We start from the raw sequence: 230,686 nt of genomic DNA, 5'->3' as shown, positions 1-230,686 counted from the left end.
CGCCTCATCAATGGCTCTCACCTGGATACGCCTGAATTCAGACAATTATTAAGCAATACTCAGTTAGGCAATCGAACAAATCAAATAATCGATTCACTATTTTCTCACGATCTCTACTCAAGAAAACAAACTATTGGAGAAATGGTGAATTATTTCATTACTTCGACGCAAATCATCACAACCCATGAAGAATTTGAAAATAATTTACTCAAATTCAATTTGGCACTTATTCCTGAAGCAAACGCTTTGCTAAATTATTTAAAAAAATGCATCTTTAATAACGTTATTGATTCCCAGGAAGCCCGCACTTTTGAGTATGGCGGACAAACGGTGGTGCTCAGGCTCTTTGATGCCATTAGCTCAAACCCTGGCAGCTTACTGGATAATAAAAACAGGGTTTTATTCAAACAAGCTAAAGATGATGCTGACGCCTATCGGATTGTTTGCGATTATCTCGCCAATATGACTGATGAATACGCCTATAGAATGCATGAGCGGTTATTCGGGTTTAATACAAGAACCATTTTCGAAAGGCTTTAAAATAATAAGGATAAGCTTGCAGAAAAAAGAACGTTGTAAAACGGTTTTTACATTCTCCAGGCTTCTCTCTTGGACTAAATAAATAAAGCACTCTATTTAAGATGTAATAAAAATAAGATAATAAGAAGAATTGCTTAAATCAAAGCGAATGTGGCGTCCCCAAGGGGGTTCGAACCCCTGTTACCGCCGTGAAAGGGCAGTGTCCTAGGCCGCTAGACGATGGGGACCTGGATCTTTTTTACAACTATTTACCGCAACAACTACTAATGCCAATAATGGCGTCCCCAAGGGGGTTCGAACCCCTGTTACCGCCGTGAAAGGGCAGTGTCCTAGGCCGCTAGACGATGGGGACCTATAACGTTTTTTCCATCAACATCTGTGATGTTGATGGTGGAGCTAGGCGGGATCGAACCGCCGACCTCTTGCATGCCATGCAAGCGCTCTCCCAGCTGAGCTATAACCCCTAAAATTAGGTTCGCAGTTTAATTAGCTACCCCGGCTCTGTCAAGTAAATTTTACACTTTTCATAAAGAAGTTTATTTTCGGTTAAAAATTGATAAATCCAAAGCCACCTCAGAGCATGGCAGGAAGCACTTTAACAGTTCTGGTCTTCGTTTAAAAAGACGCTTTTTTATATGCACAAACTACTTTATGAATAATTTATTTACATATCGTGCTGTATATATTCTTTTTTTTTGATTATAATACGTCGCACCAGTAATGATATAAAAGTATCACTCAGGGTTATTAACTAGTGTACTTTATTTCTTCAACTCCAGGAGTTTTGCGGTGCCTCAATTCTCAGAAAACAAATACCTTCAAGCTTTATTGGAAAATCTGATTGCCTCCTATGAAACCGAAGTAAATTATAATCCTTTAGAAATTGAACTTGATGCACAACAGATCACCGCTAAAGATATTCGTGCACTTTCCCAATTCGTTACTGACGAACGTAAACGTCTTTTCATTTTTAAAATTCCGGGAAATGAGCAAGCAACAAAGCAACTCTCCTTTCTCGCTCGGCGGACTGTATTAAATAAAACAGCCGAAACCATCCTGAAAAACACCTCCAATACCCCTAAAATAAATCCACTGAAGTATGCCTTGAATTCAAAATCACCTGCGGTCCGGGCTCGTATCCAAATTCAAAAAAGTTTTGAGATACCTAAACCACCCAGTATCCAACACGCTATTCACCTTGACCAAAGTGAGCAGATAGTAAGTCCAGCACTTCAATTGTCACCCTTAGACCTTCCCGATTTTCCCGAACTGGTCAAACAACTTAGGGCATTAGGTATTGATCAGGTGGAAGATTCAGTTATTCCACAATTAAGAGAACATGGCTATGCATTTAGGGACGGAATTATCCCGAACAATCTTCCTAAGGGTTTTTATATAAATAAAGACAAAAAAGCGTTTTGTTATACTGATTCACCCAAAAAAATTCCCACTGCTTTAGCACCTGTGCTTAAAAAACAGGATGGTTTAATTTTGCCCTCTGTTGAAGAAGCATCCTCTCTGCTGCCTTTGCTTTCACAAAATACGATTAACGCACTTTTGGCTTCCCAGTTCTCCCCTAACCAAAAAAATATCCTTCTGGGATTATTACCTGCTTATGAAGATGAAATCACAGCATTAATCCAATCAGACCAGAATGAAGAGTTCCTGGTTCCCTTGCTTTGCAAGCAGTATTTAATGGGAGGTGAATCCCACTCTATCGTTTTAGTCAGACTCCTTACCGCATGTTTGAATAAAAAAATTAATTTGGAGTGTTTCAAAACCCCTGAAGTCCAAAATGCTCTTTTGAGCACTCGAGGAATAAAAAACCTTCAAAAACTTGTGCAACTGCCTGCAGAACAAAAAGAATGGTGGAATACCCTGGTCGCGTCCCATTTAAACTACGACCCGGAAAGTTTTGACTTTAATGTATTTTTTGAAGCATATACGCAAATCTTTCTTCCCCGAATTGCAGAAAAAAACCTGACACTACCAAATCCATGCCCTATAAACCACAAGGGGCATTTACTCATAACCTTAAACAGGGTGTTGGATGTTATAGAACATGCTCAAAATCCGCAGGAACAATGTCTTTCTTTGTCGGATCTGAACTGGGGCCCAACCGGGGTGCATTATGCCATGTTACAAAAACCAGCTGCAGAACAATTCAAGCAAGTTGCTGACTGTATGAAGCTTGAAAACCCTGAAGATAGCATCCCCGATCCAGAGCCTATTTATCAACAAATCAACAATGAAGTATTTGATCTTAAGCCCTGGATATTTCGATATTTTGGGCAAAACTGGAAAAAGGAAATAAGGTTATCTGACATTCAGGCACAACTTTTTGAAATTGAAAAACTTGCCTCCTGGACCTCTGTTCAAAAAAATCAATTAACTTTTATCTTAACCTGCACTTTTGCAAACAAGGATACATTAAACCCCGTACAATGGAGAGAGGAGTTAAATAATTGCATCCAATCATTACAAGTATTGGAACCCGCTGATCGCAATGATTTACTGCAAGCATTTTCCCGCTCCTTTAAATTCAAGACCAATTTTTCATTTGCGCAGATCAATACATTTATGAAGCAATGTATTGAGTTTAAAACTGCATTTCCTGAGAAACACTTGAAAGATGATTTCATTACCCCATTGGTATCATGCCTGGAGAATGAAGGCCCTGAAATCCTGGGCATTTTACAAGAGCGTATTCAAAAAACTGATCCGGCTCCGCAAATAAATCAATTTTCTCTTGCGGTTACCGCATCATTTACGACAATGCTGCTGGGGAATCGCGAGACTTTATCACCCGATCTGATTAAGTTACTGGCAAAACTCAATCAGCCTGACTTGGCTCAAGACGCTGTAGATAATTTGGTATTGGCAATTCAAAATCTAAAAGTTAAAAAAAATATTGAATTGCAGAAGACTGTACTCCATACATTGAGCCAAATTAATATCTCCAAATCCCAAGAATTACCTAAAATTGAGCAGATACAAAGTCTTATTGATACTCTTGCCAATTCTAATAATATCAATATTCCGGCTGAATGTAATACCCCGGAAAAGCAAGAGGAATGGTTTAAAAATCTTCTTATTGAACAAAATCTTTTAAAAGATTGTGTCGTTGGTAATGGAGATATATCCAAGCTCGATGATTTAATTGTTGATGCGCTTGTTGATGCAATTAAAAAAAGAAGTGCAGTATTCGAAGTAAATAAACTAAAGCAGGAACTGGAAAAGCATTTACAAAATTACATGGTACCGCAGAAATTGCGCGAGCAATTGGGTAAGGAATTGATGCCGCTTTTTGATGCAGTGCATGAATTAGTTACCATGCTACAAATGCCCAATCCCCAATTCCCGGAAGTACTTGAAAAATTTCGTTTTTTTGAAGAAAAAAAGCCTATGTTACTCGAAGGTACCTACAGCCTCATCCTTGGAGAAACAAAAGGGGAATACATTTTAAGTTTCTTGCTCACTGGAAAAAGAAAAGCCAACGATCAAACTACAGGAAAAGCCTTTGCTAGTGTTCTAGGCTCAGTTCATAACTTGCTTATGTCGCAGATGAGAGCCTTCTTTGAAAATCCCAGGAATAAACAGATTGTCAAGGATTTGGATTTAAATACCTGTTTTTCCTGGATGGAGCAATTTAATGAAACCCATTCCTTAACCTTCTTTTTCAAAGAAGAACTGATCCAGAAAAAAGTAGTGCCTGCGTTGAAAAAAACCTTACATCAATTGAATACCCAAGATCTGGAATTTGAAAAAAGCATTCTTGATGAAGCTGCTTCAATTGATGAAAATGCACCTTCCCATCTGGCACTACAAAATTACAAAGATAAAATTGAATCAATTGCGAATTATCTAAATTTACTTATTGATATCAATGATAGGCTTCCCCAGCAATTCATTAAAATTTACAAACAACTTAATACCGGACTGTTAGCTCGTTTAAACTTTAAACAAAAACAAATTTTAGTAGGGAATTTAATCCAAGAAGATTCAGATAAACTGGATCATTACTTGAAACTGACCACCCAGGCTTTAGAGGAGTATCCCAATGCCGATCCTGCTGCACTGGAACGGGCAATAAATGGATTGGTAGAACTCTTTAAAATACAGGGTCTTGAGCCAGAAACACAAACGATGTTCTTTAAAATGAGCATGGCTCACAATCTGAGAAGTGCGAGTCCCTTTCCCCTCGCTGCTTTAAATGAATTGAAGAAAGCAGACCTTCCAGAAGAAACCAAATCTTTAATTATCAAGAAAATTTTGCAAATACTTGTTGGACTTTCAGGATCGAGCGCCGAACTTGTCCAGGGATTGATACAACAAACTCAGTTATTCTTAACTCAAAATCAAGACCAAGCCGAACTTTGCATTGCCTTACTCCATATAGTTTCTCATGATAATCCTAATCATGATTTGGCTAATTACCCTCTGATTCTTCAACAACTGACGCAAATTAATCCTGAAAACAGAACAAACATTATTGCCATTGTTACGGGATTGGCAAAAAATAAAAAAGATCCCACAGTGAACTTGCCGGCCTTGCTGGAAGTCACTAAAGGTTTGGGACGACGCTCTGCAGCTGATGTTGGGAAGGTTCTTAAACTATTTGCGACTCCACCCTACCCCAATGCCCAAAGCCTTAACACGGCCCTGCTCGCTCATGACTCAACAAAACTCCATGACTACTGTTCGAGTTTTGACACAAATCCCTTCGCGAAGACAGGTGAAACAAGAGATTTAGCAAAACAGTTTGCCACCAATCGAATAAAAGATGCGCTAGTAAGTTTGCAAGACATGCTTCATGAAGAAGACTTTCCTCATGCATTGCAAATGAAACTTGCAAGGCAATTAACTTTTATCGAAACTTTAGGATATACCGATCCATTAAACCCTAATGACTTCACTGGCCTGAAGAAGTTAACTGCCTGTTCGCGTCATGATCTAAAAATACAAGCCAACGCCCTACTTCAACAATTACGCTCTAAAACAATTCCTCCCGAACAAGTGGAAGTCGCCAATCTCGAGCTTTTGGCTTATTTACGAGAAATTTACTTCCGAACCACAGGTTTATTTCCAAATACAACCCAAATGCTCGTCCTGTTATTAGCCCTTCATGACCCTTCATCTAACCTGTTAATGCGTATCAAAACCGGTGAAGGTAAGAGTATCAATACTCCAATGCTTTCAGTGTTGCAATGGTCACAAGGGGGTACTGTTGATCAATGCACTGCTAATCCAACATTACTTATTCGCGATTATGAAAACAGCTGCGAACCTTTCTTTAAATTTCTGGGAATAAAATCTGCACTGATCCAAAGTGACACTCCAACTGAAGCTTACCAAATTAATGGAATCAATTGCTCTACAGGTGAGGATATGTCTCTTTTCCGCTTAGCGGCAAAAGAGGCTAAAAAAGAAGGGCTTCTGGAAACCAGCGATCCGGTTCATATTGTTTTGGATGAATGTGATGATGCACTTTTAGATCAAGTAACACTCCATAAACTTGTAGCTGAGACTGAAGCTGCTAACGAAGACAACCCAGAGCAATGGATTTACCCGCTGGCACATCAATTCATTAATCTTCCTGCTTTCCGTAAGATTGATCCTCCCTGGGATGAGGATGAAGATTTGGACCAGTTTCGAATCTTTCTCAACAAACAAATAAATGAACAATTTAATGGTAATGTAGAAAAGCAAAACTATTTGATGGCATCAAGCAATACCCAGCTGAAACAATGGATTCATGCCAGCTGTGTTGCTCAAACCCTGGTGGAGAATAAACATTTTATAGTCCAACCGATAAAGGAAAAGGATGAAACAGGTCATGAGGTGATTAAAAAAATCGCTTGTGTTCCTCTAATCCGCAGTACACCTAAACATGGTTCAATTTTTACAGAAGCAGTACAACAAGCGTTACAGGCACGATTAAAATTCGAAAATAAAGACCAAGCACAATACATTTTTATTGATCGCGTCCCCTCTGTGCTTGCCAGTCAATCAATTCAAGGTTTAATTAAATTTTATCAAAAAACAAAAGGACGTTTGCTGGGAATTTCAGCCACTCCTGGAGATAAAGGGGAACTGGAAAGTTTGGCTACCTCTTTAGGAACTCAAGCCATCAGTGTAGCACCCTATGCAGGTGACAAACGCAAAAATCATGAACCCATCTTTACTTTCAATCGTGAAGAGACAATTAAATCAATTCAGGAAACATTTGAACGCATTAAGTGCCCTGTAACCAAACCTACAATGGAGCTTAATCCAGATTTAGCGATACAGACTTTTGATGAACACGCAACACTTATTACGCAAAGTAAACAGGCCATTGAAAAATGGAGTCATACGCAAACACAACCTATTCTCATTATCAATGAAGATTTTGATGAAGCAGAAGCAATTGGCAATAGTTTAAAATTTTATAAAGAACAAGGTTTTAAGATTCAAATCATTACCGGTAAAGAATCCCCAAGTGAATTGGATAAGATAATCAAGCAAGCTGGACAGGTTAATACCATAACTGTGGGTACTGCTATGCTTGCCAAAGGAATAGATATCAACACAGGTGATCATCCTAAAGGCTTGTTCGTAATTCAAACGTATGCAGACACACAAAGGATGACAACTCAAATCGCAGGGCGAGCTGCACGAAATGGCAAACCTGGTGACTGGTTGCCAATCTATCAAGTCAAACCTCCAGAAAACATGCTCAAGAAATTTTTCTATTATATTTTACCTTGGGTGCGTCAGAGTATTAATGAGCAATCGGTTGAAGAATTAAGAAATAAAATTAAATTACAAGCAACTGTTGACAGGATTTATACTCAAGCTATAGATGAAGTACAGCAAGTACTGATGCAACAAATAGAGGCATGGGAAAGCTTGCTATTGGAATTTTATCCCGATGATCCAAGAATAAAATTTGAATTTTATCAATGGCGCGAAACGATCTTAAGTGAGCTTACCCGTTCTCAGGATCCTAATGTAACTCAAACCTCGCTTAATGAGAGTATTGAGCAATTCAAAAAGACCGCCTGTAAGCTTTGGGAGAATGCACGAGAAGAAAAGTGGGCCGCTAAAGCAGATAAAGCAGTACGTATGAGCTTTGAGCAAAGCTTAAGGCTTAAGTTTCTGAAACAACTAGACTTCTTCCAGGAATTAAATATACAGTCTAAGCTTCAACAAAAACCGAAGCAATTTAAAGCTGGGGTAAAAGCCCTAATGCATCAAAACCTGGAAACAGTGATTGCTGATAAAGCGGGGGTTGTACTGGAGTATACCAAACCCGAAGGTCAAACAAAAAATGATTTGGAACTGGCCCAAAGTAAACAAATTTTACCTCATTTGATTGGGGAGTTTTGTGCGATTTGTCCCGATACTATAAAAGTATTTTTCCCCAAAAATACCTCGCAAAACTCTTATTTCATACCTGAAATTGTAAGAACCGTAATTTATAAGTTAATTGAACAAAAAAACAGAGTACTACATCGCGAAGAAAAAGAAAAAGTTACAGAAAGTGTTATTCAATTTTATCAAAGTAAGCTAATGAATGCCGATGATAAAGCCATCCGGGAATTATTATCGCAAATTAAGCCCTTAGTATTAAATTACTGCGAGCAATTAACACAATTCTCACTTGTCGAACAATTTAAAGTACAAGGTTTAATTCTCTCATTTTCTACTCTTTATCGGAATTCAGGATTGCCGGAAGATGAAAATTTAAATGATTTACAAAAGTCCTACGATGAAGAAATAATGAAAAAATTGGCTCAATACCTTATGGATGAGTTTGCCTGGGTTCAAGAAAATCCAGAACCGCTCCATGCCCTGTTCGAACGAACAGCAGCCAAAAATGCAGCATTAGAAATTTATACTTTAGCGGGGGATCTAATTAATTCGCCCCAGGATAAAGATAAAATTCAGAGACTGTATGCGACACTTGAACGTCATCGAACCATTTTAAAAGATAAGTATCTGTTTTCTATACGGCACTCATCGCCCCGAGAGGTGATTAATGATGCTCTAAATGCGATTGATTCATTAAATAGCGCCCCGCATTGCGATCTTGATTTTAGGCAACAATGCCATGATCAAGTAATCGCAGAGCATCAAATCGATGCGTTCCGCAATTGTTTGAGCCATACATCACCGCATTTTTTCAAAACACTCTATGATCCTACATGGGAGCATTTAAAATCCGCACTTCTCAAAATATGCAATCAGAGCAAGGATAATCCCACTCATATAATACATGAGTTATATGAGGCTACATTACGTTTTAGCTCTTATAAAGCATATCATCCTTATTTAAATCAACTGAATGCATTAAAAAAACAACTCCTAAGATCCATAGAGGAATTGGATAAACCAGATGGGTTAAATCAAGATGCCCAAGAAAGCTTATTGGCAGAAAAACAAAGCCAATTTGCTGCGTTATTTAATGTTAAGCCTGAGCAAGTGCATATTCAAAGTGGTAATGACGGGATTCAATCTTATATAGATTTTCAAATTGAAGACGCACCCTTACAGGAAGGATTTACTGGATATGAATCCTCATTCCTTCCCCATGTTGAAGCAGAGCGTAATGAAATAAAGAGAGTTAAATCAATTCTTGAGGAAAATAAAGAGGCTCTTTTGAATTTATCGGACGTAAAAACTATTGATATCCTGCCTTCACACAAACGAGCCGAATTCGCGAAATTATTCAGGTTAAAGGCGATATTGGCTCTTGACTGGGATAAATCGGTAATTGATTTTCAGGAGTTCCCTGAACAAATTAGGAAACAAATGGAGCATGCCGGTCAATTGAAACAATTGGATTGGAAATCACAGCCCGTAAATGTGATCCAGCTCAAGAGTCTTTTAGGCATAGAGCCCGATCTCGACTTCGCACTTCTTTTAAACAAACAATTAAAAATACAAAAGAAACTTGACGAGATTCAAAAAAAGAAGATGGAAATTGGCGAACAAATCGGCAGAAATGAGAAGTCGATATCAGATACGGAATATCTCATTACGAAAGCAGAAGAGCGAATGGAAGAGGAGTCTTGTTCCTATTGGGAAAAAATCACCTTAAAAACTAAAAACCTATTACTTTCACAAACTGTCCAGTCTGTTGAAAAACCTCAGGCACAACTCAAGTTGGCCTGGCAAGAGTTAGATCATGAAGAAATCCAGTGGATATATGCCTTAAATGATCACAATGTGCTATTGGATAGGAAAAGAATGGAATTTATAAAGAATCTTCTCTCAGAAGCTAAAGAGGATTTGGCATCTTATCTCGATGAAGCATCACAAGAACAAATTACAGCTATAGAAAAAGAACTTGGCGACACTGAACCCTTAATTAATAAAATTGCTGAAAAGGAAATTAAGAAAACACAGTATCAAAGTCGTCGCTTCTTCAAACCCGCGGATCTACTGAAGTTCCAGGCGACATTAACCCAGGAGGAATCACAGATTCCCCTACAAGAAGGTACAATTGGTGAGGTTGAACTTAATCTCGATACACCAAAAATTGTCGCCTAGTTACAGTTAAGGCAAAAATGAATTTTGAGAAGTCAAGTTGAGCCTCCTGACTCCTCAAATTTTACCTCAATTGTTATTTCACCATTACGGAACTGTGTGCGTCCTCTGCTTTTTTCATTCGAATTGCAAGAAAACTAACCGTAGATCGTCTATTATAAATGGGTTATTGGTTACAGGAAAACGTCCTTCCCCTCATTTAATGCTTTAGGATTACAATGGCTCAAAAGATATTAATCATTACGGGTATTATTTTATTAATCGCAGGAATATTTTGGCCATTTTTGATAAAAATGGGATTGGGAAAACTTCCAGGTGACATCATTATCCAGAAAAACAACTTTACATTTTATTTCCCTATCACTACTTGCATCGTAATTAGCCTGATCATTACTCTTGTTTTTTGGTTTTTCAGTAAATAACAGTTTACCTGAAACCATTGACACCCATTTAATAACAATGATAAAAACAACACACCCTAACTAATTAGGTATAAATATGACTAAATTATATACTTTTATGCTGTTGACTTTACTTGTCGGTACCAGTTTTGCGAAGCCGTGTATTAGTACTCATAGAAGTTGTCTAAAATTAAAAAACCAAAACTCTCAATCCGCAAAGATTGAATGTAATTGGTTGAGTGAGGTAACCTCTGCAGGAAACTCCCAGGGATCGACCCAGTTGGATTTAAGTTATGGCGATGGTCTTGGTGCACCTGAACCGAGGCAACTTTCTTGCAAACTAACCATTGGGGAAACAAAACAAAGCTTTGAATTCCATAATCCCTATTGGGGCTCTTTAATCGAATTTAATCTGATTTCTCAAAAAAAACTTGACGTGCATGTCACAGATGGTTGGAGCTCCAGAGAAACACGCTATTCATTTAGTTGGTGAGCTTATGGGTAGCCTGAAATCCAGATGTCAGGTTACCCATCATTTATGCATAACTTTAATGGATCCTGCCGGTAAAATTTGCCAAGTAATTGATAAATCTCAGGATAATAATGGCTTATTGTTTCGGGTTTCTCGAAAAATAATTCGGAAAAAACAGCAAAAAACTCGCCCGGAGATGTAACAGCATAAGGATCTATCGGGATAGTATCGTTCTGTTCAAGCCTATGGAGTAAGTCATTGTATCCCGAGCTAAAAACCTCAGCCCAGTTTGATACAGACATTCCATTGTGAAGAGGAGGAAATCCATTGGCACTTCCATTGAGCATATCCAGTTTATGAGCAAATTCATGGATAATTACATTACGTCCTTCTCCATGATGCAATGAATCATCCCATGAGAGGATAACGGGTCCGCGTTGCCACGATTCCCCACTTAAACTGGATTTACCTGAATGTTCTATCCCAAACTCATCAATTACCTTACTCTCATGGGAATATGCCCCCGGATAAATTATGACGGAGACCCAACCATCATACCAATCCAGTCCCAGATTCAGTATTGGAAGGCATGCCTGCAATGCAATATTTAATCTCATAGCAGGTGTCACTTCCAGATCGCCTACCCCTTCCAATGATTTATAATAAAGAAATAAGATAGCCAAACGTTTCAGTTTTATTTGTTCCTGATTATCTAAACGATGCAGCAAAGGCAGGTCGTAAAATGCCCTCTTCCACTCCAAATCGGTTATAAGTGAATGACGTATGATTCGTTCAGACCACCAGTCCCTTAGCCAGTGGAACATTAGGGCAATTTTCCTTTTTTTATCATTATTCTTCCTTGAAATTTTTTTAGTTATTCTAGATTAACATCCTGTAACCGTCTTCACCTACCCTATGCTCTTCAATTTTAGAAAGATTCATATTCTTGCTCTGGCTGTTAAAATGCACTGCATCTTTTCTACCCAAAACATAGGCACATAAATCAGAATATTCAACAGGCTTATCATTTGATTGTATCAGCTCCTGGATTGCGCTAAAGCGTGATTGATTCAATACTTTCACCAAAATCAAACCAGAGGTTGTTGTCCCATAAAAACTGTAACTGTATCGATCCCGTTGTAGAGCCACGGCAAGAATATCTCTAAGTATAAAGCTCAACTGCTCTTCACTATACGACTCATCACGTTCCAAATTGGTTTTAATAGTACTCAATAGCTCACCCTTTCTACCCTCCTTGCTCTTGGCAGTCATATTCTCCTGAATAATGATGATGAGTTCCAACAAGTCTGCTTTGCAGACCGGATTTTTTGGTTTCTCAAAATTGATGCGTTCGGGTTCCACTTTTAAACATAATTCATGCACATCAATAGAATCTGAATTACTGATTTCACGGTGCGTTTTATTCAGATATTGGGCTGAATTTGAAACCGTAATTTTAGAGCCATTTTGGGAATGCAGATATCTGTTTTTCGGATCAAGATTCTTGATAATCCCTTGAAGAGTCCGTGTCCATTTCTCTCTATCTCGTTGGAACTCATTAATGATTTGTGATTGTTCCACATTCTCTTTGGAGTCCGCCAAGCTACCTACCCGGCTTAAAAATTGATACATGAGCGCTTTACTGAGTTTTCTAATTACAGGAATTATATCCACCCCATAACGTAGAGGAACTTCATCACTTTCCTTATCAACATCCTGAAAAGCCTTTAAATGAGCTCCTAAAATCACTTCTTCATTAACTCGAGCATGCTTGGGATAAGTAGGTCTTATAGGTATATGGAATTTGGCAAGAACTTGATCCAAATACTTGCCCGTATCATCACCCACCTCAAGATAAGGATAGAGTGTCTCTACGTAGTTCAAATTTTTAGATTCTGATAAATTAACTGCACGGTTAGCCAATGAATAGTTAAAAAAATCTAATAAAGGCGTGTAAAATAAATTACCGGGCACAGGATCTAATAAAAGCAGATTCGTTTCTAAATGAAAATGGTCAATATGCGATAACTTGATAGCCGCAAGGATTGCAGCAATTCCACCCCGGCTCAAACCAATCCCATTAAACTTTACTTTATATCCCTTTTGGATAAGTTTTTTGACCACTGCTACTACTTGATCGCTTTGTTCTTCTACACCTACTCCAAATAGAACCCCTTTTACGCCGTTCTCGATGGCACACCCATTAAAACCCATTTTAAAATGGGTGGTATCTTGATGTTTGTCGACGTCTGCGGATGAAGTGATGCGAACTCCTTTTGCATCTTCAGTCAAAACTCGATGCAAATGAGTATTAGGACTTTCAATACTATAGATAGTTCCTTCAAAGATGGCGGTCAGTGTTATTTCTTTCATAAGGTTAGTTCCAAGAGGGCAATTTTTACGCGTATACTATCTCTTTTAATGACCAATTAACACTCATATATTTGCATGAAAATCGATTTGAATGTCGCTTGTCAGATACATCGACAAATCATTTCATCCTCGTCTTCAGGGTTGTCTTGTACACTCTCATTTCTCGCAGATTCGGATCCTGCATTTACTAAAGTAGAAACAGAGCGGGTAACAAGAGAGGCAAGACTATGAGGAATACTGATAAGGGCAAGTAATGCACTCGCTGCCGATATAATAAGAAACCACCCTGTACAGTACAGGGAAAAACCAGCTAACTTGCAGGTATTATTTTTAAATTCTGGAGCATGAAACAAAGAAGCCCCAAGAGCGACAAGTGAAGCCCCTATATATAAGGCGCCAGATATTACAGCAGCAATTGCAGTGGCACCGGCAAGTAGCGTTCCATGAAGAGGATAGAAGACAGGAGCAATGAGCTCCCCTGCAAATTCGTAGATATTCCTGTAAGGAGTAAAAAATCCCGGACGATTTTTGTAGGTGGTAATTCCCCTTTTGATAATCTCCTTGCAGGTACCTCCATCAAAAACGTAATTTAATTCTTTTTCACCGATTAAATAAAGCATAAAATCCTTGGTTTTTCTGTATTATATAGCTATTTTTGGATAAACTTCTGTAGTCATACTTGCATTATTCATGCATTCCAGCACATCAGCAGTGACAGTAGCCAAGCTGCGGGTACCCAAAACAATAAGAGAACAGGGTATGCTCAGTAATGCCAATAAAAGACCTGCGGCAGCATTTACAAGCGAGTATCCTGCATAATATAAAAACTGGCTTGCATTTCTAAACGCCTTATCCTGAACTGATGCATACCCCGATATTACCGCGCCTATTCCGGCCAGGCCACATCCAAGTGTAGCAATCAAAGAACCCACACCCGCTACAATCCCTATCAAACCAAGAGAGGCAAATTCTAATGGGTAAACAATTGGGGCGATTGCGCCACCAATCCACTGTTTACCATTTTGATAAGGATCAAAAAAGGATGGCCGCCTTTTATAAACCTGTTTAATCCTTTTGTATTCACCGGATAATGAATGATTCGGATCATCCGGGTTATTGAGAACAAAGTTAATCTCATCGAAACTTATTAGTCCTAACATAACATCCCTCATTGTGCGTAGTTTTGGCACCATGCTAAAAAGATGACATATTAAAGTCAATTTTTTTAATTAAAATTTTTAAATTTAAAAAAATCTTTCTCAGATCCCAAGAATCCGCAGCAAACGCTTATGACCAGAAAGAAATTGGCGATTATAAGTTCATACAATTAGGAAACAGTTCGGATCAACTGCTCCAGAAAAAAGCCAAAATTGACACTATAATAATAAAAAACCATGAAAAAAATCTTGCTCCGGAGAAAATATGGAAATAAAAAGCTTTCAATTCCTTAAAAATAAAGGATGGAACTTGAAAGAATTTCCCAATCTTGATTCTGAAGATACCCTAGTTCTTATTTTTGCAGCTCCGGAATTCATTGATTTTCAAGAGCCTATTATTCAATTAGCTAACTTTTATTCCAATTCAAAAATTATAGGATGCTCCACGTCGGGTGAAATTTTTGGGGACAGCCTTTTTGATCACAGTATTACGGTAGCTGTAATTAAATTTGCCAAAACTACATTAAAAATGGCAAAAGCAGAAGTAAATCATAGTAAAGATTCAAAAAATACGAGTAAATTGATTGCTGAACAATTAAAAGCAGATGATCTACATAGCATTTTTATCCTCTCTGATGGGTTAAATGTCAACGGTTCCGAATTGGTACAAGGGTTGAACACTGCAAAAGGCTCCAAAAAACTCATTATTACCGGCGGCTTAGCTGGGGATGGCAGCAATTTCAAAAAAACATGGACTATTTCGAATAATCAAATTCTTGACCATTATGTAGTTGCTGTAGGTTTTTATGGATCAGATGTTCATGTCGGCCATGCCTCTAAAGGAGGTTGGGATATTTTTGGCCCTCTTCGACGGATTACACGTTCCGAATCCAACATTTTATATGAACTTGATTATCAACCTGCCTTGCAGCTTTATAAGGAATACTTGGGCGAAAAAGCCTCCGAGTTGCCCTCTTCAGGTTTACTTTACCCCTTAGCGATAAATAATCCTGAGGCCCATAATGATGCTCAATTGGTTCGGACCATCCTTGCAATTGATGAAAAAGAACAATCTTTAGTATTTGCTGGAGACGTTCCAAATGGATGGCACGCCCAATTAATGAGGGCAAATTTTGATCGATTAATCGATAGTGCGAATGAAGCGGGTCTTTTGGCAAATAAATTAATGCTTAAGGATAATCTAGAACAATTAGGTCCGGTATTGGCTATTGACATCAGTTGTGTGGGGAGAAGGCTATTATTGGGTGAACGGACAGAAGAAGAAATCGAATCAACAATGTTGGCATTACCTAAAGGTTCGACCCAAATTGGTTTTTATTCATATGGAGAATTATCACCTTTTTCTGTCGGAAATTGTGAGTTGCATAATCAAACCATGACAATAACGACTATTTATGAAACTTAAAAATTTGTTCAGGATGACATGGAAATTCATAAGCTTTTGAAACGACAGTTACAACATACAAGCCTTGCTCCAGATAAAAAACCTGAGACTGATGAGCAGTGGCAGACTTTTATTCAGCGTATCAATAACACTTATATAGATGCAGATCAGGAGCGGTATTTGCACGAACGTTCCATAAAAATTTCTTCCCGGGAAATGATGAGTTTGAATGAAAAACTTGCCTATGCTCAGCATATTGCCGGTTTGGGGTATTGGTCTTATGACGGGATTATCGATCGTGCAATCTGGTCCAATGAATTATTCAGCCTGTTCCATTTAAATCCACAAAATAAAGCCCCTTCACTCGATGAATTTATGAAGCTGGTCCATGAACAAGACCAGTTTGAACTAAGACAAAAAGTCCAACGGTCCTTAGAAGAAAAAATAGATTATGAATGCGAAATACGGATAAAAAATTCAGATGGGAATTACCGCTGGTATCGAATAATCTCTCAGTGTCAGCAGGGTGAGAAACAGCTTGCAGGCATAATTATTGATATCCATAAAAGCAAAGCTGCTGAAGAAAAAATCAAAGAATTAAATCAACAAATATCGTCTACGGCACGTCGTGCCGGGATGGCAGAGGTTGCAACGACTATTTTGCACAATATTGGCAATATTTTAAACAGCTCCAATGTTTCAATTACCATCTTAAAAAACAGTTTCAAACTCGATTATCATAAAAAATTACTAAAGATTATGGAGATGATGGAAAATCATCAAACCGATTTGGTACATTTCTTAACTCATGATCCTAAAGGCAAAATCATTCCTCAATATTTGTTAGCAATTGGCAAAATTATTATGGAAGAAAATGAGAAAAATAATTTGGAGGTAGAAAATCTGCAAGAAGATTTACGTCATATAACCCAAATAGTAGACACCCAAAAATCGATAAGTGGCCTGTCAAGCCTGAACGAAAAAGTCTATCTTCCAGAATTAATTGATACAGCAATGAGTATCATTATGAACTCCTCCAAGAAAAAGGATATTCAAATTACTAAAAATTTTAACCCCACACCTATGATTAATGTTGATAAATCCAAACTCCTGCAAATATTGATCAATTTAATTCAAAATGCCAAAGACTCAGTGCTAGAAAATACGTCTTCCCTTTTTAAAGAAATTAAATTAAAGGTCCAAAAAAAGGGAAAAAAATGGGTGGAAATTATTGTCGAAGATAATGGGGTTGGTATTAACGCTGATAATTTGCAACGTATTTTTGCTTTTGGATTTACCACCAAAAAAAATGGTCATGGTATTGGCTTACATAGTTCGGCAATTTCAGCTCGAGAAATGGGCGGCTCCCTTATAGCAGCGAGTAAAGGAGAAGGATATGGAGCTCAATTTTTACTGACTTTACCAATTAATGACAGTTCCTATAAACAAGGGGGCCCTGATGAATGATATACCCTTGCATATTATAATTATCGATGATAACCCCTCAATACATCAGGATTTTATTAAAGTACTGACAGCATCCAATACAAAATCAGAATTGAGTCAATTGGATAAACAACTGTTTGATGATGAACCCTCCTTGACTAATTCATGTAATTCCGACATTGAGTGTTTTTTACCTAAATTTATTTTTACCACTGCGTGTCAGGGCCAGGAAGCAATTAATATAATCAAAGAAGATCTTGCCAAAGGAATTCATTACGCACTGGCATTTGTAGATGTAAGAATGCCCCCGGGATGGGATGGAATTGAAACCATCAAGCACATGTGGAAGGTTGATCCCGACATTCAAGTAGTCATTTGTACTGCATACTCGGATTACAGCTGGGAGGAGACAGTCAAAGAATTAGGCATGGGAGATAATTATCTTATTCTGAAAAAGCCCTTTGATGTGGTCGCAGTGAGACAACTTGCCTGTGCATTAACCAGAAAATGGATTTTGGCCAATGATTCCAAACATCATGAGAAAATTTTACAGCAGACTGTTAAAGAGCGGACCGAGTCTTTGCAACAATCCTTATCCCTTTTAAGATCCACTTTTGAATCTTCCGCTGATGGAATTTTGGTGATGGACTTAAACAATAGAATTATCGATTGTAATGCGAAGTTTGTTTCCATGTGGAATATCCCCAAAACCATGCTCGAAACTAATGACGGAACTATTCTTTTGTATTACATGCTTAATCAGCTCATTAAACCACGCGAGTATTTATCTGATGTCAATCGTCTAAGAAAAAATATTGATGAAATTACCCGGGAAATTGTTCCTTTTAGGGACGGTAAAATATTGGAATGCTACACACTACCCCACCGCTTGAACGAAAAAATCATTGGTCGGGTTTGGAGCTTTAGGGATATTACCGAACAGGCAACTCTTGAGAAGCAACTGAAATACCAAGCTTTGCACGATCCGTTAACGCAATTACCAAACCGGGCTTTGTTAATCGACAGAATCCATGCCGGTATTGAATATGCAAAGAAACACAATCAACAATTTGCCCTTATGTATTTTGATTTGGACCGATTTAAATTAATTAACGACAGCTTGTCGCATGAAGTTGGGGACCAATTATTGCAGTTGGTTGCACAACGCTGGTCTTCTTTAATTCGCAAAGAAGATACCATAGCTCGAATCGGCGGTGATGAATTTGTTATGACGTGTCATGTAGGCAAGCATGAAGAAATTGGGATTATTGCCAATAAAATCCTGGAATCTATGCGAGAACCATTCAAAATTGAAAATCGAGAAATAACAATCACTACAGCGGTAGGGATAAGTATTTATCCTAAAGATGGAAATACCCCTAATGACCTATTAAAAAATGCAGATTTAGCCATGTATCAGGCTAAGGAGCGGGGAGGAAACCAGTATTATTTTTACGCCGCGCAATTGCATGAATATACCGATAGATGTTTTAAACTCGAATCAGATTTGCGCAATGGAATTAAAAACGAGGAGTTTTTTTTATTATATCAACCACAATTCAATCTTGATAATAAAGATTTATTATCGGTTGAGGCCCTTATACGGTGGAATCATCCGGAAAAAGGTTTGTTATTACCGATGGACTTCATCCCCATTGCCGAAGAAACAGGATTAATTATACCCATAGGTGAGTGGATTATCAGTGAAGTTTGCCGCCAAATTAAAGCGTGGCATAAAAAGGGACTTCCTCTCATACGGGTAGCAGTTAACATCACTACCCGGCAATTACAACACCCTAATTTTATTTATATTGTAGAAAATATTTTAAAAAATAATCTGGTTGATCCTAAATACATTGAATTTGAAATTTCTGAAAATGTGATTATAACGCATAGAGATATTGTGCAAACGCTTAATCAACTGAAGCAATTAGGCATCCAAATTGCTTTGGATGATTTTGGAACAGGTAACTCCAGCATCAATTACCTGAAACAACTCCATATAGACTCTTTAAAAATTGATCAATCGTTTATTCAAAATATATCTTCATCCCGTAGTGATGAAGTCATTATTGAAGCAATAATTTCAATGGCCCGCAGTTTTAATTTTAAGGTAATTGCTGAAGGGGTAGAAAGCAAAAAACAACTGGACTTTTTAAGGCAACAACATTGCGATGAGGTTCAAGGATTTTTCTTCAGTAAACCACTAACATCCCGCGGCATTGAAAAATTTATCAAGCAAAACCTGTAGATTTTCGAAGAAGGTTCCCTCTTAAACCATGTCCAATCGTCTTAACTCCCTGTCTGCTTTTAGCTTTACCGAAAATTCCGAACATGACTTGCTGAGACCAAAAAATGCTCCTGCACATGCCCCAAGACCCGTAGAATAAATGGGAATCATTTCTGATATGGGAGGGGTATAATGTGAGAATTGCGAGTGACGTGAAAATTTTAAAAATTGTTCGTCATCCTGAACATGTTTGCCATCGAGATTAACAGCTTCAGGATTTTCAGCGGCAAATTTTTTCAAAGATTCTGAAAACAGGTAAGTGCCTAAAAAACCAACACAAGCACCATATAAACTATATTTGGCTGTAGTTACGGCAGCATGAGGCAAGTAACGTATCCCGAAGAGAATATCCGCAATCGTCACCTTGCCTCTTACTCCATCAATAAACATAATAAAATACCAAATGGAAAAAAAATATCTCAATTGTATTTATTTGTCGCTTTTTTGTCAAAAATGATCTAACCCAATTCTACTGAGTTATTTTTAAATCTTTGTGAAGAACAAGAACTCATTTCGGGCCTAATTTTTTTCCACTGATTTAAAGGTGAATGATCTGGGACCGCCATCTTATCAACTGGAAGATAAAATGTTTGTTCTAACAAGTGCTGGCCACTTAAGGCTGCATGCGATACATGATCAGTAAAAACTATCCAGGTACTTTTGGCAGGAAATTCAATTCTTACCTTTGCAACTTTTGCCTGGTAAGCATCATCCAATTTCATCGTATCATGTAAATGCAGCATGTAGTGATCATAGGGTGAACGTAATGTTTTGGTTGCTTTAACCAGTTTCAGCAGGCTCGCTTTTACCTTGCTGTAAGGAGCGATTCTGGGTGCAAAATGATGAAGAACATCGGTAAAGGGTTCTCCAAGATTCCACACTCGCGGTTCGTGGGGATTTACATTGCAAAAAACACGTAAAATTCTTAAACCATGTACAGGGCTTGCTGAAAATGAATCTACATGCAAGCGAGTGTCATCTTTTCGTTTTGAGGAAACACGTCCCTGGATTTGTGCGGGTCTAAAACTCGTCCTTCCCCATTGTAGATGAGGCACGTAAGAAGGAAGAACTTTCTGAATCAATTGGTGCGCAAATTCTGCATACCCATGCATCATAACTGTAAGTTTGGTCGCCAGCTCGCTTGTTTCTTTTTTATAGGCATTCAACTTCTGGGTGCGAATATCATAACTTACATTTTTGCGGCTGCCATCCAAAATATGCTCTGAGAGCAAGACAGAGTCAACAGAGGAGAAAAAATATTCAGGGAAAAACAAGACTTTCCCTTCTTCCAGTTGATTAATACTTTGTTGATGATCGATCTGTTCCAAATTTTGGGTGAATAAACAAGAATTCATTCTTTTATCCTAAATAATTGTGTAATTTAGTAAAAATTTAATCCTACATCGAATATAATCCCAATTTTCAATTTTTACTTTTTCTGGATAATACCATGTCATTTTGCCCTTGTGGATCACAAAATACATATGAGCTGTGTTGCGGGTTATATTTAGATAAAAAAAAATTACCCGCAACGCCGGAGCAATTGATGCGGTCACGGTATACTGCATATACCAAGGGGCAAATTGATTACATCAAAAATACCATGAGGGGCAAAGCCTTGATTGGTTTTAATGAATTGGAAGCCGAACAATGGGCTAAAAGAGTGGCCTGGATTGGTTTGGAGGTTATTAACTCAAACTTATCCGGCCCAGATAAAGGTTTTGTCGAATTTGCCGCACGTTTTTCTGAACAGAATCAAGTAAAAACCATTCATGAGATAAGTGAATTCCATAGAGAAGACGGCCAATGGTTTTATGTCGATGGAGTTCATAAACAAGGTTTAAATAAAACAAGTAAACCCAAAATAGCCCGCAATGCACCCTGCCCTTGTGGTAGCGGTAAAAAATTTAAAAATTGTCACGCAAAATAGAGTTGAATTATGAATGGTCACGTCATGCTAAATATTTTTATCTTTCTTGCCTCGGCAAGTATTATGGTACCTATTGCCAGCCGTTTCAAACTGGGATCAGTTCTGGGTTACCTCATAGTCGGCATTCTTATTGGACCTTTTGGATTAAAACTTATAGGGAACTCACAACAAATTATGAATTTTGGTGAGTTTGGCGTCATTATGATGTTATTTCTTATCGGTCTTGAACTAGAGCCTTCCATGTTGTGGAAGCTGCGAAAACTCATTATAGGTTTAGGTGGTTTGCAAGTCCTGTTGACTACATGCATATTCACTGCAATCGGATATATGCTGGGCTTTAACTGGCAAGCAACTTTAGCTGTAAGTATGGCTTTGTCCCTTTCTTCCACCGCTCTTGTTTTGCAAATGCTCCAGGAAAAAAATCTTCTAAAAACAGCAGAAGGTGAAACCTCCTTTGCTGTACTCTTATTTCAAGATATCGCAGTTATCCCTATTCTTATTATCCTTCCCTTTCTTGCACAAGATGGAACTACTCAGGTTAATGTCCATGAAGCCTCGTTTATGATGCATCTACCTAGATGGTTACATGCACTTTTTGTTGCGGGAGTTGTTGGAGCGGTTATTCTTGTTGGTCATTATTTATCAAGACACCTGTTTTTGATTATTGCCAAAACCAATTTACGTGAAGTATTCACTGCCTTTTCTCTTGCCTTGGTTGTGGGTGTGACTTTATTAATGGAGTCTATAGGAGTTTCTCCTGCTTTGGGTGCGTTTATTGCAGGTGTTGTCTTAGCTAACTCCCAATACAAACACGCAGTAGATGCAGACATCCAACCTTTTAAAGGAATTCTGCTTGGTCTCTTTTTTATATCCGTGGGGATGGGAATGAATTTCTCCATTTTTTCGAATAAAGCAACCATGATTGTTATCGCGGTATTCTCTTTAATCATTATCAAAGCACTTATTTTATACGTCCTGGGGTTATTCTTTGATTTGACCAGATTACAAAGAATGGGATTTGCTTTTGCCCTGGCGCAAGGAAGTGAGTTTGCTTTCGTGCTCTTTGAATATGCGGGAATTACCAAGGTTATAAGCCAGGAGAGTGAGGCCTTTTTTACCCTTGTTGTTGCCCTATCGATGTTGGCAACTCCCTTTTTAATGCTTTTCTATCATCGCTTTGTCATACCTAAATTTATGAGTTTTATTCCTGAGCGAGAATATGACTCTTTCGATGAAAGAAATGGGATTATTCTTGCGGGTTATGGGCGTTTTGGGCAAATTATTGGGCGTCTACTCAATGGGGAAAATATTACAGTGACTGTATTGGAAAAAAATCCAGAGCAGATCGAGTTACTCAGAAAATTCGGATATGTGGGGTATTTTGGTGATGCCAGCCGGCTGGATATGCTAAAAAGCGCTGGGGCTGAACACGCAAAATTGCTTATAGTTGCAGTGGGGAATGTAGAAGCAAACCTGAAAATTGTGAAACTTGCCAAACAGCATTTCCCGCATCTGAAAATTTTTGCCAGAGCTCGTAATCGCCGTCATGCCTATGAACTTTATCGGCTGGGAGTCGATTACTTTATTCGTGAATTATTTGACTCTTCTTTATCCATGACTAAAGAAGTAATGAAATTTCTCGGATACAACCATGAGGATATTCAAAAGAAAACTTCCGCATTCAGAAAACATGATGAAACTACATTGGTCCAATCCTTTGACTTTTTTGAAAAAGAAAGCGACCTTATCAATTTTTCACGTCAGGCAAAAGGAGAATTGGAACGTATTCTTCAATCAAGTTAAACGTTCCTAAGGGTAAATTCATCTTGTAATTTATAATCCCGATTAACGCCGTATAGGGAGGTGCCGTGACCTCCCGGTACGACGAGAGAATCCGCAGCCTGCGTAAATCGTTCCTTGCACTAAAACATCATGGTGAATACCCTGCCTTAGGAATATCTCGACAATGAAACAAACACTGATAATTTGAAAATAATCAAACTTTTTGCTTTGAATTTAATCAATTACTTGGCCATAATCTAAAAATAAACCTTTTAATTTAGTTCTAGTAATTTACAAAGGAAGATTATGCTCAATGCAAATGAAGTCAAGCAATTAGAATCCAATTACGATATTCAGATTATTCCTCAAGAAATTTATTCTGTTTCGGGCGGTGATATAAACAGTACGTATTTGATCAAAACTTCCTCCGGGCAATATATTGTCAAGCGCATTGCACTTGATGAATATGTTCGTGAATATAAAACCACGATAGAAGATGTTAAAAAATCTTTATGTTTTTCAGAACAAATCAGTAAGGCACAGCTGGCTTTTGGGAATGCTATTACTGCAATTGAGGGTGAAAAAGGAGTTTTACTCGAAACAGGTCCTGGTGTTTTAATGCTCTATCCCTACGTTGAAGGAACAATTTGCGAAGATCAGCAAATATCCCTCAATATGGTCCGAAGTATCAGTCGTCGCTTAAAAACATTACATCATGCGACTATTAGCTATGATCACGAATTCTCGAGCAAAAAATTTGCGATTTACATTGACATCGTGAATCAACTGGTTAGTCATCCGGGATGGAATTATCTTAAGTTATTAACCATCTTTCCACGCCTTAAAACTGTTATTTCGTTCATGAGAGACAATAGAGAACTCCTCAAAAAATCAATACGTCATATATCTAAAGAATCAGTCTGTCATAATGACTTAAAACCTAAAAATATCTTATGGACTAAAGACACCAAGGATTACTGGATTATCGATTGGGAAGCTGCTGCAGATTTCGATCACCGCACAGATTATTTAGATACTTTGGTCGCCTGGTGTATTGAAAAAAAAGACTCGGGCTTATTATTAAATCCTGAAAAAGTGACTGCTTTTCAAGAGGAGTATTATATTCCTAAAGAGGAACTAACTCATGCTACAAACATTACTATATTAAAATGGTATTTTTGGCTCTATTTCTGTATTAGCAAGTGCTTCAAGAAACCTAAGGAATTTTCCCACTATCTTTATCACGCGAATTATTCGATACACTACATTGAGTTTCTTATTCACCAAGAACTCAATTTTCTAGAAAAATAAATTCTCGGATAGCGGAGACATCCACTCAGGATGCTAATTATCACTCACCATCTTCTATACGGTTAGAACCCATGATCTCCACTACTAATAACGAAGTGATTAATAACATACCCACATAAAAGGGCATGCTATAGGATATATTCATAAATAAACCTGATAAAGCGGCTGCAATGACCGAGGATAAACCTACAATACTGGATTGCAAACCCATGACAACCCCTTGATTTTTTTTGAATTTATTTGAAATGACAGCTAAAAACAAAGGATTAATAATAGCGATAGAAAAAGCAATACCAAGATTAGCCAATATGAATAAAAAAAAGTTATGCCAAAATGTCCCGATAAGAAATAACGAAAAAATTGAAACAATCATGGAGATTTTTTTTAATAGGATAATTCCAAATTTATTAATTAATCTTTGGTAAAAAAATTGCAGAAAAAATAAAAAACAAAAAGTAATACCCGAAAAAAATAATCCTATTTCATAAGAAGAGAATCCCTTTTTTACGATTGAAAATGGAATAATACATAAAAAATAAAAATACCAGGTTATTTGAGTAAATAAGTATTTTATAAAAATTGAGTTTTTTAAATAGAAATAAAATTCAAAATAACTCAAATTAATTTTCTCAGTCACAGGAGGTTCACGAATTCTCAATACAAACAATACGCTCAATATACTTAATGTTAAAACAACAAAAAATGGGAGTGAATAATAATACAAGGGGACTGTTTTTTTGAAATTAACTAAATATCCTGCAAGAATAGGACCAATCAAAAGTCCTAAAGCATTCATAATTTCTACTTTTCTAAACACCAGATTTTTATCTGTTTCTGTCATGGATAAAGCCGACATTACAACAGCCCGTCTTCCGGAGAGTAGACCATCCATTGCTCTTCCGAGAAAAAATAATATAAAACTGGAAATAAACAATGCGAAAATACAAAGTACATAGGATAGGATAGCTCCTACAGAACAAAGAAGTAAGGTTTTCCTGGGCCCAATAAATTCAGAAATAAATCCCCATAATAAGGCTCCAACAATCATCCCTAAATAATAGACCCCAATTGTTAAACTGTAGGCATTCAGCCTGAAGTAGTTTGTCGCCCTTGGTAAAACCCCTCCATCACTAAGAAATAAAGGACCGATTAATGGAAATATAATGCTCGAGCCAATACTGATAATAAAAAGAATGAGATAAGGCGAGCTTGAATTTTTTTTATTTAACATGGTGTTATAAAAAACCCTTTTATTTTTACACCATTAAAAACCAAATCTTCGAATTTATCCATAACGTACGTTAAATTAGTAGAGTGCTTACACGGTGAATGTGAGGATAAATAAGCTTGTTAAAACATTCATTACACTTTGTACTCGTAAATAGCGTTTAAAAAAATCGAACATGCGGTAAACTATTCAAAATCAACCCAGGTATTATCAAAGATGATCAATCTCCAACACATTTCCTTAGAAACTTTTCTTAATGAATATTGGCAAAAAAAACCATTAATTATTCGTAATGCATTACCAGGCTTCGCTACCCCAATATCTCCTGATGAGTTAGCGGGTCTTGCTCTTGAAGAGGACGTTGAAAGTCGTCTGGTCTTTGAAACTCCCCATGAAAAAACTTCATGGCATTTAAAACGCGGACCCTTTTCCGAAAGCGATTTCAACACCCTGCCACTTACCCATTGGACTTTGCTTGTCCAGGGAGTAGATAGGTTAATTCCAGAAGTTTGTGCGTTGTTGGATCATTTTAATTTTATTCCCCAATGGCGAATCGATGACATTATGATTAGTTATGCTGTTCTCCATGGGAGTGTTGGTCCTCATTACGATAATTATGATGTTTTTTTATATCAGGCACGGGGACGGCGCGAGTGGTTACTTACCACTAAGGGGTGTAACCAGGATAATTACATTAATGATCTTGAACTTCGTATTATGAAACAATTTGATGTCGAAGAGCGGCTTGTTCTTGAGGAAGGAGATATGCTCTATCTTCCACCCCATGTGGGCCATTACGGCATTTCCCTTTCCGAAGAATGCATGACCTATTCTTTTGGCTATCGAAGCTATCAAGGACAAGAATTATTGGAAAGCCTTAGTGATTATTTAGCTGAAAAAGATACCTTCAAAACCTTATACCAGGATCCAAATTGGTCTCAGTGGCACAATGCCTCCGAGATCCTCCGTCCTGCCTGGCAAAATGCACAAGACCTATTACACAAGTTAATTAATGACGAAGAAACCATGAGGTCATGGTTTGGTTGTTTTGTAACACAGCTGGATCAACAAGCTGAACTTCAATTGCCCATGCCTTTGGAAGAAGATACAATCATCGGTTTAACGGATTTCGTTGAAGAAATAAAAACAGGAGTTGATCTGGTTCGAGATGCTTCGTGTCGTTTTGCTTATCAACATCCAACGGAACAATTTGGCTTTCAATTCTATATTAACGGCTGTGAATGGGATATAACTGATGTTTCTCCTGATTTGCTCGGTTATATTGCCAATAATCGTTATCTATCACACAAATTACTAGTTCCTTATTTAAATACTACACAAAATCAAATATTTATTTATAATTTATGGAAATTGCAATGGTTATGCATTCCAGAACACTAAATTGATATGGAGTGTTTTTCCAAAAAGTCAGTTTTTAAAATGTGAATATAAATTGGTTAAATTCAAAAACATAGAGTATAGTTAATATACATACCATAATAAGGATAGGCAATGAAAAGAATAATACTGGCTGTAATCCTGGTGTGCTCAATTCCCTTGCTAAGCAACTGTGGTAGTAATTCATGTTGCGGAACTTGTGCTAGTGATTGTGGGGGCTGTGGCGGTTGCAATGGAAGTTGGTATTAAGAACCGATACCTGTTCATACAATAGAGCCCAAAACATCGCCTGGTTGCTTGCAACCAGGGTAATTCGAGTTAAGGCTCCTTGCCTGAGCATTACCTTAATTCTAACCAAAATCTCCACTGCGCATGGGCTGCAGTTTCAATTGGCCAAAATTGATCTTATGGCTAAATAAGGTTATTAAGGCCCCTGCCAGAACCAATATAACACCGAGGGCACCCCACAGGTTTAATTGTTCTCCCAAGAGCAATACCCCGAAGATTACCACAAATACCGGCTCCAAAACGGATAAAATTGAGGCTTTTTCCGAGCTGATGTATTTTAAGCTATAGAGCAGCAATACGATGGGGATGACAGTAGCAATAAGCGCTATTCCAAATAGATGGAACCAAACCTCTGGGGACGAGGGGATGGTAAAAGAATGATTAAAAAGGGAAACCAGCAAACTCGTTGTCATACACCCCAAACAAACCATAAAAGTCGACATGTTTGGAGAAAGTTCATTTTTTTTACTGCCTATGATATAGCAGGCATAGAAAAATGCGGAAGCAACACCTAGTAAAATGCCCCATAAATTAAAAGATAAAGCTTCCAGGTCCACCATCAGCGCCATACCAATGAGTATCACTACAATAGCCAAATAGTAAATCTGCGGAATAGACTGACCATAAAAGAAATAATTTAATAACATTATCAGTACCGGATAGGTGAAAAAGATAACCATCGCTAATCCCGAACCTATGTAATGTGAGGCTAAAAAGTAAAGCCAGGTGGAAATGCCATAGAAAAAAACGCCTGTAATGAAAGCTATGAACATGTTCTTATAAGAATCATTGGTTTTTTTTATTTTTGGGAGCATGATAATCAAAATAATCATACTGGAAATAAGAAAGCGCCAGAATAACATGGTGCTGGCAGACAAATTGCCATTAATGGCACTTAAGCCAAAATAGCCTATGAATCCATAAAGAAACCCTGATAAAATAGCATAAATTGAACCGCGATATTCTTGATTTATCATCATGATAATATACTGCCTGAAAACTGACTTTAATTAAGAAGGTTGGACTTCTGTCCAAACCTGAACGTTTGAAGGTAAAATTTAACCTACATAAAAATGTAAAAATATAGTGTATCATTTTTTCCACATGATACCATATTGAAAACAAAAAATACATACTGTATCATTTGGCTACTTTTTTATCGAGATTTTGACTATGCTTCGTTTTTTACTTCTTCTCTCCAGTTTTCTTGTTGTAGTTACCGATATTAATGCCGCCTCTTCTTCATGTTCTGAGCATCAATGTATTGCGGTTGTTGATGCCGGAAGTACTGGGTCAAGACTGCATGTTTTCACCTACGACTTAGATGAAACAAACACCCCTTCTCATATTACCGAAATATGGTCTAAAAAAGTCAAACCGGGGCTTTCGATGATTGAAGCAAATCAAAATACGATTGATGCATACCTGACAACCCTTTTCTCTGGAGCCCCCGCACAACACTTACCTGTTTATTTTTATGCAACAGCAGGAATGCGTCTGGTCCCTAAAGCAAAACAAAAAATATATTATCAGGAAGTGCAAAACTGGTTTAACCAGAAATCAGAGTGGCAACTCATGGACGCGAAAACAATTACCGGCCTTGATGAGGCACTATATGACTGGCTTGCAGTGAATTATCATATAGGAGCGCTCCAATCATCCTCTACTCCATCGGTAGGAGTCATGGATATTGGTGGGGCTTCAGTACAAATTGTTTTCCCAATTCAAAAAGATGTCGATAACAAAGGGTCGCAAGTAGACGTGGATTTGTACGGCCAACATATCAGTTTGTCCGTTCACAGCTTTCTGGGGCTTGGACAAAATGAAATGACCCATCAGCTTCTCGATACTGCCACATGCTTCTCAGAGGGATACCCTCTTCCAGACGGCAATATAGGACAGGGGGATGCGGTGATGTGTGAACATGAAGTCTCCCCTCTAATTTCAATGCATAAGGTCAAAAATGAAGTACAACCAGCCCTTAGAGCCAACCACATTACTACCTGGTATGCGATTGGCGGATTTCCAAATCTTGCAGAAAGTAAGCCCTTCCAGTTTAAAAACAATCAGTTGACCATTCAAGATTTACTCCAACAGGCAAATAATCTGATTTGTCACCAATCATGGGAAGGCCTGAGCAATCAATTTCCAGATAATGAATACATTGAATCCTATTGTCTTTTACCTTCTTTTTATTATGCATTGATGGTAGAGGGTTATGGGTTAACAGCAAATCAAACCGTCAACTATGTACCTACCAAACAAAATCTGGATTGGACTTTAGGGGTTGTTTTACATCATTGAAATTAAGTAATTTAGCCCGGATAAATGCTTACCGGGCTAAAGACATTGATTTAGAATATTTATAATTCTTCCAGCGAAAAATCTTCACTCTTTAATGCAGTAGATTGTCCATAAAAAGAGCTCAAGGCATTACGAAATTTGTGCGCGCGTGGCGATAATCCATGGGTACAGTAATGAATTACTTGCTTATAAACCGCATGTTTAAATGCAGTGGTATCTGATTCCGCCCCATTTAAGTTATCAATACTAATATGGAATTTATATCCTGCAGCCTTTGAAAGGATCCATTCTATTGACTGGGGCTTTACTTCAACCTGTTGAAATACGGCCTGCTGTTCGGCTGTCCGTCCATCTGGCATATACCAATACCCAAAATCCACCTGTTTTCTGCGTTCCTCTCCAGCAATAAGCCAATGGGAGCACTCATGCAGCGCACTGCTAAAAAAACCGTGGGCAAAATATAAAGCATTATAGGGACGATTGTGATCCGCGGGTAAATAAATTGGCTCATCATCCCCTTTAATAAGCCGGGTATTAAATTCTTCGCCAAAGCAATTATCAAAAAGAGTTATTAAATCCTGATATTGATGCACAACTGTCTTTTCGCTCATAATTTTACACATACTGTCTAATTTATACTAATATATTTAAAGAGTCATTATTTTTGTGGTCAATGGATAATGGAGTTCCGAAAATAAAAATGCCTAAAAAAACTCTGTCATACCGAATAGGAAGAATTATAAATAAACTGCGTTGGCCCATTATAGGTTTATGGCTGCTTGCCATCCTCCTGTGCATCCCTTTTTTACCCCATATAATTACTCCCTTTAAAACGACTGGATTTATTGATGAAAGTTCTGCCAGTGCAAAAGCTGAAGAGTACATGAATAAAAAATTAGGATATAACGATAATAATAAATTCCTGATTATGTACCATAGTGCAAAGCTTTCAGCGACTCAACCTTTATTTCTAAAGAAAATAAAAAGATCATTAGCGGATTTAAAGGATTTCCCAATAGAACATGAAATTATTTATCCCGATGACACCCATCAAATTTCCAAGGATAAACATACGGCTTATGTAGCCATCATCTTCAAATCCAATAAACCTCTTAGTGATGAATTATTAACACAATTTAAAGATTCAATAAAACAACCTTCAAATATGACGATAGAGCTTGGAGGGGAGCCGCTTTTTGTGCAAAATGTTAACAAACAGACACAAACTGACTTATATAAAGCCGACTTCGTTGCCACACCGGTAGCCATCATCACTTTAATTCTTGTATTTGGCTCGGTTGTTGCTGCAACCCTTCCAATCATTTTGGGAGGCGGCTGCGCGTTAATTATTTTAACTACCCTTTATTTTCTAGGCCACCTGTTTACCCTGTCTATTTTCACAATTAACATCGCTTTGTTACTCGGTTTATGTCTTTGTCTGGATTATTCATTATTTTTTATCAGCCGCTTTAGAGATGAATTAAAAAATGGATTAGACATTGAGGACGCGATCGCAACCACCCAGGAAACAGCGGGAAAAGCTATTTTTTTTAGTGGACTGGCGGTTTTTGTAAGTCTCAGTGCTTTATTTTTATTTCCCGTCAATATCTTATTTTCAGTTGCTGTTGGGGGTTTGGCCGCTGTTTTTTTTGCAGTGTTGATCTCTACAATTTTTTTACCGGCAATTCTTGCTGTACTGAAACTAAAAATTAATTTTTTGTCCGTGCGCTTTTTTAAGAACAGAAAAAATTCCAGCTCTTGGCGCTGGCTTGCACAAAGGGTAGTAAAACATCCTTATCTTTTTTTCTTCCCTATTCTTATCTTTTTATTAGTACTTGGATATCCCTTTTTAGTAGCAAAATTTGGTATATCGGATTATCGTATTTTTCCGGAAAAATCAGAAAATCGGGCTTTTTATGATACCTATGCAAAAAAATTTCAGATTGAAGAATTAAATCCAATCACTCTAGTTATTGAATCACCCTCTTCACCTATTTTATCACGGCATAATTTATACAAGATCTATGATTTAGTACAAAAATTAGAAAAAAACCCTCTGGTTAAAGAGGTCAATGGAATTATCAGCAGTAAATCCGATCTGAAGAAAAAACAATATTATACGCTCTATCACTTAAATAAAAAATTACTCGATCCCCGGGTGAAACAATTGTTAGAAACCACAACAACCAAACATATGACTGTTATTAACGTAATTAGCAAGCACCCTGTTAATTCAGAAGAAACCAGAAAACTGATTAATGAGTTACATCTCATTAATCTAGGCCCAGGATTGAAAATACAACTGACCGGCATTGCTGTAAGTAATATGGATGTGCTGCATAGCATTTATCATTATCTGCCTTATGCTATCCTATGGATCATTGTATTTTCTTACATTATCCTGCTGTTCCTGCTAAGGTCTTTATTCTTGCCATTAAAAGCGATTTTGATGACTTTATTAAGCCTTAGTGCGGCGTATGGTGCATTGGTTTTTGTATTTCAAAAGGGATATCTGTCTCACCTACTTAACTTCCAACCGCAAGAAATGCTCGATATCAGTTTATTAGTCATTATATTTTGTGCTTTATTTGGGTTTTCGATGGACTATGAAGTATTTTTGTTGACTCGAATCAAGGAAGCCCATCAGTTAACGAAAGATAATAATAACAGCATTATTTTTGGTATTGAAAAAAGCAGTCGCATTATAACTAGTGCGGCGCTTATAGTAATTGTGATTTGCTGTTCCTTCCTGATTGCAGATGTATTGATGGTCAAAGCCTTTGGCCTTGGTATTGCAGTGGCTATTTTTGTGGATGCTTTTTTAATCCGGAGTTTCTTAGTCCCCGCCACAATGGCTCTTTTTAAAAATTGGGTCTGGTACCTTCCCAAATGGATGGATCGACTCTTGCCTAAAATATAATCTTGGGTCCTCAAGTTGAATATACCAAATGTTCCACTATACTGAATTTAAAGGTTTTTTAATGAGTTTCAGGAAAAAGCAACTTAAGAACTTTTAAGTTCAGCATAAGATTGAGTTCTTCATACTATTTTTTAACTGCCGAATTCAGGATGAAAAATGGCGAATAAAAATATAATACCAGCCTTGTTTGAAGAGCATGCGCATCGCTTCCCTCATGATATCGCGGCTCAGAAAGATAATGAAAAACTCACCTATGGCGAGCTTAATGAAAAAGCAAATCAACTTGCCCATTATCTGCGTAGCACAGGCTTAAAACCTGACATGCCGGTAGCACTTTGCCTGGACCGTTCCTTCGATTTTCTCATTACTCTTTTTGCTATTTTAAAAGCAGGCGGAGCCTACCTGCCTCTGGATGCCTCACAGCCAGAAGAACGTTTATTGTTTTTACTCAATGACAGCAAAGCATCTATTTTGATTACACAATCTGCTTTTATAGATAAATTTGCATCCTATCAAGGTGCTGTAGTTCTCTTGAACCTGAATGATGACGCTCTCAATAAACAACCAAAAGATAATTTAATCCCTGCAACTACTTCGGAGCATTTAGCGTATATAATCTATACATCAGGCTCCACCGGAACTCCCAAAGGTGTTCTTATTGAGCATCGCTCTGTAATTAATTATTGTAAATGGTTTGCTGCGTATACCGGTTGCACTCGACAGCAACGAATTGATTTTTCTGCAAATCCGGTTTTTGATATGGCTGTAACTTGCACGCTTGTTCCCTTGATGCTTGGATTAACTGTCGTTCTTTGTGACGATGCTATCAGGAAAGAAATACAATCCTATCTCCATTTTCTGGCCAAATACCGTATTAATATCATCAAGTTGACGCCGAGTTATTTTAAAGTTCTTTTGCATGGAGCGAAAAATAATTTTATTAACTTGCCTCAATTACAATCGATTATTCTTGGTGGAGAAAACTTAGCTTCAGCCGAGTGCCAATCCTGGCTTGAGCTCTACCCAAAGCATGTTTTATACAATGAATATGGGCCAACTGAAGCAACTGTTGCTGTCTCAACTTACAAGGTAAGTAGTTTAAGTTGCACCGATCTAGGTACCAATGTCCCTATCGGGACAGCAGGGTCAAATATGAGTTGTATCCTGCTCGATACCAACAACAACCCTGTTCCTGATGGAGAGATAGGTGAACTATTTATAGGTGGAGCGTGTTTGGCTCGGGGCTACCTGAATCAGCCGCATCTAACCCAGCAACACTTCATTACTTGCCGGGAAACCCGTTTATATAAAACGGGAGATTTATGCAAAAAAAATTCTGATGGAAACATTGAATATCTTGGGAGAATTGATGAACAAGTAAAGATCAGGGGTTATCGAATTGAACCTAGTGAAATAGTAAAATATATGAGTACCTATCCTGCTATTAAAGAAGGTGCTGTCCTCCCTCAAAAAGATGCCTTCGGAGAGCAACGCTTAATAGCCTATTACATACCCAAAGACAGAAATGGGTCATTAAATGCAAATAAATTACGCCAATATTTACAAAAGTATTTACCTGAATACATGATTCCTACAGTATTTCTAAAGATTGACTCCTTTCCCCTGACAGCGAATGGCAAACTGGACAAAGCAGCCTTACCTTTACCTTCTTTGGGTATGAATTGTCAGTATGTTGAACCCAATACTACTTTAGAGAAAAAGCTTGCACAAATTTGGTCCGATGAATTAGGGGTGCAGATCATCGGCCTTCAGGATGATTTTTTTGATTTGGGAGGGCATTCTTTATCCGCAGCACGTATTATTTCAAAGATAAGCAGTGACTTAAATAAAACCGTCAGTATCTATGACTTTTATAAAGCCGCTAATATTGCCAACCTGATCTCAATTATCAAAACCACAAAAAAGAACAAGAAAAAGCGTTCGCTAAGAACTCCTGATTACCGCCAGATAAGCAACATCCCTCTTAGTGATTTTCAATTTTTACTTTGGATGGCTCACACGTTTGAGCCCAGGGCGCAAAAACTAAATATCGTTGGGAGAAAGAGGCTAAACGGCCGTCTAAATGAGCGTGCCCTGGAGTTTGCATTCCAAGCGGTTTTAAAAAAACATGAACCGTTTACTTATCAGCTTTTCAAATTTAAGCCTGCGCAAAAAAGAAAAAATATATGTTCCTTTAAATTAATTGTAAAAGATTTGACCTCGCTTCCTGTACCACAAAAAGAACGCGAGTTACAAAAATCAATGACGCAACTCGTTAACTTTTATCCCTGGCCGAAAAAAAATGCTTTGGTTATTGGAAGATTATTTTATTTGAATGAATCGGAATCAGAACTGCAAATATGTATCCCGCACCTTATTTCAGATGATCATTGTCCGGATATTTTATTCTCTGAATTATCCCGATTCTATCAACTCCATAACCAACTTTCTCTTGATAAAATCACAGCAGATACACGCTTTAAAGAACATATTTTCATTGAACGGTCCGCAATGAAAATGCATTTGGATGAGGACATTTCATTTTGGGGAAAATATCTAAACGATGTCGGTTTATTTACATTTCCTGAGGAGCATGTAGTTTTTGACATGCAAAATAAGAATATTCCATACTCTACCTATTCCGTAATCCCTGAAGAACTGTTACATAATCTCAAGCATTTTTGCGAACGAAATCATATCAGCATTAATAATGCATTAGGTGCGGTAGTTGCATTGGCTTTACGAAATTGTTGCGGCACAGGGCACAATAAATCGCCTTATACCTATATAAACATCATTCAATCCACACGGGATAACCCGATTTATGATAATACAATCGGCTGTTTTTTACGGGTTGAACCCGCAAAAATAAAACTTGATGAAAAAGCCACATTAACCGGCTTATCGCAACAAATACGTAATGCGATTATTGATACCAGTAACTATCAGCATTGCTCAAATTTAGTAAAACTCTGCTCCATTAGTTCTTTTAAACCCAACCGGATCGAAAACTTCTTGACCCATTTAGTAACTCCATTGTATTCAAAACTACTCAAAATACCTTCCATTTACCGGAAAATTTTACATCAATGCGGCAGTCGTATCGTATCCTATAAGCGAAACACCCAATTTCTTATCAATCTTAATATCAGAGGAAACTTCGTTGAACAGGCTGATAAAAGAGAGTTATTTGGCTTTAATCCTAAGCAGATCAACAACACCAAAGATGATTTACTGGCTATAGACTATGTTTTAGAAGCCAGCTTCCTTCGCGATGACAATCAAAATACACGTTATTTGGTGATATCAGCTAATTTAAAACCTGAATTTCGTGAAATAATTGCCCGCGAAATGATTCATATTATGGAATTGGCAGCGTTTGATAATCAGTCTCATGAGCAGGTTATAAAACATGAATGTGCAGAACAGTTTTCCTGAGCGCATTGATATCCGACCAAAACTTTTCCATTTTCACAATAACATCCAGAAAACTTCATTGAATCCGGTTTGCTCTTAATTAGAACTCACCTGCAACACAATTGCGGTCATAACAGCTATCTTTTGCAGCCAGGCTATTTTTCTGATAGAGTAAATTAGATTAAATTTCGGCTTAAGAGAGGATGTTAAAAATGATTCGGGGATTTTTTGCTGGTCTTATGTTTTTATTAAGTTTCTCGGTTTTTGCAAATGGAAATGTTGTTGCCTGCGGTAATGCAGTTCCTACTAATGATGTAAATTTTTGTTCTTCATTTAAAACAGTAGCAACCTGTTACTGTACCAGTTCTGGCTTACCCTCAGGCATGTGCCAGGATATGAATATGCTTTATGCCCGTATGGTTAGTGTATATGGTTCATTGGATAAAGCATGCGCAGCCCAACCCTACACTACAAAACAAGATTGTCTTGATAACTGGAATTGTTATCGCCTTGGTGGGGTTGATTCTCGTGGCAGAATTTGCAGTTCCACTAAAAAACCCTGTCAATAATAATCGACACTGATTAAGGTTGGGTTTGAAGCCCAACCAACAATTCTAATTGATTAAAACAATCTTGGTAGAGTAATTATTGTGTATAATTCAAAATTATTTTTACTTTCATTCTTGTTTCTTTCTTCATCTTCCTGTTTGGCAGAGACCAGTAATTTACCCCACCATCCTTTTTATGTAGGTGCGATTGCCGGCTTTGGTTCCACTACCTGGCAAGGCCTGGTTCCAAGCGAAAAAAATCAAAATGTGGCTTTGATGCTATCAACTCCTATCGATGTTGAAGAAGGTGGGAGTGCATGGGGTGTTTTAGCTGGGTATGAGTTTACCCGTTTTTTTGCAATCGAAGCCAACTACATGCACTTTCCAGAAGCAAATGTTCATTTCGATTCTATCAGTTTGTTCAGCTTCGATCATGACGGTTTAGAAGTCTTAACCACAAAAACTGAAGTCGTATCACTGCTGGGAAAACTCATGGTTCCTATTCCTCACTCCCATATGAAAATCTTTTCAGGTGCGGGAGTTGCCGGTGTGCATCGTAAGGATATTGTGGTCGACGACTGGCGCCCAGGCCCTACTTTTACGGTGGGGGTAAACTATAATTTTACCGAACATATTACAGGGGAAGTTGCTGGTAATTTTACTGCCGGTTATGGAGAATCCCAACTTAGTCCTGCAGACTCTTATTACCCTTTTCTCTATTCGGTTGCCGCCCATCTAATTTTTCGTTTTTAGAGTAATTTTCAAAAAATGCCCAACAGGAAACTCGGACTATTTTATTCGGAGTTTCCTATTTCAATCACCAAACTATATCTCATATCAAATAGGATATTATTTCAGAAGTTAATACCTTTAGTGCTTGCCTAACCGATAGAGTTCGTAGTTTTTCTCAACTTCATATTTAATTTTTTCTTTATTATCAATACCAAATTGACGAACCAGGTTTAGAGTATCAATTATATGAGACGCTTTAGCTTTGGTTACCTTAAAAAAAACGGTTAGATGCGATTTTTTTGAATCAGTACTTTCAGTCAATAAATCCTTCTTGGTCATCCCTTGAACATGGCAGTTTTCTTTGTTTTCATTAGGTATAAAGTTTTTATTTCTCAAAAGACCACGCATTACCTGATAATAAGTATTGATTTGTTGGTAAGAAAGCTCTATTTCTATAGCATTTTCTTCATTATAAATATCCATTGTTTCAATGCGTGGTAAAGCAGGATGATGAATTTTGGGAAGAGCGGAAAATTCTTGAGGAATCGTCATCCGGGCAAATTGAGGGAACAATTTGTTCACCATAAAATATCCTAAGGGACGAAATGTATAATTGAAAGGCACTAACACATAATAATAGATAAACGATCTTACTGCCGCATTAAGAAAAAGATGATGTGTTTTGCGCTGGGCATTGTCAAATTCAGCTGAAATATATTTAAACTCTGTATCTGCAAAACCAGCATAATTTAAGCAATGATCCCAAAAAGCGTTAGGGCCTTGCTTGTCTTTTGGAGGTATTACTTGCAGAATTTCCCAATCAGGTTTCCAAATGCCAAACGCCGAGACGGGATCATTGCCCTGTTTTTGCACCACTACCCTTGGTTTCTCCGCGAGTTCTTCCCAAAAGTCATATCGACTTTTAAATAAAGGGTCAAAAAGTCCCGGAGGGTTCAATGCATCGACACGAGATAGTTTATAATCCCCCTTATCAAGAGCGAGTAACAAACTTAAAGCACCCCCCAAACTTACCCCGCAAACATGTACCGGATTTTTTTGTTGACATAGCCACGTGTGAATTCGTTCCCTGCCACTGCGGTATAAGGAGAAGCCTACGGACTCAAATCCCTTTGAATCGGTTTTTATTTGGGTTAGGAACCCTTGGCCTGCAGGATAGGTGGTGCCCATAAAAATTAAATGAGACTCTGCTTCCCTGTGAAACATTGGCTTTAGCCCATAAGCAAAAACACGATCATGGTCATATGTAAATGGCCGCTTCCAAAAATTTCTTTCAGTCAGTTCAATTGGGGTAATTTGATATTCTATTAACTCCCAATGATTCTCAATATATTGCGGGATTTTATAAGCCTCATAAGGCGTGGGGTCACCATAGGGCAGCATAGATAAGCAATTACTTAAATAAAGTTGAACTTGTTCGGCTTGCTCCCAACTCAATTTGTGTTCTTGTAATTGACTAAACAGTTCTAAAAATCCTTGTTGCATCGCCAAACGAATTTCTTTCAATAAATTTATGTCCCGCTGAAGAAAGAAAGAATATAAAACGACCGGATTTAAAAATTGAGTCCAGGAGTTTGTCCACCCCATAGTAAATAAACGCAATATGTTCCGGGCTAAAATAGGATTTACCTGGGAAGCATCCACCCCTTCGAGAGATTCAAACTCTTGTTGCTCAAAAAACTTGAGCTCTACCCCCCCTTTGAACACTTTTTCATTTGACATATTCAACCTCCTGTTTTTTTTGTTGAATAAATCTCCTTCGCACAACAATTTAGTTAATAAATGAGATCATCTATGTTTACCGATACAATATTCAGTGTAGCATTTATCCAAACCAGCCTTTAATTTTTCGTTTTCTATCCCCAATTGGTGTACCAGACTCAAGGTATGGCGGATATGAGCTGCCTTAGCCTTAGTAACTGTAAAAGGAATAGTGTAACCGGCTTTTTGCGAATCCGAGCTTTCCATAAGCAAATCCCTTTTATTGTATCCTGGTACATGCTTGCTTTTCTTCTCATCATCTGGCAAAAAATTTTTTCCTTTAACCAAGCGGCGCATTACATCATAGTAAGTGTGGATTTGCTGATAAGTAAGGTTTACATTGACGCTATTTTCCTCTTTATAAATATCCATGGTTGGATTGCGGGATAAAGACGGATGATGCATAGCGGGAAGCCCCTCCTTTTCTATAAGTCCCTGAATGGGAGAAGAAGTTTCAAATTTTTTTCTATCAGAAAGATAAGAGGAATATCCCAAAACCGTGGCTATTAATCCCCCCGCCATAATTAACAGGGGAACTAGGGGCAAAATGCCCGCCAGCGTAAGCCCAATACCAACACCTATTCCTAGAAGGGGTACTGAAAACATCCAGTAATTTAGGGAGAAATAGACAATGGGACGCACTACATAAGTATAGGGCAGTAGAAAAAGACCATAAATTAAACTTCTACCCAGAGTATAAAGTAATAAATTGCGCGTTTTTCGATTTGAATTGTCCTGTTCGGGTTTAATATAGGTAAATGTTGTATCCGCAAAACCTGCATAATTTAAAAAATGATCGCAAAATGGATTCGGTCCCTGTTTATCAGGCGGTGGGGTTACGTGTAAGATAATCCAATCGTCCTTCCAGATCCCAAAAGCTGACACGGGATCATTACCTTGCTTTTGGACAACAACTAACGGTTTATCAGTTAAGTTATCCCAGTGATCGTCTGTGTCTTTGAACCAGGAATCATGGAGTCCGGCAGGATTTAAGGCATCAACACGCGACAATGAATAATTCCCCTTATCGAGAGCTAATAATAAACTTAAAGATCCTCCTAAACTAACTCCACATACATGTATTTTATTTTTTTGTGTACCCAACCATTCGTGGATTCTAGAGCGCCCCGTACGATAAAGTGACTTCCCTACTGTTTCAAAACCTTTAGAATCAGTATTCACTTGAGGCAAGAAGCCTTGTCCTGCAGGATAGGTAGTACCCATAAAAATTAAGTGGGATTCCGCTTTGTTTTGGAATAAAGGTTCAAGTCCATAAGCGAAAACACGGTCTTCATCTTTAATGAAATATTGTTGCCACCCTGTTCTTGCTGTTAATTCTATCGGCTTTACCTGATACTCAACCAGTTCTAAATGATCATCTATGTATTGAGGGATTTGAAAGGATTCGTAGGGAGTTAAATCTCCGTAAGGGAGTAAAGCCAAACAATTACTCAGATAAAGATTAAATTGTTCCTTTTGCTCAGAAGTTAATTTTTTATCCTTTAACTGTCTAAAAACTTCTAAAAAACCTTGTTGAAAAGCCAATCGTAGTTCACGTAATAACTCATGATCTCTTTTTACAAAAACAGCATGAGCAACAGCTGAAGTTAAAAACTCAGTCCACTGTTTCGTCCACCCCATCATTAAAAAGCGTACTGCATTGCGTGCGATAATAGGCGCCATGCTCTCTTGGGCTGCTCCATCGGTGTTTTCAAATTTACCTTCCGAGGCAAAATTAAGCTCTAATCCCCCGCGAAAAGAAGATTCTATAGTCACGCACACCCCCAAAATAATTACGATTTAATAATTATCTTTCCAAAGCAAACACAACTTGAGGAGCATTTGAATTGCAAGGCAACAAACTGATAGAATATCCCAATGCAAATGCTCCTTATCAATGAAACAGAAAGAACTTGTTACAGTTTTTCTTGTTGGAGTGAAACCGCAACAGCTGGACGTTCTGCAACATTTTTCATAAATTGTTCCAAATGTTTATATGGTGAAAGATCAAATTTAAAATAATAAGCCCATCTCAGTACGACAAATAGATAAGCATCCGGTAAGCTAAAATCCTTACCCATCAAATAAGGTCCGTGCTCAAGACGTTCATTAACGTACTTCAAACGAGAGTTAACCACAGACATGAAAATGTTTTTGGTTTCTTCATTGAGATTTGGATAAAAAAACATTCCTACCGTCTTGTGCAATTCGGTAGCAACATAATTCACCCACTCCAAAGTATGATACCTTCTTAAATCACCCACTGGAGGCAAGAGTTTTTGACCCGGGGTTATATCAGTTAGATATTGCAAAATAACCTGATTTTCAGTCAGCACATCACCATTATCCAGATAAAGTGCAGGTACTGCCCCTTTGGGATTAATTGATAAATAATCCTTATCAAACTGGGTTTTTTTTGCCTTTAAATCCACTTCTTCATCTTGAAATTCAATGCCTAACTCATTGAGAACAACGCGAACAGCTAAAGAGCACGCTGACTTGGCATAATAAAGCTTCATATTCACTCCTTTGATTGGTTTAAATTGGTAATTTCTACACGGCAAACACAAGAATTCTTAATGATATGTTTTTTTTCCCTTGCTGGAAATACAAGTTATTATTCTACCCATGTGGTCTGTTGTCTATCTCTACTTCGAGATCATGTTCTACTTCTTTAATAAGTTTCATAGTCGAAGATGTTCTTTTGAAGAAAGGTAAATAGTCCCAAAAATAGGTTTTCCTTAAAACCTCCAAGTCACTTGTATTGGTCGCTTTCCACTCCTTAATGTTTTGTATTAAGGATTCAAGTGATGAGTCCTTTTGTGGCCCAACGATGTCTAAATATAGTTCCTTTAACCTCAAAAACTTTTTTTGGGTTTGTGGCGAATCAGGCTCTAAACGAAGCATATTTTCCATTCGGGTATATAATTTGGAAATCACTTTTGCTTTTATTTCATCTAATTGAACAAACGCTGTTGGTGGCGCTGGAAGCACGTAAAATGGAATATCTTCACTCGGTTTTCCATAAATCAAACAGGTTTCATAGGGTAAGTCGTTGATAAAATTGGAAGAAACCAGAGAACCAACTCCATGTTGAACCTTTTCTACGAGTTCGATTGCTGAGTGCCTGCATGTATTATGTACACTCAATCCACTAACGCTTTGCTCTATTTCACTGACATCTACTGGAAGAAAAAGCTTTTCTATAGTATAGGTTAGGGTAACTTCCTCATCATTGCCATCATCTGTATTTTGCGATTCTTTTGAATCTTCAAGAATATCGGGTTTATAACATCCAAATTCATTTTCAGGTGTTTGCAATGACTCCAACACTTGCACAAATTCCAAATACTGCTCATAAGTTATATCATAGGCTTGATAAGAGATTGGCTTTCCACCTATTTTTTCGCGCCAAATCCCTTCATCAGCTAATCTCGCCTTATTGCTAAAAAAAAGCGCATTGCAGAGGAACTGCATATTCATTACATAGTCAGGATCTTTAACATTAAGGTTTCCAAACTTTCCCACCCGACAAAGCAAATGCTGGATTTTGTTGTTCTTGGCATCATACAACCCCAGCATTATAAAAGAATGCACGTCTTTTTTGGCAATCGAAATAAAAAAACGAGCAGTTTTTTTATTAATTTTCAATGATGCAGGTGGAGACGGTGGGAGATTCTCATCATTTGGGGAGGTATTCTCATTCTTTTCTGATAAAGAGAGATCTTCATTTAAAGAGAGATCTTCATTTTCTTTACCCATAATATGCTTACTTTTAAATCTTAAAGTGGAAATATATTACATGGTTTATATTATAAACACAATAAGATGCCCCGTAGTACTTTATCATTTGAATTTTTTCTATATGAAAGACCTCCTCCCACATCTAGGAAGGAGTCTAAAGTAAGAAAATATCTAGGACATGCATTGAAGCTCAGGATAATTTTTTAAAATAACCTTATACAGGCTTTGATTTGCTTTGAGGATTTCATCACCTAGTTTGGATTCAGGATTCCCCTCACCGCCCTTGCTGTTTAATGCGACTACAGTGGTTACATTATTACAAGCCTGCCAGAAATACATCACACGAAACCCTAAAGTACTTCCTTTGTAAACCCAAAAACGCTGTTTAAGTTCTTTATCATAAAGATACCCTACCCCTAATCCAAACCCAAAAGGATCGTTTTCCGATACCTTGGGTATAGGTTGACCTGTTTTCATCGAAACGACAGATTCAAGCTCAGCCAAAGCTCTTTCTCTGAAGATAGGTTTAATCAATGTTCCGCGATAAAGTAATTGTACCCAGTGTACGACATCTTCTGTATCGGCAACTATGGCGCCTGCAGCTGCTGCCCAGGATAAATCATTAGTCAGTGTATCAATTAATTTATTCTTTTTCTCATCGTAAAAATAGCCATGTACCCTACGATCTTCAATTGATTTTTCAACCGCTTGCGCATCGGGGCCTGCAAGATAGAAAGAATTATTCAAGCCATTTTGTGCATTAATAATTCGCAATTTTAATTGGTTGGCAAAAGAATCATGAGTTACTTTTTCAATTACTAAAGCAGCCAATATATAATTGGAATTAGAGTATTCATAAAGATTACCCGATCTCTTTTCAAGCGGTTTTTCAGGATGTGCATACTTTAATAGTTCTTCATCGGTCCAGACAGCATCCAAATGAGATTCCATTTTTTGAGAGAATTCCTCATCTTCTGAATAATTGGGAATACCGCTGGTCATATTTAATAACTGTCTTAAAGTCACAGTTTTCCAATTGGAATACTGAGGCAGCCATTTGCCTAAGGGATCATCAAGGGATAATTTTTCTTCTGTTTGCAGTTGTAAAAGGATAAGGGATGTAAATGATTTGGTAATACTTCCTATATCAAACAAATTAGTGGGATTAATGGGCTGGGATAAAGGAGGATATCCTATAGTTCCGTGCACTACAGTTTTAATTTCTTTCGCATTGCTCAATCGATTTTGGGGGATCAGGACTGAGGCGGCAATAGCAGTAAATTTTTCTTTTTTACTGTATTTATTAAAGTAATTATCAATTTCTTTCTGTAATTGCTCAGTAATGTTTGTAGAGGAATCAGAAGTGGCGGCATAAGAATAAGGTAAAATTAATGAAGCAATAAATGCCAATGCTACTAAATGTGTTTTGCCTTTCATGAGTGACTATTCCTTTTTTTAAAAATTATATTTGTCCCTGTTATTTGCTCATTCTATTTCACACAAATAAGAGCACCACCTGCAGGCAAGCTTGGGGTTTTGCCTGCAGATCAGAAACGAATAAAGCAAACTCAACTATTCGTTTGGGCCCTAATTTTCAATTGTTCCAACGCAGTTTTCAGGCGTGCTAGCACCCTTTCCCGGCCTAATAAAGTCAAGGTCATATCAATGGATGGAGACATACCCGAACCGGTTACCGCAACACGCAAGGGTTGGGCGATTTTCCCCATGTTAATGTCAAATTCTGCACTGATGTCGTTAATGCATTCTTGCAAATGATCTTTTTCCCAAACATCTACTTTTTGTAACCGTTCATAAAGTGCTGTTAATGGTTCCAGAATAACTGGCCGCAAATGTTTTTTCACTGCAGCTTCATCATATTCAATTGAATCTGTAAAAAAATACAAACTCATTTGGCACATTTCGGCCAGGGTTTTACAACGCTCAGCCTGAATCGCCACCAGGTCGGTTAATTTAGGCCCTTTTGTTACATCGATACCTGCTTGTTCAAAATACCAACGCAATGATTCAGCAACCTCTTCAGCAGGATCATTTTTTTGATAATGCTGATTTAACCAATACAGTTTTTCATAGTTAAAGCTGGAAACACCCCGACTCACATTTTTTAAATCAAAGCGATCAACCATTTCGTTGATACTGAATATTTCCTGATCACCATAAGACCAGCCTAAACGCACCAGGTAATTTAATAAAGCGTGAGGCAATACACCTAACTCCTTAAATTGCAATACACTCACCGCACCATGTCTTTTGGACAAACGTTTTCCATCTTCCCCTAAAATCATAGGTAAGTGGGCAAAAACTGGAATTTCAGCATTAAGTGCCTGAAACAAATTAATTTGTCTCGGCGTATTATTGATATGATCATCCCCGCGGATGACATGGGTTATTTTCATATCTATATCATCGATAACCACAGCAAAATTATAGGTCGGGTGGCCATCAGAACGTACAAGAATTAGATCATCCAATTCACTATTCGCTACATGGATTTCTCCATAAACTTGATCATGGAAAGATACAGTGCCCTGCTCAGGATTCTTAAAACGGATGACAAAAGGTTTGTCCGATACAGGTAAATTTTTATCTCGGCAATGACCATCGTACCGTGGTTTTTCTTTAGCGGCCAATTGTGCAGTTCGTAAATCTTCCAAACGCTCTTTGCTGCACTCACAGCGATAAGCCTTGCCCTCATTCAAAAACTGTTGAGCCACCTCATGGTAACGAGTATAACGTTCGGTTTGAAAAAAAGGACCTTCATCATAATCCATACCTAACCATTCCATCCCATCCAGAATAGCTTGCACCGATTCCTTAGTAGAACGTTCCTGATCGGTATCTTCAATGCGCAAAACAAACTTGCCTTGATGACGCTTTGCATAAAGCCATGAAAATAAGGCAGTTCTGACTCCACCTACGTGTAAAAAACCAGTCGGGCTTGGTGCAAATCGGGTTCTAACTGTCATAATCTCTTCCACATTGTAAGGGATAAAATAATCGGGCTATAATAACTGACTTTGCAGTCTTGGTGAAGAATATTTATAAGCTACCCTCAATACAGTGAGCTCTATGCAAGCTAAAATTAATGTATTATCCGAACTATTTGGTGAGTCATTTTGAAAAGCATTGGTATTAAATATCAACTGAGAATTACCACCCTGATTCCAGCCTTCCTTGTCGCCCTGCTCCTTGCCATTTTTTATAATGGGCTGTTTGGTAATGACTTAAAACAACACATGTCACGCCTGGGTGAAGCCTACATACGCCAGTTACTTCCAGCAGCACAATATGCCATGCTTCGAGGTGATGATCGGACTTTGCAAGGTTTAATTAATGCATCCACCATCAATCCTGAAGTTAAAGCGCTCGCATTTTACAGTAGCGATGGACAATTGCTTGCTTATCGCGGCGGCAAACATTCCTTAAATAAACCATTCGATCCCCCAAAATTTACAGGGGATTATATTGAAAGCAAGCAAATAAATCCTTTTACAATTAATTTTATTGCGCCTGTCACTATTCCTAAATTCAATCTTTATTCTAACTCTCCCCTCAAGAACATTCTCAGTCCAATGGCAACTCGTGCCGATGATATTTTAGGCTGGTTATCCATCGACATTGATACTCGCTCAATGATAATCAAGCGTTACCAAATGCTTATCGTCACTATTTTTATTACCTTATTTGGTTTGCTGATGGGATTAACCATCCACTACTTCCTCTCCAAACGGATTTATTTACCTATTTCCCGCTTACGTCGCAGCATGAAACAAATTTTGCGCAATGAGTTCGAAACAGAAATTAAATTATCGAGTCCGGGGGAGTTGGGTATCATTGAACAAGGTTGTGCCCATTTACAAAAGAAATACCTTGAGACAATTCGCGATTTGAATCAACACATCGAAGTAGCTACTGAGGATTTACAGCAAAGTCTGGAGTTACTGGAAGAGAAGAATATTGAACTATCGCTTGAAAAGAAAAAAATTGAGGAAAAAAGCCGGCAAAAATCCGAATTTATCGCCAATATGAGCCACGAAATCCGTACGCCAATGAATGGGGTTATTGGCTTTACTAATGTTTTATTGGAAAGCAAACTGGATCCCTTGCAGCTGGATTATGTAAAAACCATTAAAGCATCCGCCCAGGATTTATTAGGAATCATTAATGACATCCTTGATTTTTCTAAAATTGATGCTGGAAAACTTCATCTTGATTGCATTCCATTAAACATACGTCATTGTATTGACGAAGTGCTTACACTTGCAGCCCCCAATGCCCATAAAAAAGGAATCGATTTGATTCCCATTACTGATGTCAACGTACCTAAAATTGTCTTGGGCGACCCGTTTAGAATCAAGCAATTTATCACCAACCTAGTCACTAATGCCGTTAAATTTACGGATCATGGTTATGTATTAGTCCGTACTAAAGTAGAACAGGAAACAGATAAAGATTACACCCTATGCATTACAATCACCGATACTGGCCTGGGCATCTCCCCTGAAGATCAAAGTAAATTATTCACCGCTTTCAATCAGGCCGATACGAGCATTACCCGTCGTTACGGAGGCTCTGGACTGGGTTTGGTTATCTGTAAAAAACTCTGTGAAGAGATGCAAGGCCGCATTACCTTTACCAGTGAGCTGAACAAAGGCTCAAGTTTTACTGCGCACGTTAAGGCTGAAAAGTTGGTTGCCTATGAAATAGAGAAAAATCAGATACACCCCTTCGCGCATTTTAAAATGTTATGTTTTGATGATAATTCCCTGCATCTGGAAGCCTTATGCAATGGATTAGGTTATTGGGGAATACAATGTGTTCCCGTAGCATCATTTAACCATCTTGCGAAGGCTCTTGAGCATAATAAAGACTGCAATATTGCTTTTCTCAATATCAATAAGGGTTATGAGCAGAAGATTGCCAAACTCATTTCCGAACATAATTATTTCCCCTACGTACTGATTTCGAAATGGGCTATTAATGACTACACGGCGTTAGGGGCTCAGGGCTTTTTATATAAGCCAATCAGCATTCAAAAGCTTCAGGATGTAATTGAATCACTTACCAGCCAGGAAAATATTGAAAAACCGGTCAATCATGAATTGGACGGTTTGCGGGAACAATTACGCTTCATGCATCCGGATTTACTTATCGCTGAAGATAACCCTGTGAACAAAATGCTGCTGAATTCCTTATTAGGTACTCATGCAAATATGACTTCAGTTGATGATGGCGAAATGGCTATTTCAGCGTGTAATGACAAGAAGTTTGATTTAATTTTGCTCGATTTGCAGATGCCTAAAATAAATGGGCTGGAAGCAGCTCGACTTATTCGTCAAAAATCACAGCTTAACCGGCATACGCCTATAGTGCTAATTAGTGCAAATGGCAGCGATGTGAACAGCATCGATCTGAAAAAGTCAGGTGTAGATTTTTGCTTGCAAAAACCTATAGATGAAAAACAATTACTCTCACAGATTATCCGCATTGCAGACAAAGCAAAACATGCTGCTATTGATTGGCAATTATGCGTACAAAAAGTCTCCGGAAATCAAGCTCTTGCTGAAGAATTTCTTGCACGATTTGTTGAGGAATTACATAAAAATCGCGAGGAATTCATCCAGTTAATGCATGATAAAAATGTTAAAAAAATAGGGGAAGCGGCACATAAGCTTCACGGAGCATGTTGTTTTTCCGGCGTCCCTACCTTACAAAAGAAAGTGGTTCGCGTGGAAAAACTGGCTGAGCATGCTGCCTCAATCGAAGAACTGGCAACGCCTTTTGCAGAATTAATTCAGAGTATTGATGCTGTAATTAGTGAATATGAAAACCAGAAAATTAGAATTTAACTCAATAACATAACTTCACTCTTGCCCTCTCCACAAGTCCAGGAGAGAGGTAATTTTAAACCAGGAGAAAGAATGACAACAAAAAACGCAATATATGCCCAATCAGGTGGCGTTACTGCAGTAATTAATGCTTCCGCTTGTGGTGTTATTCAAACAGCCAAACTTTACCCGGAGCAAATTGGTAAAGTATATGCTGCAAAAAACGGAATTATTGGCGCGCTAAATGAAGAACTCATCGATACGTCCCTGGAAAGCGACTCCGACATTGCCAAATTACTACAAACTCCTTCCGGGGCGTTTGGTTCTTGTCGTTATAAATTAAAAAATGATGGGGATGAATATCACCGTTTGATCGAAGTATTTAAGGCCCACAATATAGGTTATTTTTTCTACAACGGTGGGGGAGACTCCCAAGATACAGCACATAAAGTATCGCAAATCGGTTCTAAAATGGGATATCCCATTACCTGTATTGGAATTCCCAAAACTGTAGATAATGATCTTCCCTTCACAGATACATGCCCTGGTTTTGGTTCTGTAGCCAAGTACGTGGCGGTTTCTACTCGCGAAGCGGGTTTTGACGTTGCATCTATGGCAGCCTCATCAACGAAAGTCTTTATTTTAGAAGTAATGGGACGCCACGCAGGATGGATTGCAGCTGCCAGCGGCTTGGCAAGTCAACATCCTGAAGAGCCGCCCCACATTATTCTGATGCCTGAAGTCCCTTTTCAGCAAGCCAAATTCTTAAGTAAAGTGGATGAGTGTGTCAAAAACTATGGTTATTGTGTTGTAGTAGTTTCAGAAGGAATCCGTAATACCGAAGGAAAATTTTTAAGTGATGCGGGTCTTCGTGACGCTTTTGGCCATGCCCAATTAGGGGGTGTTGCGCCTGTTATTGCCCAACTCATCAAAACTGAATTGAATTATAAGTACCACTGGGCAGTCGCAGATTATTTACAACGAGCAGCTCGCCACATTGCTTCAAAAGTGGATCTTGAGCAGGCTTATGCCCTGGGTAAAGCAGCAGTGGAATATGCCGTCAAAGGTCAAAATGCCATTATGCCGATTATCATTCGCGAACAAGATGAGCCCTATCAGTGGTCTATAGGCCATGTCCCATTAGCCGATGTTGCCAATCAGGAAAAAGACATGCCTGCAGAATACATTTCCGAAGATGGGATGGGGATTACCGATGCTTGCAGAAAATATCTTTCCCCTCTGATTCAAGGCGAAGCCTATCCAGAATATGTTAATGGATTGCCTGATTATGTGCGTTTAAAGAATCAACTCGTACCCAAAGTACTCAAATAGTTTCAAATTGTAGTCTTAAGGAAAACCGGGAAAGAAATTAGTGTATTTCCTCCCTACTTAAGGCTAAAATTTTAATGATTTTTGGTGAAGAAATCAAAGTTGACGCTTTAAAGCAGTAATTGTTGTTTCAAGCAAGCAAGCCTCTTCGGGTTCTGCTACACTAAAAAGAGGAAAAGAAAGTAAAAAGTAAAAGTAAAGTGGACTTCCTTTTCTAGCCATGGCAGGTTGTATCGTTGTTTTGGCCTATTTGTATGTAAGTTTTGATAAATGGCATTTCCTTTGCATATTTATCGTTGTACCAATCATTAGGAGCAAATAATGAAACAAAAAGGCTTTACTTTAATTGAGTTGATGATAGTAGTGGCAATCGTTGGTATTCTTGCTGCTATCGCTATCCCGGCTTATCAGGATTATGTTATCAGAGCGCGCGTGACAGAGGGATTAAGTATCGCATCGTCAGCAAAAACGACGGTTTCTGAAAATGCAACAACCGGAGCTGCCGATTTGAGCCTGGGTTGGAGTTTTGCAAATCCGACTCAGAACGTCCAGAGCGTAGCTGTTGCTGCAAATACGGGAGTAATAACCATTACATATACGGCTCAGGCAAATAATGTGGTTCTTACCCTAACTCCGCAAGCGAATGGTGCAGCGCTGGTTCCTGGTACACCACCAACAGATCCAATTACCTGGACTTGTGCAGTCAGTAATGCTGCTGATGACAGATATGTTCCTGCAAACTGCAGAATATAGGTGTATCTTTTAAAAGGCCGCTTCAAGGCGGCTTTTTTATTATGTTTTTATATAAAAGAGTTAAATATGTCGCGTAAAAACCGGATTGAAGAATTGTTAAATCATGAGTTAGCTCCAGTTTTTTTAAATGTAGAAGATGAATCAGGGCAGCATCATGTTCCTGAAAATGCACAGACACACTTCAAAATTACTGTGGTTTCCTCACAGTTTTCTGCTCTATCCAGACTCGCTCGTCACAGATTATTAAATCACCTGTTGAAAAAGGAGTTTGAACGGGGACTGCATGCATTAAGCATGCATTTATTCACTCCCGAAGAATGGGAAAGCAGGAACAAAAATGTTCTAAATTCCCCCTCCTGTAAAGGTGGTTTCAATAGAGAAAACCAAAATAGTTAAAAACGAGATCTACCAAAATCAATTAATATAAGTTACAACAGTTATGGAATGTATATTTTCCAACTTTCTAACAGGAAATGCTTTATTTTTTCGTGTTTTAAAATAAACCATTAATTTAAAAGGAATTAGAATGGACCTTGAAACTTATAAAGTTAAATTCAGTCAACTGACAGAACAGGCAAACAAAATCAGTAAACTGTGCAAATCAAAAGATGATCTGCAAAAAAAAATCTCAGCTCTCAGTAAAGAGGCTGTAGAATTTTATACAACGAACAGTGATCACCTGGAGTCCGATTATCAATTAAAAATTGAGGTATTTCTCGAATTCGATAATTTCCTGAAGGGACTAAAGAAGAATTTTGAACCTCAAAATCAGGAAAGTAAAAAAACTTCCTTTTTTAATGCCAAAAAACCGAACAAAAAAGATGATTCGTATGAAGATGTGCCAAGTTTGGAGAATTCCATAACTCTATGATTTTAAATAAGTGCCCCAGATTTTATAAGGATTGAGTAATTGGCGTAGTTCAGATTCTGTAAAAATCTGTCGGCACATGCAAACAAATAATTCTCAGCCTGCTCCTAAAAGATGAAATTTCGAGGATTTTAATTTTGCAAAACAGCAAAGTTGATTCTATATGTTAAAATAAATAGTAACGTCCATGGCTAACTTCCTATATAATGCCTACCATTTTAACAAGTCGATTTAATTAATGAACCATTGGTCTTCCGAAAAAATATCCGTCCTGGCACTTGTTTTACTGATTACAGGAGCGATTGATAGTATAAGAAATCTACCAGGAACCGCTCTATTCGGATCTTCGTTAATATTTTTCTTTATTTTTTCTGCCATTGTTTTTTTAATTCCGGTAGCTTTGGTCTCAGCAGAGTTATCGTCAACCTGGTCTGATGAGGAAGGCGGGATTTACAGTTGGGTAAAACATGCTTATGGCGAAAATCTCGCATTTTTTACCATTTGGTTACAATGGATCAACACCCTGGTTTGGTATCCAACCATTCTTTCTTTTATCGCAGGGGTCCTTGCTTATCTAATCAATCCTGAACTCGCCCAAAATAAATATTATTTAATTTCAGTAATTTTGGTTATATTCTGGTCATTAACTTTAATTGCATTGTCCGGATTACGCGCATCAGCGCATTTTGCAGGGCTTTGTGCCATAATAGGGATGATCCTTCCCATGGGATTCATCATTTTTCTTGCATTAATATGGGTTATTAAAGGAAATCCTATAGCAATTGATCTAAGCCCTTCTAATTTGCTCCCCCATTGGAAAGACACCCAATCCTGGGTTTCTCTCACGGCAATCATGACCTCATTTTTAGGAATGGAGCTGGCGGCGGTACATGTCCGTAATGTAAAAAATCCACAAGTTAATTTTCCCAAAGCAATGTTTTTTTCGGTGCTCCTTATTTTAAGCACCATGATTTTTGGTTCTCTAGCTATAGCTTTTGTCCTGCCCAAAGAGAAAATCAGTTTAATTGATGGGGTACTGCAGGCCTTTAACAACTTTTTTCAGGCATACAATCTTGAGTGGCTGTTGCCTATTTTGATTGGATTATTATTATTAGGCAGTTTGGGCAGCATGATTAACTGGATAATTTCGCCGGCGAAAGGGTTGCTCATGGCGGCAAATCATAGCTTCTTGCCAAAATTTATGTGCCAATTAAATAAACGGGGAATTTCCTCGCGCATTTTAATAACCCAGGCTGTTTTGGTTACCCTTTTATGCAGCGGCTTTCTATTATTTCCAAGTGTAAACGCGATCTATTGGTTATTTACCGCGTTAAGCACGGAACTTTATATCATGATGTATGTTTTGATGTTTATTGCAGCCTGGAAATTAAAAAGCAAATTTGCCCATCTTGAAAGGCCTTTTGCAATCCCAGGTAAAAAAGCGGGTTACTACCTGACTTGTATTTTGGGTTTATGCGGCTGCACTATGACTTTGATAGTAGGATTTATCCCTCCAGTTGAATTTATGAATTTTGGCAGCGCCGGTCATTTTCGTCTGGTTTTTTCTATGGGAATTGTGATTATGATGGTGCCGGCATTTCTATTGTATTGGCGTAAAAAGTATATTACCAGGTCGTGAACCACACAGCCTGGCCACACCTCAGTGAACAGATAATCCATGTTCCGGTGTTCAAATCAGGCTGCGCCAGTTTTATAGACTATCCTTCTCTTCCAATGAAAGCACTCGTGCTTCATGCTCCAGCATGACCGGAATATCATCATGGACTGGAAATGCCAATCGATCAAACTTACAAATAAGCTCTTGCTTTTTTAGTAATAATTTTCCTTTACACAAAGGGCATACCAATATTTCCAAAAGTTTTCTATCCACCAAATTCTCCTATGAGCTAAGTCACTTTATTTCGTACATATACAGGTTGGGCTTGAGCCGCCGAAATGGACTTTTGTCCAGAAAACAGTGCAAATTGAATCATAGCTTCTGCTGCAGGATTCACTGTTATTTTCTCACAGATTTGTGTTTTTATCTCTGGAACAAATTCATCCCAATATAAGTCTATACCGACTCCAGCAAGGATTACAGGTTCATTTACCGAAAGGCTAAGTTGATGCACGGGAGCAACATGCTCCTCAGCTATCCATTGATTGTGGGGAAAGTACGCCCAATACATCTCTTGCATCCGGGCGTCCAGTACTGCCAAAACCGGTATCTCACTCTTCTGCTTTTGCCGGGCTGACCACGCAATAGCAGCCAGACTGCTCACTGGGATTAAATTCAAATCGTTAGCATAAGCCAGTCCTTTTGCAATACTGCAGGCAATCCGTAAACCGGTAAAACTTCCTGGGCCACGGCCAAAGACAATGGCATCCAACTGATTCATGTGAACACCGGCATTTACCATCACCTTATCAATCATGGATAAAATAAACTGTGCATGTGTTCTTTGATTATTTTGTGTTTCACAAAGTAATTCAGTGCCAGTGAGCAAAGCCACACTTGCTGTCTCAGTAGATGTATCAATAGCTAATAGTTTCATCATTCAGTTCTAATTCTTTAATAAATTTCAGCACCTTTTGCTCATCGCGGGTTTTAGGTAACTGCGGCAAACTGGATAAAATACGCCCGCCATATTCCCTACTGGTGAGTCGAGGATCTGCTATCATTAATACCCCTCTATCCGTATTATCCCGAATTAAACGCCCTACCCCCTGCTTTAGAGCAATGACGGCACCAGGTAAAGATAACTCATCAAAACCTGATAAGCCTTTCTCTTTTAAATAAGCCATTCTACCACGAATTACAGGGTCAACCGGACTTGAAAAAGGCAGTTTGTCAATAATAACACAAGAAAGTGCTTCACCTTTTACATCTACCCCTTCCCAAAAAGTTGCAGTTCCTAATAAAACAGCATTCCCAAGTTGTCTAAAACGTTCCAATAGAATAGGTTTTGCCTCGGTTCCCTGGATTAATAAGGGATAGCTTAAAACACGGCCCATCATTTGAGCAACTTGCTTTAACGCTTTATGACTGGTAAATAGAAAAAAGCAGCGGCCGCCCAATGCTTCAATTAAAGGAATCGCTCGCGATACCAGTATTTCATAATAAGCCGGATTCTTCGGATCAGGTAACCCTCGGGGCAAATAAAGCAAAGCTTGCTGCCGGTAATCAAATGGGCTGGGTAATAATAAGGTCCGGGCTCCATGCAAACCCAATGGTTTACAAAAACAATCAAATGAATCTCCAAGGGTTAAAGTTGCCGAAGTAAATACATAAGTGCACTCCTGGCGCAGGAGCAAACCGCTGAATGTTTCAGCCACATCATAAGGCGTAGTATGAAATACTACAGTATGCTTAAAGCGCTCCAGCCAACGTATTTTTTTATTATTTTCCTGGGTAAATAAAACTAAAATCCGGGAAAATTCCAATAATCTTTCTTTACAGCGTGCAAGTCCCGGGAACTCGCCCAGGGACAGTTCGCTGAAACACTCCAGCACTTCATCTTTGATTGCCAACCAGTCAGCCCAAACCCTCATAAAGGTTTTATTATTCTTTATCTCTTCCCAACTGAGTCGTTCATCCATTCCCGATAAGCAATTCAATAACTCATCCAGCAGCTGATCCGTTTTATGGCTTAAGGATTTTAATGGTTGATTTGCAAGATCCATTACAGGCCATTCTTTAAGTACATCATCCAGTAAATCACGAAATTGACGGGTGCCAATACGTTCCCCATTGAAGTGGCTTGCAATTTCGGCCAGTTGATGTGCCTCATCAAAAATAATGATGTCCACTCCTGGCAATAACTCTCCAAATCCCTCTTCTTTCAAGCGTGAATCGGCAAAAAAAAGATGATGATTGATCACGACTACATCAGCATCCAAGGCGCGCTTGCGTGCTTTAAGCAAAAAGCAGGTTTCATAGTGCGTGCATTCATTACCCAGACAATTATCCACGGTAGAGGTGACATAAGGCCATACAGGGGAATCTTCACTGATTTCGGGTAATTCTGAGCGATCCCCATTTTTCATCTGCGATAATTTACTGCGCACATGGGCAATTTCATGGGCGCATTGAGGGCTTTGGAATTGACCTTCTTCAGAATGTAATTCAACTCGATATGGACATATATAATTGGCGCGTCCTTTAAGGTTTTGTATACGCGCAGACAATCCTAACGCTCTAACTAAAGTAGGCAAATCTTTTTGATAGAGTTGATCTTGTAACGTTTTTGTAGCTGTAGAAATCAGTGCTTTTTTGCCACTAAGCAAGGAAGGAAGCAGATAAGCAAACGTTTTACCTGTGCCCGTACCTGCTTCGGCAATTAAAATCGATTTTTCTTCGATTGCTGCAGCAATCGCCACAGCCAAATCAGTTTGTGGCTTACGCGCCACAAATCCATGTATGGCTGTAGAAAGTCGTCCTTTTTCACTAAGGATTCGCTGACATGATTCAGCAAGTGAGGTGATTTCTACCACTCTTTCTGTAAATATTGAAGTTTATCCTTTACCTCTTCCCAATCTTGAGCATCAGGGGGAGCATCTTTTTTGGCAGTAATATTCGGCCATGTTTTCGAAAGTTCGGCGTTCAATTCCTTAAATTGCTGCTGTTCGGGTGTTAAATCATCTTCAGAGACAATTGCATTGACCGGACATTCTGGTTCACATAAGGCACAATCAATGCACTCATCGGGATGAATTACTAAAAAATTGGGGCCTTCATAAAAACAATCAACGGGGCAAACTTCAACACAATCAGTATACTTACATTTAATGCAACTTTCTGTTACTACAAAAGTCATGGCAAACCTTTCTTAAGCTGGAAAATAATGAATATTAAATCATAAAACAGCCCCTTTACGATAGTAGTTTCCTCAGGTAATTAATTCCTTGAAAGGTAAATTATACTGTGTTAATTTTTGGCAAATTTTTACTTTCATTGAAAATTTATATGCCCATTTTGAGATTTTCTTACCAACAAAACACTCTCAACTGGCATTAATAGATTTCTCGTCCCCATTACTTTTTTGAGTTGGAGTATTCATGCCTTTAAAGATATCAAGTCTCAATCGTCTTAAACATAGAAGATTGCTTAAACTGATTAATGATTTTAATCGCGTCCCTGAACAAGATGCAATTCAGCGCTTATTCTTTTTACAAAAAATTAACTATTATACTAACTCTATGCCGATAGGTAATGAAGAATATGAATGGTTAACAGACAGAGATTCACAAAGTTGGCGAGCAAATCTAGAAGCTTTTGGAATAAATCCTGATGGTTCTTTCCTGTTCAAAGGAATAGAGTTTGCAAGGGCCGTTGCAAGAAATGCGCCCATCGAAAAACAACCCTCTATAGAATCAAACGAAAAGGACCTCTATAAGCTGTTGCAAGAGCGCGACGCCTTGTTAAAAGATAGCCGCTCTTTCAAAGCCTCTGAAAAACAATATCTCAATCTATGTTGCAAGCTTGTTTTTTTAGCTGATCATGATTCTGGGTTGAAAACCCAACTTGAGGAACATGCACAAATTTTAGATTTGGCTAAAGAAAAAATTAGGGCAATTAAAGGTGAAAGCGAACTGGTGAGTTCTAACTATAGGACTGAACCATTGGGTGATAAGCACGTCAATAATTATAATTTCAAATTCCAAATGAAAGGTTGGGAAGAAACACTGGTGTTTCGGGTGGAAGACCGAAATTATTTGAGTTTTGAACAAGAACTTCATTCTTATCCCGTGGTTAAATACTTTGCGGATGATTTTGCACTGTTTATGTGGAAATTCCTAACTGAGGATAAAAAAGAAATAGAATTTAAACCCGTTGTATTAAGTCAGTTTGCCAGACAAGGAAGTTTGCTTGATGTGGCAAAGAGGTTTAAGACTCAGCCCCTGCAGAAAGAGGAGTTAAAAAAACAGCTGGCAATTGCAACAGCAGCAAAATACTATTTCACTCAAGTTAATGAATTTTGTCTTAAACTCAAAGAGGCAAATGCCTATCATCCTGATATTAAGTTAGAAAATTTTTTGATCGATTATAATCGACTATTGGTCAGTGATCGAAAAACCTTCGTACGTTCGCCCCAGCCCCTTGCCCAAGAGCTACGCTGTAGTCCCCGGTATGCTCCTCCGGAATTTCTTGAATGCATTAATGAGGATTATTCGGATCACTTACCCAAGGCGAGTTCTACCCATATTCAAATTGAACCGCTTATGTCCTATCAGATAGGGATGGCACTCAAGGAATTCTTGATTTTGACGCAATTGGACGAAATCCCCGATAATTTTGAAGAGTTAACCTGTACTGCCCGCTCTCATTTTCAAAATCCTTGTCCCTCAATTATCAATTTATCCATTCTTGTAGAAGAATTAACACGACCTGAGGCAAACAAAAGACTTTCAATAGAACAATTCCAGAAATTGCTCCGCTATATTACTCATCCCTCACAATTTAATAATTGTCTTGAGGAGATGTTATCAGCAGAAACGTTAGGGATTTCTAACGAACTTAAGATAATTGGCGAACTCTTAGAAAACCAGGACCACACAGAGGCCGATTTTTTAGAGCAAGCCAATGAAATATTTGTAGCGATTTCAGAACGCAAACCTGGTGAGCCCCGGCTTAATAGAATTGCTGAACAATTAGCGATAAAGTGCTATACAAACTACTCAGAGAAATTTTTTTCTCAAATCTCTCAAGAAATTGAAACTGCTCTGTTAAACAAAGATTGGAATCTCTCCCCATGGTGGCGCCAAGCAGTTCATCTTCTTTCCTTTGGTTATTTTAGAGTGGAAAGGATAACTACAGCGGAGGAAATAGATATTGAGCTGGATTATGATGATCCAACTTTCCGCACCCATTTTATCCAATTCGAATTTTTACCGTCGGAAGAACTTAATAGCCTGGGCCGCACAGAAGCTACTAATTTAAAAGCTTATTTTATAGAACATTTAGATGACATAAGGGCGTATAATAGTGCAGAAGAAAATGAAATAGAGGAGGAGAAAAAAGAACCTCCAGAAACAGATGAGGTACCCGAGGAAACAGCACAACCTAAAGAAAAAGAAAATCAAAAATCTACCAAGGAATCAGAGATATCTTCGCAACCTCCAGAGGATGATGAAGAGATTATTAACCCCTCGGGTACCATGGTTATTAATAAGAAGCCAAAGAAAAAAACTGAGGCCGAACCCGCAAAAACCTCTGATACCCATGTTCCGGCTCCCATGTCCATCCCCCCAGTAGAGGAGGAAAAACATCATCCTGAGCACGCAGAAAAACCTCAGCATAAGAAAAGACCATCTACCCATCTCACAGAACATCATAGGTTTTTTGCAGCAACTGAAGAAGCCAATGAGAGTGAACCTATGCTAAAGAGACGCTCTATTCGTCGTGTCGGCAGTACGCTTTTCAGAGGAGAGAGGAAGAGCCATCACCCCCGGGTTCAGCAAATCTTTGCACATTGCCCAGAACAACCAACTGAAGATTTTTCACTAACCATGAACTAAAAAGAAAACTCATGGAAGAGTTTCCCTCCTACTACCAATTTCTTATCACTACGCCCTTTATCCCACCATAAGCATCCTTTACATTCAATGAGCTTAGGCTGAAGCACCTTGATTCTTCTACGGAAACCCCTAATGTTCTTTTTGACCAAAAGCATAAAAATTGTCTATATTTATAGACAGGATTAATCGGTTTTATAAGGACTTAGCTAATGGAGTTGGGGAAAAAAAATAGGATTATCAGACGATTTTTAAAAGAAATAAGTGAAAATCCTGTTTCAATGGAACTTCAAGATATCGATATGTCACATTATTCTGATCTGGATAAACTCTTAGAGCATATCGATTTACATAAAAATAATTTATTTGACTGGGAAACTTTCGAAACCGATCCCGAACAGTGGCGTGAATTTTGTGCCATCATCAAATTTTCTACCGTTTTTGAAAAAGGAGGCTCCCCGCCTCTATTAAAATCTGTCGATTTCATCAAAGCAGAAGAAGGCATCCGTTATACTTTAAATGCTCACGAAATAATTCAATTACCCAGAGACAATTATTATGAGCGACCAACCCGTACACTCCAAGATGTAGATACTGAGTTAGAAGAACTAATTGTTAATAGCAGAGCAAAACTGTATGCCCTTACCCAAACTTTTGCAGACCCCATTCCCTTTAACGCCGCCGATTCGTTGCAGGTGCTTACCCAAATCCAATTTCTGGATGAAGAAATGGAAAAATTACCGCAAAATAATTCAGCCAGGGAAATCATAGAAAAAAAGTTAAAGCTCCTCTTGGATCTTAATAATCTTAACGGATTAAAACGAATCATTATCCCTCAGGACAATGGGACAGAACTTGTTTATTGCACATTGCAAGAAAATATAGGCGGGGTAACAGAAAAAATCAGTTTAATGAGTCTAGAAGAGGTAAAGCAACAGCTGCACCGTCTTTGTGACCGGACAGAAGGTTTGAGTGCAGAAGAATATATTATAAAGCGAGAACACTATAGGCTTAGCACAAAGGCCATTATCAAATTACCCAAACATGGAAATATCAAAGAAGTTCAGCATGAAGCAATAGGACTGAATATTTCCCGTATGTTCGGATTAGCGACTGCTGCAGTAACTACAATTTCCTATAATGGACACCCTGCTTTATTTATTCCTTTTGATGAGATACAGCTGCTCGGTGAATTCTCCATTGGCAAAGTATTTTATGCATGGCTGATGGGAAAAACATATACCCATTATTCAACAATAAAACCTTTAGGTGAAGGAATACAGGCAGATTGTTTTATTGATGATTTTGGTAATGCCCTCGGACTTCTTTATCTATGTAGTGATACCGATGCAATTGGAGGCAATTGTCAAAATAAAGCATTAAAAAATGCCAAATCCCTTTTTGTCTTTGACCAGTCACTAATGGAATCTCAAAAATTTATACTTGATTCCCGTTTATGTTTGATACCTGGAGAGTTTTTAAAAAGGCACACGCGTCATGGTTTGGGGAGAAATCGCACTCTTATTGAAGACTCATCAATGCATTCAAAATTTGAAAGCATCATCACGTTACGTGATTTGGGACCTAAAATTATTCAATACATGACACATATCCTGTGGCAACATCAGTGCCAGTCTGCGCGCATCAAGCGACAATTTAAAAACCAGTTGAGCCCTGAAAAGCAAAGCCAGCTCACTTCCGAATTAAGTGATTTGATGGTTCTCGAAAAAGATGCAGAAATACTGCGGACGAGTGTCATGGAGCGTCTTGCAGCAATCGATGATGTTTTTCCGCAAACAACAGGTGATATCGATTTGCCTCTGATAAGAAGTGCCTTAATTTTTGAAAAATTAATCCATAATCCGATATTATTTAGTGACGATGGCCGACCCTTTAAAAATGCCTGGACCTACCGGCAACCCAATAAAATAAAAAGAATAGATTGTCTGGATAATAATCTGGTACAACTAACCTTTAGTGATAAAGTTTCTTCAGTGATGGTAGATTTTATTAAACGGCGCGGTGGGGGTAATTCCATAACCCTCACCTCTGCCAAAACAATCACTTTAGATAAAACCCAGTTAGTGCAATTAAGAGAAGACATACTCCATCCCGAGCATCAATTTATTCTGGATCCCTTTATAAACTATTTGGATCCCGCGGATTTGGCTATTATCAAAGATGCTTACTATGCGGGGAACAGAACTTATATTATGCATACGATAAAGAGCTATAGCGAAAAAATTGCTGATGAAACGAACACTACTGAGGATAAATTGGAATGCATTATTGAAACTGAGGAACAACTCAGGGAGTTGATTATGTCTGCCAATGATAGAGGTTTTGGCATGCACGTCTTAAAAAAATTCTTTTTTGACGCACAACTGCAATTACAAAAGTTGATTTCTCCCAGGGAAATGCCAATAAAATTAAATGATGCTTTTTCCGCTGCCTTGAAGCTGGATAGAGTAGCTGAATTTAATGCAGTCGTCTTAGAAGCGATTAAACAAGATAAAATTAGGGATGCACAATTCATATGTTTTCTTGATAAATGTATAAAAAGTGCAAAAGCAGCAACAAATTACACACAAGCACAACAAGAAAGCTTGAAACTCTCCAGGAAAGCAAAAAGAACGATTAGACACCTGGAAGGATTTACGATGCCATTTATCACTAAACTTTTAAAAGCATCTTTAACACAAAATGAATTGAAGCAGACTGAACAAATCATTCCTACAACAAAGCAAGAAAAAGAAGAGAATGCGTGGCCTGTAAAAGTTTCGCCGGATTCACTGACATTGGAAATGGGACACGAGGAACACGTAAGAATGTTATGTAATTGATAAGTCACATGGAGTGGCTTATACACTCAAAAATGCAGTTAATGGAGCTATTATGCCTATACATGAGAGACGTCAACATTTTCGGGTAGAAGATCATATCTATTTTAATTACCGAATTATGGAACCAGGGGAACTGTGTCCTGATCGCGCAGTTGTGGATCAACTTCTAGGTAAAAATGGGCAACGCTATCTGGAAGCGGCTCATTATTTTCAAGAAATAGATTATGAATTGGCGGAACTTACCCAAGTGATTGCACTTAAAGAACCTACCATAGCCCATTATCTTAATCTGCTCAATGCAAAAATAGATTATTTATCACGGCAAATGCTCATGACCAATACCATTCAACTACGTAAAGTTAATATCAGTCTGGGTGGAATGGCATTTAAAACACCTGAACTCATTAGAGAAAAAACACTTTTAAAATTAGTTATTTATACCAAACCCAAAATGATACCCATCATAGTTGAAGGGACTGTAGTTTATAGCCAATATCAAAGCGAGCATAATTATCGCACTGCAGTATCTTTTAATGGATTAACCAACGAACAGGAGCAAATCCTTTCCCAACATATTTTATTGGCGCAGGCAAAACATCGTTCAGATTAAAAAAATTTAATTTTTTACTACAAAATTGCTTAATTCACCGTACACTATACTGTCTTAATGGTGTTGAAATAAGAGGCAAACATGACGAGAACAGTATTTTGTTGTAAATTAAAACAAGAAGCCGAAGGTCTGCTAAAACCACCCTTCCCGGGTGTATTAGGCGAGCGGGTCTATAATGAGGTGTCAAAACAGGCCTGGAATATGTGGCTGGCCCACCAAACTATGCTTATCAATGAATACCGTCTGAATTTAATGGAAGCGAAAGCCCGTGAATTTTTAAAAGAAGAAATGCAAAAATACTTTTTTGGCGAGGGTTCTGACAAACCATCCGGCTATACACCCCTAAGCTCTGGCGAATAAATACAAATCTCTCTGCCTTTCTCCTTTAGACAAGTAAGCTAAAATTTCCTCTACCGTGCTGTAGCACGGTGGTTGAAACCTGTTGCTAAGAAACTGAATAACGAACACTCGATATTATTTGTCATGTAGAGGGGATATATACCGCAATACATACCGCAAATTTTTTTCTTCCCTCCCTCTTTTTAAACACATAAACAAAAATAGCACCCAAGGGCAATTTGAGCCCATTTTGAACCCATTAAACTCATTTAGAAACAATAGAGTACTAATCAAAAAGATGCAGTTAAGCGATAAATGAATTAAAGCAAAAAATTATCATTTTTTTTAAAAAAAAATGCATTCAACACTTGACTCGAAACGCTTCTAGGAGTCTAATAGCAACCCTCGGGGCCAGATAGCTCAGTCGGTAGAGCAGAGGACTGAAAATCCTCGTGTCGGCAGTTCGATTCTGCCTCTGGCCACCATGAGAATCAATGAGTTAAGGTGAATCCCCGAGCCCTCAAGGTTTAAATACACGTCCATATAGAAAATAAATCTTAATATAATTTATTGATATCTTAAAATTAATTACCGCCTCATCATAGACCATTTCTTATTTTTCAATGTACAACAATATTCTTTGAACAACATATGATCGCATGTTACCATTATCGCTCAACTTGAGCCATAAATTCACAAATGAGTGATGTTGATATTGATGATATAATTAAACTAGTTGAAAATTTGAATGCTAATGATTTCAGTCGCCCCCCTGCAGGATATATATTTGAAATTGATTTATCTGCAGAGTTAGTATCGAACCATCCTCCCCCTAATGTAAAAAAAGAGCTGTTCGAAGATATTTTCGCTTTTATTAAAAATGAAATTGCATCCATACAAACTGGAAATTTTCCCTTATATATTGATGACTTCATCTATTTAAAAGAATTAATTAAAGATAATCCATTAGCAACTATAAATTTATTCTTTTATTTAACTCATGGTTCCCGTATTGACTTAATTGTGACTAAAGAAAACTTAACTGCTTTACGCAGCTATACCCTGCAAATGAGAGTCTTCAAAAAGATTCCATTCCGGAAATAAAAGAGAGTTTAATAAAAGAGAGTTTAATAAAAGAGAAACAATTATTCTCGAGCGCCGCTGCCAGAGGGCTATTCGCAGGCAAAACTAATTTGCCTTTTGAACTGGCCGAGAAAATCGGCAGCAATCTGGATTTAGTTATAGTGAGAGCTGTTACACAAGTATGTAAAGCTGCAGCACAACAGGCAAATAAAGCGTCCGATGAAATAATCGATAGCAATCTCCACTATAGAATATAGATAATTCAATAAAAATAAGCCTCAAAATATTTTGAATTTTGAGGTTTGTTTACATTCCCTGTAAGCCTATACAGTGGCCTGTCTTCAGGAAATTTATAACAAAATGAACTAAAATCTTATCTAGAGTACAAATAGATAGTTTTCGAAGAATAAAGTTACAATACAAACAACAGCATAATTTAAATATTCGCTGCCAACCCTAGAGAAAGAAGTGCGTAGATTTTATCTTATGCCTAAGACAAAAAAATTGCGAATGATACGTTACCTAATTGGTGCAGCGCTGTTGTTTTACTCCCGGGAGGTATAGCAAATCCTAAAACCCGGGAAAGCCTCCGAAAGCTCTTACAAACTGTGAGTAGATCCATGCCAACCCTATCAGCAATATTGTATCTTATATCCTTGGCTTTACCTGCAGCAGTTATTCCTGATGTAGAATTGGGCAGACCGCTGACTGCATATGGTTTTGAATTATTATTGTCGGGTTGGACAGGCTTTATTGGTTTACAACTAGCCTGGTTAGCTAACCCGTTTTATTTTTTTGCATTATATAATCATGGTCTAAAAAGAGGTGACTTTTGGTGTTATGCCGCTATATTTTTTGCCTTAATGTCGCCTTGGATAATAGTTATTAAAACCCTAATTGGATTTTATGTATGGTTGGCTAGTTTTATTGTCCTGTTATTTAGGAAGAAAGTCTAAAATAGTAAGATTAGAGAGGCAGGCCGGGAAATTCTACATTGACTTACTTGGGTATCATTTTTGAAATGAGTATCAATCCGCCGCTTTTTTAACACAACGGTTCCCACAAGCAGTTGCTATACAACTTTGTTCCACGCCACAATCATCGTCTTTCGTACATTGTTCCCAGCAGGAAGTACAGTTTTGGGGGCAATTAGCCGCGAGTTTATGTAATGGGGGAGCTGTTTTAGTTATTGTAGCTTCTGAAGAAAAAACATTCATGTTCATTGCAATAACCAGGAATAATGAAACACTCCACTGTTTTAAACTCATTTTTTAAGTCCTTTCAGATTACTGAGACAAACAACTATCGCGAGTATTACTGCAGCCTTGAATACAGGGTTGGTATTGTTCTTGACAGTAGGATTCATCATTATTCGAGGTGCATTGATTGTATTGGCTTTCGCATGAGCTCATACAATAATCGTATTTTCTATTACAAGATTCATCATCTGCAAAGGTCAACGTGGTCCATCCTAAAATTAGTATGCCTGTTAGTGCAACACAAAGCTTTTTCATTTACTCCTCTCCTTGCTGTGAGTGCTGAAAATCGCTCATACAAAAGTCCATTTATTAAGTGTAGCAGGAAAATAAACGTTATGCCTGGAAATAAAACTCTCCCCCAAAAATGGAGATAGTTTAAGCGGCTTATTCCTGTACTGTAGGTCCATTCGATATTAACTTTGGGGATAACAAAGGCCAAGGAATAGGTTTTAACCTTTCAAGTTACAAGAATCTTCCGAAAGGGACAAGTCAGTCTGGAGAAACCCCTTTCCAGAGAAGGTTTCAGTCATTCATAAAGGAGTATCGATTGATATTCCATGGTGCAAAATCATCTGCCATCTACTGTTTTTTTTTCGCCAAATCGAGATACGCCTTGAGAACTTGCCTTCTGAATCATGATTTTCTTTCATTTCGCTAATATAGCTCAATAAAAAAACATCCTCTGATAAAAATTTTGACTCAAAATCCATGCCTTTAATTTCAAAAGAATTAGGTTCTGCTAACCAGCGAACCGCTTCTTTTTTATCGTTCATTTTACCATTACTGCCATATTCGATAAATTCATCATCAATTAATTCAGCCAAAAGGGCAACTGGTTCATTCCGGACCAGTAATTTTTGCTCCTGTGCCATAATTTCATTGGCAATTGTATCCACCATGTTACATCCTTATTTTATTGAGTTGTCCTATTCATTTCATTTTCTGGAGATCAGCCAAGAGCTTTACAAACAGAATAATAAAAATGTAATAATAAAGATAAAAAATGCATATACCATTAAAGATTGCATTTTAAAAGTATCGAATTTTATGAAACACTATTTCGGGCAGCCGATGTTGTCCAGAACAAAGGACTGTTTCGGAATATGGAGATTAACCATGCAAAATATTCTTTCTCCTGCATTTGCAGAAAAAATTTCAAATCTACTCAACGCAATTAAGGACGATGAGCACTCAAAAAAACTGCTGCTCCAAGATCCCGCCACATTTTTAGAGAAAAACCAAATTTTCCTGGTTAACTGTCAAGTTATAGTAGAGGAAAATCCAGGCTATGGATTATATTTTGCGATTCAATCTAAAAAAATAATTCCATCCCCTGACCAAGCGACTCAAAGCAAAGATGAGACATTTCGAGATCATCATTTTCGTGATTGTCTTTTTTATTAATTAAAGAAACACAGCAGGGACTTACTCATGAATAATTTACGAAATTGGCTTGATCGCTTATATAACACCAACCGATTATTGGTCAGCAAAACTCATTTAAACCCTAAATTTGAAGTAATGAGTTGGATAGAGCACTATGAAGGGGAAAAAGCGCTTTTTTTTCCTGAGCCCCAAGGATATGAAATCCCTATCGTGGCTGGTATTTTAGGACAACGCCGCTGGGCTGCAGAGGCCATGAAAGTCAATGAGTCTGAAATGCTTAAATCCATATTAAAAGCATTGCACAATCCCATTCCCTGGCATGTCGTCGCTCAGGAAAAAGCGCCGGTGCATGAGGTGGTTCTTGGTAAAAATATAGATATTTTAAAATTATTCCCCGTCGTAACCCATCACGAAAAAGATGCTGGCCCTTATATTACTTCAGGATTAGTCCATGGTTTAAATTTGGAAACAGGAAAGCAAAATACATCAATCAATCGTCTGCAAGTTCATGCCCCGGATAAGCTAGGCATCCTGATGTTGCCTCGAGACCTTTATGCCTACCATCAATATGCTGAAAGTCAAGACGCCCCTTTACCTGTAACCATCACCATTGGAGACGATCCTTTAACAAAATTGTCATCACAAATGATTGCACCAAGAGATCAGTCGGAATTGGAAATTGCAGGTGCGCTCATGGGCCAACCTTTGCCTGTAGTTAAATCTTATACCAATGATGTCCATATCCCAGCTGAGGCAGAAATAGCTATCGAAGGTTATATTCCACCTGGTCTAAGAGCATTGGAGGGACCATTTGGAGAATTTCCCAAATACTATACGGGAAGTTCCATGTTACCTATAGTTCAAATTACTTGCATCACTCACAGACAAAAACCCATTTTTGAGACAAATCATCCTTCTGGTCTGGAAAATATTGTATTAGGAGGCGTCCCGCGAGAAGCCTCTTTACTCGAGCGAATTCGTTTAAACTTTCCAAACGTTTTGGATTTAAGATTAACTCCTGGGGGCTTAGGCCGTTACCATATGGCTATAAAAATGAAAAAAACGCAGATGGGTGAAGCGAAAAATGTAATTTGTTGTGCTCTGGGTTGTCATTACGACATTAAATTTGTAGTTGTAGTGGACGAAGACATCGATATTGATGACAGTAATCAAATAGAATGGGCTGTAGCTACTCGTTTTCAAGCTGAACGCGATCTTGTGGTTGTTCATGGCGCGCTTGGCTCCAAGCTGGATCCTTCTGCGAAAAAGCACACACTAGGTTCTAAAGTGGGATTTGATGCAACTTTGTATCTTGATGAGAAAGACAAGTTTTATGTCACCCGTGTACCCACCCCGCAAAACTACCTATTTCCAAAAGTAGATAATACAATGGATGAGAAATTTAAAGATTATATCGCCTAGTTACCGGGACATTTCGGGACATTTTATGCCGAGAAGCCGCTATTGAAAAATACCAATAGCTGGTCTCCTCTCTGGAACTACAAGATCCAGTAATCTGTATATAAATTTTCGAAGTTCCGATGTTATTATCCTGCTCCTAAAATCAATTTTTCAATTGAGTTAAATTGAAATTTACACACCAAAAAATCATAATTTTATTATAAATATAATTTTGTTTTTTATATAAAAAATTCCATAAAATTATAATAATAAAAGAATATAAATTAATAAAAATTAAAATAATTTAAACATTTTTTACTTAGTGTTTATCTTAATTTTTTACACTAATTTTAATTTTAATCTATAATTAAAGTGGATTTTAAAGGGAATTTAAGGAGAAAATTATGAATAATCCTGAAATTGTTAAATCAGACGATGTTAAAGGAAAGGAAGTAAAATCCCCTAATATGGAATCTTTAGGTGAAATTGAAGAAATAGTTTTAGATAAAGTTTCCGGACAAGCAAAATATGTTGTCTTATCCTTTGGTGGTTTTTTAGGTATGGGTGAAAAATATTTTGCTTTCCCATGGAAGAGCATTCATTACAATGATAATGAAGATTGTTTTATATTGAACGTAGACAAGTCACAATTAAAACAAGAATATGGATTTGATAAAAATAATTGGCCGGATATGGCTAGTTGGCCTACTACAATTGATCGATATTATCATTAATTTTGCGGTTAATAAAAAAACAGCTAATTTTAAAAGCATTTTAAAATTAGTATGAATAAAGTAATTCGCATACTTTATTTAATTTCATCTTATGGCCATAAGATAATTTTTAAATAAAAAACTCTTCCATTGTTTCAGTTATCATCAGCAGATCCTGAGCTGCCTAAAAATAAAATGGAGGACTTTATGGAAAGTGAAAAAGAAAAAACTGAGCATCCCGAGAAAAAAAATATTAAAAATATATGCAAAATAACACCTAAAACAAGATATACCAAAGAGGTTTGTGATAAAGTAAATAAAGAGAAAGAGGATGCATATAACAAATCACAAATTCATGAATAAATGGGGACGGACAGAACTGTCCCCATAATATTCCTCAATACAATTGATTGCACAGGAAATAATTCTTTTAAAGTACTGGTCTTTGAAATACAAAAAAAATTCTTTTAATAAATATTTAATTAAAAATTTTATCTTTTATTTGTTCTTTTTTTCAGCGAGTAACAACACAAAAGTTCCCGTTAACTTAAATAATTCATCTAAAAAAAGGAACAAATCATGCCTCAACTCCTTCTATGATTTCTGAAAAAAAAATCAAGTAATCACAACAATAGTATATTATTAAAAAACCGATAAGGTTTTTACTTTTTTTCCATGGATTTCTATCAAATGATAATCTTCGTAAAAAAAACATCTTTATATTGATTGTAGGAGTAAAATGCGTTTTATTAAGCAACTTTTTTAGAAAATTAAAAATCAAGAAATTAATTGTCGGAAGCATAACCGTTTCATAAAAAGAACAGCACATTTCTCAAGGATTCATTCGGATTTATCGATGAAGAGTGGTATTTTCTCGCGCGAAGAGCCTTAACAAAACACTTCCAAACGGTTCCATATCCTCGGATGCAAGTAAAGGCCAAATACCCGTGAGGGTTTGATAGAGAAGCAGTTCATCCGTTAGGTCAGGCATCTTTGAAACCCTTGGTCATGACCGGTTCGGTAAATACCTCCCAATCATTTCGCCATCGAATAGTAATTAATTAGCAGTTGTATTCAAAAATATCATTCTCCTGATATCATCTCTTTTTTTTTAACATCGCAACAAGCCAGCAAACTCTGGAGATGTCCATGTTTTTTAGTTCCAATAATTCCAAATCCCCACAACCAAAAACTATTCTTAAGCATTATCGCCGTTTGATGGTTCAATTCAAAAAGTGGGAAAAAAATTGTGCTGCCCTGGAAGAAAATCAAGGAAAGGAATTTCTTAAAACTTTAAATGTTGAATTAAAAACGATTCAGAAATTCTATAAAGCATTTATCAACGATGTATTAATTCCATTTGATCAACAACCGGCATTACCTGAGATTATTACCCAAGAGGATATTTCAAGCCTGCTTAGGTATAAGGAATTTATGCCATTTTTTCAACTATTTGCTGAACGGGAAGCATGGATGCAACGTATAGCGGGAACCGATGGAACAAATGCCTCTGCCAGTGAAACTTATTGCCAATTTAAACATTTTATTTCAAACCATCCAAACAAGTTTGTTATTGAAGAAAGCTTAAATCATTTTGAGCAAGGGACGCTCCGATATCATCACGAATGCCAAGCTGCGAAACGAAAAATTGACCAGGAATTCAAATCATTACGCGATTTGTATGAAAGGTTGAGAGAAAGTAAAAATAAAGCGGATATGGAAATAGCATCTATTCTGAATGAATTTATAGACCAGTTTGCACATGTTCCTTATCAACTTCGCTTAAGGGAAGAAATACAATTCAAACAAAGCGAACCCTATATAAAGGCACTTTCTAAAGACAAATTCACAGCAGCACTTCTCTTGAGCCAACATCTTCGTGATTACAGCAATACTCAAGAGGAACTAGCGGAAAGAATGAAACTTCTACAATCCCTCTCTAGGCATTCAATTTTATTTGAGCAAAATAACTCCCCATTGGGACGGTTAAAAACTCGTCTCCATATTACTCCCCCTGCTTCACAAAAACTCTCCTCTCTGGAACACGCATTAAAATTTGCGGAAAATGCATTTAAACTTTACAAGAAGCATACAGAGCTAAATGCGGAAATAATCTCTCTTACAGCGGTAAAAAATTCTGAAATTACAAGCGACTTTTTTTCCACAAAGCCTGCTGCTGATGTTGTTTCCGAAAGTCAGAATACCAGTCCCTCAATTGCACCCCAGCCGGAAATGGCTTCAGTTGAGCGAAAAAGACCTCTCGGAAAAGTTCACCTCAAAGTTAGGGAATATGAGGAAAACCTTCTCAAGCTTGGTGTGTTTCACTCAAAAAAACCCCTTCTCACCGAACCAGTAAAAAGCCCTGTTCCTTTTAATGAAAATAAATTCAACTATTAAACCGCCCTTCTTAAACTATGGCAGATACTTAGCTGCCATAGTTTAAATAATTTTTGTCTTGAGTTTAGAGTATGGAGGATGCCTCATATTTTTTCTTAAAGGTCACAATTAAATTGGAATCCTTCATCTTGGTAGCCATAGAGTTCGGATCATAGCCTTTAGGCAGTTGGAATGACTGGCTGTAATTACTTTGGGAATAACTTACACTTTTATTATGATCCTCTTCACGTGTAATTTTTTGAGTGATGTTGGTACTAACCACTAACTGTCCGTTTTTAACCGCAACATCCACTTTGCTGTCAGCCCCTTTCGGTAATTTTATTTTATAAATAATTCCTTTCTTACCTTCCTTAATTTCAATGGTACTTGTACTCCCAAACAGATTTGGATTAGGTTGATTTACAAGGCTATTTTGCATTTGTGCAAATTGTTGCTTCATGAATTGATCCATAGCTTGTTGCATTTTATACATCTGCCGTAGGGCATCATTGGATGATTGAAAAAAAGGGTCGTTATCAAAGGGATCAATATTGAACGGATCATTTTTCTGTATTTGATTAGTTACCCTAGGGTCAAGTGCACTAGCTCCTGAGAAAAGAGCGGTCATTAATACAACAGAGGTTAAAATAGGAAATAGTTTCTTTTGCATTGAAATCTCCCTAGACAATTATTTATGAAAAAGAATTCTACTCACCCATTTATGGGGATGGATTTATAGTCGCGACTCATATTTTATCACTTTTAGCGAGCGCATCCAGGTAATACCCCTTTTGGAGAGTTCCTTTCCTAGCCAGTGTTTATATATGGACCCGATCTGGAAAAGATCAACTGCTGTGTTTAACTCAAAGTTAAGATTTTCTCTGTCTTCTTGATAATGAACCCTTAAGTTTATTCCAGTATAATTTGTTATATATATTTACCGATTGGTCAATTATGAAACACGATAAATCTATTGTCCCCTCATCAATTAAAGACGCAGCTCTTCTCGCTAAAAGCTATGCTCGAGAATTTATAGTAGAGGGCGGAACTCAACTGATAAACAACACGTACCCTGAAGATAAGAAAAAAAGTCTTAGTGAAGCACTAAAATCTATAAGAGATAAATCTCAAGAGCCCGCGCACTCATGGTTGGAGTTTGATTATTATATCTATGAATTTTATCAATCCATTACCTGCAGTAAAAAATATTCAATAGGCAATTGTAATGAGCTTGCAGAGTTGGCTTTAGACTATATTGCACATTTTGTTCCCCATATAGATGCAGAGGTTTTTCAGTTATTGGGTGGAAATCATGTAGTACTTGTGGTTGGCCGGGAAAAAGGGAGTGATCCTAGGAAACCAGAAACCTGGGGTAAGGCTGCTTATATTTGTGATCCCTGGTCAGATGAAGTTTATCCTGCTTCAGAGTACCTTTCCCGGACTAAAAATTATTATCAGGAATATGACAAAGCTTTAGATGTATTTACGAATCATGTAGAAGATTTTAATCCGTCCAAACATACCTTCAGTCCTATTAGAAATTACACTACAGACTACATCAGAAAATATAATACTACAGAGCATATAGTTAAGGTTCATGAGCTTTTTCAGAAAAAACAGCAAATCCTTATAGCCGCGGCAGTAAATTTGGAAAAGGCCCTAATACACTTATCCGATAAATTAGAAAAAAAATTTGGCATAAGTAATGAAAAATATAAGATTATCCAAAATAAAATAGTCCAGTTAAAAAGTGCAACTGAAGAGATTACACGCGATTTCATGACCCCTGTCGATGAGACAAGTAATTATTATGACATAATTTCTCAATTGGATAAGATCCTACGGAAATCGGTTAAAACTTTTGTCCAAGCAGCAGCAATAACAAAGGAAGAGGCAAACACTTTGGCAAAACCAGTTGAAATAAGCTGGCGCCATAAGTTTTTCCCTCAATACGACGTCATCTCAAAAATTAATGAGGCTTTAAAAACATCCGACGATTCGATAAAGAATATTATCGCGAAGAAATAAAATGTTTAGTAATTTGTAATAACCCGATGGGAAACACAGCGAACTAAAAAACATGAGTAACTTCGGCTAACGGCATAAAGCATTATCTTCTTTTTAATACAATTAGCCAATTTTTATTGCTTTTTTATATTAGAAATGGAACTATAAAAAATGAAGTCATGATTGGTTACAGATTACCCAGATTTAATAAAGGAGTTTGAATCACCCAAAATAATGGTATTGATTAATTTTTATTTATTCCAATGAATTTATTAATGAATTTATAACAGAATGATTGTCACAATATGGGGCAGCAACTATGGACAGTAAAATTGAAAAACCACCATTCACCCTCACCATGCTGGGAACGCTCACCGACTTTACCCCTGAATTAAAACAAATTCCCAAACCAGCCCCATATACAAAGGGAGCCAAAGTAAAGGATTATCCCAAGGGAGAAACTTTAAGCGTAATCTCCTCTTTAATTAAAACCAGTGCACCTGCTATAACGATAAAAGTAGATGCAAAAAATCCTTATCCTTATCTGGCAGATGAAATAACGGTAATTAATGGCCCTAAAACAGACGGGACAAACGTAGGGGAGAAAATTGCCCTGGGTCTGGCAGCGATACTCAAGGCAATAGCCCGCGGACAAACCCGGATTAATATCATTGCTCATAGCAGGGGGGCAGTGGAATCGATTTTAATCGCTCATGAATTGGAATCAATACAAACCATTATTGGTACATGTACTACTTTTGATGAGGTTTCGAAGCATTTAACAGAGCAACAAATCAAAAGACGCAAAGGAACACCGGCAAATAATACCCCGGATATTATAGAAACGTTAAAAATACAAATTGGTCAGATTCCTAAAGAAGAGGAAGAACAATGGTTTAATAATCTCAAAACCTTTTTGCCTGCGGCGTCAATAAACTTTTTTGGCATTGATCCCGTACCTGGAGATTGCTTTCCCATTACCTGGTATGACGAACGATATTTCATATTACCCAAGATTATAAAAAATACAGAACTCATTTTTTATGCAAACGAACATTCTGATTGGGGATTTACTCCAATTAGTCCGGAAGTAGTTTCTAAAGAAACCCAAAAATTTGTACGCTATTCCATGCCAGGACATCATGGGACAGGATCCACCGGAAATGATGGTTCGCAACAAGGAATCATTGTTTCTCCTGATGGCTCTAAAACAACCCATGTCCAAAAATTAATGCTCTATAAGTTAATCAGTTTTTTAAGCAGCCAAGGTGTAGCATTTAACGATGGTGAGCAGATTTTTCATCAGCATACAGCTTTAGGCAGAAAGTATCTGGGAATCGATAGTGAAACAAAACCCCTTAATCTCCCCGCCCTTAATTTTCCTGCTATTTTACGGGCACTTTATGCCATGATTGCAAAAAATCAGATAGGTTATGATGCGTATAATTTCACCAACTATTCTTACATGGGGCTCACCAAGCAACGCAAAATCTTACATAAAGGTCATGTCTATGGCCTCTTTAATGATGTCTTTACGACATACTCAGGCTATGTGAATGAAGAGCATGCCTTATTAATGCAAGCCCACTTCTTTAACATTTTTGGTCTTGATACTCAAAAAGTAAATCTTGCCGAGATGATCAATTCCGCCAGTTTAGTCTTGGAAGAAAATATTAAAAAAATTGCTGATAAAGAAACCTCCATTCTAGATTCTGAAACGAATCGAAAAAATGTCCTGGAAACATTTGGCATTGTAATTCGCCAAGTAAGTCAGCAATACTTGACTGAGGATTGGTCCTCAATTGAAAAACAAAAAGAAAAAGAAATCCTCTATCAAGCGATTATTGATATACTCACCAAATTCAAAGATCTGTCTGCATCAGACAATATAACGATCCGCGAGTATGTGGCAGAGCTCCTGCTCTTAAGTTTTACCAGCATAAATCATACTTTAGTCGCTCGCTCCAAGGATTTGAAAAAAGATTTTAATTATCTGCAAGAATCCATGGATACTCGCTTAACCCAGTTTTTTAGTGAATTATTAATGCAATTAAATCACATTGAGAATAGTCCTTCGGTGATTCTTGATGAGATTACTCATTCTGAAGAATATAAAAATCTACCCAACCATCCCTCATCAATTAAAATAGCTTATATTCATAAAAAACTGGCTGGAAAAGGACTCGAAAAATTCAGTGTCGAACAACTCACCAAAAGCTTTGAAGATCAATTTGCCAGTACCCTTGAAGATTTTTCCAAGCTTTATCTGCAAATTCAAATCCTAATCCATGACCTGGCTGCCTTACGAAGCATTATCCCTAATGATAAAATTGAAGTAGACGAATTGGATTTGTTAAGTCAAGTTGAGGGACTGATTGCAACGGCCGCAGAACGGTTTTATAAAGACAGACCTAAAGCATTGCCTCCCCTTGCCGAAACAGAATTCATGAAATTGGCAGAACAACATGCAGTTACACATTTTGGTGTTATTGATCGCATCAAAGAAAAGACTAAAGAAACTGGAATAACAAACAATGAAACAAGTGGGGTTTTTTCCAGAACTTTTTCATTTTTTTGGAGTCCGGTTTCAAGAATGATCTATGGCACTCAAATTAATACCGCCAGTACCGGGGAAATCTCCAACAAGGAAGATATTACCCCCACTATGATATAGGAAGAGCGCACGCATTTAGAGATTTTCTCCACGCTTGGCAAGTACTCTCTTATCCATTACCCTTCTCCATAAAAAAGGAAAAAGGGCTAAAATTATCATCCCCAAATAACCAGAAGGAAGCTGGGGGCTTGAGTCAATATGTCTTAGCAATTGATAAGGACGGGCGCCATACATATGGTGATCTGAATGTCGTTGCAGTTGGAAAAGGAGCATGTTACTAAGCCAATGATTTGCATTCCATGAGTGTTGATCTGAAACTTTCTCATAAAAGCCATTGGCAAGTTTTTTACGCTCCATTCCATAATGCTCAATATAGTTAATGATTTCGAGCAAAATGACAGCAATAACTGATTGAAGAATAAAAAATAAAAATGCTGGCCATCCACCGTAATAATAAAGGGCCACTGCCAAAACTACAGGCAGAGTTATTATCCACCAGAATTGATTTTGTAAATGGTACCAGGGATAACCATTACGATTTAAACGCTTACGCTCAATGCTCAGAGCAGAGCGAAAAGACCCAATAAGTGTTCTGGGTAAAAAATGATATACACTTTCACCAAGACGCGATGTCGCAGGATCTTTTGGGGTAGCAACATGAACATGATGCCCGCGAACATGTTCAATAAAGAAATGGCCGTAACAAACACTAGTTAATAAAACCTTGCTTAATAACTGATCCACGCTGGAATTTTTATGCATCAGCTCATGAGCGAGAGTAATTCCGATTCCCCCTGTTAAAAGTCCAATTGACATACCGAAGCCTATAAATTCTATTGCCGTTAATGGGGTATGCACAACCAGGTAAATTGCAAGCATTATAAACGTGTATTGCACAGGTACATAAATCCAGGTAAGCAGTTTGAAATATTTATCTTTTAATAAATTAGGTTCCTGGGAACTATCTGGATTGCTTGCATCCACTAGCCAGACATCCAGTAGCGGTATTAATGTAAATAAAACTAAAAAGGGAAGGAAAGTATAAAAACCACCAAAATAAAAACCAATAAAGGGCAGTGTCACCACTACATAGACCAACATAAAACATAGTTTTTTAATTGGTTTCATTATGCAATACCTATTGAACTTCTATCTATAAATATAGATGAATCACTAGCAATTTGATATGTTTATGGTGATGCTTTTTATTTCTCGCAAAAACCCTCCATTTCCCTTTTTTATGGTGAGAATAATCCCCTGTTACCTTCTTCTTCTATCCCCTGCTCATAATTCCCCTCCCTGTCGTGAGCCTTGTTACTACCAAAAATTTTTTTACTTTAAAATCAAATTCATAAGGCTTGTCTATTTGTCTGAATCACGATAACCTTTGCCATCGAGATATGGAAATCCCCATTCAATTAATGGTTAACCGCAAATTTTCTTTGGAATGGGCTTTAATGTTTATTTACAGGATGTGACCTATGAATTTTAAATGGAGTACGTTTTTAGTTGCATCGGCATTAGTGGCAGTGCCTCTATCTGGAAATGCCAACATTATTTATGGCTTGGAACACTGCAGCCATTTTAACACGAGTCAATCCGGTCCTTTTTTTGTACAATTGGGGTCATTCCGTTCCGAGCATTTGGCAAAGCAACTCACCAAAAAACTAGCTCAATATCCTGTTCGTACCCTTGCTTCCAAAGGATATTATACAGTTAGAATTGGCCCTTTTTATTCCCTAACTGAAGTACACTCCATTTGCAAATCATTATCCACCATAACTCATCCTATCAAGAGGCTGCAAACAAGTTCCTCTCCTAAAGGCACCACGCATTTAAAGAAATCCAAGAATAAGTCGATGCAGTCACTTAATACCTCTACTGCTGCCTCTGCTTTAGGCTCTTCGAGTTCGCTCGCCTCTTCCCATCATTGGTATTTGGGAATAGATGTTGGTTTTATGCAAACCATCATGAATAACGATGCAATGACTGTTCCCAATGGTTCAGATTTTCCCTTTCCGGAAAATCTTGATCACTATTCCTTAGAGCGACATCAGCCAATTATGCTCGATGTACAGGCAGGACACAGATGGAATCGTAGTCAACAATGGATTCCGTCGTTTGCAGTAGCTTTGCGTTATGAGCATGTTTTTTCAAAAAACATCCAGGGCTTGGTGACTCAATATTCAGATCCGGAGTTTACGGATTATTCTTATCAGTGGGGTATCGAAGCGGACGTTATTTCATTGTATTCAAAACTTGATTTGGTACGCATGGGGCCTTTGATGCCTTATGTTGATCTCGGGGTTGGTCTATCGATAAATCGCAGCCAGCCCTATAATGAAACAGCTCTCCCCGATATCACCCCCAGATATAGTCCCAACTATGCCTCTAAAACCAATTATCAGTTCACCTATAACCTGGGTGCAGGGCTTGATTTTCTGTTATCCCGAAATTTCCTTATTTCCGCAGGTTACAGCTATCAATCCTTTGGCAAGGTATCCTCTGGTTTTGGAGAAGGACCAAACTGGGGTGATACCCAACTTCATTTCGGAACTTTTAAAACAAATATGGGATTAATTGGCGTTTCCTATCAATTTGATAATTCCCAAGAAAGGCATTTTACGGGTTCCAAGTAATTTAATTAAAACGGTAAACCAGATATTAAAGTACCCTTTGGAGATGGAATGAAAAAAATAACTTTAATAGTTTCTATAATTACAGGCTTATACTCCTCCTTTCAGGCAATAGCAGGAATTGACCCCGTTGGATGGACATTAAGCCCATCCAGCGGCATACCGGCACAAACAACGGTAGGCAACACTTACCCCGTAGTCTATACCTTTACTAATAATTTAAAGCATCCTGTACCCTTGAAAATTACTACGGAATATACAGGAAGCCAATTTACTGTTTCAAACGGATGCAATCCTTCCATTCCACTTGCCCCGAGAGGCAAACCTAAAAGCAGCTGTACTGTGGCTGTGCAGTTTAAACCGAACAAATCGGGTGCTGCCTCATTGCAACTTACAATGAATTACCATAATAACGTTGTTCCCCTGCCAAAACTTGCTACCACAGCTTCAGGAACAGTAAATAAAGGCCCCATCATAGGTTTTGTATCAGAACCATTGCCTGCGGTTACCTATACTAATTCTTCCTACAAAGTTTCATTTACCTACATTAATGAGGGGCCTGTCCCAATTACTGCAACATCAGTGACTGTCAATGGTTTTACGTCCACCGCAAACACATGCTCCAATCAACCCATTAATGGAAGCGGCGGCCAATGCACCATTACGGGCACTTTCACCCCCGTAGCTATTGGGCAGGCCACCTTAAATGTGAAATACACCTATCTCAAAGGAAGTTCCAGTGTTTCTGTTCCATTGTCTACCTCAACAGTTGTTCGGAGTGGTTCAGGTTGTCACCAAATAACAAGTTCCGCAGTACTGCCATTACCTACACAAACATATCAATACTCGGATAACGTAGTAAAATATGTTTTTACCAACCACTGCCCCCAACCTGAAACCTTAAGTAATGTCACGGTAACTTACACAGGTGGAAGCGCAACGCTTACCCAAGGGAAAAATACATGTAACGGAGCGACTCTGGGTACCTCCGCATCCAATAACAGTTGTTTTATTTATGTATCTGTTGTTCCCACCACCACAACTGCCAAACTCGATGTCTCGGCATCAGTTTCTTATAGTGGCGTTACAGAAACTGCAACAACGAGTGAAGCTGTTTTGTCCATTCCCAATCAAACCACAGTGCACAACGTAACCTTCGTAAATCAGTGCCCCTTCCCGGTTTGGTATGAGTTTGAAAATGGAGGTCCTTCCTCAAGCACTTCCCCAGATCCCACACCACCAGGAGGAAGTTATCAGCTGAATCAACAGATTTCCAACTCAGCGCCTTCGGTAATTAATTTATCAGTTAGGGAATACGTGAATGGCGCACTCTATGTGAGGACAGGATGTGATGTCACAACCGGGATTTGTGCAACAGGAACTTGTCCTGCATTTAGTGCTTCTGATCCTATGAGATGTGCACAAAACACTCAACCAATGAATTTCCCACCTTTGACCAAAATGGAATTATTCATGCAACCTGCCAGCGCAATCGGCACCGACGGTGTTTATGATGTATCCATGGTCAATGGATTTAATGTCCCGGCTGAGGTACGCTCCCTGGCTCCAGTTGTCACAGGCCCCCCTCCTCCAAACAATGCTCCTTATCCATTTAATTGTGGACAATCTGCAGGCGCCTTAATTCAACCTAAAGCTACAGGTTTAGGAGCTTGTCCCTGGTCATTTTCACCCCCAAATACAGGAGGGGTAGATATCCCTCCCAATTACACCGCAGTTGAAGGCGGAGCGGCAACAGGTTGCACCAATTCATCAAGTTGCGCCGCTCACGAATATTGCGGCATGGGTTTTGACTCAGGAACAGGAAAGTGGAACCGTTTATGCGCTCCTTTCCTCGGCTATACTAATGTCCTCACCTATACTGGATATTCATCACCAGGCCAGTGGGGAACAATAAATCTTTATACCGGTTTCGGTTTAGGTACCACTTTACCGCCACAACCTTCACCTGGTTATGGGAACAGTTCAGTAACGGGTTTGGCAGCAACATATACGGACATGTGGGGATGCTCTCCAACTTCTACAGGAGCACTGCAATCAGGATATTCCTTTACATACCTTGTTTGTGGGTGCCATAACTGGAGCCCTGGTATTACCGCCCAAGTGTCCCAATGCCTGGCAGACAATGCGGATTGGGAAGCTGCAGTTTATCCGCGTATTAACTGGCTTAAAAAGGCCTGCCCAACTGCATATTCTTATAATCATGACGATGCATCAACTTCTTTTACATGCAATGTTTCAGGCAAACAAACAAGTTACCAGATTACTTTTTGTCCTGGAGGAGTGACTGGTAATCCCAATTACCCCAATTGATAAATGGCGGCATGATCGCCGCCATTTTTCCAACGCTTTTAAACACTTAATAGGGTACCCGAAGTCCGTAGGTTATCTTTGAGTCATATTCACTGAGAACAAAATTCTTTTCCAACATGGTCTGAAACAATGATCTCGGAACCGGAGTTAATTTATTGGGCCAGTTAAAAAGCATGATTGTTAAAATATTCCGATGCTCTCCTTTAACGAGATCAAATGAATTTTCCTTATTTGGGAGCATATGATAGTTTTTATTGTAAATTGTTTCTAAATAAGATTTGATTTTGTTAATAATTTTAAAATCATTGTCCTGAATCAGCATAAGGCATACACCCACCTCAGCAACTACATCGTACTCCGTGCGAGAAATTATTTCGTCAATATGGGTTTTTAAGTATGTATTTATCCAATTAAATTGATTTGGGTCAAACGGTTTTTGATAATACCTGCTTTCACTTAAAATGAAGTGTGTCATCCCATAAATTTTTGCTGAATAATCCATATCATTTAATTGGGAATCCTGATGGTCAGCAAAAACTTCCCTAAAATTTTGCATGTATGAGGCTCTTAAATCAATGATCCCAAAATCGTATAAATAGTAAACATAATTAATGAGTTGAGCCCCATAAATTTTGATATTTTCTTTATCAAGGATGTATTTTTTAAAATAATTTTTTTTAGTTTTTAAAAAATTAATGACTTTGATGGTATCGGGAAATAGTGGGGTTTCTTCCATATGGTAAAAATATATTTTATTGGTCATAATCAGCAAACTAAGATAGTAGGCGATTTTGGGATATTTTAAACTTTCCTTTATTCTCTTTTTAGTTTTTTCAGTATCTCCCTCAGCAATTGATAAGAGTCTTTTATTTTCGATCTCAATCACTATTTCATTTTGTAAATTTTTATATAAATATCTGTACCTGCCGCCTAAAATATACAGATAATTGATGATGGGATTAATGTATTCTTCATTACCTGTCAAGGCATACATTCTCATGGCAAAATGTTCTTGATGAGTAACGGGTAAAGTATAAAATTTAGACTGATATTCTTTTAAAATCTGATCGCCAATATTGGCGTGACATAAAGAATGAAACAAAAATAAAATAAAGATTAAATAGCGCACTTATTTCTAAATCAATGTTCAATAAAAAAGGAGCATTTTAACAAGAAATTTCAAATTTACTATTAAAAATTTATTTAGAAATTAAGAAAAGCAGTTCATGTTGAGCTCCGGAATTGGAGAAAAATTCCTAATAAAAGCTTATTTTTTATTTACTTTATTTAGATTAATTTGAACTTTTATCTTCAATTTTTTCAGAATATTATTTCGCAAACGCCTTGAATAATAAGTAAGTCGTTTGAGGTTCCATGGCCAGTATTTCCGTCAAATCATTGCGCCGGGGTGTAATTAAAATTCAGCACATAAATGTAATTTTTACCCATCGTAGGAATTTTTGTGATATTAGCTGCATCAGGGGAGTACACTGGACGATAAAAATTAAGATGGAATCGAATACATCCATCATCTGCTGATGGAATAAACTGCTTATTGGGTAACGACCAGTTGTATATGTCTCCTTCCGTATTGGCAGCAGTTTGCGGGTCTACCTGACCATTAAAAACCTTGTACTTAACTCCTTCTTTGGTCCAATCCATAAAAAAAGTAAGTGTATTGCTTTCTTTGAATTTCTCGGGCATTGAAAAGCGGACCAGATTATTAGGTTGTGCCCACGGTTGTGAACCTAGCTGGGCAATACCCGAACATCCGTAAGTTACCATTGCCCCTGTAAAAGGACAATTCCCTTCTCCATTCCATCCCCATTTGGATAACTCAATTACATCAAGTTCATTCAGATTATTTTCTGCAGGACTTGCCTGTACATCTTGTCCATTTTCCTGCTTACGGTCATAGGTAAACGCGCCAAAAACTGTCCCAGGATCAACCTCCAAAATAGGTACTGGGGTTTCAATCGTAACAAGATATTGCCCATAACCGATATTGACAGGTTGACCTCCTTGGGAAACCAAAACTGCTTCTGCAGCCGTCCAGTCTAAGCCGCCCCCAAGATTACTTTGCTTAATTTCCAGCTTTAAGCGCCCTGATTCTACCGTTACATTTCTTGGATCATAAGCCTGGTTGGATTCAAAAAAATAGCCTATAGGATTAGCATGAAAATTGGTCCACCACCCATATCCTTTCCACTCCAAAATACAATTTGTGCCCTGTTTACAAAATTTATCTTCCCAATCCATTCGTTTGGTAGGAATATTACAACCTGCTGCCAGTACTATCGATGGGAGACATAGAGTTAAGGATATTATTAGTTTTTTCATGAATGTCTCCAGCAATAAACCTGTACACTGATTTTTATTATAGCAAATTAACTCGCGCTCTGATTTATTACCAGTCATTTAAATCAAAATAAATCCAATCTGCAGGCATAATAATTGATTCTATTTTCTCTTATTAATCCAATTAGTAAATTGCGGTATGTCACTAAATCACTTATTCTTTTACTTCAAATTTGCTCGTATTGGATGATATATGGCATATACAAACTATTTTTTTATAGATCAATCTCGCAAGAAAATGGCACGTATTTATAAATCATTGAGTGAAGAATTTAAAAATGATTTGGTTCATATTGAATCCTCTTATAAGGACCTGCTTATTAAGGATACTGAAGTTCAACTTTTAATAGAGGTGAACGAACTAAAAAATAAAATGAGCCATCTTTTATCTCACTTTATCCCTCTATTCTTAAAGGATGAGCGTGGTTTCACTCTGGAGATAAACAATCTAAAAATCAAAGTTTTAAGCTTAAAAGCCAAATTGATGATGCATCATATTTTATGGAATCATAATCAATTTGACATTAACCATTTTGTACTCGTAACAAACAGCTTGCATAATCGCCTTGAAGAATTTAGCCATAAGCTACTCGCATTGAGTGAACTGGATGATGCTGCAGACGCGACCTCGGCACGCTCCAAATATCAGGATTATTTCGAGCAGACCTATGGAGTATTACGCCAAAAATATGAAGAATTATCAGACACATTCTCTATTGGTGATTCTTTGGACTATTCAAGTGATGAGGAAAAAGTAAGTTTGGGTGATTTCGAAGCCTATCATCCCAGAAAAACCCCAAAACTTAGTTAATACATATCTACCCCTCGCGAGTTCCTATCCCCTTTGAGGTATAAAATTAAATTTATACCCAATAAGGGATAAAATTGAAATTATCCCCAATAAGGTATATACTTTTTCTTATCCCTACTAAGGTATAATATATCCAGGAGCATTAATGCTGATTCACTCACCCCACGAACTGGCACTGTTAATTAAGAGTCAAAGAAAAAAACTGAAGCTAAGCCAAGCTGAGGTTGCTGAATTAGTAGGGTTAAAACAAAAAACCATTTCTGCAATAGAAAATAATCCAGAAAATATAAGATTGAGTACCTTATTTCGGATATTATCTGCTCTAGGTCTCGACTTTAACGCCGCACCAAAAAATGAACCAATAACCAATCAGTGGAATGATGAATGGTAAGCAAGAATCAAATCCTGTACGTATTAATGAATGGAGTTTTGGTGGGCATGCTTGAGAAAATCCCTCAAGGGGGATTAAAGTTTGCCTACCACCCCCAATGGTTGGATCAGGCCGGAGCCCGCCCCATTTCATTGTCTTTGCCACTTGTCAATCAAACTTATTTCGGGGATGTCGTATACAATTTTTTTGATAATTTGCTCCCAGATAATCAACAAATCCGCGCGCGAATTCAAGCACGTTTCCGAATACCCACCAGTCAACCCTTTGATCTGCTTGCAGGAATTGGTAGAGATTGCGTAGGCGCCATTCAGCTTATGCCAGGCCCGTTACCTGAGTTTGAAAGAAAAATTAAATTTAAACCCTTATCCGAGCAAAAAATAGCTTCAATCTTACGAAATTATCGGATAAATCCTTTGGGTATGGGCCAGGAGGAAAAAGACTTTCGAATTTCTATTGCCGGGGCACAGGAAAAAACTGCTTTTTTGTATCATGAGAACCAATGGTGTGAACCACTTCAGGAAACCCCAACCACCCACATCTTTAAATTACCCATAGGCTTTATACCACATCAACAAATGGATTTAAGCGACAGCTGTGAAAATGAATGGTTATGCTCACTGCTTGCAAAAAGTTACGGATTACCAACAGCCGATTGTGAGATTCTTCATTTTGAAGACCTTAAGGTTTTGTCGGTAAAACGATTTGATCGCAGAGTGTCCCGTGATAAAAGCTGGATTATGCGATTACCCCAGGAGGACATGTGCCAGGCTTTAGGGGTTTCTTATAATATCAAATATCAATCCGATGGCGGTCCGGGGATTAAAGACATTATGAATGTATTGCTTGGGTCAGCGAATTCAATAGCAGATCGCGATATCTTTTATCGGACCCAGGTTTTTTTCTGGCTACTTGCGGCAATTGACGGTCATGCTAAAAACTTCAGTCTTTTTATTGAAGCCGAAGGAAAATACAGGCTCACGCCCTTATATGATATGATTTCAGCCTATCCATTGATAAAGAAAAAAGAGTTGGAAATTCAAAAAATTAAAATGGCTATGGCTTTAAAAGGGAAAAACAGCCATTACCATTGGCACCTCCTGCAACGCCGACATTTTTTAGAAACTGCAAAAGACGCCAATTTCTCTGCGGAGCGAGCAGAAATAATTCTTAATGAAATGTTGGAAAAAACAGATTCGGTAATCGAGGAAGTTTCTAAGAACTTACCTCTACAATTCCCCACTCATATTTCTGAGCCTATATTTGAGGGCTTGTATAAAACAAAACAAAAATTGACTCAATAATGAATGAATATTTCTTTTTAGGTAGAGAAAGAAATATTTCAGTTTACCACTAACCCATCTCATTAATAAAGAATTTTTTGCGGAAAATTAGACTTTTTTAAAAATTGTCTACTATAGTTATTTTTAATAACAATAATAAAATTAGGGGATATCATGTTACTTCGTTGGACCGGTGTAACGCTGCTGTTTTGCATACTTAATTCTCCATGTTTTGCTGAAGAAAAAGAAATTGCGATTACAATTGATGACTTACCCTTCGTCGGCTCAGGTACGAGCACCCCGGCAAGTTTGAAAAGAACCCAAGCCCGATTTATGGCCATAGTCAAAGCTCTTGTTGATAATCAAGTTCCAGCTACAGGCTTTGCTATAGGCGGCGCCGTAGCAAAAAATGAATGGGATCTTTTAGAGACATTCCGCAACCAGGGTTTTGCTCTGGGAAACCACACTTACACCCACAGGAGCTTGAATAATATCAGTGCCGATAAATACATTGCCGATATCGACCGCGCAGATACTGTCCTGGCACCGGTGCTAACAGAACCCAAATATTTTCGCTACCCTTATCTGGCTGAAGGGAATGGAGAAAAAAAACAAAAAGTGTACAACTACCTGACTGCGCATCAATATACTATTGCTCCAGTAACCATTGATAGCAAGGATTATGAATTTAATGCACGATTTTACAAAATTCCTTATAGAAAAAGGGCAGCAAATCTTCCTGCATTCAAAAAGCGTTATTTGGCCTACATTTGGCAGCAAACATTAAAAGCAGAAAAAAGTGCCAAAGGAAAAAATGTGAAACAAATCCTGTTGATCCATGCAAATCTTCTTAACAGCTTATGTTTGGAAGATATCATTGAATTATACAGGGAACATGGGTACAAATTTATTAGCCTGGCTGATGCCTTAAAAGACAATACGGCACAATCCTTGAATAACAATAAAGAAGCTTTAAATAGTGTGATACCTTCATTAAAAGAAGCAGCTAGAAATAATAAGATCTCTGGGCAGCAAAGCTAGTTTCTACCATTATTCCATTGAGGGCATGCCCCTTCCCTCCCTGGGAGAGAAGGAGAGCACCACCCTCTTCTGCTTTAATAATTATCTGGATCTGAGGAGAGAAATAAAAACAAACCAAGGTAAGGGAAATGCTATAAACGAGAAACGCCCCCTTCTCCGTGCATCAGAAAAGGGAACGAAAAAGACAAGATTATCCGGAAATTAATTTATTTTTTTCTAATCGGGATATCGCCTGTTTAGGCAGAAGAATCCAATAATGGCCATGGTTTTTCATATGTCCGGCAATTAGGGTCGCTTTTTCACCCCCACCCCAAAAAACATCACCCCGTACTTTACCCCGTATTGCACCGCCGGTATCCTGAGCAATCATTAATCGCCGCATGGGCTTATTCTCATTAGGGTTTGAGCTGTCAGGACGTGTAGTCGTGAGCCAAAGAGGTGCGCCCATAGGAACCCATTGTTTATCAACAGCCAAAGAATAACCTGGAGTTAAAGCCACGCCTTGAGATCCGAGAGCAACCCCGTAAGCCAATTTACGGAAAAAAACAAAAGATTTATTTTTATTTATTATTTTATCCATTTGCTTAGGATGAGCTTCCAAATAACTTTTTATTGCTTGCATGGACGCATTATCTTTGGTCATAACTCCCTTTTTGATTAAAACTCCAGCAATAGCGGTATATGGAGCCCCATTTTGTGCATCATATCCTACATAAATATTTTCACCATTCTCAAGCTCAATAACCCCTGAGCCCTGGATTTCCAAGAATAGGCGATCAATGGGACTATTGATCCACACTAAAACACGTGCTTTATCTTTAAGTGCTCCATTGTTGATTTGTGCACGGGTATAATAGGGTACGAGTTTTTTACCTTCTAGCCGACCCACGATACGACGGTTCTTTAAATCTTTAAAAAAAGTACCTAAGTCTGCAGTCAACAAATCATCAGGTGTTTCATAAAGAGGAACATTAAATTCTTCTGATTTGGTATAGCTGCCTCTTAGCACGGGAACATAATAACCAGTGAATAAGCCCGGTTTTTCACCAGTATCAGTAAACTCCACTGGGATAAACCATTCTTCAAAAAATTTTTTCGCTTCTTTTTCAGAATCGGGAGAAATTTTTAAAGCCGCAATACAGGCTGGTTGCCAGTCTTTTACCTGCAAATTGATATGATCCGTTCCCACAATCTGTTCCGGATTTTGCTTAACAAAAGCACGGCAGGAAGCCTGAAAAGTCTGCAACGATCTTTTAAGATCAGCAGATTTCCAACCTGGTAAGCGCGCAAAATCAGCTTGCCTGAACAGGGTTGATGGTTTTTTCACTGGCCAAAACAACCATGCCGAAATACTCAAGGCAATCAAGGCTAAAATAGTTGTGATAGAGATTATTTTCGTTTTCATAAGCGGACAATTTTTACACGTTATGGAATATTTTGCAACGCCGGGTGACAAAATTTAAACATTTGGACTGAATAAAAGTCCATTACCCAGTGAACACATCATATACGTAAACAAATGATATTAAACGTTTTTTAAGAAACTCACAAATATATGAGGTATATCAGCTCCCCAACCTAAAAAAATTAATGTATTCTTAAAACGAGTTGATTTAGGGCATTAATATAAGCAAAAAATCCTCTTGCATCAGGTGTCGAAATTTGAAAAAACCCGGGTTTTTTAGTCGTTTTGGATAACACTTCCTGCAATTGTTGACTTAATTTTAATCCATAAGCAGAATCGCGCTGATTAAATACCCTCCATATTTCCCGTTCATAAAACCCCAAATCACATCCCAATATTTGCGCCGTTTCCGCAACTTTTTCCCTATTAATGGCTCCAAGAATGTGGCTCATAGTAGCCTGAATCATGACCAACGAATCAAATCGATTTCTCAATTCGTTTAATAAAATTTGTTTTTTGGGGCTTAAGGGGTCATCGGCAAGCGATTCAAGCAAACCGCGGGAATTCCAAAAAAGATTCCCTAAATCGTGTAATTTTTTCTGATCACCTCGTGTGAGAAGTATTTGCTGCAAATTCTCTCCCATATAAGTATAAATTTTTTGAAGGTAACGATTTAACATAGTCCAGACATCAGAACGCCATATGAGATTCGCCACGAGAAAACTTGCCGCAATGCCGATTACTATCCCAGCCAAACGTTGCAATGGAGGTCCCAAATAAACCGGAGGCCCTCCTTTTTGAGCAAGAGAAATGATTACGGCAATGTTTGCCTGTAACCCTATATAGGAATATTGGGGTGACTTGAACATAAAATAAGAAAAGCCCCAAATCGAGAGAAAGAATATTACAATGAAATCAAAGAGGTTCATCTCCAGGAAGAATAAAGGGAATAAAGCAATACCGCCCCCCAGGATACAGCCAAGCAATCGATGAATACTGACACTTTTCATTTCAAAAAGATTTTTGCGAATAGAAATCACAAGACTGCTAATAATTCCGTTAATACCCCCGGGCCAGTTACTTACCATCCAAAACCCCAAAGCCACAATAACAGAAAGCCCGGCTTTAATACTGCGCTTGATTACATCACTATCTGTGCGAATTCGTTCCCGAGTACTCAATATCTGAAATTTTGCTGTCATCTCAAGAGGGATATTGCTTAACAAGGAACGCATCAAGAGGAGATTTTGATTTACATGATGCAAAAAATGGATAAACGCATAGGCAAAATTACTCTTGAAAACGGACTGTTCTTTTTGCATGTCGGTATTTGCTTCCAAATACAAATGAGACCCGGATACACTGTCGTCTTTTTGCATTTGGATCACATGGTGTTCCAGTCCCACAAGAAGATCCTTTGTTTTTAATTCTGAAAGAATATCTGCTTGTTTAAAAAAAGCCGTCTGTAACTGGAGCAAATCCTCTCGGATCGCATGCAGTACTTGGTGTATGGGTAATGACTGCAACATTTTGAAATCGATCTCTTGTGGGGAAATTAAAAGTAAATAGTGTACTTGGCGTGAACAATCATAAAAAATATCCAATAAAGCACGCACCTGGTCAATTCTTGACTTGGAAACTCCCAATTCATGGTTCATTGCTCCAATAAGTTCTACTGCTTTACGTATTTTCTTTTTTATCTTTAAATTGTTTTGGGCTAACACATCCAAATCAGGTTTAGCCTTGCATAGCATGTTAAGTTGGGTAAACTCATCAGAAAAATCAGTAAAAATCTCATGAAGCTGAAAAGTGATATTGTTCTTTAAATGATTTGGAAAAATAAAATAGGCACTGAGAGCCGATACCAATACGCCTATTCCGATCTCAACAGGCCTCCAAATAGCGACAAAAAAAGCATTTTGTGGATTCATAGCAACCTGAGAAATTATAAGAAAAGCACAAATTGAACCCAATAAATAGCCATATCCATTAGCACTAAAACTGTAATAATACGCACCTATAAAGACGATTGAAAAGCAGGAGAGAAAATAGAGGAAATAACTGTTCACAACCAGCCCTGCGGTATAAAAACCCAAAAAAGCCCCCGCAACAGTGCCAATAATGCGTAACATGGCTTTATTAATGATATTCCCGGTATACAAATTGGACACCACAACTACAGTCATTCCCGACCAAAAAGGTGTTTCCAAATGAAACTTAAATGAAATCAAAACAGCCGCCAAGGCTGCAAATGCAGTCCTTAGGGCAGCTCTATTTTCAACAGTTTGCGGCCAGACCAACACACTTCACCTGTAGGTAATGGTAGTCGCATTGGCACCAATGCGCATTGGGTATTCATCGGTCAAGTCATCAAAATAAATTCGTACTGGAAAACGTTGTGCAATGCGAATCCAATCTTCAGTTGCTTCCAGATAAACCAGGGTGGAAGGAGCAACATTGCCCCGTTGCACCCGATTGATTCCCCAACCAATGCTGTCCACATGTCCATGAAATACTTTCCCGGGATACATATCAACTTTAATTTTTGCCTTGTCCCCAAGATGTATTAGCCGAATGGCGGTTTCACGATAACGGGTAACAACCCACCATTGTTTGGTTTCTATAAAAGCAAATAAACCCTGCCCCACTTTAATGTACTGCCCTACCCGCAGATTAAAATTGGTAATAAGGCCATCCTCAGGGGCAACAAGGGTAGTATGATGCAGACGATAGCTCGCCTCATCCAGCTCTGCCTGAGCAGCTAAAATTTCATTATCATCCAAATTGGTTTGGGCGATTTTAAGTTGCTCCTCCGCCTCCTTGATTGCTGCCATTTGCTCCTTCATTTTATCGGCCAAATTGATTAGAGTTATTTTGGCCATATCGCCTTTCAATTGTAATTTTGAATAGCGCTGATAGTGATCCTGGCTTAAATTCAATTGGATTTGAGTTCTTTTTAAATATTGTTCTGCTTTGATTACATTTGCTTTTTCATTTTCATAATTTAATTTGGCAATATTTAATTTGGCTTTGGCTTGTTGGACGGCATAAGTATAAGGACGAGAATCAATTTCAATGAGCTTATCCCCCTTTTTGACTTTTTGATTTTCTTTAATAAAAATTTTTGTAACTGGCCCAGAAACTAACGAAGCAATATTCACAATATTAGCTGACACATAGGCATCATTTGAACGGGTATCATAATAGGCAAAATAACGATATGCAGCATATCCTGCTAACAACAGCAAAATAACAGTCACTTGCGGCCAATATTTAAATTCAGAAATCATTTTCCAACGCACCAGAAAAACCTCACTGTTAATTCTATCCTTTACAATACAGCCAGGCTTTAAACAGCTCAAGAAAATAATTTTTTATTCGGGAGGTAAATAACGCCAACTGCTCACCCCGAGGGAAATTAAATGTTCCTTCGCAAGACAAGGGATTATTCTTCCTTTCTGGATAAATCGTATTTGTAACACAGGGCCGTAAGCCCCATCTTCAAAAGGTGCAATCGTAATTCTTTGATGATGTGTCGCCGATTTTCTTCCCTTAAAACGGGCAGTCAAACAAGGGAAAATCCCCAAATCTTCAATGAAATATCTGTAGTGGATCCTGTCGCTGGTCAAAGAACATCCCTTTTGAATGAGCAGATCATAGATAACCGCATTTGCAGCATCTGTACGCACTACACAACCCGGATTAAAACTGTGTTGATGCAGCAATTGCAATGCGACACTCTCCATATGGTAGAAGTTTCGATGAGATTCTTCTTGTTTATTTATTGCTTTGTAATACAGTAAAATGTGTTGCATTGAAGTTAATATCAATAAACCAATTACCCCAATAACCAGTAAGGTTATTAATAAAATAAATCCTTTATTCTTCATGAACCCCGTACCACTACTTTAATCTCTTGTGTTTTGTCCTCGTCAAGGTCCAGGATAATTTCAAGGAATTGTTTCTCTTTTATGCGCCTGTTTCGAATATGCATGAAATGGATTAAAGGCGTTACTTCTTCTGCTTTCACCCTTTGATAATGCAGGGTATTTTCATGGGAAGTGTTTTTCCTAATTAACCATTTTTCCTCAAGATATTCCCCAATATAAGTGCCCTTGCCATAGGAAAATAGGAGCGGTTTGCTCAATGTAATAAGAGAATTCCCAGCATGTTCTTCTATATTCACAACTTCCTGAATTTCAGCATGTTCACAATCAGCAATAAGTACAAGCCGCTGGCGATGAAAGCTTCCTTGATTTTGAACCAATACCTTTGTTGCATCCCGGATTTTGACTATTTTTGCAAAATACTCAGTCATGCGATTTATCTCAATGTAGGGGTGGGGTTGATTTCCTGTCTGCAGGGCATAAATTCGATGACGGGGATTTCTTCGATCCACAACGTGCAAGCGATCAATACTTAAACAGGGAGTAAAACCTGCGCGTCGAATGCTGTCGCTTAGCAAATCAATCGCCCATTGCACATCGAAGCGCATTGTCAAAATTTTTTCAATTTCCATGTATTGACGTTTACTAATTAAATACAGCTGGACTAGAACGGTGATCATCACACTCGTCAAAAACAAGCTAATCAAAATCTCAGTCAAACTGATGCCGGCTTGCTTTTTCATTCCATATAACCAATAGGTCTCCGATTACGCGTTAATGATCCCGGTTGTTCAAGCCAGGCAAGGTGAATCAGTATTTGCTCCCTTTTATTTTGTATTTCCAAGTGATAGGGTAAAGGAGCAGAGGGTAATTTGGGAGCCTGCGCTAATAAGGCTTCTTCGATTTGATCGATGAACTGGGAAGCTTCCATTCGCAGAATCACTTGATTTAGTAAATGTTTGCTTTGATATTGTTGTTGAAATAAAGAAAAGAACAACGTTGTTACGAACAATAAAGACACCAATACTTCAGTAAGGGAAAATCCCTTTTGCCATCTCATATTCCATTTTCCTGTGGTTGGTTTGCCGCCCAAAGGTTAGCGCTGTGCCAATTAAAATGCAAGAACTGACTGATTTTTCTTGATTTTGTAATGAGCCAAAGAACATCAGTTGAGTCAACTATTAACCCTAGTGTATTGTTTATGGGCGTCATTATATTTAGAATACCCCTGAATCAAAAATTTACCCGTCTAAAATTTAAAGGAAACAACAATGTATGCTTATTTCGTCAAAGGCTGGACAGTGGGTCATGTATTGACCCGTTTGGTATTAAGGGAAATTACAAGTATTCCGGGAATAATTCTCGATCTTGCTTTAGCTATTTTCTGGGTTCCTAATTATACCTCTTATTGGGCTGAAAACAGTGCATACATTGATTATGCTGACGGCACTCGGCATCATGGAGTAATGCGTGGGATATTTGGTTGGATAGGTGAATTTTTAGGATTTATAATTGGTTCGTTTGTAGGAGCCCTTATTGGTACCGCTCTATTTGTCCCGGATTTATTGCTCCAAGGAGTGATTTTTCTCTCAAGGAAATGCGAAAGCTCAATTGAGGATTTTGTAAAATTTATATGCAAAACTCCCTTTTTCGGATCTATCTCTGACTCACCAAAAAATTATTCTCAAAAATCTTGGATTCTGGGTACCGCTATTATCGGTATGACGCTAGCCGCCATACCTTACACTTTGGCCAAAATAATTGAATTCTTTTTCCCATTTTTGCCTTTATCCAAGCCCATTTTATCTGTCAGTGCTGCTATAGGGGGAGTTTTGGGATGGTTTGTGGGAGTATTTATCTATCCCCCAGTCTATTTTTTTAAAAAATGCGTTGATTTGATTGAAATAGCCAGAGACACTGTGAGAGATGGTGTTGCTCTTATTTATGCAAAATCAGGTCAAGTCCCCGTTAACCCCGATAATCAACCTAGCGACTGCTGTATACCAGCAGAGGCAATTCATTCCGATGAATTTTACGATAAGGTGGAGCATTATCAACAAACATCATGGGCAAGGCTTATTTTTGGCCCATTGAAAGGAGAAGCTTCTTTAGCCCCAGAACAAGCCTCAGACTCTAGTGAGCAGTTGCTAGACCCTTTTACTCTTGAGTCTTTAGGAGTAGATGGTGTCTCTACGGTTATTGATCCTCACGGGCATACATTTAATAACTATAAGGGAACTTCAAAACAAGGCATTCATTTCTGGTTACAAACGCATCATAAATGCCCTCTGAACAACGAGAATCTTACAGAAGCAGATTTAGTACCAAACCGTGCCTTTGATGAGCTGAATGCAAAGATGCATTAGTCGCATTAGTACCGAGTGTCACCAAACACTCGGTACCCCCATAAGTTATTCCTAGGGGCATCACCCGAACCAGTTTAAAACAATGAGCTCGTGACAGAAGCCTAAAGCTTGGATAATATTAAAAAATTTAAATTAGGGAAAATTTATGGCAGTAAACTTTCAACAATTACCTCATTCAGGCATCCGTTCGTTAATTCCATACAAACCAGGAAAATCAATTGAAGAATTAGCGCGGGAAAAAGGGATTAAGAGCAATGATATTATCAAAATGGCCAGCAATGAGAACCCCCTGGGTTGTAGTCCTTTAGCACTGGCTGAATTAAAAAATATCTCCCCCCATCTTCTGGCCACTTATCCCTCGCCCATCAACCACCCCTTGATGTCCAAATTGGCCAATAAGCTGAAAATTGACGCAGAACAGCTGTTTTTAAGTAATGGTTCGGACTATATCTACACGATCCTTCTTAACTGTTTTGTTCTGCATCAGGATAAACACATAATAACTCATGAATATGCATTTAGTACCTATGCGATCCAAGCACAAACATTGAATATTCCAGTGCATACTGTCGCAGATAATCCGAATTGGCAGGTTAATATAGACAGTTTGATTCGGGCATGTAATTTAAAAACTGGAATTATTTTTCTTGCAAATCCCAATAATCCTACAGGCATCCTCATCAATCCCAAAGAAATAAAACGATTACTGGAAAATATTCCTGAAAGTACTTTATTAGTGATTGATGAAGCCTACTATGAGTATGCTGCAACCCAACTCAATTGCAACAGTATTGATTGGTTAGCCGAGCATCCCAATTTGGTTATCACACGAACTTTTTCAAAAATATATGGTTTAGCCGGGATTCGTTTGGGATATGCCATATCCCATCCTTCAATCATTGAGCTCATGCGTCGCATACAACTTCCCTTTATGGTCAATCAAGTAGCATTAACTACTGCCCATGCTGCCCTGGAAGATGAAGAGTTCATCCAACAAAGTTTACAGCTCAACTCTGAGGGAATGAGACAAATTCAGGCGGGATTTACCGAGCTAAATCTCCCTTATCTTCCCTCAGCGTGTAATTTTTTAACCTTTGACTGTAAGCAAGACGGCATCTCACTCTATAACTATCTTTTAGATAGAGGTATTATAGTGAGGCCTCTCCATCCCTATAAAATGAATAATTATCTTCGAGTAACTGTTGGAACTAAAGAGCAGAACAATCGATTTCTTGATGAGTTGAGTAATTACTACAAGTAAGGAAATAAAATGACCAGTGATTTAAGCACCAAACATTGTGAATCATGTGAAGGCATTGGAGCTGCATTAAATGCAGAACAAATTAAGAATTTAATGCCGCAATTGAATGAAAATTGGAAAGTCAGCATCGATAATCGCATTATCAAACGGAGTTTATCGTTTAAAGATTTTTATGAAACTATGGCATTTGTAAATGCATTGGCATGGATAGCTAATACTGAAAACCATCATCCCGATTTGGAGGTTGGTTATAATTATTGTCATGTGAGTTTTATGACTCATGCACTCAATGGTTTAAGCCATAATGATTTCATTTGTGCAGCAAAAATGGATAAGTTATTAGAGAATTAAAGAGTGAGAAATATAGCCTGGTTGCTTGCAACCAGGCTTTATCCCAGACAGTCAGGCTACCTGGCCAAAATTTTTCAAAAAAAAAGCAATAAAAATTTATACCGAAGTACCACTCAACAAAGGGCAACCTGCGATTTCTAGCACCAATCTCAGTAACGCATCACCACTTTCTCTTCACCCAAAAGATTAGCCAAATGTCCAAGTAACTCATCGCTAGGCATAACCTGCCATTGGGGCGCCAAACTCAACTGTGCACGAGCATATTCATTGCTGTAAGAAAATTGAACGGAACAACGTCCTGTATAAGATTTCAATAATGACTGGATAGAACTTAAAATTTCCTGATTTCCTGAATGCAACCTCAATTCAAGACATCGAGCAAATTTAGTTCTCGCTGTAGGTACATCATAGAGTTGACTGGCAGTCATTTTCACGCCGCCGTTATAATCATCATGCGCTACTTCACCCTCAATTACCAACATATCCCCTGTAGATAAAGCAGCTCCTGAAGACTCAAAAAGCTCACCAAATACCACGACATCCAGTCGTGCTGTAGAATCATCCATCCCCAGAATTACAAGCTTCTTGCCGCGTTTGGTAACGATCTTGCGAATTCCGACAATTTGCGCACAAATAAGGGCTTTTTTATGCTGAGATGGATTTAATTGGCTGATTGATACAATGAAATCGCCAAACTCACGACGATATTGATCGGCAGGATGTCCTGTTAAATAAAATCCCAAAACCTCGCGTTCACCTTCCAAACGTTGGGACTCAGACCAAGGCTTACAGCTAACATAATCCTGCACATGATTCTCGTCTTCCAACAAAGAAAACAAATCAAATTGCCCACTGGACTGATTTTGGTGTTCCTTCTCCGCTATCTTTAATGCTTTTTCCAAGGAAGCAGTCAGAATCGCACGTTCCACTTTCCAATCATCAAAGGCACCACTTTTAATCAGGGCCTCTAAGACCCTCCGATTCACCTTGCGCAGATCAAGTCGTTGGCAAAAGCTAAACAGATCCGTAAATTTTCCTCCTGCATCCCGCGCATCGGTGATGCAATCAATAGCAGACTCCCCTACTCCTTTTATGGCTCCAAGCCCATAAATAATGGTGGTATCATCGGTGACCGTAAAGGGATACATGGATTGATTGATGGATGGAGGCAAAATCTTCAATTTCATATGGGCGCATTCATCGATAAAAGTAACCACTTTATCTGTGTTATCCATATCAGAGGACATAACCGCAGCCATAAATGCCGCAGGATAATGTGCTTTTAGCCAAGCGGTTTGATAAGCAACCAGGGCATAAGCTGCAGAATGCGATTTATTAAATCCATAACCTGCGAATTTTTCCATCAAGTCAAAGATGTGGGTTGCAACTTTTTCATCTACACCCCGCGCAGTGGCGCCTTGGGTAAAAATTTCCCGTTGTTTTGCCATTTCTTCGGGCTTTTTCTTTCCCATAGCCCGACGCAATAAATCAGCTGCGCCTAAAGTATAATTAGCCAATACCTGCGCAATTTGCATAACTTGCTCTTGATACAGGATAACACCGTAGGTGGGCTTTAAAATGGGCTCCAAATCGGGATGGGGATAATCAACAGCCGCACGGCCATGCTTGCGATCAATGAAGTCATCTACCATTCCCGATTGCAGTGGACCCGGTCTAAATAACGCTACTAAAGCGATGATGTCTTCAAAGCAATCCGGCTGCAAGCGATTGATCAACTCTTTCATTCCGCGAGATTCAAGCTGAAATACCGCAGTTGTTTTACAGGCCTTTAACAAATCAAATGTTGCCGCATCATCCGTAGGTATCTGGCTGATATCAATTGGAGGCAAGCCCTCAAGAGCCCTTTTTTTATTTACAGTAGCCAATGCCCAATCGATAATTGTCAGCGTACGCAAGCCCAAAAAGTCAAATTTGACCAGACCCGCTGCTTCAACATCATCTTTATCAAATTGGCTGACTATTTGCGTGGATCCCTCTTCACAATAAATTGCCGTAAAGTCAGTTAGCTGTGAGGGTGCGATAACTACCCCTCCGGCATGTTTCCCCGCATTTCGAGTAATTCCTTCCAATTTTAAGGCCAAATCAATAAGTTCTTTAACTTCCTCTTCTTCTGTATATCGGCGTTTGAGTTCCTCTTCTTGTTCCAATGCCTTATTTAAAGTAATACCTATTTCAAAAGGAATTAATTTTGCTAATTTATCGACAAAGCCATAAGGATGCCCTAACACCCGCCCCACATCACGTACAACTGCTTTCGCAGCCATAGTACCAAAGGTAATAATTTGGGAAACACTTTGCCTGCCGTATTTCTCGGCCACGTAGTCAATGACTCGATCGCGGCCTTCCATGCAAAAATCGATATCAAAGTCAGGCATGGACACCCGTTCTGGATTTAAGAAACGCTCAAAAAGCAATTCATACTCTAAAGGATCCAGATCGGTAATTTTTAAAGCATAAGCAACCAGGGATCCCGCACCTGAACCCCGTCCAGGCCCGACAGGTACCCCATTTTTTTTTGCCCACTGAATGAAATCTGCCACAATCAAAAAGTAGCCGGCAAACCCCATGTTGTTAATCACGTCCAATTCAACTTGCAGACGCTTGTCGTATTCATCTCGCGATGCCTGTATTTCCTCAGGAGATTTAAATATTTGTACTAGGCGTTCCTCCAAACCAACCTGGGATAAATGGGAGAGATAATTTTCAACGGTGGATCCAGCGGGTATAGGAAAGTTAGGTAAGTAATTGTTTCCCAAATCCAGTTTTACAGTGCATCGTTTACTGATTTCAACTGTATTTTCTACTGCAGAGGGCAAATCAGCAAATAAAGCAACCATTTCATCAGCTGATCGTAAATACTGTTGGGCACTGTATTTTTGCGATCTTCTGGGATCAGCTAATGTATATCCTTCATGAATGCAAACCCGGGCCTCATGAGCTTCAAAATCTTCCTTATCCAGAAAACGTACATCATTGGTTGCTACAAGCGGTAATTGCAGCTCATCGGCTAAAGCAATTAACTTTTCATTATAGCGGGTTTCATCAGGCCGCCCTGTTCGCTGAATTTCCAAATAAAATCGACTAGGAAACAGTTTTTGCCAATATAACGCTCTGCTTTTGGCTAAATCATCATCATTTGCTAACAAGGCTTGGCCAATATCACCTAATCTTCCCCCTGACAATGCAATAAGACCTGCTGAATACTCATGAATCCAGTGATTTTGTATTCTGGGTTGCCCTAGATGTTGCCCTTCCTGGTAAGCTTTGGAAATGAGGCAGGTCAGGTTTTTATAACCTTCTGAATTAAGGCATAAAAGAACCATTGAAAAAACACGTTCAGGCTGTTCGGGATCATGACAAGGTAAATCACTGCCTATAATGGGTTTTATTCCTGCATCAACTGCTGTTTTATAATGCTTTACTGCAGCAAACAAATTGCAATAATCAGTTACTGCCACAGCACACATTCCCCGAGAGGGCAAAACTTTCATTAATGGCTTCACCCGAACCAGGCCATCAACTAAAGAAAATTCACTATGGACGCGTAAATGAACAAAACGTTGTTGCATAAAGAAATGAACTCATTAAGCTTAATTGATGAACTTTAACCTAAATCAGGGCTTTTGCCTACCTGCATTAAGATGATCCATGACCGCCAATACATTTAATATCCCCTGCTTTAATCCGGTATTAAACTTGTGATTGGTGGGGATCAAAGGCATCCCTGACCGCATCTGCAAACAAGTTTATTGCCAGTACCAATAAAAACATAAAAACAAATGCAGCCAGCATAGGCCACCAGATTACGGGATTACGGGCCAACTCCAGACGCGCACTGTTGATCATGTTCCCCCAACTAATGGTCATAGGGGACACGCCTACACCCACATAGGATAGCAACGCCTCAGCCATCACCAGAAAACTAAAATCAAGAACCAGTGTGATTACCACAATATGCATGACATTGGGTAATAAATGCTTGCGGATAATGGTAAACCAGTTAGAACCCAAAGCACGCGCTGCCTGGACATAGTCGACTTCCCGCAATTTCAGGGTCTCAGCACGTAAAAGTCGACATAAATTGGTCCAACTGGTTACTCCAAGAATAAAACAAAGGGCTAAAAGCCGTGCATCTGCGCTCTGCGCCAAAGTGGTAAACTTTTCAGGATGATTGCTGATATAAATTTGTAAGGACAAAACAGAAGCAGTAATCAATAAAACACCTGGAATTGAACTTAATGTTGTGTAGGAATACTGAATAATATCATCGGCAATTCCCCCGAAATATCCGGCAATAACCCCCAAAAATAACGCTAAAGGGAGCATAAATAAAGTAGTTAAAAGACCAATGACCAGTCCTGTGCGTATGCTCTTGATAGTAAAATAAAAAATGTCCTGGCCTATTTGACCTGTTCCCAAAACATGGAATGTTCGCGACAGCTCATAACCGAGCACGATGAAAAATGTGAGCAGGGTCAAAGTAATTAAAGCACTCCACTGAGTGGAGCTTATGGCAAAGAAAGAATTTAAGCGCCGGGCAAAGCGGATAAATACAAAAAAAATTCCGATCACAATTGCGGCTGACAGACAGCATGCCAAAGCGTACCATATCGTATTTTTGATGAGTTTATTTTTTTCAGCCTCTGTTTTTATGCTTTTGCCTGGATAAATGAGCACGGGGTAAGTTTGTGTCACCACGCCATTAACTAAAGCGGTTTCACTAATAAATTGCCTTAAAGCCAACGGAGCAGAATAGGTTTTTTCAGAAATTTCATCTATGGGGGCCAAAATCCTATCTAACAAGGTAGGAGATTTTTGAGTTTCGTTTTTAACTAAAGTTAAATGAATGGAATCCAATACTCCAATAGTTATAAAAAACAAAAGGATTATGCCCGCACTTACAGCAATTGGGCGCTGTAAAATTTGGTTAAACGAATGCCTGATATGCTGCTTGCGTAAACCAAGAAGGATAATCAGCACGCTTAAGGCTAATAAAGTGAGAAAACATGTATCAGTCCATAGAAATTCAACAGTCATTTTATTTCCAATTTTAGCGAGATCGAGTAAAGCAAGCGGAAACCCCGTTTATCGCCGCCCCCTTTGCTTTAGGATAATTTCACTCGCGGATCAACCAACATATAAGACAAATCTGTTAAAACCAAACCTACAATGTAAAGAATCGATCCCAAAAAAACCATTGCCCTTACAATTGCAAAATCTTGTTGCTGGATTGCATCAATTGTATAACTTCCCAGCCCGGGCACACCAAAAAAAGACTCAAGGATTAAACTTCCCATAAATAAAGAAGGGATAATCACTACGATTCCCGTTAATATAGGGAGCATCGCATTTTTTAATACGTGTTTGAACATCACCTTTTGTTCGGATAATCCTTTGGCTCGGGCAGTTTTGACGTAATCTTTATGCATTTCTTCTAAAAACAAGGTTCGATACCAACGGCTCCCAGCCCCCAAGCCGCTAAGCACGGCAACTGTAATCGGCAAAATAACAAACTTCACAGCATCAAACCCGCCGTCATAACCTGAAATAGGGACAAGACGCAATAATTTACCGAAAAGATATTGACCGCCAATAATATAAAACAAGCTGGAAATTGACATAAGGACAATACAGATTACGACCCCTGATAAATCAAGATATGTTCCTCTAAAGAATGCCATAGCCATAGCTATTATGATGTTGGTAATTACATCCAATATCAATACCGGCAAGGCAATGGAAAGACTGGGCCACATCCTGTAGGTAATATCTTCACTGATGTCCCTGCCTGAATCAGAAACACCAAAATCAAAAGTAAACAATTTCATCGACTTTTGAAAAAATAAAGTCGATTCTATTTTTTGCAGGCCTTTTTTTTGGTCGTTAAAAAATAAGGGAAAATTATAGCCATGGGAAATTTTCCAATCATCGATAACTTGTTGTTCAACATGTTTCTGTCCCAAATGCATCCGCGCAATGTCATCCGGTGTATTCACCATGAAAAATAAAATGAAGGTAAGAAAGTTTATTCCAAAAAGAATCGGGATTGAGTACAAAACGCGCCGCAGCAAATACTTCATCATGGTATATAAGTCCTTTCTGCAGGTTTTTTTTCCTTCTTGTGATAAGCAATAATTAAAGGAAGAACCAGCATAAAAATAAGTAAAAACAATAAACCTAAAGGCCAAAAAATAGGTTGATTCCAGGCTTGCCTCAATTTGTTTCGTTCCGGAACATTAACCGCCACATACTTTAAGGTTGTAAAAGAAATCGTATTTGGTTTTACCCGTGAAACCCAGGGCTGTGATAAATTAAACTCTTCAGGATGTATTCCCCATATCCAGGGGGCGTCATGCTGGACAATATTTATCATTTTATCTATAAGTTGTTGTCTTTGAGCATCATTTTTCCTATTTTTCATGAGAGTAAAGAGGCGGTCAAATTCAGGATTTTGATAATTGGCAGCATTTTCCCCGCCAAATTTTACTTTGCCATTTTGGCCATACAGTTGAAACAAAAAGTTTTCCGGATCCGGATAATCCGCTACCCATCCCCAACTGAATATTTGTGCATCCCCCGTACGCATTTTTTCTTGAAAACGGTTATATAAAGTTGCACGCACATTTAAATCAATCCCTATCTGGGCAAATTGTTTACGCATCCAGTCAAATAAGGATTTGTCCTCGGGACCACCTGTTGTAGTTACATCATAATGCAAAATCAAATGCTTTCCTGTATGCGGGTCAATTCCATCAGGATACCCTGCTTCAGCCATAAGCTTTTTGGCCTCGCTAATTGGACGCCTTACGGCTTCCCCCTCTTTCCATTGATAAATATAAGGATTCATTCCTTCTTTACCTTGCTTGTAACCAAAAATTCCCGGAGGAATTGGCCCTTGAGCAGCCATACCACGCCCATTATAAAAAATGGCTATATATTCGTCATAGTCTACAGCAATTGAAATAGCCTGCCTTAGCTTAAGGGCCCGCTCACTCTTCCCGCCAACGATGCTATCAAGCATGTTAAAGCCCATATAGAAAGTACTGGCTTGAATAGTCTGACTGAGATACATCTTCTTTTTTTGCATTTCTGGCGTCAGTTCTGCCTTACCGTGCTGATTGATGTGAATGGCTTGATCAAAACTGTCATTACTGATTGCGGCATTATCATAATAACCCTGCAAAAATTTATTCCAGCGAGGAATGGATTCTTTTTCCAGGGTATAAATTGCTTTTTCAATTAGTGGCAACCGTTTTCCCGAATTATCCAGATACCCTGAGGCCCTGTCTTCATCTGAGCCCGTGGCGGGATAATATTCTTCATGATAGTTTGGATTTTTTTGCAGCACCATGCTGCGGTTCGGATTATTTTTTACCAACATAAATGGGCCCGTACCTATTGGATACCAACTTAAGGTAATATTCTTATCCATCATCCCTGGCTGTGAATAAAAGAGATCTGCTTCCCAGGGCACTGGTGAAAAAAAACTCATAGCCAACCAAAATAAAAACTGGGTATATTCCCCTTTTAAAGTAATTTCAAAGGAATAATCATCCAACTTTTTTAGGCCTTTTAAGGGATATTCCCGTAAATCAATGTAGCGATTACCTCCCGGAAGCGTTTTTCCGTATTCTTTAAAACCAACAATATAATCGCTCATTAACCCATAAATAGGTGAACTGACTGCCGGATTTGCCAAACGTTTTATCTGATAGATATAATCATCGACAATCATTTCCCGTGTGCCGGTATATTTAAAATCGGATAATTCCTCAATATCTTCATCGTCCAGATAATCAGAAGTTAAATGATGATAAATGTAGGAGCCCTTCTTATCTTTGGCGAATGCTGGATGGGGTTGATAATAAATTCCTTTCTTGATGGATATGGTATACACACTGTAGGCGGGAGATTCCAAACTCTGGGCAGTCAACGTGTTCCCCTGGGCATCAAGATATCTCAACTGCGGCATATTTGTAGCAATCAAGGGGATTAATTGATACGGCCTTTGCAAATAATCATAGGTCAGCAACGGTTCATAAATTTGGGCAATAAAAAGATACTCATTTAATGAATAAGAAAGTGCGGGGTCTAAAGTTTTGGGCTGCTCGGAAAAGGAAGAATAATAAATATTCTCTTTTGCTTGTTCTTGCGGATAGGGATCATTTAAAACCCAAGGCCAGGCATAAACAACGCCAAAGCTCTTTAAAAAAAGAAGGAGTAGAATAATTCGTTGTATACGATCCAAAAATATATATCCTTATTTAAATAATTGCGCAAAGCAAAAACTCAGATCATTACAAATAAATCATGGGTTTTGCTTTGCCGCCTTGTCTGTGCCCATTAGCTACGTAACAATTGAAGAAACTGCTCCTCATCCAAAACAGTAATACCCAGGTCATTTGCTTTGTCTAATTTGGATCCAGCCTCGCTTCCAGCAACCACATAATCAGTTTTGGCTGAAACACTGCCAGTTACTTTTGCTCCGGCAGCCAACAAATTTGCTTTGGCCTCTTCCCTGCCCATAGTATTCAAGGTTCCCGTTAGCACTACTGTTTTACCAAATAAAGGATGCTCCCTACTTACTTGCTTTTTCTCAACTTTTTGCCAGTGTACCCCTAGAGCCAGTAACCGCTCAATAACTTCGCGATTATGCGGTTGGGCAAAAAAGTGAACCACGTTAAAAGCCCCAACAGGTCCCATATCTTGTAAATTCATCAATTCTTCTTCTGTTGCTTGGGAAATTCCTTCAATATCTCCGAAATGCTCTGCCAGCATCCTCGCACTGGTTTCCCCAATTTCCGGGATTCCAAGAGCATAAAGAAAACGGCTAAACGTAGTATTTTTGCTCTGCTCCAGGGCATAGACTAAATTTTTTGCTGATTTTTCCCCCATTCGCGGGAGACTGGCTAAAGTAGGAGCATCCAGAGTGTACAAATCAGGCAAATGATGGATAAGCCCTTCATCAACCAGTTGTTCAATAAGCACCGATCCAAGCCCTTCAATATACATTGCTTTACGGGAAGCAAAATGCCACATCATTCTTTTTAACTGGGCTTTGCAGAATAAACCACCAACGCAACGAGCAACAGCCTCCCCTTCCTCACGCACTACATCCGATCCACACACAGGACATGTTTCCGGTAAATGTATCTCTCTCGTATGCGGTGGACGTTGCTCCTGAACCACGGAAACCACCTCGGGAATCACATCGCCGGCGCGACGAATAATTACTTTATCGCCTATACGGATATCTTTTCGGGCAATCTCATCCATATTATGCAAAGTCGCATTACTTACAGTTACCCCGGCAACATTGACAGGCGCCAAACGGGCTACCGGAGTTAGCGCCCCAGTTCTCCCTACCTGAAAATCAACGGCTAGAAGTTCCGTCATTTCTTCCGTAGCAGGAAATTTATGGGCGCAGGCAAAGCGTGGCGCCCTCGAGATGTAACCCAGTTGTTTTTGTAACGGGATACTGTCGACCTTGTATACCACCCCGTCAACTTCAAAAGGGAGTTGATCGCGTTTGGCCAACATCTCATGATAGTAATTCAGGCAGCCTTGCATCCCCTCTTGCCGCTGAATATCGGAGGATACCCTAAATCCCAGTTTTTTAAGAAGCTGCAATTGCTCCCAATGAGTTTCAGGCAAAGTATACCCGTCACAAGCCCCTATCCCATAACAATAGATGGCTAAAGGTCTGCTGGCCGTGACCGAAGGATTGAGTTGCCGCAAACTGCCAGCAGCAGCATTCCGTGGATTGGCAAAGGTTTTTTCACCTGATTCTTTAGCCTTTTTATTGTACTCCTCAAAACCCGCTTTGGGCATGTAGACCTCACCGCGAATTTCAATAAAACGGGGTGGTGTTTTTACCCTTAAAACTAAAGGGATTGCAGGTATTGTCTTAATATTGGCAGTAATATTCTCTCCGGTACTCCCGTCGCCACGAGTTGCTGCGGTAACCAATAATCCGCCCTCATAGGTCAGATTTACAGCAAGACCATCCAATTTGGGTTCACAGGTGAAAACCAGTTGTTGAACCGGTTCATCCAGTTTCTCGGTAACTCGCTTGATAAATGCCTTTAATTCTTCTTCAGTAAATACATTCGATAAGGACAACATAGGTTGTCGATGAGTTACTGGCATAAATGCATCTGCAGGAGTGCCACTAACCCGCTGGGTCGGAGAATCAGCCGTTAATAACTCCGGGTATTTTGCTTCCAAATCCTGTAGGGCCCGAAAACAGCGGTCATATTCGACATCAGGAACTATAGGCTCATCAAGAACATAATAATGATAATCATACTGCCTTATTTTTTCTTTCAGCTCAGCAATTGTTCCTTTTATTTCATCAATGCTCATTCATCTCATCCGTATCATTTCAGGCCAAAGACTTCATTTACTTTGACCAGTTTAGGGGGAAGCAATTTTTTAAAACATTAGTTTATCACTAAAAAATATGCTATAGATACATGTCGATTCAACATGAACCGAGGCGTATAAAAATGGATTTTAAACGTATCTTGTTAATAGTGTCTTTGTTTCTATTCTCCAACTTCATCTATGCTTTTTCTCAATCTCCGGGGAATATCAATTTGGGTATTGCATTTGTTCACGGAACAAACGACCATCGCGAAGATGCAGAGGGAGGGTACTGGAAATCTGATTTTATTGAAAGTATTGCTCAATCCCTCCCTAATCCTGGTAATTACTACGTAGTTCATTGTGATTACAGTAAATATATGTGGGAAGAAGATGCAGCAGGATGCACTGCAAATCAGTTATTAGCTTTTATAGACCATAAAAAAATTAGCTCGTTAATTCTCTATACTCATTCCAATGGCGCAAATGTAATGCGCTGGATTCTCTCCAATCCGACTTATGACAGTCGTTACATGCGGTTAAAAGGTAAAATCAAGCAGATAATTGCCCTGGCGCCTTCAAGTGGAGGAACCCCACTCGCGGACATCCTTTTCAATGGCGGGGTTTTTGAAGCCAGTTTGAGTTGGTTATTGGGTTATAACGGTGATGCAGTGAAGCAACAACGGGTGGGCGACATGAGTATCTATAATGAAGAACTCTTATTCGGCACCAAAAACCGTCCGTCCTTACCTGTTCTTTTTAATGCCGTCATAGGGACTGATGTAATCGCCTCACCCTTTTCTTCCGCCAGTTATTGTAACGGTTTTTTACCCAATAGCGGCTTGAAACTTGCCAAAGTCTATCTGGATTCCTGTGCTGATGGATTTTTAAATTGCAGCTCACAAACCGCCGCAGGAACTGTTTGGTTCTATGACAAAGAAAAAACAGAAAACGAGACCACACTGAGCCACAACCAAAGCCGGCATTCCTGTTTTGGGTTAGACAAACTATTAATTTCTGCTTTAGATTTAAAAGGAGTTACGAAATGAGAACCACGCTAATTTTGTTGACTTTGTTTTGTTGCTCGCACCTCAATGCATTTTCGCTGCCGCAAATTCCGATAAAATCTTATGATTGCGATACCTGCGAGAGTTTACCTCATGAAACGTTACAGGCCAGATGGAAAATTAATGAAAATCCTTTGACTGGAACAAAGCGCAATATTCACAAAAGTTACAGCTATACAAAACAAGTAACTGCAACTCAATTGCAACAGGGGATTTCGCTGGCGATTCACTCACCAGAAGCAGTGATACGCATTATTCCATTAGAAAAAAACAAATCTGTTCCTCCTTTGGAACTCAAAACTTCTTCTGGCGATTTCATGAGCCTCAAAGAAGCCGCCTCTTTATATAGCCAGGATGAAGCGATCGATGAATCCCTGAAAATTAATTCCCGCCAAACCATGTTGCAAATTAAAAGGGAATTGGGCAAGGGGCCTTTTATAGTTAAAAGCAAACAGGCAATACCTGCAGGCGAAGCAGGTAAATATCTAATCGATGTGTTTGAGAAATACTCCTTACTTTATTTGCAAATTGAACCGTCCTCATTACAATATCGCTATGGAGATCCATTTCATGCCCTTATCACCCTGAAGGATAATGTAACCACCTATCCGGTTGAGGATATCAATGCCACATTAATAGGTCCGGATAACCAAGTCATTCCCCTGCAAATTAAGGAAGTAAAACGAAATCAATTCCAGGCCAGTGGAATTTTATCCTCAGAGGTGAATACTCACGGAGACAACTGGTATATTGCAGTGGATGTTTCCTGTGAGATTGAAGATAATCTCCCTGCCTATCGCAGCGGACGAGCCGCTTTTTCTTATTCAATCCCCTCTGCAAGTCTAGTCAGCATCATGAAAGTTTCCTCTAAACCTTTAACTTTAGCCGCGACGGTCAATGCAGCGACTGCGAGTAGGTACGCTTTACAAAGCGTTTTATACAGGAAAAATGCACAAGGTAAACCTATTCCTGTGGAAACCACCCAAATCGCGCAATGGCTCGAACCGGGAATGAATAGAATCAAATTTAGTTTTGACAATTCGGCTCATTTAGCAGAGGATCAACTCTCAGTCGGTTATTTACACCTTACCGACTATGGGCAATTAAAAGTGGTTTATCAATATGATCAACCTATTAATCTCAGTCAACTTTTGGACTAATAAATGCAATTTTTATCTTCAACCATTTCCCTAGAGGGCGTGATTTGTGTTTTAGCCCTCCAGTTCCTCTTTTTAATTTGGCTTGTGATCAAACAAAACCAACAAAAAAAACAAAGTATGCAGTTGCATGAAAAGACACTTGAAACCTTTACTTCCCAATTACATCAAATGCATCTGAATGTCAGCGAAAAAATGGCCCAGGGACAATTGATGACGCAGCAATTGATCCATGATACCGTGCAAAAGCAGATGACTGATGTCCGCGAACAAATAAATCACAGTTTTAAACAGCATGCCAGCGCCCTCACTTCGCATTTACAGTTACTCACTGAAGAAATTCGTAATCATCTTCACGTGTTGACCCAACAAGTGAACAGTAAGTTAACCGAGGGATTTGAAAAAACCTCCTCCACATTTATTGATGTAGTGAAACGGTTAACTATCATTGATGAAGCGCAGAAGAAAATCACGGAATTATCCAATCACGTAGTCAGCTTGCAAGATGTGCTGGTCGATAAAAAAGCACGCGGGGCATTTGGTGAAGTACAGCTCGCTACTTTAATTAGTAACATGATTCCCCCCAATCATTTTGAAATGCAATATACTCTTAGCAATCAAAAACGCGCTGATTGCATTTTATTCTTACCTGAGCCCACTGGTAATGTGGTCATTGATGCCAAGTTTCCTCTGGAAACATACCAACGGCTTCTATGTGCTGATGCAGGTTCGGTTGAAAAGAAATCTCTTCAACAACAATTTCGTCAAGACATTCAAAAACACATTAAAGACATTGCAGAAAAATACATTATACCGAATGAAACTACAGATGGTGCCATGATGTTTATTCCTGCGGAATCCATTTTTGCAGAAATTCATGCCAATTATCCCGATCTGATCGCCCTTTCCCAGCGCTTAAAAGTATGGCTGGTTTCACCAAGTACATTAATGGCAGTGTTAACAACTGCCAAGGCTGTGCTTAAGGATGACGCCACTCGCAAACAAGTTCACATCATCCAAAAACATCTGCAAGCACTGGCAGATGATTTCCAACGTTTTGAAAAAAGGATGGACAAACTTTCAAAACATATCAATTTAGCGCATCAAGATGTAAGTGATGTGAATACGTCGGCTAAAAAAATTACTTCCCGTTTTCAAAAAATTGAATCCGTGGATATTGAATTAGATGAGTTAGAACTGATTGAAACCGATGCCTCCATTGAATGACGCGACCCTGAGTGTGCCTACTTCGGTTACTATATAGCCAGGCTGGAATAATGTTTAGAACGAGAACTGTTTATGGCTGTTTTTAAAGACAATAACTACGTGAATCAAACGTTCACTAATTTAACCCTTGAAAAAGAACATCATGATCGCCTCAACTTTGAAAATTGTAAGTTCATACAATGCAAATTTGTTGAAGCTGTATTCAGTCATACTCGATTCACAGACTGTGATTTTACATCTTGCGATCTTTCACTGGCGAAATTTCCAGGCTGTAAATTCTCAGAGGTTTCCTTCAAAAATTCAAAACTCATTGGGATAAATTGGACGGAATTAAATTGGCCATTAATCAAACTTACAAGCCCCCTATACTTTTATAGCTGCAATTTAAGCCATTCCAGTTTTTATGGATTGGAACTCTCCAATTTGCTTATTGAAGAATGCAAAGCTCACGATATTGATTTTAGAGACGCAAATTTAAGTCATGCCAGTTTTGCAGAATCCGATTTACTGAACAGCCTGTTTCTTCATACCAATTTGAACTCTGCGAATTTTACCAATGCCATCAACTACACCATTGATCCGAATGAAAACAGGATAAAACGAGCGCGTTTTTCATTTCCTGATGTTCTAACCTTGCTCAATTATTTTGATATCATTATTGAAGGCTCCCCTCTCCATGACTAATCTGTCATTGAGGGCTCAAAAACTGCTATTTATTCCTGGATACCACTTGGCTTTCTCAGGTTATATGTAACATGCCACTCTGTCGGGAATATACTCTGCCAGTTTCAATGGAGTGGACAGACGTTTTCTTAAGCGGACAACATCATTGATTCGGACCTGGCTTAAAGCGGTTAATGCCTTTGCATCATGTTTCGCACTGATACCGGCATTACATAATCCCGTATGCCGCTGAATGCTGGCACCCACTGCCATAATTTGACAATGCGTGGAACGTAGCATTGCAAATTCTCGACCAATATTACTTGTCTGGCCTTCTTTAGACCACCAGGATTCAGTACAACGTGCCCTCCAATTATAAAACTCCAAACTCCGGGGCAAATTTTCTTCATTAAATGACGGACAAGGGTTTAATGCACGATCCGTGCGACAATACTCTTGTGCTACATGGGCAGGGATAAGCAGTTGTTTCTTTCCCACCCCATTTACCCACTGCTGTTCCCGTTGTTTCCAATCCCAGAGCCTGTATCCTTTACTGAAAAAATCTATCGCTCGAATTAATGGTTGAAAATCAAAATGAGATTCTCCTTGTATGAGGATCCCCTCTAAAGTGTAATTAATACCTTTTTGCATCACTTCATCATACTGCGCCAATAATTGCTTGCGTATTTCTTCAGCAACAGTATACCCGCCCCGGATGTATGCTGCATTTTGCAAACACCGCAACATCAAATTCAACATATGGATGTCCATAGCCCATAATGCATATTGAAAAGCTGAAATACGACAAAATTCACGTCCAGAATAATCGATAACAGCAGCACGTTTGACGAGATAATGAAGATGGGAGTACGGTGTTAATTCCAATAGCTTTTTCACCATTTCTTCGCCCCCATGAGTCACATGCAAAAGCAATTTTTCCGTGATCCTTCTGGGGTTGGCTAAAGAATAAAAAAGATTGGATACCGAAACCATTTGTGAGACATGAAGCTCAGGTTGGTTTCTTCGCGCGAAAAATAGAATTTCTTCGGTTAACTCACTTATATCAAATGCCGAATAGATAACCCTGCTTTCGCTTTCCTGTACGTTTTCAACGGCTGGATAATTTGGAGTAGCTGAAGCAGCTTTCTTTTGCTTTCTTGTGCTTTCGTCAGTGACTTTGTAAAAAGCCATCTCATTTACTCCTCATAATTATCAAAGACAGTTCCTACCCGAAGCTATTCACCTGATGGCTTAACTCCAAAGTTATTCTTTTCAAAAATAAATCTGTAATTTTAAGATGAACCGAGACTATACATAAGGTATAATCGTTAATTTTTAAATCCGATTGCTTAAGCTATGCCCATAAATACTTTACTCTATAAACCGACACAGGCGAAACAAATATGGGGTCAACTCCATGGAAGCAGCTTAGCACTAGCACTTGCTGAATATTGCCAACAAACTGCGGGGATTAAGTTATTGGTTGCACAAGATAATCTCAGTGCTAATCAATTACAAGCAGAATTGAAATTTTTTCTCAACCCTGCTTCGCCGCAAGAATTATTGTTTTTTCCGGATTGGGAAACACTTCCTTATGACCAATTCTCACCTCATCAGGACATAATATCCGAACGGTTGTATACTTTAAGCCGCATACAACAAGTAACCGATGCGATTGTCATTACATCGGCAAGCACCTTGATGCATAGACTTTGTCCACCGGAGTTTTTGAACCAATATGCTTTAATGCTGAAAGAAGGGCAAAAGCTGGACTTGGCTGCATTTCGTAATCAATTACAACAATCTGGTTATCATTGTGTGAATAAGGTCCTCGAACATGGTGAATTTGCCTTGCGCGGCTCCATTATCGATGTTTATCCAATGGGATCTGGTTTGCCTTTTCGTATTGAGCTTTTTGACGACGAAATTGAAAGTTTGCGGGAGTTTGATACCGAAACCCAACGTACAATTGAAAAAATAAAAGAAATTAATGTATTGCCTGCGCGCGAATTTCCTTTAAACGAACAAAGCCAACTCCTGTTCCGACGTTCTTTCAGAGAGCTTTTTCCGGGAAATCCCAGTCAATGCCCTATTTATGAAGCGATTAGCGAGGGGCAATTCCCCTCCGGGATTGAATATTATTTGCCTTTATTTTTTGAAAAAACCGTTACTTTTTTTGATTACCTTTCGGAAAATGCCAAAATTTGCCTGATTGAAAACATCCAGAATAATGCCGAACAATTCTGGCAAGAATTGAACGAGCGTTATGAACAAAGAAGATATGATATCAGCAGGCCTATTTTACCTCCTTCAGCATGCTTTATTAATCCAACCGAATTATTAACGAAAGCCAATGAATACGAACAACTTCGACTGTTCCAAAACCATGCGGATAAAAAGGGGGCAGTGGTTAATTTTAATATTGTGGCAGGACCACAATTACCTATAGACAGGAAAACTCAAGAGCCTTTAAGCCTGCTGCGCGAATATTGCTCCGATTTATCCCGCCGGTATTTGATAGTGGTCGAAAGTGCAGGACGGCGGGAAGTGTTGCTTGATTTGCTGAAACCAAGTGGCATCACCCCCAAAATACACTTCTCATGGCATGATTTTATAAATGATACTGCTCCAATCTGCATCAGTACGGGCGACCTCATTTCTGGGTGCGAACTCCGAGAAGGTAAGATTATTATCATTGTTGAATCTCAATTATTTGGTGAACAAAGTACCCCTCAAAGACGAGGTACCCAAAAAACAGTTGATCCCGACTTGATTATCCGTGATATGGCCGAGTTACGGGTTGGTGCGCCAGTGGTCCATCTTCAATTTGGTGTGGGACGTTATCAGGGGTTACAACATATAGAATCCAATGGATTTGCCAGTGAATTTTTAGTCCTTACCTATGCCGGCGACGACAAAATTTATGTCCCGGTAACCTCTCTTCACTTAATCAGCCGCTATACCGGTGTTGATAGTGAACATGCGCCTTTGCATAAGCTTGGCTCCGATCAATGGCAAAAAGAAAAGAAAAAAGCCGCTGAGAAAATTCACGATGTTGCTATCGAATTACTTGATCTTTATGCAAAAAGAGAAGCGCAGCCTGGACATCAGTACAAATTAGACCATAGTGAATACATTAAATTTGCCAGTGCTTTTCCATTTACAGAAACTCCTGATCAACTGCAAGCCATCGAACAAATTATAAAAGATATGGAATCTACCAGGCCCATGGATCGATTAATTTGTGGGGATGTAGGTTTTGGTAAAACCGAAGTTGCCATGCGTGCCGCATTTGTGGCGGTGCAAAATAATAAACAAGTATGCATTCTGGTGCCAACAACCTTGCTTGCAGGACAGCATTTTGAATCTTTCCGTGATCGATTTGCCGACTTCCCTATCAACATTGAATTACTTTCACGCTTTCGTTCGGGTAAAGAAACTGAAGCCGTTCTGTCTGCTTTAAAAGCAGGAACCGTGGATATAGTCATTGGAACCCACAAACTATTTCAGCGTAATATAGCTTTCAACAATCTTGGTTTGCTTATTATCGATGAAGAGCATCGTTTTGGTGTAAAACAAAAAGAGCACATCAAATCCCTGCGTACCCATGTCGATATTCTATCCATGACTGCAACTCCCATTCCCCGAACGTTGAATATGGCAATGGCAGGAATCAGGGATATCTCATTGATGACCACCCCTCCCGCCAAACGTCTGGCAATCAAAACCTTCTGGCAAGAGAGAAAAGATTCCACCATCCGGGAAGCCATTCTCAGGGAGATCCTTAGAGGCGGGCAAGTATTTTTCCTGCACAATAATGTCGAAACCATTGAGCGCGTAGGTCAAGATTTGCAAACTTTAGTACCGGAGGCAAAAATCCGTACAGCCCATGGGCAAATGCGTGAGCGTGAGTTAGAACGCGTCATGTCTGATTTTTATCATCATCGTTTCAATGTACTGGTGTGTACAACAATCATTGAAACCGGCATCGACATTCCTACCGCCAATACTATAATTATCGATCGTGCGGATAAATTTGGATTAGCGCAACTGCATCAGTTACGGGGCCGCGTGGGGCGTTCCCACCATCAAGCCTATGCATACCTCCTTTCCCCCAATGAAAAATCGTTAACTCGCGATGCGGTCAAGCGTTTGGAAGCCATTGTATCCCTTGAAGATTTGGGCGCAGGTTTCACTTTAGCTACCCATGATCTGGAAATCCGTGGTGCAGGCGAGCTTTTAGGCGAAGAGCAAAGCGGGAACATGCAGGCAATCGGATTTAATTTATTTATGGAAATGCTTGACCGCGCAGTGAATGATTTAAAAGCGGGCAAAACTCCTGAGTTATCCGCACCTATGCACCAGGGGCCTGAGATTGATCTGCGAATCAGCGCAATTATTCCTGAGGAGTACATACCCGATATCCATAATCGTCTTATTATGTATAAGAGGATTGCAAATGCGAAAAATAAAGAGCAATTGCATGACTTACAAGTGGAATTAATAGATCGGTTCGGTCTCCTACCCCAACAGGTTAAGCATTTATTATTGATTACCGAATTGAAATTAAAAGCAGAAAAGATGGGTATTCAAAAAATCAGTGCGGGTGCGCAGCAGGGGAAACTGGAGTTTTCTGAAAATCCTTCCATTGACCCGGGGGTTTTAATCCATTTAATTCAAGTTCATGCCAAGAGATACCAACTGGATGGACCTCACCGTCTACGCTTTAATCTTGACAGCACCACCTCGGAAGAACGGATTTTTGAAATTGGTGCTTTGCTTAATAAATTATCGGGGAATGATGCCAAATAACTTGGGCACCAAGCTCTAAGTTGTTCATCAAAAGAACTTTTGGATAGAATTCTTCTTATTCCGACTCTATCCAAAAGCAGCACCACTTAATTGCAGAAAATATCAAGGTAATTCCTCTCAATTTTGCTGCAGCGCCATTTAGGCAAAATCAAAATGGTAAGCAACAGAAGCCACAAACTCATTTAAAAACACATGTTTTGTTGCAAATGGCGTGATAAGGCCTGAAGTTCCATTGACCGCATCGTAATAGGTTTTGTCTGTATTTAATGTGCCCGCATCAACAAATCGATAGCCCAGACCGATACTGAATTTGTTATTGAAAAAATAATCAGCACCAACACCTGCATCCCAGGCAAAGCTCGTTACTGAGTCCCCAGAAATACGCATGTCATAAGTTACTGGATTACCAAAAAATGTATGCTGCACATTTCTTAGCGTTCCTATTTGATTGTAAGCAAAACCAATCCCCCCTTTAACATAAGGGACAAAGCCCCCCCAATTTACAGTAGGCTTTAAAATGAGATCAAAGAGGAAGGTTTGGATATTAATATCATCTGCGCTAAATTGATCTTCGAGATATAAATTAGGGTCAGTAGGTACCACTCCGTAGCTGGCATGAAGAAAATAATCATAGCCACTTCGATAATCCCATGTAAACTGAACCGCTACATTCGGGTTGTATTGATAACCAATGAATGCACCACCAAAACCCCCAATGCCGAAATCAGTATTCCAGTCAGAGTTTCCGGTTGCAGCGATACGAAGAGGTATCCCCCCCCACTTGGGCGCAAATTGCGTGTCTAAAGAAATAGAGGCCCCACCTTCAGCACCAATATAAAATTTTGATGGAGAAGGAACAACACCTCCCATAGCACCAGCAACAGCTAATCCGTTAAATCCCACACAAAGGGCTGCTATAGCAATAGCCTTCAATTCCATATTATCCATGTCTCCTATTATTTTTGAACTAAATTTTTTACAAAACAAGAGATGGAACTGGCAGCCTTAATTGAATAAAGCGGCCATTCCATAATTCTAACTTTATGAACTATAACAATATATTTCATAAATATTGAAATGGGATGCTACTACTATGAATGTTAAATAGCAAACTTCTTAAGGGCAGGCAGACAAACAAGGAATCCTGTCGCCTGCGATTACTTATGAGGGATTTTAACTTGTCCCACCTACTGTCAACGCATCTATTTTTAAAGTAGGTTGACCTACGCCAACCGGAACGGATTGTCCTTCTTTACCGCAAACTCCTATTCCCCGATCCAGTCCCAAATCATTGCCAATCATGCTGATTTTTTTCATCACATCCGGTCCATTACCAATCAAAGTTGCTCCTTTGACAGGGGCAGTAATTTTTCCATTTTCAATGAGATAGGCTTCGCTGGCAGAGAATACAAATTGGCCCGAAGTAATATCAACTTGCCCTCCACCAAAATTAACCGCATATAAGCCCCGCTGCACGGAACGAATAATTTCCTCGGGATCATGCTGTCCCGCCAGCATGTAGGTATTTGTCATTCTGGGCATGGGTACATGGGCATAAGATTCTCGACGGCAATTCCCTGTAGATTGCATGCCCATTAATTTGGCATTCAGTTTATCTTGCATGTAATTCACTAAAATACCATTCTCAATCAAAGTGGTGCATTGAGAGGGAGTTCCCTCATCATCAATTGTAATAGAACCCCGTCGGTCTTTCAGAGTACCGTCGTCCACCACTGTAACCCCAGGCGCTGCGACTTGTTGACCAATACGCCCTGAAAATGCAGATAATCCCTTACGATTAAAATCCCCTTCCAAACCATGACCTACTGCCTCATGCAATAAAACACCCGGCCAACCTGGTCCCAAAACCACAGGCATTGTTCCCGCAGGTGCAGGTTGTGCTTCAAGATTTATCAAAGCTTCGCGCACTGCTTCACGTGCATAACTTAAGGCATTCTCCTTTTCGAGAAAATAGGAGTAAGGTACGCGGCCACCCCCTCCAGAGCGGGCAGATTCCCGTTTCCCATTCTTATCTTCCACAATAACGCTCACATTAATACTTACCAATGGCCTGACATCCGCAATCATTTGCCCATGCATCCCAGCCACCATAACGACTTCATAACAACCACTTAGTGAAGCATTAACCTGGATTACACGCGGATCAATACGGCGGGCTTCTTTATCAATCGCCTCTAATAAGGCAATTTTTTCTTGTTTACTCATGCCTTCAATAGGATTTAATCCTTGATAGCGGGTTATGGCAGCGCCTTTAACATGAATGGATTGAATGGGTTTGGATCCAGTTAATGCAATAGAGCGCGCCGCATCAGCCGCTCGCAACATCGAAGGTAACAAAATGTCATCACAATAGGCAAAGCCGGTTTTATCACCACTAACTGCTCGAATGCCAACACCTCTATCTAAGGAAAAACTACCGCTTTTCACTACAGAGTCTTCCAAATACCAGGATTCGTAGCTGCAACTTTGGAAATAAAGATCTGCGTCATCAATATGGTGACTCATCATGGTTCTAAATAATTTTTCTATACCCGTTTCATCTAATGCTGCAGGAGCTAGTAAGATTTTTTTTGCTGTAGTAAGGGCTTCTGTCATTTAATAATTACCTTTCAATAAAAATAAGCACTGATATTGTGGAATAAAGAGAAAACTCTATTCTTTATAAGTTTAATACATGATGATCCAAACAGGGGAAGTTTTGACGTAATTCCTTCTGATTGTGTAAATCGATATCTGCCACTACGATTCCAGGACCCTTTTCTTTTTGGGTCAATATACGTCCCCAAGGATCAATTATCATGCTGTGGCCAAAAGTAGAACGTCCGTTTTCGTGTTGCCCCCCCTGATTTGCTGCCAAAACATAACAAAGATTTTCAATCGCACGTGCGCGTAGCAATATCTCCCAATGGGCAAGACCAGTTACCGCGGTAAACGCAGAAGGAACTGTAAACAATTGCGCACCTTCGAGCATAAGCAGTTGATAAAGTTCCGGAAAACGCAAGTCATAACAAACAGTCAATCCTATTTTGCCAATTGGAGTTTCTACCAAAGCCAGGTCATGCCCCCTTTCAATGGACATTGATTCCTGATAGGCCTCTCCTGAGGAAACTTTGACGTCAAATAAATGAATTTTATCATAGCGTGCTGCACATTTACCTTGATCATCATAAACCAAGCAACTGGCGCGAACTTTTGAACCGTTACTTTTAAGAGGAATAGTACCCGCAATGACCCACAAGCGTAATTCTTTTGCTAATCGGCTGAGCCGTTCTTGTATTGGACCAACCCCATAAACTTCACTTATCGCTAATTTATCCTGCTCATGAAGTCCCATAAAGGCAAAATTTTCAGGCAACAGCACAAGATCAGCCTCATTATCACGGGCTTGTTTCAGGAGTTGTTCCGCCTGTTGCAAATTCTCAGCTGTATTTGCCGAAGAAACCATTTGTACCAATGCTGCCCGTGCCATAATCGATCCTGGATTGAGATTTAAAAACATCCAAAATATTTCGCATAAACCGAGCGTTACGCGTTCTATTTTAATTTACTCATAATACTACTATAGTACTAGGGAACCGCAAAACAAAAATACTTTGTTTTGATCTTGAAATGTAGGAAACTAACCCATAGATATGCTAGACTTAGTATAAACATAGAGGAGCTTCAAACAATGAACCGAAATAATGTTACCGTGCTCACCCAACGTGAGTCAGTACTTTCGAGCAATAAGGTACTACGCAATACTTATCTGTTATTAGGTCTGACATTTATATTTAGTGGGTTTATGGCATTTTTATCGCTTGCAAGCGGCGCACGCCCCATGAATCCTCTTCTCATGATAGTTGGCGTTTATGGTTTAATGTTTTTGACCCAAGCATTAAGAAACAGTGTATGGGGATTAGTCAGTGTTTTTGCCTTTACCGGTTTCCTGGGGTATACCTTAGGCCCAGTCCTTAATTTTTACATAAGCAACTTTTCTAATGGACCCCAATTAATAGCCACTGCCCTTGGCGGTACCGGTATCATTTTCTTTGCATTATCCGGTTATGCCTTAACCACCAAAAAAGATTTCAGCTTCCTTGGAGGATTTCTCTTTGTGGCTATGATGGTTGTTTTATTGGCGATGATTGCGGGAATTTTCATTCAAATGCCAGCTTTACAATTAGCCATCTCAGCTGCTTTTATCCTTATTTCTTCAGGTTTAATCCTCATGCAAACCAGTGCGATTATTCATGAAGGTGAAACCAATTATATTTCCGCTACAGTTGGTCTTTTTGTATCAATTTATAACTTGTTCGTCAGCTTGCTTAATATATTAAGCGCGTTTTCAGGCCGTGACTAGTTATCGTTCTCCTCTACCTGAATCCCGGTTGTTTTTTTGCCGGGATTTTTTTTATCTAAACCTCAAGTTATAGCCAAAAGTAATATATCCTCCAGGCGTCCAAATAGTTTATTTTTTACCCCCTGGTTGAGGCCTCCTGGTTGCTCGCAACCAGGATGTTGTTCTTTATGCGCTCCCTGACTGCAAGCAGCCAGGCACAATGGGATATGTCTGGGACTATTTAGAACAGGCTTTATTCGCTTGCTGTTGCACTTCAGGAAAACCTCTAGTTTTGGTGCCAGGTAGCTTTAGCTCGAAACAGCTCAGGTAAATCATTTACAGTCTTTCTTATCTCTTGGGGAAGAGCAAACAAATCCCGCTTTTTTTGATAATAAACCCCTAAAGGAACTGGATGTTCAGGAAAAGATAAAGACGCAAGACGCATTGCTTCAGTAAAACTCCCTGCATTATGTCGGTAACTCCCCTCTTCCGCAGAGACATGGACGAATTGCTCGCCTTGTAACTGTAAGGCTTTTTCTTTCTGTGCACCAAATAGCAGGGGTTGTCCTTCTTCCAATAAGACGGTGTTTTGAGCCCGATTACTTTTTAACGCAAACTCATCAAAAGCACCATGGTTAAAAATATTACAATCCTGGTAAATTTCTACAAAAGAACAGCCTTGATGTTCCTGGGCTTTCTTTAACAGAGACCCTAAATGAACGGGATCTTTGTCAACAGCGCGTGCTACAAAACCAGCGCCGGCTGCTAAAGCCAAAGTAAGTGGATTAACTGGCTCGTTAGTTACCCCCTTGGGAGATGTTTTGGTTACTTGCCCCTTTTGTGATGTGGGTGAAAATTGTCCTTTTGTTAACCCATAAACCTGGTTATTGAATAGCAAAATATTCACATTTACATTTCGGCGCAAAATATGAAGCAAATGGTTACCACCAATGCTTAAAGCATCCCCATCTCCAGTAATTACCCAAACACACAGATCCTCACGAAGGACTTTTAATCCGGTTGCAACTGCTGTAGCCCGGCCATGAATGGTGTGGAAACCATAAGTATTCATGTAATAAGGTAATCTCCCTGCACATCCTATTCCTGAAACAAAAACATGCTGTTCCGGAGGCAATCCCAAATCAGGCAGAATTTTTTGCAGGGCCATTAAAATGGCATAATCACCGCATCCAGGACACCAACGAACTTCATTTGCATTGGCAAAATCTTCACGCTTATAGTTATTGCTCATAATTGGCTTCCACTTTTATAGTTTGCACCAGATGACTGACTGTGAAAGGCTGACCATTCGACTGGCTTATTGCTCGCGCATCGACCAAATAGGTGGCACGGATAATCTGACACAGGTGGCCTGAATTTAATTCGGCAACTAATACGGTACGGTATTTTCTTAAAATATTTCCTAAATCATCCGGCAAAGGATTTAGGTGGCGTAAATGCACATAAGCTATTGCCAATCCTTGTTCCAGACATTGTGAAACTGCAGACTTCAAGCTGCCATAAGTACTTCCCCAGCCTATTAAAAGGATTGATGCATCCACGTCACCTTCAATTGCCAAAGGGGTATATTCTCGGGCAATACCTTTAATTTTCTGCTGGCGTAAATGAACCATTTTCTGATGGTTTTCCGCATCATAGCTTACTCGGCCTTCTTCACCTTGTTTTTCCAGGCCCCCCAATTGGTGGATAAACCCAGGAGTCCCTGGTTTGTTCCAGCTGCGACTTAAAAATTCATCCCGGGTGAATGGCTTGGGAAAACGATTAAATTCAATTTGAGGAAGTTTTAAAGAGTTAACCTCTGGTATTTTCCAAGGCTCTGCAGCGTTTGCCAGATAAGCATCCAGTAAAACAATTACCGGAGTCATGTATTTGATAGCAAAACAAAATGCTTCTAAAACTGTATCAAAGCAATCTGCAGCAGATTGAGCTGCCAATACGGGTAATGGCGCTTCCCCATGACGTCCGTAGAGCGCCTGCATTAAATCACTTTGACTTGTTTTAGTTGGTAGCCCGGTTGATGCTCCTGCACGTTGTACATCAAGCAAAACTAAAGGTAATTCAGCCACTACTGCCAAACCAAGGCTTTCGCTTTTTAAATCCAGGCCTGGGCCTGATGTGGTTGTTAAAGCCAGCCTTCCGCCATATGCAGCACCAATACAGGCACAAATTGCAGCAATTTCATCTTCTGCTTGCAATAATTGCACCCCATAATCCGCTAGACGCGCGCATTCATGGAGTATTGCTGAGGAAGGAGTAATCGGGTATCCCGAAACCAGCATAGGCACTTGTGTTGAAGTAGCAAGTGCGGCAAGAGCCAAGCCTACTGCTTCAACACCTGTAATTTGCCGATATTCCCCTTTATCACGATTTACTTCACCTAACATATAGTCGCGGCGCGTGAGTTCTAAAGTCATTCCATAATTGTAACCGGCCAATAAAGCCAGTTGATTAGCCTCGGCGATTACAGGGTTGGTCTTGAATTTTTTTGCAATAAATGCTTCACACGCCGTGGTTGGTAAATCAAATAACCACAGCACCAAACCCAACACATAAAAATTTTTCGTTTTGGAAGCCTGTGGCTTGGTTAATTCAAGCGCAGATACAGCTTGCAAGGTCTGGGTAATTAAAGGGAATGAAATAATTTGATAATGCTCGGCGCAATTATCAAGAAAACTCTTATCCACCCCTGCCTTTTGCCAATCTTTCTCCTGGTAACTGTCTTCATTGATGATCAGTAAACCACCTTGGTTGAGATGTTGCAGGGAATTCTTTAATGCAGCGGGATTTAAAGCAACGAGTACATCCAGTGATTCGCCTGCAGTAAAAATAGCATGCTCAGCCATAGCCAGCTGAAAACCGGAAACGCCGCCTACTGTTCCTGCCGGGGCTCGTATTTCGGCTGGAAAATCAGGTAAAGTACGCACATCACGACCCGTTAGGGCGGCACTGATAGTGAGCTGCTCCCCTACCAACTGTACACCGTCCCCTGAATCTCCAGTAATCCGTATAACAATAACGTCAGATGTTGACATAAAGTCTTGCTTCCTGCATTAGTTGACGCATGTGTCGTACTGCCTCTTTCATACCACAAAATAAAGCTCGAGCAATAATCGCATGGCCTATGTTAAGTTCATGTAGTTCTTTTATAGCAGCTATTGGTTGTACATTATGATAATTAAGACCATGGCCAGCATTAACAATCAGGTTCAAACTGGCTGCATATTCGGCGGCCGCTTTTATCCGTTCCAATTCATGCTGTTGCTGCTCAACATGGGTCGCATCAGCATAACAACCCGTATGCAATTCAATCACTGGCGCACCAATATCGGCAGCAGCTTTAATTTGTTCGCAATCAGGATCGATAAATAAAGATACTTCACTCCCCAACGCTTGCAAACGCCTTACCGCATGTTCTACCGATTTTTGGTGTGTAAGAACATCCAGACCGCCTTCTGTAGTCAGCTCTTCACGCTTTTCTGGAACCAGACAGGAATGCTCAGGGACAATTTCTTCGGCGAAATCAAGCATGGAATCGGTCACTGCCAGTTCAAGGTTCATTCGTGTTTGTAATACTTGTTTAATCAACCGCACATCGCGAGCCTGGATATGGCGTAAATCTTCTCTCATGTGCAATGTAATCCCATCAGCGCCCGCTTCTTCTGCGTCTATTGCAGCTTGTACCGGATCGGGATAACGCGTACCTCGTGCCTGGCGTACAGTAGCTATATGATCAATATTGACACCCAATAATATTGGCTTCTTCATTCTACACCTTACTTATAAAATAAAGAGTATAAGGTTCATCCTGTATTAAACTCAAGTTGCTTAAAAATATATATTCTAATGCAGGTGACAGTAAGGGAATAACTTTTAAGTATCCTGGATTCCCTAAAACAGAAAAAGCTTGTTTATTTTGCCTCTGTAAAATACAAAGCCCTTGTCTTTATTTCGCGTCCACCCAAAAGATGATCGATTGCTTGGCGCATGATTATTTTTGCTGATTTTAAATAAGTGGGCTCACTTAAGTTATCTTGGGCCAAGGCGAGAATATGGGCGCCTGAAATTCCCTTGCTATCGGCAACAAAGCCTTCGCCCCCAATAAATTGATAATATAATTCTTCAACAATCAGTTTTTCGGTTCTTGCTTCTTGCGTTAGTGAAAAAGTATAACCGCACGCATGCAGTAAGGCCCATTCAAAACGTCGTAACAACGCTTCCATAATTAATCGTTCCCTGGCCAAAGCAAGACCATTTAAAGTAAATAAATACGAATCAAATAATACAGGGTCAGAATAGTTGGGGCTTAGGGCATAATATAGAATTTCGTTGACGTACAAGCCTGAAAAAAGGGAACTGCCAGCAAGGTGGAGTGTTGGGGAGATACCTTCAACAGTTTGGGCATAAAATCGCTCATGACGTTCCGTCAGACTTACCCATAAAGGGGTAAAGGGCTGAAGGAGGGCTTGCTTTTTAGGGGTGCGCCCTCCTTTGTAAAGGCACTGAATCAATCCTAATTCACGCGTAAAAAAACTGACTTGCGCGCTCGTATCACCAGTCCATTTCTTGTGTAAAACCCAAGCTTCTATTGTCTTAGTGGTCATAGCCTAATTGTTTTAAGATTCGCTCATCATCCGACCAGCCTGATTTTACCTTGCACCAGCACTGCAGGAATACCTTTTTGCCTAACAGTTTTTCCATATCCAACCGGGCACCAGTGGCCATTTCCTTTAATTTTTGTCCTTTATCCCCAATAATCATACGCTTATGATTGTCTTTATCCACAAGAATTAATGCATGAATACGCACAAGCGACCCTTCATCCTTAAAGGATTCAATATCTACTGTAACAGCATAAGGTAATTCCTGTCCGCAAAAGCGGAAGATTTTTTCCCGCAACAATTCAGCGCATAAAAATTTGATGGAACGATCTGTCAATTGATCATCAGGGAACAAATGAGGTCCTTCAGGTAGATAATTCTGTAATTTATTTTGCAACTCATCAACCTGAACCCCTGTTTTTGCAGATATGGGAATAATCGCCGCGAATTCAAATTTTTGGCTTATTTTCTCTATCCAGGGTAACAACTGAGTCTTATCCTCTATTTTATCTACTTTATTCACTACCAAAATACAGGGCACTTTAGCTTGTTTTATCAAGCTCAAAACGTACTCGTCTTCCTCTTGCCAATGAGTTCCATCCACTAAAAAAGCAATCACATCCACATCACGCAATACACTAATCGCTGTTTTATTCATCATACGATTCATTGCTTTCTTATTCCCCTGATGAATTCCGGGGGTATCCACATAAACGAACTGATAATCCCCCTCGGTACGAATTCCCAGAATACTGTGCCGGGTTGTTTGTGGCTTTCTTGAGGTAATGCTAACTTTTTGTTGCAAAATACAATTGAGAAGTGTTGATTTACCTACATTAGGTCGACCAACCAAAGCGATATAACCACAATAACTAATCATTAAAATAGATTCCTGTTTATTTTTAAAACATTTTATCAGTGGGACTATAAAATTTCCAGTTTATAAGTCAGTCCTATTGATATTTCACTAAAAAACAAAGTATCCTGTGCAGTATGTGAACAAAGGAGGGTTCCAATGTCGGATTTTGTAACAACAAAAGGGCACACGCAAATTATCGTTCCCTTAACTATAACCCCCTTCAGTCATCAAGCACTCCCTACCATTACCGGCAGTCCATTCAGTTATGAAGCCGGCGCCGTACTGTATGGTCATTATAATATGGAATATCTCCTCCCCGGAGGCGACAGACTGCGCTTAATCGCCAACCATGATAAGAAAACAGTGCAGCTTATGTTATTTACTCATCAGGCGGATCTCATTGAACTTCTTCCGGGAGAACGGTCTTCTTCTTTGGTGGCTAACATCATCAATAAAGTTCATCGCTACCGGATACGCTCCGCAAGTTATAGCCTGCCCTTGACTCCAGCCCAGGAACAAAAGCTGCACCTTGCAAATGAATGCATCAATTCATTAAAAAAATTATTGAAAGAAGAGCGCAAGCTAAACAGCCAGGATCATGAAGGACATGAGGTACTCCGAAGGAAGGTAATTAATATAATAGGGTACTGCTCCAGTCAAAACCGGTTAATCTCAACTACTACTCCACTGGTATCGGAAGGTTTTCTGGGAGAAATCCTTTACGAATCTCATAAAGCGGCCCAACATTATTCGTTTAATCGTGTTTATTCGGTTTCCCGTCAAGATCAAATGGACTTTAGCCGTATTTTAAAAAACCATAGGGAAAAAAACCCTTGTCTTGTTTGGGATAGTGAAATCCATATCGGCGCGAACAACAAGGATTTGGATGATGCTTTAAGAGTAATTTGCGAGTATTACAAATTACCAAAGGCTGTGGGCTTAAGTGATATTCCTGCAAACAGATTTGCCCAACTAGCAGCTTTTTTTCAGAAATTATGGAGAGATGGGCAAGATTGGATTGATTATTTGGCAATGAATGCCAAGCCCCAGCATAAAACAGAGGTAGCCCAACGCTTGGATGGACTAACTATCACGCAAATAACCCCATATTACCGACTGCAAGGATTTCCTCAAAAAGGGTTTTCCGATTTAAAAACCCTGGTAACCCAACTGCTAAACAATTCCAGCGACCCCATACTTGCAGAGAGTGAGAGGAAAGCAAAAAAAATAATTACTCAAATGCCGTGTGACAGCTGGGCAATTATTGCCAGCAAGCAGCTACTCCTGATAAGACAAGAAACTAAATTGGTGCAATTACGTTATTTTATTCACGAGGGGCTTTTCTATCCATTACCAGAAGGACAAGATTTATATGTTTTAGGACAAATCAGTAAGCGTCATCTTTATTTACCCGAGCGGGTCGGCCTTAAACTTAATGCGTTTATTTCGCGTTTTCCCAGATTTTTCTCTAAATTCTATCAAAGCATGGCTCAATTTATTCATCAATTACACGAAGATTTTTTGAACCATATTCATGAGACACACCTCTCTCCAAAAACGTCCGCAGAGTTGCAGAAACAACCCAAGCATCATGCAAAAGAGAGAAAATCGCTAATTCTGGCCCTTGAAAATAGTGGCTATTTGAAAACTGGCCAAACTCTTGAGGAATTCATTAAAGAACACATCAGCAACAGTCCCTATATCATTGCACGTGCCAACCATCCGCCAAGTCCTCATGCTTATGACAACCCTTTTCATCGAACCCTGGAAATAATTCGTCATATCGCCAGTTTTTTTATTGGCGTCAGCGAAAAAAACCCGCTGATTGGTACTCTGGCGATGGCTGCATATGCCTATGGCGGCGGTGCAGTACTCGCTCCCGAATTCTTAAAGTCAATTTTAACCAAATTACACCTGAACGGTTTGATTGCAGGTATTGAGCCAACCCAAAAACTAGCACACTGGATGAGCCATGGTACAATTTCTGAAGCCATTTCAGCCTCGATAACCTATTGGCAAGGAGTTGTAGCCGGGGGTAATCTTGACAAGTTTTTTGTTGAAGCAGTAAGCGTCCTCAAGGAAGACCCAGCCGAAATTGCAATTATCGCTTCTCTGGCACTTGGTCTTGGTTACAGTTTAACTAAGGCGATCCCTTCCCTGGGACGTGAAATGGGAGAATTTCCTTACACCAATTATGCTGCCCTGGGTGGAAAAGGTGGGGCTGCTATCTATGATACGATAATGCATCCGGGCGATGATTGGTTTCTTGGCACCTGTAAATGGTTATGCAAAAATTTGGTAGTCTTGGGAAAACTCTGCATTGCGCCCTTATTTGAAGGCTACTATTACGGCCTTCATAATGGGTTAATCAGAGGGTGGAAAAAAAGCGGCAGTCTTTTTAAAATTTTCAGCAAACAAATAGTTGCAGGCAGCACGGATTTTATTTTGGCTTTGCTTACCATTCCATTGATAGAAGCAAGTGCGCTTTTTATTCACGTCCCCTTTCGTGGACTTTCGAATTTAGTCATTAACTTTTTTGCAGTCCTGGGGCATGTCAGGGATATAGGGCAATTATTTCTTTCATTTTCGGCACGGCCACCATCTGCTAACAAGTTAGCCAGCTTCAGATTCTCGCCCCTATATGGTTTTAGTTGGCCATTCGGACATTTTTCTGATAATCCATTAGCGAATCTCTGCATTAATTGTGTCCGTGGCTTATGCGTGCCCTTATTGCAATTGGCAAAAAATTTTATCCTACTGCCAATTCTTGATTTCATCTCGTTTTCTGTACGTTTAGGAATTACTGTCTTGGATCCTGTATCGCGCATTCTGAGTATTGTTTCCGGGAATATACTATGCACACTGGGTGAAGCCTGGGATAATTCTATAGGCATTTTATTCACAACGAGCGCCAAAGGAATAACTCTGACTTGCAACTGGATTGAAAACGAGGCAGGTATAATAAAACAAAACCTCTTATCCTGGATAGAAAGCCAACGCGGGCATTTATACTATTGGGCATTCGCCAAAGAAGACCAGCAATCTCACCTTATTCTAGATGATGCACAATACTATTCATCTGATCCCAGACGGTACGAGTTAATCCCCCACTCAAACAGTCATTGTTTGTTGAGAGCCCTTTTAGATGTAAGCGGGGAATCACAGGGTTTAGCAGACGAGCATAACCCTGCATCTCATTATCCAGTTATATTTGCAGTAAAAAATTCGAAAAGTATAATGGAAGTTCCTTCCCAAAACGAAGCAATTAACTATAGTATGTAGCATGCCTTGACTGGAGCAGCTAAATTTTGGTGTTTTTTTAATCAATATTATATAATTAATATATGCTGTAAGAGGAAATAGATATATGACGATTGCAAAACAAGACCTCTCAGAAGTGCTTACAGAAACTGAATATAATTCTCTAACCCAAAAATTAGACGATGCGATAGAGTCGAAAGTAACCTGGGATGATCCTAATTCTTCAATAAACCTAAGCCTTTTTGGTCTACAGGATTCCGATAGTTTAAGACGCTTCTTGTTAACACCCGCTGGAGAAACTGTAACCCATGAAATTGGTGCTGAATTGATGCTGGAACGCGCTATTGAGGAAGAGCGGCAGCTGCAACTCCAGGAAGAAATCAGAATGGAGGAGAGAAGAAGAGCCATTTTTGAGTGGCTTATGGAAGAAGATGATGCTGAAGCTCAAAAAGCGCAAAACGAAATTATTGAAATGCAAAACGAAAAGAAACGTAAGGATGAGCAAAAAGCTCAGCAAAAAACAGATGCTCCTGAATCTAAAAAGGAAACTGAAGACACTATCAAACGTTATGATGAAGCAATAAAACAACTGGAAAAAGATCAGGCAGCCCTAGAGCAGCGCTCAAAAAAATTAAAAGAGGAACGTACATTAATTACGAATAAATATGATGCAATGGAAAATAGCCTGGAGGATGCGCCTGACTTCCTGGAGAAAACGGAAGAAGAAATTGATGCTGAGATTAAAAAACTCCAGGGGGAAGCCGACAAAATTGCTGACAGTATGATGGAACCTGGCATATCCGATGAGGAAGTTTTCAAAAGAGGAGACCAGCTCAATGCCATTACCTCCAAAATCTCAAACTTAAACGATATACGTGACAGTAAAAAAACGGATGGAAAAAAATTCGTTGATGCAGAAGGAAAAACCACTACTTATCAAGAAGCTGCTTTTGTTATTCCTAAAAAACAGGAAATAGTCAAAGATAAAGATGGGAATTATTATCTTTTAAAAAATGGTCAAACAGAAAAAGATTTGCAAGATCCCAAAATAAGGAACGAAGCTCGGGAAGCCTTTAAAAGCGAGAAAAAAAATATTCAACTCGTAAAAGATGTTGTGAAAGAAACTAAAAAAGATGCATTAACCCACAATGAAACGCGTATTGCCGAAAATAAAGCCGAAACAGCAATGCTGCAAAACCAAATGAGATTAATGCAATCTGCACGTGCACAAGCACAACAAACTTTGACGAACCAAGCAACCCTTGAGCATGCATCTCCGCAGATGACCTGCCCTCAATCAAGTAAAACCCCGGGTAATATGGGTTTGGTACTCCCAATGCCGACACAATCCAATGTAACCTCTACTCCTGGGCAAAAGCCTAGCCAATTGCAAATTCAAGCGGCAGCTCAATTTGTCCAAACTGTAAATCAAAATCAACAAACAGCCAATAAATCCGGCAAGGGATATCAGTGGAACAAGTTTCTTGATGATGTTGACAAAATTGATGATCCCGCAGTCAAAGAACATGCCAAAAAATTCAGTCCTGACGGAGGAAAAACCTCACTGAAAGATAAATTGAACTTAAAAGAAACGTTAAATAAAACACCGGTACCTGATGAAATAATGAACGGATTTCTCCGGCATATGGCAAAGTTTGAGGATGCCTATAAGCCAAGTGTTACTGCTGAGCCGAGTCCTTTGGCGCAACGGGAACAAACTCAGCCTGATATTCCCTCCGCTCCTGACAGAGCGCCATCAATGTAATATTATTTTTTACAGGCGTCGAATGTAACCTGAGAGTATTCTACTCGAATACTCTGGTTACGGGTGTTAAAATTACCGCGTGCTCGTAACCATACCCACAATTTCTGCAAACAAGGATCATTATATTACTTGCTAATACCTCTTAACTCTTCTAACATTAAACTTTATGTCTTAACCCAATTGAAAGAGTTTACTAAAAAATTTACATCACTGTAGGACTCACCATGATCTTAGATAAGTTACTGGGTAATCAATCTGTAATTATATCACTGGATGTAGACAATTTTTTGTTTGAACGTTTACAACAAATCAAAGAATCGGGTTTCGATTTGGTTGAAATCAACTCAACCGATCAAAAAATATTAACCCAGGCAATTGCTCGCTATCCTTCTCTTAAAATTGGTGCCGGCAGCGTAATTGACACCCAACAACTAGAAGATTGTTATCAAGCCGGTGTCCATTTTGCCACCAGCCCTGGTTATTTACCCGCAATTGCACAAACAGCAAACGTTTATTCCATTAATTACTTACCCGGGGTGGCCACCATCTCTGAAGCAATGGCGGTGATGAGTCTCGGTTACAAGCATGTTCGCCCCTTCCCGGCGGATTTGACTTTCTGTACTTTATTAAATAAATGTCTGCCTCACCTCAAGTTATTTCCTGCCGAAATCGAATGGGAAGAAGCAGAACATTTTCTCAATTTACCCGCAGTGGCTGCTGTGAGCATTCATAATCCGGATGCAAAACAGCTCAATGCACTGACAACAGGAATTTTGGCTTAACACTCCAAAGTCAAAAAAGGGAATTACAAAAAGAGGGAGAGCGCTTCTCGAGAAGGAATATCCAATTGTTCGAGCTTGAAAAGTAAGTCGGTAAACAACTTAAATGTGTTATTCAAGCTGACAATTAATCCTGTTTATTAACCAACAAGTCCAATAAAAAAAATCCCGCACCGATGCAAATTGCACTGTCGGCAAGATTAAAGGTGGCGAAATGATGGTGCTTGTAATAAACATCTATAAAGTCTATTACATAGCCGTTAAGCGCTCTATCAAAAAGATTACCAATTGCGCCCCCTAAAATTAAACTGATGCCAGCTAAAAGCAGTTTGGCTTGACTTGCAGTACGGTATAGCCAAACTCCAAGCATAATACTCACAATGAGACTGAAACCGGCAAAAAACCACCTGTGCCAATCTCCGGCACCGCTTAAAAAACTGAAAGCTGCTCCAGAATTATAAGCCAGAGTAATATTAAACATGGGAAATACAGGCAATGGCTTATACGGAGTTAAATAAATACCTACCAGGTATTTGCTTGCTTGATCACAAACAATAACTATGAAACTGAGTACAAACCATGGCCATTTTTTCATATAAACTGCCTCATTTCCTCTTGTCCGCTAATATTGCCGACACAGCGTAAACATAACTCAGGGTGCTGAGCATCTTGACCTACATCAGGCCGTCTGTGCCAACAACGAGCACACTTTTCATATGGGCTTGCTGTCACGGCAATAGAAACCCCATAGGGAGTTGCCGCCAATCCTGTTGGAGCCGCACTCAAGGGATGGACTGTAGCTCCGGACGTTATCAATAAAAAGCGTAACTCTTCACCCAGGCGAGTCAATTTTGGCAGGACTTTATCATCTGCATATAAACTCACTTCAGCTGCTAAAGCGGAGCCAATTTCCCCTTTTTGGCGGGTTTCTTCCAACGCCCTGTTGACTTCATCACGAATTAAATGCAATTCATCCCAATCCGCCATATTCACACTGTCTATTTTTGGCCAACCATCATACCAGTGTTCCGTAAACACTGTTTCTTCGCTATAACCCGGTATGTAGCGTCCAATTTCTTCAGCCGTAAAAGACAAGATAGGTGCTAGCCAAAGAGTAAATGCCCTCACAATGTGGTACATCGCCGTTTGACAAGAACGTCTGGACTTGCTTTCTTTTGCAGTAGTGTATTGTCTGTCTTTAATCAAATCCAGGTAAAAACTTCCCATATCTACGGCGCAGAAATTATGAATTTTCTGATAAATAATATGAAATTGATAATTTTCATAAGCTTCTATAATTTCTTCTTGTAAAAGCTGGCTGCGCTTCAAAGCCCATTTATCTAACTCCAGCAGGTCTTTGTCCAGGACGCAATCGACAGCCGGGTTAAAATCAAATAAATTGGCTAACAAAAAGCGTGCTGTATTACGGATTCTTCGGTAAGCATCAGCATTGCGTTTGATGATTTCATCGGAAATACTCACTTCATGTCGATAATCTGTAGAAGCCACCCACAAACGTAAAATATCAGCACCATGTTGGTTGACAAGCTGGTCTAAAGCCACATAATTCCCTTTGGATTTAGAGAGTTTTTTACCCTCAGCATCCACAGTATAACCATGGGTCAATACTGTTTTATAAGGAGCAACACCATACATCGCCACTGAAGTCGTTAAAGAAGAGTTAAACCATCCGCGATGCTGATCAGAGCCCTCAAAATAAATATCTGCAGGGAAAGCCAATGCCTCATTTTGCTTCAAAACACAGAAATGGGTTACACCTGAATCAAACCACACATCCATAGTATCATTTATTTTGTCGTAAAATTCGGCGTCATTCCCCAGTAATTCCCTTGCATCGAGCTCAAACCAAGCATCAATACCTGATTTCTCAATAAGTAAAGCAATCTTTTCTATGAGCTCCAGGGTATCAGGGTGTAATTCCCGAGTGGTATTATGGACAAATAGAGGCATGGGGGTACCCCAAGCTCTTTGCCTTGAAATACACCAGTCCGGTCTGTTTTCAACCATATTGGCAATCCGAGCCTTACCCCAATCTGGAACCCAGGTTACTTTATCTATTTCCCTGATAATATGGTGTCTGAGCTGACTTTTATCCATGGAGATAAACCATTGTGGCGTTGCTAAAAAGATCATTGGCGATTTATGCCGCCAACAATGGGGATAGCTGTGCCTGATTGTGTCTTTAGCCAGAAGAACTCCTTTTTCAGCTAAAACATTCAAAATAGTATCATTAGACTTTAAAACATGAAGGCCAGCAAATAATTCAACATCATCAGCAAAACAACCGTTTCCTTTAACGGGATTAATTAAAGGCAGGTTATAAGCCTGTCCTACCAAATAATCGTCCGGACCATGTGCAGGTGCGGTATGTACGTTACCAGTACCAGATTCCGTAGTGACGTGTTCCCCTAAGACCACCGGTACAACCCGATTGTAAAAAGGATGATTTAATTTTAAATGTTCCAGCAACTTTCCTTTTATCGAGCCGCGGATTGTGTATTGACTCATTCCATAACGAGCCATTGCCGACTCCACCAAATCAGTGGCAAGGATTAGATACGAATCCCCAGTATCCACCAAAGAGTACTCAATCGCGGGATGCAAACAAACTGCTTCATTCGCAGGTAAAGTCCAGGGGGTAGTGGTCCAGATAGGAAGACTAACGGGTTTTATATCTGCTCTTATGTGGAATAAATTAATGAATTCCTCAGGTTGTACTGCAGAGAAAGCAACATCTATTGAAGATGAAGTCTTTTCGTCGTAATCAACCTCTGCTTCAGCTAAAGCAGAGCCACAATCGATACACCAATGCACCGGTTTAAAACCCTGTTGCAGATGACCGTTTTTGATCATTAAACCCAAGGAACGGACTATATTGGCTTCATAAAGAAAATCCATGGTCACATAGGGGTTATACCAGTCCCCAAAAACGCCTAATCGCTGAAATTCGCAGCGTTGGATATCAATTTGGCTTGCCGCATATTCACGGCATTTTTCCCGAAATACTTTCGCAGATACCTTATCCCCGACACGGCCTATCTTTTTCTCAACATTCAGTTCGATAGGTAATCCATGACAATCCCAACCCGGGATAAACGGAGCATCATATCCACTAAGCGTCTTGGATTTGATAATGATGTCTTTAAGAATTTTGTTTAATGCATGTCCACAATGCAAATGCCCATTTGCATAAGGAGGACCATCATGCAAAATAAAACGCTTATTTCCAGTCCGTGCTTTTCGAATTTTTTCATATACCTTTTTGGCCTGCCAATCAGCCAAAAACTCAGGCTCTCGAATAGCTAGGCTTGCCTTCATCGGAAATGAAGTGTTAGGAAGATTTAATGTATCTTTGTATTCTGCCATATGTTCACTCTGTGAAATCGTTAAATTTTAGCGGTTATTCCCCCCGCATCAGGAAATAGCCGTCTTCAGTGCATCTTGAATGAAAAAGATTTCGAAACCTGTTTGTTTGTTCGATTCCATCAAAATATTTTTCATTCAACTTGCATTTAAATCAAAACCCGGATTTTGATATTGAAGTGTTTCATAATTCCCAAGGAATTCTTTTGCTGCTTCAATATCATTATAAATCTGCGCAATTAAAGCATCCACTGAAGTGAATTTAACCTCATCCCGCAGTTTGTGCAAGAAAAACACCTGCAATAATTCACCATACAGTGAACGATCGAAATCGAATAGATGCACTTCCAAAATATTCTTGCTGCCCCCTACCGTAGGACGACTCCCGACATTGGCTACCCCATACACTTTTTGAGAAGCAATTTTCACCTGCACTACAAATACACCCTGTAGAGGCAGTGAAGTACGATGCAGGGCAAGATTTGCCGTTGGAATTCCCCATTGGCGCCCACGGCCATCCCCATGCAATACACGTCCACACATGCTGTAAGGCCGGCCTAAAAATTCCGCCGCGCTACACAGATCTCCATGCTGCAAAGCCATTCTAATTCGGGTTGAACTGATTCGATCTTCATTAATACAAAAATTTGAATATATACTGACATCACAAGCCTGTTCTGAACCAAGCTTCATTAATAAACTAACATCCCCCTCCCTGTTTTTGCCAAAGCGGAAATCTTCTCCTACCAGCAGATGTTTCACATTTAATACAGAAAATAAATAGGAAAGGGCAAAATCAGTTGCGGATGTTTGCGCCAGGACCTTGTCAAATTTTATACAATAAACGTAGTCAATCTGACATGAGCGCAACACCTCTAATTTTTCTCTTAAGCTGGAAAGTCGTGCGGGCGCTTTTTCCTGTTGAAAATATTCTCTAGGCTGTGGTTCGAATAATATGAGGACTAAAGGCAAATTCAAATGATTTGCTTTATCTTTTAGAGCCTTGAGAAGATTTTGATGCCCTAAATGGACTCCATCAAAATTACCAATAGTAGCTACCACGCCTTTATCAAAAGCAGAAAAATGTTGGAAGCCGCGCAACAATTTCATATGTCGTTCAATCGTGTAACTAGAAACCCAATAGTATACTTGTTTTCTGTTCCATTGAGAAATAGTAAAAGAAGTTCATTTTAGATAAAGGGTGTCTGCAGGGATGCTTGATCAGATTTTTTAAATAAACCCGGATTACCAATGCAATCCGGGCTAAAATGCATGCAGGGGCTCAGCCTTCTTCTGCATTTATATTAATTTCAGTACTTATGTATGCTTTTCTTTAGGATGTTTTTCTGAAGGGATAGAACGGACAATTAAAACATCGCAATCTGCGCCATGCAAAATGGAATTTGCTGTTGAACCCAACAATAGGGATAGGCCATGTTTTCCATGACTGCCTGTAACAATTAAGTCAATGTGGCGCTCTTGAGCGACTCTTAAAATTTCATTTTTTGTAGAGCCAAATTCAATAAACCGGTGTTTCGCATCAACCCCCAACTTTTCACCCAATTCATTCAGCTCTTTTTCAGCTTGCTCGCGGATGGACAATTCAACTTCAGCAAATCCGGCAAAACCAGGATAAGCATAAGCAGGAATAGGTTCTACGACATGAACTAATATCAAGTCAGCACCATTCTCATCAGCAATTTTTTTTGCCTTATGCGCTGCTATAATACCAACTTCGTCAAAGTCAGTAGCAAACAATACCCTCTTATACATCATTTTCTCCTTAAAATTCTTATGCCTATCTATAGACTAGCAGATTTTAAATTAATTGCATTACAAAAAGTATATCTGTCCTTATCATATAAATTCCAAATGATTCCCTCTTTTATAGAATTCCAATAAAAAAAAGAAAACAATTTGATTAACTTCAGACCTTAATAAAACCTTAATGTTTTTATATTAAACTTTGAGGCTCGTGTTTAAGCAAAGCCAGTTATTATTAGGAGTTTTTTATGCCTAAAGCATTTACACACTTGTGCAAAAAAGTAAATCTTAGTTTATATGATAATACTTTAACTGTTTATCCTAAAACAAACCTACTTGAAAATTTTCCACCCGTAAAAGACCAATTAACCCAAATTTTTCTAATGTTGTTTATACAGATGGATTGTGTTAATGCTGAGGTCGACCAGTTTTTTATAGAAAGGTCAAATGAATTGGGTGTTTATCGCTTTGTGCATCGTGACGATCCTGATCATTATTTATATCATCAGGATAACTTTAAAATGGATGATAACCATTATCATGCACAATTTCAGATTACTATTGATGAACATAAGTTAGACAGTATTTTAACCACATTGCAGAAATATTCGATTATCACAGACACAGAGCATGCCAGTTTTGTTAAAGCTTATCATGCTGCGAATACTCTTCCTGAAGTACAAGAGCTTTCCAAGCAGGTGGATGCTAAAGTAGATCCTGAAGTTGCAAAGCTAAGTAAAACTGAAAATAATGAATCTACTGCACCCCAGGATGTCAGTGAAAAGCCTGCCCGAACCACTACTTCCGACAGTAAAACTACTTTCGCGGGCCTCAAAAGAGGGTTTTTCAATCAAAAACCATCGACAAATGTCAGTCATGACACTGCCAAATTTACAATGGGGTACTAAATTTTTATCCAATCAAAGTGTCCAGGCGATCTGGCACTTTGATTGAATTTCAGTTCCACCCTTCATCCTGCCCTTAGATTTTTCTTTCAATTCATTTTCTGCTTTTTTTGTTTGATACGAGCTTCTGCTTTGGCGATTGCTTTTCGAATAGCTTGAGCCTCTTCTGATTGCTCGGGGGCCAATTTTAATAAACGCTGCCAATAATCTATTGCTTTTTCATAGGACTGACTTACGAAAGCATCCATAGCAAGCATCGCCAATGCATCGGGTTGATGGGGATTATTTTTTAATAGTCTTCGGAATATTTGGATGATTTGCTCCGTAAACTGCTGATTATTGAGTATCCATAAGCTATGAGCATAGTTCACTGCATATTGTTCATCATCCGGATTAAAATGATAGGCTTTGGCGAACGCATTCACTGCATTTTCCTTTTCGTTTTGGCTACTGTATAGACGTCCAAGCAGATACCAGCCTTTAGCACTTTTGGGATTATCATCCAATTTTGCTTTTAATTTATCGATTAACTCTTGCGGGCTTTTAACCGACTCCAGCATTTTTTTAGCTTGCTCCTGGGATTTAATATGATGAACATATTCTTGCCATCCGTTAAAACTTCCCCAATAAAAATACCCCCCAAATGCCAACAAAAAAATGGCAGGAAACAATAACAAACTGGCAATAAATCGTCGCTTGAATGGGTAAATCATAAAGCAACAGGCTATTCCTGCGAGTCCTGCCAATAAGCCCAATAACCACCATTCATTCATAAAAAACTCACTAATTCAAATATAAAAGGGTTTAAATCCAAGAGTCATCAATCATTAATCGGATTTAGCTTTCTTGCGCGACCACCAAAACAGGTACGCCAGAAAATAACAAAACCCAGGAATAAAAATACAATAGGTCCAAACCACAATAAAAATGTTACTGCCTTAACAGGAGGATTAAACAAGATGAAATCCCCATAACGGGCCGTCAAATAATCACTGATTTCAGTATCACTCTTCCCTTCTTTAACCATCTGATAAACCTGATTGCGCAAATCTTTCGCTAATTCTGCGTTCGAATCCGCCAGATCCTGGTTTTGACAAACTAAACAACGTAAATCTTTAAGTAAATGCTGAAACTGAGCTTCTTTTTGGGGTGAATCCAAAGGATAAGTACTGTTTGCCCAAATGGAGGAGGATAGAAAAAACAGAAAAGTAAGGATAAGGAAAGGTACTCGGCTGTTCATGACATCTCCTCCAGCTGCTTTATTAAAGGAGCAATTTCTTTTAGCCATACTTGTTTAGTCATGACGCCTACATGGCGATAGCGGATGGTTCCTTTCTTATCAATTACAAAAGTTTCTGGGGCTCCATAAACTCCTAAATCGATTGCAACCTTCCCATCCCGATCTTCAAACACGAGTTTATAAGGATTTCCCCACTGTTCCAGCCAGCGAAGTGCATCATCAGGCTTATCTTTGTAGTTTAATCCATAAAGGGGTACCCCTTCGCGCGCTAAGTGCAACATAAACACTTGTTCATCTATACAAGCGGCACACCAACTGGCCCAAACATTTAATAAAACGACTTGCCCCTTTAATTGGGTGGAATTAAAAAAAGTATTGGGCTCCTGCAATTGAGGCAGGCTAAATTGTGGTAATGGCTTTCCCAATTGTACGGAAGGCAACTCATGTGGATTTAAAGATAAACCGCGCCAGAGAAAGATACAAAGCAGCAAAAAAAATGCGATTGGCACAACTTTCCATCCAATTTTTCTCATGCCTCTAACTCCTGGGTCCTAACCGCCGAATATCTTTTTTGATAATAGCGCCTATCTGTCAAAGCGAAAAAACCACCTGCCAAAATCATAAATCCGCCACTCCAAATCCAGCGTATTAACGGTTTGTAATATAATCTTACAGACCATGAATTGGTAGATAATAGCTCTCCCAGCGCAATGTAGATATCTCTAAAAGGGGTTACATCGATTGCCGATTCGGTCATTGCCATTTGCCCTATCGTATACAGTCTTTTTTCAGGATAAATCAGCTTGCTTTTTCCCTTATAACTAATCTTGAACTGAGCTTTTGTTCCTTTATAATTGGGACCAGATAAAGGCTCTTGAGACATAAATTCTACTGAATAATCCAACAAAGCCACTTTTTCCCCAGGCTCCATTTGCACATCATCTTGCACGCCATAGGCTGTAGAAACTGCAATCCCGATTACCGTAGTTGCTACCCCTAAATGAGCCAGAATCATTCCCCAATAAGCTTGCCCCATTTGATGCAAACCCCGATCATAAATCCGTCTGTATGCCGCCTGCAGAGTACTTAGGATCACCCAAAAAGCCAGGATTAATCCTATGTAAGCAGATAGATTAAATTGCCTGGAAGTAGCAACTAACAAAAGTAACGGGAGTAAAAGACTAAGCAAGGCCATCTTCCAAAGTTTTTTTAATACAACCCGCCCTCGATCGCTATTCCATCTTAAATGTATGCCAATTCCCATTAACACCATTAAGGGAACCATTAAAGGGACAAATACGGAATTGAAATAAGGAGCTCCTACAGACAGTTTCCCCAGGCCTAGCCCCTCAACTATCAATGGGTATATTGTTCCCATCAGCACCGTGAGCATGATAACTACTAAAAAAACATTATTTAATAATAAAGCACTCTCTCTGGAAATGGGGCTGGGATTATTTCCTGAATGCAAGGTCTGCGCCCGGAATAGAAATAATAATAAGGAGCCGCCAATAACAAATAATAAAAACCCTAAAATATATAATCCGCGTTGGGGATCTACTGCAAATGCATGCACTGAGGTTAAAACGCCGGAACGTACAAGGAAAGTTCCAATCAAGCTTAAAGAAAAAGCAGCAATAGCAAGCAACATGGTCCAAGCTTTAAATTGTTGACGCTGCTCAGTTACTGCCAAAGAATGTAATAAAGCGGTTCCTACTAACCAGGGCATGAATGAGGCATTTTCCACGGGATCCCAAAACCACCATCCACCCCATCCCAGCTCACGATAAGCCCACCAGCTTCCCAAAGTAATACCTGCAGTTAAACAACACCATGCAGCCAATGTCCAGGGTCTGGTCCATTTCGACCAGCTTGCTTCTACTTTTCCAGCCCAAAGTGCGGCAAGCGCAAAAGCAAAGGCAACAGAAAAACCGACATATCCCATATAGAGCATAGGGGGATGGAATAAAAACCCCGGATCCTGCAATAAAGGATTCAAATCACGTCCGGAAGAATCCAAAACTTGGAATTGCCGTAAAAAAGGATTGGACGTACTGAGTAAAAAAAGGATAAATCCTATGCTTAACCAACCAAGGACAACTAAAACCCGTGTACGCATTTCCTTATCCAAACCCGAACTGCAAAAAGCCACAAGCAACGTCCAAAAGCTAAGAATGGAAACCCATAACAACATGGACCCTTCATGTCCTCCCCAAACTGCACACAGTTTATAAAACCAGGGTAAGGATATGCTCGAGTTACTCAGGACATAAATCACGGAAAAATCATCATTTAAAAAACAAAGAGTAAGGAAAAGATAGGCCAAGGCAATAAACAAAAATTGGCAAATTACATACGTAATTGCAGAATCCATCAACTTTGCTCTTTTTAACTGCAATCCGGCGAGAGGAATTACCGCAAGCATCATGGATGAGATCAATGCCAAAATTAAAGAAAAAAGTCCTAATTCTGCAATCATGAGTTTACCTTTTTGGATAAAGCAGCTTTTACTTCTGGTGGCATATAATTGGCATCATGCTTCGCCAATACTTGTGAAGCTTGAAAATGTCGGTTGTTAAGCAATTTTCCTTCTGCAACAACTCCCTGCTCCTCTCTGAATAAATCAGGAAGAATCCCTGTATAGGTCACAGTAAGCGTTTTATTAAAATCAGTAATTTTAAATTCGACCTCCAAACTTTTTTGTGAACGAACAATAGAGCCTTTCTCTACCATTCCTCCTACACGGATATTATGATTTTGTGGAGCTTCACCCATAACAGCCTGACTTGGAGTGTAAAATAAGCTGATGTTTTGTCTTAGTGCATATAAAACCAGCGCTGCAGCCAAAAATAAAACAGACATCGAAAATACTAGAATTGTTATCTTGCGTTTGCGTGCTGGAGTCATTTTATCATTTAAACCATTGTTGTAATTTTTGACGAGTCTGTTTTCCTTTCCGCTTCATGCTTAATATATTCATCAATAAAACTGCACAAACCAAACCATAAGCGGGCCAAACATATTTGGAGTATCCTCCCATCGCCACCCATTCTAAAAATTGATTCATTTAAATTCCCCTTCAAATTGAACCTTAACCCAGGATTGTCTTTTTTCTCTAAGCAATAATTCCTGGCGGGCTTTTTCTAAAATAATCCACAAACAATATAAAAAAAATCCGGCTATGGTCAGCAATAAAGGATACAACATGCTGGTATCAATTTTGGGTTTTGCAAAAACAGATAAAGTCGACCCCTGATGCAAGGTATTCCACCAATAAACGGAATAATGAATAATAGGTAAATCAATCACTCCGACCAAGGTTAAGATAGCAATGATTTTATCTCCATCCTCTTTATTTTTGAGAGCATAGTGGGTTGCTAAAATAGCTGCATAAAGCAATAAAAGAATTAATTCAGAAGTCAACCGGGCATCCCAAACCCACCAGGCTCCCCACATGGGTTTACCCCAAATGCTTCCAGTAACCAAAGCAAGAAATGCCATACTCAGGCCGATTTGCGCCACGATACTGATTAAGAGGCCTGCGATTTTAATACGCCACACCAAAAGCAATACTGCTAAAAAACCCATCCATGCATAGAGCATCATGGACAAAAAAGCACTGGGAACATGCACATAGATAATTCGGAAAGCCTCACCTTGTTGATAATCCGGTGGGGTAAATGCCAAGCCCCAAATGATACCCGCTATGAGAGCAATGAAAGCCCCAACCGCCAGACCTGGAGTAAGCCGCCCTGCAAATGAATAAAAAAATTTAGGTGATGCCAATTGATATAATAATTTCCACATAGGAATAATTGAAATCAAAAAAAGCGGATTTTAACATGCATCCCCCCATTCGCAAAATCCATTACACAAAATAAGCAGATTATCGAGGACTTTACTGAAGTATGTAACTTTACTGAGGGATGTCGCTTTACTGAGGCCGTAACAAATGACAGGTCAGGTGACATCTCACCTATCATCTACGTGCCGCGGCTTGTCAGCGGTATCCATGCGTTGGTTTTAAGAGAGGAATCTGAAGTTGTGGGACAGAGACAGTGATTATCAAGAGCACTCCAAGCTATTTCGCGGCATTTCTTGGATAATTAATTTCATGTGATAACTTATGATATGATACACGTATTGTTCGCATTTTAATCGAATGCCCCAATAGGGATCAAATTCACTAATAATTACAAAACCAGGATTGCGAATCAATATATGCCAGTCAATACCAATATTGGGCATTTAGGATTGGTTTTAATTCCATTTATGAAACTTATTAAAACAGAATCAATTAATGCTTATAGAACAAGGGTTTTGACCTATTGCTCATGAAAGAGCCTAGGTTATTTTTGAATGGTCATGAATTACTGATATAAATTAAAACTAATATTCATTTCGCACGATGATATAACCTTCATCTGTTTGACAATATCTTACTGCAGCCAGATCATTGATTATGGCTTGTAACGATTCTTTTTCAATTGGCTTTATCAGATAGCCCGCGGCGCCTAATGAGGCTGACTTTTCTCTGTCTTTACGATAATCTGAACCAGTGCACATAATCACAGGAATTTTATTGAGTATTTTATCAGCTTGAATTTGTTTCAATATTTCAAACCCATCCATTCCAGGCAAATTGATATCAAGAAATATCAGGTCAATTGGGTTATTTCGAGCAAATTGGTCATGTAACAAATTAAGGGCTTCTTTTCCGCTTTGCGCTATAAATAAATTAAAGTGTATATGCGCCCGCTCCAGGATGATTTTAGTAAATTCCATATCCTCCTTGAGATCATCGACAAATAAAATATTAGCTAATGAAGTTTGACTGGGCATATTCACTTGACTCACTGAGGTTTCTTTTATTTTTCCCTGCTTATTTACCTTAAAAGCAATTGGGAGAGTAAAAGAAAATATTGTGCCTCCTTCAATTCTGGATTTACATTCTATTGTTCCGCCATGTAATTCTAAAATTTTGGCGCATATTGCTAACCCTAAACCCGAACCCTTGCTTGTCCGGCTAGCCCGTTTAAATGGCAGAAATATGGTTTCATTGTTTTTGCTATCAAGTCCTAAACCATTATCGGATACATGAAATTCTACCCATTGTTTATTTGGATTTGCGGAAATCGATATTTCAGGAATATTTTCATTGTAATAAATGGCATTGCTGATTAAGTTTTGCATTAATTGAATCATTTGAGTTCTGTTGGCTTTCACATGGGGTAACGTCTCGGCAATGATGCGAGCATTTTTTTCCCGAATCAGATAATCAAGGTTTTTTGAAACCTCTAAGATTATCTCATTCATATCACATTCTTCTTTAATTTCTTCCTCAAATTCATCAAGTTGCATGTAATGAAACACAGTATCAATGAGCGTTAGCATGCGTTTACTGGCATTATAAATGTGTTGAAAATAGTCAACTACTCTTCCAGAAAACTGATGTTTTTCTTGATTGATGACATCGACGAAGGAACTCATGGTTCGTACAGGTTCTCTAAGATCGTGAGCCAGGGCACGGGTAAAAATTTCCAATCTATCTCGTTGGGTTCGTACATGCGCTTCTCGCTCTCGGATGGTCTCAATATGGGCTTTTAAGTCAATATAAAGGTGTGCATTTTTCAGTGCAACCGATGTCGTATCTGCAAGTGCTTGTAATATACTGAGCTCTTCTTGTGTTGGCAGGCGTTTTTTGGCCCAGTAATTGCCAATAGCACCTATAGGATCTTCTCTACGTATTGGTACCATCGCCAAACTCTTAACAAATGTGGGCCGATAAGTATCTTGTGGTATGCGGGGGTCACGATAGATATCTTCAATGACTGCTGATTGTTTATGCGAAATCACCCAACCACTGATACATGTTTTCATGGGAAAACGCTTGCCTTTCCATAATGGAGCGATTGCATTTTCCTCTACATAGTAACAAAAATCACCTTCCTTCAGTACAAAGGTCGCACCATCTGCTCCTGTGAGTTCTCGCGCTGCAAAGCGCACAATTTCGGTAATCGTTTGAATATCATTTGCTTGCGATAAATCTTGCACGACCTTAACCAAGTGTTCCATTGCTGAAACATACCAAGAAGAACATTCTTTGATGTTAGAAGTCAATTTGGCATTTTGCATAAAAACAACTCATTAAGTAAATTAATTTAATTATAGCACTGAGTTAATAGTAAAATTTTTCATCATTTCCATCCTCATTTCCTTTAACAATTAAAAGTAAATTAAATCTTATCGAAAAAATTAATCACCTTGACATCGAACCTGGCGCAATGTAGAAATTAAAACAATAAAGGATATACAAGGAGATGTTATGGATGAAAAACTTGAGCTCCATCGACAGGAAATAAACAAAATAACCCAGCCAATTTTGGCCCGTCTTGAACATTATCGCAAAGCCATGTTTGAAATAAGGAAATTATTAAAAGGGTATTTTTTTAATGAGGGGCGAACCCAAAAACTCACCGAAGTTGCAAAAGGAGAAGAGCAAGTTTTTAGTTTCAATATGGTTCGTGATGCCATGGAGAAATGTCTGGTTGATGAAAATACCTTAGTAAAGGGTGCCGCAGCAATTATGGATTCAACAGAAAATCCACGACTTGTAGCAGCCTTTGATAGCAATGTGTTAGCAAGTGGTTTACCATTAGAGTTCCACAAACAAGATGGAACATATCTCTTTAAACCTGAAAAAACCTACACCCCCGAAGCACAGGCTTTTATGAGACAATTTGCTTATGCCTTAGGAGCTTACCGAGTATGTTTGGGGATTTGCGAGATCTATTTTGCCATCTATCGGCACCAAGGAATACAAACAGAACAACTTGAAAACTACATCGACTTGACGCGCCATTTCAAACAACAACTTAATGAAGACATCGATTTAATTTTTTTACGCAAACAAGTCAAAACAGTAAAAAAAGAAATCACCAGTTTATTGCGAGCGGAAAAGGTACAGGAAGGCTTAAATCAATTTGAACAGGATATTGATTTGCTGAGTCTAAAACTGGTTGAATTACTGGAGTCTGGGGCCGTTCATTTACAGAATTGCTATAAAGAATTTCCTAACAATCCCATATTGTGGATGCTGCATGATCGTAGTTGGCATGCGTTGCTTAAAACTCTTTCCGGACTGCTTTATGCAGAACAATATACCTACTCTACTTTATATGGCACATTAGAGATTAAAAAAGAATTTATTGGTCTTATTAAAACTGAAATAGATCAGTTCGCAACCACTAACTTAGCGCAAATACCCTTGCTTAAAATCGAACTATTAAAAAAAGCAGCAAAGGTAATTGCTGAAACAAAAATTGATATAGCTGCAAAGCTTGCTGAAAAAGGAATTGTGTTGAATGAGGCACCTGAAACAGGCATGTTTTCCTCCCCTTACTCGGGCGGTATTTATGGACTCATGATGGCCTACCATCAAAGGCAATTGACAGGCCTCAATGCAGCTCAAGAAGAATTCGAACAAGATGACGAATTCAATCAAGACCTAAAATCATTAAAAAACTATCCATAAACATCATAATTATTGTGATCAAAGGAGGCTCTCACTGAGTCTCCCGTGATTTTCTTCGCTTGGCAATAAACCGCTTTCAGAAATAAGCCAATTATTCGATATACTGGATGCTACGGGCAAACCGCGGCACGTAGGCAGCAGGTGAAATGACAACGGATCCTAGCCCGTTAGAACCTGTTATTTATTCAACATGACTTATACGTATGATACCCGCAATAGCATAGGGTAAAAATCCCACTGCAACCACAGAAATAGCCGACAATAAAGCCAAATAGGCACTGACTGGCAGACCTTGCATCGCAATGTGTACTGTTCCGCTTCCAAAAATGAGTACAGGCAAGGTTAATGGCAACAATATTAAAGCCATTAAAAGCCCCTTCTGGTTGATTCCCACCCCAAATGCAGCAGCAAGGGCACAAAGGAACAACAATGACGGCGTACCACAGATAATAGCAAGCGCAAGAACTACTGTTTCCCAGACACTCAATGAAAAAAACAGGGACACTAAAGGACATAAAACGAGTATAGGCAGCAAATTAAACAACCAGTGAGCAATTACCTTTGCGCCTACAAGCAGAGGTAAAGACTGACCTGAAACAAGCCATTGTTCGAGGACCCCGTGCTCATAGTCCTGTTGAAATAAACGTTCGGTTGAAAGCAGCAAAGAAAACAATATTGCCATCCACACCAAACCCGGGGCAATGTTCCTCAGGAGCATGATTTCCGGTTTAATAGTCAAGGGAAACATAAAAAGGAAAATGATAAAAAACAGGCAAGAGTTCACCAAAAAGCGGATTTGACGTACCTGAATAAGTAGTTCACGTGTGCATTGTTTGGCAAATAAAGAAATAGAGGAACTCACAAACAATACTCCTCATACCCTGAGGAATCCAAGGGTAATTGCTGGTGTGAGGTCAATAAAACTGCTCCCCCTTGGTTTCGATGGAGCGCGATGACATCCATGATTTGTTTCATGGCATGCTCATCTAAAGCAACAAGGGGTTCATCAAGAAGCCATAATCGGGAGTTGGAAAACCATAAACGGAGTAACCCTGCTTGCCTACGCTGTCCTGAGGATAATAAACCACACGGAACATCAAGATGGTGTTCCAGTTTAAAAATTGAAGCCAATTCTTCTATTTTATCAATCCGCTCATTTCTGATCTCTGAAACTGGAGAAACATAATGAAGATCAAAATAACAGTTTTCCCTTAAGCTTAAATTAGGGTTAATACCGGCTTTATGACCTACAAAACACAGATGGCGTTGATATTCTGACGGCTCTTTAGCTATATTCTGCCCAAAAAATCGAATCTCACCTTGAAGTGGCTGAAATAAACCGGCAATCAGTTTCAATAAAGTCGTCTTGCCAGCACCATTTCTTCCTCGTAGATGTAGCAATCCCCCCTCGGGTAAATGAAAAGCAACATTATTCAGCAAGGGTTTTTCCTGGTAGTCAAAAGCAAGGTTAATTACATCAAGCATAGGTCACGATACACTGTAGGTTGCGTTTTAGGTAATCAGGATGCACTTTCAATTAAGAAATAGTACTCGAACTAAAAAACAAAACAAAGCGATTTAATTTATCCTAAAAACTCTTTTCTAGTCTAAATGCTTATCGGCTCTTGCGAACTCTCTTATTGATCGCCATAATTTGTTTTATTTTTTACAGGGTTCGTAATGGAATTTTTAAGTCAATATGGTTTATTTCTTTTAAAATCAATAACTGTTGTTATTGCTTTCCTCATAGTATTCGCGGGTTTCTTCTCTATGAGCCGCAAACCTAAACCAAAACTGGAAATCACATCTTTGAACAAACATTATGATCATATCATATCCATAATGAGCAAAGAAGTTCTTGGCAAAAAACCTCCCAAGAAGAAAAAAACTAAAGACGGCCAGCCCACCCTTTATGTAATTGATTTTCATGGGGATATCAGGGCATCACAGGTAGAGCAGCTCCGGGATGAAGTAACTGCTATTCTTTGTGTTGCAAAGCCTGGGGATGAAGTTTTAGTTCGTCTGGACAGCCCTGGCGGGATAGTTAATACTTATGGGTTAGCTGCTTCCCAACTCCAACGCATTCGCGATAAAAACATTCCTTTAACTGTAAGTATCGATAAAATGGCTGCCAGCGGAGGTTATTTGATGGCCTGTGTCGCGAATCGAATCATCGCAGCGCCTTTTGCCATTATTGGTTCTATTGGTGTTGTAGCCCAAATACCCAATTTTCATCGTTGGCTAAAAAATCACGATATTGATGTGGAATTATTGACTGCAGGAGAATACAAAAGAACCCTGACCCTTTTTGGCGAAAATACTGAAAAAGGCAGGAAAAAAGCTCAGGATGATCTGGAGAAAATCCATAGTGCTTTTAGAAATTATGTAGCCAGTAACCGCGAGCAATTGAATATAGATGAAGTCTCAACAGGAGAGCATTGGTTAGCCAAGGATGCTTTTGATCTGAAACTTGTGGACGAATTATGCACAAGTGATGATTACCTCATGGAAAAAATTGCTGACTATAGAGCATTCAAATTAACCGTTCCTCCCAAAGCATCTCTGGCTAATAAATTACTTAAGCCAGCAATGCGCTTGATTCACCCCTGGGGTTAAGAATAAATACCATTTTATCCTGGAAAAGCCTTAATATTCAAAATACTGAATAAACTGCTGAATTCAGGATAATGGTATATAATTAATTAAGAATACAATATGGAGTGAGCTATGAGTGACTTTAAATCAAAACTACCTGATCTTAAAGAGTTAGCTTCAATGACAAACAAGTTATTTACAGATATTAAAAAAAGTGTTGGGGAAATAGTCCATAACTATAAGGAAACGAGAGCTCAGCAGGAAGGAGCTGAACCAACAAATGTAACTGTAACCCCTGAAGCCAAGACTAAAACAACTGTTGAAGAAACTAAAGTAGTACACGAATCAACGAAAACTTCTGAGCCTGTTGAGACTGTTGAGTCCGTGGAGGTCGTCGAAACCATTGAAGTGGTTGAACCTCCAAAAGAATCAAAAACTGATAAAACCAAGGAATAGGACTAACTGATAATATGAGTACCGGGGTGGCCACAACTGCCCCGGCATGCTTTTCTCGTGTTTAATTTCCAGCTAATGCATTGAATTAAACCCGCTCAGGACGGGTCAGCCCATATTTACGCATTTTTTCAACCAAGGTAGTCCGTCTCATATTTAAATAACTTGCAGCATGAGCAACTACCCAATCAGCTTCGTTTAAAGCCTGGCTAATCAGAGCTAACTCGGTTTTCACCAGATGTTCTTTCAAATCGATGCCTTCGGTACTGGCAGCAATCTGCTCCTGATGCATTACTTCCATTAACGCTTCTCGCTCAGAATGGGTTGTATCGGATTCAGTATACAAAGTTTTATATTCTCCCCTTACTTTTTGGGGTAAATCTTCTTTACTCAAGATCCCTTTAGGATAAAGAATAGTTAAACGTTCTACCAAATTAGCCAATTCCCTGATATTACCGGGCCAATTGTATTCACATAAAGCATTCATCGCATCGGGCATCAAGCGCACGCTAGGTCTGTTTTCACTCTCAATGCGTGAAATCAATTCGTTAAATAATAAGGGAATATCCTCTGCCCTTTCCCTTAAAGGCGGCATTTCAATGGGAAATACGTTCAGTCTGTAAAATAAATCTTCTCTGAATTTGCCTTCCTTAATCGCTTCTTCCAAGTTTCTGTGAGTTGCCGCTATAATCCTGACATTCACATCAATGCTTTTATTGGAACCCACCCTCTCAAAGCAGCGCTCTTGTAACACACGCAATAATTTAACTTGCATAGGCAACGGCATATCACCTATCTCATCCAGGAATAAGGTACCGCCATTTGCTAACTCAAATCGACCTTGCCGGGATGTAATTGCACCTGTAAACGCCCCCTTTTCGTGGCCAAATAATTCACTCTCGAGCAACTCCCCGGGTATAGCACCACAGTTAATGGGTATAAACGGCTTGCTGGCTCTTGATGATAGGGTATGTATATTACGAGCCACTACTTCTTTGCCCGTTCCTGACTCTCCCAGAACCAACACACTTGCTTCGGTGTCTGAGACTTGCTCAATCAATCTGCGGACATTACGAATACCAGAGCTATTTCCCACAAGACTACGGAGCAATGGATTTTTTGGATTGCTGACAATTACAGAATTGACTGCCTCTTGCGCCAATTGGCACTGGTGCAAGGATTCCATGATTTGCGCGTAGGTAAAGGGGAACGGTAAACAGCTAACCACATTACGTAAAAGACATTGGGTATTATTTAATTTTTGCCCTATGACAATAATAGGAGTTTTGACAAATTTGTTTACCAATGAATCCAGTTCATTTATAGTCTCGTGAACAGATTCACTTGCACCAAGAAGAATTATACCTGGATCTATATCATCAACTTGCCAGCTTCCATATTCACTGACTTCGGTAGGTTCACCGATAAAATCCAGTATCGTACGCAACTTGTCGCGACGACATTCATTATTATCAATGATAAAAACCTTGTCATTAATACTCATAAACTTATCCTTAAGTTTTATACTCGCACCATCATTTTCTTTCTCCCATAATTGCGAGAAAAGATTTTATTAATTATCGGTAACACACAATCAATTTAAAAGAATTGCACTGATTACCGAAACATAATTCCTGGCTACCTATTGTTCTGGTAGCACTTACTTGAGTTTCTTTCACAAAATATTTGGCTTGCAGAAACCCCATACGACTGCAAAAAGAATTGGCCGCCCGAGAACCACAACCTTGTTTTTGCTCATAACACCAATCCACACGATAATCATTATATCGGGGATCAGCGAATTGTTTTTCACGATAATGATAAGGTTTTGGAGGGGTATGTGATAAATTTGTAGCGCAAGCAATGGTCATAAATCCATTGCAACGCCAGCCTTTGCAACTCTCTCCGGTTGCCAGATAATGTGTTAACCCTATATTGTAAGCAATTTCATTATCGCTGGAATAATCGTAGCCTAACATTTGGCAATAACGGTCTGCTACAACTTTACCGCATTCCTTACCATCAGCGGTACAATAATCCAAACGTTCCCCAAGAAATGTGGGATGCCAAAAATTGCGAAAAGCCTTATTGTGCTTTTCATTGGAATTTGAATGGCTCGAAAAGGAGCTAAATAAAAAAACTAAAAACATAAAGTAACGAAAATTGATCATTAAAACAATCCTTTAGCGACTATCAAATCATGTTAGCTTATGAAACCTATTGGAACAAGAGCGCATGAAGGTTAATCACTATTGATTTATTAAATGTAGCACATTTCATTTCACAAATGGATTAACAAGGATCATTTTGACAAAAAATTTTGCCATGAAACTGATATGTAGAGGGTATGTTTTAGACGATTTTTAAGGCTGGTGAAACAGGGTGAATCTGGTTCCCACAACACCAGAAAACCCACACCCGGATTAAATTGGGTTATTACTATCGATAAACAAGTGTTCCAACTCAAATTGAAAAGCCAGATGATTCCCTAAAGCCTGAATCCCATAACGTTCTGTTGCGTGGTGGCCACAAGAGTAATAATGAATACCTAATTCTTTTGCCTGGTAGTAAGTTCTTTCGGATATTTCCCCGCTTATGTAAGCATCTACACCCAAACGGTACGCATCCTCGATAAAATCCTGGGCTCCCCCACTACACCATGCAATATGGGTCACCGGTTTTTTACTGCCGGCAATAAATAAAGGCGTACGCTTTAATTTTTTTTCCAAATAATCGGCAAATTCGGTTGAACTCATGGTTTGAACCAATTTTCCCGACCAGAGTAGATTATCCGTATTTCCTGCCCGGTGCATATGGATCAAATCTACTTCAAACAACTTTGCGAGGCAGGCATTATTTCCAAGTTCAGGATGACAGTCCAGTGGAAGATGATAGGCAAACAGATTGAGCTCATTACATAATAGTTTATAAATCCGCTGACGTTTCATTCCCACAACGATTGGCGGTTCACCACGCCAAAAATAACCATGATGAACCAATAAGGCATCAGCGCCCCATGCAATAGCCTCGGAAATTGCATCCTCAGAAGCGGTAACTGCAGTGCAAATTCGTTTAATCTGTTCTTTGCCTTCAACCTGCATTCCATTTGGTGCATAATCATTGAAGCGTTCACATGCCAACAGTTGCTGCAGATATAATGAAAGCTCTTCTTTAGTAATCACCGGTCAGAAACCCGCTTAATGTCCGCACCTAATAAAGATAATTTTTCTTCTATGCGTTCATACCCTCTATCTACATGATAGATTCGCTCTACTGATGTTTCACCTTCTGCAACTAATCCCGCCAAAATCAAGCTGGCTGATGCCCGTAAATCAGTTGCCATCACAGGCGCACCAGTTAATTTTTCAACACCATTAATTATTGCAGTGTTGCCATTGAGTTGAATCTGGGCACCCATGCGTTGCAACTCTTGGACATGCATAAAACGATTTTCAAATATAGTCTCTACTATAGTTGACGTCCCATCCGCCACTGAGTTCATGGCCATAAATTGCGCCTGCATGTCTGTTGCGAAAGCAGGATAAGGTGCAGTAGAAATATTGACTGCTTGAGGACGTTGATTGTGCATGTTAAGGCTTACCCAATCCTCTCCGATAGTTAACTCCGCACCTGCTTCTTCAAACTTGCACAATTGGGATAATAAAGTATCTGGGCGTACCCGTTTTACAGTAACATGCCCCCGTGTTAAAGCACCAGCAGCTAAATAGGTACCTGCTTCAATTCGGTCAGACATGACAGAATAAGTACCTCCTGAGAGGGCTTCAACTCCTTCAACCTCAATTATTGAAGTTCCGGCTCCAGAAATTTTTGCACCCATTTGAATGAGGAAATTAGCCAAATCAACAACTTCCGGTTCGCGGGCTGCATTTTTGATAATGGTTGTTCCTTCAGCAAGGGTTGCTGCCATAAGTACATTTTCAGTACCGGTCACCGTAACGGTATCAAACATCAAACGTTTGCCTTGCAGACGACCTCGTCGGCAACGAGCATTGATATATCCATTTTTGACTGTTATATCAGCTCCCATGGTTTTCAACGCTTTTAAATGCAAATCCACAGGCCTTGTGCCAATAGCACATCCACCTGGTAAAGAGACGTCCGCCTTTCCAAAGCGAGCAAGCAAGGGGCCCAATACTAAAATTGAAGCGCGCATTGTTTTAACCAGATCATAAGGAGCAACAAACTCATTCACCTGTCCGGCATCAACCTGGACATTCATTTTTTCATCGACGATTAGATGCGCACCTAACTGGCCTAATAACTCCATCATGGTCGTGATGTCTTTGAGATGAGGGACATTGGAAATAGTAACGTGATCTCTTGCGAGTAAACTTGCCGCCATAATAGGCAGGGCTGCATTTTTTGCTCCTGAAATAACTACTTCTCCATTCAATGCCTTACCGCCATTGATTAATAATTTATCCATGTTGCTTTCCCCATTCTTCTTTTGTCCACGTCTTCATGCTAATCGCGTGAAGCTTGCCGGAAGTAATTAAATCTTTCAGTTGTGCATAAACCCACTGCTGTCTAGCTATCTTAGGCTTATCTACAAAGACGTCACTTACTATAGTTATCTGATATTGATAACCATCCCCCTCCACTTTGATGTAAGAAACATCATCAATGGCTTTGAATTTTTGTTCGATTTCTTCGTTACTTATCATTAAAATTAGCTCACAAATTGAAATAAATACAACTTTTGGCAACAAATTTAACGGGAGGAGATCACAATCTCCATCCCGATTCTGTTATCCAGATAAAAAAGAAAACCCGGGCTACAGTTCGCACCTTCACCCAGGCTACAGTCTAAAAGTAACCATTTTCCAAAAATTGGGTATTCCTACTGTATAAAAATTTATTTGGACTCCAAAATACCCCTTACCCCACAAAACTCTGCCAGGGATTGTGTCTCAGCAGGAACTCCAATAATTTCAAAGGTTTTATTATTTTTTTTACATAATTTTCGGGCTTCAATTAGTAATGCCAAACCCGCACTGTCACAATGTCTGACATCACTTAAATCCAGACCAAATTTGCCACTTTTGTCTTCTCTCAAAGCCTGGTAAAGCTTTGACCTCATTGCAACGACAGATTTAAAGGAAAGATCTGCGCCTGGTTTAAAATAAACTGTATTCACAATCAGGAGGCCCTTTTAAGTTGCTTTTGTTCCATTAGTTTGATGACATCATCAATGCTTGAATTTTGTAATGCAGATGCAAACTGGGAGCGGAAGCTTTGCAGCAGGCTTACCCCTTCAACACTGATATCATAAATTTTCCATTGCCCATTTTTATCCACAAGGCTGTAAGATAAGGGAATATTTTGCCCCTCGGCACGGATAATAATACTGTTAACCCGCAAAAAACGAGAGTTCAGCGAACCCCTTAAAGGCAGGAATTGTACACTTTCATCGGTATATTGTGCCAATGGACTGGAATAAGTGCGAATTACCAAACGTGTAAATGCTTTCGAGAACTGGCTTTTTTGCGTATCTGTTGCCTTACTCCAGGCTTGTCTTCCCAAAACCGAACGAGACATACCTGCAACATCAACGATTGGAAGCAAGTTCGATTCTACCGCATTGTAAATAATATTTGGATTATTTTTTAAGCTGGACTTATGTTCCTTAAGTGTAGCGATGATATTATTGGCCGTTTGCTCCAGCATAGGTATTGGAGAATTTTGGGCATTCAATACAGGGGATAAAATCACACTGACAACTAATAAAAATGTTTTTATTATTCTCATGTCTTTGACCTTATTTTTTAATGTTAAAGAGTAGTTGACCAATTAAATTTTCAAGAATAATGGCTTCTTGAGTTTTCCCAATTACATCTCCGTTTTTCAAATAGGGATGATCTTTATTTTCCTCATCCTCAAAACCGGGAACAATGCTTATGTAGTTTGAACCAAGTAAACCCTCAGTCAAAATGCGCGCTGAAGCATCATCATAAGGAATTTTTTTATCGCTTCGTAAACGCATAGTCACTTTAGCGTTGAGTTCCCCCGGTTGTAACTCAATACGGGTTACTTCTCCAATTCTAACTCCGGCCACAGTCACAGGCGCACGTACTTTTAACCCCCCAATATCTGTAAAATCAGCAGTTACATCATAACTATCATGAGACCCAAAACTTGAAAGGTTGCTCACTTTCATCGTCATGACCAATAAAGCCAATATACCAAGCAACATAAATAGGCCAACACTAAAATCTACATAACGTTGCTTACTCATTTACCAATCTCCAATCATCATTGCGGTCAACAAAAAATCGAGCCCTAACACAGCAAGCGAAGAGTAAACCACTGTTTTAGTCGTCGCCTGGCTAATACCTTCTGCAGTAGGAACACATTCAAATCCCTGGAATACAGAAATCCAGGTTACAACAAAAGCAAATACTAAACTTTTAATGATACCACTGAGTACATCAATACGAAAATCCACTGCAGCTTGCATATTGGACCAAAAACTTCCCGCATCTACACCCAGCCAGTGCACCCCGATAAAATAACCGCCGAAAATGGCCACAGCGGAAAAAATTAATGCCAGCAGCGGCAAGGTAATAAACCCAGCAATAAAACGAGGATAAATAACCCTGCCTAAAGGGTCAACTCCCATCATGTCCATACTGGACAATTGTTCTGTTGCCTTCATTAAGCCAATTTCAGCAGTTAAAGCAGAGCCAGCCCGCCCTGCAAACAGCAAGGCACTAATGACGGGTCCAAGTTCCCTTGAAATACTTAAAGCCAATAATTGGCCCAGTTGGCTTGAGGCACCAAATTTCTGCAAAGTATTATAGCCTTGTAAACCCACAACCATACCGATAAATAATGCGGATACAACGATAATCAAACAGGACAAAACGCCCACAAAATGAATTTGATAGCGCAGCAAAGGCCAAAGTTTTGAAATCCCAGGCCTCCTGAACAGCATTAAAAACAGAAATAAGCCGGAACTTCCCAAGTCTTGCAAAAGGCGGGAACTACGATTACCCATACGTATGATGAACTCAAGCATCCAATAGCTCCTCTATATACGGTCTGGCAGGATAATGAAAAGGAACGACCCCATCCGCTTCACCATGCATAAATTGTTTAATTTGAGGCTCAGATGATTGAATAAGTTCATCAGGAGCTCCATGTCCAATGATCTTTCCACCGGAAATAAGATAAATATAATCTGCTATGGAACAGGTTTCTTCAACATCATGTGAAACAATAATGGTAGTGGTATGTAACAATTCGTTGAGCCGCTTAATCAAACGGACTAAAACACCAAGAGAAATGGGATCTTGACCTGTAAAAGGTTCATCATACATCATAAGCTCGGGATCCAAAGCTATAGTACGGGCTAAAGCAACCCGGCGCGCCATTCCGCCTGATAATTGGGCAGGCATCAAATTTGCAGCCCCTCTCAAACCCACTGCTTCAAGTTTCATCAAAACTATATCACGGAGCATTGATTCGTTTAAAAGCGTATGCTCGCGCAAAGGGAAGGCCACATTATCGAATACAGAAAGATGGGTGAATAACGCAGAACTTTGAAAAAGCAAGCCCATGTTGCGCCTCGCTTCGTATAAAGCCTTGCGCGACAATTGATGCATATTTTGGCCATTCACCTGGATCAAACCACTGTCTGGTTTCAGTTGGGCGCCAATGAGCTGTAATAAAGTTGTTTTCCCAGAACCGCTTGGCCCCATGATTGCAGTAATCTTGCCGCGTTTAACTACCATATCAATATCATTGAAAATGCAACGGTTCTCGCGAGTGAAGATTAAGTTTTTGATTTCGACCCAATTTTCAGGCATTCTCATTTTTCCGGTTATAGCCAAAAGTAGAAGTATACCCAAGATACTTCAAAATGCTAGGTTTTAGAGGACCTGATTTTATCCTTTCCTAAAGCGGCAGGCTATAGGCCACCATTTGAAGTATCGTCCAAATCTCTTATGAACAGGAAAATTGAAATTTTGGTTCTATTTATTCAACTGATTTTTTGTTAGAATGAAAAATAAACAAAAAACCTCGAATAGCCTATGAATTTTTGTACACTTGGACTTGCTGTCATTGAAACTGAAGCACAAGCTGTCTTTGAATTGTCTCAAAGAATCGATAGCCGGTTTGAAAAAGCATGTGAACTGTTGCTTGCTTGTAAGGGACGGATTGTAGTAACAGGTATGGGCAAGTCAGGTCATATTGGAAACAAAATCGCTGCGACCTTATCCAGTACTGGCAGTCCTTCGTTTTTCATGCATCCAGGTGAAGCAAGCCATGGGGATCTTGGCATGATAACCCGGCAAGACACAGTAATCGCCATTTCTCACTCAGGCAATACCCTGGAGTTAGTTACCTTGCTTCCTTTATTAAAAAGGCTGGAGGTTCCATTGATTGCCCTAACCGGCAATCCAGAATCCACTCTGGCAAAAGCAGCGGATGTGAACCTCGATGTCAGCATCAAACAGGAAGCCTGCCCTCTTGGTCTTGCCCCTACAACCAGTACCACTGTTGCCTTGGTTATGGGCGATGCACTGGCAATTGCCCTCTTACAGGCCAGGGGATTTAGTGAAGAAGATTTTGCATTATCGCATCCCGGAGGCTCTCTTGGGAAACGACTTTTATTGCGTATAGACGAACTCTGCCATCAGGGAGACCAGCTGCCCGTCATTCATGAAAATGCTACCGTGAGCGAAGCTTTAATTGAGGTCACCAATAAAAAATTGGGTATGACCTGCGTTACTGACAGTAAGGGGTACCTTGTTGGAATCTATACCGATGGGGATGTGCGACGCACTTTGACCCGCCAATATGATATTAACACTACTCCAATCAAAGAGGTCATGACGCGTAATGCACGGACAATCTCTCAGGGAATGCTTGCCGCCGAGGCATTGTCGGTTATGCAAAAACACAGTATTACTTCCTTAATCGTTACAGACGACGACAATCGGCCTACTGCTGTTCTCCACCTCCATGATTTATTAAAAGCAGGTGTATTTTAAAATGAATAATTTAATTGAACGTGCCAAAAATATTAAATGTCTAATTTGTGATTTGGATGGCGTTCTTACTGATGGACTGTTGTATATTGATAATCATTTTAATGAATCGAAAACATTCCACATTCGTGATGGTGTTGGCTTAAAATTACTTATGGCCGCTGGAATCGAGGTAGCTGTTATAACAGGCTCCCGCAATGCTGTAGTGGATCATAGAATGCAGCAGTTAGGTATTGTTCATTACTATAAAGATCAATTGGATAAGCAAGAAACATATAAACAATTAAAAACCAAATTAAGCCTTCAGGATGAACAATTTGCATATATTGGCGATGATCTTCCCGATGCGCCTATAATGCAACAAGTTGGTCTTAGCGTCGCCGTTGCCAATGCAGTTCATCAAATTAAAGAAATTGCCATGTGGCAAACCGCTCTGCCTGGAGGTCATGGAGCAGTACGGGAGTTATGCGATCTCATTCTTAGTGCACAAAACAAAATGGATTTGGCTATAGCAGGTTATCTAAAATAATGAATGCAGCAAAACAACTCATGTGGCTTTTTTTTACTTTGGTTATCCTTGCCTGTTCGGGATGGTATTATGGCCATTCGACAGCGATAACCCGCCTTGATCGAGAAACCTTGACCAATTCGGTGGATTCTACGATTTCCAATGTTACAGTCCGGCAGTTCAATCAACAAGGTACAGTTGCGAACGTGCTCACAGCCCCTTTGATGCAGCACATTCCCAAAGGCAATGTCTACTTGTTGCAAAGCCCGCATATCCTGGTAAGCCAGGAAGAACAACCACCGTGGAATATTAGTTCCATTAAAGCGGAATCATTGGAGGGCGGTAAACAAATTACCTTTATAGGTAATGTGATTGTACGTCAGCAACAAGCAAATAAATCAGGGGAAAGTGTTCTCAGAACAGAAAAAGTAACCTATTTTCCAAAAGAAAAGAAAGCAAGTTCTGATGTACTCGTAACCTATGAACAACCCGGTAACATCATCCAATCTACCGGAATGAATGCATACCTTGATGAAAAAAGGGTTGAACTACTCCACAAGGCAAGAGGAAGTTATGTTCCAGCGAATGGTTAAGTGCAGTCTGATTCTTCTTTTAATGGGCATCTCTTCTGTATATGCATTGACAGAGGATAAAGAAAAAGTAATGCATGTCATGGCAGATTCAGCAGATCTGAATCAACAACAACATAAAGGGATTTATACGGGTAACGTTGAACTGGTACAAGGCACGACAAACCTACAAGCGGGTAAAGCCGTGACTATAGGGAACGAAAAAAATCAACTGATTGTAGCAATAGCCAGCGGAACAGCAGGAAAACAGGCTCATTATTGGACTATAACGGATCCCAAGAAACCTCCGGTACATGCCTATGCTGATACAATTCGATATTATCCGCTTCGTCACTTAATTGAATTAATAGGAAATGCACGGGTAGAACAAGGAACTGACTCATTTTCTGCAGCTAAAATAAGTTACGACACCGTGAAACAGCATGTGCTGTCCCAGGGCAGTAAAAATAAAAGAATAACCATTATTTATCACCCAGAAAAGAAATCATCATGAGCATCTTGGAAGCGCGAAACCTAAAAAAATCTTTTAAATCGCGAACCGTGGTTAATGGCATCAGCATTGATATAAAAAAAGGCGAATGCGTAGGTTTGTTAGGTCCTAATGGGGCAGGTAAAACCACGTGCTTTTATATGATCGTTGGTTTGCAATCATGTGATGAAGGTCAAATTTTCCTGTCTGACCAGGATATCACTACCAGTGCCATGCATCAAAGAGCCCGTTTGGGGATCAGTTATCTTCCTCAGGAAGCTTCCGTTTTCCGTAAACTTACTGTTGCAGAAAACATTATGTCCATTTTGGAGCTCAGACCTGATTTAAATGAACAAGCTCGTGAAGAAAAGCTGGATTTGCTGCTTCAGGAATTTCATATCACCCATCTGGAAAAAAGTATGGGTATGGCATTATCTGGAGGAGAACGAAGACGTGTAGAAATTGCCAGAGCCCTGGCTATAGAACCTTCTTTTATACTTCTTGATGAACCGTTCGCCGGAGTCGACCCTATTTCGGTCATTGATATTAAAAAAATCATCAAGCATTTATGTAATAAAGGGATTGGGGTTTTAATCACGGATCATAATGTGAGGGAAACCCTCGACATTTGTGAACGCGCCTATATTGTCAGCCAGGGAAAAATCTTGTGCGAAGGTACCCCGGAGATTATACTGGCCAACCAACAAGTCCGCGCTGTTTATTTAGGTGAAGAGTTTACTCTATAAGCAGATGACTATTCGGAGCTTTTACATGTAAGTCGGGATGGCACCACCATTCCAGCTGGGATACTTTGATTAACTTTTTGATTTGCCATGCTACTCATTATCGACAATTATGACTCATTTACTTACAACCTGGTTCAATATTTTCAATGTCTTAAACAGGAAGTAGTAGTTTATACCCATGATCAAATCAGCATAAACGGCATAAAAGAAATTGCTCCGGATTATTTAGTTATCTCCCCAGGCCCCAAAGCCCCTAAGGATGCCGGAATATCGATGGAAGCGATCCACACATTTTATCGAACTATACCAATATTAGGCATCTGTCTTGGACACCAGAGTATTGCTCAGGCTTTCGGCGGCCAGATTATTCCTGCACCAGAAATTATGCATGGAAGAACCTCAATCATCGAACATAACCAGCAAGGAATTTTTAAAAATATACCCAACCTTTTCAAAGCAACACGCTATCATTCATTGGCAGTAGACGAAGACAGTCTTCCTGGGTGTCTTAAAATTGATGCATGGACAAATAACACCATTATGGCAATTTCACATCGTCAATATCCTGTTTTTGGTCTACAATTCCATCCAGAAGCAATATTAAGTCAATATGGGCTGCAATTATTAGAGAATTTCTTACATTATGAAACCCAATCTTTTGTTTGAACATTTAATCGCCAAAAAAAATCTTAGTCCGGAACAAATGCATACAGTCATAAATTCCTGCATGTCAGGCGAATATAATGACGTGCAAATTGCGACCTTCCTGGCTCTCATGAGGATGAAAGGAGAAACTACAGAAGAACTCATTGCAGCAGCTGAAGTCATGCAGCAATTGGCTCAGCCCATAGATCTTGGCACCAATCTGATTGATATAGTTGGGACAGGCGGAGATGGAAAAAATACATTTAATGTATCTACAGCCTGCAGTTTTGTAGTAGCAGCGGCGGGTTTCCCCGTCGCCAAACATGGCAATCGTTCTGTTTCGAGCCGTAGCGGCAGCGCTGATCTTTTAGAGCAGGCAGGATTTATTTTAAGCCTTTCCGATCAGCAAATTAAAACCTGTATTCAACAATGTGGTTTGGCATTTCTATTTGCCCCCCATTATCATCCGGCCATGCACTATGCCCGAACAGCCCGTCAACAACTGGGTATCAGGACTTTGTTTAATTTACTGGGTCCTTTAATCAACCCAGCGCGCGTCAAGAAACAAGTTGTAGGGGTGTTTTCAACTCATTGGCAAAAACCTTTAGCCGCAGTTCTTGCTCATTTGGGAAGCGAACGCGCTTTGGTGATAAGTTCGCATGACGGTTTGGATGAAATCAGCATTGCAGCACCCACAGAGGTACTTGAGTATCGAGCAGGTATTTTCAATCATTGGGCAATTAAACCGGAAGACTATGGCATCAAATATCATTCCTTAGATGAGGTGATTGTGGATTCACCCCGCCAAAGTTTAGAAATCATCAGAGAAGTATTTTCTGGAAAACCTGGAGCCGCGCGTGATATGGTTTTATTAAATTCCGCGGCCGCAATTTACTGTGCCCAGGAAAATGCTACTTTTGCAGAGGCATTGGAGCAGGCTAAAATCGCCCTAGATAGTGGTAAAGCCTCCGAATGCTTTACGCAACTTGGCAACTTAACTCAAATTTTGAATAAAGAAGTGAATCATGAATAGTGTGTTACAACGTATTGCCCAACGTAAGCAAGAAGAAATTGCGCTTGCCAAGCAAAATAGATCTATAAATTATCTCCAGCAACAACCCGTTATGGAGCGACGGGATTTCGTTGCTGCCTTGACCGTTGATGAATCCCCGGCAATTATTGCAGAAATCAAACGGGCTTCCCCAAGTAAAGGATTAATCAGGGAAGACTTTAATGTATCAGAAATCGCAACAACCTATGCACAGCATGGCGCACGTTGTCTCTCAGTACTTACTGACGTGGATTTTTTTCAGGGTCATCCTGATTATTTAGCCCAGGCAAAAGCTCAGTGTAAACTTCCTATACTGCGTAAAGATTTTATTATTGATCCTTATCAGATCTATGAAAGTCTGGCTCTGGGTGCTGATTGTATTTTATTAATTGTGGCTTTACTTGATGAGGTTCAATTAAAAGATTATTGCCAGTTGGCACATGAACTGCAAATGGCAGTACTTGTAGAAAGCCACAGTAGGGAAGAATTGGAAAAGGCCTTGCGTTTACCTACTCCTTTAATTGGCATTAATAATCGCAGCCTCCATACATTTAAGACTGATATTCAACTGAGCATCCAATTGAAACAATATATTCCCGAAAACAAAATTATCATTACTGAAAGCGGGATAAATACCCGTACGGATGTCGTTATGATGCAATCTCATGGAATTAATACCTTCCTGATTGGTGAAAGTTTAATGAGGGCAAAAGATATAGGAAAAGCCTTGGATCAGCTGATGATTGGGGATTAAGAAAGCTTGAATATCCAGTAGAAATCCCTATTCCAGATCAGGTTCAGAAGGTTGTGAAGGCTCAGGCTCGGGAGACCCAGGAACGTCGGGTTCATAAGGTTGTGGTTCAAATGGATATTCATCTGGTTCCTCTGGGAACTCATTAGGATTTGGTATTTCGCCGCCGTTTTTCAAAATAATCCCTTATCTTTGGTGGTATTATAAGAACATTATAGCAAAAGGAAAAAAAATGAAAGTAGCTGTAATCACCGGAGCTGCAAATGGCATTGGCCTGGCATTAAGCCAAGTCAATTTGCAAGGCGGCTATACCGTAGTTATGGTGGATAAAGATGATATTAAACTCCAGCAAGAAGCAAAAAATTTATTAGCCTTGTACCCGGACAAGGTTCTGCCAATTGCTTGCGATGTAACCCAACCTGCCGAGGTAGCCCAGATGGTGCTAGAGATTGAAAATCAACTGGGACGGGTGGACTGGATTTATAATAATGCAGGTATTATTGGTCAATTGGCACCTTTTTGGGAGTTAGATCTGCACCAGGTACAAAAAGTTATGGATGTTAATCTGTATGGGATGATTCATATCATCCAAGCATTTACCCCCATTTTATTCCGCCAAACGTTTTCTTCACACATTATCAACATAGCAAGTTTGTATGCATTGTGTACCGGATCACAAACCGCATCCTATTCTATGTCAAAACATGCAGTCCTTGCCTTGTCCGAGTCATTGCATTTTGATTTGGTACGTATGAAAAAACCAGTGGATGTGTCTGTAGTTTTTCCCTCGTTTACAGATACAGCCCTCTTATCACATACAACCAATGCAAATTCTTCTTTTCAGGACGCTTTAAAAGGACTTTTGTCCCATTCACGTTCTGCTATTGAAATCGCGGAACATATAGTCCATGAAGCAGGACAAAAAAAGTTCTATATTTTTCCAGATAAAGAAGTTAAAGGCTATTGTGACGAACGAACCAAGGCAATAATTCATCAAGAAAATCCACATGTAACCAATATTGAAAAATTAATGTGTGCACTCATTAAACGGCAGGAATCAAGGAATTAAATTTACCTCATTGAAGAGGCGCAACCGAATTTAGGCAAATCCTGGGTTAGCTTACATCTAACCCAGGGCTACATGACTCACTTATGCTTCGAGCATATCCAGTAACTCTCGTCGGAACTTGTGATAATCCACTTCCACAGCATGGCGAGTATGCGATTTAAATCGATAGTGAGGCTTATTCATTTCCTGAAGTGTTTTTTCATGTAAATGATCAGGCCGTTTCAACGTGCCCATAATGATGCGTGCAACTATTTTTGACTGATAATCTGCAAGCGGCCAAATACACCCTTGAGGCTGACACAAACCTATGAAATACAAATTATCAAAATCTGGATGCATCATTTTACGATAAAGCGGTATTTTGGTTGAGTTACTAAAATCAGCAATTTCTTTATCAATGAACGGAAAGCTAATTTTATAACCCGTGGCAAAAATTACTGTATCAAACTCTTCGTAAGCACCATCAGTAAAATAAACTCTGTTCCCTTCAAAATGGGTAATACCCGGACGAGGAAATATTTCCCCATGCCTAATGAAATAAAGTAATTCTGAATTAATGGTGGGATGGATTTCTAAAGGACCACAATCCGGCTTCATCAGTTTATATTTGGCATATCGCCCCTGGAGAATGCGGATAAAAAAACTCAACACTTTCTGCCTCAACCAGGAAGGCATCCATCTGATTTTGGCCACTGCATCATCAGTTGGTTTACCAAAAACGAATTTGGGGAAAATATTATAACCTCGACGCATGCTAATGCAGGTTTTGGGAGAATTGCGTGCTATCTCGACCGCTATATCACAAGCAGAATTTCCACCGCCTACAACTAAAACACGTTGATCCTTAAAAGCAGAAGCTTTTTTGTATTGATGTGAATGAATTAGTTGCCCAGAAAATTTACCGGGGTATTCGGGCATGTAGGGGTCCCAGTGATGTCCATTCGCCACCAGCAAATAATCAAAATACTTCTCATGAGTACCTTCATTATTTTCAAAAATAACTTTCCATTGCCGGTGTTTGGTATGCTCTACTTTTATAACAGTGCTGTTAAAGCGAATGTATTGGGTCAAATTAAAATGCTGCGCATAGCTTTTAAAATAGTCTAAAACCAAAGTATGCGATGGATAATCGGGATAGTGAGCTGGCATAGGAAAATCTTCAAACTCTGACCAGCGTTTCGAGCTGATAATATGGGTGGTTTCATAAACACTGGAGTGCTCATCATTTTCGTCATATACCCAGTTTCCACCGATTTGAGCATTTTTTTCAAATACGGTGATATTGGTTACTCCCTGTTCTTGCAAATTTTTAATTGCAGCGAGCCCACTGGGGCCTGCTCCAATAACGCAGACCCGGGGACAATCTTTTTTATCCATTTGCTCTATTTGCATTACTTAACACCTTTTTTACTTCTTCCATTATCATAGCTTGTACAACCGGATCTTTATCGATTGTGAAATGGTTCACTTGAACGCCTTTTAACGCACCCACATTAATATTGTCAATACGAGTTTGTTCAGGATTTACTGCTCGGAGCTTTAAGCCGCTGAACATGGGCACAAATCCAGGTTTGTAAAAATTCATTGCATGTTTCACATTAGGAGGCACGATCGTTTGTGATACTGCATCAACAGTAACTAATAAATCCACAGGAATGCCTGCTTTTTCCAAATTGCGCGCTACTTTGATTTGTTCGTTAGCACCCAAAGAATGTCCCACAAGAATAATAGGCCTATGCATCTGATGCTTGCGATAATAAGATACAATGGAACGTGTCACATCACCCGCGTTGTACCACATGTTACTTGGGGCCGGAACATTAAATTCCTCAACTACAGAACCGCTCAAAGTTCTCATTCCTGTGCTGAAAAGACCAAGGCCACCCAGCATGGTATGCACTTCCCCATGATAGGTTTGTGACGTGCTTACTTTCACACTTTTTTCTGATTTCGCTTTATTATGAGAGGCAGGTTCATGGATCAAAGATTGGGCAGTTTTGGGGATTGGCCTTTTCTCAGAGGCCCTGCCTCCTGATAAGTCAACACAACCAGCCAAACTCATTGCCAGGAGCAAAAACAAAAATGAGTTAAAAAAACCTGATTTTCTAATTTGGACGAAGTTCATTTTATTTTTATTTCTTATTTTTAAGAAGAAAGATCATAGCTTATTCTAGGAAGGTTTGCCAAGATGGCTCATGCAGGAAGTTGGGTTTATGGCTGTTAGCCGATGATAAATTTTGGTAATCTGCATGTTTGACAGGCAACTCCTTTAGTATTAAAGACCATGGCATATTGCTCCCTCTTGTAAGATACACAGCAATCAGAGGCGCATAGGCGATCAACCTATGCAAATACCCCGGGGTAGGCCCACATTTAGAGTAATTTTTAAATTTAGAGGATAATCTTCAACATATGATGGAAAAACCAAACATCCTTACTGTCACTCAACTTAACCGGCAAGTTAAAAGCTATCTCGAAAATGAACTGGGAATTGTATACGTTGAAGGGGAGCTCTCTAATTTGAGTAAACCCACATCGGGTCATTTTTATTTCACTTTAAAAGACCACAGCGCCCAAATCCGTTGTGTGTATTTTAAAAATCGTCACCTCAGTACACTGACGAATAAACTGGGAGATGGACAGCATATCGTTGCTAAAGGACGGTTAAGCCTGTATGAAGCGCGAGGTGATTATCAGCTGATAGTGGAAGAAATTACCGAAGCTGGCCTTGGTGCGCTTTATCAGCGTTTTGAGGAATTGAAAAACAAGCTTGCAGCAGAAGGTTTATTTGATACAACCAGGAAAAGACCGATTCCTGTCATGCCACGTGTCGTTGGAGTAATTACTTCAACTACAGGGGCAGCAATTCGCGATATCTTATCTACCCTGGCCCGACGTTTTCCATTAGCAAAAGTATTGATTTATCCCAGTGAAGTCCAGGGGGCTGGAGCAGCCCAACAACTGATCAAAGCCTTGCAACATGCCAATAAGGAAAAAAGGTGTGAGGTTCTGCTTCTTGCTCGCGGAGGAGGAAGTATTGAGGATCTTTGGGCCTTCAATGATGAACAATTGGCACGCCATATTGCAAAAAGCACAATTCCTGTGGTGTCTGGCGTAGGCCATGAAACAGATTTTACAATTGCTGACTTTGTTGCAGATTACAGAGCGGAAACCCCTACCGCAGCCGCAACAGCAGTCACGCCAGATTGTAATGATTTATTTAAGTTACTGAATCACTCCATTTCACGCATGCATGATGCAATGCAGCGATTTTTACAAAAATACCAGGTCAGGTTGCACCATCTAACCGATAAAATATCCTCACCGCAGAAAGCGATTGCCAGTTATTGGCAGACAGCCGATTATTTGGAGCGACAACTAATCGCCCAAATGGTCGCTATTATGAAGCAAAGAACACATCAACTGCATCTGTGCATGAATCGTTTGCATGCTCAAAATCCCAAAACCCAAATCCGGCAAACTCGGATATTACTCGAAAAAATCACCTTACAATTAATCCAGCTCATGCAAAATAAAATGAACCAACTTAAATATCAATTAAGAACCCAATTATCCACCTTGCATGCGGTCAGTCCCTTGGCTACACTGGATAGAGGATATGCCATTGCCAAGAAAGAAAATAAAGTATTATTCTCAAGCCAACAAGTGGCTCTTGGCGACTCCATTGAGGTAGTGTTGGCAAAAGGAAATTTAACCTGTGAAATCACTCACATAAACGAGTAGCGCATGCTTGAAGAATTAAGCAACAGTGTGGACTTCATTATAAACCAGACTAATAATAACATTCCTACATTGGAAATTATTTTGCTTATCCCCTGGCTTTTCTTTTTTGTAAGTCTGGTTTTTAAAGGGATTTTATTACTGGGAATTATCCCAAGACATGTGCGGGGATTGCCCGGTATTCTATTTGCGCCGCTTCTGCATGCAAATTTTAACCATATTTTCTTTAATTCGATCCCTTTGGTAGTTTTAAGTAATTTTATTTTAATTAATGGGCTTACCTATTATATCGTTGTTACGGTACTGATTACTGTTTTAAGCGGTATTGCTGTGTGGCTCTTTGCCAAACCTGGTTTACACATTGGCGCTAGTGGTCTGATCACCGGTTATTGGGGCTTTTTAGTGAGTAATATTTATCAAACCGCAACATTAACCACCATAATTTTGGGAGTTATCAGTATCTACTATTTTGCCGGTATTTTTTTTGGAATTTTTCCCAAAGAAAAAGGGATATCCTGGGAATCTCATTTGTTTGGTCTGCTAGCTGGTTTAGGCGTCAGTTATTTATTGGGACTTTATCCTGATTTCCTGCAGATGCTGCAAGTCCCCCCAAGTCCTCCAGTTAATTATTATTAGCCAATATCTTGTTTTGGAAAGCCCTAAGAGCTACGGAAAAATAAGGCAAGTTGCCTAATACAGTAGAAATTGAAATAGCCCCTATGCTATTCTAATCAGATAAAAAAGAAAAATAACTCGAGAAATCAAGATGCAATCACTTAAAACTTTTTTTTACGCAAGTATCTTAAGTATTCTGATCTCACCCGCGTTTGCCCAATCCCAATATATATCTGGTTGCTGCAGTAACATGGGCGGAGTTAGTTATTGTGACTCATCAGCAGGACGACTTGTATGTAAAAATGGTTTTTACTCCACTTGCTATTGCACACCGCACGCGGTCATGGATTTACAATTGTTTCGAGGCTGTTGTTTATGGAAAGGTGGCGTTGTTGATACCTACAATATGACTGGGCTCGTTGTATGTAATGATGGTTCTGTATCTGAGGAATGTTCCTTACGCCCCGAAGAGAAAATTGCAGCCTGGTAACTTTCTGAATATACTTCGCGACTTTATCTCTATTTCGCGAAGTATAACATTTCAGGAACATCCATGCTCGAGCAAATACAATCCACTATCTCTCTGTTAAAGAAACAAAAACCCCTGATACTTTGCCTTACTAATTATGTCACCATGGATTTTATGGCAAATAGCCTCTTGGCCCTGGGTGCTGCCCCTCTCATGTCGGAATCTCGAGATGAAATCGAAGAATTAACCCAACTGAGTCAGGCGGTCTATATCAATATTGGTACTTTAAATGATGTCTTTATGGATAAAGCCCAACTCGCTGCTCAATTTGCACATTCTATAGGTAAGCCCCTAATTCTTGATCCTGTTGGTGCAGGTGCAAGTAAACTCCGTACTGCTGCAGCAATGAAATTACTCCCTTATGCTCAAGCCATCAGAGGCAATGCCAGTGAAATTATTTCCTTATCAGGAGCAAATGGGGGTACAAAGGGAGTAGAAAGCACAGACCCGGTAATGACCGCAATCAAAAGTGCAGCCTTGGTGGCGCAGTCGCAAAAAACAGTTGTAATCAGTGGACCTGAAGATTTTATAACCAATGGAGTGGAGCAAAAATTACTGCCGTTCGGCTCGAGTTATATGCCTTTAATTACCGGAATGGGTTGTACAATGACTGCGGTAATTAGCGCATTTATTGCCTGTCATAGCCATCATTTTCAAGCAGCGCTTGAGGCAACAGCGTATTTTGGTTTATGCGGGCAATTAGCCCATGAGCAAGCCAAAGGACCCGCTTCCTTCAAACAGGTATTTGTAGATAATTTATACAATCCAGACTGGACTTCCATGTCGCAAATAATTGAGAGAGTATCATAGATGCAATATAAAGCTTTATCTATAGCAGGATTTGATGGCTCCGGTGGTGCAGGAATTCAAGCTGATCTAAAGACTTTTTCAGCTTTGGGAGCTTACGGAATGACTGTTCTTACCGCTTTGCCAATACAAAACACCTGCGGTGTGAAACACTGCTACACTATTCCACTGCAAGCCATAGAGGATCAACTCAATGCCATTTTTGAAGATATAAAGCCCGACAGTATAAAAATCGGTATGCTTTTTAATAGCGAAATCATTGAAACAATCGCCTCATTCCTCGAAAAAAATGCTCGCGATATTCCAATTATTATCGATCCCGTAACTGTTGCAAAAAGTGGGGATCCTCTATTACTACCCGAAGCAATAAACTCATTGGTAACCCAATTGATGCCGCTTGCTACCCTAATCACACCCAATCTTCCAGAGGCCGCTACATTTTGCGGGATGAATGCAACAAATGAAGCAGAAATGCTGGAGGTGGGAAAAAAATTACTGGAGTTTGGTTCCAAATATGTTTTGCTTAAAGGCGGACATATGGTATCTCATGAGGCAAATGATTTGTTAATCGGGACAGATGGGGATACCCACTGGTTTACAGGCCCCAGAGTTCACTCAAGGAATACGCATGGTACTGGATGTACCCTTTCCGCAGCAATAACTGCTTGTTTGGCACAGAAAATGGATTTACATACCTCCTGTCGCATTGCAAAAAATTATTTACATCAAGCGATACATGCTGCAAAAGATGAAAGTGTTGGTCTGGGTAATGGCCCAGTCAATCACTTTTATCATTTTTGGCCAGTGCAGTTAGAAGATATCTAGAACACTGTGGAGAATAAACACCGACTGAAATTCATTCATGATTTGCTCAGGAGGTGTTCATCCTGGTGCTTAAAATCAATTAGGATGGTTAAGAATTCGCGTTCATTTCATAGTTATTATTTATCAGTTTTTTATGCGCTACAGGTCTTCCATTTTTTTCAAGTAATTCCCCGATACACAAAGCACTGAAAAGAGTTAATAAATAACCTATTGTGGAATAGCAAAATACAGTGTCTGAGAATGATATAATGCTAAATGAAACCAGCATCCCCAGGAGAAATGGTTTCATTTCATTAAGTTGGAACGCGGTGATAAACAAGGCTCCTAAAAAAGCAATAAAAAGTATTATCCCGATTACTCCTTGCTCTGCAAGGAGTAGCCAATATTGGCTATGAGGATCATTCAGCTTAGTTCCCCAGGTAGGAACCGGTTGATCTTTAGAAAAACTATACTGGAAGCTTCCTGTCCCCAGGCCTGTAACAGGATTTTTTTCAAATAAAGATTGAGCATACTGGTGAAACTGTAGTCTGAATCCCAATGAAGTATCGGCTTGATTTTGTTGTAACAGTTTAATATCGTTTATCATCATTTGCGTATTCATTTGCATCACAGGGCTCAGAATATAAGTCAATCCAAGTGCAGCCAGAAACGTGGTAATCCCTATTAATGCTTTCCGGGGAGGATATTTTTGAATGATCAATAACAACATCAATATTCCATAGGCAACGTAACCTGACCTTCCAGTATTAACAAAAAACGTTTGATAACTTCCTAATACCACCATAAATATATAAACAAATCGCAATGTTCTGCTTATGTTTTTCCGAGACATTAGAATTCCCGCGAAATAAACCCCCAGAGCAATCATAAATCCAGTAACAATGTGATTGTAAAAAACTTCGCCAGGATCAGAAGTATTAATTGCTAAAAAACTTTTCGCTTTCAGAATAGAAAGAAAACAGGTAACAAGCATGGCAACAATATAACTGTTTAATACCCAAAACCGGGTTCGTGGTTTAATGAAACCTACAGCAAGAATAGGCAACAAAATTAACTTGCTGTATTTATCAATAACACTATATTGCATTGAAAAAGGGGCTTGTGACCAGAAACAGGAAACAAAAATATCGAGAAACAAAATGAGAGCAGCCCGTGCCCAAAAAGTATTAAAAGCAACAGGTAAATACTCGCGATAAAATGGTGCAGTAAGCAACGACAAGATGGTTAATACCATTAAAATGGATTTGATAGTAGAGCTTATAGGAATAAAAAAAATTAATAAAACAAGAAAAACGGGCACTAATAAATTAATTTCTTCTTTAAAAAAAATCCGTTTCAAATTAATTCCTCTGTACTTTTTGTCAAGGATGGTAATTGGTCCATGTTACTGTCTTGATACAATTGCTTGATGCCACGATAGAAGGTTCCCTGGGCATTAAACACTGCAAACAAGAAGCCTATTCTTCCATCTAAAAATCCACGTTGCAAGATATAGCATCGAAAAAACATCCATGAGGTACTTGCCATAGTCTTAATAAAACTGGGTTTTCTTTTTTTGAGGATATAGGTTTTTGCACTATAGGATGAGTATTTGTTCATTTTATAAAGAACGTGACTTACATCTTTAAACGAATGATGCATGATAGAATTTTTAATTTTACCTATACGAATCCCTTCCGGAAGCACAATTTTTTCATGCACAATATCATCGCTAAAATAGGCATTTGCACGCTTGAAAAGACGGATGTGACGCGTAGGACTGGAAGAATATCTCAGGGGTTTATTGTAGAAATACATTTGAATTGCAACTCGAAAAGCATCCGCTGAATCAGATGCCATAGCGTCAATAATCTCGCGTTGTAATTGTTCACTAACCGATTCATCCGCATCGAGATTCAACACCCAGTCGCCGTGAGCTTTGGATAAGGCTCTTTGTTTTTGCGCTCCATACCCGGGCCAGTCCGTAATGAAAACATGTTCGGTATATTCTTTAGCAATGCTCACTGTATTATCGGTGCTTCCTGAATCCAGAACAATTACTTCATCAGCAAATTGAACGGATTCAAGGCACCTTCTAATATTTTTTTCTTCATTTTTGGTTATTATTATTACAGACAACGTCATTTAAAAAACGCCCTCTCTATGATCATGACTATCAAAATGCAATTTCCCATCTTTAACTTTTAAGGTTACATGACCGCCATGTACTAACTTACCGAATAAAAGTTCATCAGCGAGTGGTTTTTTGACATTTTCTTGAATCAGCCTTGCCATTGGACGAGCGCCCATGACTTTGTCGTAGCCATGCTCAATAAGCCATTCACGAGCCATCTTATCAACATTAAAAGTGACTCCTTTATGACTCAACTGCTCATCCAGTTCCATAATGAATTTATCCACTACCAAACCGATCGTCACTGAATCTAATGGAGCAAAGTTAATGATTGCATCGAGCCTGTTTCTAAACTCAGGGCTAAATTGTTTTTTAATTACTTCAAGACCATCATTGCTGTTGTCTTGTTGGGAGAAACCTATTGAATTGCGTACCAACTCTCCGGCACCGGCATTAGAAGTCATGACCAGAATGATGTGTCTAAAGTCTGCCTGACGGCCGTTAGTATCGGTTAAAGTCCCATGATCCATAATTTGCAACAGCAAATTAAATACATCGGGATGTGCTTTTTCTATCTCATCAAGCAACAGCACGGCATGAGGATTTTTAGTCACGGCTTCGGTCAACAACCCTCCTTGATCATAACCAACATATCCTGGAGGCGCTCCGATTAGACGTGAAACAGTATGTTTCTCCATGTATTCCGACATATCAAAACGCAGTAGTTCTATGCCTAAAACATTAGCCAATTGGCGGGTTACTTCTGTTTTTCCAACGCCTGTTGGTCCAGCAAACAGGAAACATCCCACTGGTTTTTGCGGATCTCTAAGGCCAGAGCGACCCAGCTTGATTGCAGAGGCTAATGCAGTAATTGCCTGGTCTTGTCCATAGACTAAAAGTTTCAGATCACGTTCCAGATTACGTAAGGTATCTTTGTCACGAGCAGAAACTTTCTTGATAGGTATGCGGGCAATTTTTGCCACAACGCTTTCAATTTCAGTGACACTGATTATTTTTTTACGTTTGCTGGCAGTTAATAAATTTTGATATGCACCTGCTTCATCCACAACATCAATTGCTTTATCAGGCAAGAATCGATCATTAATGTATTTTGCAGACAACTCAGCAGCAGCTTTTAGTGCAGGTATGGTAAATTTCACGCCATGATGCTCTTCCAACCGACCTTTTAAACCTTTCAGGATTTCAAACGTTTCATCAACTGTTGGCTCTGGAATGTCTATCTTTTGGAATCGTCTTGCTAATGCACGGTCTTTTTCAAATATTCCTCGATACTCTTGATAAGTTGTAGAGCCGATACATTTTAACTCACCGTTTGCAAGCAAGGGTTTAATCAGATTTGATGCATCCATAACACCACCTGATGCTGCACCAGCACCTATGATAGTATGAATTTCATCAATAAAGAGAACGGCCCCTTCTTGTTGCCCGAGTTGCTTTAACACTGCTTTTAAGCGTTTTTCAAAATCACCTCGGTATTTGGTACCTGCAAGCAACGCACCCAAATCGAGTGAATAAACGATACAATCGCGGATTGCATCGGGTATTTCCCCATCCACAATGCGTCGGGCAAGTCCCTCAGCAATTGCTGTTTTACCAACCCCTGCTTCGCCAACCAGTAATGGATTATTTTTTCTGCGACGGCACAATACTTGAATAGTACGTTGTATCTCTTCATGACGTCCGATTAGAGGATCAATTTTTCCTTGTTTCGCCCGTCTGTTTAGGTTTGTACAATAACTTTCCAAAGGTGATTCATTGCCTTCAGATGAACTCATTTCATCTTCCATAGAGTTCATGTTTTCATGCATGTCATTATTTTGATACTTGGAAACACCATGCGAAATATAATTGATTACATCTAGACGAGTGATATTTTCACGACGTAGAAAATACACTGCCTGGCTTTCTTGTTCACTAAAAATAGCTGCCAGGACATTAGCACCTGTCACCTCAGTCTTTCCTGCGGATTGAACATGAAAGACGGCGCGTTGTAAGACGCGTTGAAAACCCAAAGTTGGTTGAGTTTCTCTATCTAATTCATCCTCAGGTATTCTAGGAGTAGTTTCATCAATAAATTCAATTAAGTCGCGACGTAATGCTTCAATATTGGCATCACATGCTTGAAGTACACTCCCAGCCGCTGGGTTATCAAGTAATGACAACAACAAATGCTCAACGGTCATAAATTCATGACGTTTCTCTTTGGCTTCCTTGAAAGCTAAATTCAAGGTGAATTCAAGTTCTTTATTTAACATTGTCGTTGCTCCTCTTCAGCCCACAGCAGATTCACTCGGGTTCCATGCTGGATAGCAATGGGTGCTGATTCATTCTGGCGTATTCGTTTACCAGAGCTACTTTGGTTTCTGCTATATCTCGCGTAAATACCCCACATACGCCTTTTCCTTGAATATGAACCTGTAACATCACCTGTATAGCAAGTTCTTCATTAAGATGAAAAAAATGCTTCAGTACATCAACTACAAAATCCATAGGTGTATAATCATCATTGAGCAGTACCACCTTGTATTTTCTCGGCAGTTTGTTTTCCGTGCTTTGCTCTGGCTCAGCAACCTTACGCCTTACAATTTCCTCTAGGTTTTGCCCACTCATAATATACAACCTCTATATTATTTTTATAGACTCACTATGCACTTTTGGCCAGTAAAATCAGTTATTTTTAATGAAAAAAATCGCCTTTGAAATAATCAAAAACATATTGGTTAGATAGCATTCATCAGGTATAAAACTGCAAAAAGCTATAATTTGCAGGCCAGAGAAAGCAAAGTGAGTTAGAAACACTGTTTCGTTCCCCAAATCACCCTGCCCTGTACTGACCCCATGAAAACTATATAAAGATTACATATGTTTAATTATTTCATCTCCAAAACCAGAGCTGCTCACTAAAGTAGCACCGCTCATGCCCCGCTCAAAATCATAAGTTACGGTTTTAGCTGCTATAGCGCCTTGCATGCCCTTAATCACTAAATCAGCGGCCTCATTCCATCCCATATGACGTAACATCATTTCAGCAGAAAGAATGATAGAACCGGGGTTTACTTTATTTTTGCCTGCGTATTTAGGAGCTGTTCCATGAGTTGCTTCAAATACAGCAACCTTGTCGCTGATATTTGCGCCGGGAGCAATACCGATGCCGCCTACCTGGGCTGCCAACGCATCAGAAATATAATCGCCATTCAAATTAAGTGTAGCAATTACACTGTAATCTTCCGGTCGTAACAGAATTTGCTGGAGAAACGCGTCAGCAATTACATCATTGATAATGATTTGCTTACCGGTTTTAGGATTCTTGAACTCCATCCAGGGACCACCTTCATATTCCTTGGCGCCAAAAACATCACGTGCTACTTGATAACCCCAATCTTTAAATGCACCTTCGGTAAATTTCATAATATTACCTTTATGCACCAAAGTTATCGTATGGCGGTCATTATCGATAGCATATTGGATTGCGGCTCTTACCAAACGAGTAGTTCCCTCTTTAGAAACAGGCTTAATTCCTATACCGCAATGCTCGGGAAAGCGGATTTTTTTAACACCCATATCCTTCATCAAAAACTCGATTACTTTTTTTACCTCAGGAGTATCGGCTTGCCATTCAATACCTGCGTAAATGTCTTCTGAATTTTCCCTGAAAATAACCATGTCTGTTTTTTCTGGTTCTTTAAGCGGACTTGGGACACCTTCAAAATAGCGAATGGGACGTAAACAGGTATAAAGGTCAAGATCCTGACGAATTGCCACATTTAACGAACGAATTCCGCCGCCTACTGGAGTAGTCAAAGGACCTTTAATAGAAACAACGTATTTTTTAAGCGCATCCAGAGTTTCTTTAGGCAGCCACTGATCAGAACCATAAACTTTAGTGGCTTTTTCACCAGCATAAACTTCCATCCAGGCAATTTTTTTCTTATCGCCGTATGCCTTTGCAATTGCAGCATCAACCACTTGAATCATAGGAGGTGTTACATCAACACCAATACCATCTCCCTCAATAAAGGGGATAATAGGATTATTAGGTACACGAAGTGACAGATCTTCAGCAACAGTAATAGCTTCACCCTGTGAAGGCACTTTGATTTTATCGTATGTCATTGACAACTCCGTAAAATTAGAGAGAAGGCAATGATAACATGTGATAACTTGGAATCCCAAGTACCATTTTCTATTTAATTAGGTCAACTGGAAGCTTACTAAGCATGTTGCAACATTTTAATTTGCTCAATCAGTTGATCATACCCTGCCTCAACGTTGATATAGTCATTTTTTGCCAGATAGATTGATAACGAGCCATCATCCGTAGCGGAAGGTTTTTGCAGTACTCCATTATATCCTTTGCTTTTTAAGCGAAGAAAATCATTGATTTTGGTGACTAAATAAAAATTGCGAAAATAGTTCTCAGGGATCATATGAATTGCCTGAGCATCGCTTTCCAATGATTGTCCCGGTAAGTAATCTTTAAGTGAATAAGAGGAATTATTATGAACAGCAACAACTTTTCCCTTGGGTAATAGCTGTTTAATCTTACTCGCCAGTTTATTTACCTCATGATGGGCCTGGGGATTATATTGGCCAAACTGCAATAAGGTTTTTTTAATTCCGTTATCTGTAAAAATCCGGTTGGGGTCAAATTCATAACGCTGATTATTCAAATGGAATACTATATTACGGCCTCCTGAGTGTACTAAAGCAATCAGGCTTCCCCCTTCCTTTTGGATGACTGCCTGCGCCGCCTTCAAAGCCGTCTGTTCATTATGGTGCAAATGAACATAGGTTTTTCCTCTACCCAGGATATGCTTAATTTCAACTTTTTCATCACCAACCATAATAAAATGGCTCATTGCAAAGGTAAAATGACAAAAAAAGAACGAAAGCAATAGTGTATATCTCATCAACCTCATGGATTATATCCGCTTTTTTCCAGACAGCCATTGTATAAGAATTAACCTACAAACACAATCAATTAGGGAGGAAGAATTGCTCATACAGGAGAAAACACCTACTATAGGCGGAAATTAACCTCTTTTTTGCAGCCACTAATGCCAGAAATTATTCTCTTCAATAAGCCTTATGGGGTCGTCAGCCAATTCTCCGGGGATGAGCCTGAGCACACTTTAGCTTCTTTTATTAATAAGCCTGATTTTTATGCAGCCGGAAGACTCGATAAAAACAGTGAGGGATTGTTACTGCTCAGCAATAATGGCTCTTTGCAACATCGTTTAACTCATCCCAAATTTAATAAAAGGAAATATTATTGGGTGCAAGTGGAAGGTATCCCCTCAGAAGCTGATTTGGAACCTCTTGAAAAAGGCTTGGTGCTTAAAGATTATGCCTTTTTACCTGCTGAGGTCAGGTTCATTGATGAGCCAAAAATATGGCCACGTACCCCTCCAATCCGCTTCAGAAAAAATATCCCTACCTGTTGGCTTGAGATAGTATTAAAGGAAGGTAAAAATCATCAAGTTCGAAAGATGACCGCAGCCATTGGCTACCCCACCTTAAGATTGATTCGTCATCGAATTAGTGATTGGAAATTGGGGAATTTACAACCAGGAGAATACAGGATAATTCATCACCCTTTCAACCCACGATAAAACAGTTATTTATCCATGTATAATCAGGTTGTTTGTACCTGGGGGGAATTTGAAACTTAATTTGCGACGCTTAGGGTGCTATTTCAACGATAAACCAACCGCTTCAACAAAGTGTCTTCACCAAGTAAACGGATCCATGGCCAGACAAACATGCCCACCAAAGCACTTGCTACAGGGGTAAATAAACTGTAATTGAAACCGAGCAAAGCAGTAATCAGTGAAATAATCAACTGGTATAAAAGGCAAAAAAATCCTATTAAAAAAATCTGTTGCATCATAGAAAAAAATTGGAAGCGTCTCGATTTGCTCGAAGCAATCCAGGTGACGAGTAACAATGCAAACGAATGTTCCCCGATTACTGTGGCAAGCAGGACGTCCAATAACAAACCCACAAATAACAAAGTAGTTAATCTAAAATTAACCGGCAAAAAATATTCAATATAAAGGACAAGCAATAAAACCCACGGGGGCCGAAAAGCGGAGACTAATTCCGGCATGGGTAATATGGACAAAAGCAGGGTAACAGTAAATCCTAGACACAAACGTATACGCAGGTTTCTCATTACTGAGTCTCCTTGGCATTCAAACGTTCATTAATTTGCTCGTTTAACTCTTCCTGTTCTGCATCAGGCCATATCAACAATACGAGTCGGTTACGATTAAGCAGAGCTACGGGTTTTACTTTCACTTTGACAAAATCCTCCCCTGGGACACTATTTACCTCTTCGACAAGTCCTACTGGATAGCCTTCCGGGTAATGCCTATCCAAACCCGAGGTAACTAATACATCACCAGGATGAATTGATGATGTTTTGGGCAGATTAATGAGGAATAACTTCTCTATGTCATTTGTTCCGACAAGAATTGCGCGTTCGCCGGTACGATTGTTGCGTACAGGAACCGCGCTTTTGGAATCTGAAATAAGCAAGACAGTGCTGGTTATAGGTCCCACATCAACAATTTGTCCCATAACTCCCTTTGCATCCAAAACAGGCTGCCCCACATAAGCGCCATCACGCTTGCCTTTATTTAAAACAACAATTTGCCGGGAATTACTGGTATCTACAGCAAGAATTTGGGCAGCCATTGCTCTCATATCAGCCTTGGAGGAAGTAAGGAGCAATTCTTTCAACTGGGAATTTTCTTTTTGGATAATAATTAATTTTTGTAACTCAGCTTCCAGCATGGTTTGCTGATACCGTAATTCCATATTTTCGGCTATCAACGCTTTTTTGGCGCTAACAAGTGACTGCACCCAGCCAATTACCCGTACAGGATAATCCACTGCGTATTGTAAAGGAGCAACGACAAAGGAAAAACCACTACGAACACTATCCAAATAACGATAATGGTAATCAGAGAACATTAAAAAAACAGAAAAGACAAGAGCGAGCACAAATCCTATAGAACTGTACCCGCTCCTGCTAAATAATCTGTTACGTGTATTATTCTGTTGAGAGGAAATCACCGCCACGCAAGTCCATGGTTTCTAAAGCTTTACCACCCCCACGTGCTACACAGGTCAGCGGATCTTCAGCAATTAATACAGGTAAGCCAGTTTCTTCCATCAGTAGAGTATCGATGTTTTTCAACAAAGCCCCACCTCCAGTCAGAACCATACCACGCTCAGCAATATCTGCCGCCAATTCAGGTGGAGCCAATTCCAATGCCGCTCTCACAGCACCAACAATACCAGATAAAGGTTCCTGGAGCGCTTCCAGAATTTCCGCACTGGTGAGGATAAAGCTACGAGGAACACCTTCAGCAAGATTTCTGCCGCGAACTTCTATTTCAAACAAATCACGGCTTGGGAAAGCTGAACCAATTTCATGTTTAATACGTTCTGCGGTAGTTTCACCAATCAGGGTACCGTAGTTACGGCGTACATAAGATACAATAGCATCATCAAACTTATCGCCACCTATTCGTACTGATTGATGGTAAACAATGCCACTTAGAGAGATAATAGCGACTTCTGTGGTGCCACCGCCTATATCTACAACCATCGAACCACTCGCTTCCTCAACTGGCATTCCGGATCCCAGGGCAGCCGCCATAGGTTCTTCGATAAGGAATACTTCTCGAGCTCCTGCACCCATTGCAGACTCCCGAATTGCGCGACGTTCTACCTGGGTAGAGCCACAAGGAACACAAACCAGAACACGAGGACTTGGTCTTAAGAATTTATTTTCATGAACTTTATGAATAAAATGCTGCAACATTTTTTCGGTAACAAAAAAGTCGGCAATTACACCATCTTTCATAGGTCTAATCGCATTAATGTTACCAGGAGTTCTTCCTAACATTCGCTTCGCTTCAAGTCCAACCGCTGCAACCCGTTTTTGTCCTGATTCATTACGCAAAGCTACTACTGAAGGTTCGTTTAGAACAATTCCTTTATCTCTTACATAAATCAATGTATTAGCTGTTCCTAGATCTATCGATAAATCATTGGAAAACACGCCCCTTAATTTTCTGAACATAAGCCGCAATATCCTGTTCTTTTTTTTGTGCGCTACTTTATCCTAAATTTGGATAAAAATCGACAGTTCTTACACAACAATTTAAAATTAAGAGTGTATTTTTATACATAAATGTACTTTTTGAATTTCTAAACCAAGGGGCAATCAAGGAGACATTTTTTGCTCCAAGCTGGCCTGGTATAATTTTTTAAGTAGTAATTTATTGGTTCGTCACTGCTGTAATAACAAATAATTACAACAGTGACCTAAAGAATTTTGCTATATCCTGTTCATTATTCTATCTTACTCAGCGTAAAAACCTGATTTAATTTATCCCGATTCACAGCCATAAATCGTTGTCCCAGCCCCTTTACTTCAGCAAGCTCTTCCAGGGATTTAAAGCCATGATGACTTTTTCTGTATGCAATGATTGCTTCAGCCCGCTTTTTCCCTATCCCTTTAATTGAACCAGTAAGCATCGATATATCTGCCGTATTAAGATCGATTTTATGTAAGACAATGGGGGGCTTCTTTTTGATTGAAGCTTCTTTAGGGAGGGCTGCGTAAGCAGAAAGGGTTGTTACAGACAATGACAAAGCAATAGCAATAAATTTTGCTTTCATAATTTTCTCCTAATTGTTGGACTATATGGCTCGTTCCAGAGCCAAAAAAAGTATCCCAAGATTCGAGCTTGCTGTCGAGAAATTTTTTACATTTTTTATCTGGATAGGAGCAAAAATGGAATTTGGAGAAATTGAGAACGTTTAATGTTCAAAAATGAATTCATTATCCCTCAGTAAACCGCTCTGCAAGGCAACCTCTCTTTTATTTTTGCAGCATAGAAAATTCATGCTCATAATGAAGTGCGAGAAGCCATGACAGTGTGTCTAAGATGGATTCCCGCTTATTTAATCATTAATTGGTGCTGGCATGATGAAGTACATAGGCCACACATGCAGTTAATTTCTTTACCATATCCAGATGTAGAAATTCATTAGGTCCATGTGCATTCGATTGAGGCCCTAAAACTCCGGTAATCATAAATTGGGCTTCAGGAAATTTTTTCCCCAGCATTCCCATGAAAGGTATAGTCCCACCCTCTCCGAAATAGGCAGCCTCTTTTCCGTAATAAGTCATCGATGCTTCATCAGCGGCTTTTTCCAGCCAGGGAGCAAGTTCAGGGGCATTCCAACCCTGGGATCCATCACCTATTTTAAAACTCACCTTAGCTGAATAGGGGGGGGTTGTAGTCAAAGCTTCATGTATTACTTTTGCGGCAACCTCAGGATCAACCAAAGGCGGCAAGCGCATAGACAATTTTAAAGCAGTTTGAGGACGCATAACATTGCCCGCATCCGCTATAGCAGGAAAACCATTAGCTCCGGTAACTGTCAGAGCAGGTTTCCAGGTCCGGTTCAGAATTAATTGTTTCCTGTCCTTTAATAAAGGTTCAACCCCCGGGTATAAGGGAAAATCAGCATAAACAGAATCTCCTAAAACCTGCGCACACTGTTCTGCCTGACGTGTTCTTTCTTCAGGGATGTCGCAAAACAATTCAGGTAATTTTATTTCTCCTGAAACCTCATCTTCAAGACGACTTATCAGTTGCCGAGCAACTCTGAAACTGTCGGCAATAATGCCGCTTGCCGCACCCGAATGAACCCCCTCACGAATCAATTCAATGGATAACTCACCTACCAGGTTTCCCCGTAATGAAGTAGTCATCCACAGCTGTTCATAGTTACCTGCCCCAGAATCAAGACAAATAACCAACTTTGGTTTACCAATCCGTTCATTGAGCAGTTCAATATAATAAGGCAGATCATAACTACCACTCTCTTCACATGCCTCAATTATTAAAACACAACGCGGAATAGGTAATCCTTGCTTCTGCAATGCATTGATCGCAGTTAAAGAGGCGTATGCAGAATAGCCATCGTCTGCAGCACCTCGACCATAGAGGCGCCCCTCTTTTAGTACGGGTTTCCATGGGTGCAAATCCTCTTTCCACCCTGACATTTCAGGTTGTTTATCCAGGTGGCCATACAACAATACAGTTTCATCAATCTGTCCCGGAACCTCGATAAAAATCAGGGGGGTACGTCCTTCCAATCTCATTATTTCGAGCATCATTCCTTCGGGGGCATGAGCCTTACACCAGGAAGCAATATGAATCACTGCTTGCTCCATTAATCCATGCTCCTGCCATTTAGGATCAAAATGGGGGGATTTATTGGGGATTTTTATGTAATCACATAAGCTTGGAATTATTTCCTTTTCCCATTGGAGACATACAAAATCATACAGTGCTTGCGGATTGAACATGAACTTGCTCCTCAATAATAGCGACAATTCTGTCTGTAGCAGATCTTATACCCAGTGCATTAATTTTATTAATAATATCCTTTTTATTCCTCTCCAGTTCATGTAAAGCGTGTACTAAAGTTTCCGGGGTTAAAGCCCTGTCTTCAATGACGCAACTAATACCCAATTCCTTAAAATATCGGGCATTTTGAATTTGATCACCTCGACTGACCTCAGCGGGTAAAGGAATGAGTATATGGGGTTTGCCAAGGGCCAATATTTCATAAAGAGAATTGGCACCTGCCCTTGAGATAACTATTGAGGCTGCTGCAAACAAATCAGCAAGCTCTTCGTTAACGTATTCAAATTGTTCGTATCCTTCCCGCTCTTTTAAGGAATTTTCCAATTTCCCTTTGCCACAGATATGAATGATTTGATATTCCTTTGTTAACTGATCCAGGGCATCACGGATACACCGATTGATTGAGCCGGCGCCCAAGCTACCCCCGATTGCCAGAAGACATGGTTTGGGAGTCTTAAAACCACATAGTTCAAGGGCGCGATCCGCATTACCAGAAAAGAGCTGCTCCCGAATGGGGGTTCCGGTTACTTCGATTTTATCCTGCCTTTTAAAATGTTTTTTTCCTGCCTCAAAAGTCAAACAAATTTTATTCACAAAAGGAAAGCATAATCGATTAGCAAGTCCGGGACTCATATCAGACTCATGGGCAACAACAGGAATCCGGTTTAACCACGCACCTACTACAACTGGGAAGGCAACGAAACCACCCTTTGAAAAAACCACATCCGGTTTAAGCTTGTTGAGCAAGAAAAACGATTGCATGATGCCGAACAGGATCTTAAATGGATCCATTAAATTTTTTAAACTCAAGTATCGACGTAATTTCCCACTGCTTATGCTGTAAAAAGGGATTTTAAGCGGTTCGATCATCTGCTTTTCAATACCTTGTGCAGAACCAATATAGGCAATATCCCAACCTTTTTGACTAAATTCATTTATCAAAGCGACATTAGGCGCCACATGTCCTGCTGTACCTCCTCCTGTAAAAACGATCATTGGCATCATAAAATTTTCCTAATAAGTAAACTCAAGTCTATAGCCTGAATTGATTTGGTAATCGCACCAACAGAAATAAAATCAACACCCAATTGACCTATCGCTGCGATATTTTCCAGGGTAATCCCTCCCGATACCTCTAAAGTACACCGTTTTGGCTGGTTCATTTTCACTGCTTTTTCCAGCATCTCTTCACTAAAATTATCGAGCATTATCCGATCAGGCTGAGCAGCGAGTGCTTCGTGTAATTCTTCCAGAGTTTCAACTTCCACCTCAACCAGAATATTTTTATGGTTCTGCCTAGCCAAAGCAACCGCTTTGCCTACCGATCCACATGCGGCAATATGATTTTCTTTAATTAAAACAGCATCATAAAGCCCCATACGGTGATTAAGACCTCCTCCACAGGTTACTGCATATTTTTGCGCAGCTCTTAATCCGGGAATCGTTTTACGTGTATCCAGTATTCGGGTCTGTGTGCCCCGTAACTTTTGGACATAGTGATAGGTTTGGCTTGCAGTGGCTGAAAGTGTTTGTAAGAAATTTAATGCAGTACGCTCCCCTGTTAAAATGCTTCGTCCCGGTCCATGTAAAGTGCAAAGCACAGACGGTTTATCCAGCCAAACTCCTTCTGCAACACCCCACTCCAGTTTGATTTGGTCATCCAGTTGCTTGAACACTTCATTTACCCAGGCTTGACCGCATACTAACATGGGTTCCCGCGAAATAATTTCTGCCCTAACTTGCAAGTTGGGAGGCAACAATTCTGCAGTAACGTCACCAGTACCTACATCTTCAAGCAAGGCACGCTTTACATCAGCGTCAATCTGTATGGAAATTTTATTCATGTACGGGTTTCCTATCCTTCATTGTATAGCGAATTTTTAATAATAAAGGGGCAATAAAGGTAGTAATCATAACCATTAAAACAATAGCAGAAAATAAGTCATCGGATATAACACCCAGGGTTCGTCCAATAGATGCAAATACCAAACCCACTTCACCCCGCGGCAACATTCCGATGCCTATGAGCAATCGATCATCGGAAGGACGTGCCCCATAGCCGCTAATTAATTTACCTGCCACAGCTGCAAGAATTAACCCACTTGCCAAAATAAGTACATTCCAATGATAAAAACACTCCAATTTTACCTGAATGCCAATCACGATAAAAAACATAGGAGACAATATGGATTCCAATGGCGATAATAAATGGTAAATGCTACGACGATCCTTCGTACTTAAAGACTTTTTATCAAAATAGTCATCATGAAGAATAATCCCCGCTGTAAATGCACCAATAATTGTCGCCAGCTGCAGCACTGATGCCAACCAGGAGAGAGCCATTATAAATATGAAGGAGATGAACAATTTTGCTTCCCAAGGTTCAAGGAAACGAAAAAAATAAATGGCCTTGCGTAAAATAATTGGCCCAAAGAATAAAGACCCGGTAAAAAACAATGCTGCACTGATAATAATGCGCAATAAAACCAGCATATCAACTTCGCCGCTAATTACCAAGGAACTGACCACCGCCAATATGATTAAGCCCAACACATCATCCAGCATGGCAGCACCCAAAATAATCTTGGCCTCCCGGGTACGTAATTTTTTCATTTCAGTAAGTACGCGGGCTGTAATCCCTATACTTGTGGCACTTAGGGTAGCCGCAATAAATAAATCCGTTTGATAGGAGCCATTCGGCATCAACATATAAGCGACAGCAAACCCAAGAAGCATAGGTGCAACCACACCAAGTAAGGCGACAAAAAATGAATCTCGACCTGTATGTTTCATTTCCTCTATCGAGCTTTCCAGTCCCACCATAAAGAGAAGAAAAATAACCCCATACCGTGAAAAAATATCTACAACATAGGTGATTTTCAGGAAATCGGCACCATGTGGGCCATTTAAAGCTTCAACTACTTGTCGAGCATAATTGGGTTCAGGAATAATCGATGCAACCGCTTGATTGATTGGCACTCCCTGGAGTATTTGCTTCATAATATCAAAAATTGCAGAACCTTCACGCAATAAAACCGCCAAGGGAAATCCATAATGATAAAATAAATTGCCAATGAAAATTCCTATCAGCAACTCTCCAAGCACACTGGGCTGGTGTAAGCGTCTTGCGGTATAGCGGCCAATAATTGCAAAGAAAAAAATTGTAGTCACCCCAAGCAATACAAAGGCAACCGGATCAATGTGATCTGGAGAAGCAGAGGCAAAAGCCGCCGCAGGAAATATTCCTATAAAAAGAAGCCACCCTTTTAAACGTTGCATTATTATCACATACCTTTATGGTTTTTAATCAGGCCATAGAGCACCAGGAAATTTTTCTTCAGAGAACTTTCAAGCCAGTCTGGTTAAACAAATTTGATTCAGGCCGCAAGGAACAGAATATCTTCCAGTTACCGCGCATAGCGCGGTATGTAGAGAACTGTGGAATTTATTGCTTTGCCAAAAACAAACATGTTTCCAGTACGGAGTCAGGATTAAGCGATACACTCTCTATTCCTTCTTTCATTAACCATTGGGCAAAATCCTGATGATCTGAAGGTCCTTGCCCGCAAATACCTATGTATTTATTAGCTTTTTTACAGGCGGAAATTGCCATATGTAATAAAGCCTTGACCGCTTCATTACGTTCGTCAAACTGAGCTGCAATTAATGCTGAGTCCCTATCTAAACCCAAGGTCAATTGAGTTAAATCATTTGACCCTATTGAAAAACCATCAAAATATTCCAGGAATTCCTTTGCTAACAAAGCATTGGAAGGTACTTCACACATCATAATTACCCGTAACCCGTGTTTGCCGCGTTCCAGACCTTGTTGTTTCAAGACCTCAATCACATTGCTTGCCTCGGAGACAGTCCTTACAAAAGGGATCATCACTTCTACATTGGTTAATCCCATCTCTTCGCGAACGCGCCGTACCGCTTTACATTCCAACGCAAAACACTCAGCAAAGGATTTCGAAACGTAGCGTGATGCACCTCTAAAACCTAACATGGGGTTTTCTTCGTGAGGCTCATATAAATGTCCACCGACAAGATTTGCATACTCATTAGATTTAAAATCTGATAATCGTACAATTACGGGTTTGGGATAGAATGCAGCAGCAATTGTAGCGATACCCTCTTTTAATCGTTCAATGTAATACTCAACCGGAGAAGCATAAGCTGCTGTCTTTTCTATGATATAGTTTTTTAATTCTTTATCCTTGAGGCTATCAAAGTCCAGTAATGCACGCGGATGAATCCCAATTGTATTGGAAATTAAAAACTCCAGGCGAGCAAGTCCCACTCCTGAGTTGGGAATAGACTGGAATGTAAAGGCTCTTTCGGGGTTACCCACATTTAACATGATTTTCATCGGTAACTCTGGCATCGTCTCAACGTCAAGACGCTCTTGTTCAAAGGGCAGTAAACCCGCATAAACATAGCCGTTATCACCCTCGGCACAACTGACGGTCACCTCATCCCCATCACGTATGGTTTTCGTAGCATCACCACACCCTACCACAGCGGGGATACCCAGTTCCCGTGCAATAATAGCAGCATGGCAGGTTCTGCCCCCACGGTTAGTCACAATAGCGGAAGCACGTTTCATTACTGGTTCCCAATCAGGATCTGTCATATCCGAAACCAATACATCGCCAGGCTGTACACGATCCATTTCACTGACATCTTTAATGATTCGTGCCTTACCTTGACCTATACGTTGTCCAATACTTCGTCCTTCTGCTAATATTTCACTTTTCTTCTTTAATGTATAACGTTCCAATATTTGTTTATTATCACGGCTTTTAACTGTTTCAGGACGAGCCTGTAAAATATACAATTGTCCATTTAATCCATCTTTTGCCCACTCTATATCCATTGGGCGACCGTAGTGTTTTTCGATAATCATGGCTTGACGAGCCAGACTTTCAACCTCGGCAGAAGTTAGTGAAAATAATATGCGGTCTTTCGCATCAACTTCTACCGTTTTAACCCGTTGTTTGCTATTTGGATCATCACCATAAACCATTTTTAATGCTTTACTGCCCAGATTTTTACGGATCACTGCAGGCCTACCAGCCTGAATTCCAGGTTTATGCACATAATACTCATCAGGGTTAACCGCACCCTGGACCACCATCTCGCCTAATCCATAGGAGGAAGTTATGAATACCACCTGATCAAACCCAGACTCTGTATCCATAGTAAACATCACCCCGCTGACTGCCAAATCGCTACGGATCATCTGTTGGATACCTGCTGACAAAGCTACTTCATGGTGTTCAAACTGATGATGTGTTCGATAAGTAATTGCCCTGTCGTTGAATAAGGATGCAAAAACATGTTTTATGGAAATTAGAACTTGATCGATTCCCTTTACATTAAGAAACGTTTCTTGTTGGCCTGCGAAAGAAGCATCAGGCAAATCCTCTGCGGTGGCTGATGAACGAACTGCGACGCTAAAGTCGTCATGACCTATGGATTTCGCCAGCTGTTTGTAAGCGACTCGCACTGAATGTTCAAACTCAGGAGTAAATGGCGTGCTCACGATCATCTCTCTGATTTCTTTTCCTACAGAGGCTAATTGATGCACATTCTCCGGATCCAGATTCGCTAATTTTGCATAGATTTTTTTATCCAGATTATCCTGGGACAAGAATTCTCTGAAAGAGTCTGCAGTCGTTGCAAATCCACCAGGGACAGCAACCCCTGCTGAGGATAAATGACTGATCATCTCTCCAAGAGAAGCATTTTTTCCACCAACCTGCTCCAGGTCGTGCATGCCAAGATGTGCTAAATCAATTATATGTGTTTTGACCGTCATAAGAGCCCCAAGTCCATAAAAATTGAGAGTCATTTTACTGAAAATGTACGGCTATGGGAATGAGAAACTTCCTTGACAGAAAAGTTTCGTACTCATACCCCTCGCATTAAAGAAAAAATTTTTTCTAAATTCAGGGTATGAGTACTTGCAGGGAAAGAACATTAAGCATTGCATGCCACTAAAGCTTGTGAAAAATCTTTATGGAAGTTCATGTCTCCAAGGAGTCTGATAATACCCCCTTTACGGAGTTTTTCTTCTACCTTTGGATTAGCACCGCTTAAAATCACCCTCACTTTTCGTTTTTGCAAATCTTCAATGATTTCTTCCAAGGTTTGTAATCCTGTAACATCCATAAAAGGAACCCAACGCATTCTTATAATTAATGTCTTGGGGTCTGTATGGGTAACTGCCAATGCGTGTTGAAATGCTTCGGTGGCAGCAAAGAAAAAAGGACCTTCTACCGCATAAACCAAAACACCTTCAGGCAAAGTTTCCATATTGTGTCGTGCCAGTTCATGAGCGAGTTCCTCCTGGGTCATTTGTTGTACTTCAACACTGGATGCCATACGTCGAATAAAATGCAACACCGCAATGATCACACCTATGTTTACTGCAACCACCAAATCAACAAACACAGTGAGGAAAAAAGTGACTAACAAAATTACTACATCGGCCTTTGGAGCAGAACGTATTAACTTAATAAAATGTTTTACCTCGCTCATATTCCAGGCTACGACAAACAAGATTGCAGCCAAAACCGTAAGTGGTATATTTACTGCCAATGGAGCCAGAAAAAGAATAATTAAAACTAAAGTGAGCGCATGAATAATCCCTGCTAAAGGGCTGTTTCCTCCATTACGGATGTTTGTTGCAGTACGTGCAATAGCTCCGGTTGCCGCAAACCCTCCAAACAAGGGGGCAAAAATGTTAGCTATCCCCTGCCCAATGAGCTCCCGATTGGAATTATGTTTTGTTCCGGCCATACCGTCGGCGACTACTGCAGATAAAAGAGACTCTATAGCTCCAAGCATAGCAATAGTAAACGCAGGTCCTATCAATTCTATAATTCGATCTACGGTCATGCTGGGAATTTTAAATTCCGGCAACCCCTGTGGTATTCCGCCAAATAGTGAGCCAATGGTAGCCACCCCGGAAAAATGATAAACGGATTGTATAATTGTTACAGTTAACAAAGCTACGAGTGGACCTGGTACACGTTTTAATCCCGGAACCCTGTTGGAAAAAATAACCAGGAATAATGAAAAAAATCCCAAGAGTGTTGTAGGCAAATTAAGTTGGGGAAAAGATTGGATTAAATATGCTAATTTCTCATGAAAATGCCCTGTTCCTCCTGAAGGGAGGCCAAAAAAGTAGTGCCATTGCCCAACCCAAATAACTACACCAATTCCTGCAGTAAAACCGATAATCACCGGGGCAGGAATAAATTTTATGATACCTCCCAAACGGGCAAGACCAAAAAATAAGAGGATGAATCCGGCAATCAGGGTGGAAATTTGCAAACCGGATACCCCGTATTTTGCGGTGATACCGGAAAGCACTACAATAAAAGCTCCCGTAGGACCTGCAATTTGCAATCGGCTTCCGCCCATAACTGAAACGATGATCCCCGCGATAATTGCGGTATAAATCCCTTGTTCTGGCCTGACTCCAGAAGCAATAGCAAATGCCATTGCCAAAGGCAAAGCGACAACTCCTACAATGATTCCTGAAATAATATTTTGTAACCAATATTTTTTTTGGAACAGACCTTCTTGATAGGATTCAATGATGGTTTTCATAAAAATACAGTATCTTCATTCAAAAATGTGATCATTATACACAAGCGTATTAAAAAAATATCAATTTTCAGATAAAATTACCTACTTTAATTCACATCTTGCCGCGCATCTAATATTATATGTGCTTTATCATTAGGGCTAGCTACTTATGACTCTTACAGCTTTGAATGCGATTTCTCCAATCGACGGACGTTACTTCAACAAAACACGGGCTTTGAGTCCATATTTTAGTGAATTTGCCTTAATTTATTACCGACTGATGGTAGAAATTCGCTGGCTTGAGTCTTTGGCTGCCAATACTGCGATTTCCGAGGTCCCTCCGCTCGATCAAAAAGCGAAAGATTTCCTCAGTGAACTTATTGCCAATTTTGATGAAGCTGAAGCAATTAAAATTAAAGAATTTGAAAAACAAACCAATCACGATGTTAAAGCAATAGAATACTATTTGAAGGATAAATTCCAGCAAAACAGCAGTCTGAAAGCCATTACTGCATTTATTCACTTTGCATGTACTTCAGAAGACATCAACAATCTGGCTTATGCTTTGATGGTAAAGCAGGCAATTGCCCAGGTAATTCAACCTACCCTCGCAGAAATCATGGGCGGTATCACCCTGCTTGGCAAACAGCACGCCGATGTTTCCATGTTATCCAGAACCCATGGCCAACCGGCCACCCCCACAACGATGGGAAAAGAATTAGTCAACTTTGTTGCCCGTCTCAAAAGACCGCAACAACAATTATGTGAAGTATTGATCCCTGGGAAATTCAATGGCGCAGTAGGGAACTACAATGCTCATGTTGTGGCCTATCCAGAGGTAGACTGGCGTAAACACTGCTCTAATTTCGTGACCTCCCTGGGTTTATCCTTTAATGCCTATACTACTCAAATTGAACCCCACGATGGTTTGGCAGAAGTTTCGCAAATCATGGTGCGCATCAATAACATTTTACTGGATTACACCCAAGACATTTGGAGCTATATTTCCCTTGGTTATTTTAAACAGAAAACAGTCGCCGAAGAAGTTGGCTCTTCAACTATGCCCCACAAAGTAAATCCAATTGATTTTGAAAATGCAGAAGGAAATCTGGGGATGGCTAATGCCCTGTTCATTCATTTTGCCAATAAACTCACTCAATCAAGGCTGCAACGCGATTTATCTGACTCTACTGTTTTACGTAATATAGGTATGGGATTTTCTTACAGCTTAATCGCTTACCTCTCCCTGGCTAAAGGTAATGATAAACTACAAATTAATAAACGTGCCTTGCAAGAAGATTTAAAATCAAACTGGGAAGTACTGGCCGAAGCTGTACAGACAATGATGCGCCGATATAATGTTCCCAATGCCTACGAACAATTAAAATCGCTAACGCGGGGACATGGAATTGATGAGAAAAGTCTCAAGAACTTCATTGAGGAACTGTCTATTCCCGACGAAGCCAAAGAGCAACTGCTAAAGCTCACCCCTGAGAACTATACCGGTCTGGCCACTCAGTTGGTAAAGGCCTTTCTATGAGTGATCAATTATCGCAACAAGGACAAACCTTTGAGTTTGATGTCCTTGTTATCGGTACAGGACTGGCAGGATTGCAATATTGTTTGCAGCTCATTAGTCTGCAACCCCGTTTGAAAATTGCATTGGTCAGCAAGGCAGAGGCGATTGAATGCAACAGCCGATATGCCCAGGGTGGGATTGCTGCTGTTTTTTCAGCAGAAGACTCATTGGAATCCCATATTTCCGATACCCTGATTGCTGGTGATGGATTATGCTATTTGCCTGCTGTTGAGTTCATTATTCGCCAGGGACCCGAAATAATAAATCAACTGCGCCAGTATAATGTTCATTTCAAAAAGGACAGTAAAGGGAACTTTCATTTAGCACAAGAAGGCGGACATTCTCACCGCCGCATTTTTAATTGCGGCGACCAGACGGGGCTCTCCATCACCCAGATAATGAATCAGCTCGCACAACAACAGAAACAAATTCATTTTTTTGAGCATCATGTCGCTGTGAATCTGATTTCTTATTACCATCCCCACCGCACTGATATTCAAGGCGAAGTATTAGGCGCATATATTTTAGATTGCGCTGCCAATCGCATTCATACTTTTTTGGCCAACTGTGTTGTTCTGGCTACAGGCGGCGCGGGTAAAACATATCGCTACACGACCAATCCCATGGTTGCCACCGGAGATGGCGTGGCGATGGCTTATCGTGCGGGGGCACGGATTGGTAATATGGAGTTCTACCAATTTCACCCTACCCTCCTGCATCATCATTCTTTGAATAATTTCCTCATTTCAGAGGCGGTGCGTGGTGAGGGAGCTTTACTTAAAAATGCAGAAACAGGGGAACGGTTCATGACACATTACGCCCCTGAGCAAATGGAGTTAGCCACCCGGGATGTGGTTGCACGTGCTATTTTTAGTGAGATTGAACGCAGTCAAGCAGGATATGTTTATCTAGATATTACTCATCAATCGAAAGAATTCCTGAAAAAACGTTTCCCTCAAATTTATACGACCCTGTTATCCATTGGTATTGATATGAGTCAAGACATGATTCCTGTCGTTCCAGCAGCTCATTACCAGTGTGGCGGAATCCTTACGGATATTGACGGCCGCACCGACTTAAAACGTCTCTATGCCATTGGGGAAGTTGCCTTTACCGGCCTGCATGGAGCCAATCGCCTTGCAAGTAATTCCTTACTCGAAGCATTAGTCATGGGCTCCAATGCCGCTCGCTGTACTTTGAAAGATATTTCTGCCCCGTGGAAGTACACCGATCATATCCCGAACTGGAGTGCCCCAAGTGAAGTCAATACCCGACGTGCCAGCCAAATTAATGCCCAATGGCGGGGTTTAAGAGGAGAAATGACTTCTTATGCTGGTATAGTCCGGACTGAAGCAGGACTCGAAGATCTACTACAATTAATAATAAAAAGAAAAAAAATTATTGAAGAGTATTACTGGAGGCATAGCATTACTCGCGATTTTATTGAGCTGAGGAATATCATTCTCAACGCTGAATTAATTGTAAGAGCTGCTCTGGAAAGACGAGAATCGCGTGGCGGTCATTATCGTGAAGATTACCCTAATAAAAAAACCAGGGCTCAAGAAAGTATTGCCAAGCTGGGACTCATGGACAGCTCACCTGAATAATAAGAACTAGTAGTCTGGGAAAAGTAAGGCGGAGCCTGCATCGTAGTTCATTGATGGATTTTCTACTTTACCAGCTAACTGTAAAATGATTTGAGGCAAAACCAATGTTTAAAAACTCTACCCTTTACACCCCTGAAACTACATTAATGCATATCCGAAATGATATGAGCATTTGCCAAAGCGATTATCCTATCGACTGGTATCAAGAAGATTTTATCCCTTATGCCCAGGAATACCAGGCATTGCCTGACCGCAAACTCACAACCGTTTTGGCGTGGATGACACCTTATCTCAAAAAAGCACAGGCTCATTTTGGAGATCGTTTACTCCTTTTGGCCCATTATTACATGGGAGGTGACATTGTCCGCTTGGTTGAACAATTTGGGGGACTCATTGGTGACTCCTATCAGTTGGCATTGATGGCAGCCGAGCATCCGGAAAAATCCGTTATCATTGAGTCTGCTGTGCATTTTATGGCTGAATCAATCAGTATCCTGGCTAATAAGAATCAACAAGTTTACATTACCAATCCCAAGTCTGGTTGCACCATGGAGATGCTCGCAAAAGATTTCATGGTTGAACCTGCTTTTCTTGATTTAAATGAGCGTTATGGCTCTGAAAATATTTTGCCTGTTTGTTATATGAATACTTCCGGCCGAGTCAAGGCACTTACTGGTGCCCAAGGCGGGGCTGTGTGTACCAGTTCAAATGTTAAAAAAATATTTCAATGGGCACTAAAACAAAATAAAAAAATTCTCTTCATCCCGGATCAACACATGGGAGAGAACGTAGCTTATTGGTTAGGCATAAAAAACCTTGCTTATTGGCCTGGGGGAACCGCAGGAGCACAATATTCACTTGCCAGTCAAGACTCGAAAACTCTGAAGCAATTTGATGATTCCCAACTTATTCTGTTTTCCAGCCAGTGTGCTGTCCATACCCATTATCAACCAGAAATGTGTGAGTATTGGCATACCCAGGGATACACCACTATTGTCCATCCTGAATGCCGCAACTCAGTAATCAAAGTAGCACAACACTCAGGTTCTACGGCCTTCATCTGGGATTATGTGGTTCATGACCGGGCGAAAACGAAACGTTATGCTGTGGGAACTGAAAATCATATGGTAGAAAATCTGAAACAGCATTGTAGGGGTTTAAATATAGAAGTAGTCAATTTGGCTGAAGCACCAAAAAAAGAAAATGAAAAAGGGATAGGCTGTGGTTGCGCGACCATGTCCCGCAATGATCCCCCTCACCTTGTCGCGCTGGTCGATTTATTACGCCAAGGAAAAAACATGTCTTATAATGAGGTTAACGCCGGAGATATGGTCAATGAATTTACCGGGAGCAGACATAGACTACCGGAAAATGATCAGCAATGGGTAATAGATAATGCTAAAAAATCCCTACAAATGATGATCGATATCACTGAAGACCGTATATAAACCCAATGTCGTGATGGGGGTAGCGGAACCGGCGTTTTTCCGATTCAATTTTCTGGTTCCGCTATCTGAGTTAATTACTAAACAAATGATTAATGACAAGTACAGCTTGGTGATTGAGTGCCGTCTTTACATGTCAGAAAACCAGTAGAGGCATTGCATTGACCTACCCCGCCATGCTTTGAACAGCATCCTTTATTTGTATCATGAGTCGTAACGCTTTTTGTAGTTGTAGTTGTTTTGGGTTTAGTGGTAGTTGATTTTACTCCCCACCCACTGCTTTTAGATTTGGTTGTAGTAGTACTTGTTGTGGGAGTGGTAGTTGTCGTTGTTTTTTTGATAGTAGTTGTTGTACTCTTTTCTTTTTTGCATTTACACGTAGGCGAAGCCGTGCCATCCTTACACATTTGATAGCCTGTGGTTTTGTTACAAGAGGCAACACCCCCATGTCCCGAACAACAAGCTGCATAGGCGCCAGCTATTGAACTACTCAATAAAAAAAGAATAGCGATAAATTGATTTACTCGGTTAAAAGCCCAACGATTTTTCATTTGAAACTCCATTTTCGTATATGACATTAGATAATATAGACCATAATAATGAAAGCAGCTTAAGAAGAATACTCTCCTATAAAGCGCTTGAATTATTGGCATTCAATCTAATTACCTTCTTTAAATCCAAAAAATCCTTTAATTTTCGCATAAAAGCCTTCAGCCTCTAGTTCGAGCTCTCGTAGAGTACTTATTTTCTGAACAATACCCATTTCTTCTTCATTAAGCTCAACACCTATTTTGCTTAAAGCTTGTTGAGGATCTGTCTTTAACTCATTAAAAAATTCAGGATCATTTTTTATAGCTTCAATTACCGCGATTATTTTGGGGCTTTGGTTAGTAAATGCATTCATGTCCATGAACATCACTCCTTTTTGTTTAAAAACCAGAGAAATTTATAGTAATTTTAGTACATTAATTAACCAATTGAATTTTCTAAGAGCTGCAACTTGTTTTCGCTTAACTCAAGCGGTGTGAAATTGGCATTGCTCTAATCCCTGGCTACAAACAAATCCATTCAATGTCTCAATCCAATTGTAATCAAGACGAGATGGAATTTTAGTAGGAACCTGCCACCAGATTGAATATTCCCCCCCTGAATTCCTGTAAGTACAAACCACCCCCTGCCCATAACCTGCAACTAATATATTTGCCCGCACAAAAAGCGTATTTTTATCTCCTTGAGGTCGATTGGGTGAGTAAGGATTCACAGTCCAGGGAGCTGGAGGCACACCCCATTTTAAGGAAGTAGTTTGGGGATCGGGACAATTGGTTGCATAAGCTGTTACCGTAAATTGTGCATAAATAGCACTAAAAATAATCCAACGATGAGTTCTCATAAAATTCTCTTTTATAATTAGCTATTTTTTAAATAATAATATACTCAAACCCATTGTGAGAATTTATTTCTTTGTTATAATGGCCGCTCAAATGCCTGGGTGGCGGAATTGGTAGACGCGCCGGATTCAAAATCCGGTGGTGGTGACACCGTGTGGGTTCGAGTCCCACCCTAGGTACCAAATTTCATTTTTTATTTTTTTTCTTTACAATTCATCAACTCTTCCACGCAGACTCGCTCAATTAAAATCATCCTGAAATAAACCAGTTTTTAAACTAAAAGATAAAATCCGCCTATACTATAGAAAGGCACAATAGAACTCCATAACTCAAGGAGTAATGATGTCATCTAAGTGGATTAAAAGTCATCTGACTTTGATAGCTGGACTAAGCTTACCTCTCCTACTCATTCTTGTTTTTGTGATCGCAAATCTCCCATTTTTTAAAACAGATCCTCCCCGCTATAATCTCCTCTTCTCCATTTTGGATTCATCCTCCTCACCCTTTCCCGTTCAAGTTAACTTTTTTGTTAAAAATGGTAGACTGGTAGCACAATATTCCAAAAATCAAAATAATTATTGGGGAATAAAAAAGCTTTATTTGTTTGATGCCAAAACTCAAAAGGTACGAGAGCTTCCTTTAGATTTTTCAGTCTTGAATAATAATGCCAATTTCAAAGAAGAAGTAGTCCAGGCAACCAAACAATTCAAATTGGATACGTCACTGGAATCCCCTGACGGTTATACACTATATACCGACAATGATAATTTAAATACAGGACTCCTCTCGGATCTGTTCCTGGGAAGTAATTATAGAAATAATTCAATATGTCTCAAAAAAAATTCAACCTGCATTAAACTGCCCAACCTGGGAACCGGACGTTATTTTAACGCAAGTAATGTTCAATTTATCGGTTGGGTTAAACCATGAATAAAGAAGAAGCGTTACAAAAAATTATTGAGCTCGCTAAAAACCATCAAATTGATATTCGGGAAATTTCTCAGGCCTTGAGGCCAACAGAAGCTGTGCCGCCCCTTGAAGATTCGAGCTGGGTAAATAAATTATACAGCTATATAGGAGGGATACTCATCTTTGCCGGAATTTGTGCATTAATTGTCATGAAATGGCAAGACTTTAATCTTTATGAACGAGTTACTTTAACGCTTGGATTTGGTTTTTCCTCCTTTTTATTGGCCTTTGCATGTTTAAAATACTCCAGTTATCAAAAAGCCTCTACACCTCTTTTATTGATTGCTCTTTTTCTTGAACCAACAGGACTTATCATTTTATTACAAGAATATAATTTAATGCTGCCAATAGGATGGATATTAATCATCGCAATCATCTACTTTGCCCATCAACGACTTGCAATTACATCAGATAAACCGTTAATCCTTGCAATTTCTACTATTGTGTTTGCATGGATTCTATTTGCTTATACCAGTGGCAACAGCCGCATTATTTTAAATTTGGGTTTTGGGTTTATCATTTTCCTTTTAGGTCTTTATCATCAGGGAAAGCAACATAAACTTACTACTCCTTTATTCCTTGTTGCCGCGCTTCTTGAAGCAGGGGGACTACTGACTCTTTTCTCTCTTTATACTTCAATTCTAATGCCAACCTGGGGAGTACTCTTAACCAGCCTTATTCTTTTTATCCAATTTGGAATTGCCTTTATTTCCACCCGAATGACTGTATTGGCATTCATCACTTTAATATTTCTTTACTCATTTTTTCTTGCAGATTTCGAATTGGCGGGAGTGCCTGAACGTTTAAAATGGTTTATTCTCAGCAGCTCTCTACTTGCTATCAGCTCGTATATAAACCATTCAAAATATAAAAGTATCGCCGGCCTTCTTTTTTTCATTTCTTCACTAGCACTGCTTTTAGTATTCTTTGATATGGTGAGAAACAAACCTTATGAATTACTTTATTTGGTAGTAGGATGTAGTCTGGTTTTCATGGCGATTATTGAAAGCAGCCGGATTTTACTCATCAACGCAAGCATCGCCACTTTGTGTTTTATCCTATATTACTCAAGCCAGCATTTCCCCCACACTGTGGGTTGGCCAATAACCTTGATTATCATTGGATTACTTCTGGTGGGGGTCAGTGGAATTGTCATCAAATTAAATAAAAAATATATGTAGCTTATTGCCTTATAGGATTGAGCTCACCCTCTTTTTCTATTTCATGACTTTCTGGTTGATGTTCTTTCGTTTGCTCTTTGATCATCATTAAAAAGGGAATGAAGGCCAAAGCAAACAAAATTGACAGCTCATACAAACCTACCCAGCCTATTGCTGTTTGAATCATTGCCGCAACCGGCCCTGAGAGAATGCGAGGCAAGGTGGAAAGAGCCACAAGCATCGAAAATTGAGTTCCAGTAAACTGTTTGTCGACCAGGCGCATAAATAAAGCAACCAATGCTGTAGATCCCATTCCTGCGGCAAAATTATCAAAAAATACTGCGACAGCCAATAAGATAATATTTTTTCCTGCCATTGCTAAAATGACAAAGAGAATATTGGTTAAAGCTTGTAGTAAACCAAATAAAAGTAAGGAGCGATACAACGAATAGTGCATCAATAAAAATCCTGCGCACACCCCCCCAAGCAAAATGGATCCGACTCCAAGCATTTTATTGATGTAACCAATGGTTTCCAAAGAAAAACCAAGCCCTTGAATTAAAAAAGGCATGACAATACCACTGGTTGTCGTCGTAAATGCCTCCCCTAATTTATAACAAAAAATAAACAGTAAGAGTGGAACAATTCCTCGGCGAAATAATAATTCCTTAATCGGGGCGATAAACGATAAAGCAAAATTGCTTTTGTCTTTGATTTCGATACTCGGCTCTTCGCTAAAGAAAACAGCAAACATGCCTGTAATCATCATGAGTCCCATAAAACGATAGGTAAAGGCCCAACCTAATTTTTGTGCCATAACCAGAGCCAAACCGCCTGACAACAATAAGGCGATACGGTACCCCAGTACAGCTAATGAAGCTCCCAGTGCATGCTCACTAATTGGTAAGTACTCTGCCCTATGGGCATCAATTGCTATATCTTGAGTGGCAGAAAAACACGCCAAAATTAATGCTAATAACGCCATGAGTTTTGGATATTGCTCAGGAGTAAACCAGGCCATCAGGTTAAATCCCAGCAGCAATAGACATTGCATGCTCAATATCCAACTACGTCTTTTACCCAGACTAAAAAGTGAATAGCGATCCAGGATGGGGCCCCAAAAAATACGATATGCATAGGGCAGGCTAATTAAACTTAAAGTTCCGGTAGCAATAATCGACATTCCGCTGGATGCAAACCATGCCTGCAAGGTACTACTGATTAATGCCATGGGCAAACCAGAAGCAAACCCTAAAATGAAAACAATAAATAGACGTTTATTCATTTTCGGAGCTCTCAAAGGCGGGGTTCGTAAACGAATACCTCACTCCAGCTGGGAGTGAGGTATATGAAGGAGGGAGTTTCCCTTCTCATTGATTAGGCTGAGGCTTTTTTCACGGAAATCAAATGAATTTTGAAAATCAAAGTTTCATTTGGACCGATAGGACCACCTACGCTACGGGGACCATATGCCAGGTTTGAAGGCACATAAATTTCCCAGGTAGAACCAGCAGGCATTAATTGTAAAGCTTCAGTCCAACCAGGAATCACTTGAGATACCTGGAAAGTAGCAGGTTTACCTGCTTTCTCAGTGCTATCAAATACAGTTCCATCAATTAAAGTACCTGTATATTCTACAGTTACTGTGTCAGATTTACCTGGCTTAGCGCCTGAACCTGCTTCGATGACTTTGTATTGCAAGCCACTTGGCAGTACAACCACACCAGATTTTGATTTGTTACTTGATAAGAACGCTTCGCCTTTTGCTTTATTCTCTTCAGCTTTCTTGTTGAATTCAGCACTACGTTTTGCCATCAAATCTTTCTGGAATTTATTCAGAACATCTTTCATTTGTTGTTCAGTCAAAATCAATTGGGCACCAGACATTCCATCTTGCATCCCTTTAGCTAATGCTTCCGGATTAATATCAATACCTTGATTTTTGAAGTTTTTTCCTAAATCAGCACCAATACTGTAAGATAATTTATCTTTATCCGTAACAAGCGATGTAGCATCAGTAGCAGCCATTGCAGTAGACATTGCCAGCCCCATAATGGCTGCAGTGACCAATTTCATCTTCATAAAGAATCCCCTTGTAGTCTTTCTGTTGTGCATATCTTTCTTATTGCTTCAGAAAGATATTGTATTCTAAAAAGCAACCTAATTCTGCCTAAATTCACATGAAATTACCAGCATTTAAACAGGATAAATTGTAATAATCTTATAAAGTTATTTCCATTAGGGATCTGCTTAAATGCAGCGTATATAATGAGGGAGTAACAATATGACGCTGGGTGCCGAATAAAAAGTCAATATGTTCACTATAATTAAAATAGACAAATAAATAAGATCCCTCTACACTTTGCACTAATTGTAACTAGAGATTAACCCACATGAACATCAGTGTATTTGATTTATTTTCTATTGGAATCGGGCCTTCCAGCTCACATACCGTAGGTCCCATGCTCGCTGCAAACTCTTTTTTAAATTTACTTGAGGAAAAGCAACTCATAAATCAGGTACAACGAGTTAAAACCGAGCTCTATGGTTCACTTGCCTTAACAGGTAAAGGTCATGGGACAGATAAAGCAATTTTAAATGGCCTTGAAAACAAGGCTCCTGAGACTGTAGCACCTGAGTCCATGGTACCGCGCATGCACGAAATCCTTTCTTCGCATACCTTGAATTTGGCAGGCAAGAAAACGATTAACTTTAATGAATCGACCGATTTCCTTTTTTTACAAAAGGAACTTTTACCGCTGCATTCCAATGGAATGCGTTTTTCTGCTTTTGATAATCAGGACAATTTATTAATTGCACAAGTTTATTATTCCATTGGTGGTGGTTTTATTACTACTGAAGAAGATTTTTCAAAAACTGCTGAAGAATCAAACCCGCCTCCATTTCCTTTTTCAACAGCAACCCAACTTCTGGAGTTATGCGAAGAAAATAACTTTAGTATCGCAGAATTAATGCTCATTAATGAAAAAACCTGGCGCAGTACAGAAGAAATCCATCATGGGATTTTAGCCATTGCCAAAGTGATGGATGAATGTATTACTAATGGATGCAAGCATGACGGTATTTTACCCGGCGGCCTTAATTTAAAAAGACGCGCTCCTGATTTATATAAAAAATTAATGAATGAAAAAGGCGTAAAAAGCATTTTCGAGCAATCCGATATCATGAACTGGTTAAATCTCTATGCGATGGCAGTCAATGAAGAAAATGCCGCAGGGGGACGTATTGTTACTGCACCCACTAATGGGGCTGCCGGCATAATTCCTGCTGTACTTAAATATTGCCAACATGCACATGATAAAATGAGTAATGAAGATATATATACTTATTTTCTTACTGCTGCGGCTATTGGCATCCTTTATAAAAAAGGCGCCTCTATTTCGGGTGCCGAAGTAGGATGCCAGGGGGAAGTTGGTGTTGCCTCCTCCATGGCGGCAGCAGGACTTACAGCCGTTCTTGGCGGTACTGTAGCGCAAGTAGAAAATGCGGCAGAAATTGCGATGGAACATCATTTGGGTATGACGTGCGACCCAGTTTTGGGATTAGTGCAAATTCCCTGTATTGAACGTAATGCCATGGGTGCAGTAAAAGCTGTCAATGCAACACGGATGGCTCTAATTGGCGATGGCCAACATCAAATTTCTCTGGATAAAGTGATTAAAACGATGAAGCAAACCGGGATGGACATGCAAAGCATCTATAAAGAAACATCTATGGGTGGACTGGCAGTTAATTTACCCGAGTGCTAGAGGGTGGTTGGAACCTGGATTATTAATTTTGAGTTTTTCATAATCAAGTTTTCCAGACTGAATTAACGATGAATGTGTACTGCTTTATAAAAGGATTGGATATCTTCCCCTCTACTAGAGGAAGATATCTCACTTCCAATCCACTTCAACTTCTCCGGTTGTTTATTCACTCTAACATTTCTATACTGAACGAAATCCGTTTTATTCGAGACAGAGAATAATCTCTTTTTAATTGATTGCCATGCAGTTTCACACCCATACTTACACTCTTATGTTTTGACAGCTCTGCATCACGGAGTTTTTTCAGCTCAGGAATAAAATGTTTTTGCCTAGGGGGCTGACCGGTAAAGAACTGGCTGCAGTATAAAATCATATATTGCATCAAGTTCCTCCCCCCTGGTAACAAGAGAGCAAAGATTGCTAATTTGTCCATAAGATCAACGATTTCCTCTTTTTTATCTTCTGTAGGCGAGCGTCTAATAAGTCGGAGAGTATTTCTCCTTATTTAATAACATGGACAGAATATTCGGTTATAAAATAGGCACATCTACGCTTTTAAGTTGCACTGTATCTGTAAGTATATTTTTCCGATTTTCGTTTAAGACAAGCAATAATTTAATGTTGGAAGAGTTTTCATAAATTGAATTAAAATCTGTTTCTATTAATTTAAATAAGAGTAAAAAATAAAACAAATTTTAATTGAGAAAACAAAATATATTTTTTATCTTCAATTTGAATAAATCTTGAATTTTTTGTTCCTTCATGTACTATTGCGTTTTTTTAAAAACCAGAGGTATAAGAATAATGAAAATAAAAGGCCAACAATGGATGAATGAAGAAGGAGAGCTTAATCTTGTTTCAAAAACTCAAAAAGAGTTAGCAAAAAACTCTGAGTCAATAAAAGTGTTATTGCAATTTCACTTATTCAAACAGAATGGCTTAACCCAAAATGCACAGCAGATTAGAAAAAATGTAAATCTTGCCATGGATATTGCCTATGAGCGCGATGCTGGAATCGCTCAAAACGAGCGATGGGATACTCCATCCAATTTTGGAATATAATAAATTCATCAATGATGCAACACAGAGATAAATAAGTTCTGAGTGAATCCCCTCTCCTGTTAACAGGAGAGGTTGCCACCAAACACTTCATGCACGCAGCATATAAAATTTCAAGCAAAGTTAATGAAATCCCAGGTATCATTGGCTTCTTGAGAAAAAAATAAATCACTCATTGCATAACCTGCAACCGCTGCAAGAGTATCATCAAAGTAAATCAAGGGAGTTTGCTCTCTTATCCAGGGAGGAATCCCCCACTCCTGGAATAATTTTTTTAATTGTTTTGTTTGTCCACGCCACACAATTTTTTCACCCCCTACCCGGAAACGGACATATATTTTTGTGCCGGGGGGAATGAGCAAACCTGGATTATGTTTTTTTGCCTGTAAATGAATTCCTGCATCAATAATGATTAAAGGGGAAGGAAATGCACCCCATTCGAGGCTAGGGGGTAACTTATTTTTATTTTTTCTCACTAAATATAAATGATCCTGGTAACGACGTACGGTTACATCTCCCCAACTCACTTGCGGAATTGCGTCCGAGCGTGCAAAGATCATTTCATCGATTAAGCGTTCAAAAGTAACGGTAGAAGGCAATTGCACCCGATTATTTTTCAACCACATCCTGAGCACATTCGCCATACGATCACGATTGAGCTCTTTTAAGGGCGTTATTAATAAAGAGTTCTGGGTCAGGGAATTTGGATTTTCTGGTGCTAGCGCATCTTGTGCCGCCAATACATCCAGATTTCTTTTGGCCTGCTGACAGTGAAGTGCAGTTCTTGCTATATTCCCTGCTACTCCGGTCCATTTTCTTTTCAACAAAGGGATAATTTGGTGGCGCAGGTAATTACGGGAATAATTGACGTCCTGATTGCTTTCATCTTCAATCCAACTTATTTGATGCTGTACCGCATAGTGTTCCAATTGCTCACGAGAGTGGCTTAAAAATGGCCGGGCAATTTCCCCTGGGCCGAATGCACTCAATTCAGACATGGCAGCTAACCCATCAACGCCGGCACCCCGAAATAGTTGTAAAAGAACTGTTTCTGCCTGATCATCCATGTGGTGTCCTAAAAGCAAGCAATCTTGTTCCTTCATCAAAGAAGAAAAAAAATCATAGCGGGCAATACGCGCCCCCTCTTCAATGTTGGCTGACCGCTCAAATTCTACCGAGTGGGCAATTAAAGGAATATTTAACAGGTCGCAAACTTGTTGGCAGTGTTGTTGCCAAAGAGATGCACGGGCACTAATTCCATGATTCACATGCACAGCAACTATTTTTGCGAACAAGGCGGGATGGCAAGCAAGAACATGCAAAAGCACAGTTGAATCAAGCCCACCACTAAACCCCACAAATAATTTACTAAAATGACTTAGGCGAGAAAACCACTCAGTACTCAATAAAGGTTTAATCGGTTGCTCCCATAGCCATGAATTTCCCATATCTGTTTTCGACAAGTTGTTCTAAAGGTAATTTCTTTAAAGTGCGTAATTCACTAACCAGAATATCCTTTAACCGGGCAGCCATTTCATCGACGTTACGATGCGCTCCACCCAATGGTTCGGGTACTACCATGTCGATTAGTTTATTTTCCAATATCTTATCTGCAGTAATTCTCATTGCCCGGGCAGCTTCACTTGCTTTGGATGCATCCTTCCATAAAATGGACGCACAACCTTCTGGGGAAATTACTGAATAAATTCCAAATTGCAGCATCAACACCCGATCACCAACACCGATTGCCAATGCCCCTCCAGAACCTGCTTCCCCAGTTACAACACAGATAATTGGAGTTTTAAGGCGTGACATCACAAAAAGGTTACGGGCAATTGCTTCAGATTGATTGCGTTCTTCAGCACCAATCCCGGGATATGCACCCGCGGTATCAATAAAAGTGAATACAGGTAATTTAAATTTTTCCGCCATATTCATCAATCGTAAGGCTTTTCGATACTCTTCCGGTCGGGCCATTCCAAAATTACGGTAAACTTTTTCTTTGGTACGTTTACCTTTTTGATGGCCAAGAACCATAACGGGCTCGCCATTTAGACGTGCCAGACCACCAATAATTGCAGGAGCTGAAGAGCAGCTTCTGTCTCCATGCAATTCTTGGAAATCAGTAAAAATACGCTCAATGTAATCGGTAGTTTGCGGCCTTAATGGATGCCTTGCCATTTGGGCTATTTGCCAGGGCTCCAAATTTGAAAAAACTTGTGCGGTTAAATCGGAGCACTTAGCTTGCAGTCGTGCTATTTCATCACTTAAGTTCACTTCGTTATCATGTCCTAACATGCGAAGTGCTTCAATTTTTTGATTCAACTCTTCAATTGGTTGCTCAAAATCCAAAAATTGTCGGCTCATTGAATACTCTTTGGTGAATTAAAAATCATGGTATATGATAACCTTAACAGACAATTGATGCCAGATTCAAAATAAGCATATGATCATTACCGGATTTAACCCTTTAAATACACAAAACTGCATCTTAAATGAAGCTCGAATTGATCTTTGGCAATTTTCTTTAGCGCATGAATTAAAAAATGCCTATGACTTATTAAATTCAGAAGAACAAGCACGTGCGGAACGATTCTATTTCAGTAAACACAAGCGTCGTTTTTCAACTGCCAGAGCCACTTTGAGAATTATATTATCCAATTACCTGAATACTCCTCCCGAGCAGCTGGAATTTACTTATAATGCTCATGGGAAACCAGAGGTCATCAACGCAGCAAAATTGCAATTTAATATAAGCCACACCGGTGATTTAGCTTTGCTCGCCGTTGGCAAAGGCTTTCCTTTAGGTGTGGATATTGAAAAATTTTCTGCTCGACCCTATGCAGGTATTGCTGAAAATTTATTTTCCGAAAAAGAGTATGAAGAATTTATGAAAGTACCACCGGCTTTAAAACCTGCGGTTTTTTTCCATGTTTGGGCACAAAAAGAAGCTTTTATTAAAGCCTGTGGCTTGGGGCTTTCTTACCCTACCAAGCTTTTTAGTGTCCCAATCTCTATACCTACGAAACTGCTGGTGAATGATCCTTTACATAATATGACCTGGCAATTGCGCTCATTTATGCCCCAAGTAGCCTGCAGCGGCGCTTTATGCCATCATCCCATGATAAGAGAAATCAGACATGGATTTATTCATTTGCAGCAAAATGCCAGCTTAATTTTTTAGGTTTTGATAACGATGTCTTTTACTCCCTCACAACTTGCATTATTAAAATTGCTGGGTGATGGTAATTGCCATAGTGGTTCTGAATTGGGGGCAGCTCTTGGGATTACCCGCTCAGCGATCTGGAAACAAATTAATCATTTAATTGAGTCTGGAATTCCTATAAAGCGTATAAGCCACCAAGGTTACCAACTTCCTAATCCTTTAGTTTTATTGGATAAAGAAAAAATTATTGGGAATCTGGGATTAGCACAAAGATTGAATCCATTCAACCTGCATCTATTTACCACCATTGATTCAACGAATCGTTATCTTAAAGAGCTACCGCTCTCAAATTCTGTTGAGATTTGCTGTGCTGAAATTCAAACTCAAGGGAGGGGTAGATTTGGAAGACACTGGCACTCGCCTTTTGGTGAAAATATATATTGCTCGAGCCGCTGGACCCTCAACTATGATCTCACCAAACTTTCCGGATTAAGTTTGGTGACCAGTTTGGCCATTTTAACCACCCTGAATGAATTTAATATATCGTCTAATATAAAAATCAAATGGCCAAATGACATTTTATGGAATGATAAAAAATTATGCGGCAGTTTGATAGAAATATTGGCTGAATCTAATGGCACCATTCAAATTATTATAGGGATTGGTTTAAACGTAAACACTGACACGCGCAATACCCCTCTTCCGGATAAACCCTGGTGTTCTTTATATGAAATAACCCAACACCACTTTGATCGTAATTTACTTATAGCAAAACTGATTGTTAATTTAGAACGTTATTTAACCCGCTTTATTGACCATGAATTAAACTGTTTTATGGAGGAATGGAACCAGTATGATTATTTATTTGGGAAAAAAATTAGTGTAACCCAATCTGCAAATACGCTTTCCGGAATTGCTTGTGGAATTAATGCATCAGGACAATTAATATTGCAGGATGAGTCAGGGAGAAAACATTTTCTCTCGTCTGGAGATACTTCACTTCAGGAAAAATTATAAAAAATTTACAAATAATACGGGATTAGATAATGGAAGTTCGTCCCGAGCATTGTTAAGTGCTCGGAACTGGATGAGCTGCGAGGAAATCGATTTATACTGCTTCTTCAGATTCGTCTGATTGTTTTTCTTGTTGAATGCGTAAATAAATTTCTTCACGATGGACAGAAACATCTTTGGGTGCATTAATGCCGAGACGGACTTGGTTACCCTTCACGCCTAACACGGTAATATTAACATCATCACCAATAATTAAAGTTTCACCAATACGTCGAGTTAAAATTAACATAAAAAATCTCCCTAACAAAAGCAGCTATCTCTTTCCTCCACAGAACGCTTCCATGGTATTCTTGATAGCCAAAAAACGACTATAACCTAATTATATTTGTTATTCGAATTTAATTTTACACTGTGATTATTAACGGAGTATTAAGAAAATAGTTAAATGTTCTCTTTTTGTGAGAAAAAAACTATTTTTTCATAAAATTAAACTGACATTGACTTGGGATACATTGGAAATTTTTTTTCTATCAAATAATAAATGACCAACATAAGACCGATTTGAATCCATAAAACTCCAAAGGTAATATTTTGTTCCTGAATTAATAATACCAATATCAAAAAGAACAGATTCAGAACTATTTGTCCCAATAAAATCATGGTAACCCCAGTTCCGGATTTTCTCAAGCGTTGATAAGCATGTTTTCTATGAGGTGCGGACCAGTTTTCTTTATTAATCATTCTGCGGACTAAAGTAATGGTGGAATCAAAAAGAAATAAACCGTTCAACATAAACCAGTAAAAAATAGGAATTTGGAATTTTTGTTGGGCTATTAAAGCGATACAAAAAGAAATTAACCCTAAACTTGCACTTCCCACATCCCCCATGAACAATTTGGCGGGAGGGAAATTAAAAAATAAAAATCCTAACAGGCTAAAAATAAGGATAAAACAAAAGCTTTGATAAAATGGCGCATTCATTATGCCGAAAAGAAGTGCATAAGCACTAAATAAAAAAATGGATTGGGCTGCACAAAAACCATCAATACCGTCCATAAAATTAAAATGGTTAATAGCCCAAATGACCGCAAAAAATATAAAAGGAATAATAAGAAAAGCATAATTAATTGTAACGATTCCAAAATCCAATTGTTCCGGTCGCATTACAAGAGCAATTAATAAAGCAATACCACTTTGGGTAAAAAATCTCGGTTTGACAGACAAGTTATATAAATCATCAAGAAAACTGACTGATGCAAGAAAGAAAATGCAAAGAATAAAAACCAACTGCCCCCAAATTGACGTATCGGTCATATAGCAAAGAAGGGGTAACCCCAGCAAAGCCAATCCAATAAATACAACCCCACCGCCTCGGATGGTTGGTGTGGAATGCATTGAGCGATCATTCGGTTTATCCATAAGACGGGTATCCTGAGCAAGAATACAGAATACTTTAGTCAGTATGACTGAACATGTTAAAAAAAGGAAACTAAGAGTTAAATTCACTTTGATACCACTCAACAGTTTTTTTCAATCCTTCATCCGAACTATAAGGAGGAATCCAGCCTAATTCTGATTTTATCTTCCTGTTATTTATTTCTAATGATGAGAGTAATCTATTACTGAAGTTTCTCATACCCAAAAGTTGAAAAACTTTCTCCATTAACCGCGCAGGCACAGGAATTAAACGAACCTTAATATTCATTTTCTGCGCAATCAGACGCATTAATGAAGGCAAGGAAAATGCATCATCATCGGCAATCAAATATGTTTGATTTACAGCTGAAGGATGGGTAACCAACAGACACAATGCCGAGACCAAATTGTCAATAAAAATAAAATGACGCTTGTTCTGTATACTGGCGAAGGGTAAAGGAACTTGCTTTTTAACTAAATGTAACATTTTTAAAAAGTTAGCTTTTACTTCGGGTCCATAAACTAATGGGGGTCTAAGAATAACAACTTCCATGGAGGAATTTTGACTTATTGATTGTAAATATTGCTCAGCATACAGCTTGCTGCGTCCATAAGGATCCTCGGGCTGAGCTTGATTTTCCTCGGAAAAAGCGAATCCTTGTACTGTAAATTCCCCATTTACTTTAATTGAACTTAAAAAGATAAAGCGTTTAACCCCATGTTTTACGGCTTGCTCAGCAAAATTTTTTGTTGCCTCACTATTCACTCTATAATATTCATTGGTGTCTGCTTCATTTTTTTCCTTCATTACATGAACTCTTGCTGCCAGATGAATAATTACATCGATTCCCTCAAGTGCTTCACTCCAATCAGTCTCTGGTTCTATTTTACCTATCTTAACTTGGTCGGTATTGAGCCAATCAGCTTTTTGAGATACGGCACATCGAACTTCATGACCTGCAGTAATAAGGGCTGGTACTAATTTTCTTCCAATGAATCCGGTGGCACCAGTAACTAATATCTTAGACATAATAATTCCTGACGAATCAAACGCATTTGCATCATTATCCAATGTGGCGAACACTATATACTACTACATTAAAAGTTGACAATAAAATGGGTAAGAAAATATTTCCTTTGTCAACAGTCGCAAATTTCGTTAATTTAAGGATATACTTACCAAACCTTATTAAACCGGAATTTTTGCATGTCCTTAAAGGCCATGTACAACGACATCGCTGAAAATTATGCAACGGCCAATCGTTTTGGAGCGATTAGCCAAAGCCACCAAGTAGCCATCGAACAAATGAAGCGCTTTTATTTAGGCATGAAACCTCATTATAAAGTTCTTGATTTGGGGGTTGGTGATGGTGCATTTTTGAAAAAATTACAGCAAATAATGCCACAAGCAGAATTTACCGGGATTGATGTTTCTTCTGAGATGTTAAAGCGCGCTCGCGAAACCCTGCCAGTAATTACCATTGAAGGCAGTGCGGCACAAGCAAGTAAATTTTTACCCCCCCATAGTCAGGATTTAATTCTGGCTCATTTTATTAATGCATATATTCCCATTAAAGTATTATTTCATGAGGCTAAATTGCTGACCCGGGCGAATGGCCATTTTTCAATGATCACCACCACATATGATTCGTTTCCAGTAGCCCAACAGCGCCTTGCTGAATTTATTACCGGGGATTCCATCTTAAGCAGTGTTGTGGGGCATTATTATAAATCCATTGTAAAAAATACCACAGTGGCTGCTAATAACAATGAATTGATGCAGGCATTTCAGGATCATCAATTTGAAGTTATTGCGCATCAACGCTTGGAAATACCCATTACCCTAAATACAATTGATGAACTGGCTCTGTTTGGCATTGAAGGCACTTGGTTTCTTAATACTTTATCCATTAGGATGCTCCCCAAAATATTTTTAATTCAAAGACTTAAAAGACTTTTTGGAAAAATATTCACTTTTCCTTATCATGATACTCACATAATAGATGTCGTTCTTGCCAGAAAGTGATAATCTGATAATTATCTTTCGATGATGAGGTAAGAACAATGATTTCTCAAGAAGTGAAAAATTATTTACCTGAATTGGCGCTAAGACAAAAACAAGCCAGTAACATCATATATATTACCTTCTGGAGTCAATTTTCCGTATACGCACTTAATACGATAATGGTTTTATTTTTGACTCGCCCTGTATGGTCGCAAGGTTTAGGATACAGCCAAGCAAAAGCCTATGCATTTATTGGGGTCGCGCATGCAACAGGGTATCTCATGCCGATGCTCGGTGGCTTTATGGCAGATACGGTCGTTGGCATCAGGCGGGCAATCCTACTAGGCAGTGTCATGTTGGCCATGGCCTATTTGCTCATAATGATCAGTGGATATACGGTAAACACGTTGGGAGATACTTTTTTTATTGCTGCCTATGCATTAATTCCCGCTACCAACTCACTATTAATGGGTACCTCTTCGAGTATGGTATCGCATATTTATTCCGATGATGCAGTGAAAGCGAAATCGGCCATGACTTACTACTACATCGCTATTAATGTGGGAGCATTATTGGCTACTTTGATAGCACCCTTACTTCTTGAAAGCCGTTATGGACCCCTTTCTATTTTAACTTTGGCTTTTGTGGGCAAGTCTATTGCTGCTTTAAATTTTGCAAGGCGCTATTCGATTTATGAAAATGTTATTTGGGGTAAAGATCTCTCCTCTTTTTCCAAACCAGGTATTTTTCGGTTAATCGGCTACATCATACTTATTTATACCCTGACATTATTTGCTTATTCATATGTCTATATTGCAAGCACAATTATAGCCTCAGGTTGTGGGATAGGGATCGCCTGGTTTTTGAAAAAAACTCTCGCCCTTAAAGGAATCACGCGAGAAAAACAAATGATTGCTTTGCTACTCATCATTGAAGCAGTCGTGTTTTTTGTAATTTATAACCAGATGAACAGCACATTAATTTTATTTGCCGAAAATAATTCTGATCATAATTTATTTGGTTTGACTGTTTCCCCCGCCCACTATCAAATACTCAATCCATTACTTATCCTGGCTATTGGGAGTCAACTGCCGCGTTTTTACAAATTTTTTCCTCACTTCACCATCCCCTATCAATTTGCCGCAGGTACCGCACTTGCAGGAGTAGCCCTTCTGGTCATGGCATTTGCTGCATCGACTACTGATACTGGAATAATTAATGGCAATTATATTGCTTTAACCTATATACTCATTTCAATTGCGGAACTATGGGTTAGCGCCATTGGCCTTAGTATGGTCGGCCTGTATTGTGATAAAAACTCCATCGCTTTTGCTATGGGAGTATGGTATCTGGCCAGTTCCCTAGCCCACGCCATTTCAGGGAGAATAGCTGGCTGGGTTGCCATTCCCAACACAATTCATTCGGCCATAGACAGTCTCCCCTACTATGAAGATTATTATTTAGTCCTGGGTATTACCGCAATGATACTAGGGATCATCATGTATTTTTTCGCTTATATTTTGCAAAAAACAATGAGAAAAAGGGGCGTTATTTTAGGCTGATCGATTAATTTTCTTATTACAAGAATAATTATTACGCGCATAATAGTGTACCCTTCTCCGAGCTTTAAAAAATAGTGCTTGATTGAGCTTTCTATAATTCGTACTATGTTTTTTTTTGTTCACTATGCATGATTATATGAAAATATTCTTTAAAAATATTACAATCCAGGGTAACCCTTTAGTTTGGAAATTGGATGAAAAAACCAATCAAGCCACTTGCTTGATGTACTGTGTAAAGACAGATCACTCCCGAGTGGAACCGCATATAACTCCGGAGATGTTTAAGGATTTTCCTGACATTATTTTTGAGGATGGAAAATTTATTATTAAAGATGTCCGCAACTTTAATAGTCCCTACCAAAGCATTGAGCACCTTGAGGAAATTAGGAAAAAAATTGCTCAACCGGGAAGTGCAATGCTTAGGCAACAGAGCTCTTTTTTTCAAAATAGAAAAGATAAAGCCTATGAGGGCACTACTTCCACTTCAAATCGAGATGTGGGTCGTAGACGCAGTGTATCCAGCACCAGCCTTCCCCTTTACTCCCGCATCATTTTGGATGAATTAATCAAAAATGATCCCTCAAGCTCAAGTCTATGGGGGGACACCGTTGCCTATGAAAGTTATTTTGAGCAAAAAACAAGTAAAGATGCAAAATCACGCAGAGCAATTTTTTTAAAGTCTGTATTTTCTTTCAATGTCATGGTGCAGTATGAAAAAAATCTTCACCTCTATCCTTTAAAATCAAAGCTCATTAAACAAATCAGAGAATTGTTGGATTTACTTGATCCAATTTATATGAATTGGTGTAACCAAAATATGGATTCCAGCAGAGAGGCGGTTTATCGCTATTTCCAAAATGCAGTTTTAGAAGCCATGCTGAATGGTAAATTCAATAACAAAGCAACTGAATTTGAAACACCCGAGTTAGCAAAATTTAATCCTTCCCTCAAAAAATATGCAATAGAAAAAGCACGAGCTCTCCGCGCAGAGTTAATGTTAATGAAATTTAATATATTAATTTCTGACGAATTGCCCCTGGAACTTGCTCTTGATGAAAAAGAAGTAAAAAATGCCCATTCTGAAATGACTTCATTTCGTACTCTTGTCCTTAAACAGCCAGCAGAAACAGTTGAACATATTAAGCAAGTGCTAAAGAAAATGGCTGATCTGATTATTGAGTCTGGAATCCGGGAAGAGTCTAACCAACAACTGACTACCCAGCTTAATAATGAATTAAGGAGCCAAGCATCTGTAATCATGGATTTCCACTCCTTTCAAGCCCTGTTAACCGTTCAATTGGCAAAGCAATTAAGTGACAATAAAAAAGAGCTTCTCCCGGATATTGTCGCCAAAGTTGCGAAAGAAGTCATAATTAAAATAAACAGAACATTTAAAATGGAGCATGGCCAATATATTGCACCTTTGTCTGATATAGTGGATAAGGATTTTTATTTATGCAAAGAATGGGCGGAAGAATTAGCTGTTAAGTTAGCAGAAATCAAATTAAAACATCCTAAAGAAGAGAAGAAAGTACTTGCCTATGCTGATGCAGTAGCCGATAAAGTAGTGAGCTACATCCAGAACCAGTTAAATGACCTCGTTCCCACTCACGGTAGAGCTCGAGCTGTTGATTCAGGTCCTTTGTCTCTTATGTAGAACCTGCACGTTCCCGGGAAAAGGAATTCCCGGGTTTATTGCCTGGCAGGGAATGTTAATTATCTAATCCCAAATTGTCTTGTTTAAAAATACGGTCAGCACGGTAACTGGAACGGACCAAAGGCCCGGAAGCTACTTCAAAAAAACCTTTCTTCAACCCAATCCTTCTTAACTTCGCAAAGGTTTCAGGGGTCACATAACGGGCGATAGGTAAATGGTTTTTTGTGGGTTGTAAATATTGTCCCAAAGTAAGAATATCTACATTATGGGCTCGCAAATCATCCATTGTTTGAATAATTTCTTCATCTGTTTCACCCAAACCCAACATCAGACTGGTTTTTGTCAATACATCGGGTCTGTAACGTTTAGCAAATGCGAGTACATTTAGGGTCTGCGCATATCCTGCTCGATTATCCCGTACGGGATGGGTCAAACGCTCCACAGTCTCTACATTTTGTGCAAACACGTCAACTCCACTATCTAGTAAAATTGCAACATCCCTTTCTACACCTTGAAAATCAGGGGTTAGTGCTTCCACTTTAGTTTTTGGGGAACGTTGTTTAATTGCACGTATTGTGCGTGCATAATGGTTTGCACCACCATCAGGTAAGTCATCCCGGTTAACTGAGGTTAAAACCACATAGTCCAGATTCATCAATGCTACCGTATTTGCTGTATTCTCTGGCTCTTGGGCATCTAACCACCCATGCGGGTTACCCGTATCTACAGAGCAAAAACGACATGCACGCGTGCAAACTGCCCCCATTAACATAATTGTTGCCGTACCATGAGACCAACACTCGGATATATTAGGACATTTAGCCTCTTCGCATACTGTAGACAGGCGGTGTTTCTGTACTTGCTCTTTTACGTGGTGGTATTCGGGAGTGGTATGATTTACCACACGCAGCCATTTAGGCTTAGGTAAACGCTCATAAGCATCTTCTGTTGCTTTAACACCATCCTTTATTGCTGTTATGCCATGAGATGTTTTATATTTTTTTCCGCTCTCTACAACAACGGGAATATTAATGAGCTTACTCATGTTACCACCTAAAAACCAAGAAGAGATGATAATCCCAAATCATCAAAACAAGATCAAGTCAATTTTAAAAAGTAACCGCAAACCATCAGTATAAATAAAGTTACCATGGATAGACCGAGGTATGACAATACAAATGGATAAGCGATCAAACTTCCAGCAATCGCAATAAGAAACAACAATCCCATATTGGCAAATTTTGGCTTTAAGGCAGCAAAACGCTTTGTTTTTAACAAAGCAAAATAAACCAATAAAATCAGGATTAAAGGAAGAATATACACTCCCTGATAAAGTAATTGATACATACTTGCTTGCCCATTGTTTAAATGCTGGTCAGTTAACCATTGCTGGAACACAGTTGACCAGTTCATCACACAAGTTTGCTGATAGATGGTGACAAGCAAACCTAAGAAAAATGCAAGGGAAAAATATAAAGCCTGAGAAAAACGGTTTTTAAAATATTGAATTACAAAATAAAGAGTTATTAAACCTGATAAGGCAGCGGGAATACGTAACCAAGGCAGCAATTCAAAAAATGCATTGGGATAAGCTTGTTGAAAGTAATGGATTATTGCCACTGAAAAAATAAACAGCGACCCTGCAATAATTTGATTTTTCTTCTGGGTTTCAATAAAAAGAAAAGCTAAAAATCCTGCCAGGCAAAAGAATGCACAAGGACTAAAGGAGTCCATAAAAGCTATAGTCGTTGTAAAATACAAGCGGGATGGCTTCTCTACCAAGCCGGTAATAAATTGATTTGCATTGGCCAAATGCCTCAATGTTTCCTCAGTTGCCTGGGTTAATTTGCCATTTTTTTCAATCTGCTGTTTGCAATAATTCAGGGCATTTAATAAGTCTTTACCCGTCGTTTCTGCTGAAGAAAAGCCCACCCAACGCGAATTACAGAAATAGATTGAGGGAACACCAAAATCATCCATTTGTTGTTCGTTTAATATTTGATAGAAACGGGTCAATGCATTTTTATCCTGATTAATATAAAAACGTTGCACATGAAAATCAGGATGTTTGGACTCTAGATCATGAAAAAAAGCATCTGCTTTTTGACAATGGGTGCATGTAGATGACAAAAACATTTCAATATTGATAATGATCCTGTTATCTGTACCTTTGGAATACCATCTGGGAGATAGCTCCGTAGCCCACCCAAAGTTATGGCATATTAAAAAAATTAAAAGCAATCGGAAGATTGTTTTCATATCAGGATATCGATGCATTAAAAATGATACTATATCACTCTAAAAAATGTTCTGCTAATAAGTATGGATGTAATTTTCTAATTGCTCAATAACTCTTGCCTTGTCTTCCAGTAGATGATAAAGCACGTCACCTATTGATAAAATGGCAATAAGGTCATCATTTTCATCACGAACCAGCACATGTCTTCTTTTTGTTGCGGTCATAGCCTGCATCGCTTTTTCTACAACATCATTGGAGTAGAGGATCGTTACGTCCTTATTAACCACATCACCAACTTTTGCTGTTTCCAGATCAATGCATTTGTGTAAGCAGGAGCGAACTATATCTCGCTCACTCACTATACCTACCAACTGGTTTTCATTGTCCATTACAACCAATGCACCGATATCATATTCCGTCATCATATCGATACTTTTTTTTACAGGATCATCTGGACGGATAGAGATAATATTACGTCTTGGCATTGGCAGAGCATTATGAATAAGGTCAGCCATTTTATTCTCCATTTGAACATACTTAACCTATTCTATAAATATAGTACAAATGGAGAACATGTAAGCTAGGGGCGGATAATTATATTGTTTTCTACTGCGCGCACCCCTGGAACCTGGCGGGCAATTTGTTCTGCAACATCACTTTGACGAATTTTCTTAACATATCCTGTAAGAATTACCACATCTTGTCTGGTCTGAACATGTACGTTGGCAATGACTGGATCGTCATTACGCATTAAAGCTTCTTGTACTGTTTGTGATAAATTTGCGCTTGGAGCCATGGAGGGAGTAAAGGGTGCAAATAACGTGGAGGTAGCCTGATTAGACTGACAACCCGTTAATGAAAAAAGAAAGAAAACAACCAGGGTATTAAGTAAGTACTTTTGCATAAAGGTCTCCAATATCGATTCAAATCAAAACAGCATACTTGGTGTAATTATTTCTTTCATGCTGCAGCTCTGGGCCAAGATAGACCTGGAGCATGGCAAAACACACAAGTTAAAATGAATAGTATGTACTTTAACTGATTAATATACAAATAAATATCCAAGAGGCTATACTATTTTATAAGAATAATGGCTGATAAAATTAAATCACTATCAAACTGGCGATGTGAATTCAAAGAAAATAAGTCATCAGATACAAGCAAAGTAAAAATGTGCCCCAAAAAGGCCTTACCCATTAGGAATTTAACCGATATATAGATAATTCTCTTTGCATCAATTTTGCAAGATGACCCGAAAGATCTTTAAACAGAGTATAAAAACATGGACAAAAACTACTACAAAATTATGGGAGTTAATGAGGATGCCTCTGAAAAAGACATCAAGATGGCTTATCGAAAGTTGGCTCGAAAATACCATCCGGATATAAGTAAAGAACCTGATGCTGAAGAACGCTTTAAAGAAATGGGCGAAGCTTATGAGGTATTAAGAGATCCAGCCAAAAGAGCAGAATATGATGCGTATCGAAAAAACAAGGATTTTCATCAGCAAAAGGCGCAATCGCATTGGCATCATGAGGGTGCTGAGCATGTCTATGGCGCACCATTCAATGAAGATTTATTCGAAACCTTGTTTGGACATTCCCGTTATCGCCAACAACCTATGGCTGGACAGGATTTCCATGGGAAAATCCGTATCAGCCTGGAAGAAGCTTTCGCCGGCACGGTTAAAAACATTCAAATTCCCATTGGACTTGATGCGCAAGTGCAAACCTTAAAAGTAAAAATCCCGGCAGGTATACGATCTGGTCAGCAAATTCGTCTGGCAGGGCAAGGAGCGCCAGGCATCCAGGGAGGACCTAGGGGTGATGTGTATTTAACAATGGAGGTTGAAAAGAGTCCTCTATATGAAGTAATGGATGGAGATATCTATCTCACTTTACCGATTACCCCATGGGAAGCAGCTCTGGGAACAACAATAGTAGTCCCTACTCTGGGCGGAAAAATCGATTTGAAAATTCCTCCAGGATCTCAGGGGGGCCAAAAATTAAGGTTGAAAAACCGTGGCTTACCCGGCACTACCCCTGGCCATCAATATGTACTTCTAAAAATCATTACTCCGCCTCCCCAAACTGAGGAAGCAAAGGAGCTTTATAAAAAAATGGCTCAAGTAATGCCTTTTAATCCACGTGACAAGATGGGAGTATGAGCATGAAGCAGGACAATACAATAATTGGCGTGCTTATTGAAGAAACAACGAGTATTTCATTCAAGGAGGTATGTCAAAAATACCATATCCCCAAAGAATTATTAATAGAAATGGTCGAATACGGGCTATTTTCCACGTCAACAACAAAAACAGAACAGCTTAAATTAACTCAAAAGGACTTACGGAAAATTGAATCAGCCTTTCGCCTCCATCGGGATTTGGGAATTAATTTACCCGGAGTGGCCCTTGCATTGGATCTATTGGAAAAGATTGACCAATTAAATGATGAGCTCAATATTTTAAGGAAACATTTTTAACGACGTAACTTCAGCCTGAATCATGCACAGCGAGCTGCACCCAGGTTTTAACTTAAAGCTCAGTTTCCGCTCGCTGATTTAACAGGCAGGAAAATACTACAAAAATACGCAAGCAGATATTGCTACACATTGCGATATAGTAATACAATGGTTTAAGGATATTCTTTTAATCAAGCAAAATCTATGCGCCCTTTGTTTATTATTTTGATTGTTTCCTTGGTTGTTTTACAACATAAGCTTTGGCTGGGCGATGGAAATTTGATTCAATTGAATAATCTTGAAAAAAAATTAATGGCTCATGAACAGGAAAATAATAAGCTCGCCGCTCGCAATCGGGCCCTGGAAGCAGACATTAGCGAGTTAAAACGGGGGGATCAAGCCCTGGAAGAACAGGCGCGCTACGAACTCGGCATGATAAAAGCTAATGAAATATATTACCAATTCGTAGATTAGTATATCCTATTAAGCACGCAACAATTCCAAAGACTCGGGTGGTTGCCTGTCCCAAAGACTTAATACAAATCCCCCGCCGCCGGATCCTGTTGGTTTTACTGCGAGAGCCCCTTCTGCAGTCAAACGATTCATGTGTTGCTGCAAGCTTTCGCTAACCAGGTTCCATTGATAAAAACAATGAGCAGCCTTGTTTATTGCTCGAGCCAGAATAATTATTGCCTCTGCCCCCCCCTCTTCCAAAGCGTGTTTCGCTTCTTCAACTGCCTCAATCATTTGCAGGTCAATTTGCTGAGCAAGTTCAGGGTTATCCGTCCATAAGGTTTGTACCTGCTGAATACAATGCGAGGTAATCCCAATTTGTTTGCATGAAGACAAATAAAACTGAGGAGAAATTTTTTGCTGTAAAGGTGAAATAGTTCCAGCCTTGAAATAAACCCCTTTTTCCGTAGCAACCCCAGCGACATCTAGCCCGCTGCTCTTGCCATGGAATAAATGTTCCAATTCTTTAGCAAAATCATTACATTGATTCAGGTCGATCATATTCTGCGCACAAAACCATCGGCTCATCGCTACACAAAGAGCAGCAGAAGCTCCCATTCCTGCACCTACAGGAATAGTACTATCCAAATGAAAATAACCCACAATTTGATTTAAAGAGCGCCCTAATAATTGCATTCCATGCTCCAGAACACTCCAGAACAGAAGTTGCATGTCGGCACCACTGCTCCCCGTATAATCAGCACCTAAAGAAGAGCCCGCAGCAGAATAGCGCAAGGTTAATTTTTTTTCTCTAATGGGAAACACCAATGCCGGATGTCCCCGTACAACTGCATGTTCTCCTGCTAAAATCCATTTGCCAAAGGTTGTTGTTTCAAAATCAAAGGACATCATAATTGCCTACTAAATAATCACATTTAAATTCCCGTGCTAACTCTGCCTGGTCGTGACGATACAATAAATGAATGTTTGGTCCAGCATCCATGGTCACTATAGGACCATCACCCTTTTTGTTCCAGAAGCTCTCGAGTATGTGCAACAAATCAACACAATTTTCGGTCATGTAGGAAAATGGTTGTTCACAAGTACTAAACAAACGGTGCATATCCTGGAATTCCCGCCAGCATACATTGAAGGCGGCAGTCCAATCTTTAGCCATAAATGCATCTAAAAGTAGTTTCAGGTTTTCTCTGGCTCTTTGACTACGTGTCTCATAAAAAGGACTGCTTTTTACCCGTTGATGTGCTTCACTGGAAGGCACATCTTTCTTTTTGTTACTGATCACAATTCCTTGGTAAATTAATTCGTGATAAGGCAGATCTACGGCCTTGACTCCGCTTTCATCCCATAAAGCCCAGGGAGAATAGAACGATCGACAAGATGATCCAGAGCCCAAACGGCTTAACTGTGCCTGCTCATCAACAGTCAATAATGGCTTGTTCGTTAATTCACTCAAAGCAACCACTGCACAACGGGTAAGGGCCGCAAAACTTGATGCCGAACTTGCCATTCCACTGCTGTGAGGAAAATTATTGCAGGATTGCACTAAAAAACCGCCTTCATAACCAAAATAGGCTTTTATGCGTGCCAAATGATTAAGAAATCTTTTTTGCCCTTCTGCAGAGAGCACAAAGTTTTCTATCCCTCCAGGAATAATCAAGGGTTCCCAAACGTCTTTTTTTGAGCTAGATGTTTCAAGTCTAACCGTGCTGATGAGATTATTTAAGGTATAGGATAACGAAGGGTTATCAGGACTATTCGCATTTTCATCCTTTTTTCCCATATATTTAATCAAAGCTATATTAGCCGGGGCATGGGCTAGCCAATTCATAATTATTCTCCTTGGAATCCATAAATTCTTTAACTACAGTTGGGGTAAGTGTGTAACCCCGGAAATTATAAGCAAGAGCCCGGGTCTTGATGTGCTTTCCCCTGGCTTAACTTTTACTATATTGGAGTTACGTATAACAATTCATTTATCATATCGTACGTAATTTTGAATTGGCCAATTGAGCAGTAGGCGTACCTGGATAAGCTCGGACAACTTGTTGCAGGTATTTCTGCGCTTCTTGTTTATTACCTTGTTCAGCATAGGCATAACCCGTCTTGAGCATGCTTGCAGCAGATTTACTTGAGGTGGGAAATTGTTGTAAGACCACATTAAAATGTTCTATAGCTCTGGGGTAATCTTTTTTAGCCAGATACAGTTCGCCAAGCCAATATTGAGCATTAGCAGAATAGCCGCCTTTAGGATATTTTTGCACAAAAACATTCATTGCACTTATGGCATCATCAAATCGTTTATTTTTTACTAATTCATATGCTGCCAAATAGCTGATTTGTTCGTCAGCCGGGTTCGCTCTTGAAGCAGAAGCAGCAGCAGGTAACGAAACTGGCATCGGGGCTGATTTACCAGCCTGGACGTTAGATGCAGTCACAGCAGATTTAGGCAAAGACTCTTTGGAACCTACAGACAAGTCCAATGCAGGCTTATTGGATGGAGTTTTACTTGCTGAAACTTTTCCAGAACTGCTTCCACCACTCAATCGCGAATCCAAATCTTTATAAAAAGCGATTTGTTGTTGCTGCAGTAATTTTAAATCATGCGCTTGTACTTCTAATTGACCACGGAGTTCCTGGATTTCCTGTTGTAAATTTTGGATTTTATCAATCAGCTTGGCGTTATTCGCAATATTATTATTCAAATCATTGGTTTGATCATCCTTGGCAAGCGCGGGTTCATCATCCGTTTGGGGAGTATCTAAAGCGTAATTCTCGTTTCGTGCCACCTCAAATTGTCCACGTTCAATCTGTGGGTCACTATACTTTGAGCCAACAGGCGCTTCATACGCCTGTTGTTCCTCACTAATTGCAAAATTATCACTATCATCGACAACAGGCGCCTCTGACCAACAAGCCAAAGGAAGTACTAACATAAAGCCAGCAGCGATAATGTGTTTTTTGCAATTAATCATCTTGTTGCCTCATAAGTAAATTCAACACGTCGGTTTTGTGCGTGTGATGCTTCATCATGTCCTAAATTAATTGGACGCTCTTTACCGTAACTTACAACACGGATTTGTTGTCTGTTAACACCGGCCATACGTAAAATATCAGCTACGGTATTTGCACGGCGCTCGCCAAGAGCTACGTTATATTCACGGCTGCCACGCTCATCCGTATGTCCTGCCACTAATACACGGGCACCTGGATGGGTCTTTAAGTATTCTGCCTGAGCATTTACGGATGGTAAATATTTTGGAGCCAAATTACTGTCATCGTAGGAGAACAAATATAATTGATTATGAGGTGCCTGAGTGGTGTAAGATTCACCTGGCTCCTGTCCAGCAAAATGAGTAAATTGACCCAGACCTTGAGCAGAGGCTTCGGCATCAGACACACCTACTCCCCCAGCACTACCTGGTGTCTTGGAACAAGCAGCAACTAAAACAGCACTCGCTACAAGCAGACCTAACTTACATAATGATCCGGCTTTCATCCTCAATCTCCTTCGTTCTTTTTATTATTAATAAATTGCAAAATCCCATATAGGGTTCATGGGGGCACATTGTACAATTCTTTTTATTTTTTGGCTACAATAACCAATCATCCTATTAAGCAGTGTAATCACAGCTAAAACCCGTGGGAAACCCGGCAAAATTCAACGTAATTTTTCATTTAATGTTTTATGTGAGATACAACAAAATGAGCCAGGTTCTCAGTAAACTTTTGGGTTGCTTTATTGGCTGCGATGACACCCCCGTATGGGGTATCACTGGGACATGGAACCTGTAGGTTGACTATTCTGGAAGCGAGAACCTTATTATCACTCACATGAGTCAACACCATTTTCACCGAAAACTCTATCACGCTTGGTTTTTTCAGGAAGTTTTGTTCCAGCCTGAGTAGCTGAGTATCCACTCGATAATCTACTCCAAGGGTATATGCATTAGATGTAACTGCTGCAAAGAGATTGGTCCGTTGCAAACTTTGTAACATTAAGGGATAAAGCATGTCGGAGGGTGGGTTTACCCATGCATTTTTTGCAAAAGGCTCGAGTTCATATGGTTTTTTAATATAAAGCATTTGTTCTGTTTGATATCCCGCAGCAGCCTCCGGGGCGGTAACCAGTAAGGTAATAGGCATAGGGTCTTTAGCCAACTGTTTGCTACTGTAGGCACTCAATTGATATTGATTTTTTACAGAAATCTTTACTGGGGAGCAGGCACTGACCAGTACTGCGCCTACACACACAAAAAACCCAATTAATTTGTTTACCATTTTATTCTCCAGGCCCTGGTTTTGGTGGTTTGCTTCCACGGATTACCACGGCAGGGTTCTGACGCATTTCACTACTCACCTTTTCCAAATTTGCAGAAATTGCATTCAATCTTCGCAGTAATACAACGGCTGGAGGAAGAGCTTCCTGGGAAATTTTATCCAGTGTACTTCTCCCTGAACCCATGGTTTTTGATACGCTATTACCGGCCTTGCTTAAACTTTCTGCCATAGTATTAAACTGGGCTATTCCTACTCTCAGCTCGTCCAGCATGTGGGGAAAATCCTTACTGGTTTTAGCGAGATTTTTAGAAAAATTGTCGAAATTAGCCAATATATGCTTTATATGCTTTGCATTTTCCTCATTAAAAATACGCTGGGCTTCGGTAGTTACAATACCGACATCTTCAGATACTCTTTTTAAAATACTATCTAACTGATTAAAAACAGAAGGTTTTGAAGGAATAACGGGGTAAGGTTCATCGGGCATTTTTTCAAGCGGGGTTAGATTAGAAGTGCTTGCACTCAACCCAATGTAAGTAACTCCGGTAATTCCCTGTGAATTTAATGTCGCATAGGTACTTGTAGTAACCGGCGTCCCTTCCTCAATATCCAATAAAATTTCGACTTGTCTTGGATCATTTTGATTGAGTCTTATTTCTTTTACATAACCCACCTGTACGCCGTTGTATTTTACGGGCGCATCCTGAGTCAGCCCTGCAGCTGCCTCATGCATATAAACAGTATAGGTAGTATATTTCTTTTGATTGAAACCAACAGACAACCACAACATGGTGGTCACCAGTCCCACTAGCAATATGAGTACGACTACACCTACTATGGTGTAATTGGTTTTAGATTCCAACTATTCTGTCTCCAGTCATGTCTAGATTACATTTTACTAAAATAACCAGCAATTATTTTATTTTTATTTTTCATTAAATCATCAATTGGCTCAACACTTAAGATTTTCCCTTCCCCAATAAAAGCGACGCGATCTGTAGTCCTTTTCAAGGATTCTATATCATGGCTTACCATCACTATTGTGAGTTTTAAAGAGTCTCTTAAAAAAACAATTAATTCATCAAAAAGTCTTGCACTCAATGGATCCAACCCTGTAGTGGGCTCATCCAAAAATAACAACTCGGGATCCATGGCAATTGCACGTGCCGCCGCAGCCCTTCTTTGCATTCCACCGCTTAACTCTGAAGGAAGCTTACCTGCAGCTTCTTTAGGCAGTCCTACCAAGGCAATCTTCAGTAACGCCAATTCATACATGAATTCATAATCGAGATTAGTAAATTCCTGCATCGGAAACATGACATTTTCTAACACGTTCATGGATGAAAATAAAGCACTATGTTGGAAAAGCATTCCCCAACGTCTACGAATCGAGAATGACTGTTGCACGTCAAGATGGCTAATATCCTGGCCAAATATTTTAATGTCGCCTGCTGTGGGCTTCATTAACATCAGCAAGCTGCGCAATATCGTTGTTTTCCCACTTCCGGAGCCCCCTATAATCGCAAGAATTTCACCTCTTTCCACGGTCAAATTCACATCGGAATGTACCCATTGGCCTCCGAGATAATTCTTTAATCCTTTAATTTCAATAATGGGTTCACTCATCTACAGATGCATCCGGCTATAGATTATTGAATAAATTGCATCCGCAATAATAATCAGAAATAATGCCTGCACTACACTTTTGGTAGTTTGGCTTCCAATATTTTTTTCCGTTCCGGCCTCGACTCTGAATCCCTGAAAACAACCAACCAGAGCAATTAACAATGCAAATGCGGGTGCTTTATAGAGGCCCAAATTCAACTGCGAAAGCCCCACCGAATCCTTTAATCGCTGTAAAAAATCAATAAAACTTATCCCCAGTTGATTTTTGGACATGATCATTGCACCTAAAATACTAAAAATATCAGACCAAAAAATCAATAAAGGAAATGCAATCAATAATCCCAAAACTTTAGGAAGTACCAGTAATTCAGTGGGTGAAAGCCCCATTGTTAACAAGGCATCCACTTCTTCGTTAAGCTTCATGCTACCAATTTGAGCAGTAAATGCAGAACTCGTTCTTCCTGCAACAATAATTGCTGTAATCAAAGGTGCAAACTCACGAAAAACGGCCATACCTGATAAATAGGCAATGAAAATATTGGCCCCATAGGTTTGCAATTGTAATCCCATCTGGTAGGCCAATACCACACCAATTAAAAAAGAAAGCAAAGCAAGAATAGGTAATGCAGTGACGCCAGTGGTATGAATATTGGAAATAATGCTTGGTAATTGGAATCGACGCCAATTGCCGAAAGCTTCAATAATTTTAGTAGTTAAATCCCCAACTAAAATGAGAAGACCATCCACTTGACGAAATTTATTTTCTGACTCTTTTCCAAGTTGATAAAAAAAATTCTCTTTAGGGTGAGAGGGAATTTGATAATCTAATGTATCCTTTTTAGATTCAATCAAATCCAGCAGTTGCTGTTGAGCTTCCGTAAAATCTATCAGTTCTATTTGATTTTGCTGTTTTTCAAGTAAGTCAAGACACTTAATCAGAGCCAGGGCCCCTGCACTATCAAAATGACTGATCCCTTTCCCACTGATAATTACTTTTTGTTTTTTTGGTAGATCAGCCGTATTAAATCTTTTCACTAAACCGTCAATTTTCAAAACAGACCAAGCACCTGTACAGTTAAATCTGGCAAGTTCCTTATCAAAAGTGATTTGCGCGCTGCTTTGGGCCATAGACATTTTTTGAAAAATAACCTCAAGAATAATATGAATGAGCTGGAAGAGCAAAACAATAAGGTATCCTAACACACTAACACGTTATTCGGGTAGGGCTAACATCAAGCCTGGAGTTTACAAAGCAAAATCCAGGCTTCTTCTTTAGACACCAGTCAATCAGTTATATTGCAGGGACAGAGCTAATCGCCTGGGTTAGTTCAGCAACTTTCTTGCCTCCATCTGCTGCCGGTTTAAACATGGATAATTCATGAATGCGAATTGAAGAGCCAATACGGGCAAGTCCTGTATTAATGAGTTCTACAAAACTATCGAGAAACTCCTCCCACCATCCGCGATGTTTCTTTAAAGTTTTTACCTGTTCGCTCTCTTCATCAAGAATTCTAGTGCTGTTAAGTTGAAACAAGGCCAAATTCCCATCAAGGATGTATTGCTGGGCAAGTCCGTCTATTTGTTTATAAATGCTTCCTGCAGCACTTGCCGCTTCTGAATACTGGGCTTCCTTGTTATGATCCCCTCGCAAATGATATTTTTTTGCTTTTTCTTCATATTTTAATTGTTTAAAACGGATGGTTCGTAGTTTTAAAAAAACCTCCATCAGATCGCTCGTCCTTTTTCTTATAGCTTGCAAAGCATCTTCATCTTCACCGGGAGAGGAACGCCTATGATTGTCAGCGCTCTCATTCTCTTCCTGTCGAGGGTTCAGATACTCTTCAGTAGAAGATTTTGTCGAACTGTCCATGCTTTCATTCAGAAGAGGCTTTTTACCTCCTTCTCTCCTTGGTGGCAAGTGTATGCTTTTTTGATCTTCGTTATTCCCCTGGGTGTGAGTTCCCACCTCTTTTTTTTCATCATCAATTGTGTGGATGACTTGGGTTAAAACTTCCTTATTCTCCTGGATACTGCTTTGCAAACCTCCAGAGGCTTCGACGGGATCTTTCGGCCGGAAGCGTTCATTTAAATTCTGAATTAATCCTTTAATTTGAAGGTCCAAGTCATCAATATTTTGCTTATGGAAATTCGTTAAGGTAACTGAAGAAGTTTGTTTTCTTTTATTATCCTCATAAGCTTTTAAATAATTGCTCATCTCTGCCTCAGACTTACACTTATTTAATCGTCCTATGAGCGTTTCTCTTATCCTTTTGGCATTCTCATAAGCTTTCTTTTCCTTTGCTTCTTTTCCCATAATTTCTCCTTTAACACTATACTAGTGGGCTTAATTTACACTCCATGACAAAAAAATACCAGAAAAAATCAATTAAAAAACAATATAATGTGAATGCTGAGTCATGATTTTAAATTGAGAAGTGAGCGCCTGGATGAATTAGCATCATTTTGTTTGGCAAGAGAACCTATGCTACTAAAACAAATTTGTATGCCCCTATGATTTTCGGGTAGTTTGCTATCCAGTTTTATGATAAAATTGCATTCATTTTTTTAAAGACAGTAAAATCAGGTATGCAAGAAAACTACAGCCAATTTGAACAACGCAAACAAGGCATTAAAACTTGCGTTAATACCGGCTACTCCAAGGAGAAAGCATGCCTTTAACTTCTAATACTGATGAACTCTTTCGTGGATTTTCCAAATTATCACGGGAAGAACGGTTCAAACGTCTGCTGGCCCTTGGAGCAATAACCCCTGAAGATATTGCCTTTCTTAAAAATGGCGGTATCAAGGATTTGAATCTGGCTGACAAACTGATTGAGAATGTTATTGGTTATTTTCAGCTTCCCCTAGGCGTAGCTACCAATTTCAACATTAATGGACAAGATTATGTAATTCCTATGGCTGTGGAAGAAACATCAATCATCGCGGCTTTATCCAAATCCGCCAAATGGATTAGACAATCTGGCGAGATAAAAACATGGGTTCATGGTGAGTGTATTTTGGGACAAATCCAATTGAGTAAAGTTAAAGATTTTGCCAAATTCTCCCAGATTTTTCATGAAAACCGTACATACCTTATTAATAAAGCGAATAAAGATGTAGCTGAAAACATGGTCAAACGTGGCGGCGGCGTCATGGATCTTCAATTACGTCACCTTAAAAGAGAAGATCAGCAGGACATGGCAGTAATTCATTTAACCATGAATAGTTGTGACGCTATGGGAGCTAACATCATTAATCAGGTTCTCGAATACCTGAAAACCCCTATAGAGCAATTAACTGGTGAAGAAGTCACCATGTGCATTCTGTCTAATTTAAATGATCAAAAGCTCACAACCGCGCAAGTGACTATCCATTCCATTGAACCTGAACTTGGCCAAAAACTTCAGGAAGCCTCACTTTTTGCTGAAATGGACCCCTACCGTGCAGCCACTCATAACAAAGGTGTAATGAATGGCATCGATCCTGTTTTAATTGCTACCGGAAATGATTGGCGCGCTGTTGAGGCAGGAGTTCACGCCTATGCTGCGCGCGAAGGCCAATATAAGGCAATTACTCGTTGGCGCTATCAGGATGGGACACTTATAGGGCAACTTACTGCACCAATTATTGTAGGGACCATTGGAGGCGTCACGTCCTTGCATCCCACCGCAAAAATGTGTTTGCGCATGATGAATATTTCTTCAGCGAATGAATTATCTCAAGTAATTGCGGCAGTAGGTCTTGTGCAAAATCTGGGAGCAATCAAAGCGTTATGCACTGAAGGCATAATCCAGGGCCACATGAAATTACATATTGATAACCTGCTCTTGGCCGCAGGAGCCAATGAAAGCGAGATGCCTGTGCTTAAAGAACACTTGCAAAAATGGCTGGATTTACATAAAAGAATTAGCCTGAATAATGCGCACGACTTGTTGGCTAAAATCAGACAAACACCCATTGCTGTATGAAATGGTTAATCCCCGCCAAGACCTTTTTATTAGGCGAATATGCTGCTGTGGCAGAAGCTTCCGCGCTTCTTCTAACAACTACCCCCTGTTTTGAGCTGACTCTGACATCCCAGAGAGGACTGTCAGGAATCCATCCTGAATCTCCAGCTGGACTTTGGTGGTTGAAACAAAATCCAGAGCAAGGAGTTTCATGGACTGATCCTTATGCAGGCCGAGGCGGCTTGGGCGCTTCCAGCGCACAATTTTTGGCAAGCTATTTGGCGAGCTGTTTTTTAAAGAACACTGCAGCTGATTTAAACCATATGCTTGCTGCTTACTATGAGTCTTCATGGACTGGAAAAGGTTTGAGACCGAGCGGATATGATGTAATCGCACAATCGCAACATGGGTGTGTTTACATCAACAAACAAAAAAAACAAATAAAATCCTTTGACTGGCCCTTTTCTGATGTGTCTTTTTTTCTCCTCCATACAGGGGTGAAGCTCCCTACTCATCATCATTTACAAGAAGTGTGCCTACCTGATGAAATTGATTATTTATCCTTTTTAGTAGATGAAACCAAACAAGCATTTGAACAAGTAGATTCTGCAAAGTTAATTAAGAGTATAAATAATTACCATCAAAAATTATCTGAATTAAACCTGGTAGCCGAGCATAGTTTAAAATTTATAAATGAATTTAAACAATTCCCGGAAATACTGGCGATTAAGGGTTGCGGTGCTTTAGGGGCTGATGTTTTATTACTTGTAACCTCGACTGATAGAGCCCCTGTTCTTACTGAGCGATTAAAAAGGCATCACTGGACCATACTGGCTACAGAAAAAAACATTCATTTTCAATCGCAACTCATAAATAATTCTTATTTTTGATTTATCAATTTGGTCCCAATTTGAATTTATGCCTCATTAAAGTAATAAAAATATGAGAAAAGCTTATAAAAAGACTTGAAATTCTGTGTTAATCCGGTATTATTCCAGCCTCTTTAGGGCCGTTAGCTCAGGTGGTAGAGCAGGAGGCTTTTAACCTCTGTGTCATAGGTTCGAATCCTATACGGCCCACCAGTTTTAGAGTACAGTTAAATTTTTTTGCCTTAAGGGCCGTTAGCTCAGGTGGTAGAGCAGGAGGCTTTTAACCTCTGTGTCATAGGTTCGAATCCTATACGGCCCACCAGTTTTAGAGTACAGTTAAATTTTTTTGCCTTAAGGGCCGTTAGCTCAGGTGGTAGAGCAGGAGGCTTTTAACCTCTGTGTCATAGGTTCGAATCCTATACGGCCCACCACTTCTGGTCATCATCACTATGCCAGCCAGAAGTATGACAATTGCATTAAATCACATTACCCATTGCGCTCGTAGCTCAGCTGGATAGAGTACTTGGCTTCGAACCAAGGTGTCGGGGGTTCGAGTCCCTCCGAGC

The 230,686-nt window shown here is 39.4% G+C and carries 203 protein-coding genes and 9 tRNA genes (2 of these 212 running past the window's edge); 95 read left to right on the top strand and 117 right to left on the bottom strand.

What is annotated here, in order from left to right; all coding sequences use genetic code 11:
- Positions 1-540: the 3' portion of an anti-phage deoxyguanosine triphosphatase gene (locus KYQ_RS03230; protein WP_010653994.1), read on the top strand. The gene continues 786 nt to the left of window position 1, outside the view; only the last 540 of its 1,326 coding nucleotides appear in the window; its start codon lies off the left edge, out of view; the stop codon is at positions 538-540.
- Positions 541-691: 151 nt separating this feature from the next.
- On the opposite strand, the gene KYQ_RS03225 is transcribed toward KYQ_RS03230, so the two are convergent.
- From KYQ_RS03225 to KYQ_RS03215, 3 genes are all read right to left on the bottom strand, one after another.
- Positions 692-767: transfer RNA gene (locus KYQ_RS03225), tRNA-Glu, on the bottom strand.
- A 49-nt stretch (positions 768-816) separates the two neighbouring features.
- Positions 817-892: transfer RNA gene (locus tag KYQ_RS03220), tRNA-Glu, on the bottom strand.
- Between the two features lie 36 nt (positions 893-928).
- Positions 929-1,004: transfer RNA gene (locus tag KYQ_RS03215), tRNA-Ala, on the bottom strand.
- Positions 1,005-1,329: 325 nt separating this feature from the next.
- Here KYQ_RS03215 and KYQ_RS03210 point away from each other — a divergent pair.
- The 3 genes from KYQ_RS03210 to KYQ_RS03200 all read left to right on the top strand — a co-directional run bounded on the left by KYQ_RS03210 (position 1,330) and on the right by KYQ_RS03200 (position 10,968).
- Positions 1,330-10,077, top strand: a complete 8,748-nt coding sequence (locus tag KYQ_RS03210; RefSeq protein WP_019349647.1) for a preprotein translocase subunit SecA — start codon at positions 1,330-1,332, stop codon at positions 10,075-10,077.
- Between the two features lie 215 nt (positions 10,078-10,292).
- Positions 10,293-10,496: a DUF2905 domain-containing protein gene (locus KYQ_RS18815; protein WP_010653996.1), complete on the top strand. Its 204-nt coding sequence runs from the start codon at positions 10,293-10,295 to the stop codon at positions 10,494-10,496.
- A 76-nt stretch (positions 10,497-10,572) separates the two neighbouring features.
- A complete protein-coding gene (locus KYQ_RS03200; protein ID WP_010653997.1) occupies positions 10,573-10,968 on the top strand; it encodes a hypothetical protein in 396 nt (131 codons plus the stop codon).
- Between the two features lie 32 nt (positions 10,969-11,000).
- Here KYQ_RS03200 and KYQ_RS03195 read toward each other — a convergent pair whose 3' ends face one another.
- The 4 genes from KYQ_RS03195 to KYQ_RS03180 all read right to left on the bottom strand — a co-directional run bounded on the left by KYQ_RS03195 (position 11,001) and on the right by KYQ_RS03180 (position 14,480).
- Positions 11,001-11,771 (bottom strand): M90 family metallopeptidase, encoded by a 771-nt coding sequence (locus KYQ_RS03195; RefSeq protein ID WP_010653998.1) that lies wholly within the window; start codon positions 11,769-11,771, stop codon positions 11,001-11,003.
- A 55-nt stretch (positions 11,772-11,826) separates the two neighbouring features.
- Positions 11,827-13,320, bottom strand: a complete 1,494-nt coding sequence (locus tag KYQ_RS03190; RefSeq protein WP_010653999.1) for a hypothetical protein — start codon at positions 13,318-13,320, stop codon at positions 11,827-11,829.
- Between the two features lie 101 nt (positions 13,321-13,421).
- Positions 13,422-13,940 (bottom strand): hypothetical protein, encoded by a 519-nt coding sequence (locus tag KYQ_RS03185; protein WP_010654000.1) that lies wholly within the window; start codon positions 13,938-13,940, stop codon positions 13,422-13,424.
- A gap of 21 nt (positions 13,941-13,961) precedes the next feature.
- Positions 13,962-14,480, bottom strand: a complete 519-nt coding sequence (locus tag KYQ_RS03180; RefSeq protein ID WP_010654001.1) for a hypothetical protein — start codon at positions 14,478-14,480, stop codon at positions 13,962-13,964.
- A gap of 262 nt (positions 14,481-14,742) precedes the next feature.
- On the opposite strand from KYQ_RS03180, the gene KYQ_RS03175 reads away from it, so the two are divergent.
- From KYQ_RS03175 to KYQ_RS03165, 3 genes are read left to right on the top strand one after another with little or no spacing between them, the layout of a single operon-like run.
- On the top strand, positions 14,743-15,903 hold the full coding sequence (locus tag KYQ_RS03175) for an FIST signal transduction protein (RefSeq protein ID WP_019349645.1): 1,161 nt from the start codon (positions 14,743-14,745) through the stop codon (positions 15,901-15,903).
- A gap of 18 nt (positions 15,904-15,921) precedes the next feature.
- The gene (locus KYQ_RS03170) at positions 15,922-17,349 is read left to right on the top strand and encodes a sensor histidine kinase (RefSeq protein WP_010654003.1); all 1,428 of its coding nucleotides are present in this window, start codon (positions 15,922-15,924) and stop codon (positions 17,347-17,349) included.
- Complete coding sequence (locus KYQ_RS03165) at positions 17,342-19,579, top strand: EAL domain-containing protein (protein ID WP_010654004.1); 2,238 nt, start codon at positions 17,342-17,344, stop codon at positions 19,577-19,579. The genes KYQ_RS03170 and KYQ_RS03165 overlap by 8 nt, the downstream gene beginning before the upstream one ends.
- 21 nt (positions 19,580-19,600) lie before the next feature.
- Here KYQ_RS03165 and KYQ_RS03160 read toward each other — a convergent pair whose 3' ends face one another.
- The gene (locus KYQ_RS03160) at positions 19,601-20,008 is read right to left on the bottom strand and encodes a hypothetical protein (protein ID WP_010654005.1); all 408 of its coding nucleotides are present in this window, start codon (positions 20,006-20,008) and stop codon (positions 19,601-19,603) included.
- Positions 20,009-20,076: 68 nt separating this feature from the next.
- On the bottom strand, positions 20,077-20,973 hold the full coding sequence (gene kdoO / locus KYQ_RS03155) for a Kdo hydroxylase KdoO (protein WP_010654006.1): 897 nt from the start codon (positions 20,971-20,973) through the stop codon (positions 20,077-20,079).
- Between the two features lie 95 nt (positions 20,974-21,068).
- Here kdoO and KYQ_RS03150 point away from each other — a divergent pair, with 95 nt between their 5' ends.
- The 3 genes from KYQ_RS03150 to KYQ_RS03140 all read left to right on the top strand — a co-directional run bounded on the left by KYQ_RS03150 (position 21,069) and on the right by KYQ_RS03140 (position 24,641).
- Positions 21,069-21,548 carry a YchJ family protein gene (locus KYQ_RS03150; protein ID WP_010654007.1) on the top strand — a complete coding sequence of 160 codons (480 nt, stop codon included), beginning with the start codon at positions 21,069-21,071 and terminating at the stop codon, positions 21,546-21,548.
- 9 nt (positions 21,549-21,557) lie between these two features.
- Positions 21,558-23,351: a monovalent cation:proton antiporter-2 (CPA2) family protein gene (locus KYQ_RS03145; protein ID WP_010654008.1), complete on the top strand. Its 1,794-nt coding sequence runs from the start codon at positions 21,558-21,560 to the stop codon at positions 23,349-23,351.
- A gap of 285 nt (positions 23,352-23,636) precedes the next feature.
- Complete coding sequence (locus tag KYQ_RS03140) at positions 23,637-24,641, top strand: phosphotransferase (RefSeq protein ID WP_010654009.1); 1,005 nt, start codon at positions 23,637-23,639, stop codon at positions 24,639-24,641.
- A 40-nt stretch (positions 24,642-24,681) separates the two neighbouring features.
- On the opposite strand, the gene KYQ_RS03135 is transcribed toward KYQ_RS03140, so the two are convergent.
- A complete protein-coding gene (locus KYQ_RS03135) occupies positions 24,682-25,872 on the bottom strand; it encodes an MFS transporter (RefSeq protein WP_010654010.1) in 1,191 nt (396 codons plus the stop codon).
- Positions 25,873-26,085: 213 nt separating this feature from the next.
- Between KYQ_RS03135 and KYQ_RS03130 the strand changes: the two genes are divergently transcribed.
- On the top strand, positions 26,086-27,270 hold the full coding sequence (locus KYQ_RS03130) for a cupin domain-containing protein (protein WP_010654011.1): 1,185 nt from the start codon (positions 26,086-26,088) through the stop codon (positions 27,268-27,270).
- 347 nt (positions 27,271-27,617) lie between these two features.
- Here the strand turns inward: KYQ_RS03130 and KYQ_RS03125 are convergent, their stop codons facing one another.
- Positions 27,618-28,532, bottom strand: coding sequence for a DMT family transporter (locus KYQ_RS03125; RefSeq protein WP_172461327.1), 915 nt, complete (start codon positions 28,530-28,532; stop codon positions 27,618-27,620).
- 196 nt (positions 28,533-28,728) lie between these two features.
- Between KYQ_RS03125 and KYQ_RS03120 the strand changes: the two genes are divergently transcribed.
- Positions 28,729-29,859 (top strand): acetate and sugar kinases/Hsc70/actin family protein, encoded by a 1,131-nt coding sequence (locus KYQ_RS03120; RefSeq protein WP_010654013.1) that lies wholly within the window; start codon positions 28,729-28,731, stop codon positions 29,857-29,859.
- Positions 29,860-29,918: 59 nt separating this feature from the next.
- Here KYQ_RS03120 and KYQ_RS03115 read toward each other — a convergent pair whose 3' ends face one another.
- Positions 29,919-30,452 (bottom strand): elongation factor P hydroxylase, encoded by a 534-nt coding sequence (locus KYQ_RS03115; protein WP_010654014.1) that lies wholly within the window; start codon positions 30,450-30,452, stop codon positions 29,919-29,921.
- Positions 30,453-30,559: 107 nt separating this feature from the next.
- On the opposite strand from KYQ_RS03115, the gene KYQ_RS03110 reads away from it, so the two are divergent.
- The 4 genes from KYQ_RS03110 to KYQ_RS03095 all read left to right on the top strand — a co-directional run bounded on the left by KYQ_RS03110 (position 30,560) and on the right by KYQ_RS03095 (position 37,497).
- The gene (locus KYQ_RS03110; RefSeq protein ID WP_010654015.1) at positions 30,560-32,779 is read left to right on the top strand and encodes an MMPL family transporter; all 2,220 of its coding nucleotides are present in this window, start codon (positions 30,560-30,562) and stop codon (positions 32,777-32,779) included.
- Between the two features lie 156 nt (positions 32,780-32,935).
- Positions 32,936-36,217, top strand: a complete 3,282-nt coding sequence (locus tag KYQ_RS03105; protein ID WP_010654016.1) for a non-ribosomal peptide synthetase — start codon at positions 32,936-32,938, stop codon at positions 36,215-36,217.
- A 191-nt stretch (positions 36,218-36,408) separates the two neighbouring features.
- Positions 36,409-36,765, top strand: coding sequence for a hypothetical protein (locus KYQ_RS03100; protein WP_010654017.1), 357 nt, complete (start codon positions 36,409-36,411; stop codon positions 36,763-36,765).
- A gap of 81 nt (positions 36,766-36,846) precedes the next feature.
- Positions 36,847-37,497: an outer membrane beta-barrel protein gene (locus KYQ_RS03095; RefSeq protein WP_010654018.1), complete on the top strand. Its 651-nt coding sequence runs from the start codon at positions 36,847-36,849 to the stop codon at positions 37,495-37,497.
- 117 nt (positions 37,498-37,614) lie between these two features.
- On the opposite strand, the gene KYQ_RS03090 is transcribed toward KYQ_RS03095, so the two are convergent.
- The 6 genes from KYQ_RS03090 to gltX form a co-directional block, all read right to left on the bottom strand.
- Positions 37,615-39,216: a hypothetical protein gene (locus KYQ_RS03090; protein ID WP_010654019.1), complete on the bottom strand. Its 1,602-nt coding sequence runs from the start codon at positions 39,214-39,216 to the stop codon at positions 37,615-37,617.
- Positions 39,217-39,282: 66 nt separating this feature from the next.
- Positions 39,283-41,031 carry a hypothetical protein gene (locus KYQ_RS03085; RefSeq protein ID WP_010654020.1) on the bottom strand — a complete coding sequence of 583 codons (1,749 nt, stop codon included), beginning with the start codon at positions 41,029-41,031 and terminating at the stop codon, positions 39,283-39,285.
- A gap of 140 nt (positions 41,032-41,171) precedes the next feature.
- Positions 41,172-41,774, bottom strand: a complete 603-nt coding sequence (gstA, locus tag KYQ_RS03080; RefSeq protein ID WP_010654021.1) for a glutathione transferase GstA — start codon at positions 41,772-41,774, stop codon at positions 41,172-41,174.
- Between the two features lie 103 nt (positions 41,775-41,877).
- A complete protein-coding gene (locus tag KYQ_RS03075; RefSeq protein ID WP_010654022.1) occupies positions 41,878-43,017 on the bottom strand; it encodes a hypothetical protein in 1,140 nt (379 codons plus the stop codon).
- A gap of 153 nt (positions 43,018-43,170) precedes the next feature.
- Positions 43,171-44,436 carry a serine hydrolase domain-containing protein gene (locus KYQ_RS03070; protein ID WP_010654023.1) on the bottom strand — a complete coding sequence of 422 codons (1,266 nt, stop codon included), beginning with the start codon at positions 44,434-44,436 and terminating at the stop codon, positions 43,171-43,173.
- 131 nt (positions 44,437-44,567) lie between these two features.
- Positions 44,568-45,983, bottom strand: a complete 1,416-nt coding sequence (gene gltX, locus KYQ_RS03065; RefSeq protein ID WP_010654024.1) for a glutamate--tRNA ligase — start codon at positions 45,981-45,983, stop codon at positions 44,568-44,570.
- 147 nt (positions 45,984-46,130) lie between these two features.
- On the opposite strand from gltX, the gene letS reads away from it, so the two are divergent.
- From letS to KYQ_RS03035, 6 genes are all read left to right on the top strand, one after another.
- Complete coding sequence (letS, locus tag KYQ_RS03060) at positions 46,131-48,866, top strand: two-component system sensor histidine kinase LetS (RefSeq protein ID WP_115264584.1); 2,736 nt, start codon at positions 46,131-46,133, stop codon at positions 48,864-48,866.
- Positions 48,867-48,938: 72 nt separating this feature from the next.
- Positions 48,939-50,177, top strand: coding sequence for a 6-phosphofructokinase (locus KYQ_RS03055; RefSeq protein ID WP_010654026.1), 1,239 nt, complete (start codon positions 48,939-48,941; stop codon positions 50,175-50,177).
- A 318-nt stretch (positions 50,178-50,495) separates the two neighbouring features.
- On the top strand, positions 50,496-50,927 hold the full coding sequence (locus tag KYQ_RS03050; RefSeq protein WP_010654027.1) for a pilin: 432 nt from the start codon (positions 50,496-50,498) through the stop codon (positions 50,925-50,927).
- A gap of 66 nt (positions 50,928-50,993) precedes the next feature.
- Positions 50,994-51,323: a BolA family protein gene (locus KYQ_RS03045; RefSeq protein ID WP_029488967.1), complete on the top strand. Its 330-nt coding sequence runs from the start codon at positions 50,994-50,996 to the stop codon at positions 51,321-51,323.
- Positions 51,324-51,453: 130 nt separating this feature from the next.
- Positions 51,454-51,798, top strand: coding sequence for a hypothetical protein (locus KYQ_RS03040; protein WP_010654029.1), 345 nt, complete (start codon positions 51,454-51,456; stop codon positions 51,796-51,798).
- A 235-nt stretch (positions 51,799-52,033) separates the two neighbouring features.
- Positions 52,034-53,434, top strand: a complete 1,401-nt coding sequence (locus KYQ_RS03035) for an APC family permease (RefSeq protein WP_010654030.1) — start codon at positions 52,034-52,036, stop codon at positions 53,432-53,434.
- Positions 53,435-53,506: 72 nt separating this feature from the next.
- On the opposite strand, the gene KYQ_RS03030 is transcribed toward KYQ_RS03035, so the two are convergent.
- The 4 genes from KYQ_RS03030 to fdxA are packed head-to-tail and all read right to left on the bottom strand — an operon-like array spanning position 53,507 to position 56,612.
- The gene (locus KYQ_RS03030) at positions 53,507-53,686 is read right to left on the bottom strand and encodes a Trm112 family protein (RefSeq protein WP_010654031.1); all 180 of its coding nucleotides are present in this window, start codon (positions 53,684-53,686) and stop codon (positions 53,507-53,509) included.
- Positions 53,687-53,702: 16 nt separating this feature from the next.
- Entirely contained in the window at positions 53,703-54,353 is a 651-nt protein-coding gene (gene tsaB / locus KYQ_RS03025) for a tRNA (adenosine(37)-N6)-threonylcarbamoyltransferase complex dimerization subunit type 1 TsaB (RefSeq protein WP_019349641.1), read from the bottom strand.
- Positions 54,331-56,289, bottom strand: coding sequence for a DNA repair helicase YoaA (gene yoaA, locus KYQ_RS03020; protein WP_010654033.1), 1,959 nt, complete (start codon positions 56,287-56,289; stop codon positions 54,331-54,333). Before yoaA ends, tsaB begins: the two co-directional genes overlap by 23 nt.
- Entirely contained in the window at positions 56,283-56,612 is a 330-nt protein-coding gene (fdxA, locus tag KYQ_RS03015) for a ferredoxin FdxA (RefSeq protein ID WP_010654034.1), read from the bottom strand. Before fdxA ends, yoaA begins: the two co-directional genes overlap by 7 nt.
- Before the next feature lie 241 nt (positions 56,613-56,853).
- Between fdxA and legK7 the strand changes: the two genes are divergently transcribed.
- The 7 genes from legK7 to KYQ_RS02975 all read left to right on the top strand — a co-directional run bounded on the left by legK7 (position 56,854) and on the right by KYQ_RS02975 (position 65,141).
- On the top strand, positions 56,854-59,313 hold the full coding sequence (legK7, locus tag KYQ_RS19435; RefSeq protein ID WP_010654035.1) for a LegK7 family Dot/Icm T4SS effector kinase: 2,460 nt from the start codon (positions 56,854-56,856) through the stop codon (positions 59,311-59,313).
- Positions 59,314-59,522: 209 nt separating this feature from the next.
- Positions 59,523-62,153: a hypothetical protein gene (locus KYQ_RS03000; RefSeq protein WP_010654036.1), complete on the top strand. Its 2,631-nt coding sequence runs from the start codon at positions 59,523-59,525 to the stop codon at positions 62,151-62,153.
- Positions 62,154-62,205: 52 nt separating this feature from the next.
- Entirely contained in the window at positions 62,206-62,763 is a 558-nt protein-coding gene (locus tag KYQ_RS02995; protein WP_010654037.1) for a PilZ domain-containing protein, read from the top strand.
- Positions 62,764-62,844: 81 nt separating this feature from the next.
- Positions 62,845-63,123 carry an oxidative damage protection protein gene (locus KYQ_RS02990; protein WP_010654038.1) on the top strand — a complete coding sequence of 93 codons (279 nt, stop codon included), beginning with the start codon at positions 62,845-62,847 and terminating at the stop codon, positions 63,121-63,123.
- 388 nt (positions 63,124-63,511) lie between these two features.
- Positions 63,512-63,587, top strand: a tRNA-Phe gene (locus KYQ_RS02985).
- Between the two features lie 214 nt (positions 63,588-63,801).
- Positions 63,802-64,206: a hypothetical protein gene (locus KYQ_RS02980; RefSeq protein WP_010654039.1), complete on the top strand. Its 405-nt coding sequence runs from the start codon at positions 63,802-63,804 to the stop codon at positions 64,204-64,206.
- A gap of 599 nt (positions 64,207-64,805) precedes the next feature.
- On the top strand, positions 64,806-65,141 hold the full coding sequence (locus tag KYQ_RS02975) for a hypothetical protein (protein ID WP_010654040.1): 336 nt from the start codon (positions 64,806-64,808) through the stop codon (positions 65,139-65,141).
- Between the two features lie 72 nt (positions 65,142-65,213).
- Here the strand turns inward: KYQ_RS02975 and KYQ_RS02970 are convergent, their stop codons facing one another.
- The 3 genes from KYQ_RS02970 to KYQ_RS02965 all read right to left on the bottom strand — a co-directional run bounded on the left by KYQ_RS02970 (position 65,214) and on the right by KYQ_RS02965 (position 66,343).
- Positions 65,214-65,453 carry a hypothetical protein gene (locus KYQ_RS02970; protein ID WP_010654041.1) on the bottom strand — a complete coding sequence of 80 codons (240 nt, stop codon included), beginning with the start codon at positions 65,451-65,453 and terminating at the stop codon, positions 65,214-65,216.
- Between the two features lie 18 nt (positions 65,454-65,471).
- A complete protein-coding gene (locus KYQ_RS18810; RefSeq protein ID WP_081465864.1) occupies positions 65,472-65,699 on the bottom strand; it encodes a hypothetical protein in 228 nt (75 codons plus the stop codon).
- 275 nt (positions 65,700-65,974) lie between these two features.
- A complete protein-coding gene (locus KYQ_RS02965) occupies positions 65,975-66,343 on the bottom strand; it encodes a DUF4440 domain-containing protein (protein WP_019349639.1) in 369 nt (122 codons plus the stop codon).
- Positions 66,344-66,560: 217 nt separating this feature from the next.
- Between KYQ_RS02965 and KYQ_RS19430 the strand changes: the two genes are divergently transcribed.
- From KYQ_RS19430 to KYQ_RS19075, 4 genes are all read left to right on the top strand, one after another.
- Positions 66,561-66,848 (top strand): hypothetical protein, encoded by a 288-nt coding sequence (locus tag KYQ_RS19430; RefSeq protein ID WP_231294596.1) that lies wholly within the window; start codon positions 66,561-66,563, stop codon positions 66,846-66,848.
- A 27-nt stretch (positions 66,849-66,875) separates the two neighbouring features.
- The gene (locus tag KYQ_RS02955; RefSeq protein ID WP_019349638.1) at positions 66,876-68,252 is read left to right on the top strand and encodes a UbiD family decarboxylase; all 1,377 of its coding nucleotides are present in this window, start codon (positions 66,876-66,878) and stop codon (positions 68,250-68,252) included.
- A gap of 383 nt (positions 68,253-68,635) precedes the next feature.
- Positions 68,636-68,965 (top strand): PRC-barrel domain-containing protein, encoded by a 330-nt coding sequence (locus KYQ_RS02950; protein ID WP_010654045.1) that lies wholly within the window; start codon positions 68,636-68,638, stop codon positions 68,963-68,965.
- A gap of 186 nt (positions 68,966-69,151) precedes the next feature.
- Positions 69,152-69,307, top strand: a complete 156-nt coding sequence (locus KYQ_RS19075; RefSeq protein ID WP_019349637.1) for a hypothetical protein — start codon at positions 69,152-69,154, stop codon at positions 69,305-69,307.
- A 487-nt stretch (positions 69,308-69,794) separates the two neighbouring features.
- Here the strand turns inward: KYQ_RS19075 and KYQ_RS19070 are convergent, their stop codons facing one another.
- Positions 69,795-69,935, bottom strand: coding sequence for a hypothetical protein (locus tag KYQ_RS19070; protein ID WP_019349635.1), 141 nt, complete (start codon positions 69,933-69,935; stop codon positions 69,795-69,797).
- A gap of 158 nt (positions 69,936-70,093) precedes the next feature.
- On the opposite strand from KYQ_RS19070, the gene KYQ_RS02930 reads away from it, so the two are divergent.
- A complete protein-coding gene (locus KYQ_RS02930; RefSeq protein ID WP_010654047.1) occupies positions 70,094-71,341 on the top strand; it encodes a hypothetical protein in 1,248 nt (415 codons plus the stop codon).
- 64 nt (positions 71,342-71,405) lie between these two features.
- Here the strand turns inward: KYQ_RS02930 and KYQ_RS02925 are convergent, their stop codons facing one another.
- Positions 71,406-71,990, bottom strand: coding sequence for an Hsp20 family protein (locus KYQ_RS02925; RefSeq protein ID WP_010654048.1), 585 nt, complete (start codon positions 71,988-71,990; stop codon positions 71,406-71,408).
- 284 nt (positions 71,991-72,274) lie between these two features.
- Here KYQ_RS02925 and KYQ_RS02920 point away from each other — a divergent pair, with 284 nt between their 5' ends.
- Together KYQ_RS02920 and KYQ_RS02915 are read left to right on the top strand one after the other, a co-directional pair.
- The gene (locus KYQ_RS02920) at positions 72,275-73,348 is read left to right on the top strand and encodes a hypothetical protein (protein ID WP_010654049.1); all 1,074 of its coding nucleotides are present in this window, start codon (positions 72,275-72,277) and stop codon (positions 73,346-73,348) included.
- 298 nt (positions 73,349-73,646) lie between these two features.
- Complete coding sequence (locus tag KYQ_RS02915; protein WP_019349634.1) at positions 73,647-76,001, top strand: hypothetical protein; 2,355 nt, start codon at positions 73,647-73,649, stop codon at positions 75,999-76,001.
- A 15-nt stretch (positions 76,002-76,016) separates the two neighbouring features.
- Here the strand turns inward: KYQ_RS02915 and KYQ_RS02910 are convergent, their stop codons facing one another.
- Positions 76,017-77,069 carry an alkane 1-monooxygenase gene (locus KYQ_RS02910; RefSeq protein ID WP_010654051.1) on the bottom strand — a complete coding sequence of 351 codons (1,053 nt, stop codon included), beginning with the start codon at positions 77,067-77,069 and terminating at the stop codon, positions 76,017-76,019.
- A gap of 353 nt (positions 77,070-77,422) precedes the next feature.
- Between KYQ_RS02910 and KYQ_RS02905 the strand changes: the two genes are divergently transcribed.
- Positions 77,423-78,580 (top strand): SPOR domain-containing protein, encoded by a 1,158-nt coding sequence (locus tag KYQ_RS02905; protein WP_010654052.1) that lies wholly within the window; start codon positions 77,423-77,425, stop codon positions 78,578-78,580.
- A 48-nt stretch (positions 78,581-78,628) separates the two neighbouring features.
- Positions 78,629-80,908, top strand: a complete 2,280-nt coding sequence (locus tag KYQ_RS02900) for a thaumatin family protein (RefSeq protein ID WP_010654053.1) — start codon at positions 78,629-78,631, stop codon at positions 80,906-80,908.
- A gap of 46 nt (positions 80,909-80,954) precedes the next feature.
- Here the strand turns inward: KYQ_RS02900 and KYQ_RS02895 are convergent, their stop codons facing one another.
- A complete protein-coding gene (locus KYQ_RS02895) occupies positions 80,955-82,037 on the bottom strand; it encodes a DUF3541 domain-containing protein (protein ID WP_010654054.1) in 1,083 nt (360 codons plus the stop codon).
- A gap of 266 nt (positions 82,038-82,303) precedes the next feature.
- Positions 82,304-83,248, bottom strand: a complete 945-nt coding sequence (locus KYQ_RS02890) for a hypothetical protein (protein ID WP_019349633.1) — start codon at positions 83,246-83,248, stop codon at positions 82,304-82,306.
- A 211-nt stretch (positions 83,249-83,459) separates the two neighbouring features.
- On the opposite strand from KYQ_RS02890, the gene KYQ_RS02885 reads away from it, so the two are divergent.
- The 4 genes from KYQ_RS02885 (at position 83,460) to KYQ_RS02870 (ending at position 86,789) form a co-directional block, all read left to right on the top strand.
- The gene (locus tag KYQ_RS02885) at positions 83,460-84,077 is read left to right on the top strand and encodes a hypothetical protein (RefSeq protein ID WP_010654056.1); all 618 of its coding nucleotides are present in this window, start codon (positions 83,460-83,462) and stop codon (positions 84,075-84,077) included.
- Positions 84,078-84,222: 145 nt separating this feature from the next.
- Positions 84,223-84,468, top strand: a complete 246-nt coding sequence (locus KYQ_RS02880) for a helix-turn-helix domain-containing protein (protein ID WP_010654057.1) — start codon at positions 84,223-84,225, stop codon at positions 84,466-84,468.
- Positions 84,462-85,769, top strand: a complete 1,308-nt coding sequence (locus tag KYQ_RS02875; protein WP_010654058.1) for a type II toxin-antitoxin system HipA family toxin — start codon at positions 84,462-84,464, stop codon at positions 85,767-85,769. Before KYQ_RS02880 ends, KYQ_RS02875 begins: the two co-directional genes overlap by 7 nt.
- 153 nt (positions 85,770-85,922) lie before the next feature.
- Positions 85,923-86,789, top strand: coding sequence for a polysaccharide deacetylase family protein (locus KYQ_RS02870; protein WP_010654059.1), 867 nt, complete (start codon positions 85,923-85,925; stop codon positions 86,787-86,789).
- Between the two features lie 190 nt (positions 86,790-86,979).
- On the opposite strand, the gene mltA is transcribed toward KYQ_RS02870, so the two are convergent.
- The 6 genes from mltA to KYQ_RS02835 form a co-directional block, all read right to left on the bottom strand.
- The gene (gene mltA, locus KYQ_RS02860; protein ID WP_010654060.1) at positions 86,980-88,194 is read right to left on the bottom strand and encodes a murein transglycosylase A; all 1,215 of its coding nucleotides are present in this window, start codon (positions 88,192-88,194) and stop codon (positions 86,980-86,982) included.
- 182 nt (positions 88,195-88,376) lie between these two features.
- Positions 88,377-90,497 (bottom strand): FUSC family protein, encoded by a 2,121-nt coding sequence (locus tag KYQ_RS02855; protein WP_010654061.1) that lies wholly within the window; start codon positions 90,495-90,497, stop codon positions 88,377-88,379.
- Positions 90,498-90,500: 3 nt separating this feature from the next.
- Entirely contained in the window at positions 90,501-91,496 is a 996-nt protein-coding gene (locus KYQ_RS02850; RefSeq protein WP_231294595.1) for an HlyD family secretion protein, read from the bottom strand.
- Positions 91,497-91,568: 72 nt separating this feature from the next.
- On the bottom strand, positions 91,569-92,084 hold the full coding sequence (locus tag KYQ_RS18185) for a hypothetical protein (RefSeq protein ID WP_010654063.1): 516 nt from the start codon (positions 92,082-92,084) through the stop codon (positions 91,569-91,571).
- The gene (locus tag KYQ_RS02840; protein WP_010654064.1) at positions 92,081-92,824 is read right to left on the bottom strand and encodes a PilW family protein; all 744 of its coding nucleotides are present in this window, start codon (positions 92,822-92,824) and stop codon (positions 92,081-92,083) included. Before KYQ_RS02840 ends, KYQ_RS18185 begins: the two co-directional genes overlap by 4 nt.
- Entirely contained in the window at positions 92,821-93,141 is a 321-nt protein-coding gene (locus KYQ_RS02835; RefSeq protein ID WP_010654065.1) for a PilW family protein, read from the bottom strand. Before KYQ_RS02835 ends, KYQ_RS02840 begins: the two co-directional genes overlap by 4 nt.
- 211 nt (positions 93,142-93,352) lie before the next feature.
- Between KYQ_RS02835 and KYQ_RS02825 the strand changes: the two genes are divergently transcribed.
- The 3 genes from KYQ_RS02825 (at position 93,353) to KYQ_RS02815 (ending at position 96,059) form a co-directional block, all read left to right on the top strand.
- The gene (locus KYQ_RS02825) at positions 93,353-94,447 is read left to right on the top strand and encodes an RING finger protein (RefSeq protein WP_019349630.1); all 1,095 of its coding nucleotides are present in this window, start codon (positions 93,353-93,355) and stop codon (positions 94,445-94,447) included.
- A 145-nt stretch (positions 94,448-94,592) separates the two neighbouring features.
- Complete coding sequence (gene hisC / locus KYQ_RS02820) at positions 94,593-95,708, top strand: histidinol-phosphate transaminase (RefSeq protein ID WP_010654067.1); 1,116 nt, start codon at positions 94,593-94,595, stop codon at positions 95,706-95,708.
- A 9-nt stretch (positions 95,709-95,717) separates the two neighbouring features.
- Positions 95,718-96,059 (top strand): 4a-hydroxytetrahydrobiopterin dehydratase, encoded by a 342-nt coding sequence (locus KYQ_RS02815; RefSeq protein WP_010654068.1) that lies wholly within the window; start codon positions 95,718-95,720, stop codon positions 96,057-96,059.
- 149 nt (positions 96,060-96,208) lie between these two features.
- Here the strand turns inward: KYQ_RS02815 and dnaE are convergent, their stop codons facing one another.
- The 5 genes from dnaE to ligA form a co-directional block, all read right to left on the bottom strand.
- Positions 96,209-99,649, bottom strand: a complete 3,441-nt coding sequence (gene dnaE / locus KYQ_RS02805; RefSeq protein WP_010654069.1) for a DNA polymerase III subunit alpha — start codon at positions 99,647-99,649, stop codon at positions 96,209-96,211.
- A gap of 121 nt (positions 99,650-99,770) precedes the next feature.
- Entirely contained in the window at positions 99,771-101,117 is a 1,347-nt protein-coding gene (locus KYQ_RS02800) for an ABC transporter permease (protein ID WP_010654070.1), read from the bottom strand.
- A gap of 68 nt (positions 101,118-101,185) precedes the next feature.
- A complete protein-coding gene (locus KYQ_RS02795) occupies positions 101,186-102,163 on the bottom strand; it encodes an ABC transporter permease (protein ID WP_010654071.1) in 978 nt (325 codons plus the stop codon).
- Entirely contained in the window at positions 102,160-104,328 is a 2,169-nt protein-coding gene (locus tag KYQ_RS02790) for an ABC transporter substrate-binding protein (protein WP_019349628.1), read from the bottom strand. The genes KYQ_RS02795 and KYQ_RS02790 overlap by 4 nt, the downstream gene beginning before the upstream one ends.
- Before the next feature lie 95 nt (positions 104,329-104,423).
- Positions 104,424-106,445, bottom strand: a complete 2,022-nt coding sequence (ligA, locus tag KYQ_RS02785; protein WP_019349627.1) for an NAD-dependent DNA ligase LigA — start codon at positions 106,443-106,445, stop codon at positions 104,424-104,426.
- Positions 106,446-106,588: 143 nt separating this feature from the next.
- Here ligA and KYQ_RS02780 point away from each other — a divergent pair, with 143 nt between their 5' ends.
- From KYQ_RS02780 to KYQ_RS02765, 4 genes are all read left to right on the top strand, one after another.
- Entirely contained in the window at positions 106,589-107,494 is a 906-nt protein-coding gene (locus KYQ_RS02780; RefSeq protein ID WP_010654074.1) for a hypothetical protein, read from the top strand.
- Complete coding sequence (locus KYQ_RS02775; RefSeq protein ID WP_019349626.1) at positions 107,491-108,672, top strand: DUF4785 domain-containing protein; 1,182 nt, start codon at positions 107,491-107,493, stop codon at positions 108,670-108,672. The genes KYQ_RS02780 and KYQ_RS02775 overlap by 4 nt, the downstream gene beginning before the upstream one ends.
- 3 nt (positions 108,673-108,675) lie before the next feature.
- Positions 108,676-109,896, top strand: a complete 1,221-nt coding sequence (locus tag KYQ_RS02770; RefSeq protein WP_010654076.1) for a DNA recombination protein RmuC — start codon at positions 108,676-108,678, stop codon at positions 109,894-109,896.
- 72 nt (positions 109,897-109,968) lie between these two features.
- Positions 109,969-110,580 (top strand): pentapeptide repeat-containing protein, encoded by a 612-nt coding sequence (locus tag KYQ_RS02765; protein WP_019349625.1) that lies wholly within the window; start codon positions 109,969-109,971, stop codon positions 110,578-110,580.
- Positions 110,581-110,640: 60 nt separating this feature from the next.
- Here the strand turns inward: KYQ_RS02765 and KYQ_RS02760 are convergent, their stop codons facing one another.
- The gene (locus KYQ_RS02760) at positions 110,641-111,750 is read right to left on the bottom strand and encodes a hypothetical protein (protein ID WP_019349624.1); all 1,110 of its coding nucleotides are present in this window, start codon (positions 111,748-111,750) and stop codon (positions 110,641-110,643) included.
- A gap of 165 nt (positions 111,751-111,915) precedes the next feature.
- Between KYQ_RS02760 and mfd the strand changes: the two genes are divergently transcribed.
- Positions 111,916-115,371: a transcription-repair coupling factor gene (gene mfd / locus KYQ_RS02755; protein ID WP_019349623.1), complete on the top strand. Its 3,456-nt coding sequence runs from the start codon at positions 111,916-111,918 to the stop codon at positions 115,369-115,371.
- Positions 115,372-115,509: 138 nt separating this feature from the next.
- Here the strand turns inward: mfd and KYQ_RS02750 are convergent, their stop codons facing one another.
- From KYQ_RS02750 to KYQ_RS02740, 3 genes are all read right to left on the bottom strand, one after another.
- Positions 115,510-116,310, bottom strand: a complete 801-nt coding sequence (locus KYQ_RS02750; protein ID WP_010654080.1) for an outer membrane protein — start codon at positions 116,308-116,310, stop codon at positions 115,510-115,512.
- A 234-nt stretch (positions 116,311-116,544) separates the two neighbouring features.
- Positions 116,545-117,987, bottom strand: coding sequence for a metalloprotease TldD (gene tldD, locus KYQ_RS02745; protein ID WP_010654081.1), 1,443 nt, complete (start codon positions 117,985-117,987; stop codon positions 116,545-116,547).
- A 64-nt stretch (positions 117,988-118,051) separates the two neighbouring features.
- The gene (locus KYQ_RS02740; protein ID WP_010654082.1) at positions 118,052-118,861 is read right to left on the bottom strand and encodes a carbon-nitrogen hydrolase family protein; all 810 of its coding nucleotides are present in this window, start codon (positions 118,859-118,861) and stop codon (positions 118,052-118,054) included.
- 201 nt (positions 118,862-119,062) lie between these two features.
- Between KYQ_RS02740 and KYQ_RS02735 the strand changes: the two genes are divergently transcribed.
- Positions 119,063-119,734: a Bax inhibitor-1/YccA family protein gene (locus KYQ_RS02735; protein ID WP_010654083.1), complete on the top strand. Its 672-nt coding sequence runs from the start codon at positions 119,063-119,065 to the stop codon at positions 119,732-119,734.
- 265 nt (positions 119,735-119,999) lie between these two features.
- Here KYQ_RS02735 and KYQ_RS02730 read toward each other — a convergent pair whose 3' ends face one another.
- The 5 genes from KYQ_RS02730 to era form a co-directional block, all read right to left on the bottom strand.
- On the bottom strand, positions 120,000-120,965 hold the full coding sequence (locus KYQ_RS02730) for a 2-oxoacid:ferredoxin oxidoreductase subunit beta (RefSeq protein WP_019349622.1): 966 nt from the start codon (positions 120,963-120,965) through the stop codon (positions 120,000-120,002).
- Positions 120,955-122,766: a 2-oxoacid:acceptor oxidoreductase subunit alpha gene (locus KYQ_RS02725; protein WP_010654085.1), complete on the bottom strand. Its 1,812-nt coding sequence runs from the start codon at positions 122,764-122,766 to the stop codon at positions 120,955-120,957. Before KYQ_RS02725 ends, KYQ_RS02730 begins: the two co-directional genes overlap by 11 nt.
- Positions 122,753-123,499, bottom strand: coding sequence for a pyridoxine 5'-phosphate synthase (gene pdxJ, locus KYQ_RS02720; protein WP_010654086.1), 747 nt, complete (start codon positions 123,497-123,499; stop codon positions 122,753-122,755). The genes KYQ_RS02725 and pdxJ overlap by 14 nt, the downstream gene beginning before the upstream one ends.
- Before the next feature lie 143 nt (positions 123,500-123,642).
- The gene (gene recO / locus KYQ_RS02715) at positions 123,643-124,335 is read right to left on the bottom strand and encodes a DNA repair protein RecO (protein WP_010654087.1); all 693 of its coding nucleotides are present in this window, start codon (positions 124,333-124,335) and stop codon (positions 123,643-123,645) included.
- Positions 124,325-125,212 carry a GTPase Era gene (era, locus tag KYQ_RS02710; protein ID WP_010654088.1) on the bottom strand — a complete coding sequence of 296 codons (888 nt, stop codon included), beginning with the start codon at positions 125,210-125,212 and terminating at the stop codon, positions 124,325-124,327. Before era ends, recO begins: the two co-directional genes overlap by 11 nt.
- 135 nt (positions 125,213-125,347) lie before the next feature.
- On the opposite strand from era, the gene KYQ_RS02705 reads away from it, so the two are divergent.
- From KYQ_RS02705 to KYQ_RS02695, 3 genes are all read left to right on the top strand, one after another.
- Positions 125,348-128,473 carry a hypothetical protein gene (locus KYQ_RS02705; protein ID WP_019349621.1) on the top strand — a complete coding sequence of 1,042 codons (3,126 nt, stop codon included), beginning with the start codon at positions 125,348-125,350 and terminating at the stop codon, positions 128,471-128,473.
- 85 nt (positions 128,474-128,558) lie between these two features.
- Entirely contained in the window at positions 128,559-130,217 is a 1,659-nt protein-coding gene (locus tag KYQ_RS02700) for a coiled-coil protein (protein WP_010654090.1), read from the top strand.
- 224 nt (positions 130,218-130,441) lie between these two features.
- Positions 130,442-130,999 (top strand): bifunctional 4-hydroxy-2-oxoglutarate aldolase/2-dehydro-3-deoxy-phosphogluconate aldolase, encoded by a 558-nt coding sequence (locus tag KYQ_RS02695; protein ID WP_010654091.1) that lies wholly within the window; start codon positions 130,442-130,444, stop codon positions 130,997-130,999.
- 124 nt (positions 131,000-131,123) lie between these two features.
- On the opposite strand, the gene lspA is transcribed toward KYQ_RS02695, so the two are convergent.
- The 4 genes from lspA to KYQ_RS02670 form a co-directional block, all read right to left on the bottom strand.
- Positions 131,124-131,591 carry a signal peptidase II gene (lspA, locus tag KYQ_RS02690; protein ID WP_010654092.1) on the bottom strand — a complete coding sequence of 156 codons (468 nt, stop codon included), beginning with the start codon at positions 131,589-131,591 and terminating at the stop codon, positions 131,124-131,126.
- Complete coding sequence (gene ileS / locus KYQ_RS02685) at positions 131,588-134,383, bottom strand: isoleucine--tRNA ligase (RefSeq protein ID WP_019349620.1); 2,796 nt, start codon at positions 134,381-134,383, stop codon at positions 131,588-131,590. The genes lspA and ileS overlap by 4 nt, the downstream gene beginning before the upstream one ends.
- A gap of 135 nt (positions 134,384-134,518) precedes the next feature.
- A complete protein-coding gene (gene ribF / locus KYQ_RS02675; protein WP_019349619.1) occupies positions 134,519-135,490 on the bottom strand; it encodes a bifunctional riboflavin kinase/FAD synthetase in 972 nt (323 codons plus the stop codon).
- Positions 135,491-135,697: 207 nt separating this feature from the next.
- Entirely contained in the window at positions 135,698-136,153 is a 456-nt protein-coding gene (locus tag KYQ_RS02670) for a universal stress protein (protein WP_010654095.1), read from the bottom strand.
- Positions 136,154-136,392: 239 nt separating this feature from the next.
- Here KYQ_RS02670 and KYQ_RS02665 point away from each other — a divergent pair, with 239 nt between their 5' ends.
- Entirely contained in the window at positions 136,393-137,052 is a 660-nt protein-coding gene (locus KYQ_RS02665) for a hypothetical protein (protein WP_010654096.1), read from the top strand.
- Between the two features lie 86 nt (positions 137,053-137,138).
- Here the strand turns inward: KYQ_RS02665 and KYQ_RS02660 are convergent, their stop codons facing one another.
- From KYQ_RS02660 to KYQ_RS02620, 8 genes are all read right to left on the bottom strand, one after another.
- Positions 137,139-137,822 carry a tetratricopeptide repeat protein gene (locus KYQ_RS02660; protein ID WP_010654097.1) on the bottom strand — a complete coding sequence of 228 codons (684 nt, stop codon included), beginning with the start codon at positions 137,820-137,822 and terminating at the stop codon, positions 137,139-137,141.
- 47 nt (positions 137,823-137,869) lie between these two features.
- Positions 137,870-138,289, bottom strand: a complete 420-nt coding sequence (locus KYQ_RS02655; RefSeq protein WP_010654098.1) for a cytochrome c-type biogenesis protein — start codon at positions 138,287-138,289, stop codon at positions 137,870-137,872.
- Positions 138,286-138,822: a DsbE family thiol:disulfide interchange protein gene (locus tag KYQ_RS02650; protein WP_010654099.1), complete on the bottom strand. Its 537-nt coding sequence runs from the start codon at positions 138,820-138,822 to the stop codon at positions 138,286-138,288. Before KYQ_RS02650 ends, KYQ_RS02655 begins: the two co-directional genes overlap by 4 nt.
- Positions 138,819-140,768, bottom strand: a complete 1,950-nt coding sequence (locus KYQ_RS02645; protein ID WP_019349618.1) for a heme lyase CcmF/NrfE family subunit — start codon at positions 140,766-140,768, stop codon at positions 138,819-138,821. The genes KYQ_RS02650 and KYQ_RS02645 overlap by 4 nt, the downstream gene beginning before the upstream one ends.
- On the bottom strand, positions 140,765-141,196 hold the full coding sequence (gene ccmE / locus KYQ_RS02640; protein WP_029488965.1) for a cytochrome c maturation protein CcmE: 432 nt from the start codon (positions 141,194-141,196) through the stop codon (positions 140,765-140,767). Before ccmE ends, KYQ_RS02645 begins: the two co-directional genes overlap by 4 nt.
- Positions 141,197-141,200: 4 nt before the next feature.
- On the bottom strand, positions 141,201-141,356 hold the full coding sequence (gene ccmD, locus KYQ_RS02635) for a heme exporter protein CcmD (protein ID WP_010654102.1): 156 nt from the start codon (positions 141,354-141,356) through the stop codon (positions 141,201-141,203).
- On the bottom strand, positions 141,353-142,111 hold the full coding sequence (ccmC, locus tag KYQ_RS02630; protein WP_489884276.1) for a heme ABC transporter permease CcmC: 759 nt from the start codon (positions 142,109-142,111) through the stop codon (positions 141,353-141,355). The genes ccmD and ccmC overlap by 4 nt, the downstream gene beginning before the upstream one ends.
- A 567-nt stretch (positions 142,112-142,678) precedes the next feature.
- On the bottom strand, positions 142,679-144,424 hold the full coding sequence (locus KYQ_RS02620; protein WP_019349615.1) for an ATP-binding protein: 1,746 nt from the start codon (positions 144,422-144,424) through the stop codon (positions 142,679-142,681).
- 190 nt (positions 144,425-144,614) lie between these two features.
- Here KYQ_RS02620 and KYQ_RS02615 point away from each other — a divergent pair, with 190 nt between their 5' ends.
- Entirely contained in the window at positions 144,615-145,823 is a 1,209-nt protein-coding gene (locus KYQ_RS02615; RefSeq protein ID WP_019349614.1) for a hypothetical protein, read from the top strand.
- 181 nt (positions 145,824-146,004) lie between these two features.
- Here KYQ_RS02615 and ccmB read toward each other — a convergent pair whose 3' ends face one another.
- Together ccmB and ccmA are read right to left on the bottom strand one after the other, a co-directional pair.
- Positions 146,005-146,685 carry a heme exporter protein CcmB gene (gene ccmB / locus KYQ_RS02610; RefSeq protein ID WP_019349613.1) on the bottom strand — a complete coding sequence of 227 codons (681 nt, stop codon included), beginning with the start codon at positions 146,683-146,685 and terminating at the stop codon, positions 146,005-146,007.
- Entirely contained in the window at positions 146,682-147,308 is a 627-nt protein-coding gene (gene ccmA / locus KYQ_RS02605; RefSeq protein ID WP_019349612.1) for a heme ABC exporter ATP-binding protein CcmA, read from the bottom strand. The genes ccmB and ccmA overlap by 4 nt, the downstream gene beginning before the upstream one ends.
- 195 nt (positions 147,309-147,503) lie before the next feature.
- Here ccmA and sohB point away from each other — a divergent pair, with 195 nt between their 5' ends.
- Positions 147,504-148,439 carry a protease SohB gene (gene sohB, locus KYQ_RS02600; protein ID WP_010654109.1) on the top strand — a complete coding sequence of 312 codons (936 nt, stop codon included), beginning with the start codon at positions 147,504-147,506 and terminating at the stop codon, positions 148,437-148,439.
- A 111-nt stretch (positions 148,440-148,550) separates the two neighbouring features.
- Positions 148,551-148,874, top strand: a complete 324-nt coding sequence (locus tag KYQ_RS02595; protein WP_010654110.1) for a hypothetical protein — start codon at positions 148,551-148,553, stop codon at positions 148,872-148,874.
- Positions 148,875-148,959: 85 nt separating this feature from the next.
- On the opposite strand, the gene KYQ_RS02590 is transcribed toward KYQ_RS02595, so the two are convergent.
- The 10 genes from KYQ_RS02590 to KYQ_RS02545 form a co-directional block, all read right to left on the bottom strand.
- Positions 148,960-150,375: a sigma-54 dependent transcriptional regulator gene (locus KYQ_RS02590; RefSeq protein ID WP_010654111.1), complete on the bottom strand. Its 1,416-nt coding sequence runs from the start codon at positions 150,373-150,375 to the stop codon at positions 148,960-148,962.
- A gap of 73 nt (positions 150,376-150,448) precedes the next feature.
- A complete protein-coding gene (locus KYQ_RS02585; RefSeq protein ID WP_019349611.1) occupies positions 150,449-151,042 on the bottom strand; it encodes a hypothetical protein in 594 nt (197 codons plus the stop codon).
- A 252-nt stretch (positions 151,043-151,294) separates the two neighbouring features.
- Positions 151,295-152,053 carry a Nif3-like dinuclear metal center hexameric protein gene (locus tag KYQ_RS02580; protein ID WP_019349610.1) on the bottom strand — a complete coding sequence of 253 codons (759 nt, stop codon included), beginning with the start codon at positions 152,051-152,053 and terminating at the stop codon, positions 151,295-151,297.
- Entirely contained in the window at positions 152,050-153,318 is a 1,269-nt protein-coding gene (murA, locus tag KYQ_RS02575; protein WP_010654113.1) for a UDP-N-acetylglucosamine 1-carboxyvinyltransferase, read from the bottom strand. Before murA ends, KYQ_RS02580 begins: the two co-directional genes overlap by 4 nt.
- The gene (locus KYQ_RS02570; protein WP_010654114.1) at positions 153,311-153,556 is read right to left on the bottom strand and encodes a BolA family protein; all 246 of its coding nucleotides are present in this window, start codon (positions 153,554-153,556) and stop codon (positions 153,311-153,313) included. Before KYQ_RS02570 ends, murA begins: the two co-directional genes overlap by 8 nt.
- A gap of 191 nt (positions 153,557-153,747) precedes the next feature.
- Positions 153,748-154,029 carry an STAS domain-containing protein gene (locus tag KYQ_RS02565; RefSeq protein WP_010654115.1) on the bottom strand — a complete coding sequence of 94 codons (282 nt, stop codon included), beginning with the start codon at positions 154,027-154,029 and terminating at the stop codon, positions 153,748-153,750.
- Positions 154,030-154,031: 2 nt separating this feature from the next.
- On the bottom strand, positions 154,032-154,640 hold the full coding sequence (locus KYQ_RS02560; protein WP_010654116.1) for an MlaC/ttg2D family ABC transporter substrate-binding protein: 609 nt from the start codon (positions 154,638-154,640) through the stop codon (positions 154,032-154,034).
- 10 nt (positions 154,641-154,650) lie between these two features.
- Positions 154,651-155,127, bottom strand: a complete 477-nt coding sequence (gene mlaD / locus KYQ_RS02555) for an outer membrane lipid asymmetry maintenance protein MlaD (RefSeq protein ID WP_010654117.1) — start codon at positions 155,125-155,127, stop codon at positions 154,651-154,653.
- A complete protein-coding gene (gene mlaE / locus KYQ_RS02550) occupies positions 155,128-155,910 on the bottom strand; it encodes a lipid asymmetry maintenance ABC transporter permease subunit MlaE (RefSeq protein WP_010654118.1) in 783 nt (260 codons plus the stop codon).
- The gene (locus KYQ_RS02545) at positions 155,903-156,700 is read right to left on the bottom strand and encodes an ATP-binding cassette domain-containing protein (protein WP_019349609.1); all 798 of its coding nucleotides are present in this window, start codon (positions 156,698-156,700) and stop codon (positions 155,903-155,905) included. The genes mlaE and KYQ_RS02545 overlap by 8 nt, the downstream gene beginning before the upstream one ends.
- A 225-nt stretch (positions 156,701-156,925) precedes the next feature.
- Between KYQ_RS02545 and KYQ_RS02540 the strand changes: the two genes are divergently transcribed.
- The 8 genes from KYQ_RS02540 to trpC all read left to right on the top strand — a co-directional run bounded on the left by KYQ_RS02540 (position 156,926) and on the right by trpC (position 162,648).
- The gene (locus tag KYQ_RS02540; RefSeq protein ID WP_010654120.1) at positions 156,926-157,888 is read left to right on the top strand and encodes a KpsF/GutQ family sugar-phosphate isomerase; all 963 of its coding nucleotides are present in this window, start codon (positions 156,926-156,928) and stop codon (positions 157,886-157,888) included.
- A 1-nt stretch (position 157,889) separates the two neighbouring features.
- Positions 157,890-158,414, top strand: coding sequence for a 3-deoxy-manno-octulosonate-8-phosphatase KdsC (kdsC, locus tag KYQ_RS02535; protein WP_010654121.1), 525 nt, complete (start codon positions 157,890-157,892; stop codon positions 158,412-158,414).
- On the top strand, positions 158,414-158,986 hold the full coding sequence (gene lptC, locus KYQ_RS02530; protein ID WP_010654122.1) for an LPS export ABC transporter periplasmic protein LptC: 573 nt from the start codon (positions 158,414-158,416) through the stop codon (positions 158,984-158,986). The genes kdsC and lptC overlap by 1 nt, the downstream gene beginning before the upstream one ends.
- A complete protein-coding gene (gene lptA / locus KYQ_RS02525) occupies positions 158,967-159,476 on the top strand; it encodes a lipopolysaccharide transport periplasmic protein LptA (RefSeq protein ID WP_019349608.1) in 510 nt (169 codons plus the stop codon). Before lptC ends, lptA begins: the two co-directional genes overlap by 20 nt.
- Positions 159,473-160,198, top strand: coding sequence for an LPS export ABC transporter ATP-binding protein (gene lptB, locus KYQ_RS02520; protein ID WP_019349607.1), 726 nt, complete (start codon positions 159,473-159,475; stop codon positions 160,196-160,198). The genes lptA and lptB overlap by 4 nt, the downstream gene beginning before the upstream one ends.
- Positions 160,199-160,285: 87 nt before the next feature.
- Positions 160,286-160,864 (top strand): anthranilate synthase component II, encoded by a 579-nt coding sequence (locus KYQ_RS02510; RefSeq protein ID WP_010654125.1) that lies wholly within the window; start codon positions 160,286-160,288, stop codon positions 160,862-160,864.
- Positions 160,842-161,876, top strand: a complete 1,035-nt coding sequence (trpD, locus tag KYQ_RS02505) for an anthranilate phosphoribosyltransferase (protein ID WP_019349606.1) — start codon at positions 160,842-160,844, stop codon at positions 161,874-161,876. Before KYQ_RS02510 ends, trpD begins: the two co-directional genes overlap by 23 nt.
- Complete coding sequence (gene trpC, locus KYQ_RS02500; RefSeq protein WP_010654127.1) at positions 161,869-162,648, top strand: indole-3-glycerol phosphate synthase TrpC; 780 nt, start codon at positions 161,869-161,871, stop codon at positions 162,646-162,648. The genes trpD and trpC overlap by 8 nt, the downstream gene beginning before the upstream one ends.
- Before the next feature lie 27 nt (positions 162,649-162,675).
- Here trpC and KYQ_RS19275 read toward each other — a convergent pair whose 3' ends face one another.
- Complete coding sequence (locus KYQ_RS19275) at positions 162,676-162,822, bottom strand: hypothetical protein (RefSeq protein WP_019349605.1); 147 nt, start codon at positions 162,820-162,822, stop codon at positions 162,676-162,678.
- A 55-nt stretch (positions 162,823-162,877) separates the two neighbouring features.
- Between KYQ_RS19275 and KYQ_RS02490 the strand changes: the two genes are divergently transcribed.
- Complete coding sequence (locus tag KYQ_RS02490; RefSeq protein WP_010654128.1) at positions 162,878-163,714, top strand: SDR family NAD(P)-dependent oxidoreductase; 837 nt, start codon at positions 162,878-162,880, stop codon at positions 163,712-163,714.
- A gap of 81 nt (positions 163,715-163,795) precedes the next feature.
- Here KYQ_RS02490 and KYQ_RS02485 read toward each other — a convergent pair whose 3' ends face one another.
- On the bottom strand, positions 163,796-165,106 hold the full coding sequence (locus KYQ_RS02485) for a flavin-containing monooxygenase (protein WP_010654129.1): 1,311 nt from the start codon (positions 165,104-165,106) through the stop codon (positions 163,796-163,798).
- Positions 165,084-165,839: a thioesterase domain-containing protein gene (locus KYQ_RS02480; protein WP_010654130.1), complete on the bottom strand. Its 756-nt coding sequence runs from the start codon at positions 165,837-165,839 to the stop codon at positions 165,084-165,086. The genes KYQ_RS02485 and KYQ_RS02480 overlap by 23 nt, the downstream gene beginning before the upstream one ends.
- Before the next feature lie 287 nt (positions 165,840-166,126).
- Here KYQ_RS02480 and xseA point away from each other — a divergent pair, with 287 nt between their 5' ends.
- From xseA to thiD, 5 genes are all read left to right on the top strand, one after another.
- Complete coding sequence (gene xseA / locus KYQ_RS02475) at positions 166,127-167,458, top strand: exodeoxyribonuclease VII large subunit (protein WP_010654131.1); 1,332 nt, start codon at positions 166,127-166,129, stop codon at positions 167,456-167,458.
- 3 nt (positions 167,459-167,461) lie between these two features.
- Positions 167,462-168,091, top strand: coding sequence for a rhomboid family intramembrane serine protease (locus tag KYQ_RS02470; RefSeq protein ID WP_010654132.1), 630 nt, complete (start codon positions 167,462-167,464; stop codon positions 168,089-168,091).
- A gap of 130 nt (positions 168,092-168,221) precedes the next feature.
- Positions 168,222-168,560, top strand: coding sequence for a hypothetical protein (locus KYQ_RS02465; RefSeq protein WP_010654133.1), 339 nt, complete (start codon positions 168,222-168,224; stop codon positions 168,558-168,560).
- A 63-nt stretch (positions 168,561-168,623) separates the two neighbouring features.
- The gene (gene thiM, locus KYQ_RS02460; protein WP_010654134.1) at positions 168,624-169,409 is read left to right on the top strand and encodes a hydroxyethylthiazole kinase; all 786 of its coding nucleotides are present in this window, start codon (positions 168,624-168,626) and stop codon (positions 169,407-169,409) included.
- Positions 169,410-170,231 (top strand): bifunctional hydroxymethylpyrimidine kinase/phosphomethylpyrimidine kinase, encoded by an 822-nt coding sequence (gene thiD, locus KYQ_RS02455; RefSeq protein ID WP_010654135.1) that lies wholly within the window; start codon positions 169,410-169,412, stop codon positions 170,229-170,231.
- Between the two features lie 88 nt (positions 170,232-170,319).
- Here thiD and KYQ_RS02450 read toward each other — a convergent pair whose 3' ends face one another.
- The 6 genes from KYQ_RS02450 to KYQ_RS02425 form a co-directional block, all read right to left on the bottom strand.
- Entirely contained in the window at positions 170,320-171,570 is a 1,251-nt protein-coding gene (locus KYQ_RS02450) for an O-antigen ligase family protein (RefSeq protein ID WP_010654136.1), read from the bottom strand.
- Complete coding sequence (locus tag KYQ_RS02445) at positions 171,567-172,355, bottom strand: glycosyltransferase family 2 protein (protein ID WP_019349604.1); 789 nt, start codon at positions 172,353-172,355, stop codon at positions 171,567-171,569. The genes KYQ_RS02450 and KYQ_RS02445 overlap by 4 nt, the downstream gene beginning before the upstream one ends.
- Entirely contained in the window at positions 172,356-174,620 is a 2,265-nt protein-coding gene (clpA, locus tag KYQ_RS02440; protein ID WP_010654138.1) for an ATP-dependent Clp protease ATP-binding subunit ClpA, read from the bottom strand.
- 31 nt (positions 174,621-174,651) lie between these two features.
- Positions 174,652-174,975, bottom strand: a complete 324-nt coding sequence (gene clpS, locus KYQ_RS02435) for an ATP-dependent Clp protease adapter ClpS (RefSeq protein WP_010654139.1) — start codon at positions 174,973-174,975, stop codon at positions 174,652-174,654.
- Between the two features lie 246 nt (positions 174,976-175,221).
- Positions 175,222-176,478, bottom strand: a complete 1,257-nt coding sequence (gene icd / locus KYQ_RS02430) for an NADP-dependent isocitrate dehydrogenase (RefSeq protein ID WP_019349603.1) — start codon at positions 176,476-176,478, stop codon at positions 175,222-175,224.
- 98 nt (positions 176,479-176,576) lie between these two features.
- Complete coding sequence (locus KYQ_RS02425) at positions 176,577-177,275, bottom strand: hypothetical protein (protein WP_010654141.1); 699 nt, start codon at positions 177,273-177,275, stop codon at positions 176,577-176,579.
- A 147-nt stretch (positions 177,276-177,422) separates the two neighbouring features.
- Between KYQ_RS02425 and KYQ_RS02420 the strand changes: the two genes are divergently transcribed.
- Positions 177,423-177,977, top strand: coding sequence for a pseudouridine synthase (locus tag KYQ_RS02420; protein ID WP_010654142.1), 555 nt, complete (start codon positions 177,423-177,425; stop codon positions 177,975-177,977).
- Between the two features lie 83 nt (positions 177,978-178,060).
- On the opposite strand, the gene mreD is transcribed toward KYQ_RS02420, so the two are convergent.
- From mreD to KYQ_RS02365, 10 genes are all read right to left on the bottom strand, one after another.
- Positions 178,061-178,540 (bottom strand): rod shape-determining protein MreD, encoded by a 480-nt coding sequence (mreD, locus tag KYQ_RS02415; protein WP_010654143.1) that lies wholly within the window; start codon positions 178,538-178,540, stop codon positions 178,061-178,063.
- On the bottom strand, positions 178,540-179,445 hold the full coding sequence (gene mreC / locus KYQ_RS02410) for a rod shape-determining protein MreC (RefSeq protein ID WP_010654144.1): 906 nt from the start codon (positions 179,443-179,445) through the stop codon (positions 178,540-178,542). Before mreC ends, mreD begins: the two co-directional genes overlap by 1 nt.
- Entirely contained in the window at positions 179,423-180,460 is a 1,038-nt protein-coding gene (locus tag KYQ_RS02405; protein WP_003636696.1) for a rod shape-determining protein, read from the bottom strand. The genes mreC and KYQ_RS02405 overlap by 23 nt, the downstream gene beginning before the upstream one ends.
- Before the next feature lie 272 nt (positions 180,461-180,732).
- Positions 180,733-181,062: a ComEA family DNA-binding protein gene (locus KYQ_RS02400; protein WP_010654145.1), complete on the bottom strand. Its 330-nt coding sequence runs from the start codon at positions 181,060-181,062 to the stop codon at positions 180,733-180,735.
- 292 nt (positions 181,063-181,354) lie between these two features.
- Positions 181,355-182,764: a M20 family metallopeptidase gene (locus tag KYQ_RS02390; protein ID WP_019349600.1), complete on the bottom strand. Its 1,410-nt coding sequence runs from the start codon at positions 182,762-182,764 to the stop codon at positions 181,355-181,357.
- Positions 182,739-183,830 carry an undecaprenyldiphospho-muramoylpentapeptide beta-N-acetylglucosaminyltransferase gene (murG, locus tag KYQ_RS02385; RefSeq protein WP_019349599.1) on the bottom strand — a complete coding sequence of 364 codons (1,092 nt, stop codon included), beginning with the start codon at positions 183,828-183,830 and terminating at the stop codon, positions 182,739-182,741. Before murG ends, KYQ_RS02390 begins: the two co-directional genes overlap by 26 nt.
- Positions 183,827-184,669 carry a carboxylating nicotinate-nucleotide diphosphorylase gene (nadC, locus tag KYQ_RS02380; RefSeq protein ID WP_010654148.1) on the bottom strand — a complete coding sequence of 281 codons (843 nt, stop codon included), beginning with the start codon at positions 184,667-184,669 and terminating at the stop codon, positions 183,827-183,829. Before nadC ends, murG begins: the two co-directional genes overlap by 4 nt.
- A complete protein-coding gene (locus KYQ_RS02375; RefSeq protein ID WP_010654149.1) occupies positions 184,662-186,104 on the bottom strand; it encodes a cation:proton antiporter in 1,443 nt (480 codons plus the stop codon). The genes nadC and KYQ_RS02375 overlap by 8 nt, the downstream gene beginning before the upstream one ends.
- A gap of 166 nt (positions 186,105-186,270) precedes the next feature.
- On the bottom strand, positions 186,271-188,649 hold the full coding sequence (gene ppsA, locus KYQ_RS02370) for a phosphoenolpyruvate synthase (RefSeq protein ID WP_010654150.1): 2,379 nt from the start codon (positions 188,647-188,649) through the stop codon (positions 186,271-186,273).
- 161 nt (positions 188,650-188,810) lie between these two features.
- Positions 188,811-190,448, bottom strand: coding sequence for a SulP family inorganic anion transporter (locus tag KYQ_RS02365; RefSeq protein WP_010654151.1), 1,638 nt, complete (start codon positions 190,446-190,448; stop codon positions 188,811-188,813).
- A gap of 148 nt (positions 190,449-190,596) precedes the next feature.
- On the opposite strand from KYQ_RS02365, the gene purB reads away from it, so the two are divergent.
- The 3 genes from purB to nadA all read left to right on the top strand — a co-directional run bounded on the left by purB (position 190,597) and on the right by nadA (position 195,061).
- Positions 190,597-191,967 carry an adenylosuccinate lyase gene (gene purB, locus KYQ_RS02360; protein ID WP_010654152.1) on the top strand — a complete coding sequence of 457 codons (1,371 nt, stop codon included), beginning with the start codon at positions 190,597-190,599 and terminating at the stop codon, positions 191,965-191,967.
- The gene (gene nadB, locus KYQ_RS02355) at positions 191,964-193,613 is read left to right on the top strand and encodes an L-aspartate oxidase (RefSeq protein ID WP_010654153.1); all 1,650 of its coding nucleotides are present in this window, start codon (positions 191,964-191,966) and stop codon (positions 193,611-193,613) included. Before purB ends, nadB begins: the two co-directional genes overlap by 4 nt.
- A gap of 104 nt (positions 193,614-193,717) precedes the next feature.
- Positions 193,718-195,061 (top strand): quinolinate synthase NadA, encoded by a 1,344-nt coding sequence (gene nadA, locus KYQ_RS02350; RefSeq protein ID WP_010654154.1) that lies wholly within the window; start codon positions 193,718-193,720, stop codon positions 195,059-195,061.
- Between the two features lie 89 nt (positions 195,062-195,150).
- Here nadA and KYQ_RS19270 read toward each other — a convergent pair whose 3' ends face one another.
- The 3 genes from KYQ_RS19270 to KYQ_RS02335 all read right to left on the bottom strand — a co-directional run bounded on the left by KYQ_RS19270 (position 195,151) and on the right by KYQ_RS02335 (position 196,448).
- Positions 195,151-195,609, bottom strand: a complete 459-nt coding sequence (locus tag KYQ_RS19270; protein ID WP_172461315.1) for a hypothetical protein — start codon at positions 195,607-195,609, stop codon at positions 195,151-195,153.
- A gap of 107 nt (positions 195,610-195,716) precedes the next feature.
- Positions 195,717-195,968 carry a hypothetical protein gene (locus KYQ_RS02340; RefSeq protein WP_010654156.1) on the bottom strand — a complete coding sequence of 84 codons (252 nt, stop codon included), beginning with the start codon at positions 195,966-195,968 and terminating at the stop codon, positions 195,717-195,719.
- A 105-nt stretch (positions 195,969-196,073) separates the two neighbouring features.
- A complete protein-coding gene (locus tag KYQ_RS02335) occupies positions 196,074-196,448 on the bottom strand; it encodes a DUF3757 domain-containing protein (protein WP_010654157.1) in 375 nt (124 codons plus the stop codon).
- 93 nt (positions 196,449-196,541) lie between these two features.
- Here KYQ_RS02335 and KYQ_RS02330 point away from each other — a divergent pair.
- The 3 genes from KYQ_RS02330 to KYQ_RS02320 all read left to right on the top strand — a co-directional run bounded on the left by KYQ_RS02330 (position 196,542) and on the right by KYQ_RS02320 (position 198,596).
- A tRNA-Leu gene (locus KYQ_RS02330) sits at positions 196,542-196,628 on the top strand.
- A gap of 157 nt (positions 196,629-196,785) precedes the next feature.
- On the top strand, positions 196,786-197,376 hold the full coding sequence (locus KYQ_RS02325; RefSeq protein ID WP_231294593.1) for a hypothetical protein: 591 nt from the start codon (positions 196,786-196,788) through the stop codon (positions 197,374-197,376).
- Positions 197,373-198,596, top strand: coding sequence for a hypothetical protein (locus KYQ_RS02320; protein ID WP_010654159.1), 1,224 nt, complete (start codon positions 197,373-197,375; stop codon positions 198,594-198,596). Before KYQ_RS02325 ends, KYQ_RS02320 begins: the two co-directional genes overlap by 4 nt.
- Before the next feature lies 1 nt (position 198,597).
- Here the strand turns inward: KYQ_RS02320 and KYQ_RS02315 are convergent, their stop codons facing one another.
- Together KYQ_RS02315 and bamJ are read right to left on the bottom strand one after the other, a co-directional pair.
- Positions 198,598-199,860 carry an AmpG family muropeptide MFS transporter gene (locus tag KYQ_RS02315; protein ID WP_010654160.1) on the bottom strand — a complete coding sequence of 421 codons (1,263 nt, stop codon included), beginning with the start codon at positions 199,858-199,860 and terminating at the stop codon, positions 198,598-198,600.
- Positions 199,861-199,952: 92 nt separating this feature from the next.
- Entirely contained in the window at positions 199,953-200,657 is a 705-nt protein-coding gene (bamJ, locus tag KYQ_RS02310) for a BamJ family beta-barrel-assembly machinery protein (RefSeq protein WP_010654161.1), read from the bottom strand.
- Between the two features lie 311 nt (positions 200,658-200,968).
- On the opposite strand from bamJ, the gene KYQ_RS02305 reads away from it, so the two are divergent.
- Positions 200,969-202,345, top strand: a complete 1,377-nt coding sequence (locus tag KYQ_RS02305) for an L-serine ammonia-lyase (protein WP_010654162.1) — start codon at positions 200,969-200,971, stop codon at positions 202,343-202,345.
- Between the two features lie 166 nt (positions 202,346-202,511).
- Here KYQ_RS02305 and KYQ_RS02300 read toward each other — a convergent pair whose 3' ends face one another.
- Positions 202,512-202,778 carry a hypothetical protein gene (locus KYQ_RS02300; protein WP_010654163.1) on the bottom strand — a complete coding sequence of 89 codons (267 nt, stop codon included), beginning with the start codon at positions 202,776-202,778 and terminating at the stop codon, positions 202,512-202,514.
- Positions 202,779-203,149: 371 nt separating this feature from the next.
- Here KYQ_RS02300 and KYQ_RS02295 point away from each other — a divergent pair, with 371 nt between their 5' ends.
- Entirely contained in the window at positions 203,150-203,407 is a 258-nt protein-coding gene (locus tag KYQ_RS02295) for a hypothetical protein (RefSeq protein ID WP_010654164.1), read from the top strand.
- Positions 203,408-203,517: 110 nt separating this feature from the next.
- Here KYQ_RS02295 and tilS read toward each other — a convergent pair whose 3' ends face one another.
- Both tilS and KYQ_RS02285 read right to left on the bottom strand, forming a co-directional pair.
- Positions 203,518-204,852 (bottom strand): tRNA lysidine(34) synthetase TilS, encoded by a 1,335-nt coding sequence (gene tilS / locus KYQ_RS02290; protein ID WP_019349598.1) that lies wholly within the window; start codon positions 204,850-204,852, stop codon positions 203,518-203,520.
- The gene (locus tag KYQ_RS02285) at positions 204,818-205,771 is read right to left on the bottom strand and encodes an acetyl-CoA carboxylase carboxyltransferase subunit alpha (RefSeq protein WP_010654166.1); all 954 of its coding nucleotides are present in this window, start codon (positions 205,769-205,771) and stop codon (positions 204,818-204,820) included. Before KYQ_RS02285 ends, tilS begins: the two co-directional genes overlap by 35 nt.
- 79 nt (positions 205,772-205,850) lie before the next feature.
- Between KYQ_RS02285 and KYQ_RS02280 the strand changes: the two genes are divergently transcribed.
- The gene (locus KYQ_RS02280; RefSeq protein ID WP_010654167.1) at positions 205,851-206,588 is read left to right on the top strand and encodes a 4'-phosphopantetheinyl transferase family protein; all 738 of its coding nucleotides are present in this window, start codon (positions 205,851-205,853) and stop codon (positions 206,586-206,588) included.
- Positions 206,589-206,600: 12 nt separating this feature from the next.
- Entirely contained in the window at positions 206,601-207,587 is a 987-nt protein-coding gene (birA, locus tag KYQ_RS02275; protein ID WP_010654168.1) for a bifunctional biotin--[acetyl-CoA-carboxylase] ligase/biotin operon repressor BirA, read from the top strand.
- Between the two features lie 91 nt (positions 207,588-207,678).
- Here the strand turns inward: birA and csrA are convergent, their stop codons facing one another.
- The 3 genes from csrA to KYQ_RS02260 all read right to left on the bottom strand — a co-directional run bounded on the left by csrA (position 207,679) and on the right by KYQ_RS02260 (position 210,030).
- Positions 207,679-207,873, bottom strand: coding sequence for a carbon storage regulator CsrA (gene csrA / locus KYQ_RS02270; protein WP_010654169.1), 195 nt, complete (start codon positions 207,871-207,873; stop codon positions 207,679-207,681).
- A 197-nt stretch (positions 207,874-208,070) separates the two neighbouring features.
- Positions 208,071-209,090 carry an MraY family glycosyltransferase gene (locus KYQ_RS02265; RefSeq protein WP_029488962.1) on the bottom strand — a complete coding sequence of 340 codons (1,020 nt, stop codon included), beginning with the start codon at positions 209,088-209,090 and terminating at the stop codon, positions 208,071-208,073.
- Positions 209,074-210,030, bottom strand: coding sequence for a UDP-glucose 4-epimerase family protein (locus KYQ_RS02260; RefSeq protein WP_019349597.1), 957 nt, complete (start codon positions 210,028-210,030; stop codon positions 209,074-209,076). Before KYQ_RS02260 ends, KYQ_RS02265 begins: the two co-directional genes overlap by 17 nt.
- A 177-nt stretch (positions 210,031-210,207) precedes the next feature.
- Here KYQ_RS02260 and KYQ_RS02255 point away from each other — a divergent pair, with 177 nt between their 5' ends.
- From KYQ_RS02255 to KYQ_RS02245, 3 genes are all read left to right on the top strand, one after another.
- A complete protein-coding gene (locus KYQ_RS02255; protein WP_010654173.1) occupies positions 210,208-211,026 on the top strand; it encodes a class I SAM-dependent methyltransferase in 819 nt (272 codons plus the stop codon).
- Positions 211,027-211,064: 38 nt separating this feature from the next.
- Positions 211,065-212,567: a peptide MFS transporter gene (locus tag KYQ_RS02250; protein ID WP_019349596.1), complete on the top strand. Its 1,503-nt coding sequence runs from the start codon at positions 211,065-211,067 to the stop codon at positions 212,565-212,567.
- Positions 212,568-212,703: 136 nt separating this feature from the next.
- A complete protein-coding gene (locus KYQ_RS02245; protein WP_019349595.1) occupies positions 212,704-214,224 on the top strand; it encodes a hypothetical protein in 1,521 nt (506 codons plus the stop codon).
- A gap of 55 nt (positions 214,225-214,279) precedes the next feature.
- Here KYQ_RS02245 and lipA read toward each other — a convergent pair whose 3' ends face one another.
- The 4 genes from lipA to KYQ_RS02225 all read right to left on the bottom strand — a co-directional run bounded on the left by lipA (position 214,280) and on the right by KYQ_RS02225 (position 217,367).
- On the bottom strand, positions 214,280-215,269 hold the full coding sequence (lipA, locus tag KYQ_RS02240) for a lipoyl synthase (protein ID WP_010654176.1): 990 nt from the start codon (positions 215,267-215,269) through the stop codon (positions 214,280-214,282).
- A 53-nt stretch (positions 215,270-215,322) separates the two neighbouring features.
- Positions 215,323-216,360, bottom strand: coding sequence for a hypothetical protein (locus KYQ_RS02235; protein WP_231294592.1), 1,038 nt, complete (start codon positions 216,358-216,360; stop codon positions 215,323-215,325).
- Between the two features lie 177 nt (positions 216,361-216,537).
- The gene (locus KYQ_RS02230; RefSeq protein ID WP_010654178.1) at positions 216,538-216,978 is read right to left on the bottom strand and encodes a CBS domain-containing protein; all 441 of its coding nucleotides are present in this window, start codon (positions 216,976-216,978) and stop codon (positions 216,538-216,540) included.
- A gap of 65 nt (positions 216,979-217,043) precedes the next feature.
- Positions 217,044-217,367, bottom strand: a complete 324-nt coding sequence (locus KYQ_RS02225) for a BON domain-containing protein (protein ID WP_010654179.1) — start codon at positions 217,365-217,367, stop codon at positions 217,044-217,046.
- 378 nt (positions 217,368-217,745) lie between these two features.
- Here KYQ_RS02225 and KYQ_RS02215 point away from each other — a divergent pair, with 378 nt between their 5' ends.
- From KYQ_RS02215 to ftsB, 3 genes are all read left to right on the top strand, one after another.
- A complete protein-coding gene (locus KYQ_RS02215) occupies positions 217,746-218,630 on the top strand; it encodes a DnaJ C-terminal domain-containing protein (protein ID WP_019349592.1) in 885 nt (294 codons plus the stop codon).
- 2 nt (positions 218,631-218,632) lie between these two features.
- Positions 218,633-218,947: a chaperone modulator CbpM gene (locus KYQ_RS02210; RefSeq protein ID WP_010654181.1), complete on the top strand. Its 315-nt coding sequence runs from the start codon at positions 218,633-218,635 to the stop codon at positions 218,945-218,947.
- A 183-nt stretch (positions 218,948-219,130) separates the two neighbouring features.
- Positions 219,131-219,400 carry a cell division protein FtsB gene (ftsB, locus tag KYQ_RS02205; RefSeq protein ID WP_010654182.1) on the top strand — a complete coding sequence of 90 codons (270 nt, stop codon included), beginning with the start codon at positions 219,131-219,133 and terminating at the stop codon, positions 219,398-219,400.
- Between the two features lie 9 nt (positions 219,401-219,409).
- On the opposite strand, the gene KYQ_RS02200 is transcribed toward ftsB, so the two are convergent.
- The 9 genes from KYQ_RS02200 to KYQ_RS02160 all read right to left on the bottom strand — a co-directional run bounded on the left by KYQ_RS02200 (position 219,410) and on the right by KYQ_RS02160 (position 227,618).
- Positions 219,410-220,288, bottom strand: a complete 879-nt coding sequence (locus KYQ_RS02200; RefSeq protein WP_010654183.1) for a mevalonate kinase family protein — start codon at positions 220,286-220,288, stop codon at positions 219,410-219,412.
- Entirely contained in the window at positions 220,278-221,228 is a 951-nt protein-coding gene (locus KYQ_RS02195; protein ID WP_010654184.1) for a diphosphomevalonate decarboxylase, read from the bottom strand. Before KYQ_RS02195 ends, KYQ_RS02200 begins: the two co-directional genes overlap by 11 nt.
- 148 nt (positions 221,229-221,376) lie before the next feature.
- On the bottom strand, positions 221,377-222,372 hold the full coding sequence (gene ybgF / locus KYQ_RS02190; RefSeq protein ID WP_010654185.1) for a tol-pal system protein YbgF: 996 nt from the start codon (positions 222,370-222,372) through the stop codon (positions 221,377-221,379).
- Positions 222,369-222,896 (bottom strand): peptidoglycan-associated lipoprotein Pal, encoded by a 528-nt coding sequence (pal, locus tag KYQ_RS02185; protein ID WP_010654186.1) that lies wholly within the window; start codon positions 222,894-222,896, stop codon positions 222,369-222,371. Before pal ends, ybgF begins: the two co-directional genes overlap by 4 nt.
- A gap of 179 nt (positions 222,897-223,075) precedes the next feature.
- A complete protein-coding gene (locus tag KYQ_RS02180) occupies positions 223,076-223,678 on the bottom strand; it encodes an ABC-type transport auxiliary lipoprotein family protein (protein ID WP_019349590.1) in 603 nt (200 codons plus the stop codon).
- 1 nt (position 223,679) lies between these two features.
- The gene (locus tag KYQ_RS02175) at positions 223,680-224,540 is read right to left on the bottom strand and encodes an MlaD family protein (protein WP_029488959.1); all 861 of its coding nucleotides are present in this window, start codon (positions 224,538-224,540) and stop codon (positions 223,680-223,682) included.
- Positions 224,541-224,566: 26 nt separating this feature from the next.
- Positions 224,567-225,304, bottom strand: coding sequence for an ABC transporter ATP-binding protein (locus KYQ_RS02170; protein ID WP_010654189.1), 738 nt, complete (start codon positions 225,302-225,304; stop codon positions 224,567-224,569).
- Positions 225,305-226,432, bottom strand: a complete 1,128-nt coding sequence (locus KYQ_RS02165) for an MlaE family ABC transporter permease (protein WP_010654190.1) — start codon at positions 226,430-226,432, stop codon at positions 225,305-225,307. It lies immediately after the preceding gene.
- Positions 226,433-226,595: 163 nt separating this feature from the next.
- Positions 226,596-227,618: a hypothetical protein gene (locus tag KYQ_RS02160; protein ID WP_019349588.1), complete on the bottom strand. Its 1,023-nt coding sequence runs from the start codon at positions 227,616-227,618 to the stop codon at positions 226,596-226,598.
- Positions 227,619-227,973: 355 nt separating this feature from the next.
- On the opposite strand from KYQ_RS02160, the gene KYQ_RS02155 reads away from it, so the two are divergent.
- The 6 genes from KYQ_RS02155 to KYQ_RS19065 all read left to right on the top strand — a co-directional run.
- On the top strand, positions 227,974-229,272 hold the full coding sequence (locus tag KYQ_RS02155; protein WP_010654192.1) for a hydroxymethylglutaryl-CoA reductase, degradative: 1,299 nt from the start codon (positions 227,974-227,976) through the stop codon (positions 229,270-229,272).
- On the top strand, positions 229,269-230,141 hold the full coding sequence (locus KYQ_RS02150; RefSeq protein WP_010654193.1) for a hypothetical protein: 873 nt from the start codon (positions 229,269-229,271) through the stop codon (positions 230,139-230,141). The genes KYQ_RS02155 and KYQ_RS02150 overlap by 4 nt, the downstream gene beginning before the upstream one ends.
- 116 nt (positions 230,142-230,257) lie before the next feature.
- Positions 230,258-230,333, top strand: a tRNA-Lys gene (locus KYQ_RS02145).
- A gap of 33 nt (positions 230,334-230,366) precedes the next feature.
- Positions 230,367-230,442, top strand: a tRNA-Lys gene (locus tag KYQ_RS02140).
- Between the two features lie 33 nt (positions 230,443-230,475).
- Positions 230,476-230,551: transfer RNA gene (locus KYQ_RS02135), tRNA-Lys, on the top strand.
- A gap of 64 nt (positions 230,552-230,615) precedes the next feature.
- Positions 230,616-230,686 (top strand) — tRNA-Arg (locus KYQ_RS19065); it runs 46 nt beyond the window's last position.

The organism is Fluoribacter dumoffii NY 23 (assembly GCF_000236165.1).
GTDB lineage: Bacteria > Pseudomonadota > Gammaproteobacteria > Legionellales > Legionellaceae > Legionella > Legionella dumoffii.
This window is presented reverse-complemented; position numbering and strand designations above follow the sequence as displayed.

Excerpts from the sequence above, each read along its gene's own strand:
- KYQ_RS02300 (WP_010654163.1), bottom strand. The coding sequence starts at position 202,778 with ATGGACAAATTAGCAATCTTTGCTCTCTTGTTACCAGGGGGGAGGAAC.
- KYQ_RS02225 (WP_010654179.1), bottom strand. The coding sequence starts at position 217,367 with ATGCAAAAGTACTTACTTAATACCCTGGTTGTTTTCTTTCTTTTTTCA.
- trpD (WP_019349606.1), top strand. The coding sequence starts at position 160,842 with ATGAAACCCAATCTTTTGTTTGAACATTTAATCGCCAAAAAAAATCTT.
- KYQ_RS02445 (WP_019349604.1), bottom strand. The coding sequence starts at position 172,355 with ATGACGTTGTCTGTAATAATAATAACCAAAAATGAAGAAAAAAATATT.
- KYQ_RS02480 (WP_010654130.1), bottom strand. The coding sequence starts at position 165,839 with ATGAACTTCGTCCAAATTAGAAAATCAGGTTTTTTTAACTCATTTTTG.
- KYQ_RS02255 (WP_010654173.1), top strand. The coding sequence starts at position 210,208 with ATGTCCTTAAAGGCCATGTACAACGACATCGCTGAAAATTATGCAACG.
- KYQ_RS02840 (WP_010654064.1), bottom strand. The coding sequence starts at position 92,824 with ATGAAAAAGCAAGCCGGCATCAGTTTGACTGAGATTTTGATTAGCTTG.
- tldD (WP_010654081.1), bottom strand. The coding sequence starts at position 117,987 with ATGACAGAAGCCCTTACTACAGCAAAAAAAATCTTACTAGCTCCTGCA.
- KYQ_RS02885 (WP_010654056.1), top strand. The coding sequence starts at position 83,460 with ATGGCATATACAAACTATTTTTTTATAGATCAATCTCGCAAGAAAATG.
- KYQ_RS02880 (WP_010654057.1), top strand. The coding sequence starts at position 84,223 with ATGCTGATTCACTCACCCCACGAACTGGCACTGTTAATTAAGAGTCAA.
- KYQ_RS03040 (WP_010654029.1), top strand. The coding sequence starts at position 51,454 with ATGGACCTTGAAACTTATAAAGTTAAATTCAGTCAACTGACAGAACAG.
- KYQ_RS02890 (WP_019349633.1), bottom strand. The coding sequence starts at position 83,248 with ATGAAAAAACTAATAATATCCTTAACTCTATGTCTCCCATCGATAGTA.
- KYQ_RS02665 (WP_010654096.1), top strand. The coding sequence starts at position 136,393 with ATGCCTAAAGCATTTACACACTTGTGCAAAAAAGTAAATCTTAGTTTA.
- KYQ_RS02615 (WP_019349614.1), top strand. The coding sequence starts at position 144,615 with ATGGATGAAAAACTTGAGCTCCATCGACAGGAAATAAACAAAATAACC.
- csrA (WP_010654169.1), bottom strand. The coding sequence starts at position 207,873 with ATGTTAATTTTAACTCGACGTATTGGTGAAACTTTAATTATTGGTGAT.
- trpC (WP_010654127.1), top strand. The coding sequence starts at position 161,869 with ATGAATAGTGTGTTACAACGTATTGCCCAACGTAAGCAAGAAGAAATT.
- nadB (WP_010654153.1), top strand. The coding sequence starts at position 191,964 with ATGAGTGATCAATTATCGCAACAAGGACAAACCTTTGAGTTTGATGTC.
- KYQ_RS02590 (WP_010654111.1), bottom strand. The coding sequence starts at position 150,375 with ATGAGTATTAATGACAAGGTTTTTATCATTGATAATAATGAATGTCGT.
- KYQ_RS03175 (WP_019349645.1), top strand. The coding sequence starts at position 14,743 with ATGGAAATAAAAAGCTTTCAATTCCTTAAAAATAAAGGATGGAACTTG.
- KYQ_RS02155 (WP_010654192.1), top strand. The coding sequence starts at position 227,974 with ATGCCTTTAACTTCTAATACTGATGAACTCTTTCGTGGATTTTCCAAA.
- pdxJ (WP_010654086.1), bottom strand. The coding sequence starts at position 123,499 with ATGAAGAAGCCAATATTATTGGGTGTCAATATTGATCATATAGCTACT.
- mreD (WP_010654143.1), bottom strand. The coding sequence starts at position 178,540 with ATGAGAAACCTGCGTATACGTTTGTGTCTAGGATTTACTGTTACCCTG.
- ligA (WP_019349627.1), bottom strand. The coding sequence starts at position 106,445 with ATGAGCATTGATGAAATAAAAGGAACAATTGCTGAGCTGAAAGAAAAA.
- KYQ_RS19430 (WP_231294596.1), top strand. The coding sequence starts at position 66,561 with ATGCAAAATATTCTTTCTCCTGCATTTGCAGAAAAAATTTCAAATCTA.
- KYQ_RS02765 (WP_019349625.1), top strand. The coding sequence starts at position 109,969 with ATGGCTGTTTTTAAAGACAATAACTACGTGAATCAAACGTTCACTAAT.
- KYQ_RS03075 (WP_010654022.1), bottom strand. The coding sequence starts at position 43,017 with ATGGGTAAAGAAAATGAAGATCTCTCTTTAAATGAAGATCTCTCTTTA.
- KYQ_RS18185 (WP_010654063.1), bottom strand. The coding sequence starts at position 92,084 with ATGAAGAATAAAGGATTTATTTTATTAATAACCTTACTGGTTATTGGG.
- KYQ_RS02485 (WP_010654129.1), bottom strand. The coding sequence starts at position 165,106 with ATGCAAATAGAGCAAATGGATAAAAAAGATTGTCCCCGGGTCTGCGTT.
- KYQ_RS02375 (WP_010654149.1), bottom strand. The coding sequence starts at position 186,104 with ATGCAACGTTTAAAAGGGTGGCTTCTTTTTATAGGAATATTTCCTGCG.
- KYQ_RS02760 (WP_019349624.1), bottom strand. The coding sequence starts at position 111,750 with ATGGCTTTTTACAAAGTCACTGACGAAAGCACAAGAAAGCAAAAGAAA.
- recO (WP_010654087.1), bottom strand. The coding sequence starts at position 124,335 with ATGACCACTAAGACAATAGAAGCTTGGGTTTTACACAAGAAATGGACT.
- xseA (WP_010654131.1), top strand. The coding sequence starts at position 166,127 with ATGATGGAAAAACCAAACATCCTTACTGTCACTCAACTTAACCGGCAA.
- KYQ_RS02975 (WP_010654040.1), top strand. The coding sequence starts at position 64,806 with ATGCCAACCCTATCAGCAATATTGTATCTTATATCCTTGGCTTTACCT.
- KYQ_RS02305 (WP_010654162.1), top strand. The coding sequence starts at position 200,969 with ATGAACATCAGTGTATTTGATTTATTTTCTATTGGAATCGGGCCTTCC.
- KYQ_RS02645 (WP_019349618.1), bottom strand. The coding sequence starts at position 140,768 with ATGATTGCAGAATTAGGACTTTTTTCTTTAATTTTGGCATTGATCTCA.
- dnaE (WP_010654069.1), bottom strand. The coding sequence starts at position 99,649 with ATGCAACAACGTTTTGTTCATTTACGCGTCCATAGTGAATTTTCTTTA.
- KYQ_RS03120 (WP_010654013.1), top strand. The coding sequence starts at position 28,729 with ATGCTTCGTTTTTTACTTCTTCTCTCCAGTTTTCTTGTTGTAGTTACC.
- KYQ_RS02545 (WP_019349609.1), bottom strand. The coding sequence starts at position 156,700 with ATGCCTGAAAATTGGGTCGAAATCAAAAACTTAATCTTCACTCGCGAG.
- KYQ_RS02920 (WP_010654049.1), top strand. The coding sequence starts at position 72,275 with ATGAAACACGATAAATCTATTGTCCCCTCATCAATTAAAGACGCAGCT.
- KYQ_RS02510 (WP_010654125.1), top strand. The coding sequence starts at position 160,286 with ATGCTACTCATTATCGACAATTATGACTCATTTACTTACAACCTGGTT.
- clpA (WP_010654138.1), bottom strand. The coding sequence starts at position 174,620 with ATGTTAAATAAAGAACTTGAATTCACCTTGAATTTAGCTTTCAAGGAA.
- KYQ_RS02925 (WP_010654048.1), bottom strand. The coding sequence starts at position 71,990 with ATGCAAAAGAAACTATTTCCTATTTTAACCTCTGTTGTATTAATGACC.
- KYQ_RS03140 (WP_010654009.1), top strand. The coding sequence starts at position 23,637 with ATGCTCAATGCAAATGAAGTCAAGCAATTAGAATCCAATTACGATATT.
- tsaB (WP_019349641.1), bottom strand. The coding sequence starts at position 54,353 with ATGATGAAACTATTAGCTATTGATACATCTACTGAGACAGCAAGTGTG.
- KYQ_RS02195 (WP_010654184.1), bottom strand. The coding sequence starts at position 221,228 with ATGAATTGGCTAGCCCATGCCCCGGCTAATATAGCTTTGATTAAATAT.
- KYQ_RS02490 (WP_010654128.1), top strand. The coding sequence starts at position 162,878 with ATGAAAGTAGCTGTAATCACCGGAGCTGCAAATGGCATTGGCCTGGCA.
- KYQ_RS02585 (WP_019349611.1), bottom strand. The coding sequence starts at position 151,042 with ATGATCAATTTTCGTTACTTTATGTTTTTAGTTTTTTTATTTAGCTCC.
- hisC (WP_010654067.1), top strand. The coding sequence starts at position 94,593 with ATGGCAGTAAACTTTCAACAATTACCTCATTCAGGCATCCGTTCGTTA.
- KYQ_RS02825 (WP_019349630.1), top strand. The coding sequence starts at position 93,353 with ATGTATGCTTATTTCGTCAAAGGCTGGACAGTGGGTCATGTATTGACC.
- KYQ_RS02835 (WP_010654065.1), bottom strand. The coding sequence starts at position 93,141 with ATGAGATGGCAAAAGGGATTTTCCCTTACTGAAGTATTGGTGTCTTTA.
- ppsA (WP_010654150.1), bottom strand. The coding sequence starts at position 188,649 with ATGACGGTCAAAACACATATAATTGATTTAGCACATCTTGGCATGCAC.
- KYQ_RS02800 (WP_010654070.1), bottom strand. The coding sequence starts at position 101,117 with ATGACTGTTGAATTTCTATGGACTGATACATGTTTTCTCACTTTATTA.
- KYQ_RS19070 (WP_019349635.1), bottom strand. The coding sequence starts at position 69,935 with ATGCCTGACCTAACGGATGAACTGCTTCTCTATCAAACCCTCACGGGT.
- KYQ_RS03055 (WP_010654026.1), top strand. The coding sequence starts at position 48,939 with ATGACAACAAAAAACGCAATATATGCCCAATCAGGTGGCGTTACTGCA.
- KYQ_RS03180 (WP_010654001.1), bottom strand. The coding sequence starts at position 14,480 with ATGTTAGGACTAATAAGTTTCGATGAGATTAACTTTGTTCTCAATAAC.
- KYQ_RS03200 (WP_010653997.1), top strand. The coding sequence starts at position 10,573 with ATGACTAAATTATATACTTTTATGCTGTTGACTTTACTTGTCGGTACC.
- KYQ_RS02420 (WP_010654142.1), top strand. The coding sequence starts at position 177,423 with ATGCCAGAAATTATTCTCTTCAATAAGCCTTATGGGGTCGTCAGCCAA.
- KYQ_RS03000 (WP_010654036.1), top strand. The coding sequence starts at position 59,523 with ATGGAGTTGGGGAAAAAAAATAGGATTATCAGACGATTTTTAAAAGAA.
- KYQ_RS19075 (WP_019349637.1), top strand. The coding sequence starts at position 69,152 with ATGGAAAGTGAAAAAGAAAAAACTGAGCATCCCGAGAAAAAAAATATT.
- gstA (WP_010654021.1), bottom strand. The coding sequence starts at position 41,774 with ATGAAGCTTTATTATGCCAAGTCAGCGTGCTCTTTAGCTGTTCGCGTT.
- murG (WP_019349599.1), bottom strand. The coding sequence starts at position 183,830 with ATGATGCCAATGATCGTTTTTACAGGAGGAGGTACAGCAGGACATGTG.
- KYQ_RS02170 (WP_010654189.1), bottom strand. The coding sequence starts at position 225,304 with ATGAGTGAACCCATTATTGAAATTAAAGGATTAAAGAATTATCTCGGA.
- KYQ_RS02315 (WP_010654160.1), bottom strand. The coding sequence starts at position 199,860 with ATGAATAAACGTCTATTTATTGTTTTCATTTTAGGGTTTGCTTCTGGT.
- KYQ_RS02465 (WP_010654133.1), top strand. The coding sequence starts at position 168,222 with ATGCAATCACTTAAAACTTTTTTTTACGCAAGTATCTTAAGTATTCTG.
- KYQ_RS03195 (WP_010653998.1), bottom strand. The coding sequence starts at position 11,771 with ATGTTCCACTGGCTAAGGGACTGGTGGTCTGAACGAATCATACGTCAT.
- KYQ_RS02955 (WP_019349638.1), top strand. The coding sequence starts at position 66,876 with ATGAATAATTTACGAAATTGGCTTGATCGCTTATATAACACCAACCGA.
- KYQ_RS03105 (WP_010654016.1), top strand. The coding sequence starts at position 32,936 with ATGGCGAATAAAAATATAATACCAGCCTTGTTTGAAGAGCATGCGCAT.
- thiM (WP_010654134.1), top strand. The coding sequence starts at position 168,624 with ATGCTCGAGCAAATACAATCCACTATCTCTCTGTTAAAGAAACAAAAA.
- mlaD (WP_010654117.1), bottom strand. The coding sequence starts at position 155,127 with ATGAGTAAGCAACGTTATGTAGATTTTAGTGTTGGCCTATTTATGTTG.
- KYQ_RS02230 (WP_010654178.1), bottom strand. The coding sequence starts at position 216,978 with ATGGCTGACCTTATTCATAATGCTCTGCCAATGCCAAGACGTAATATT.
- kdsC (WP_010654121.1), top strand. The coding sequence starts at position 157,890 with ATGAATAATTTAATTGAACGTGCCAAAAATATTAAATGTCTAATTTGT.
- KYQ_RS02295 (WP_010654164.1), top strand. The coding sequence starts at position 203,150 with ATGAAAATAAAAGGCCAACAATGGATGAATGAAGAAGGAGAGCTTAAT.
- KYQ_RS02250 (WP_019349596.1), top strand. The coding sequence starts at position 211,065 with ATGATTTCTCAAGAAGTGAAAAATTATTTACCTGAATTGGCGCTAAGA.
- KYQ_RS02405 (WP_003636696.1), bottom strand. The coding sequence starts at position 180,460 with ATGTTCAGAAAATTAAGGGGCGTGTTTTCCAATGATTTATCGATAGAT.
- lptC (WP_010654122.1), top strand. The coding sequence starts at position 158,414 with ATGAATGCAGCAAAACAACTCATGTGGCTTTTTTTTACTTTGGTTATC.
- KYQ_RS02560 (WP_010654116.1), bottom strand. The coding sequence starts at position 154,640 with ATGAGAATAATAAAAACATTTTTATTAGTTGTCAGTGTGATTTTATCC.
- era (WP_010654088.1), bottom strand. The coding sequence starts at position 125,212 with ATGATTAGTTATTGTGGTTATATCGCTTTGGTTGGTCGACCTAATGTA.
- KYQ_RS02280 (WP_010654167.1), top strand. The coding sequence starts at position 205,851 with ATGATCATTACCGGATTTAACCCTTTAAATACACAAAACTGCATCTTA.
- ccmA (WP_019349612.1), bottom strand. The coding sequence starts at position 147,308 with ATGCTTGATGTAATTAACCTTGCTTTTGACTACCAGGAAAAACCCTTG.
- KYQ_RS02910 (WP_010654051.1), bottom strand. The coding sequence starts at position 77,069 with ATGAAACCAATTAAAAAACTATGTTTTATGTTGGTCTATGTAGTGGTG.
- KYQ_RS02210 (WP_010654181.1), top strand. The coding sequence starts at position 218,633 with ATGAAGCAGGACAATACAATAATTGGCGTGCTTATTGAAGAAACAACG.
- KYQ_RS02700 (WP_010654090.1), top strand. The coding sequence starts at position 128,559 with ATGACGATTGCAAAACAAGACCTCTCAGAAGTGCTTACAGAAACTGAA.
- KYQ_RS03050 (WP_010654027.1), top strand. The coding sequence starts at position 50,496 with ATGAAACAAAAAGGCTTTACTTTAATTGAGTTGATGATAGTAGTGGCA.
- KYQ_RS02400 (WP_010654145.1), bottom strand. The coding sequence starts at position 181,062 with ATGAAAGCAAAATTTATTGCTATTGCTTTGTCATTGTCTGTAACAACC.
- murA (WP_010654113.1), bottom strand. The coding sequence starts at position 153,318 with ATGGATAAATTATTAATCAATGGCGGTAAGGCATTGAATGGAGAAGTA.
- KYQ_RS02870 (WP_010654059.1), top strand. The coding sequence starts at position 85,923 with ATGTTACTTCGTTGGACCGGTGTAACGCTGCTGTTTTGCATACTTAAT.
- KYQ_RS02905 (WP_010654052.1), top strand. The coding sequence starts at position 77,423 with ATGAATTTTAAATGGAGTACGTTTTTAGTTGCATCGGCATTAGTGGCA.
- KYQ_RS02695 (WP_010654091.1), top strand. The coding sequence starts at position 130,442 with ATGATCTTAGATAAGTTACTGGGTAATCAATCTGTAATTATATCACTG.
- clpS (WP_010654139.1), bottom strand. The coding sequence starts at position 174,975 with ATGAGTGGGCAAAACCTAGAGGAAATTGTAAGGCGTAAGGTTGCTGAG.
- KYQ_RS02650 (WP_010654099.1), bottom strand. The coding sequence starts at position 138,822 with ATGAGAAAAATTGGATGGAAAGTTGTGCCAATCGCATTTTTTTTGCTG.
- KYQ_RS02735 (WP_010654083.1), top strand. The coding sequence starts at position 119,063 with ATGAACCGAAATAATGTTACCGTGCTCACCCAACGTGAGTCAGTACTT.
- gltX (WP_010654024.1), bottom strand. The coding sequence starts at position 45,983 with ATGACAGTTAGAACCCGATTTGCACCAAGCCCGACTGGTTTTTTACAC.
- KYQ_RS02335 (WP_010654157.1), bottom strand. The coding sequence starts at position 196,448 with ATGAGAACTCATCGTTGGATTATTTTTAGTGCTATTTATGCACAATTT.
- ileS (WP_019349620.1), bottom strand. The coding sequence starts at position 134,383 with ATGGCAGAATACAAAGATACATTAAATCTTCCTAACACTTCATTTCCG.
- kdoO (WP_010654006.1), bottom strand. The coding sequence starts at position 20,973 with ATGAATTCTTGTTTATTCACCCAAAATTTGGAACAGATCGATCATCAA.
- KYQ_RS03130 (WP_010654011.1), top strand. The coding sequence starts at position 26,086 with ATGATCAATCTCCAACACATTTCCTTAGAAACTTTTCTTAATGAATAT.
- fdxA (WP_010654034.1), bottom strand. The coding sequence starts at position 56,612 with ATGACTTTTGTAGTAACAGAAAGTTGCATTAAATGTAAGTATACTGAT.
- KYQ_RS02595 (WP_010654110.1), top strand. The coding sequence starts at position 148,551 with ATGAGTGACTTTAAATCAAAACTACCTGATCTTAAAGAGTTAGCTTCA.
- ccmD (WP_010654102.1), bottom strand. The coding sequence starts at position 141,356 with ATGAATCAATTTTTAGAATGGGTGGCGATGGGAGGATACTCCAAATAT.
- KYQ_RS02915 (WP_019349634.1), top strand. The coding sequence starts at position 73,647 with ATGGACAGTAAAATTGAAAAACCACCATTCACCCTCACCATGCTGGGA.
- KYQ_RS02570 (WP_010654114.1), bottom strand. The coding sequence starts at position 153,556 with ATGATAAGTAACGAAGAAATCGAACAAAAATTCAAAGCCATTGATGAT.
- KYQ_RS03125 (WP_172461327.1), bottom strand. The coding sequence starts at position 28,532 with ATGATAAATCAAGAATATCGCGGTTCAATTTATGCTATTTTATCAGGG.
- KYQ_RS03045 (WP_029488967.1), top strand. The coding sequence starts at position 50,994 with ATGTCGCGTAAAAACCGGATTGAAGAATTGTTAAATCATGAGTTAGCT.
- lipA (WP_010654176.1), bottom strand. The coding sequence starts at position 215,269 with ATGAGTAAGCTCATTAATATTCCCGTTGTTGTAGAGAGCGGAAAAAAA.
- KYQ_RS03100 (WP_010654017.1), top strand. The coding sequence starts at position 36,409 with ATGATTCGGGGATTTTTTGCTGGTCTTATGTTTTTATTAAGTTTCTCG.
- ftsB (WP_010654182.1), top strand. The coding sequence starts at position 219,131 with ATGCGCCCTTTGTTTATTATTTTGATTGTTTCCTTGGTTGTTTTACAA.
- KYQ_RS02180 (WP_019349590.1), bottom strand. The coding sequence starts at position 223,678 with ATGGTAAACAAATTAATTGGGTTTTTTGTGTGTGTAGGCGCAGTACTG.
- ccmE (WP_029488965.1), bottom strand. The coding sequence starts at position 141,196 with ATGACTCCAGCACGCAAACGCAAGATAACAATTCTAGTATTTTCGATG.
- KYQ_RS02730 (WP_019349622.1), bottom strand. The coding sequence starts at position 120,965 with ATGAGCAATAACTATAAGCGTGAAGATTTTGCCAATGCAAATGAAGTT.
- lptA (WP_019349608.1), top strand. The coding sequence starts at position 158,967 with ATGTTCCAGCGAATGGTTAAGTGCAGTCTGATTCTTCTTTTAATGGGC.
- birA (WP_010654168.1), top strand. The coding sequence starts at position 206,601 with ATGTCTTTTACTCCCTCACAACTTGCATTATTAAAATTGCTGGGTGAT.
- KYQ_RS03070 (WP_010654023.1), bottom strand. The coding sequence starts at position 44,436 with ATGAAAGGCAAAACACATTTAGTAGCATTGGCATTTATTGCTTCATTA.
- KYQ_RS02815 (WP_010654068.1), top strand. The coding sequence starts at position 95,718 with ATGACCAGTGATTTAAGCACCAAACATTGTGAATCATGTGAAGGCATT.
- KYQ_RS02165 (WP_010654190.1), bottom strand. The coding sequence starts at position 226,432 with ATGGCCCAAAGCAGCGCGCAAATCACTTTTGATAAGGAACTTGCCAGA.
- KYQ_RS03165 (WP_010654004.1), top strand. The coding sequence starts at position 17,342 with ATGAATGATATACCCTTGCATATTATAATTATCGATGATAACCCCTCA.
- nadA (WP_010654154.1), top strand. The coding sequence starts at position 193,718 with ATGTTTAAAAACTCTACCCTTTACACCCCTGAAACTACATTAATGCAT.
- ybgF (WP_010654185.1), bottom strand. The coding sequence starts at position 222,372 with ATGATTAATTGCAAAAAACACATTATCGCTGCTGGCTTTATGTTAGTA.
- KYQ_RS02150 (WP_010654193.1), top strand. The coding sequence starts at position 229,269 with ATGAAATGGTTAATCCCCGCCAAGACCTTTTTATTAGGCGAATATGCT.
- bamJ (WP_010654161.1), bottom strand. The coding sequence starts at position 200,657 with ATGAAGATGAAATTGGTCACTGCAGCCATTATGGGGCTGGCAATGTCT.
- KYQ_RS02775 (WP_019349626.1), top strand. The coding sequence starts at position 107,491 with ATGAGAACCACGCTAATTTTGTTGACTTTGTTTTGTTGCTCGCACCTC.
- KYQ_RS02740 (WP_010654082.1), bottom strand. The coding sequence starts at position 118,861 with ATGGCACGGGCAGCATTGGTACAAATGGTTTCTTCGGCAAATACAGCT.
- KYQ_RS02325 (WP_231294593.1), top strand. The coding sequence starts at position 196,786 with ATGATGTCATCTAAGTGGATTAAAAGTCATCTGACTTTGATAGCTGGA.
- KYQ_RS02875 (WP_010654058.1), top strand. The coding sequence starts at position 84,462 with ATGGTAAGCAAGAATCAAATCCTGTACGTATTAATGAATGGAGTTTTG.
- KYQ_RS03090 (WP_010654019.1), bottom strand. The coding sequence starts at position 39,216 with ATGTCAAATGAAAAAGTGTTCAAAGGGGGGGTAGAGCTCAAGTTTTTT.
- KYQ_RS02470 (WP_010654132.1), top strand. The coding sequence starts at position 167,462 with ATGCTTGAAGAATTAAGCAACAGTGTGGACTTCATTATAAACCAGACT.
- KYQ_RS03170 (WP_010654003.1), top strand. The coding sequence starts at position 15,922 with ATGGAAATTCATAAGCTTTTGAAACGACAGTTACAACATACAAGCCTT.
- KYQ_RS02390 (WP_019349600.1), bottom strand. The coding sequence starts at position 182,764 with ATGTTCAATCCGCAAGCACTGTATGATTTTGTATGTCTCCAATGGGAA.
- thiD (WP_010654135.1), top strand. The coding sequence starts at position 169,410 with ATGCAATATAAAGCTTTATCTATAGCAGGATTTGATGGCTCCGGTGGT.
- KYQ_RS02990 (WP_010654038.1), top strand. The coding sequence starts at position 62,845 with ATGACGAGAACAGTATTTTGTTGTAAATTAAAACAAGAAGCCGAAGGT.
- purB (WP_010654152.1), top strand. The coding sequence starts at position 190,597 with ATGACTCTTACAGCTTTGAATGCGATTTCTCCAATCGACGGACGTTAC.
- KYQ_RS02620 (WP_019349615.1), bottom strand. The coding sequence starts at position 144,424 with ATGCAAAATGCCAAATTGACTTCTAACATCAAAGAATGTTCTTCTTGG.
- KYQ_RS02320 (WP_010654159.1), top strand. The coding sequence starts at position 197,373 with ATGAATAAAGAAGAAGCGTTACAAAAAATTATTGAGCTCGCTAAAAAC.
- KYQ_RS02245 (WP_019349595.1), top strand. The coding sequence starts at position 212,704 with ATGAAAATATTCTTTAAAAATATTACAATCCAGGGTAACCCTTTAGTT.
- KYQ_RS02670 (WP_010654095.1), bottom strand. The coding sequence starts at position 136,153 with ATGTATAAGAGGGTATTGTTTGCTACTGACTTTGACGAAGTTGGTATT.
- pal (WP_010654186.1), bottom strand. The coding sequence starts at position 222,896 with ATGAAAGCCGGATCATTATGTAAGTTAGGTCTGCTTGTAGCGAGTGCT.
- KYQ_RS18815 (WP_010653996.1), top strand. The coding sequence starts at position 10,293 with ATGGCTCAAAAGATATTAATCATTACGGGTATTATTTTATTAATCGCA.
- KYQ_RS18810 (WP_081465864.1), bottom strand. The coding sequence starts at position 65,699 with ATGAAAAAGCTTTGTGTTGCACTAACAGGCATACTAATTTTAGGATGG.
- KYQ_RS02770 (WP_010654076.1), top strand. The coding sequence starts at position 108,676 with ATGCAATTTTTATCTTCAACCATTTCCCTAGAGGGCGTGATTTGTGTT.
- ribF (WP_019349619.1), bottom strand. The coding sequence starts at position 135,490 with ATGAAATTGTTGCGCGGCTTCCAACATTTTTCTGCTTTTGATAAAGGC.
- KYQ_RS02660 (WP_010654097.1), bottom strand. The coding sequence starts at position 137,822 with ATGAATGAATGGTGGTTATTGGGCTTATTGGCAGGACTCGCAGGAATA.
- KYQ_RS02215 (WP_019349592.1), top strand. The coding sequence starts at position 217,746 with ATGGACAAAAACTACTACAAAATTATGGGAGTTAATGAGGATGCCTCT.
- KYQ_RS02425 (WP_010654141.1), bottom strand. The coding sequence starts at position 177,275 with ATGAGATATACACTATTGCTTTCGTTCTTTTTTTGTCATTTTACCTTT.
- KYQ_RS03035 (WP_010654030.1), top strand. The coding sequence starts at position 52,034 with ATGAACCATTGGTCTTCCGAAAAAATATCCGTCCTGGCACTTGTTTTA.
- KYQ_RS03190 (WP_010653999.1), bottom strand. The coding sequence starts at position 13,320 with ATGAAAGAAATAACACTGACCGCCATCTTTGAAGGAACTATCTATAGT.
- legK7 (WP_010654035.1), top strand. The coding sequence starts at position 56,854 with ATGCCTTTAAAGATATCAAGTCTCAATCGTCTTAAACATAGAAGATTG.
- KYQ_RS02950 (WP_010654045.1), top strand. The coding sequence starts at position 68,636 with ATGAATAATCCTGAAATTGTTAAATCAGACGATGTTAAAGGAAAGGAA.
- KYQ_RS02365 (WP_010654151.1), bottom strand. The coding sequence starts at position 190,448 with ATGAAAACCATCATTGAATCCTATCAAGAAGGTCTGTTCCAAAAAAAA.
- mfd (WP_019349623.1), top strand. The coding sequence starts at position 111,916 with ATGCCCATAAATACTTTACTCTATAAACCGACACAGGCGAAACAAATA.
- KYQ_RS02260 (WP_019349597.1), bottom strand. The coding sequence starts at position 210,030 with ATGTCTAAGATATTAGTTACTGGTGCCACCGGATTCATTGGAAGAAAA.
- KYQ_RS02780 (WP_010654074.1), top strand. The coding sequence starts at position 106,589 with ATGGATTTTAAACGTATCTTGTTAATAGTGTCTTTGTTTCTATTCTCC.
- KYQ_RS02795 (WP_010654071.1), bottom strand. The coding sequence starts at position 102,163 with ATGATGAAGTATTTGCTGCGGCGCGTTTTGTACTCAATCCCGATTCTT.
- KYQ_RS02725 (WP_010654085.1), bottom strand. The coding sequence starts at position 122,766 with ATGTCAACATCTGACGTTATTGTTATACGGATTACTGGAGATTCAGGG.
- KYQ_RS03145 (WP_010654008.1), top strand. The coding sequence starts at position 21,558 with ATGAATGGTCACGTCATGCTAAATATTTTTATCTTTCTTGCCTCGGCA.
- KYQ_RS19270 (WP_172461315.1), bottom strand. The coding sequence starts at position 195,609 with ATGAAAAATCGTTGGGCTTTTAACCGAGTAAATCAATTTATCGCTATT.
- KYQ_RS02980 (WP_010654039.1), top strand. The coding sequence starts at position 63,802 with ATGAGTGATGTTGATATTGATGATATAATTAAACTAGTTGAAAATTTG.
- KYQ_RS02970 (WP_010654041.1), bottom strand. The coding sequence starts at position 65,453 with ATGAGTTTAAAACAGTGGAGTGTTTCATTATTCCTGGTTATTGCAATG.
- mlaE (WP_010654118.1), bottom strand. The coding sequence starts at position 155,910 with ATGCTTGAGTTCATCATACGTATGGGTAATCGTAGTTCCCGCCTTTTG.
- KYQ_RS02160 (WP_019349588.1), bottom strand. The coding sequence starts at position 227,618 with ATGGGAAAAGAAGCAAAGGAAAAGAAAGCTTATGAGAATGCCAAAAGG.
- KYQ_RS02200 (WP_010654183.1), bottom strand. The coding sequence starts at position 220,288 with ATGTCCTTTGATTTTGAAACAACAACCTTTGGCAAATGGATTTTAGCA.
- KYQ_RS02930 (WP_010654047.1), top strand. The coding sequence starts at position 70,094 with ATGTTTTTTAGTTCCAATAATTCCAAATCCCCACAACCAAAAACTATT.
- KYQ_RS02705 (WP_019349621.1), top strand. The coding sequence starts at position 125,348 with ATGTCGGATTTTGTAACAACAAAAGGGCACACGCAAATTATCGTTCCC.
- KYQ_RS03160 (WP_010654005.1), bottom strand. The coding sequence starts at position 20,008 with ATGTTTATTGATGGAGTAAGAGGCAAGGTGACGATTGCGGATATTCTC.
- lspA (WP_010654092.1), bottom strand. The coding sequence starts at position 131,591 with ATGAAAAAATGGCCATGGTTTGTACTCAGTTTCATAGTTATTGTTTGT.
- KYQ_RS02340 (WP_010654156.1), bottom strand. The coding sequence starts at position 195,968 with ATGGACATGAATGCATTTACTAACCAAAGCCCCAAAATAATCGCGGTA.
- KYQ_RS02750 (WP_010654080.1), bottom strand. The coding sequence starts at position 116,310 with ATGGAATTGAAGGCTATTGCTATAGCAGCCCTTTGTGTGGGATTTAAC.
- icd (WP_019349603.1), bottom strand. The coding sequence starts at position 176,478 with ATGACATACGATAAAATCAAAGTGCCTTCACAGGGTGAAGCTATTACT.
- KYQ_RS02235 (WP_231294592.1), bottom strand. The coding sequence starts at position 216,360 with ATGTTTTTGTCATCTACATGCACCCATTGTCAAAAAGCAGATGCTTTT.
- KYQ_RS02900 (WP_010654053.1), top strand. The coding sequence starts at position 78,629 with ATGAAAAAAATAACTTTAATAGTTTCTATAATTACAGGCTTATACTCC.
- KYQ_RS02285 (WP_010654166.1), bottom strand. The coding sequence starts at position 205,771 with ATGAGCCGACAATTTTTGGATTTTGAGCAACCAATTGAAGAGTTGAAT.
- sohB (WP_010654109.1), top strand. The coding sequence starts at position 147,504 with ATGGAATTTTTAAGTCAATATGGTTTATTTCTTTTAAAATCAATAACT.
- tilS (WP_019349598.1), bottom strand. The coding sequence starts at position 204,852 with ATGGGAAATTCATGGCTATGGGAGCAACCGATTAAACCTTTATTGAGT.
- KYQ_RS02965 (WP_019349639.1), bottom strand. The coding sequence starts at position 66,343 with ATGGTGGATACAATTGCCAATGAAATTATGGCACAGGAGCAAAAATTA.
- KYQ_RS02540 (WP_010654120.1), top strand. The coding sequence starts at position 156,926 with ATGAATTTTTGTACACTTGGACTTGCTGTCATTGAAACTGAAGCACAA.
- mltA (WP_010654060.1), bottom strand. The coding sequence starts at position 88,194 with ATGAAAACGAAAATAATCTCTATCACAACTATTTTAGCCTTGATTGCC.
- KYQ_RS03110 (WP_010654015.1), top strand. The coding sequence starts at position 30,560 with ATGCCTAAAAAAACTCTGTCATACCGAATAGGAAGAATTATAAATAAA.
- KYQ_RS03150 (WP_010654007.1), top strand. The coding sequence starts at position 21,069 with ATGTCATTTTGCCCTTGTGGATCACAAAATACATATGAGCTGTGTTGC.
- KYQ_RS02655 (WP_010654098.1), bottom strand. The coding sequence starts at position 138,289 with ATGAACAGCCGAGTACCTTTCCTTATCCTTACTTTTCTGTTTTTTCTA.
- lptB (WP_019349607.1), top strand. The coding sequence starts at position 159,473 with ATGAGCATCTTGGAAGCGCGAAACCTAAAAAAATCTTTTAAATCGCGA.
- KYQ_RS03135 (WP_010654010.1), bottom strand. The coding sequence starts at position 25,872 with ATGTTAAATAAAAAAAATTCAAGCTCGCCTTATCTCATTCTTTTTATT.
- KYQ_RS02995 (WP_010654037.1), top strand. The coding sequence starts at position 62,206 with ATGCCTATACATGAGAGACGTCAACATTTTCGGGTAGAAGATCATATC.
- KYQ_RS03185 (WP_010654000.1), bottom strand. The coding sequence starts at position 13,940 with ATGCTTTATTTAATCGGTGAAAAAGAATTAAATTACGTTTTTGATGGA.
- nadC (WP_010654148.1), bottom strand. The coding sequence starts at position 184,669 with ATGAATAAAATTTCCATACAGATTGACGCTGATGTAAAGCGTGCCTTG.